Annotated in this window: 195 protein-coding genes, 6 tRNA genes, 1 pseudogene and 3 riboswitches (2 of these 205 only partly in view); of the genes and pseudogenes, 138 read left to right on the top strand and 64 right to left on the bottom strand. The window is 62.4% G+C overall.

Going from position 1 to position 230,686, the window contains the following annotated elements; all coding sequences use genetic code 11:
• From KOM00_RS11225 to KOM00_RS11215, 3 genes are all read right to left on the bottom strand, one after another.
• On the bottom strand, positions 1-532 hold the start of the coding sequence (locus KOM00_RS11225) for a dethiobiotin synthase (RefSeq protein ID WP_216498999.1). It extends 557 nt beyond the left edge of the window; only the first 532 of its 1,089 coding nucleotides appear in the window; the start codon lies at positions 530-532; its stop codon lies beyond the left edge, outside the window.
• A gap of 90 nt (positions 533-622) precedes the next feature.
• Positions 623-2,536 (bottom strand): SpoIIE family protein phosphatase, encoded by a 1,914-nt coding sequence (locus KOM00_RS11220; RefSeq protein WP_216498998.1) that lies wholly within the window; start codon positions 2,534-2,536, stop codon positions 623-625.
• Positions 2,537-2,663: 127 nt separating this feature from the next.
• Complete coding sequence (locus KOM00_RS11215) at positions 2,664-3,242, bottom strand: HD domain-containing protein (protein ID WP_216498997.1); 579 nt, start codon at positions 3,240-3,242, stop codon at positions 2,664-2,666.
• Positions 3,243-3,446: 204 nt separating this feature from the next.
• Here KOM00_RS11215 and KOM00_RS11210 point away from each other — a divergent pair, with 204 nt between their 5' ends.
• Positions 3,447-4,850: a sigma-54-dependent transcriptional regulator gene (locus tag KOM00_RS11210; protein ID WP_216498996.1), complete on the top strand. Its 1,404-nt coding sequence runs from the start codon at positions 3,447-3,449 to the stop codon at positions 4,848-4,850.
• Here the strand turns inward: KOM00_RS11210 and gptM are convergent.
• A complete protein-coding gene (gene gptM, locus KOM00_RS11205; RefSeq protein ID WP_216498995.1) occupies positions 4,844-6,178 on the bottom strand; it encodes a geopeptide radical SAM maturase in 1,335 nt (444 codons plus the stop codon). The two genes, KOM00_RS11210 and gptM, sit on opposite strands and share 7 nt — an antisense overlap.
• Positions 6,179-6,603: 425 nt before the next feature.
• Here gptM and KOM00_RS11200 point away from each other — a divergent pair, with 425 nt between their 5' ends.
• The 3 genes from KOM00_RS11200 to KOM00_RS11190 are packed head-to-tail and all read left to right on the top strand — an operon-like array spanning position 6,604 to position 10,827.
• On the top strand, positions 6,604-8,349 hold the full coding sequence (locus KOM00_RS11200; RefSeq protein WP_236026890.1) for a TonB-dependent receptor plug domain-containing protein: 1,746 nt from the start codon (positions 6,604-6,606) through the stop codon (positions 8,347-8,349).
• On the top strand, positions 8,337-9,185 hold the full coding sequence (locus KOM00_RS11195; protein ID WP_216498994.1) for an ABC transporter substrate-binding protein: 849 nt from the start codon (positions 8,337-8,339) through the stop codon (positions 9,183-9,185). The genes KOM00_RS11200 and KOM00_RS11195 overlap by 13 nt, the downstream gene beginning before the upstream one ends.
• Before the next feature lies 1 nt (position 9,186).
• Positions 9,187-10,827 (top strand): sensor histidine kinase, encoded by a 1,641-nt coding sequence (locus KOM00_RS11190; RefSeq protein ID WP_216498993.1) that lies wholly within the window; start codon positions 9,187-9,189, stop codon positions 10,825-10,827.
• Here KOM00_RS11190 and KOM00_RS11185 read toward each other — a convergent pair.
• The 7 genes from KOM00_RS11185 to KOM00_RS11155 form a co-directional block, all read right to left on the bottom strand.
• Positions 10,759-11,058 (bottom strand): hypothetical protein, encoded by a 300-nt coding sequence (locus tag KOM00_RS11185; RefSeq protein WP_216498992.1) that lies wholly within the window; start codon positions 11,056-11,058, stop codon positions 10,759-10,761. The genes KOM00_RS11190 and KOM00_RS11185 overlap by 69 nt on opposite strands.
• A gap of 252 nt (positions 11,059-11,310) precedes the next feature.
• On the bottom strand, positions 11,311-11,682 hold the full coding sequence (locus KOM00_RS11180) for a response regulator (RefSeq protein WP_216498991.1): 372 nt from the start codon (positions 11,680-11,682) through the stop codon (positions 11,311-11,313).
• A gap of 19 nt (positions 11,683-11,701) precedes the next feature.
• Complete coding sequence (cheB, locus tag KOM00_RS11175) at positions 11,702-12,775, bottom strand: chemotaxis-specific protein-glutamate methyltransferase CheB (RefSeq protein ID WP_216498990.1); 1,074 nt, start codon at positions 12,773-12,775, stop codon at positions 11,702-11,704.
• Between the two features lie 55 nt (positions 12,776-12,830).
• Positions 12,831-14,873: a hybrid sensor histidine kinase/response regulator gene (locus KOM00_RS11170; RefSeq protein ID WP_216498989.1), complete on the bottom strand. Its 2,043-nt coding sequence runs from the start codon at positions 14,871-14,873 to the stop codon at positions 12,831-12,833.
• A complete protein-coding gene (locus KOM00_RS11165) occupies positions 14,874-16,610 on the bottom strand; it encodes a methyl-accepting chemotaxis protein (RefSeq protein WP_216498988.1) in 1,737 nt (578 codons plus the stop codon).
• A 72-nt stretch (positions 16,611-16,682) separates the two neighbouring features.
• Positions 16,683-17,222 carry a chemotaxis protein CheW gene (locus KOM00_RS11160; protein ID WP_216498987.1) on the bottom strand — a complete coding sequence of 180 codons (540 nt, stop codon included), beginning with the start codon at positions 17,220-17,222 and terminating at the stop codon, positions 16,683-16,685.
• Positions 17,223-17,251: 29 nt separating this feature from the next.
• Positions 17,252-19,129 (bottom strand): CheR family methyltransferase, encoded by a 1,878-nt coding sequence (locus tag KOM00_RS11155; RefSeq protein ID WP_216498986.1) that lies wholly within the window; start codon positions 19,127-19,129, stop codon positions 17,252-17,254.
• A 326-nt stretch (positions 19,130-19,455) separates the two neighbouring features.
• Between KOM00_RS11155 and wecB the strand changes: the two genes are divergently transcribed.
• From wecB to KOM00_RS11130, 5 genes are all read left to right on the top strand, one after another.
• Positions 19,456-20,562 carry a non-hydrolyzing UDP-N-acetylglucosamine 2-epimerase gene (gene wecB, locus KOM00_RS11150; RefSeq protein WP_216498985.1) on the top strand — a complete coding sequence of 369 codons (1,107 nt, stop codon included), beginning with the start codon at positions 19,456-19,458 and terminating at the stop codon, positions 20,560-20,562.
• Positions 20,563-20,625: 63 nt separating this feature from the next.
• On the top strand, positions 20,626-20,802 hold the full coding sequence (locus KOM00_RS11145; protein WP_216498984.1) for an FmdB family zinc ribbon protein: 177 nt from the start codon (positions 20,626-20,628) through the stop codon (positions 20,800-20,802).
• A 221-nt stretch (positions 20,803-21,023) separates the two neighbouring features.
• Complete coding sequence (locus KOM00_RS11140; protein WP_216498983.1) at positions 21,024-21,257, top strand: RND transporter; 234 nt, start codon at positions 21,024-21,026, stop codon at positions 21,255-21,257.
• Positions 21,258-21,318: 61 nt separating this feature from the next.
• Positions 21,319-22,992 (top strand): FAD-dependent oxidoreductase, encoded by a 1,674-nt coding sequence (locus KOM00_RS11135; protein WP_216498982.1) that lies wholly within the window; start codon positions 21,319-21,321, stop codon positions 22,990-22,992.
• 288 nt (positions 22,993-23,280) lie between these two features.
• Positions 23,281-23,868: a M23 family metallopeptidase gene (locus KOM00_RS11130; RefSeq protein ID WP_407931686.1), complete on the top strand. Its 588-nt coding sequence runs from the start codon at positions 23,281-23,283 to the stop codon at positions 23,866-23,868.
• Positions 23,869-24,004: 136 nt separating this feature from the next.
• Here the strand turns inward: KOM00_RS11130 and KOM00_RS11125 are convergent, their stop codons facing one another.
• The gene (locus KOM00_RS11125) at positions 24,005-24,526 is read right to left on the bottom strand and encodes a nitroreductase family protein (protein WP_216498981.1); all 522 of its coding nucleotides are present in this window, start codon (positions 24,524-24,526) and stop codon (positions 24,005-24,007) included.
• A gap of 209 nt (positions 24,527-24,735) precedes the next feature.
• Between KOM00_RS11125 and KOM00_RS11120 the strand changes: the two genes are divergently transcribed.
• The 12 genes from KOM00_RS11120 (at position 24,736) to KOM00_RS11065 (ending at position 42,509) form a co-directional block, all read left to right on the top strand.
• On the top strand, positions 24,736-25,338 hold the full coding sequence (locus KOM00_RS11120) for a TetR/AcrR family transcriptional regulator (protein ID WP_216498980.1): 603 nt from the start codon (positions 24,736-24,738) through the stop codon (positions 25,336-25,338).
• Between the two features lie 186 nt (positions 25,339-25,524).
• On the top strand, positions 25,525-26,790 hold the full coding sequence (locus KOM00_RS11115) for an efflux RND transporter periplasmic adaptor subunit (protein WP_216498979.1): 1,266 nt from the start codon (positions 25,525-25,527) through the stop codon (positions 26,788-26,790).
• Between the two features lie 89 nt (positions 26,791-26,879).
• Positions 26,880-30,041, top strand: coding sequence for an efflux RND transporter permease subunit (locus KOM00_RS11110; protein WP_216498978.1), 3,162 nt, complete (start codon positions 26,880-26,882; stop codon positions 30,039-30,041).
• 1 nt (position 30,042) lies between these two features.
• Positions 30,043-31,458, top strand: a complete 1,416-nt coding sequence (adeC, locus tag KOM00_RS11105) for an AdeC/AdeK/OprM family multidrug efflux complex outer membrane factor (protein WP_216498977.1) — start codon at positions 30,043-30,045, stop codon at positions 31,456-31,458.
• Between the two features lie 339 nt (positions 31,459-31,797).
• Positions 31,798-33,375 carry an efflux transporter outer membrane subunit gene (locus tag KOM00_RS11100; protein ID WP_216498976.1) on the top strand — a complete coding sequence of 526 codons (1,578 nt, stop codon included), beginning with the start codon at positions 31,798-31,800 and terminating at the stop codon, positions 33,373-33,375.
• A complete protein-coding gene (locus KOM00_RS11095; RefSeq protein ID WP_216498975.1) occupies positions 33,372-34,439 on the top strand; it encodes an HlyD family secretion protein in 1,068 nt (355 codons plus the stop codon). The genes KOM00_RS11100 and KOM00_RS11095 overlap by 4 nt, the downstream gene beginning before the upstream one ends.
• Entirely contained in the window at positions 34,436-37,225 is a 2,790-nt protein-coding gene (gene rbbA / locus KOM00_RS11090; protein WP_328758372.1) for a ribosome-associated ATPase/putative transporter RbbA, read from the top strand. Before KOM00_RS11095 ends, rbbA begins: the two co-directional genes overlap by 4 nt.
• A 2-nt stretch (positions 37,226-37,227) precedes the next feature.
• Positions 37,228-38,349: an ABC transporter permease gene (locus KOM00_RS11085; protein WP_216499089.1), complete on the top strand. Its 1,122-nt coding sequence runs from the start codon at positions 37,228-37,230 to the stop codon at positions 38,347-38,349.
• A gap of 70 nt (positions 38,350-38,419) precedes the next feature.
• Complete coding sequence (locus KOM00_RS11080; protein WP_216498974.1) at positions 38,420-39,406, top strand: TAXI family TRAP transporter solute-binding subunit; 987 nt, start codon at positions 38,420-38,422, stop codon at positions 39,404-39,406.
• 23 nt (positions 39,407-39,429) lie between these two features.
• Positions 39,430-40,719 carry an alpha/beta hydrolase gene (locus KOM00_RS11075; RefSeq protein WP_216498973.1) on the top strand — a complete coding sequence of 430 codons (1,290 nt, stop codon included), beginning with the start codon at positions 39,430-39,432 and terminating at the stop codon, positions 40,717-40,719.
• Between the two features lie 2 nt (positions 40,720-40,721).
• Positions 40,722-41,540, top strand: coding sequence for an MlaA family lipoprotein (locus tag KOM00_RS11070; RefSeq protein WP_302467704.1), 819 nt, complete (start codon positions 40,722-40,724; stop codon positions 41,538-41,540).
• A 66-nt stretch (positions 41,541-41,606) separates the two neighbouring features.
• Positions 41,607-42,509 (top strand): hypothetical protein, encoded by a 903-nt coding sequence (locus KOM00_RS11065; protein WP_328758368.1) that lies wholly within the window; start codon positions 41,607-41,609, stop codon positions 42,507-42,509.
• A gap of 59 nt (positions 42,510-42,568) precedes the next feature.
• Here the strand turns inward: KOM00_RS11065 and KOM00_RS11060 are convergent, their stop codons facing one another.
• Positions 42,569-43,669, bottom strand: a complete 1,101-nt coding sequence (locus tag KOM00_RS11060; protein ID WP_216498971.1) for an NADH:flavin oxidoreductase — start codon at positions 43,667-43,669, stop codon at positions 42,569-42,571.
• A 238-nt stretch (positions 43,670-43,907) separates the two neighbouring features.
• Between KOM00_RS11060 and KOM00_RS11055 the strand changes: the two genes are divergently transcribed.
• Positions 43,908-44,213, top strand: coding sequence for a hypothetical protein (locus KOM00_RS11055; RefSeq protein WP_216498970.1), 306 nt, complete (start codon positions 43,908-43,910; stop codon positions 44,211-44,213).
• A gap of 119 nt (positions 44,214-44,332) precedes the next feature.
• Here KOM00_RS11055 and KOM00_RS11050 read toward each other — a convergent pair whose 3' ends face one another.
• From KOM00_RS11050 to KOM00_RS11040, 3 genes are all read right to left on the bottom strand, one after another.
• Positions 44,333-46,102, bottom strand: coding sequence for a cytochrome C (locus KOM00_RS11050; RefSeq protein WP_236026889.1), 1,770 nt, complete (start codon positions 46,100-46,102; stop codon positions 44,333-44,335).
• Between the two features lie 179 nt (positions 46,103-46,281).
• Positions 46,282-47,673 carry a rhodanese-like domain-containing protein gene (locus KOM00_RS11045; RefSeq protein WP_216498968.1) on the bottom strand — a complete coding sequence of 464 codons (1,392 nt, stop codon included), beginning with the start codon at positions 47,671-47,673 and terminating at the stop codon, positions 46,282-46,284.
• 190 nt (positions 47,674-47,863) lie between these two features.
• Positions 47,864-48,550 (bottom strand): EF-hand domain-containing protein, encoded by a 687-nt coding sequence (locus KOM00_RS11040; protein ID WP_216498967.1) that lies wholly within the window; start codon positions 48,548-48,550, stop codon positions 47,864-47,866.
• Between the two features lie 202 nt (positions 48,551-48,752).
• Here KOM00_RS11040 and KOM00_RS11035 point away from each other — a divergent pair, with 202 nt between their 5' ends.
• Genes KOM00_RS11035 through KOM00_RS11020 form a run of 4 tightly spaced genes read left to right on the top strand, consistent with a single transcriptional unit; the run spans position 48,753 to position 53,382 of the window.
• Entirely contained in the window at positions 48,753-50,183 is a 1,431-nt protein-coding gene (locus KOM00_RS11035) for an efflux transporter outer membrane subunit (protein WP_216498966.1), read from the top strand.
• Positions 50,184-51,479 carry an efflux RND transporter periplasmic adaptor subunit gene (locus tag KOM00_RS11030; RefSeq protein ID WP_216498965.1) on the top strand — a complete coding sequence of 432 codons (1,296 nt, stop codon included), beginning with the start codon at positions 50,184-50,186 and terminating at the stop codon, positions 51,477-51,479.
• Positions 51,476-52,180 (top strand): ABC transporter ATP-binding protein, encoded by a 705-nt coding sequence (locus KOM00_RS11025; protein ID WP_216498964.1) that lies wholly within the window; start codon positions 51,476-51,478, stop codon positions 52,178-52,180. Before KOM00_RS11030 ends, KOM00_RS11025 begins: the two co-directional genes overlap by 4 nt.
• Positions 52,180-53,382: an ABC transporter permease gene (locus KOM00_RS11020; RefSeq protein WP_216498963.1), complete on the top strand. Its 1,203-nt coding sequence runs from the start codon at positions 52,180-52,182 to the stop codon at positions 53,380-53,382. Before KOM00_RS11025 ends, KOM00_RS11020 begins: the two co-directional genes overlap by 1 nt.
• Positions 53,383-53,487: 105 nt before the next feature.
• Here the strand turns inward: KOM00_RS11020 and KOM00_RS11015 are convergent, their stop codons facing one another.
• Positions 53,488-56,472: a tetratricopeptide repeat protein gene (locus KOM00_RS11015; RefSeq protein WP_216498962.1), complete on the bottom strand. Its 2,985-nt coding sequence runs from the start codon at positions 56,470-56,472 to the stop codon at positions 53,488-53,490.
• Between the two features lie 228 nt (positions 56,473-56,700).
• Between KOM00_RS11015 and KOM00_RS11010 the strand changes: the two genes are divergently transcribed.
• The 6 genes from KOM00_RS11010 (at position 56,701) to KOM00_RS10985 (ending at position 63,444) form a co-directional block, all read left to right on the top strand.
• A complete protein-coding gene (locus KOM00_RS11010) occupies positions 56,701-58,038 on the top strand; it encodes an MATE family efflux transporter (protein WP_328758364.1) in 1,338 nt (445 codons plus the stop codon).
• Between the two features lie 352 nt (positions 58,039-58,390).
• Positions 58,391-59,083, top strand: a complete 693-nt coding sequence (locus tag KOM00_RS11005) for a phosphoadenylyl-sulfate reductase (protein ID WP_216498961.1) — start codon at positions 58,391-58,393, stop codon at positions 59,081-59,083.
• A 70-nt stretch (positions 59,084-59,153) separates the two neighbouring features.
• The gene (cysD, locus tag KOM00_RS11000) at positions 59,154-60,059 is read left to right on the top strand and encodes a sulfate adenylyltransferase subunit CysD (RefSeq protein WP_216498960.1); all 906 of its coding nucleotides are present in this window, start codon (positions 59,154-59,156) and stop codon (positions 60,057-60,059) included.
• Complete coding sequence (gene cysN / locus KOM00_RS10995; protein ID WP_216498959.1) at positions 60,059-61,711, top strand: sulfate adenylyltransferase subunit CysN; 1,653 nt, start codon at positions 60,059-60,061, stop codon at positions 61,709-61,711. Before cysD ends, cysN begins: the two co-directional genes overlap by 1 nt.
• 132 nt (positions 61,712-61,843) lie before the next feature.
• Positions 61,844-62,983 carry a cysteine desulfurase family protein gene (locus KOM00_RS10990; RefSeq protein ID WP_216498958.1) on the top strand — a complete coding sequence of 380 codons (1,140 nt, stop codon included), beginning with the start codon at positions 61,844-61,846 and terminating at the stop codon, positions 62,981-62,983.
• On the top strand, positions 62,980-63,444 hold the full coding sequence (locus KOM00_RS10985; RefSeq protein WP_216498957.1) for a GNAT family N-acetyltransferase: 465 nt from the start codon (positions 62,980-62,982) through the stop codon (positions 63,442-63,444). The genes KOM00_RS10990 and KOM00_RS10985 overlap by 4 nt, the downstream gene beginning before the upstream one ends.
• A 6-nt stretch (positions 63,445-63,450) precedes the next feature.
• Here the strand turns inward: KOM00_RS10985 and KOM00_RS10980 are convergent, their stop codons facing one another.
• Together KOM00_RS10980 and KOM00_RS10975 are read right to left on the bottom strand one after the other, a co-directional pair.
• Complete coding sequence (locus KOM00_RS10980) at positions 63,451-63,942, bottom strand: DinB family protein (protein ID WP_216498956.1); 492 nt, start codon at positions 63,940-63,942, stop codon at positions 63,451-63,453.
• A 495-nt stretch (positions 63,943-64,437) separates the two neighbouring features.
• Positions 64,438-65,370, bottom strand: a complete 933-nt coding sequence (locus KOM00_RS10975; protein WP_216498955.1) for a YeiH family protein — start codon at positions 65,368-65,370, stop codon at positions 64,438-64,440.
• Between the two features lie 112 nt (positions 65,371-65,482).
• On the opposite strand from KOM00_RS10975, the gene KOM00_RS10970 reads away from it, so the two are divergent.
• A complete protein-coding gene (locus KOM00_RS10970) occupies positions 65,483-66,373 on the top strand; it encodes a LysR family transcriptional regulator (RefSeq protein ID WP_216498954.1) in 891 nt (296 codons plus the stop codon).
• 34 nt (positions 66,374-66,407) lie between these two features.
• On the opposite strand, the gene KOM00_RS10965 is transcribed toward KOM00_RS10970, so the two are convergent.
• From KOM00_RS10965 to gap, 11 genes are all read right to left on the bottom strand, one after another.
• On the bottom strand, positions 66,408-67,925 hold the full coding sequence (locus KOM00_RS10965; RefSeq protein WP_216498953.1) for a sensor histidine kinase: 1,518 nt from the start codon (positions 67,923-67,925) through the stop codon (positions 66,408-66,410).
• Between the two features lies 1 nt (position 67,926).
• The gene (locus KOM00_RS20905; RefSeq protein WP_216498952.1) at positions 67,927-70,314 is read right to left on the bottom strand and encodes a PAS domain-containing sensor histidine kinase; all 2,388 of its coding nucleotides are present in this window, start codon (positions 70,312-70,314) and stop codon (positions 67,927-67,929) included.
• Positions 70,315-70,615: 301 nt separating this feature from the next.
• A tRNA-Ala gene (locus tag KOM00_RS10955) sits at positions 70,616-70,691 on the bottom strand.
• 64 nt (positions 70,692-70,755) lie between these two features.
• Positions 70,756-70,842, bottom strand: a tRNA-Leu gene (locus KOM00_RS10950).
• 163 nt (positions 70,843-71,005) lie between these two features.
• Complete coding sequence (locus KOM00_RS10945) at positions 71,006-71,494, bottom strand: ferritin-like domain-containing protein (RefSeq protein WP_216498951.1); 489 nt, start codon at positions 71,492-71,494, stop codon at positions 71,006-71,008.
• A 296-nt stretch (positions 71,495-71,790) separates the two neighbouring features.
• Positions 71,791-71,877 (bottom strand) — tRNA-Leu (locus KOM00_RS10940).
• A gap of 173 nt (positions 71,878-72,050) precedes the next feature.
• A tRNA-Leu gene (locus KOM00_RS10935) sits at positions 72,051-72,137 on the bottom strand.
• Positions 72,138-72,197: 60 nt separating this feature from the next.
• Positions 72,198-72,602: a preprotein translocase subunit SecG gene (secG, locus tag KOM00_RS10930; RefSeq protein ID WP_216498950.1), complete on the bottom strand. Its 405-nt coding sequence runs from the start codon at positions 72,600-72,602 to the stop codon at positions 72,198-72,200.
• A gap of 78 nt (positions 72,603-72,680) precedes the next feature.
• Complete coding sequence (gene tpiA / locus KOM00_RS10925) at positions 72,681-73,436, bottom strand: triose-phosphate isomerase (protein ID WP_216498949.1); 756 nt, start codon at positions 73,434-73,436, stop codon at positions 72,681-72,683.
• Between the two features lie 200 nt (positions 73,437-73,636).
• On the bottom strand, positions 73,637-74,836 hold the full coding sequence (locus tag KOM00_RS10920) for a phosphoglycerate kinase (RefSeq protein ID WP_216498948.1): 1,200 nt from the start codon (positions 74,834-74,836) through the stop codon (positions 73,637-73,639).
• A gap of 74 nt (positions 74,837-74,910) precedes the next feature.
• A complete protein-coding gene (gene gap, locus KOM00_RS10915; RefSeq protein ID WP_216498947.1) occupies positions 74,911-75,906 on the bottom strand; it encodes a type I glyceraldehyde-3-phosphate dehydrogenase in 996 nt (331 codons plus the stop codon).
• A gap of 279 nt (positions 75,907-76,185) precedes the next feature.
• On the opposite strand from gap, the gene KOM00_RS10910 reads away from it, so the two are divergent.
• The 11 genes from KOM00_RS10910 to KOM00_RS10860 all read left to right on the top strand — a co-directional run bounded on the left by KOM00_RS10910 (position 76,186) and on the right by KOM00_RS10860 (position 89,942).
• Entirely contained in the window at positions 76,186-78,252 is a 2,067-nt protein-coding gene (locus KOM00_RS10910) for an ATP-binding protein (RefSeq protein ID WP_216498946.1), read from the top strand.
• A gap of 115 nt (positions 78,253-78,367) precedes the next feature.
• A complete protein-coding gene (locus tag KOM00_RS10905; RefSeq protein ID WP_216498945.1) occupies positions 78,368-79,138 on the top strand; it encodes an MBL fold metallo-hydrolase in 771 nt (256 codons plus the stop codon).
• Positions 79,139-79,225: 87 nt separating this feature from the next.
• Positions 79,226-80,521, top strand: a complete 1,296-nt coding sequence (gene purB / locus KOM00_RS10900; protein ID WP_216498944.1) for an adenylosuccinate lyase — start codon at positions 79,226-79,228, stop codon at positions 80,519-80,521.
• Entirely contained in the window at positions 80,514-81,602 is a 1,089-nt protein-coding gene (locus KOM00_RS10895; protein ID WP_216498943.1) for a mechanosensitive ion channel family protein, read from the top strand. The genes purB and KOM00_RS10895 overlap by 8 nt, the downstream gene beginning before the upstream one ends.
• Entirely contained in the window at positions 81,586-84,576 is a 2,991-nt protein-coding gene (locus tag KOM00_RS10890) for a phosphoribosylformylglycinamidine synthase subunit PurS (RefSeq protein WP_216498942.1), read from the top strand. Before KOM00_RS10895 ends, KOM00_RS10890 begins: the two co-directional genes overlap by 17 nt.
• 258 nt (positions 84,577-84,834) lie before the next feature.
• Complete coding sequence (locus tag KOM00_RS10885) at positions 84,835-85,659, top strand: phosphoribosylformylglycinamidine synthase subunit PurQ (protein ID WP_216498941.1); 825 nt, start codon at positions 84,835-84,837, stop codon at positions 85,657-85,659.
• 114 nt (positions 85,660-85,773) lie between these two features.
• Positions 85,774-87,195 carry an amidophosphoribosyltransferase gene (purF, locus tag KOM00_RS10880; protein ID WP_216499086.1) on the top strand — a complete coding sequence of 474 codons (1,422 nt, stop codon included), beginning with the start codon at positions 85,774-85,776 and terminating at the stop codon, positions 87,193-87,195.
• Positions 87,192-87,740: an orotate phosphoribosyltransferase gene (pyrE, locus tag KOM00_RS10875; protein ID WP_216498940.1), complete on the top strand. Its 549-nt coding sequence runs from the start codon at positions 87,192-87,194 to the stop codon at positions 87,738-87,740. The genes purF and pyrE overlap by 4 nt, the downstream gene beginning before the upstream one ends.
• Positions 87,741-87,905: 165 nt before the next feature.
• The gene (locus tag KOM00_RS10870; RefSeq protein WP_216498939.1) at positions 87,906-88,574 is read left to right on the top strand and encodes a YkgJ family cysteine cluster protein; all 669 of its coding nucleotides are present in this window, start codon (positions 87,906-87,908) and stop codon (positions 88,572-88,574) included.
• A 263-nt stretch (positions 88,575-88,837) separates the two neighbouring features.
• Positions 88,838-89,389 (top strand): YaeQ family protein, encoded by a 552-nt coding sequence (locus tag KOM00_RS10865; protein ID WP_216498938.1) that lies wholly within the window; start codon positions 88,838-88,840, stop codon positions 89,387-89,389.
• A gap of 28 nt (positions 89,390-89,417) precedes the next feature.
• Positions 89,418-89,942, top strand: coding sequence for an intradiol ring-cleavage dioxygenase (locus KOM00_RS10860; protein ID WP_216498937.1), 525 nt, complete (start codon positions 89,418-89,420; stop codon positions 89,940-89,942).
• Positions 89,943-89,944: 2 nt separating this feature from the next.
• On the opposite strand, the gene KOM00_RS10855 is transcribed toward KOM00_RS10860, so the two are convergent.
• On the bottom strand, positions 89,945-90,688 hold the full coding sequence (locus tag KOM00_RS10855) for a DUF72 domain-containing protein (RefSeq protein WP_216498936.1): 744 nt from the start codon (positions 90,686-90,688) through the stop codon (positions 89,945-89,947).
• 180 nt (positions 90,689-90,868) lie between these two features.
• On the bottom strand, positions 90,869-91,891 hold the full coding sequence (locus tag KOM00_RS10850; RefSeq protein WP_216498935.1) for a cytochrome c3 family protein: 1,023 nt from the start codon (positions 91,889-91,891) through the stop codon (positions 90,869-90,871).
• A gap of 143 nt (positions 91,892-92,034) precedes the next feature.
• On the opposite strand from KOM00_RS10850, the gene KOM00_RS10845 reads away from it, so the two are divergent.
• The 11 genes from KOM00_RS10845 to KOM00_RS10795 all read left to right on the top strand — a co-directional run bounded on the left by KOM00_RS10845 (position 92,035) and on the right by KOM00_RS10795 (position 103,063).
• A complete protein-coding gene (locus KOM00_RS10845) occupies positions 92,035-92,553 on the top strand; it encodes a DUF4124 domain-containing protein (RefSeq protein ID WP_216498934.1) in 519 nt (172 codons plus the stop codon).
• Positions 92,554-92,641: 88 nt separating this feature from the next.
• Positions 92,642-93,472, top strand: a complete 831-nt coding sequence (gene nadC, locus KOM00_RS10840) for a carboxylating nicotinate-nucleotide diphosphorylase (protein ID WP_216498933.1) — start codon at positions 92,642-92,644, stop codon at positions 93,470-93,472.
• Positions 93,469-94,452, top strand: a complete 984-nt coding sequence (locus tag KOM00_RS10835; RefSeq protein ID WP_216498932.1) for a biotin--[acetyl-CoA-carboxylase] ligase — start codon at positions 93,469-93,471, stop codon at positions 94,450-94,452. The genes nadC and KOM00_RS10835 overlap by 4 nt, the downstream gene beginning before the upstream one ends.
• A gap of 162 nt (positions 94,453-94,614) precedes the next feature.
• The gene (locus KOM00_RS10830) at positions 94,615-95,382 is read left to right on the top strand and encodes a type III pantothenate kinase (protein WP_216498931.1); all 768 of its coding nucleotides are present in this window, start codon (positions 94,615-94,617) and stop codon (positions 95,380-95,382) included.
• A 208-nt stretch (positions 95,383-95,590) separates the two neighbouring features.
• Entirely contained in the window at positions 95,591-97,690 is a 2,100-nt protein-coding gene (gene fusA, locus KOM00_RS10825; RefSeq protein ID WP_216498930.1) for an elongation factor G, read from the top strand.
• Positions 97,691-97,827: 137 nt separating this feature from the next.
• Positions 97,828-99,000 (top strand): SPOR domain-containing protein, encoded by a 1,173-nt coding sequence (locus tag KOM00_RS10820; RefSeq protein WP_216498929.1) that lies wholly within the window; start codon positions 97,828-97,830, stop codon positions 98,998-99,000.
• A 5-nt stretch (positions 99,001-99,005) separates the two neighbouring features.
• Positions 99,006-99,908: a hypothetical protein gene (locus KOM00_RS10815; RefSeq protein WP_216498928.1), complete on the top strand. Its 903-nt coding sequence runs from the start codon at positions 99,006-99,008 to the stop codon at positions 99,906-99,908.
• A gap of 17 nt (positions 99,909-99,925) precedes the next feature.
• Positions 99,926-100,792, top strand: a complete 867-nt coding sequence (locus KOM00_RS10810) for a GTP-binding protein (protein WP_216498927.1) — start codon at positions 99,926-99,928, stop codon at positions 100,790-100,792.
• 3 nt (positions 100,793-100,795) lie between these two features.
• A complete protein-coding gene (locus tag KOM00_RS10805) occupies positions 100,796-101,479 on the top strand; it encodes an MgtC/SapB family protein (protein WP_216498926.1) in 684 nt (227 codons plus the stop codon).
• A 57-nt stretch (positions 101,480-101,536) separates the two neighbouring features.
• Complete coding sequence (gene rbr / locus KOM00_RS10800) at positions 101,537-102,073, top strand: rubrerythrin (RefSeq protein WP_216498925.1); 537 nt, start codon at positions 101,537-101,539, stop codon at positions 102,071-102,073.
• 168 nt (positions 102,074-102,241) lie between these two features.
• Complete coding sequence (locus KOM00_RS10795; protein WP_216498924.1) at positions 102,242-103,063, top strand: cytidylate kinase family protein; 822 nt, start codon at positions 102,242-102,244, stop codon at positions 103,061-103,063.
• A 119-nt stretch (positions 103,064-103,182) separates the two neighbouring features.
• Here KOM00_RS10795 and KOM00_RS10790 read toward each other — a convergent pair whose 3' ends face one another.
• Positions 103,183-104,040 carry a PHP domain-containing protein gene (locus KOM00_RS10790; protein WP_216498923.1) on the bottom strand — a complete coding sequence of 286 codons (858 nt, stop codon included), beginning with the start codon at positions 104,038-104,040 and terminating at the stop codon, positions 103,183-103,185.
• A 142-nt stretch (positions 104,041-104,182) separates the two neighbouring features.
• On the opposite strand from KOM00_RS10790, the gene KOM00_RS10785 reads away from it, so the two are divergent.
• The 6 genes from KOM00_RS10785 (at position 104,183) to KOM00_RS10760 (ending at position 109,283) form a co-directional block, all read left to right on the top strand.
• On the top strand, positions 104,183-104,407 hold the full coding sequence (locus tag KOM00_RS10785; protein ID WP_216498922.1) for a hypothetical protein: 225 nt from the start codon (positions 104,183-104,185) through the stop codon (positions 104,405-104,407).
• A gap of 1 nt (position 104,408) precedes the next feature.
• Positions 104,409-105,065, top strand: a complete 657-nt coding sequence (locus KOM00_RS10780) for an endonuclease III domain-containing protein (RefSeq protein WP_216498921.1) — start codon at positions 104,409-104,411, stop codon at positions 105,063-105,065.
• A 108-nt stretch (positions 105,066-105,173) separates the two neighbouring features.
• Complete coding sequence (locus KOM00_RS10775; protein ID WP_216498920.1) at positions 105,174-106,031, top strand: NAD(P)-dependent oxidoreductase; 858 nt, start codon at positions 105,174-105,176, stop codon at positions 106,029-106,031.
• A gap of 415 nt (positions 106,032-106,446) precedes the next feature.
• Positions 106,447-108,252: an ATP-dependent zinc metalloprotease FtsH gene (gene ftsH, locus KOM00_RS10770; RefSeq protein WP_216498919.1), complete on the top strand. Its 1,806-nt coding sequence runs from the start codon at positions 106,447-106,449 to the stop codon at positions 108,250-108,252.
• A gap of 172 nt (positions 108,253-108,424) precedes the next feature.
• Complete coding sequence (locus KOM00_RS10765) at positions 108,425-108,904, top strand: YehS family protein (RefSeq protein ID WP_216498918.1); 480 nt, start codon at positions 108,425-108,427, stop codon at positions 108,902-108,904.
• A 19-nt stretch (positions 108,905-108,923) separates the two neighbouring features.
• A complete protein-coding gene (locus tag KOM00_RS10760) occupies positions 108,924-109,283 on the top strand; it encodes a hypothetical protein (protein ID WP_216498917.1) in 360 nt (119 codons plus the stop codon).
• Here KOM00_RS10760 and KOM00_RS10755 read toward each other — a convergent pair.
• Complete coding sequence (locus KOM00_RS10755; protein WP_216498916.1) at positions 109,280-109,948, bottom strand: hypothetical protein; 669 nt, start codon at positions 109,946-109,948, stop codon at positions 109,280-109,282. The two genes, KOM00_RS10760 and KOM00_RS10755, sit on opposite strands and share 4 nt — an antisense overlap.
• Positions 109,949-110,160: 212 nt before the next feature.
• Here KOM00_RS10755 and KOM00_RS10750 point away from each other — a divergent pair, with 212 nt between their 5' ends.
• The 25 genes from KOM00_RS10750 to gltX all read left to right on the top strand — a co-directional run bounded on the left by KOM00_RS10750 (position 110,161) and on the right by gltX (position 138,319).
• Positions 110,161-110,937 carry a dienelactone hydrolase family protein gene (locus KOM00_RS10750; RefSeq protein WP_216498915.1) on the top strand — a complete coding sequence of 259 codons (777 nt, stop codon included), beginning with the start codon at positions 110,161-110,163 and terminating at the stop codon, positions 110,935-110,937.
• 260 nt (positions 110,938-111,197) lie between these two features.
• Complete coding sequence (locus KOM00_RS10745) at positions 111,198-112,463, top strand: metallophosphoesterase family protein (RefSeq protein ID WP_216498914.1); 1,266 nt, start codon at positions 111,198-111,200, stop codon at positions 112,461-112,463.
• A complete protein-coding gene (locus KOM00_RS10740) occupies positions 112,454-115,414 on the top strand; it encodes an AAA family ATPase (protein ID WP_216498913.1) in 2,961 nt (986 codons plus the stop codon). The genes KOM00_RS10745 and KOM00_RS10740 overlap by 10 nt, the downstream gene beginning before the upstream one ends.
• Positions 115,415-115,534: 120 nt before the next feature.
• Complete coding sequence (locus tag KOM00_RS10735; protein ID WP_216498912.1) at positions 115,535-116,431, top strand: DMT family transporter; 897 nt, start codon at positions 115,535-115,537, stop codon at positions 116,429-116,431.
• A gap of 237 nt (positions 116,432-116,668) precedes the next feature.
• Positions 116,669-117,352, top strand: coding sequence for a site-2 protease family protein (locus tag KOM00_RS10730; protein ID WP_216498911.1), 684 nt, complete (start codon positions 116,669-116,671; stop codon positions 117,350-117,352).
• Between the two features lie 31 nt (positions 117,353-117,383).
• Complete coding sequence (gene trpS / locus KOM00_RS10725; protein WP_216498910.1) at positions 117,384-118,367, top strand: tryptophan--tRNA ligase; 984 nt, start codon at positions 117,384-117,386, stop codon at positions 118,365-118,367.
• A 138-nt stretch (positions 118,368-118,505) separates the two neighbouring features.
• Positions 118,506-119,471 (top strand): segregation and condensation protein A, encoded by a 966-nt coding sequence (locus KOM00_RS10720; protein ID WP_236026887.1) that lies wholly within the window; start codon positions 118,506-118,508, stop codon positions 119,469-119,471.
• A 53-nt stretch (positions 119,472-119,524) separates the two neighbouring features.
• Positions 119,525-120,175, top strand: coding sequence for an SMC-Scp complex subunit ScpB (scpB, locus tag KOM00_RS10715; protein ID WP_236026886.1), 651 nt, complete (start codon positions 119,525-119,527; stop codon positions 120,173-120,175).
• Between the two features lie 65 nt (positions 120,176-120,240).
• Positions 120,241-121,041, top strand: coding sequence for an AmmeMemoRadiSam system protein B (amrB, locus tag KOM00_RS10710; protein ID WP_216498909.1), 801 nt, complete (start codon positions 120,241-120,243; stop codon positions 121,039-121,041).
• Positions 121,041-123,662, top strand: coding sequence for a CBS domain-containing protein (locus tag KOM00_RS10705; protein WP_216498908.1), 2,622 nt, complete (start codon positions 121,041-121,043; stop codon positions 123,660-123,662). The genes amrB and KOM00_RS10705 overlap by 1 nt, the downstream gene beginning before the upstream one ends.
• Before the next feature lie 355 nt (positions 123,663-124,017).
• The gene (locus KOM00_RS10700) at positions 124,018-124,320 is read left to right on the top strand and encodes a hypothetical protein (RefSeq protein ID WP_236026885.1); all 303 of its coding nucleotides are present in this window, start codon (positions 124,018-124,020) and stop codon (positions 124,318-124,320) included.
• A gap of 170 nt (positions 124,321-124,490) precedes the next feature.
• Positions 124,491-125,474, top strand: a complete 984-nt coding sequence (locus tag KOM00_RS10695) for a DHH family phosphoesterase (RefSeq protein ID WP_216499085.1) — start codon at positions 124,491-124,493, stop codon at positions 125,472-125,474.
• Between the two features lie 53 nt (positions 125,475-125,527).
• Positions 125,528-126,664 (top strand): aminotransferase class V-fold PLP-dependent enzyme, encoded by a 1,137-nt coding sequence (locus KOM00_RS10690; RefSeq protein ID WP_216498906.1) that lies wholly within the window; start codon positions 125,528-125,530, stop codon positions 126,662-126,664.
• A gap of 172 nt (positions 126,665-126,836) precedes the next feature.
• Positions 126,837-128,156: a PhoH family protein gene (locus KOM00_RS10685; protein ID WP_216498905.1), complete on the top strand. Its 1,320-nt coding sequence runs from the start codon at positions 126,837-126,839 to the stop codon at positions 128,154-128,156.
• A 66-nt stretch (positions 128,157-128,222) separates the two neighbouring features.
• A complete protein-coding gene (tsaD, locus tag KOM00_RS10680; protein ID WP_216498904.1) occupies positions 128,223-129,251 on the top strand; it encodes a tRNA (adenosine(37)-N6)-threonylcarbamoyltransferase complex transferase subunit TsaD in 1,029 nt (342 codons plus the stop codon).
• Complete coding sequence (gene rsmA, locus KOM00_RS10675) at positions 129,251-130,081, top strand: 16S rRNA (adenine(1518)-N(6)/adenine(1519)-N(6))-dimethyltransferase RsmA (protein ID WP_236026883.1); 831 nt, start codon at positions 129,251-129,253, stop codon at positions 130,079-130,081. The genes tsaD and rsmA overlap by 1 nt, the downstream gene beginning before the upstream one ends.
• Positions 130,082-130,140: 59 nt before the next feature.
• The gene (locus KOM00_RS10670) at positions 130,141-131,493 is read left to right on the top strand and encodes a UDP-glucose dehydrogenase family protein (protein WP_216498902.1); all 1,353 of its coding nucleotides are present in this window, start codon (positions 130,141-130,143) and stop codon (positions 131,491-131,493) included.
• A 140-nt stretch (positions 131,494-131,633) separates the two neighbouring features.
• Positions 131,634-132,569 carry a UDP-glucuronic acid decarboxylase family protein gene (locus tag KOM00_RS10665; RefSeq protein ID WP_216498901.1) on the top strand — a complete coding sequence of 312 codons (936 nt, stop codon included), beginning with the start codon at positions 131,634-131,636 and terminating at the stop codon, positions 132,567-132,569.
• 6 nt (positions 132,570-132,575) lie between these two features.
• Positions 132,576-132,986, top strand: coding sequence for an FtsB family cell division protein (locus KOM00_RS10660; RefSeq protein WP_216498900.1), 411 nt, complete (start codon positions 132,576-132,578; stop codon positions 132,984-132,986).
• 32 nt (positions 132,987-133,018) lie between these two features.
• A complete protein-coding gene (locus KOM00_RS10655) occupies positions 133,019-133,189 on the top strand; it encodes a hypothetical protein (RefSeq protein ID WP_216498899.1) in 171 nt (56 codons plus the stop codon).
• Positions 133,186-134,850 carry an arginine--tRNA ligase gene (gene argS, locus KOM00_RS10650; protein WP_216498898.1) on the top strand — a complete coding sequence of 555 codons (1,665 nt, stop codon included), beginning with the start codon at positions 133,186-133,188 and terminating at the stop codon, positions 134,848-134,850. The genes KOM00_RS10655 and argS overlap by 4 nt, the downstream gene beginning before the upstream one ends.
• Positions 134,851-134,859: 9 nt before the next feature.
• On the top strand, positions 134,860-135,651 hold the full coding sequence (locus KOM00_RS10645) for an SPOR domain-containing protein (protein WP_216498897.1): 792 nt from the start codon (positions 134,860-134,862) through the stop codon (positions 135,649-135,651).
• 68 nt (positions 135,652-135,719) lie between these two features.
• On the top strand, positions 135,720-136,562 hold the full coding sequence (locus tag KOM00_RS10640; protein WP_216498896.1) for a response regulator: 843 nt from the start codon (positions 135,720-135,722) through the stop codon (positions 136,560-136,562).
• A gap of 79 nt (positions 136,563-136,641) precedes the next feature.
• Positions 136,642-136,830, top strand: coding sequence for a DNA gyrase inhibitor YacG (locus KOM00_RS10635; protein ID WP_216498895.1), 189 nt, complete (start codon positions 136,642-136,644; stop codon positions 136,828-136,830).
• 82 nt (positions 136,831-136,912) lie between these two features.
• Positions 136,913-138,319, top strand: coding sequence for a glutamate--tRNA ligase (gene gltX / locus KOM00_RS10630; RefSeq protein ID WP_216498894.1), 1,407 nt, complete (start codon positions 136,913-136,915; stop codon positions 138,317-138,319).
• A gap of 143 nt (positions 138,320-138,462) precedes the next feature.
• On the opposite strand, the gene KOM00_RS10625 is transcribed toward gltX, so the two are convergent.
• Positions 138,463-138,633, bottom strand: coding sequence for a DUF362 domain-containing protein (locus KOM00_RS10625; protein ID WP_183346266.1), 171 nt, complete (start codon positions 138,631-138,633; stop codon positions 138,463-138,465).
• A gap of 230 nt (positions 138,634-138,863) precedes the next feature.
• On the opposite strand from KOM00_RS10625, the gene KOM00_RS10620 reads away from it, so the two are divergent.
• The gene (locus KOM00_RS10620) at positions 138,864-140,129 is read left to right on the top strand and encodes an acetate kinase (protein WP_216498893.1); all 1,266 of its coding nucleotides are present in this window, start codon (positions 138,864-138,866) and stop codon (positions 140,127-140,129) included.
• 100 nt (positions 140,130-140,229) lie between these two features.
• Here KOM00_RS10620 and pta read toward each other — a convergent pair whose 3' ends face one another.
• From pta to KOM00_RS10600, 4 genes are all read right to left on the bottom strand, one after another.
• Positions 140,230-141,231: a phosphate acetyltransferase gene (pta, locus tag KOM00_RS10615; RefSeq protein WP_216498892.1), complete on the bottom strand. Its 1,002-nt coding sequence runs from the start codon at positions 141,229-141,231 to the stop codon at positions 140,230-140,232.
• Between the two features lie 89 nt (positions 141,232-141,320).
• Positions 141,321-141,818 (bottom strand): molybdopterin adenylyltransferase, encoded by a 498-nt coding sequence (gene mog, locus KOM00_RS10610; protein ID WP_216498891.1) that lies wholly within the window; start codon positions 141,816-141,818, stop codon positions 141,321-141,323.
• Positions 141,819-141,833: 15 nt separating this feature from the next.
• The gene (gene moaC / locus KOM00_RS10605; RefSeq protein ID WP_216498890.1) at positions 141,834-142,310 is read right to left on the bottom strand and encodes a cyclic pyranopterin monophosphate synthase MoaC; all 477 of its coding nucleotides are present in this window, start codon (positions 142,308-142,310) and stop codon (positions 141,834-141,836) included.
• A gap of 1 nt (position 142,311) precedes the next feature.
• Entirely contained in the window at positions 142,312-143,523 is a 1,212-nt protein-coding gene (locus KOM00_RS10600) for a molybdopterin molybdotransferase MoeA (protein ID WP_216498889.1), read from the bottom strand.
• Positions 143,524-143,599: 76 nt separating this feature from the next.
• A riboswitch (molybdenum cofactor riboswitch) is annotated at positions 143,600-143,718 on the bottom strand.
• 322 nt (positions 143,719-144,040) lie between these two features.
• On the opposite strand from KOM00_RS10600, the gene moaA reads away from it, so the two are divergent.
• The gene (gene moaA / locus KOM00_RS10595; protein WP_216498888.1) at positions 144,041-145,021 is read left to right on the top strand and encodes a GTP 3',8-cyclase MoaA; all 981 of its coding nucleotides are present in this window, start codon (positions 144,041-144,043) and stop codon (positions 145,019-145,021) included.
• 16 nt (positions 145,022-145,037) lie between these two features.
• On the top strand, positions 145,038-145,466 hold the full coding sequence (locus KOM00_RS10590) for an MOSC domain-containing protein (protein WP_216498887.1): 429 nt from the start codon (positions 145,038-145,040) through the stop codon (positions 145,464-145,466).
• A 265-nt stretch (positions 145,467-145,731) separates the two neighbouring features.
• Here KOM00_RS10590 and KOM00_RS10585 read toward each other — a convergent pair whose 3' ends face one another.
• Both KOM00_RS10585 and KOM00_RS10580 read right to left on the bottom strand, forming a co-directional pair.
• Positions 145,732-147,720 (bottom strand): sensor histidine kinase, encoded by a 1,989-nt coding sequence (locus KOM00_RS10585; RefSeq protein ID WP_216498886.1) that lies wholly within the window; start codon positions 147,718-147,720, stop codon positions 145,732-145,734.
• Positions 147,717-149,084 carry a sigma-54-dependent transcriptional regulator gene (locus tag KOM00_RS10580; protein ID WP_216498885.1) on the bottom strand — a complete coding sequence of 456 codons (1,368 nt, stop codon included), beginning with the start codon at positions 149,082-149,084 and terminating at the stop codon, positions 147,717-147,719. The genes KOM00_RS10585 and KOM00_RS10580 overlap by 4 nt, the downstream gene beginning before the upstream one ends.
• A 268-nt stretch (positions 149,085-149,352) precedes the next feature.
• Here KOM00_RS10580 and fdnG point away from each other — a divergent pair, with 268 nt between their 5' ends.
• From fdnG to KOM00_RS10550, 6 genes are all read left to right on the top strand, one after another.
• The gene (gene fdnG / locus KOM00_RS10575; protein WP_216498884.1) at positions 149,353-152,382 is read left to right on the top strand and encodes a formate dehydrogenase-N subunit alpha; all 3,030 of its coding nucleotides are present in this window, start codon (positions 149,353-149,355) and stop codon (positions 152,380-152,382) included.
• On the top strand, positions 152,379-153,218 hold the full coding sequence (locus KOM00_RS10570) for a 4Fe-4S dicluster domain-containing protein (RefSeq protein WP_216498883.1): 840 nt from the start codon (positions 152,379-152,381) through the stop codon (positions 153,216-153,218). Before fdnG ends, KOM00_RS10570 begins: the two co-directional genes overlap by 4 nt.
• Entirely contained in the window at positions 153,219-154,421 is a 1,203-nt protein-coding gene (gene nrfD / locus KOM00_RS10565; protein ID WP_216498882.1) for an NrfD/PsrC family molybdoenzyme membrane anchor subunit, read from the top strand.
• A gap of 152 nt (positions 154,422-154,573) precedes the next feature.
• Complete coding sequence (gene fdhD / locus KOM00_RS10560) at positions 154,574-155,974, top strand: formate dehydrogenase accessory sulfurtransferase FdhD (protein WP_216498881.1); 1,401 nt, start codon at positions 154,574-154,576, stop codon at positions 155,972-155,974.
• Between the two features lie 73 nt (positions 155,975-156,047).
• Entirely contained in the window at positions 156,048-156,221 is a 174-nt protein-coding gene (gene tatA / locus KOM00_RS10555; RefSeq protein ID WP_216498880.1) for a twin-arginine translocase TatA/TatE family subunit, read from the top strand.
• A 178-nt stretch (positions 156,222-156,399) separates the two neighbouring features.
• Positions 156,400-156,861 carry a bacteriohemerythrin gene (locus KOM00_RS10550; RefSeq protein ID WP_216498879.1) on the top strand — a complete coding sequence of 154 codons (462 nt, stop codon included), beginning with the start codon at positions 156,400-156,402 and terminating at the stop codon, positions 156,859-156,861.
• Between the two features lie 249 nt (positions 156,862-157,110).
• Here the strand turns inward: KOM00_RS10550 and KOM00_RS10545 are convergent, their stop codons facing one another.
• Entirely contained in the window at positions 157,111-157,866 is a 756-nt protein-coding gene (locus KOM00_RS10545) for an SDR family oxidoreductase (RefSeq protein WP_216498878.1), read from the bottom strand.
• A 282-nt stretch (positions 157,867-158,148) separates the two neighbouring features.
• Here KOM00_RS10545 and KOM00_RS10540 point away from each other — a divergent pair, with 282 nt between their 5' ends.
• Genes KOM00_RS10540 through pdhA form a run of 4 tightly spaced genes read left to right on the top strand, consistent with a single transcriptional unit; the run spans position 158,149 to position 162,311 of the window.
• Positions 158,149-159,006: a DUF302 domain-containing protein gene (locus KOM00_RS10540; RefSeq protein ID WP_216498877.1), complete on the top strand. Its 858-nt coding sequence runs from the start codon at positions 158,149-158,151 to the stop codon at positions 159,004-159,006.
• Between the two features lie 3 nt (positions 159,007-159,009).
• Positions 159,010-159,369 carry a DUF488 domain-containing protein gene (locus KOM00_RS10535; protein ID WP_216498876.1) on the top strand — a complete coding sequence of 120 codons (360 nt, stop codon included), beginning with the start codon at positions 159,010-159,012 and terminating at the stop codon, positions 159,367-159,369.
• Between the two features lie 34 nt (positions 159,370-159,403).
• Positions 159,404-161,341 (top strand): aconitate hydratase, encoded by a 1,938-nt coding sequence (locus KOM00_RS10530; protein ID WP_216498875.1) that lies wholly within the window; start codon positions 159,404-159,406, stop codon positions 161,339-161,341.
• Positions 161,334-162,311: a pyruvate dehydrogenase (acetyl-transferring) E1 component subunit alpha gene (pdhA, locus tag KOM00_RS10525; RefSeq protein WP_216498874.1), complete on the top strand. Its 978-nt coding sequence runs from the start codon at positions 161,334-161,336 to the stop codon at positions 162,309-162,311. Before KOM00_RS10530 ends, pdhA begins: the two co-directional genes overlap by 8 nt.
• A gap of 152 nt (positions 162,312-162,463) precedes the next feature.
• Here pdhA and KOM00_RS10520 read toward each other — a convergent pair whose 3' ends face one another.
• The 3 genes from KOM00_RS10520 to KOM00_RS10510 all read right to left on the bottom strand — a co-directional run bounded on the left by KOM00_RS10520 (position 162,464) and on the right by KOM00_RS10510 (position 165,930).
• Positions 162,464-163,243, bottom strand: a complete 780-nt coding sequence (locus KOM00_RS10520) for a rhodanese-like domain-containing protein (protein WP_216498873.1) — start codon at positions 163,241-163,243, stop codon at positions 162,464-162,466.
• Positions 163,244-163,257: 14 nt separating this feature from the next.
• Positions 163,258-165,333 carry a methyl-accepting chemotaxis protein gene (locus KOM00_RS10515; RefSeq protein ID WP_216498872.1) on the bottom strand — a complete coding sequence of 692 codons (2,076 nt, stop codon included), beginning with the start codon at positions 165,331-165,333 and terminating at the stop codon, positions 163,258-163,260.
• Positions 165,334-165,468: 135 nt separating this feature from the next.
• Positions 165,469-165,930, bottom strand: a complete 462-nt coding sequence (locus KOM00_RS10510) for a rhodanese-like domain-containing protein (protein WP_216498871.1) — start codon at positions 165,928-165,930, stop codon at positions 165,469-165,471.
• Between the two features lie 256 nt (positions 165,931-166,186).
• Positions 166,187-166,264, bottom strand: a riboswitch (cyclic di-GMP riboswitch).
• A gap of 360 nt (positions 166,265-166,624) precedes the next feature.
• Here KOM00_RS10510 and KOM00_RS10505 point away from each other — a divergent pair.
• From KOM00_RS10505 to KOM00_RS10495, 3 genes are all read left to right on the top strand, one after another.
• On the top strand, positions 166,625-167,611 hold the full coding sequence (locus KOM00_RS10505; protein WP_216498870.1) for an alpha-ketoacid dehydrogenase subunit beta: 987 nt from the start codon (positions 166,625-166,627) through the stop codon (positions 167,609-167,611).
• Between the two features lie 9 nt (positions 167,612-167,620).
• Complete coding sequence (locus tag KOM00_RS10500; RefSeq protein ID WP_216498869.1) at positions 167,621-169,141, top strand: dihydrolipoamide acetyltransferase family protein; 1,521 nt, start codon at positions 167,621-167,623, stop codon at positions 169,139-169,141.
• A gap of 303 nt (positions 169,142-169,444) precedes the next feature.
• Entirely contained in the window at positions 169,445-169,840 is a 396-nt protein-coding gene (locus KOM00_RS10495) for a response regulator (protein WP_216498868.1), read from the top strand.
• A gap of 69 nt (positions 169,841-169,909) precedes the next feature.
• On the opposite strand, the gene KOM00_RS10490 is transcribed toward KOM00_RS10495, so the two are convergent.
• Complete coding sequence (locus KOM00_RS10490; RefSeq protein ID WP_236026882.1) at positions 169,910-171,523, bottom strand: methyl-accepting chemotaxis protein; 1,614 nt, start codon at positions 171,521-171,523, stop codon at positions 169,910-169,912.
• Between the two features lie 369 nt (positions 171,524-171,892).
• Here KOM00_RS10490 and KOM00_RS10485 point away from each other — a divergent pair, with 369 nt between their 5' ends.
• From KOM00_RS10485 to KOM00_RS10475, 3 genes are all read left to right on the top strand, one after another.
• Positions 171,893-172,123: a hotdog family protein gene (locus tag KOM00_RS10485; protein WP_216498867.1), complete on the top strand. Its 231-nt coding sequence runs from the start codon at positions 171,893-171,895 to the stop codon at positions 172,121-172,123.
• Complete coding sequence (locus KOM00_RS21020) at positions 172,060-172,314, top strand: PaaI family thioesterase (RefSeq protein WP_216499083.1); 255 nt, start codon at positions 172,060-172,062, stop codon at positions 172,312-172,314. The genes KOM00_RS10485 and KOM00_RS21020 overlap by 64 nt, the downstream gene beginning before the upstream one ends.
• 181 nt (positions 172,315-172,495) lie before the next feature.
• Entirely contained in the window at positions 172,496-172,924 is a 429-nt protein-coding gene (locus KOM00_RS10475; protein ID WP_236026881.1) for a hypothetical protein, read from the top strand.
• Positions 172,925-172,956: 32 nt separating this feature from the next.
• Here the strand turns inward: KOM00_RS10475 and KOM00_RS10470 are convergent, their stop codons facing one another.
• Positions 172,957-174,009: a rhomboid family intramembrane serine protease gene (locus KOM00_RS10470; protein ID WP_236026880.1), complete on the bottom strand. Its 1,053-nt coding sequence runs from the start codon at positions 174,007-174,009 to the stop codon at positions 172,957-172,959.
• A 319-nt stretch (positions 174,010-174,328) separates the two neighbouring features.
• Here KOM00_RS10470 and KOM00_RS10465 point away from each other — a divergent pair, with 319 nt between their 5' ends.
• Entirely contained in the window at positions 174,329-174,721 is a 393-nt protein-coding gene (locus KOM00_RS10465) for a pyridoxamine 5'-phosphate oxidase family protein (protein ID WP_216498866.1), read from the top strand.
• Between the two features lie 38 nt (positions 174,722-174,759).
• On the opposite strand, the gene KOM00_RS10460 is transcribed toward KOM00_RS10465, so the two are convergent.
• Both KOM00_RS10460 and KOM00_RS10455 read right to left on the bottom strand, forming a co-directional pair.
• Positions 174,760-174,939 (bottom strand): putative signal transducing protein, encoded by a 180-nt coding sequence (locus KOM00_RS10460; protein WP_216498865.1) that lies wholly within the window; start codon positions 174,937-174,939, stop codon positions 174,760-174,762.
• Positions 174,940-174,968: 29 nt separating this feature from the next.
• Positions 174,969-175,478: a DoxX family protein gene (locus KOM00_RS10455; protein ID WP_268898997.1), complete on the bottom strand. Its 510-nt coding sequence runs from the start codon at positions 175,476-175,478 to the stop codon at positions 174,969-174,971.
• A 471-nt stretch (positions 175,479-175,949) separates the two neighbouring features.
• Between KOM00_RS10455 and KOM00_RS10450 the strand changes: the two genes are divergently transcribed.
• Together KOM00_RS10450 and KOM00_RS10445 are read left to right on the top strand one after the other, a co-directional pair.
• On the top strand, positions 175,950-176,306 hold the full coding sequence (locus tag KOM00_RS10450; RefSeq protein ID WP_216498863.1) for a response regulator: 357 nt from the start codon (positions 175,950-175,952) through the stop codon (positions 176,304-176,306).
• Between the two features lie 503 nt (positions 176,307-176,809).
• The gene (locus tag KOM00_RS10445; protein ID WP_216498862.1) at positions 176,810-177,676 is read left to right on the top strand and encodes a hypothetical protein; all 867 of its coding nucleotides are present in this window, start codon (positions 176,810-176,812) and stop codon (positions 177,674-177,676) included.
• 140 nt (positions 177,677-177,816) lie between these two features.
• Here KOM00_RS10445 and KOM00_RS10440 read toward each other — a convergent pair whose 3' ends face one another.
• From KOM00_RS10440 to KOM00_RS10430, 3 genes are all read right to left on the bottom strand, one after another.
• Entirely contained in the window at positions 177,817-178,227 is a 411-nt protein-coding gene (locus tag KOM00_RS10440; RefSeq protein WP_216498861.1) for a bacteriohemerythrin, read from the bottom strand.
• A 67-nt stretch (positions 178,228-178,294) separates the two neighbouring features.
• Positions 178,295-180,301, bottom strand: coding sequence for a cache domain-containing protein (locus tag KOM00_RS10435; RefSeq protein ID WP_216498860.1), 2,007 nt, complete (start codon positions 180,299-180,301; stop codon positions 178,295-178,297).
• Positions 180,301-181,677: a sigma-54-dependent transcriptional regulator gene (locus KOM00_RS10430; RefSeq protein ID WP_216498859.1), complete on the bottom strand. Its 1,377-nt coding sequence runs from the start codon at positions 181,675-181,677 to the stop codon at positions 180,301-180,303. The genes KOM00_RS10435 and KOM00_RS10430 overlap by 1 nt, the downstream gene beginning before the upstream one ends.
• A 319-nt stretch (positions 181,678-181,996) precedes the next feature.
• Between KOM00_RS10430 and KOM00_RS10425 the strand changes: the two genes are divergently transcribed.
• The 9 genes and pseudogenes from KOM00_RS10425 (at position 181,997) to KOM00_RS10385 (ending at position 191,830) form a co-directional block, all read left to right on the top strand.
• Positions 181,997-182,251, top strand: coding sequence for a hypothetical protein (locus tag KOM00_RS10425; RefSeq protein WP_216498858.1), 255 nt, complete (start codon positions 181,997-181,999; stop codon positions 182,249-182,251).
• A gap of 6 nt (positions 182,252-182,257) precedes the next feature.
• Complete coding sequence (locus KOM00_RS10420) at positions 182,258-182,407, top strand: hypothetical protein (RefSeq protein WP_216498857.1); 150 nt, start codon at positions 182,258-182,260, stop codon at positions 182,405-182,407.
• A gap of 72 nt (positions 182,408-182,479) precedes the next feature.
• Positions 182,480-182,950, top strand: a complete 471-nt coding sequence (locus KOM00_RS10415) for a DUF3124 domain-containing protein (protein WP_216498856.1) — start codon at positions 182,480-182,482, stop codon at positions 182,948-182,950.
• A gap of 25 nt (positions 182,951-182,975) precedes the next feature.
• Positions 182,976-185,663: a cation-translocating P-type ATPase gene (locus KOM00_RS10410; protein ID WP_216498855.1), complete on the top strand. Its 2,688-nt coding sequence runs from the start codon at positions 182,976-182,978 to the stop codon at positions 185,661-185,663.
• An 11-nt stretch (positions 185,664-185,674) separates the two neighbouring features.
• Positions 185,675-187,654, top strand: a complete 1,980-nt coding sequence (locus tag KOM00_RS10405; protein ID WP_216498854.1) for a monovalent cation:proton antiporter family protein — start codon at positions 185,675-185,677, stop codon at positions 187,652-187,654.
• Between the two features lie 166 nt (positions 187,655-187,820).
• The gene (locus tag KOM00_RS10400; protein ID WP_216498853.1) at positions 187,821-190,322 is read left to right on the top strand and encodes a glycogen/starch/alpha-glucan phosphorylase; all 2,502 of its coding nucleotides are present in this window, start codon (positions 187,821-187,823) and stop codon (positions 190,320-190,322) included.
• Positions 190,323-190,504: 182 nt separating this feature from the next.
• Entirely contained in the window at positions 190,505-191,002 is a 498-nt protein-coding gene (locus tag KOM00_RS10395) for a chemotaxis protein CheW (protein WP_216498852.1), read from the top strand.
• A gap of 158 nt (positions 191,003-191,160) precedes the next feature.
• A pseudogene (locus KOM00_RS10390) lies at positions 191,161-191,367 on the top strand (2-hydroxymuconate tautomerase family protein); the annotation flags it as partial.
• Between the two features lie 280 nt (positions 191,368-191,647).
• On the top strand, positions 191,648-191,830 hold the full coding sequence (locus KOM00_RS10385; RefSeq protein WP_216498851.1) for a hypothetical protein: 183 nt from the start codon (positions 191,648-191,650) through the stop codon (positions 191,828-191,830).
• 172 nt (positions 191,831-192,002) lie between these two features.
• Here the strand turns inward: KOM00_RS10385 and KOM00_RS10380 are convergent, their stop codons facing one another.
• The 6 genes from KOM00_RS10380 to KOM00_RS10355 all read right to left on the bottom strand — a co-directional run bounded on the left by KOM00_RS10380 (position 192,003) and on the right by KOM00_RS10355 (position 196,240).
• The gene (locus KOM00_RS10380; RefSeq protein ID WP_216498850.1) at positions 192,003-193,568 is read right to left on the bottom strand and encodes a Ppx/GppA phosphatase family protein; all 1,566 of its coding nucleotides are present in this window, start codon (positions 193,566-193,568) and stop codon (positions 192,003-192,005) included.
• 85 nt (positions 193,569-193,653) lie between these two features.
• Positions 193,654-194,178 carry a helix-hairpin-helix domain-containing protein gene (locus tag KOM00_RS10375; RefSeq protein WP_216498849.1) on the bottom strand — a complete coding sequence of 175 codons (525 nt, stop codon included), beginning with the start codon at positions 194,176-194,178 and terminating at the stop codon, positions 193,654-193,656.
• A gap of 44 nt (positions 194,179-194,222) precedes the next feature.
• Positions 194,223-194,744: a SixA phosphatase family protein gene (locus KOM00_RS10370; protein ID WP_216498848.1), complete on the bottom strand. Its 522-nt coding sequence runs from the start codon at positions 194,742-194,744 to the stop codon at positions 194,223-194,225.
• 262 nt (positions 194,745-195,006) lie between these two features.
• Positions 195,007-195,606 carry a hypothetical protein gene (locus KOM00_RS10365; protein WP_216498847.1) on the bottom strand — a complete coding sequence of 200 codons (600 nt, stop codon included), beginning with the start codon at positions 195,604-195,606 and terminating at the stop codon, positions 195,007-195,009.
• Between the two features lie 84 nt (positions 195,607-195,690).
• Positions 195,691-195,987, bottom strand: coding sequence for a hypothetical protein (locus KOM00_RS10360; RefSeq protein WP_216498846.1), 297 nt, complete (start codon positions 195,985-195,987; stop codon positions 195,691-195,693).
• A 4-nt stretch (positions 195,988-195,991) separates the two neighbouring features.
• Entirely contained in the window at positions 195,992-196,240 is a 249-nt protein-coding gene (locus KOM00_RS10355; RefSeq protein WP_216498845.1) for a hypothetical protein, read from the bottom strand.
• Between the two features lie 319 nt (positions 196,241-196,559).
• On the opposite strand from KOM00_RS10355, the gene KOM00_RS10350 reads away from it, so the two are divergent.
• A complete protein-coding gene (locus tag KOM00_RS10350) occupies positions 196,560-197,852 on the top strand; it encodes an amidohydrolase (RefSeq protein ID WP_216498844.1) in 1,293 nt (430 codons plus the stop codon).
• A 124-nt stretch (positions 197,853-197,976) separates the two neighbouring features.
• Here the strand turns inward: KOM00_RS10350 and KOM00_RS10345 are convergent, their stop codons facing one another.
• Together KOM00_RS10345 and KOM00_RS10340 are read right to left on the bottom strand one after the other, a co-directional pair.
• Positions 197,977-199,638: a DUF3300 domain-containing protein gene (locus KOM00_RS10345; protein ID WP_216498843.1), complete on the bottom strand. Its 1,662-nt coding sequence runs from the start codon at positions 199,636-199,638 to the stop codon at positions 197,977-197,979.
• A gap of 104 nt (positions 199,639-199,742) precedes the next feature.
• Positions 199,743-202,136, bottom strand: coding sequence for a PAS domain-containing hybrid sensor histidine kinase/response regulator (locus tag KOM00_RS10340; RefSeq protein ID WP_216498842.1), 2,394 nt, complete (start codon positions 202,134-202,136; stop codon positions 199,743-199,745).
• Positions 202,137-202,565: 429 nt separating this feature from the next.
• Between KOM00_RS10340 and KOM00_RS10335 the strand changes: the two genes are divergently transcribed.
• Genes KOM00_RS10335 through KOM00_RS10325 form a run of 3 tightly spaced genes read left to right on the top strand, consistent with a single transcriptional unit; the run spans position 202,566 to position 205,214 of the window.
• Entirely contained in the window at positions 202,566-203,618 is a 1,053-nt protein-coding gene (locus KOM00_RS10335) for an energy-coupling factor ABC transporter permease (protein WP_216498841.1), read from the top strand.
• A 37-nt stretch (positions 203,619-203,655) separates the two neighbouring features.
• On the top strand, positions 203,656-204,468 hold the full coding sequence (cbiQ, locus tag KOM00_RS10330; protein ID WP_216498840.1) for a cobalt ECF transporter T component CbiQ: 813 nt from the start codon (positions 203,656-203,658) through the stop codon (positions 204,466-204,468).
• Positions 204,465-205,214, top strand: coding sequence for an energy-coupling factor ABC transporter ATP-binding protein (locus tag KOM00_RS10325; RefSeq protein ID WP_216498839.1), 750 nt, complete (start codon positions 204,465-204,467; stop codon positions 205,212-205,214). Before cbiQ ends, KOM00_RS10325 begins: the two co-directional genes overlap by 4 nt.
• Positions 205,215-205,296: 82 nt before the next feature.
• Here the strand turns inward: KOM00_RS10325 and KOM00_RS10320 are convergent, their stop codons facing one another.
• Positions 205,297-205,497, bottom strand: coding sequence for a cold-shock protein (locus KOM00_RS10320; RefSeq protein ID WP_129126184.1), 201 nt, complete (start codon positions 205,495-205,497; stop codon positions 205,297-205,299).
• Positions 205,498-205,740: 243 nt separating this feature from the next.
• Between KOM00_RS10320 and KOM00_RS10315 the strand changes: the two genes are divergently transcribed.
• Positions 205,741-206,202 (top strand): YaiI/YqxD family protein, encoded by a 462-nt coding sequence (locus KOM00_RS10315; RefSeq protein ID WP_216498838.1) that lies wholly within the window; start codon positions 205,741-205,743, stop codon positions 206,200-206,202.
• 246 nt (positions 206,203-206,448) lie between these two features.
• Positions 206,449-207,798 (top strand): J domain-containing protein, encoded by a 1,350-nt coding sequence (locus KOM00_RS10310; protein WP_216498837.1) that lies wholly within the window; start codon positions 206,449-206,451, stop codon positions 207,796-207,798.
• 1,171 nt (positions 207,799-208,969) lie between these two features.
• On the opposite strand, the gene KOM00_RS10305 is transcribed toward KOM00_RS10310, so the two are convergent.
• On the bottom strand, positions 208,970-210,106 hold the full coding sequence (locus tag KOM00_RS10305; RefSeq protein WP_216498836.1) for a trans-sulfuration enzyme family protein: 1,137 nt from the start codon (positions 210,104-210,106) through the stop codon (positions 208,970-208,972).
• The gene (locus tag KOM00_RS10300; protein ID WP_216498835.1) at positions 210,103-211,248 is read right to left on the bottom strand and encodes a trans-sulfuration enzyme family protein; all 1,146 of its coding nucleotides are present in this window, start codon (positions 211,246-211,248) and stop codon (positions 210,103-210,105) included. Before KOM00_RS10300 ends, KOM00_RS10305 begins: the two co-directional genes overlap by 4 nt.
• Positions 211,249-211,318: 70 nt before the next feature.
• Positions 211,319-211,425: riboswitch (SAM riboswitch) on the bottom strand.
• Positions 211,426-211,873: 448 nt separating this feature from the next.
• Between KOM00_RS10300 and KOM00_RS10295 the strand changes: the two genes are divergently transcribed.
• The 10 genes from KOM00_RS10295 (at position 211,874) to KOM00_RS10250 (ending at position 224,394) form a co-directional block, all read left to right on the top strand.
• Entirely contained in the window at positions 211,874-212,392 is a 519-nt protein-coding gene (locus tag KOM00_RS10295; protein WP_216498834.1) for a MucR family transcriptional regulator, read from the top strand.
• 372 nt (positions 212,393-212,764) lie between these two features.
• Positions 212,765-215,245 (top strand): AMP-binding protein, encoded by a 2,481-nt coding sequence (locus tag KOM00_RS10290; protein WP_216498833.1) that lies wholly within the window; start codon positions 212,765-212,767, stop codon positions 215,243-215,245.
• Between the two features lie 25 nt (positions 215,246-215,270).
• Positions 215,271-216,515 carry a spinster family MFS transporter gene (locus KOM00_RS10285; RefSeq protein WP_216498832.1) on the top strand — a complete coding sequence of 415 codons (1,245 nt, stop codon included), beginning with the start codon at positions 215,271-215,273 and terminating at the stop codon, positions 216,513-216,515.
• Between the two features lie 32 nt (positions 216,516-216,547).
• Positions 216,548-217,249 carry an outer membrane lipoprotein LolB gene (locus KOM00_RS10280; protein WP_216498831.1) on the top strand — a complete coding sequence of 234 codons (702 nt, stop codon included), beginning with the start codon at positions 216,548-216,550 and terminating at the stop codon, positions 217,247-217,249.
• Between the two features lie 237 nt (positions 217,250-217,486).
• The gene (locus KOM00_RS10275; protein ID WP_216498830.1) at positions 217,487-217,771 is read left to right on the top strand and encodes a hypothetical protein; all 285 of its coding nucleotides are present in this window, start codon (positions 217,487-217,489) and stop codon (positions 217,769-217,771) included.
• A 132-nt stretch (positions 217,772-217,903) separates the two neighbouring features.
• Positions 217,904-218,968, top strand: a complete 1,065-nt coding sequence (locus tag KOM00_RS10270) for an AI-2E family transporter (RefSeq protein ID WP_216498829.1) — start codon at positions 217,904-217,906, stop codon at positions 218,966-218,968.
• A 55-nt stretch (positions 218,969-219,023) separates the two neighbouring features.
• Positions 219,024-219,941 (top strand): hypothetical protein, encoded by a 918-nt coding sequence (locus tag KOM00_RS10265; protein WP_216498828.1) that lies wholly within the window; start codon positions 219,024-219,026, stop codon positions 219,939-219,941.
• A 37-nt stretch (positions 219,942-219,978) separates the two neighbouring features.
• Positions 219,979-220,683, top strand: coding sequence for an ABC transporter ATP-binding protein (locus KOM00_RS10260; protein WP_216498827.1), 705 nt, complete (start codon positions 219,979-219,981; stop codon positions 220,681-220,683).
• A complete protein-coding gene (locus KOM00_RS10255) occupies positions 220,680-223,214 on the top strand; it encodes an ABC transporter permease (RefSeq protein WP_216498826.1) in 2,535 nt (844 codons plus the stop codon). The genes KOM00_RS10260 and KOM00_RS10255 overlap by 4 nt, the downstream gene beginning before the upstream one ends.
• 1 nt (position 223,215) lies before the next feature.
• Positions 223,216-224,394 carry a lipocalin-like domain-containing protein gene (locus KOM00_RS10250; RefSeq protein WP_216498825.1) on the top strand — a complete coding sequence of 393 codons (1,179 nt, stop codon included), beginning with the start codon at positions 223,216-223,218 and terminating at the stop codon, positions 224,392-224,394.
• A 92-nt stretch (positions 224,395-224,486) separates the two neighbouring features.
• On the opposite strand, the gene KOM00_RS10245 is transcribed toward KOM00_RS10250, so the two are convergent.
• Positions 224,487-224,562 (bottom strand) — tRNA-Ala (locus tag KOM00_RS10245).
• A gap of 394 nt (positions 224,563-224,956) precedes the next feature.
• On the opposite strand from KOM00_RS10245, the gene KOM00_RS10240 reads away from it, so the two are divergent.
• The 5 genes from KOM00_RS10240 to KOM00_RS10220 all read left to right on the top strand — a co-directional run.
• Complete coding sequence (locus KOM00_RS10240) at positions 224,957-227,848, top strand: EAL domain-containing protein (protein ID WP_216498824.1); 2,892 nt, start codon at positions 224,957-224,959, stop codon at positions 227,846-227,848.
• Positions 227,849-227,951: 103 nt separating this feature from the next.
• Positions 227,952-228,038, top strand: a tRNA-Leu gene (locus KOM00_RS10235).
• Between the two features lie 447 nt (positions 228,039-228,485).
• Complete coding sequence (locus KOM00_RS10230) at positions 228,486-229,403, top strand: hypothetical protein (RefSeq protein WP_216498823.1); 918 nt, start codon at positions 228,486-228,488, stop codon at positions 229,401-229,403.
• 221 nt (positions 229,404-229,624) lie between these two features.
• Entirely contained in the window at positions 229,625-230,194 is a 570-nt protein-coding gene (locus KOM00_RS10225; RefSeq protein ID WP_216498822.1) for a hypothetical protein, read from the top strand.
• A 189-nt stretch (positions 230,195-230,383) separates the two neighbouring features.
• Positions 230,384-230,686 carry the start of an OFA family MFS transporter gene (locus tag KOM00_RS10220; RefSeq protein WP_236026879.1) on the top strand. 954 nt of this gene lie beyond the right edge of the window, so only the first 303 of its 1,257 coding nucleotides appear in the window; its start codon is at positions 230,384-230,386; the stop codon falls past the right edge of the window.

The following is a 230,686-nucleotide window of genomic DNA, read 5'->3' as shown; positions in this document are numbered from 1 at the left end:
TGTTCACGATGATCCCCCTCACGTCCGCCCCTTCCCGCTCGTATAGGGCGAGGTTCAGGTGCACGGCGTCGATCACCTTGCCGATACCGCTCTCGCTCACGATCATGACCGGCGCGCCGATCAGTTTTGCCACCTTGGCGTTGGAAAGCCCGATGACGGCACCCACGCCGCCATGTCCCGCCCCCTCTATGATGAGAAAGTCGTATTTCTGCTCCAACTCCCGCACCGCCTCGAGGATGCAGTCCGCCAGCGAGAGATCGTCCAGTTTGCCCGCCAGATAGTCCTTGGTGAAGTCCCGGTACAGCGCCACCGGCGACATCAGCGCGATGTCCTCCTCCAGTCCGAAGGCCTTGGCCATGAGCAAGGCGTCCATGTCCACCATGAAATCGTCGTAGAGAAGGACTTTCGGGCCGAAGGGTTTCACGAAACCGACCCTTTGGTACTTCTTCTTGGCCTGGTGCATGAGCGAAATGCTGATGGTCGTCTTGCCACAGTTTTGTCCGGTCGCCGCAACGAAGATCTTTTTCGCCATTTGCACACCCCTGTTTCTATTGAATGGCGTATGTTTACACCATCACGGAGTGTGCCGTCAAGAAAAGTAATATGGGGAGGGTGCCGTCGGTCAGGGGAGGAATTTCAGCAGGAGCATCGAGATGTCGTCGTCGAAGGTGGTGTGGCCGGTGAAGGCGCGCAGGGCATCGAGCACGGCGTCGATGATGGCGGCCGAAGGCTTGCGGTGCTCGCGGGCCAGCACCCCCTTCAGCCGCTGCACCCCGAACAGCTCCCCTGAATGGCTCTGCGTCTCGGTGATGCCATCGGTGTACATTAGCAGCAGGTCTCCCTTTTCCACCTGTATGACCGGCTCGTCGAAGGCGACCCTGCGCTGCACCCCCAGGATGAGCCCTTCCGCGTCGAGTGCGAAAAAGCGTTCCTCGGCGGGGCGGTAGAGCAGGGGAGGGGGATGCCCGGCGTTGCTGTAGCGCAGCCTGCCGGAAGTTCTGTGGTAGCTCAGGTACGACATGGTGATGAAGAGTTCGGCGCGGGAGAGGTCGTCGTGCAGGATCTCGTTCAGGGCCGCGACCACCTGGGCCGGGCCGTCCAGGGCCGGCATCTGGGCCCTGAGCACACTGCGGGTCTCCACCATGATGAGGGCAGCACCGACGCTGTGCCCCGAGACGTCCGCGATCACCAGGTCGAGCCTCTCGCCGTGAAGCAGGATGTCGTAGTAGTCGCCGCCGATGTGGCTGGCCGGGACGCAACGGCCGGCGCAATCAATTCCGGTCAAAAGAGGCGGGGCGGCAGGAAGCAGCGAGAGCTGGATCTGCCTGGCGATTTCCATCTCCTTGTGCATGCTGGTGTTCTGCAGCAGCGCCTGTTCCGCCAGCTTTCGCTCGGTGATGTCCTGCTTGATGCAGATGAAGTGCTTGATCTGGCCGTCCTGGTCGAGGACCGGCGTGATGGTCTGTTCTTCCGGGTAGAGCTCGCCGCTCTTGCGCCGGTTCACCAACTCGCCGTGCCAGATCTTCCCGCCCATGATGGTCGACCAAAGCTCCCGGTACAGTTCGGGGTCCTGCCGGTCCGATTTCAGAAAGCTCAAATCGTGCCCCACGGATTCTTCCAGGGTATACCCGGTCATCCGGGTGAACGCCTCGTTGACCGACAGCACGACGCCGTCGCTGTCGGTGATCACGATGGCGTTGGCCGCCGCCTCCAGGGCGGCGCTTTGCACCCGCAGCGACTCTTCGGCCTGTTTGCGCTCGGAGATGTCAGAGATCAGGCCGTCGTAGGCGATCAGTTCCCCCTGTTCGCTGTAGCGCGGCACGATGGTGTTGATGACCCAGTGCAAGGAGCCGTCCTTGTGCCGGATCCTGTGCTCGACCGAAGGGATCTCCTTGCCGGCCCGCAGCTCGTCGGTGAGGCTCGTCACGGCGGCGCGGTCTTCCTCGTGGATCATCTGGTACCAGAGAAAGGGGTTTTTCTGATACTCCTCGTCGCTGTAGCCGGTTACCGAGAGGCAGCCCGGGCCGTGCGAGGTCTTGACCACGTTCCCCTCGCTGAGGGTCACGGTGTAGATGTAATCGGTAACGGCCGCCACCAGCCTCTTGTAGCGCCGCTCGCTTCTGACCAGCGCCGCTTCCGCCTCGCGCTTCTTGCGCCGCACCTGCGCTTCCTGCATCTCGCGCTCGATGGCCGGGATCAGGCGCGAGGTGTTCCCCTTGATCAGGTAGTCGTTGGCGCCTTCCTTCATGGCGCCCACCGCGGTGTCCTCGCCGATCTTTCCGGAAACGATGATGAAGGGGATGTCCAGGCCGGAGTCGCGCAGGACCTGCAGTGCCTCCAGTCCGGTGAAACCTGGGAGGACGTAGTCGGAGACCACCAGGTCCCAGTCCTCCTCTGCCAGCGCCTTGCGCATGGCATCGGCGCTCTCGACCCGTCTGGAGACGGGCGCGTAGTTGCCGCGGCGCAACTCGAAGATGAGGAGCAGGGCGTCGTCCTCGGAGTCCTCAACGATCAGAACGCGGAGCGGTTTACCCATGAAAACACCTTCCGTGGCAAGCACATGATCGGCCGGGGGGGAAGCTGGTGCCGTCTGCCGAAAAATGCCCTGTGAGGCTGGGCGCTTACAGTATAGCACACTTCGTTGGCCGGAAAGGGGCGGGAGGCTAATTAGATGGGGCGGGGGCTTCTGCGCCGCTGTCGAGGCTGAACTCTTTGAGCCAGCTTTCGAAGATGCGTACCTTCTCCTGTCCGAAACGCAGCAGGTCGGACCTGACCTGGTCGGTGCTCTTCTCAAGGTCAAGTTCTCCCCCTTTCTTCGAATAGAAGAGATCGGCGAGGGCCACGATGCGCTCGCAGTCGGTGACGGGGGACATCTCCCGGAGCGGCAGGCGCAGCCTCTGCTCCGCGATGTCGCGGGCGGTGAGCCCGACCCCGATGTGCCGCTCGCAGACCAGGGCGTGATGCGGCAGCCCCTCGGCCTCCAGCATCTTCCGTCCGATCAGGCCGTGGCAGATGTAGGGGGAGTTGCCGAAGCAGTTGAGCTTGGGGGCGTAGGTACGGGCAACGCCTATGTCGTGCAGCAGGGCGGCTTCCTCTATGAAGAGCAGTTCCGCGTCGCTTCTGCCGGCGCGTGCGGCAATGGAGAGCGCCTTGTCGGCCACCTTGCGGCTGTGGCGATAGACGATCTCGAGCCCCTGCTGGTTGTCTTGGAAGTATTTCTCGAGGAGAGCTCTAGGGTTCAAAACGTGCCTCCGTGTGGGTGTTGGTCCGGCTCAAGGGTATAGATTATGCCGATTCGTCTCCCGATTGCAACCCCGTTGCTTCAGTCCGACGGAACACCTTCTGCATCCCGCCTCAACTGCCGCGTCAAGAAACAGTTGAATATCGGCACGTGACCGGATATGATGTGAAACCTTTAAGTAGATACTTCTATCCTTGGTGGTGAGATGACAGTCAAAACGACCACACAACAACACACACTGCTCGTGGACGACGAGCCGGGCATCCTCACCGAGGTGTCGCTGCTGCTCGCCTCGAGCGACATCCCGGGGGTGGCGACCATCTCGGACAGCCGGAAGGTGATCCCCTACATCCGGGAGCACAGGGTGAACGCGGTGATCCTGGACTGGGTGATGCCGAACGTTACCGGGGCCGAGATACTGCAGAGCCTCACCGTGGAGCATCCGGAGGTCCCGGTGATCGTGATGACCGCCATGGGGGACGTCGAGACGGCGGTGACCTGTATGCGCCAAGGCGCCTTCGACTTCCTCACCAAGCCGGTGGACCCAAACCGCCTGGTGGCCAGCGTAAAGAAGGCGCTCCAGGTGAGCGAACTCGGGCAGCAAAACCGGATGCTCAAGGACTACCTGCTGGCGGACACCCTGGGCAACCCCGATGCCTTCGCCGGCATCATCACCACCTCCAAGAAGATGCGCGGCATCTTCCAGTACATCGAGGCGATCGCCGGCTCGAGGCTGCCGGTCCTGATCACGGGGGAGACCGGGGTGGGGAAGGAATTGCTGGCGCGCGCGGTGCACGACGTGTCGGGCGTCCCCGGGCCGTTCATCTCGCTCAACGCGGCGGGGCTGGACGACTTCATGTTCTCGGACACCCTCTTCGGACACAAAAAAGGCGCCTTTACCGGCGCCGACAGCAAGCGCGAAGGTCTCATAAGCGCAGCCGCCGGAGGAACCCTTTTCCTGGACGAGATCGGGGACCTTAACCTCGCCTCCCAGATCAAGCTGCTGCGGCTTCTGCAGGAGCGCGAGTACTACCGGCTGGGCTCGGACCTGCTGCTGAAAAGCGACGCCCGCATCGTGGCAGCCTCCAACATGGATTTCGCCGCCTTGCGGGGCGCCGGAACCTTCAGAAACGACCTCTACTACCGCCTCTGCGCCCATGAGTTCCGGGTACCCCCTTTGAGGGAGCGACTCGAGGATGTGGAGGCGCTGGTGGATTACTTCGTGCACCAGATCGCGGCTCAGCAGGGGAAGCAGGCTCCCAAGGTGCCGCACAACGTGATCGCGGCGCTGCAGCAGTGCAGGTTTCCCGGCAACGTGCGCGAGCTCTACAACATGGTGCACCACGCCGTCACCTGCAACGAGGGAGCGCCCCTGTCGGTCGCGGATTTCCCGGGGGTGGCCGCGGTACCGGCGCGGGCAGCCCACCCCGTCGATTGCGGCAATCCCCTCTTCGCGCTGTTCGGGAAGTTCCCGACCGTGCTGCAGGTGGAGGAATACCTGATCGCCGAGGCCATGAAGCTCACCAACGGCAACCAGACCCAGGCAGCGGATCTCCTGGGTCTGACCCGGCCGACCCTGAACAAAAGGTTGAAGCAGGAGCGTCAGTAGGGAGGTGCTGCCTGGGCGGGTGCGCTTTGCGCGGAGCCCTTTTTCCTGGGGGCAAGGTAGGTGAGGTTCTGCAGCACGGTCTGTTCCAGGGTCGCGTCATAGAATTTGCGCCGGCAGTCCACCTCTGTCAGCGACTTACCCTGGAGCTTGCTGACGAAACGGCAACCGCCGAAACAAAGCGGCAGATAGCTGCACTCGAGGCAGGCATCCACCTGCCAGTTCCCGATCCCGTGTGATGCCCTGTAGTCCTGTAAACCTTCCCTCAAACCGCCGATGCTCATCTCTTCCGAGCCCATGAACGCCGGGCACTTGTAGAACTTTCCGGTGCAATCGATCACCAGGTTGTCGTCGAGTTCCACGACGCAGGCGGACGGCTTGAGCGTGGGGGCGCGGTACCCCCTGGCCAGGGTCGCTTCGCGCAGGAAAGGTGCCGCCTCCATGAGCCACGGTTCCTCGGACAAGGCGCAGCCGGTGTTGAAGTCCGAGCACCCCCCCGTGGAGACGACGGGCGTGAACATCACCACGCTGAGCTTGTCCGGCGTGACGCCGTAAAGGGGAAGCTGGTCGAGCAACCGCGGGAACTCCCGGTAGTTTTCCGGCCGGAAATTCGCCCCCAGTTGGATGGAGATGAGGTCGCAGACCTGCGCCAGGTTCGCAGCTATGATCTCGAAACTCCCGGCGCCGGAGGCGTAGGGGCGTTGGACGTCATGAATCTCCCGGGGGCCGTCAAGGGTGAACTTCGCCCCCTGCAGTCCCAGGGGGAGCAACTGCAGCACCGTGTCCCGGTCGAGGAGCGTGCCGTTGGTCACCAGGGTGAAGGCGTACTTCACGCCGTGATGCAGGGCCGCAGCCTGCAGCGGCTGCGAAATGCGACGGATCAGGTCCTGCGACAGCAGCGGCTCCCCGCCGTAGAAGGAGACCGTGACGTCCCACCCCTGCGAGATCCTCTCCCTTACCAGCGTCTCCACCAGAAGATCGGCGGTTTCTTCCGACATGTAGTGCCCGCAGCGGAACTCGCCTTCGAAGCAGTAGCCGCAGTCCAGGTTGCAGTCGAGGTTCAGCACCACCGAGGCCATGAAATGCCGCGGCCCCGCGTTGGCGCGGTCGATGAGGCCACGCATCTGTTCCCTTTCCACGTCGGGGTCCTCTACCAGCATGCCGAGCCGTGTCAGCGCCTCGCATCCCTCGACGGGGAAGACTCCCTCTTGCAGGGACGCCAGAGTTTGAGCCGGGATCGCCGCGACTGAACCGCGCAGGGTGGAATAGAGGAGGACGTACCCGGGTCGGTCGGGGGAGGGGAAGATCTTCATGTAGTGGGAAAGTTTCATGAGAGATTGTACCTATCGTCTGACCGTCGTGTTGCCGGCCACAAATGTTGTGTGGATGGTACGCAAGGAGCCTCGCCTTGCTCACAGAGGAAGGCGAGGCTCCTCCCATTTCATATGAGGCCGACAAACAGGTACAAGTAGATGCAGCAGCCCAAGCCATTTGTTTCTACCATGTTGTTGCCTTCGTCGAGAATCTCCACTTCCAGGTTTTCTTTTGCCATTGCGTTTTCCCCCCTTTTTGTGTTGTGAAAAATTTGGACTTTTTTAACCTGCCGTGCTACATTAGCACCAACTTATATGATCTGCAATAATAAATTTGTTTTTTTTTATGAGGAGGGTGTGTGAGGAGACGGTCCTCAGTTTTGTCAGTGTTTGCCATGGTCAAGCCGTTGCTGCTGACTGTGACGCTCTGCCTGATGACAGCAATGCCTGCAAGAAGTGACGACGACCTGAGTTCCCTTGAGCTGTTCAACGGCGCAGGCGGCGACCCAGTCTCCGCGAGCAGGTCGCCGCGTCCGGCTTCACAGACAGCGGAAAACATCACCGTGGTCACGGCCGGCGAAATCGCGGCCTTGAACGCCCATACCCTGCCCGACATCCTCTACGCCGTAACCGGCATCCAATTCGAGGTAAACGGCACACCCGGCACGCTCACCAACATTGAGATACAGGGCTCCGACTTCGACCACGTACTGGTACTGATCGACAACGTGCCGCTCAACAGCCTTTCCGATAATTTCCCGGACCTAGGCTCCATACCTGCTCAGATCATCGACCGTATCGAGATTGTCAAGGGCGCCGCCTCCAGTGCCTGGGGGAGCGCCCTGGGCGGTGTCATCAACGTGATAACCAAGATGCCGCAGCAGGACCGAGTCGTCGACGGCACCGTGTCCGGCTCCTACGGGACGAGGGAGACCGTCGACGGACGCGGGGAGGTGACCGGTACCGTCGACCGGCTTGGCTACTACCTCTTTGGAGGGAGGCTGCGCTCAGACGGGTTGCGTCCCAACAACCAGGCAGATCTGAGGAACCTGTACGGCAAGCTGCACTACGAACTCCCGGTGCGTGGGACGCTCACCCTGACCACCCTCTACACCACCAGAGACTCGGGGGTCCTCGCCGTCCCCAACGTCGACGTCAACGACAAAAAGCATGAGATCCTATCGTCGCTTGCCTTGCAGTTGCCGCTGGATAACAGGCTTTCCCTCGACGCCTCCCTGAGGAGCCGCCAGAGCACCATGGAGATGTTCATGGTCAGCTCACCCGGTGGATCCGTCATGCAGAGCACTCGGGAAGACGACGACAGCACCGGGGGAAGCCTCAAACTTTCCTGGCTTGGAGAGTGGCAGCTGGTAGTGGCGGGCGTGGATTACGACCATGTCAGGGTGCGCCTGCGAGGTGGACGCATCCCCGGCGAAGAGGCTAAAAACGCCGACCGGCTGGGTGTCTACCTCAACGACACCTTCACCGTCGGCAACTTCGCCATAACCCCAAGTGCTCGCTTTGACTGGACCGGATTCGGCGGAAACCGCTTCAGCCCAAGCTTTGGCATCACCTATGCCCTGAGTGAGAACAGCCTCCTGCGCGGCTACACCGCCAGAGGGTACAGTCTCACCTCCTTGAACCGCGCCGAATCCACCGAAAAGGTGTGGACCTCCCAAGTGGGCTTCGAGTCGGGGGATGTCCCCTACCTTTGGCTCAAGGCCACCCTCTTCAGAAACGACACCTGGGACGTCAACAGCAACGAATTCGGCGCCATCGTAAAGAAGAGACAACTAAAGCATGGGGGCGAATTCGAGCTCCGTACGGTCCCCGTCTTCAATACCTCGCTTTCCAGCGGCTACACCTACATACGCGCCACAGATGGGGCCGATGGGGCCGTGCTCAATTCCGTCCCCAAACACACCCTAAAGCTCGGGCTGCGCTACCGCGACCCGTCGCGGTTTCAGGCACAGTTGATCGGGCATTACATCGACTGGAATGCCATTGACGGCAGGAACAGGGGGATTCTCTGGGACCTGCACCTGAGCAAAACGTTCGAGTATTCCGAATTCGGGTCGGTTGAGCTGTTCGGCTCGCTCAGGAACATCTTCGACGGTCAGCAGTACCTTTCCGATCTTTACAAGAACACGGGGCGCTGGGCTGAAGTGGGGGTGAGATGTCACTTCTAAGAGTCTTGCTTCTGGTGTTCTTTACTCTGACACCGACGCTCGCCCTGGCCTACGACGTCCTCTTGCTCCAGTCCATGCACGACAAGGGATACGACGAGGCGGTACGCGGTTTCAAGCGCGACTGCCGGGGATCGGTGCGCCGCATCGTCCTCTCCGATTACGCCGAACTCGACTTGACCCGCATCACTCGGGAGGAACACCCGAAGCTGATCGTGGCGGTCGGTGACCGAGCCCTGGAACTGGCGCAAAAGCAGCACGCAACCCCAGTGCTCTACATGCTGGCGCTCAATGCCAGGCCGCGCGGGGGCGCGGGCGGCGTCAGCATGCTCCTGGACCCGGGGCGCTACCTGTCTGTCTTCGAGGAAATGGGCGCGGAACGGGTGGGGGTGCTCTACGACCCGGCACGAAGCGGGGGGTACGTGAAACGTGCGGTCGCAGCGGCCGCGCGCGGCGGGGTCAGGCTGGTGCTGCGCGAGGTGCATGCCCCCAAGGAGACGCCGGCCATGCTTGCTTCCTTGAAGGGTAAGGTCGACGCGCTCTGGATGCTTCCCGATACGACGGCGGTCTCCCCGGTCTCCACCGAAGCCTACTTCCTCTTCTCCCAGGCCGAGCGTGTGCCCGTAGTCACTTTCGCCGACGTCTACCTCTCCATGGGAGGGGCCGTCGCCCTCACCATCGACCGTTACGATATCGGCAGGCAACTTGCCGAACTGGCGCAGCACGTGCTGGATGGACACACGCCGGAAGAGGGGGGGGAGGCCCCCCGCCGTGCCGTCACCAGGAGCAACGAGGGGGTCGTGCGCCAGTTGAAGCTGAACGGCTTGGCGGGGCACTGACATGAGAAAAAGGAAATTGCGTCTCCCTCCCTATGCCAAGAGTTTCCGGTTCCGGCTTTACCTGATCTTCACCGGCACTATCGCGCTTTTGACCGCCGCTTTCGTCACCTTCTACGTCATTACCGAGTTGAACGCCTACCGCTCCAACATGGAGCGGGAAGGGAAGCTTCTGGCGACCATCCTGGCCCAGAACGCGCGCCTGCCCCTCTTCGCTGAAAACAAGGAGGCGCTCAATATTCTGGCCGAGGGGACCGCACGCTACCCCTCGGTACTTTCGGTCTCCATCGTGGACCGGGAGGGACGGCTGCATGCCCAGCAGGTAAAATCCCAGACCGTCCCGGACGACGCCATCGACATGCGGGTTCCCATCAGCTCTCCCAGCGGGGTGCTCTCCCCCGAGTCGGCGCTGCTCGGCCAGCCCCAGGGGAACGAGCAGCGGGTCATCGGAGAGGTGAGGCTGAAGCTGGACACCTCCGGCGCGCGCGAGCGGCTGGTCACCCTGGTGGCAGCCTCTCTGGCAATCGGCACCCTGTTCTGGATCTTCGTGTCCCTGCTTTGCTACCAGATCCTCAAGCGGGTCACCAACTCCTTCAACCTGCTCCTTGGGGGGATCGAGAAGATCGGCAACGGCACGCTCTCCGCCCGCGTCGACTTGGACGGTGACGACGAACTGGGCCGGGCCGCCAACGCCATCAACGCCATGGCCGCATCGCTGGAGCTGCGCGAGCTGGAAAACCAGGCGCTGCAGGACGAACTGCTCCGGGCGATGAGGCTGGAGGTGCAGGAGGAGAAGAAGCGGGTTATGGCCCGGCTGATCCAGACCAACAAGATGACCTCGCTTGGTCTGCTCCTTTCCTCAATGGCCCACGAGATCAACAACCCCAACGCCTCGATCCGTTTCTCGGGGCACATGATCGGGAAGATGCTCGCCGACGCGCTGCCGCTTCTGGACGGGGTCTGGCAGGAGGAGGGGGAATTCTACCTCGGGGGGGTGCCCTACCAGAAGGCGCGCCAGGTGCTCACGGAAAACGCCGGCAAGATCGTGGAGAACTCGGAACGAATCGCCCAGGTGGTGCAGGGGCTGCGTGATTACGGGGTGGGGGGAGGGGGGCAGCTGCGCCAGAGGTTGGAGATCAACAGCGCGGTCTCGGCTGCCCTTTCGGTGCTTGCCTGCCAGACAAAACGAGACGTGCAACTGCACACCTCGCTGGGAACGGGGATCCCAGCGGTTGCCGGCAGCCAGCAGCAGATCGAGCAGGTGCTCATCAACCTGATACTCAACGCCATGCAGTCATTTGCCGGCGGGCGCGGCGAGGTCCAACTCAGCACCCGCCACGATGCCGCCAGGAGCGAGGTGGTGGTCGAGGTGCGCGACAACGGCGTCGGCATCGCGCCGGAGACCATGGAGCGACTCTTCGAGCCCTTTTATTCCACCAAGCTGGAACTCGGCGGCAGCGGTCTCGGCCTGTACATCTCGCAGTTCATCGTGACCGAGCACGGCGGTCGGCTGCAGCTCGCCTCGACGGTCGGGAGAGGGACGGTGGCGACGGTGGTGCTGCCGGTCGCCGCAACCTCAGTGGTGGGCGTGCTCCCCGCCCAGCTCGGTCAACATCCCGCCGATCCGCTCCATCAGGTCCGTTAAGGCGTCCCCCTGGGACCCCTCGCCGCAGATCCTGCGCATCTGGTTCAACAGCCCTTCAAAGACGTCCTCGCCGCAGGCCCCCTTGACCATGTCGTTGGTGAGCCGGTCGTTTAATAGCAGCCGCTTCATCTGGATCAGCTGTATTTCGACGCGCAGCTTCTTGATGGTGGGCAGGTCGCTTTGCTTGAGCAGTTGGAGGCACTGGTTGATGATGCTGTACTGGTGGTCCATGGTTTTCTCCCATCGCATTGACATTGAAACACCTGACGATATTCCAATATCCGTGCCAAGAAGTCAGGAACAAAACCCAGTGTAATCGGAGGCTTGCGGCGTACCAGTTTTGAAGGTGCGGGGGCTCCGGGTGTGCATTTTTTTACAGCGGTTCTCCGCTGCCGGCGAAAACGTCGGCGGCACGGGAGGTTGGCCGGGCGATGTAAAAAAAAGAACTGTTCGTTTTTTTACATCTCCCCCCGGCCGGCTACCTCATCGGGCCAGCACCTTGTCGACGGCCTCCGTTATCTGGCCCGGCGTGAACGGCTTCAGGATGTACCCGTCGGCGTTGGCCTCGACCACGAGCTGGCGCATCTCGGCTTCCCCCTTGGAGGAAAGGAGCAGGATCGGGATGTCCCGGCTTACCTCGTTCTCCTTCAAAAGCTTGGCCTTCTTGTTGCCGTCCAGCATGGGCATCATGATGTCCATGATGATCAGGTCGGGCTTGTCCTTGGAAAAAATGAAGCGGTTGGCCTCTATGCCGTTGGTGGCGGTCACCACCTGGTAGCCCGCTTGGTCAAGGGCGTCCTTGGCCATGGCAAGTACCAGTTCGCTGTCGTCGATGATGAGGATCTTTTTCTTCAAGGCACGTCTCCTTTCTGGGTCAGTTATGCGGCGCGGCGGCGCCGGTCGTTGCCGATTCGGGGCGCTGCGCCACGAACAGTTTTTCCAAAGCAGCGGGGATCAGGTCCAGGGGGACCACCTGGTCCGCCGCGTCGAGGGTGATGGCGGCCTTGGGCATGCCGAAAACCGCGCACGATGGTTCGTCCTGGACGATGGTGGTGCCACCGGCCGCCCTGATGCGGAGCATCCCCTGGGCGCCGTCGCGCCCCATCCCGGTCAGGAGCACGGCCACCACCTGGTCGCAGCGCTGCCGGGCCAGCGAATCGAAGAAGACGTCGATGGAGGGGCGGCAGCAGTTGACCGGCGGGGCGTCGTTGAGGCGGATCACCCCTTCGACCACGGTCAGGTGGGTGCCGTCGGGGGCTACCAGGGCTTCCCCGGAGCGGAAGGGGACCCCGTCACGGGCAAGCCTCACCGGCAGGGCGCATTCACGGTCCAGCCAGGCGGCGAACCCCGCGGCGAACCCCTGGGCTATGTGCTGCACCACGAACACGGCGCCGGGAAAATCCGCAGGCAGGGCCTTCAAAAGCCGCATCACCGCCTTCGGGCCGCCGGTCGAGGCGCCGATGGCGAGGATATTGTGTCCGGCGCCGCCGAGGAGCGCGGGGAGGGGGTCGCCGGGGCGCGGCTTGCGCCGGGGGTGCCTGATCACCCTGATCCTGGAGAGGAAAAGGACCTTCTCGCGCAGGGTGGCCGAGAACCCCTCCAACGTAGCGTTGCCGTCGAGCCTCGGTTTCTCCATGACGTCCAGCGCCCCCCGCTTGATGGCGACGAAGGCCCGGTCCACCTCGCTCGCCTCGACGGCGGCGGAGAGTACCAGCACCGGGGTGGGGCAAAGGGCCATGATCTCCTCGATGGCGTCCAGGCCGTCCAGTACCGGCATCAGGAGGTCCATGATCACCAGGTCGGGCTTGAGCGCCTGGGCCAGTTCCACCGCCTGCCTGCCGTCGCACGCCTCGCCGACCACGCGGATCTCGTCACTTTCCTGCAGCATGTCCTTGAGCAACTGGCGTGCGAGGAGGGAGTCGTCGGCCAGCAGAACCCTCGTAATCATAAAAACGTCCCTTCCTTGGCACCGGCGCGCTGGTCTGCGCGCGAGAAGCGTTTGCTCAGCCGATCAGCATCTGCACCGTTTCCAGCAGCATCCCCTGGTCGAAGGCCCCCTTGACGATGTAAGCCTGGGCGCCGGCCTGCAGCGCCTGGCGCTTGTCCTCGTCGCGAGACAGCGAGGAAACGATGATGACCGGGGTTTCCCGGTATCGCTCGGAGGCGCGCAGCGCCCGGGTCAGCTCGAAACCGTTGATGCCGGGCATCTCCACGTCCGAGATCACGAGGTCGAACTGCTCCTCGGCGCTCTTCTCCAGGGCGTCCTCCCCGGAAACCGCCGTCACCACCGCGTACCCCTGGCTCACCAGGATGCTCTGCTCCATGGTGCGGGTGGTGATGGAGTCGTCCACCACCAGCACCTTGAGGCGGCGCTGGGCCGCCTGCGCCTCCTCGGCGGAGACCGGAGCGCGCTGCACGCCGCGGCCCGACTCGAACAGGTCGGGTACGTTCAGGATCAGCGCGGGGTTGCCGTCCCCCAGGATGGTGGCGCCGAACAGGAACCTGACGTTTCGAAACTGCCGCCCCAGTCCCTTGACCACCACCTCGCTGTAGCCCAGGTGCGCCTCGACGATGCAGGCGATGCGCTGGTCGCAATGCTTTAGCACCACCGCCGAAAGCGGCAGGTCCCCCGCCTCGCGGCGCTCGGTGAGCCCCAGCATCCCGGACAGGCTGTACAGCGGCGTGGTCGCGCCGCGCACCTTGATCACCTCGCCGCTCCCCATCGTGTCGATTTCGCTGGCGCGCACCTTGACGATCTCCTGCAGGTACGTGGTGGGGATGGCGAAGGTCTCGCCGCCGCAGGCGACGATGAGCGCGTCCAGGACGGAAAGGGTGAGCGGGAGCTGCAGGGTGACCTGGGTGAAGCTCCCGGTCTGGCTGGCGAGGGTCACGCTCCCCTTGACCCGCTCGATGTTCTTCTTCACCACGTCCATGCCCACCCCGCGCCCGGAGACGTCGGTGACGATCTCAGCGGTGGAGAAGCCGGGGCGGAAGGTAAGGTAGAGGGCCTCCTCGTCGGAAAGCCCGTCCGCTTCGCGCTGATCGAGGACCCCGCGTGACACCGCGGCTGCCTTGATGCCGGCCGGGTCCATCCCCCGGCCGTCGTCGCGCACCTCGACGAGGACCGAGTTCCCCTGGTGGCGGGCGGAGAGCAGGATCGTACCCCGGTGCGGCTTCCCGGCGGCGGCGCGTGCCTCGGGGGCTTCGATCCCGTGGGAGAGGGCGTTGGTCAACAGGTGGATCAGGATCGGTTTCAGCCCCTCCAGGAGCACCCGGTCCATCTCGATGGCCTGCCCGACGATCTGGAACTGCACCTCGCGCCCCAGCTGCTGGGCCAGGTCACGGACCAGGCGCTCCAGCCCGTCGGAGATGGTGCGCAAAGGGAGCATGCGCAGCCCCATCGCCTTGCCGTGGAGCTCCTGTATCAGGTAGTCGAGGTAGAGGACGTCCTCCTCCAGTTCCCCCCTGAACGCGGTGAGCGGCGCGGCATGCTCGGCGGGGAGCGCGTAGGCCACTTCCTTGAGGCGGTCCAGTTTCGCCTCCAGGCGCTTCTTGTTGATGATGAGCTCCCCGACCAGGTTGACCAGCTGGTCAAGGGTCTTCACGTCCGCCCGCACCGTTTCCTGGGGTGTGTCGGGTTGTGCCTCCCTGGGCTCCGGGGTGAGGTGCTGTCCCAGTTCGCCCCGGTCGTACTCCGCGACGAAGCGCTCCACGTCCAGCTCCGGCGCCTCCCCGCGCAGCAGGGCCGAGGTGATCAGCGCCACCGCGTCGGCCCCGCGCAGCAGCAGGTCGATGGCCTGCGCGTCCACCTTGCGCTCGCCGCACTCCATCCCCTTTAGCTGCTCCTCCATGGTGTGGGTGATGGCGCTTATGTCGGCAAGCCCCACCATGCGCGCCGATCCCTTCAGGGTGTGCGCGTTGCGCAAGAGCTCGTGCAGAAGGTCGGTCCGGGCCGGGTTCTTCTCCAACACCAACAGGCCGCTTTGCAGCGAGGCCAGATGCTCTTCCGCCTCCCGGCAGAAGATCTCCAGGTAACGGTTTGCCATTTAGGCCTCTTCCTCGGTGATCTCCTTCAGGCGTTCAGCAAGTTCGAGGATCTCGGCGATGGCCTTCTCGGTCTCGTGCGCCGAGAGCGCCACCTGCTGCGCCACGTCGCGCACCTCGGACATGGTCTCGGCCATCTGCTCGCAGGCGGAGGTCTGCTGCTGGGTGGAGAGGGTGATCTCCTTTGCGGTGCGGGCGGTCTCGTGGGCGGTGGACATGATCGAGGCGAAGGAGAACTGCACCTTGTCCACCAGCTGGGAGGCGGCGTCGACCGCCTTGGTTCCCTCCTCGGTGACCATGATGGTGTTGTTGGTGGCGCGCTGGATCTCGCCGATCAGCCCCTTGATCTGGCGGGTCGCGTCCACGGTACGGTCGGCCAGGCGCTTCACCTCCTGGGCCACGATGGCGAAGCGTTTGCCCGCCTCGCCGGCCCCCGCCGCCTCGATGGCTGCGTTCAAGGCGAGGAGGTTGGTCTGGTCGCTGATCTCGTCGATGATCTCCACGATACCGCCGATCTTCTGGCTGTTCTCCCCAAGCTCCAGCATGCTCTTGGCGATGCTCGTCACCTGGCTTCTCACCTGTCCCATCCCCTCGATGGCGTTGGTGACGTCTTCGCGGCCGTTGTTGCAGTTCCTGGTGGTGTCCTCGGCGACCGCCTCGACGCTTTTGGAGTTGCCGGTGATCATCTTGGCGGTGATGGCGATCTCCTCGCTGGTGGTGGTCACCTCCTGGACCGCGCTCGCCTGCTGCGTCGATCCTGAGGCCTGCTGCGCGCTGATGGCCATCATCTCGTTGGCGGCGCTGGAGAGCTGGATCACCGCCTCCTTCACCGAGGCGATCAGGCGACCCGAGCGCCCGATCTCGTCCTTCAGGTCCCTCACGATCACCGTGGTCATCACGTTGAAGGCCTCGGCCAGTTCGCCGATTTCGTCGTTGCTCTCCACCGGGATGGTCTCGTCGAGATCCCCACCGGTGATCTTGTGCGCCTTCTCGGTCAGTTTGCGCAGCGGCTGGACCGCGCGGCTCACCACGAGCAGGATGGTTGCGCTGGCCACGATGAGCATGATCGCCATGCTCCCAACGATCTGGTTCCTAAGCTCGGCCCCCTTCTGCTCGGTCTTCACCATGGAGAAGCCGATCCGGAAGGAGCCCCAGTGTTTCCCTTTCACGTAGACCGGCGCGGAGAGGTCCCACATGGTTTCGCCGGTGTCGCGCTGGTAGACCTGCTTCAGTATCGGCTCCACGTTCTTCGCCGCCGCGACCCCCACCGGGTCGTTGAACATCCGCTTGGTGCGGTTGTTGAGCCTGTCCTTGTCGCGGTCGCCGGTGAGCGGGGCGGAATACTTGGCGTTGTGGGTCGGGATGTAGCCGTTTCTGTCGGTCAGGACCGCGAACACGATCTGGTCGTCCTTCAGGAACTCGTCCTCGAGCGCCTGCACCGCCTGGTCTGTGAACCGGTCGAACTGGGTGTGGAACTTCTGGGGCTCCGTGTTCGGAATCGGGACGTAGTGCTCGTCGAAGAGCTGCTCCTGGGTCAGGGTGCCGTTGGCCACCGCCTCCTCGAGGATCCGTTCCATCGACCTGGCCCCGGTCTGCGCCAGAATGCGCCCCTTGGAAAGAAGTTCCTCCTCCATGTTGGCCCGGCGCGAGCGGACGAAATAGACCGAGAAGGCGGTCATGATGACCACCATGACCATGATGAGGACGCTGACGATCTTTACCGATAGCTTGTTGGACATGTCGAAACCCCAGTATCTAAGTTTATGTTCGGAACTTCCTTATCCTCGTCGCGAAGCCGGCCTTGCGCCGGCTCAGGCCTCGCCCGCCACCAGTTCGGGATCGGCGAGCAGCGCCTCCATGTCGAGCAGGACCACGCTCCCATCCTCGAGGTTGAAGTGCCCCCTGACGAACTGCGCCCTCGTCCCCGGCAGGCCGGTCGCGGCCGGCTCGAAACTTTCAAAGCAGAGACCCTGCACCCCGTGCGCCGCCTCGGCCAGAATCCCCGTGGCGAAGTTGTCGCCGCGCACCACGAGGATCCGGCCCGTCGCCCCGATTTCGGGCTGAGGGAGCCCCAGCATGGGGCGGATGTCGATGGCCGCGGTGATCTCGCCGCGCAGGTTGAAGATCCCCCTGATCAGGCTCTGCACCGCCGGCACCCGCACCAGCTTCGGGACCCGGATCACCTCGCAGGCGTAGTGGGTCTCGAAGGCGTAGCGCTTACCCCCCAGGGTGAACACCAGGCATTCCAGCGTCTCTTTCGCCTCGCTCTCCTCCTCGGCGAGCGCCTGCCAGTACTCTTCCCGCATCTGGCTCAGAATGGTGCGGATGTCGTAGCCGTTGTCGTTTCCCATCTAAGTACCTCTCGTGGCGGCAGCGGTAGCTAGGCCACCCGCGCCAGCGTGTTCTGCAGCTGCAGCATGCAGACGGCCCTGGTGAGTCCCCCGGAGAAGGGGACGGTATCCTCCTCGTCGCAGCGCGACAGGATCTTGATGCTGTTCCTGATTTCCCGCGCACCCTCCGCGAGCCGGCCCTGGCGCAGGTGCAACCGCCCCATGTGGTAGCGCGGCATGATGAAATCGTGGTTCAGAAGGAGCGCCTTGCGGTACTCACGGGCCGCCTCGTCCAACCGGTCCGCAGCGTCCAGGAGCACCCCCTTGAGGAAGTAGGCCTCCGGGAGGAGGTCGTTCAGCGCGAGCACCCGGTCGCTGGTCTCAAGCGCCTGCTCCAGCGCCCCTTTCCCCGCCAGGATGAATCCCTTCAGCACCAGGGCGTCCGGGAGGTCAGGACGGCGCGCCAGCACCAGCTCCAAAAGCTCCAGGGCCGGCTCGAACTCCTCCCGGTCGAAAAGCTCGCGTGCCCCCTGCAAAAGTTGGGCGTCGTCCAGCGGTGTGCAGGGAGCGGCAGGCAGGGGCTCGGTTGGCGGCACCGGGGGGTGCCACGGCGTCTGTTTGCTGAGCCACGCCGCAGCCAGCCGGAGCTGCTCCTCGGTGAGCGCGTCAGTGTCCTCAACCACTGGGAGTACGGGGGGGAGGGGGGGGACGGCGATCGGCTGCGCGGCCAAGCCGCTCTTCACGTAGTAGAAGCTGCGCTCCTTGCGCCGCAGCTCCAGGTCCAGGCCGCGCTGCAGCAGGGTCTCCGAGTGCCCGAGAAATAGCAGGCCCGAAGGTTTCAAAGCCCTGCTGAACCGCTGCAGCATCCCCGTGGCGGTCTCCGGTGTGAAGTAGATCAGGACGTTGCGGCAGAAGATGGCGTCCAGCTCCTGCAGCTCGTCGCAGACCGGCTCCCGGCAGGGGATCGAGAGGTTCAGGTGCGAGAACTGCACCAGCTGCTTCACCTCGTCCCTTATCAGGTAACTTTCGCCGACCCGCCTGAAATAGCGCCGGGACTGCTCGGGGGTGGTGATCCTCATGGACCAGGGGGAGTAAACCCCTTCGCGCGCCCGTTTCAGGGAGCGGTTGTTGATGTCGGTGGCGATGATCCGGATGTCGCGCTGCCGCCAGTCGGGGAGCGCCTCCATCAGGGTCATGGCGATGGAATACGGCTCTTCGCCGGTGGAGCACCCTGCCGACCAGATCCGGATGGGAGCGGCGCAGGGAGGGGGGTCGGCGAAGCGCTCCTTGAGCACCTCGAAGTGGGCGGGATAGCGGTAGAAGTAGGTCTCGCCGACGGTGAGAAACTGCAGCAGCTTCTGGAGCTCGTGCCGGTCCTCGCCGTGTTCCTTTAGGTACTGCAGGTACTCCTTGAAATCGGTCAGGCGCAGTGCCGACATCCTTTTGAGTAGCCCCCGGGTCAGGGCGGGCCGGTTGCGCTGGTCGAAATGCAGACCGCTGTGGGAGAGGATGTGTCGGGAAAAGGCTGATGCCAGCCGCGGTTCGAGCTCCTGGTCCTGACAGGGGACCGACTTCCTCAGCGCCACGGCGGCAACGTCGTCCAGAAGGCGCTTGACGTCCAGGGGTTTTCCTATGAAGTCGAAAACCTGCAGCAGTTCCGCCTCGAGCCTCAGGCACTCGGAGATGACGATGACGGGTACTGAGCGTGGGCCTGACGGCGTCTGTACCCGGTGCTCGATGGCGAGGGGGACGATCTTCGACGCCTCCAGGGCGAGGATGATCAGGTCCGGCTTCTGCCGCCTGATGGCGGGAAAGGCTTCCTTTTCCTGCGCGACGCAGCGGGTGGCGTGCCCGGCTTCCTGCAGCAGTTCACCCAGATAGGTGGTGAAGGACTCGTTGTCGCTGATGATGAGGATTTGCAGTGGCAAGTGGCTGTTCCCTTCCTGCGTATCTTGGTAACAGGCTCAAAGCGTGAGAAGTGGCGGTAAAGCCTGTGTACATCAAAATAAAACGGTCTGGTAAAAGGTAATAAGCCGGAATCACATTAATACTATTGGTTAACCCTCGACAGGTCAACTAAAATTAATTTCATACGTAAAATCATGTTTTGATGATTTATCCGGTTGAATTTATGAGGATGATTGCAAACGACGAGGCCAATGTTAAAAACTTACAATGTTTTATTGTTGCCAAAAAAAACTAGTTACAGCGGCCCCATCCGCCCCGTCCGAGGCTGCTGATCGACGAGGAAGCCATGAACGTCCTGCTGGTTGCCGGTGCCCGACCCAATTTCATGAAGATTGCTCCCATCTACCGCGCCTCGCTCGCCTGCCGCTCCGTGCGCTGCAGCATCGTTCATACCGGTCAACACTATGACCGGGAGATGTCGGGGACTTTTTTCGAGGAGCTTGAGATACCGCAGCCGCGCTACTCGCTGAACGCGGGCTCAGGCAGCCATGCCGCCCAGACCGCCACGGTCATGGTGGCCTTCGAGGAGGTTTGCCTTAAGGAGCGTCCCGACCTGGTACTGGTGGTGGGAGACGTCAACTCGACCCTGGCCTGTTCCATCGTGGCCAAGAAGTGCGGCATCGAGGTTGCCCACGTGGAGGCTGGGTTGCGCAGTTTCGACCTCGCCATGCCAGAGGAGATCAACCGCATGGTGACCGATGCGATCTCGGACCATTTCTTCGTGACGGAGGAGAGCGCCACCGGCAACCTGCTCAAGGAGGGTAAGCCGGCCGCACGGATCCATGAGGTGGGGCACGTGATGGTGGACAATCTTTTTCACCAGGTGGAGCGCCTCTCGCGCCAGGACGTCGCACGCCTCGACGGGTTCCACCTGAAGGAGAAGGCGCACCCCTACCTCTTCCTTACCCTGCATCGCCCCTCCAACGTCGACTGCCGCGAGACCTTCGGCGGGATAGCACAAGCCCTGAACCAGCTCGCCCAGAGCCGGACGATATTCTTCCCGGTGCACCCGCGCACCGCGAAGATGATGCAGGAACACGGTGTTCACCTTGCGGAGAGGGTAGTCCTGCTGCCGCCGCTTGGCTACCGGGAGGCCCTGTTCCTGTGGAAGGACGCCGAGGCTGTCCTGACCGACAGTGGTGGGCTGCAGGAAGAGACCACCGCCCTGGGGATTCCATGCGTCACCATAAGGGAGAACACCGAGCGTCCCATCACCGTCGAAATCGGCAGCAACGTGCTGGCGGGGACCTCGCCGCAGGGGATCCTCGCGGGGTTCCAGGAAAGCCTGGCCAAGAAGGAAAGGGCACGGGTTCCGCCGCTTTGGGACGGCCGGGCCTCCGAGCGGATCTGGAAGGTGCTGACCGAGGGGGAGGGAGGCGCGAACATCTCTTGACATGGCACCATCGCGGCTATAATATATGCAAAAGTTTGCATATAAAATACGAGGAGAGCTGCGATGCCGATTTTCGAGTACGTTTGCAACGACTGCGGTACCCGTTTCGAGAAGCTGCAAAAGGGAGGCGCGGCCGATGAGTGCGGCTGCCCGACCTGCGGTTCCGCGAAGGTGAAGAAGGCGATGTCGACTTTTGCGGCGGGGAGCGCTTCGGAAACGAAGTGCCACAGCGGCGGCTGAAGGTTCTGACGGGCGCCCAGTTGGGCGCAGCACGAACAGAAAAGAGGGGGTCCTAGAGACCTCCTCTTTTTTTGTTTTCGGCCGCATGCGCCCCGCACCCTGCGGTGGCGATGCTGTAAACGATGGAATTATGTTGACATGCAAAAAAGCGAATGTATATTGTGCGGTTGCGGCCGCGGTTGCACCGGGTCGCTCAGGTAGCTGCACTTTCGGAGGACCACTTGGAAAAGCTTAAGCTCCCCGGATACGGGACCCTGATCCCGATCGCCTTGCTGCTCGGTTTCGCCCCTTTCGTACCCGAGCCACACCTGTTCGGCAAGGTGAGGATGCTCCTCTCCGGTACCCTGGTGCGGCCGCTCGATGTATTCGACCTGTTCTGGCATGCCTGGCCTTTTGCGCTGCTGGCGTGCCGGGTGGTGGCGGATCTTCGGGGGCGGAGAAAAGCCCCTCAATGAGCGCGTATGACGCGGCCGTGGCGGGTGTGCGAGGCGTTAAGACCTTTCGAAGGAGATGCTGATGAACAAAAGGATAGTGGTGATAGGCGCCAACGCCGCCGGGGCCAAGGCGGCCGCCAAGGCCAGAAGGACGGACCCGAAGGCGGAAATCGTCGTGCTCGATCGCGGCAGCTTCATATCGTACGGCGCCTGCGGCATCCCGTACTACGTGTCCGACACGGTCAAGGACCTGAAGGAACTGATGAGCACCCCGGTCGGGGTGGTGCGCGACCGCAACTTCTTCAGCAAGGTGAAAGGGGTCGCGGTCCGGACCAACACCGAGGTGACCGGCATCGACCGGCTACAGAAGATGATCCGTCTGCGCGAGGCGGGGGGGGAGGAGAGCGCGCTTCCCTACGACAAGCTGGTCCTGGCCACCGGCAGTTCCCCGTTCGTCCCCGACCTGGAGAACGTCTCTTTGCCGAACGTATTCACCGTGAAGTCGATCGAGGACGCCGAGCTTTTGAAGCAGAGGGCGGTTGCCGGTGCCTCCGCCTGCATCATCGGCGCCGGACTCATCGGCCTTGAGACCGCCGAAGCGCTGCAGGGCAAGGGGGTGCAGGTGACCCTGGTGGAGATGCGCGACCAGCTCCTGCCCGGCGTGCTCGACGCCGAGGTCGCGGCAGTGGTGGAGAAGCATGTGAAGCTTCAAGGGGTGACGGTGCTGACCGGCTGCGCCGTCACCGGCTTTGCCGGCGAGGGGAAGGTGCAGACGGTGGTTGCCGGCGGCAGGGAGATCGCCGCCGACCTGGTGGTGCTCGCCCCCGGGGTGACACCCAACGTGGCCCTGGCCCGGGAGGCGGGGCTCGCCATCGGGGTGACCGGCGCCATCGCGGTGGACGAACACCTGCGCACCAGCGACCCCGATATCTACGCCTGCGGCGACTGCTGCGAAACCACTCACCTGGTCACCGGCAAAAAGGTGTTCATACCGTTGGGGAGCACCGCCAACAAGCAGGGGCGCGTCGCCGGGATCAACGCCGCCGGCGGCGAAGCGACCTTTGCCGGCGTGATCGGCACCAGCATCCTCAAGGTGTTCAACGTCAACGCGGGCAAGACCGGCCTTACCGAGAGCGAGGCGCTGCGGCACGGGTTCGACGTGGAGACCGTGATCTCTCCGGCGCCGGACCGCGCCCACTTTTTCCCGGGGGCGAAACCGATCCTGCTGAAGCTGGTCGCCGAGCGCGGCACCGGCCGCATCCTGGGACTCCAGGCGGCAGGGGAGGGCGCCGTTGACAAACGGCTCGACGCCGCCGCAACCGCCATCACCTTCAAGGCCAGCGCGGAGCAGCTCTCCCAACTGGACCTCGCCTACGCTCCCCCTTACGGCGCCGCCATGGACAACCTCATCGTCGCCGCCGACATCATGAAGAACAAGCTTTCCGGTCACGCCCGCGGTATCTCGGCGCGCGAGGTGAAAAGGAAGCTGGAAGACGGCGACGACTTCATCCTGCTGGACGTCCGTTCTCCCGCGGAGCACGGCGAAATCGGCATCGCCGGGGCGAAGCTGATCCCGCTGGGAGCGCTGCGCGAGCGGCTGGAAGAACTCCCTAAAGAGAAGGAGATCGTCGCCTTCTGCAAGGTGAGCCTCAGGGGGTACGAGGCGCAGAAGATACTGGACGCGGCCGGGTTTGCCGACGTCAAGTTCATGGACGGCGGCATCATGGCCTGGCCCTACCGCTTCCGGGACCAGTAACGGCAAGGTCAGCCAACGCGAAAATGGGGGGCCGCCCTGCAGCGGCCCCTTTTCTTTTTGAAGATGCAATCCAAGGTCCACTCTCCCTCTCCCCGTACCAATACGGCGATTGCCGAATATCCTGCAGTCCCAGGGAATATTCTCCACTACCTGCGTCCCCGTCCGAAGCCACGGCGACAGAGACGGTCGTGGAATCAGCCGGTTGTCACACGGTGCGGGAACTGGCACGCAACTTGATGATGGCTTCCTGTCTTTGGGCTTCGCATCTACTTTTGGTCAGGAACACCAGTGCCGGCACGCTACTTCATTTTCATCTTCGCGATCCTTCTGTGCAGCGCAGCGCGCCCTGCGTTCGCCGGCGGCACCCTCCCTGTCGACGGCGTGGTGACCTCGGGTGTCGGCTGGCGTCTCGACCCGTTCGGGAGCGGCAAGCTTGCATTTCACCGCGGGATCGACATAGCCGTGCCGGTCGGTACGCCGGTTCGGGCGACGCGCGGCGGGAGGGTGGCCTTCGCGGGGGAGCGCCGCGGCTACGGTGCCACGGTGATCCTCGCGCACGATAACGGCGACCGCACCCTCTACGGCCATAACGCATCCGTGAACGTCCGTTCCGGGGAGTGGGTCGAGGCGGGCACCGTGCTGGCCCTCTCCGGCAACAGCGGCAGGTCCACCGGACCACACGGCCACTACGAGCAGATTCCGAGCGGGCGCCCGGTTACCGGCGAAAGCGAGGAGGTGCCCGAGGTCGCTGCTGTCGATCCGCAACGCCGCTCCCAGGAGCTGAAGGGTGAGGTGCGCCGGGTGCTTGAGCAGAGGCTTGACGAATCCCTCAAATCCCTTCTGCAAAACATCAAATCTGACATAAACGGCGGCTAAACAGGTGTTATTGGGCGCATCCCTTGAACCTCCTCGGGGATGTGCCCTTTTTTTACCCTGGCCATCGTACGGAAAAAGGCCCGCCCCTTGTAGGGGCGGGCCTTTCCTTTGGCGTGCTTTCGCTGCTGTTGCCGTCTCAGGACCAGCGGTTCATCCTGACCTTTTCCCGCTGCAGCTTGTCGGCGGGGAGGGGCCTTGGGCGCTCGGCGGGGTGCCCGATGCCGAGGATGCATTCCACCTTCACCTCCTCGGGTAGTCCCAGTAGCTCCTGGAGGTACTCCTCCGCGCTCTTTAGGGCGTCGTGCTTGCGGTTGCGGATCTGGGCCCAGCAGCTCCCCAACCCCAGGGAAAGGGCGGTGCACTGGACCAGGATGGCGGCGATGGAGCAGTCCTCGACCCAGACGTCGGACTTGGTGCTGTCGGCGCAGACCACGATGGCCAAGGGGGCGCGCGCCACGAACTCGGAGCCGTGCTGTTTGGCCCGCGAGAGCTGCTGAAGCAGTTGCGGGTCATCCACCACGATGAACTCCCAGGGGTTGAGGCTGCGAGAAGCGGGTGCTCTTAGGGCTGCCTCCACCAGTGTCTCCATGGCCTCGGTGGACACCTTCTCGTCGGTGAACTTCCTTATGCTGCGGCGTTTGCGTAACAGTTCGATCATGGTTCTCCATCTCCTAAAGGCATAGCGCCGGCGTTGATCCAAGGGGGCAAATCTACTCCAAAACTAGCCGCGAGTCAAACGCCGCTCTTGCATGCAAAGCTTGCGGATCCTTTGTCACATTTAATCGTTTTTTTCGGCATACCTTATTGACACGGATGCGGGTGGAGGAATATAAGGAATGAAGATTCATTCCGCATAGAGGGAAGACGATGGAAAAACCAGAGAAGTGTGAAAAACCGGACAAGTGTGCCGAGAAGCGCGAGGCCATCATCCAGGCGGCGCTGGAGCTCGTGGCCGAGCAGGGGTTCCACGGCGCCCCCATGGCCATGATCGCGGAGAAGGCCGGCGTCGGCGCCGGTACCATCTACCGCTATTTCGAGAACAAGGACGACCTGATTCGCTGGATCTACAAGAACGTGGAGGAGCGCTTCGTGGAGGTCATGATGCAGGGGTATCCCGAGAAAGGACCGGTGCGCGAGCGCCTGGTGCACATCGGGACGGCGCTGGTGCGCCACCTGATCAGCGAGCCGCTGCAGCTGCGCTTCGTCGAGCAGTTCCACAACTCCCCCTACGGCGTGGACCACCGGCGCGAAAAGATCTTCGGGCAGGGGCGAAAGGACGTCATCAGCGAACTCTTCGACGAGGCCGTGGCCCAGCAGATCTTCAAGCCGCTGGAATTGGCCATCCTCTTCTCGCTCTTCTTCGGTCCGCTGGTGGACATCTGCCGCGATCACATCCTGGGTTTCGTCAAGCTGGATGACGCGCTGATCGAGCAGGTGGTGGGTGCCTGCTGGGACGCGCTGCGTCGCTAAGGTGGATTGAACGTTCATTAATACGAGGTGTTTGTACCGATGCTGATGAAACTTTGTCTGATTCTGTGCGCCCTTACCTGGGGCGGCATCGTAGTCCTGGTTTCCTTTAAACGCAAATAACCGGCGGCCCGCACGCGGCCCGCCTAAACCTTTTCACGGCAGTAACCAACCAAACGAGGTGTTTTCATGCAGATCAAGTACAGGGCACAGTTGTTATCCGTCGTTGTTCTTCTGAGCGGCTCCCTGCTTCTTTCCGGGTGCGGCAAGAAACAGCAGCAGGCCGGCGGCCCGCCGATGGGTCCGCCCGAGGTGGGTGTCATCGAGGTCAAGCCGCAGCGCGTGGCTCTGACCACCGAGCTTCCCGGCCGCACCTCCCCCTATCTGATCGCCGAGGTCCGCCCCCAGGTGAGCGGCATCATCCTGAAGCGTGTTTTCACCGAGGGTAGCGACGTCAAGGCAGGGCAGGTGCTCTACCAGATCGATCCCGCGACCTACCAGGCCGCCTACGCCAGCGCCAAGGCAGCCGAGGCGCGCGCCGAAGCCAACGTGCTCCCGGCCAAGCTCAAGGAGGAGCGCTTCCGCGAGCTGGTGAAGATCAACGCGGTGAGCAAGCAGGACTACGACTCCGCCTACGCCGCCCTGAAGCAGGCCGAGGCCGACGTCGCTTCCGCGAAGGCCGCCGTTGAGACGGCCCGGATCAACCTGGCCTACACCAAGGTGACCGCCCCCATTTCCGGTCGCATCGGGCGTTCCAGCGTAACCGACGGCGCCCTGGTGACGGCGAACCAGCCTACCGCCCTGGCGACCATCCAGCAGCTTTCCACCATGTACGTCGACGTGACCCAGTCGAGCTCGGACATGCTGAAGCTTAACCGCAGCCTCGCCACCGGGCTCTTGAAGCGCGACCAGGCCGGCCAGGCCCGCGTGAAGCTCCTGCTCGAGGACGGCACCGCTTACCCGGCGGCCGGCTCGCTGAAGTTCTCCGACGTGACCGTGGACCAGAGCACCGGCTCCATCACCGTGCGCGCGACGTTCCCCAACCCTAAACAGACCCTGCTTCCCGGCATGTTCGTGCGTGCCGTCCTGGAAGAGGGTATCAACGAGTCGGCGATCCTGATCCCGCAGCGCGGCGTTACCCGCAACGCGGCAGGGCAGGCCGTTGTCATGCTGGTCGGTGCCGAGAACAAGGTGGAGCCGAGGCCGATCCAGGTCGCCCGTACCGTTGGTGACGCGTGGCTTGTGAGCTCCGGGTTGCAGGGGGGCGAGAAGGTGATCCTGGAGGGGCTGCAGAAGGCGCGTCCCGGCACCCAGGTGAAGGTGGTGCCGTTCCTGTCCCCCGAAGGGCAGGGCGCCCCCGGCGGCGCACCCGGCGCGGCAGGTCAGGGTGCGGCAGGAGCCGCAGGTGCAAAACCCGCAGCACCGGCGGCCCCGGCGCAGCCCCAGAAGAAGTAGTCGGCGAACCAACACAGGCGCAAACAGCAGACGTCCACGTATAGACGCAGAACGTAGAACGTCGCCTCTAGATTTAAGGAGCTTATTCCATGTCCAGGTTTTTCATAAACAGACCCATCTTCGCCTGGGTCATCGCCATCGGGGTCATGCTGGCAGGCCTTCTGGCCATGAAGTCGCTGCCGGTCTCCCAGTACCCGCCCATCGCGCCGCCGCAGATCTCGGTCAACGCCATGTACCCGGGCGCCTCCGCCCAGACGGTGCAGGACACGGTCACCCAGGTGATCGAGCAGAAGATGAACGGCATCGACAACCTGCTCTACATGTCCTCCACGAGCGACTCCGCCGGGGCGGTTTCCATCAACCTGACCTTCAGGGCCGGGACCGACCCGAACATCGCCCAGGTGCAGGTGCAGAACAAGCTGCAGCTCGCCACGCCGCTTTTGCCGCAGGTGGTGCAGAAGCAGGGCATCCAGGTGGTGAAGTCGACCCGTAACTTCCTGATGATCGTCGGCATCGTCTCCGAGGACGGCAGCCTAAACCGCTACCAGTTGACCGACTACATGGTGTCCAACGTACAGGACATCGTGAGCCGCATCGAGGGCGTGGGCGAGGTGACCGTGTTCGGTTCCCAGAACGCGATGCGCATCTGGCTGAACCCCGACAAGCTGAACAACTACAAGCTGACCCCCAACGACGTCTCCAACGCGCTGCAGGCCCAGAACGCGCAGGTCTCCGCCGGCCAGTTCGGCGGCATGCCCGCGATGCAGGGGCAGCAGCTGAACGCGACCATCACCGCCCGCACCCTGCTGCAGAACCAGGAGCAGTTCGAGGAGATCGTGCTGCGCACCAACTCCGACGGCTCCACGGTGAAGCTCAGGGATGTGGCCAAGATCGACGTCGGCACCGAGAACTACGACACCCTGGCCCGCTACAAGGGTAAGCCGGTCGCCGCCATGGCGCTGCGCCTTGCCGCCGGCGCCAACGCGCTCGACACCGCGGACCGGGTCAAGACCAAGATGGTCGAGCTGGAGAAGTTCTTCCCGGCCGGCGCCAAGGTCGTCTACCCGTACGACACCACCCCGTTCGTCAAGATCTCCATGGAGGAGGTGGTGAAGACCTTGATGGAGGCGGTCTGCCTCGTCTTCATCATCATGTTCCTGTTCCTGCAGAACATCCGCGCGACGCTGATCCCGACCATCGCGGTGCCGGTCGTTCTCCTTGGCACCCTGGGCGTCCTCTTCGCAGCCGGTTTCTCCATCAACACCCTGACCATGTTCGCCCTGGTCATCGTCATCGGCCTCCTGGTCGACGACGCCATCGTCGTCGTCGAGAACGTGGAAAGGATCATGACCGAGGAGGGGCTCTCTCCTCACGACGCCACGGTGAAGTCGATGGGGCAGATCACCTCGGCCCTCTGGGGGATCGCGACGGTGCTCTCCGCCGTCTTCATCCCGATGGCCTTCTTCGGCGGTTCCACCGGCGTCATCTACCGCCAGTTCTCCATCACCATCGTCTCCGCCATGATCCTGTCGGTGCTGACCGCCCAGATCCTCACCCCGGCGCTCTGCGCGACGCTTCTTAAGCCGGTCGTCAAGGGGCACGAGCCCTGCGAGTCCGGGTGGTACTGCGGCTTCTTCCGCTGGTTCAACCGGATGTTCGATAAGGCGCGCCACAGGTACGAGTCGATCGTCGGCAACTCCTTCGGCAAGCCGCTGCGCTACCTGATCTTCTACGGCTGCCTGGTCGGCGCCATGGCCTTCTTCTTCCTCAGGCTCCCCACCGCGTTCCTGCCGGACGAGGACCAGGGCTTCATCGTCTGCCAGATCCAGCTTCCTGCGGGCGCCACCCAGGAGCGCACCATCAAGATGCTCGAGAAGGTCGAAAAGCACTTCCTTGAAAACGAGAAGAAGAGCGTCGACTCCCTGATCACGGTGGCCGGTTTCAGCTTCGCCGGTCGCGGCCAGAACATGGGTCTCGCCTTCGTTAAGCTCAAGGACTGGAAACTGCGTCCCACCCCGGACCTGAAGGCACCGGCCGTCGCCGGCCGTGCCATGGGCGCCTTCTCCAAGTTCCGCGACGGCATGGCCTTCGCCTTTTCGCCCCCCGCGGTGGTCGAACTTGGCCAGGCCAACGGCTTCGACTTCCAGCTGCAGGACCGCGGCGGCCTCGGGCACCAGGCGCTCATGGATGCCAGGAACCAGCTCCTGGGCATGGCCAGCCAGAACAAGAAGCTCATGGCGGTGCGCCCCAACGGCCAGGACGACACCCCGCAGTTCAAGCTGAACATCGACGACGTGCGCGCGGGTGCCTTGGGCGTGTCGCTGGCGGACATCAACAACACCCTGGCCACGGCCTGGGGCTCCTCCTACGTCAACGACTTCCTGCAAAACGGCAGGGTCAAGAAGGTGTACCTGCAGGCCGACGCGACCTATCGCATGGTCCCCGAGGACATCAACAAGTGGTACGTGAGAAACGACAAGGGGGAGATGGTACCCTTCTCCGCCTTCGCCACCGCCAAGTGGGAGCACGCCTCGCCGCGCCTTGAGCGCTACAACGGCATCCCGAGCTCCGAGATCATGGGCAACGCCGCCAAGGGGATCTCGACCGGCGAGGCGATGGCCGAGATGGAGGCCATGGCCGCCAAGCTCCCTCCGGGGATCAGCTACGAGTGGACCGGCCTTTCCTTCGAGGAGAAGAACGCGGGCAAGCAGGCGCCTGCCCTCTACGCCATCTCGCTCCTGGTGGTCTTTCTCGCCGTCGCGGCCCTCTACGAAAGCTGGAGCATCCCGTTCGTCAACCTGCTCATGCTCCCGCTGGGCCTTGTCGGCGCGGTCACCGCGGTGACCCTGCGGGTGCTCCCGAACGACATCTACCTGCAGATCGGTCTCCTGACCACCATTGGTCTGTCGACCAAGAACGCGATCCTGATCATCCAGTTCATCAAGGACCAGATGCACCAGGGGCACGAACTTGTCGAGGCGACGCTCACCGCCGTCAAGATCAGGCTCCGCCCGGTCATCATGACCTCGCTCGCCTTCTTCTTCGGCACGCTGCCGCTGGCTCTCACCAAGGGGGCGGGTGCCGGCGCCCAGAACGCCATCGGCACCGCGGTGACCGGCGGTCTGTTATCGGCGACCTTCATCGACCTTATCTTCATCCCGTTCTTCTTCGTCATGGTGACGAAGATGTTCTCAAAGAAGCACGGAACGGCCAAAAAGGCCGCTGCCGCCCCCGTTTCGGAGGTGCACTAGCATGACACGCGCGATAGCCAAACCCCTTGCCCTGGCCGCCTTCCTGTTCCTTTCAGGCTGCGCCTCCATGGCACCCAAATACACCCAGCCGGCGGCTCCGGTCCCGGCCAACTGGCCCAACGGCCCTTCCTACAAGGCGGAGCCGGCTGCGCAGAAGCCCTTGGCGGAGATCCCCTGGCAGGAGTTCTTCGTCGAGCCCCAGTTGCAGAAGCTGATCACGCTCGCCCTGGACAACAACCGTGACCTCAAGGTGGCGGTGCTGAACATGGACCGCTACCGCGCCCTGTACCAGATAAAGCGCGCCGACCTCTTCCCAACGGTCACCGGCGACGGCTCGTTTTCCGTCAAGAAGACGGCCGACGACCTGGCCCAGAACGGCAACGGTGGCGTGGGGCACTCCTACAACGTCTCGGTCGGTATCAGTTCCTATGAGCTCGACCTTTTCGGCAGGATCAGGAGCCTGAAGGACCAGGCGCTTGAGCAGTATCTCTCCACCGAACAGGCGCGTCGCAGCGTGCAGATCACCCTGGTATCCCAGGTGGCCAACGCCTACCTGACGCTCGGTTCCGATCTCGAGCGCCTGCAGCTCGCCAAGGACACCCTGGCGAACCAGCAGGAGTCCTACCGGCTCAGCAAGAGCCGGTTCGAGGCGGGCGTCGCCTCCGCGCTGGACCTGCAGCAGTCCCAGACCAGCGTGGACTCCGCCCGAGTGGACATTGCCCGCTACACCACTTTGGTGGCGCAGGACCTTAACGCCCTCGCCCTGGTGGTCGGTTCCGACGTCCCGCAGGACCTCCTCCCCAAGTCGCTGACCGAGGCTCTCACCGCGGTCAAGGACGTGGCGCCGGGGCTCCCCTCGGACGTGCTCCTCTCCCGTCCGGACATCCTGCAGGCCGAGTACAGCCTCAAAGGCGCCAACGCCAACATCGGTGCGGCGCGCGCAGCCTTTTTCCCGCGCATCGCCCTGACCACCAGCGTGGGCTTTGGCAGCGACCAGCTCACCGGCTTGTTCAAGGGGGGGAACCTGGCCTGGAGTTTCGCGCCGAGCGTCTCGGTCCCGATCTTCGAAGGGGGGCGCAACCAGGCGAACCTCGAGGTGGCCAAGGTGGACCGCGACATAGCCGTAGCCCAGTACGAGAAGGCGATCCAGAACGCGTTCCGCGAGGTAGCCGACGCGCTCGCCCAGCGCGGCACCATCGACGAGCAGGTGGCGGCACAGCAATCCCTGACCGGCGCCACTGCCGAGACCTTCCGTCTCTCCCAGGCCCGCTACCAGACCGGCATCGACAGCTACCTGAACGTCCTTGACGCCCAGCGCTCGCTGTACGCGGCCCAGCAGAACCTGATCACCACCCGCCTCGCGCGCCTGAACAACATGGTGACCCTCTACAAGGTGTTGGGAGGCGGCAGCAAGTAAGGCAGAAAATATCCCCGGGCCGGTGCCGGCCCGGGGACGAAGTACAGCGCAGGGGGGCGAACCGCGTCGAATTCCCTGTGGCCGGAAGGAGCCCCGTTGTCCAGAGCACGCATCACCCTCTACTGCGTAATCGCCGTTGCCGCTTTACTCACAGCTTACTACCTTCTGGCACCGGAGCCTCATCCTGACTGGCCGATAAATCTGGTCCACTTTCTTTTCAAACACTAGATTGGGTTTATAGTTTTACCTGAGAGCTTCCCGTAGCGTAGATAGTGTATTTTCTTCGGGGTGCCCTCGCTGTAGCTTGTGAAGAATTCCTTGTGACAGAGGAGCGTATTCATGGCACAGAAGCCGGAAGACGGCGACCCGCTGGAACCCGAACCTTCCTGCCGGCCGGGGCAAACCTCCGCCCGGCCGGGCCCTCTGACTCCGAAAGCGCCGTCACGCACTCGTCCGCTTTTTCCCACGCCTCTTTTATTCTGCCTGGCCGTTCTTCTGTGCGGCTGCTCGCTGAAACCCTCCTACCAGCGCCCCGCGCTCCCTGTCCCGCAGCACTACCCGGAAGCGGGGCACGACAACGGGGCTGCCGCATCCCTTCCCGGCTGGACCGCCTTCTTTGCTGATCCCGAATTAAAGCGCCTGATCTCTCGTGCCCTGGAACAGAACCGGGACCTTGCCGTTGCCCGGCGTAAGATCGAGGAGGCCCGCGCCTTCTACGGCATCCGCCGCGCCGACCAGCTCCCCGGCATCTCTGCCGGCGCCAGGGCGGAGCGCTCCCGCACCCCGGCAGATCTCTCCGTCACCGGACAGGCCATGACAGGCAACCTCTTCGAGACCGGCCTCTTCCTTGCCAGCTGGGAGCTCGATTTCTGGGGGAGGGTAGGGAGCCTTAAAGAGGCCGCTCTCGAGTCGTACCTCTCGAGCATCGAGGCCCGGCGCGCGGTCCAGGTGAGCCTGGTGGCTCAGGTTGCCCAGAGCTACCTTGTGGAGCGCGAGCTTTTCGAACGGGTTTCCCTGGCAAAGGCCACCATACAAAGCCGTGAAGAATCCTTCCGCATCGCCAGGCGCCGCTTCGAGGTCGGCTCCGCTTCGAAACTGGACGCGGTGCAGGCGGAGACCCTGCTGAACCAGGCCAGGGCCGAACTCCCGGCGCTGATGCGGCTGCGCGCCCTTAACCTGAATGCGCTGGCCCTCCTCGCGGGGGAGGCGGTGAACCTCGCGCCGCTCCCCTTGAGCGCGGTGGAACAGGATTTTATCGCGGCCATCGCCCCCGGGCTCCCCTCCGATCTTCTCCTCAACCGTCCGGACGTGATGGCCGCCGAACACGACCTAAAGGCCGCCAACGCGGCCATAGGCGCAGCGCGGGCAGCCTTCTTCCCGGCTATCGCACTCACCGGCAGCTTCGGTACGGCTAGCAGCGAGCTATCCGGGCTATTCGCTGCCGGAAGCGGCGCCTGGAGTTTTGCCCCGGCCATTTCCCTCCCTATCTTCCAGGGGGGGCGCAACGCGGCGAACCTGGAGCTCGCCAGGGCCAGGGAGCGCGAGGCCGTAGCCGGGTACGAGCGCGTGGTGCAGCGGGCCTTCCGCGATGTGGCAGACGCGCTGGCGCAGCGGCACTGGCTGGCCGAGCAGGTGGAGGCGCAGCGTGCCACGCTGACCGCGCAGACCGAGCGCACCCGGCTGGCCAGGCTCCGCTACGACACGGGGGCCGCCACCTATCTCGAGGTGCTCGACGCGGAACGGGACCGCTTTGTTGCCCAGCAGGCCCTGGTGCAGACGCGGCGCGCCCTGCTTTCTGCCGGGGTTGAGCTTTACGCAGCGCTGGGGGGAGAAGGGGACGCGGAGGAAGGCACGCCTGAAAAAGGTGCATCCCGTCCCCGTGCGGGGGGAATTCCGAAGGGGGAGGCCAAGCCATGAGAGGCCTTGGTAACAGGAGGATCCAGGTCGCGGCAGTGGTGGTGCTGATGCTGCTCGCCCTGATCCTGTGGCAGCAGTTCGGGCGTCGCAACGCCGATGAGGGGATCGTTAGCGGTAACGGCCGTATCGAAGCGGTCGAGATCGACGTCGGGCCCAAGAGCCCCGGCCGCGTGCAGGAGATCATGGTCAGGGAAGGGGAGTTCGTCAGAAGCGGCCAGATTGTGGCGCTCATGGACACCGAGGTGCTCAAGGCGCAGCACCGGGAGGCCCAGGCACAGCTGGTCAAGGCACAAAACGCCGTGCTCACCTCGAAGAGCGAGATGACCCAGCGCGCCAGCGAGAAGGCCGCGGCCCAGGCGGTCGTGGCGCAGCGCGAGGCGGAGCTCGCGCTGGCCGGCAAAAGGGTGGCCCGTTCCAGAACGCTGGCCGCCGAGGGGGCCACCTCACAGCAGGAAGCCGATGACGATCTGGCCCGCCTGGCCAGCGCAAAGGCGTCGACGGCGGCGGCGCGCGCCCAGGAGGCGGCGGCGGAGGCGGCCGTGGCCACGGCGCGGCAGAAGGTGCTGGGCGAGGTTTCCAACGTGGCGGCGGTGGGCGCCACGGTGCAGCGCATCGAGGCGGATTTGAGGGACGCAGCGCTCAAGTCGCCGCGCGACGGCCGGGTGCAGTACCGCGTGGCTCAGCCAGGAGAAGTGGTTGCCGCAGGAGGACGGGTGGTAAGCATGGTCGACTTGAGCGACGTCTACATGACCTTCTTCCTGCCAACCGCGGCGGCGGGAAGGGTGGCACTTGGCACCGAGGTGCGGCTCGTACTCGATGCGGCACCTCAGTACGTCATACCGGCACGCGTCTCCTTCATCTCCGACGTGGCCCAGTTCACCCCGAAGACAGTCGAGACTGCGAGCGAGCGCGAAAAGCTCATGTTCAGGGTGAGGGCCCAGCTCCCGGTGGAGCTCCTTAAAAAGCACATCACCCAGGTGAAGACCGGCCTTCCCGGCATGGCCTACGTGCGGCTCGATGAGAAGCGCCCCTGGCCGGCGCACCTCAAGAAGGTAGTCCGGTGACCCCGCAGGCTCCAGGGCAGGATGGGGGCGGGGAAGGCGGCAGCGCCGCCCTTTTGGAGAGGGTAACGCTCCGCTACGGCAGGACCGTTGCGCTCGATGACGTCACCCTCGCCCTGCCGGCAGGATGCACGGTGGGGACCATCGGTCCGGACGGGGTGGGGAAGTCCACCCTGTTTTCCCTGGTGGCCGGTTCCCGCAGGCTGCAGGCGGGGAGGGTGGAAGTCCTCGGCGGCAGCATGGCCGACCCCGCCCACAGAAGGCGGGTCTGCCCGCGCATCGCGTACATGCCCCAGGGGCTGGGGCGCAACCTCTACCCGACCCTGTCGGTCTTCGAGAACGTGGATTTCTTCGCCCGTCTCTTTGGCCACGGCCGCGCCGAGCGCGATCGGCGCATCGGCGAACTCCTTGCCGCCACGGGACTCGCCCCCTTTGCTGGCAGACCTGCTGGCAAGCTCTCCGGTGGGATGAAACAAAAACTCGGGCTTTGCTGCGCGCTGATCCACGATCCCGACCTGCTCATCCTGGACGAACCGACCACCGGCGTCGACCCGCTGTCGCGACGCCAGTTCTGGGAACTGATTGGGCGTATCCGCAGCCGGCAAAGCGGCATGAGCATCCTGGTCGCGACCGCCTACATGGAGGAGGCGGCGCGCTTCGACTGGCTGGTGGCGCTGAACGCCGGGAAGGTGCTGGCGACCGGAACGCCTGCTGAGCTCCTCGAGCAGACCGCCAGCCGTACCCTGGAGGAGGCCTTCATCGCGCTCCTCCCCCCAGCGCAGCGTGCGGGGTACCGGCCGGTGCTCATCCCCGCGAGGGAAGGGGAGCTCGCTGCCGAAACGGCTATCGAGGCCTCCGGCCTCACCATGCGCTTTGGCGACTTCACCGCGGTGGACCGGGTCAGCTTCCGGATCGGGAAGGGGGAGATCTTCGGATTCCTCGGCTCCAACGGCTGCGGCAAGACCACCACCATGAAGATGCTTACCGGGCTTCTCCCCGCCAGCGAAGGGGAGGCGAGCCTTTTCGGGCGGCCGGTCGATCCCGGCGACCTCGACACCCGGCGCCGGGTCGGCTACATGACCCAGTCCTTCTCCCTTTACTCCGAACTCACGGTGCGCCAGAACCTCGTGCTCCACGCGCGCCTTTTCCGTCTTCCCGAGTCTGTGATACCCTCACGCGTTGCCGAGATGGCGCGGCGCTTCGGGCTCGAGGAGGTGATGGATTTCCTTCCCGATGCGCTCCCACTCGGCGTGCGCCAGCGGCTTTCCCTTGCCGTCGCCATGATCCATGGCCCAGAGTTGCTGATCCTCGACGAGCCGACTTCCGGGGTGGACCCGGTGGCGCGGGACGGCTTCTGGCAGATCATGGTGGACCTGGCCCGCCGCGACCAGGTCACCATCTTTATCTCCACCCATTTCATGAACGAAGCGGAGCGCTGCGACCGGATCTCCCTCATGCATGCCGGGCGGGTGCTGGTGAGCGACGCCCCCGCGCGGCTGGTGCGGGACAGGGGAGCCGCAGACCTGGAGGAGGCCTTCATCGGCTACCTGGAAGAGGCCTGCGAGGAGCCCGCCGCGATGGGCTGCGCCTTTGCCGTAGAAGAACCGCAGGAGGCCGTTGCAGCCGCCAATTGCGGCTATCCCGGAACTCCGGCAGGGCGAGTCTTCAGCCTGCGCCGCCTGTTCAGTTACGCCCACCGCGAGGCGCTGGAACTGCGCCGCGACCCGGTCCGGCTCTGTCTTGCCCTTCTGGGCTGCGTCATCCTGATGTTCGTGATGGGGTACGGCATCACCATGGACGTAGAGGACCTGACCTATGCCGTTTTGGACCGGGACCAGAGCACCCTGAGCCGCGACTACGCCTTGAACCTTGCCGGCTCGCGCTACTTCAAGGAGCGTCCCCCCCTTAGCGATTATGCGGAGCTGGACCGCCGCATGCGCTCGAACGACATATCCCTTGCCATCGAGATACCGCCGGGGTTCGCACGAGACCTCGAACACGGCAGGCCTGTTTCCGTCGGGGCGTGGATCGACGGCACCATGCCCTCCCGCGCCGAGACCGTGCGCGGCTACGTGCAGGGGATGCATGCCCACTGGCTCGCCAACCTGGCGCGGCAGCGCCTGAGTTCTCCGCCGGCGCTCGCCCAGGCGAGCATCCAGACCCGCTACCGCTACAACCCCGACGTGAAGAGCCTCCCAGCCATGGTCCCCGCCGTGATCCCGCTTCTTTTGATGATGATCCCGGCCATCGTCACCGCGCTCTCGGTGGTGCGCGAGAAGGAGCTCGGCTCCATCGTGAACCTCTACGTGACGCCCGTGACCAAGCTGGAGTTCCTGCTCGGCAAGCAGCTCCCCTACCTGGTCCTCTCCATGGCGAGCTTCCTGCTCCTCACCCTCCAGGCGGTCTTCATCTTCCGGGTCCCCCTTAAGGGGAGCCTCGCCGCGCTCTGCCTTGGCGGTTTCTTGTACGTGGGTGCCGCGACCGGGCTTGGCCTGGTCATCTCCACCTTCATGAAGAGCCAGATCGCCGCCCTTTTCGGCACGGCGCTTTTGACCATCCTCCCCGCCGTCGAGTTCTGCGGCATGCTGGAGCCGGTCCGCTCTCTTGAAGGGGTGGGGGCCCTCATCGGCCGCGTCTACCCGACCACCTATTTTCTCCTGATAGCCCGCGGGACCTTCGGGAAGGGGCTAGGGTTCGAGGAGCTGAAGCTGTTCTTTCTTCCACTTGCCCTGGCCGCACCGATCCTTCTTTTCCTGGGGACGGTCATGCTCAAGAAGCAGGAATCGTGACCATGCGCGTTGCCAACATCGTCCACCTCGGTGTCAAGGAACTCTTCAGCCTGCTGCGCGACCCGGTCATGCTGGTCCTGATCTGCTACGCCTTCTCGCTCGCCATTTACGCCGCGGCGACCGCCATGCCCGAGACCCTGCACAAGGCCCCCATCGCCATCGTGGATGAGGACCGCTCCCAGCTTTCCATCCGGATCGGCGATGCCTTCTATCCGCCCCAGTTCTCCCCTCCGTCCTTCATCACCCGGGAAGAGATGGACGCCAGGATGGATGCGGGTCTCGACACCTTTGCCCTCTCCATCCCCCCCGATTTCCAGCGCGACCTTCTCGCCGGACGCAGCGCCGAAATCCAGCTGAACATCGACGCCACCAGGATGAGCCAGGCCTTCACCGGCAACGCCCACATCCAGACCATCGTCTCCAACGAGATCGCCGGTTTTTTGCAGCGCTACCGCCCCGATTCGGGGCAGCAGGTCGACCTGGCTCTCAGGGCGCGTTTCAACCCGGAGTTGAATAAACCCTGGTTCGGCGCCGTCATGAAGATCATTGACAACATCACCCTGCTTTCCATCATCCTGACCGGTGCCGCCCTGATCCGTGAACGGGAGCACGGTACCGTCGAGCATCTCCTGGTCATGCCCATCACTCCCTTTGAGATCATGATGGCCAAGGTCTGGTCCATGGCCCTCGTGGTGCTCTGCGCCACCACCGCCTCGCTCTACCTTGTGGTCGAAGGGGCGCTGCGGGTCCCGGTAGAGGGGTCGGTGCCGCTATTTTTGGCGGGTACCGCCCTGCACCTCTTCGCAACCACCTCCCTCGGCATCTTCCTGGGCACGGTGGCGCGCAGCATGCCGCAGTTCGGCCTTCTTACCATGCTGGTCCTACTTCCCCTGCAGATCCTTTCCGGTGGCACCACGCCGCGCGAGAGCATGCCGGGGCCGGTGCGCGGCGTCATGCTCGCGGCCCCCAACACCCACTTCGTCATGCTCGCACAGGCGATCCTGTACCGCGGCGCCGGGTTTGACGTGGTGTGGCCCCAGTTCGCCGCGCTCTTCCTGATCGGGAGCGTCCTCTTCGCCATCTCGCTTTCACGCTTCCGAAAGACCATCGCAACCATGACGTGAAACGTGTGCACGTAGGAAATTTTGGTATAACTAAGGCTTGTTGCTTAAATCCGGTTATCTGGAGGAGCATATGCACTTTTCCCGACAGGTCGCACGCCTGGTGTTGCTGGCCGCTGCTGCAGCACTACTTTTCCCGGTCCCCCGTGCCCTGTGCGGCACCGTCAAACCCCTCTCCATCTCTTCGGGAACCACCACCAGTTCCTACTACGCCGCTGCCAGTGCCGTGGCCAAGATCTTCAACAAGAAGAGCGCGGTGTACGGCATGAGACTCGCCACCGTCGCTTCGGCCGGGTCGGTGGCCAACATCGACGCCGTCGCCGAGGGAAGGGCGGCTTTCGGCATCGCCGAAACCGAACTTCTGAAGAGGGCGATGCAGGGTGTGCGTCCATGGGAGGGGAAGGCGAGAGGGGGACTGCGGGCCGTCCTCGGGCTCTATCCCGCAACGGTCACCATCGTTGCGGCGGTGGACAGCGGCATAAAGCGCGTCTCGGACCTGAAGGGGAAAAGGCTCAACATCGGCGCCCCCGGCTCCATCGACAACACGTACGCCAGCGCATTGTTGCAGATGTCCGGCCTCAATCCCGGGGAGGTGATCAACACCGAGCACTCTACGGCGATCGCTCCGGAACTGCTGCAAAAAGGGGACATCGACGCCTACCTCTGCATCGTCGGGCATCCGAACCTGACGGTTCTGGAGGCGAGTGCTGGACAACGCAAGGTGCTCCTGGTTCCGCTGGACGAAGGGCTGATCAGGCAGGTGACGGCCAACAACCCGCTCCTCGCCCCGGTTCTCATCCCCACCCGGTTCTACCCCAACGTGCAGACCGCTGGCGCGGTGCAAAGTCTCGGCGTTCGTACCGTCTTGTTCACCACTGCCGACCAGTCTGACGAGTCCGTGTACCATGTCGTACGCGAGATACTCGGGAACCTCGACCTGTTCCGGCGCCAGCATCCGATCTTTCAGGATCTGACACCGGAGCAGGCCGCTCGTGTCACCGCCATTCCTCTGCATCCGGGGGCGGCACGCTACTTCAAAGAGTCCGGCCTGATACCTTAGCGGCCGGCAGTAGGGAGGTCTTCATGAAACGCTTACTGGCGCTGACTCTGCTGCTTCTTTCCTTCCTTGCCGCCCGGCCTGCCGCCGCGGCGCCACCGCAATCCTACTTCTACCCCTTCGTGAACCCCTACGAGGCGACGGTCATGGAGCTCCCGAAGGAATTCGAGGTCCGGCTACCCGACGAGGTCCCGGTCCACGAGTTCGTGGTCCGACCCTTCCCGAAGCGGGAGATACCCGAGGTCTTCTGGTACGAAAACGGGCTGGTCTGCTCGCTGGTGGCCCAGGATCACAAGGCCCCGCTGGTTTTCCTGATCGCGGGTTCCGGTTCCCGTTTCGACGTCCCGCGCATGTTGAAGCTGCAGAAGGTGCTGTACCAGGCGGGATTCCACGTCATCTCGCTCACCTCGCCGACCCACATGGACTTCGTGGTGAACGCGGCCAGCGGGCTCCCCGGCATCGCCACCGACGACGCCAAGGACCTGTACCGGGTGATGGATCTCGCCTACCAGAAGGTCCGCAAACGTGTCGACGTCTCCCATTTCATGCTCGCCGGGTACAGCCTTGGGGGCTTTGACGCCGCCTTCGTCGCGAAACTCGACGACCAGGAACATCGCTTCAACTTCAGGCGCGTGCTCCTGATCAACCCGCCGGTCTGCCTGTACGACTCGGTATCGGCCCTGGACCGGCTGCTGGTGGAGAACGTCCCGGGAGGGATGGACAACTTCGACAACTGGTTTCGCGGCGTCTTCAGCCAAACCATGCACCTTGCCGAGGCCTGGGAGCCGGGGGGGCTTAGCGGCGAATCGATGTACCGCACCTACAAGCGGATGCAGCCCAGCGAGAGCAATCTGGCTGCCCTCATCGGCCTCACCGCGCGCATGAACGCCGCTGACATGATCTTCACGGCTGACGTGATGAACGGCGGCGGCTACATCGTCCCCAAAAACGTCCGTCTCACCTCGACCACCTCGCTCACCCGCTACGCCATCGTTGCCTACAAGACGAGCTTCGTCGACTATTTCGAACAGTGGCTTTTCCCGCACTACCAGAAGATGGAGCCGGGTTTGACCCGGGAGGCCTTGCTGCGGCGGGAAACCCTGCGCTCGCTCGAGGGGTACCTGAAGGGGTCCAGGAAGTTCGGTCTCATCCACAACGAGGACGACATCATCCTGGTGTCCGGGGACATCGAGTACCTGGAACGGGTCTTCGACGACCGGGCATGGATCTTCCCAAGCGGCGGACACATGGGCAACATGTTCAACCCCGACGTGGTCTCCGCCATCACCGGCTTTCTCAAAGGGAAGGAGGAGTGATCATGAAAAAAATCGCCGATCACATGCCTTGCTCGCTGTCGCGCGGAAAAGGGACCGGGGGGGGAGGGCGGTTCCTGGTGCCGCTGCTGCTCTTGGTGCTGCTTTCCGCCTGCAGCTCGATGCCCAAGGTCACCGGTCCGGTCGAGCCGCCGCTCAGGCGCTACGAGGACCTGGTCAAGCCTGGGCAGCCCAACATGCTGGACGTGAATGACTCGGTGGAGGGGTTCAACCGCGGCAGCTACCGGTTCAACTACTACTTCGACGAGTACCTGTACCGCCCCGTGGTGCGCGGCTACGAGTTCATCATGCCCAACTACCTCGAGGACCGGGTTTCCGACGCCCTCGACAACCTGGGTGAAATTACCAACTTGACTAATAATCTTATGCAGTTCAATCTGAAGGGCGCCGGCGTCACGGTGAGCCGCTTCGTGATCAACTCGACCATCGGCATCGGAGGCCTTTGGGATCAGGCGAAGAAGATGGGGCTCAAGCGCCAGACCGAGGATTTCGGGCTCACGCTCGGGCACTACGGCACCGGGAGCGGGACCTACCTGATGCTCCCTGTGCTCGGCGCCTCCAACGTCCGGGATACCGCCGGGCTGGTCGCCGATGCGGCCACCGTTGACTACATCGGCCCGTTGGCCTGGCTAAACGACAACACCGCCACCTACGCCTATGCCGGTGTCTATGCCGTGGACCGCAGGCATCGCACCCCCTTCAGGTACCGCCAGACCGGCTCCCCCTTCGAATACGAGCTGATCCGGACCCTGTACACCATGAAGCGCGACTACGACATCGAGCAGACCAAAGAGAAGAAGTAAGTCCGGAGGTAGCAGTTGCTGAGGTTCCTACATTCCATCTTCAGGCGGGGCACGCGAGGAGGTGCCGTGCCGGAATCCCTGGTCAACAAAGCCATAGAGCGCGCCGTCGACGGCACCGATCCCTGGATCCGTGCCGTTTTCGGCTACAAGAAGAAGCTCCGCCCGGCCGTGCTGCATGCCATCGACCACGTGGTGTCGCTTGTGGACGGCACCGGCCCGATCCTGGCACTCGACCCGCAGCGCTACGACGAGGAGACCAACCTGCGCACGTATTTCATCTCCGCTTCGGAGATGGGACTGTTCCTGGAGCGTGACCCGGGGCTCGCGCAACTGCGCGGCAAACCGGGGGACGGGCAACGCGTGGCGACGGGGCTGTTGCTCATGGAGAAGCAGGAGCGGCTCACCCTGGGCGCCGCGATGTCAGGCGACGTGGTGCTGCGCGACGTACCGCAGGTGACGGTCAGTTTCGAAGGACACAGGCTCATCGACCTAAACGACAAGGAAGAGGAGACCCGCTACCTGTTGAAGCGCCGCGCCTACGATCACCTGCTGCGCATAGCGCTTGGGAGGATCACCGAGATCAAGACGCGGCGGGGCAACCTTGAGAAGCACCGCACGCTTTTGGGCTCCAAGCTATCCCTGTTGCGCCGCGGCGGCTTCGGCTTCGGTCCCGGCTCGGGAGCGGAACCGGACGTGGCGACCCTGGAGCAACGGTTGGCACAGATCGAGGAGCAGCTTTTGGAGATAGGGAAGGACGACAAGATGCTGGAGGTCTACCTGGGTGTGGTTGCCGACGTACTGGGGCGAGCCGAGGAGCATCTGTGGGTGGGGAAGGAGACGCTGGTCGTGGACCGGATGGGGATCAAGCGCAAGGAGGCCGGCCCCGAAGCCCGCGAGATCAACCTCGACGTACTGTGCGACGCCGAGGGGAGGAGACTGGTGGTCTCCCTGGTGAACATTCCGACTTAGCCGGCACGAATATCCGAACGACTGCGCCCCCTGCGGCTTCGCCGCAGGGGGCGCTTTGCCTAGGCCCGATCCTGTTCCGGTTCGAGGACCACGCAGCGCACCCCCAACCCCTCCAGCGCCGGACCGAAACAGCCGTTGCATGAGAGGCAGACCGACTTGGCGCGGTCTCCCTCGCGCCATCTCCGCACCAGGTCCGGTTCACCGATCAGGGGGCGACTGAGGGCGATGAACTGGGCCTCTTCCCGCTGCACCAATTCTTCCGCCACCTCGAAGGAACGGATCCCCCCCACGAGGATCAGCGGTATCCCCACCTGTTTCTGGTAGTCCTGCGCGGCCGCCCGGTAGTAGACCTCGTGCTCCCTGCTGGTCAGTTCCCCTGGGCGAGGCGGAATCAGCTCCTCCGACAGCGGGGTGCCGCCGGAAAACTCGATGGCATCGACCGAGGCCTTTTCCAGAAGTTGGGCGACCTGGAGGGCTTCCTCCGCCGTCATGCCGTCCTCCAGGAAATCGTCGGAATTCATCTTCACGAGGATCGGGTATGCCTCTCCCACCTTGCGCCGCACCGCGTGGACCACGTCCAGGAGCAGCCTGGCCCGGTTCTGCAGGCTGCCTCCGTAGCTGTCCTCGCGCCGGTTGAAAGCGGGGGAGAGAAACTCGCTCAGCAAAAAGCCGTGTGCGGCGTGGAGCTGCACCGCGTCGAAGCCCGCCGCTTTCCCCCTGGCGGCCGCGTCCGCGAAGGCGGCAATGAGCCCTTCGATCTCGCCGGTGGTGAGGGCCTGGTTGAGCGGGCCGTCCGCCGAGGGGACCCTCGGGCGCTCGCCGGTCAGTTCCTGCGACGAAAATCGGCCGGCGTGCACAAGCTGCAGCGCGATCCTGGCACCCGCTGCGTGTACCGCCTCGGTCATGCTGGCTAGGCCCGGGAGAAACCGGTCGTCCCAGGCCGCCATCTGCCAGGGGGTGGATTGTCCCCCCTTGGTGACAAAGGCGTAGCCGGTGATGATCAGCCCGATGTCGTTGCTCGCCAGCTCCACCATCATATCCGTCAGCCTGGGCGTGACGGAGCCATCCTCAGCCGCGAGCCCCTCCCAGGTCGCCGATCGCACGAATCGGTTTTTCAGACTTAGCTTCCCAAGGCAAGCCTCTTCGAAAAGTTGTGCCATCCCTTACTCCTTCAGCCCCTGCAGATGGAAAGGGGCGTGCCGCTATAACCAAGGCGGATCCCGGTGAACTCTTGCCGAATAAGCCACTGGTGTTGTTGAATATTCTCTAGTTTTGGACTTCCTCTTGAAAGGAGATTCGATATTTCAACTAGTTACGATTTGGCACGCCCGATGCTATTAGTTGAACAGGTGCGTAATGAAGCGCAACAAAATCTCTCGATAAAAGGAGGATGTAACAATGAAACGTAAACTCTTGGTACTCATGGCGGTATCCCTTTTCGCGGCGGTAACCCCGGTACTGGCTGACGAGGCCCCGAACCACGGCAGCATGCACAAAACCGGCGACGCCCAGTGCGAGAAAGAGTGCGCGATGCTCCTGAAGGATTGCAACAACCAGGTCGACAGCATCCAGGACAAGATCAGGAAGCTGCAGGTCGCCATCAACGAGCAGGGCGCCACCACCTACACGGTCGAGGAACTGAAGATCCTCAAGAAGAAACTTCAGGAGGCCAACGATACGCTGCGCGTGCTGAACAGGCACTAGCGGGGGAGGGGCCTTTCAGGTCCCTGCCTCTTTGGCCGCGGTAAAGAAAGGGCGCGCTGCCACCGGCAGCGGGCCCTTCTTTGTGTGTGGAGTGCGCCCGCTCCGCCAAAAAGGCGGCCCTAACGTTTTTGCAGCATCGACTTGGCAAGCTCGAGGTTGTGATAGGCTATCCCCCGCAGGCGCGCTCCTTCCGCGTCCTTGCGCCCGGCGAGCTCCGCCAGGAAGAGGTCGAGCTCCTTGCGCGCCGCGTCCGTCTTCTTCTTGTCGTAGGGAAGCGAGAAGTTGATCCCTTTCACGTCCCATGCGCTTGCGGGGAGGAGGGTAAAGGGAGCAAAATCCTCCAGCTTCCGGTTCCCGGCCGGTTCCGGTTTTTCCCACACCTGCTCGGTGAACCTCAACCCGTCCTTGTCCGCAAGCACCTTGTAACTCCCCTTGAAGGGTTTTTTCACGTCGGACTTCTCGAAGTAGTTCCATTCCGATCTGCCCACCTGCGTCGGCGAGTCGTGGCAGGTAGCGCAGCCGCGGGGCTTGCCCAGGGCGTGGCTCATCTTGTCCATCTGTACCCAGAGGATCGCCTTGTTGCGGGAGGGAAGATCGCTGCGGGTGCCGACGCCGATGTAGGCGTCGTTGACGTCGCGCGCCCCACGCACCGCCTCGAAGAATGCGGGCTCCCCGATGGAGGGGTTCCCCGGTACGCGCCGTTTCGAGATCTCCCGGAACATAAGCCCGGTAGGGGCGAGTTCCGCGGTCTGGTTCATTACCGCCATGGGGTAGGGCTTCACCCCGATCCAGCGTCCGTCCGCGTTTTTGATGACGGTGGGGAGATCGCGGGTGCCGTAGTACTCCTTGTGTTTTCCGTACGGCGTCTCCACTCCGAAGGTGACTCCGGGCCCCCAGAAGGTGTACTGGTAGGCGCCGACCACGGTAACGTGGCAGGTTGCGCAGTCCACCTTGGCGTGCGCCGAACTCTGCACCGCCTTTACGATCTCGGCATGGCAGTTGGCACAGGCGGCACGCGCCTGGGGCGAGCCCAGGTGGCCGAACTGGTGGTGTTGGGGCTTATGGCAGTCGATGCAGGTGATCCCCGCCTTGAAGTGCGCCTCCTGGGGGAGGTTGGGAGGAAAGGAGTAATCGCCGCGGAAGTACCCGGCGCCGCGCCTGCGGTCCATGGGGCCGGCGTGGCAAATGGTGCCGCGGCGGCCGCCGTAGCAACTGGTGGTGTCGGGAATGCCGAAACTGTGGCTGCCGGTTCCCGCGTGCGGTTTGTAGTGACAGTCGTTGCATCCCGGATGGCACATGTTGCAGGCGCGGTTTGATGCGTCGTTCTGCGCTTCGGAGTAGGGGACGGCGGTTTGACTCCTTAGGTTGTCGTAGTTCTGCCCGAACCACATGCCGCAGTTCTGGGGACCGGGGAGCTGCTCCGACCATTTGCGGAACGATCTCTGGTGTTTCAGCAGCCCCATCTCCGAGCTCGCGTAATCCTGCACCTCCTGTGCATGGCACCTGCCGCAGGTCTTGCGGGCGATGTCGGGGGAAAATGCGAAGGTTTTGTGATCACGGTCCTGCCAGTGGATGCCGGCCACCGCCTTGATCCCGAGCCCGGCAAGTTTTGCCGGGTCCCCTTCCGGCGTCAGGGCCTCCATGTCGGAGGAGCGCGGTACCAGGGCCTTTACCGCCCCTGCCGCCTGCCGGGACAGCGCCTCCCCCTTGACTCTCGGGCCCACCCCGACCAGGAAGGGGCGCAGCATGCCCCGGTGGGCGTTTTCCTTGTCCTTTTCGTTTGCGGCGCCGAGGTGACAGTCGACGCAGGTCACCCCAGGCATGTTGACCTCGCGGTCCACCTGCGCAGGGTCGAGGTACATGGCCTCCGCGCCAAGCGACTTCAACATGTTCCTGTCACTGTGACAAACGATGCACTGAGAGTCTGCACCGAGGCCCCAAGCCGTACCCGAGACAACCAGAGAGAGCACAACGATCGCAATGGCTTTCATCCACTCCTCCCTTCATCAGCTGTTCGACAGGCTGCACGAATTCATCCCACAGATTCAAGGGCACCCTGCCGCGGCAGTTACTTGATGGTGAAACCTCCGTCCTGGTTGGGTGTTATGGTAGCGTCAAGGTACCGGACCTGGTACCCCTTCTCCTTGAGGATGGTGTAGGCCATCTCTGCCCGTGTGCCGGTGTTGCAGTGCAGCACGAGCTTCTTGTCCCTGGAGATCTCTGCCAGGCGGTCGGCGATCTCGTCGGCGGGTATGTTGACCGCGCCTTTGATCATCCCCGTTTTGGCTACTTCGTCGGCGCCGCGTACATCCAGCAGTTGTACCCCCGCCGGGATCCCACGGGCGAAGGCCTGGAACTCGGCCACCGATATGGTGCCGGGCTTTGGCTTGGGAACGTAGACGACCTGTGCGGCCGGTTTCCCCGCAGCGACCTGGTAGCCTGCACCTTTCCAGGCGGCGTATCCGCCGGTGAGGACGCGCGGTCCCGGATAACCCGCCTTGATCAACTTGGCCGCGACGCGCTCGGCGCTGCCGTCACCATTGGCATCATAAATGACCACCGGAGGCTTCAGCTCCCGTTTCGGGAAGGTCGCCAGGGCCTGATCCATCTCGCGTTCCGGCACGTTGGTCGCGCCCGGAATAAACCCTTGTCCCGCCTCTGACTCGGGGCGCACGTCGATGAGCACGAAGGAGAGCCCTTTGTCGAGCCACCCCTCCTTGAGGGACTTAGCGCTCAACACGGTGAAGTTGCGGCTGTTCCATTCGGGGATGCCGTCGTGGAAGATCTTTACGTTGGTGTAGCCGAGTTTCTCCGCCTCACGGGCGGAGGAGGGGCTGAGCGCTCAGGTGACGCCGGCACAGAAGTAGACCAGCAGTTCCCCCTTGTCCTTGGGGAGTTTGTCGAGATTCTTCTGGAAGGCGGGGAAGGGGATGTTGATGGCTGTCGGGATGGACCCGTCCTGGAACTTGGGCGCCGGCCGCGCGTCCACCAGGGTGTACTTTTCCTTGCCGGAGACGAGCTTTTCTACCTGCTCGACCTTGAGCTGTTTTTCGGCAGGCACCTGCATGGGAGGCTTGATGGAGATCTCGCTGATGCTTTTCAGGCCCTTGCCCGTTTCCGTGTAAACGACCCGGACCTCGTGCCCTTTCTTGATGGCCCGCAGCGATTTCTCGAGGTTGCCGGGCACGGCGCCGTTGAGGACCCTGAGGGTATCCTTGTCGAAGCTGACCACCTCGGCGCCGTCGTCAAACCTGAGCTGGATTGTCTGCGACTTCATCGCCACGGTGTCGAAAAATGCGCGCAGTTGACCCTCGGCCGGTTTGTGACAGACCGAGCAGGATTTCACGTCTTTCGCCTTGAACTTGGCCGGTGCGGCCTCTTCTGCCATTACGCCGTGCGCTGTGAACAACGCGACGACTGACAGAGCGGACAGCGAACAGCTGATTCTTCGAAGCGACATCACTTTTCCTCCTTTGAGAGTGGCGTGTTATCGAGGTGGTTACCTGATATCAACATAGCGGTAAAACTTTACTGAGTTATAGCAGTTTCTCGCTCCGACGCCACCACAATGAGTGAAAAGATCTGACAAAGAAAAGAGGAATTACCCGCACGGGATAATTCCTCTACTCAGTTTCGACCTCGGTGCAGCGCTATGTGGTCACGCTCAACACCAAGCTCGTCTGCGTACTGCCGGCATCGACGTACTTCGAGAGCGAATCGATCAGTTTCTGCAGTTCGCTCACCTGGTCCTCGAGCGAGGAGCCGGAGCGGTCCTGCATGCCGCCCGGGGGAGGACCCGGCGGCTGGGAACCGTCGGCCCGTGCGGCGCTGTTGCCGGTAGCGGTGCTGGTGCTTGCGCTGGTACTTGCACTGGTACTTGCGCTGGTACTTGCACTGGTTGCGGTGCCTGTGACCGTGCTGGTGCCGGACCCGTCGCTGCCGGAAGAGAGCTTCTCCACCAGCGCCTTCAAGCTTTCGAGGACGGCGCCCAAATCGTCCTGGCTGGTGCTCTGCGCGCTCGCAGAACCGTATGCCTCCATCCCCTGCTGTGGCGGCACCGGCGGAGGTCCGTCAGGCATCCCATGCGTCTGGCCGAACCCGCCGTTTTGCATCAAGGTGTTCAGCTCGTCCATGCTGAGCGAGCCGTCGCCATCGCTGTCGTAGCTTTTGAAGGCATCGTCGCTGGTATCGAGCGTGGTGCCGCTCTTCTCCTTCAACTTCTCCGCCATGGTCTGCAATTCGGTTTGTGATACTCCCCCGGAGCCGTCGCTGTCGACCTTCTTGTAAAAATCCTGGGGGTTGTGCCGCATGCCCGCACCGCTGATTCCGTTCACCATACTGCCTCCTTGTTTCCCGAAGCGTTACCTGCTGGCTTGAGTCTACCTGCTCCCGGCGTTGCTTCAGTTAAGACGTGTGGGGGCGATGTAAAGTTTTGTAAAAATCAAGAATCCATATCATTTCAATTCTTTACAACGAGTACCTGCCGTTGTCGCTATACTGGCCCCAGCTTGATCAACAAGGCGATACTTCGAGGAAAAGATGAAGATTCCAACGCTGGCCCGTGCGCTTTTCATCTGCGCGGGTCTGGGGCTTGCCGGCTGTGCCACGGTCGGCCCCGACTATGTGATGCCGCAGCTCAAGGCGCCGGCTGCCTGGCGGCAACTGGACGACAAAGGCGCGACCCAGAGCACCTCCGCGGAGAACTACGACCTCGGCTCGTGGTGGCTCACGCTGAGGGACCCGCTACTGTCCGAACTGATCGAAAAGGCGGTCACGGCCAGCCCGGACCTGCGCAGCGCCGAGGCGAAACTGCGGGAATCGCGCGCCCGTAACGCGGTGGCCGGTTCCGATCGTTTCCCTACCGTGACCGGCTCCGGCAGCGCCGCGCGCAACAGATCCAGCGCGAAATCCGGCAGCGGCGCGACGACCAGCCTGTTCAGCGCCGGATTCGACGCCAGTTGGGAACTTGACATCTTCGGCGGCACGCGCCGCGGCATGGAGGCGGCCGGGGCGGATCTGGAGGCGAGCCTGGCGACCTTGCAGGGGGCGCAGGTCACTCTGGCTGCGGAGGTTGCCCAGAACTACCTGGAGCTGCGCACCCTGCAGAAAAGGATCGCCATAGCCCGTGACAACCTGGCCAGCCAGTCGGAGACGTTGCAGTTGACCGAGTGGCGCGCACAGGCCGGACTGGTGGCCACCCAGGACGTGGAGCAGGCACGCAGCAACCGGGAGCAGACGAGGGCCGCGATTCCTACCTTGGAGGCGAGCCTCACCGAGGCGGAGCACAGGTTGGATGTCCTCTTGGGCGAGGCCCCAGGAACGCTGCACGGGCGGCTGTCGGCGGTAAAGGATCTGCCGCTCCTGCCGGATCAGGTGGCGGTCGGCATCCCGGCGGAAACGCTGCGCCAGCGCCCCGATCTGCGGGCGGCGGAGCGCAAGCTTGCGGCGGAGACGGCGCGGGTCGGCGTCGCGGAAGCCGCCCGCTATCCCTCGTTCACGCTCTCGGGCTCCATCGGGTTGGAAGCCCTGACCCTTGGGGGAGTGGCCGGCGGATCCGCGGCCAAATCCTCGCTCCTCGGTAGCGTCACCGCCCCGGTTTTCGATGCGGGCACGCTGCGCAGCCGGGTCGAAATCCAGGACGCGGTGCGGGAACAGGCGCAGATTGCCTATCAGCAGTCGCTTCTGACGGCCCTGCAGGAGGTGGAAAACGCCCTGGTGACGCTCTCTCGCCGGCAGCAGCGTGGCGAGGCGCTGCAAAGTGCTGCGCTGTCGGCGCGTAACGCCGCTGAACTGGCGCGGCAGCGCTACGGCGCCGGCCTGATTGATTTCCGGTCCGTGGTGGATACCGAGCGCAACGTACTTGGTGTAGAGGACAGCCTGGCCGAGACGCGGGGAGAAACAGCGCAGGCGCTGGTCGCGCTGTACAAGGCATTGGGCGGCGGCTGGCGCCGCGAAGGAGAATCGAATTAGATGAAGGAAAACGAAGCACAACGAGTCGAGGCCGCGTCCCTGGAGAAACTTCTGAAGGCCGATCCCGCAGGTCTGCTTGGCAAGAGCAGGGTCTGGATCGTCGCTGCCGCGGTCGTGGCGGTGCTGGCGGCCGCCGCCTTTTCGCTCCGCCCCGCCGAGAAGGATCCTGCGCCCAGTTTCGCAACGGAGGCGGTCGAGTCGGGCACGCTGGTGGTCAAGGTCTCGGCCACAGGCAACCTGCAGCCGACCAACCAGGTCGACGTGGGGAGCGAGCTTTCAGGGATGGTGGACAAGGTGCTGGTCGACGACAACGACCGGGTCCGGAAAGGGGAGGTGCTGGCCCTGTTGGACCTCTCCAAGCTGAAGGACGCCGTGGTCAAGTCGCGGGCGAGCCTGGTGGCGGCCCAGGCGCAGGTGCTGCAGATGCAGGCGACCTCCGCCGAGGCGCGCGCGGCCCTGGCCCGGTACCGCCAGGTGGCGCAGCTCTCCGGCGGCAAGGTTCCCTCCAAGGCGGAGCTGGATACCGCCGAGGCCAACGTCAAGCGCGCGGAAGCGAACGAGGCCAACGCCCGCGCCGCGGTCACCCAGGCGCAGGCCAACCTGCAGTCGGACAAGACCAACCTGGCCAAGGCGACCATCCGCTCCCCGATCAACGGGGTGGTGTTGAAGCGGAACGTCCAGCCCGGGCAGACCGTCGCCGCCTCCTTCACCGCCCCGGTCCTCTTCACCCTGGCGGAGGATCTCTCGAAGATGGAACTCCAGGTGGACGTGGACGAGGCCGACGTCGGCCAGGTCAAGGTAGGGCAGAAAGCCTTATTCACCGTGGACGCCTACCCCGGCCGGAAGTTCGACGCGGTCATCACCCGGGTGAGTTACGGCTCCCAGACCAAGAACAACGTGGTTTCCTACCTGACGGTACTGCAGGTGAAAAACGACGACCTCAGCCTGCGCCCGGGGATGACCGGCAGCGCCGAGATCACCACCGTGACCCGGGACAAGGCCCTCTTGGTCCCCAACGCCGCCCTCCGTTTCACCCCTTCCTCCGGCGAGGCGGCAGCCAAGAAGCCGGGCGGGGTGATGGGCGCCCTGATGCCGCGCCCACCCGCGGCGCAGCCAAAGCAGATTACAGCCGGCAGCAAGGACGGGCAGCGCCAGGTCTGGGTGCTGCAGGGGGACAAGCCGGTTGCCGTCGAGGTGAAGACGGGCGCCAGCAACGGCAAGGTGACCGAGATCGTGGCGGGCGCCCTCAAGCCGGGAATGCAAGTCATCACCGAAACCCAGGAGGCTAAGCAATGAGTGGATCGCCGTTGATCCGCCTGTCAGGAGTGACCAAGAGCTACGGCCGGGGGCATGCCGAGTTCCAGGCGCTGAAGGGGATCGATCTCGACATCTTTTCCGGCGACTTCGTCGCGGTCATGGGCCCAAGCGGCTCCGGCAAGTCCACCACCATGAATATCCTGGGCTGCCTCGACACCCCGACCAGCGGCAGCTACCAGTTCCAGGGGGTGCACGTGGAACAGCTGGAGCGCAACCAGCGGGCCCTTTTGCGCCGCCACTACCTGGGCTTCGTGTTCCAGGGGTTCAACCTCCTGGCCCGCACCACGGCGCTGGAAAACGTCGAGCTGCCACTCATCTATCGCGGCGAACCGGCGGCGGCAAGGCACCAGGCGGCCCGCGCGGCGCTGGAGCAGGTCGGGCTCAAGGGGTGGGAGTCGCACACACCCGCGGAGCTCTCGGGCGGCCAGCAGCAGCGGGTCGCGATCGCACGCGCCATCGTGACCCGCCCGGAGGTGCTTCTTGCCGACGAGCCGACCGGCAACCTCGACACCCGCACCAGCCATGAAATCATGGAACTGATCACCTCCCTCAACGCGAAGCTGGGCATAACCGTCCTCATGGTCACCCACGAACAGGACGTCGCCTCCTACGCACGGCGGGTGGTGCATTTCGTGGACGGGGTGGTGGAGAGCGACCTGCGCAACGGGGAGGGATACTGATGCTCTGGAACACGCTGCTCCTCTCCCTGCGCGCGATCCGCCGCAACCTGATGCGCTCCTTCCTCACAGTGCTCGGCATCGTGATCGGAGTCGCCGCCGTCGTCATCATGGTGACCTTGGGCAACGGCGCCACCAGGTCGGTTTCCGATCAGATCTCCAGCATGGGGAGCAACCTCCTGATGGTGATGCCCGGCCAGCGCTTCGGTCCCGGCTCGGACGCCGCACCCAGCTTCAAGAGCGCCGACATCGACGCCATCAAGAGCCAGATCTCCAGCGCCGAGTGGGTGGCCCCGGTCGCCGGCAAGTCCGTCACCACGGTCTACCAGTCCCGCAACTGGCCCACCATGGTGAGCGGTACCAGCAACGACTACTTCCATGCCGGCAACTGGGAGATCGCCTCCGGCCGCATGTTCGCCGAGGGGGAGGAGAGGGGAGGGAAGGCGGTCTGCGTAATGGGCGAGACCGTGCGCAAGAAGCTCTTCGGCGGCCAGAACCCGGTGGGGTGCGAGATCCGGGTCAAGGACTTCTCCTGCGAGGTGGTGGGAGTACTGAAACCGAAGGGGCAGTCAGGCATGGGGTCGGATCAGGACGACAGCATCGTCATGCCGCTCAAGACAGTGCAGCGCCGCCTGACCGGCAACCAGGACGTGAGCCGCTTCAGCATCTCGGTGCGCAAAGGCGCCTCCGTCGATGCCGCCACCAGGCAGCTCACCCTGCTTTTGCGCGAGCGGCGCAAGATAAGCGACAGCGAAGAAGACGACTTCCGGGTCATGGACACCCGGCAGATCGCCCAGACGCTGACCAGCACCACCAAGATCCTCACCATGCTCTTGAGTGCTGTGGCGGCGGTGAGCCTGCTGGTTGGCGGTATCGGCATCATGAACATCATGCTGGTCTCGGTGACCGAGCGTACCCGGGAGATCGGGATCCGGCTTGCCATCGGCGCGCTGGAGCGGGAGGTGCTGCTGCAGTTCCTGATCGAGGCGGTGGTGCTGGCCGGGATGGGAGGCCTGGCCGGCATCGCCCTGGCCACCGGCGCCTCCGTGGCATTGGCGCACGCCATGAACATCCCGTACCTGTTCGATCTGAAGATCAACCTTTTATCCTTCTTGTTTTCTGCGGCCATAGGGGTTGTGTTCGGCTTTTTCCCGGCCCGCCGGGCAGCCGGCCTCAACCCCATCGACGCCTTGCGCCACGAGTGAGGCCGGCACAGTTTCGTCCACCTTGTCCAATGAGCATGGAATACCCGCAAAGCGAAGTTCAGGGGGGGCACGTGGTGCACACTGGACGTGCTTGCCACCGGACCATCAGCAATGGGTGTCATGTCCAGGGGTGTCCTCTCTGGGAGGGGTCGATTGCACGATGCTGAAGAATTCGGGATCCTCCAGTTTCTCGACAAATTCGATGGCAGCACTTTCGTCGCCACCCGCTGCGAGAAAGACTTGCCATTCCAGAAGAGTGTCCAGTTCGTCGGTGATGTCCTTCACCTTCACAGCAAGGTTTGCGGCGTCGAATTCGGTGTAATACCATCTGCTCGGAGTTTCGGTGGACAGCACACGCTTACCACAAAACTTTTGGCTGAACTTATTGGTTTTCATGTTGTAGAACAAATTCCTCCCATTCACATTGAGCAACGCGACGTCCTTCTCGGGACAGATCCCGGCTAATACCGTAATACTCATATGCGCGACGCTTTCGGCATCCAGATACTGCTTCACCGCTCGCAGCTTGGGATTCAGGACGTTTACGATGCCGTCCCCAAGAGCATAGATCTGGCTTCTCCCAGCGTCGATACCGAGGCAATTGAGACCCTGGGTTGCGCCGACTCTGCTGCAGCCTCTCGGCGGTTCCAGGTTGCTCTCCAAAACATGGGTGTAGCAATCGGTGGTTGCCACGAACCTGTCGGGCTGGTATGACAGCCGGAATGCGTCAAGGCTCTCACACGGTGCTTCATAGGTTCTCACCACACTGCTGACAAGGTCGATGGATTGCTTCACTACTCTAAAATTGTTGCCTTCCCGGATGACGGCGTAGTAGGAATTGTCCTTACTGCCGGACATGAATATGCCCTCAAAAGACGCGCCTTCCTGGTAGTTGAAATGCTGATTGAGGTCGAAAACAGCCGTGAATCGACTTGCCATTTCTGAAAGTTTGGCGCGCCACATCGTGTTGTTGGTTCGAGAGTTAGCCAAGAGGAAGACGTCCTTATCCGGCAAGCAATCCATCACGTCCAGATCCTTGAAATTGGGCGACCGGTACCTGGTGGCGCTCATGCACCACATGTTGAGGACGATGATGGTCTCTTCATCCTCGCGCAACAGCACGTGTCGGTCAGAGGAGCACATTTTGTCCAGGCGCGATGGGGCGGATTCCCAGGAGAGATCAACGACCAGATCCGGCGAAACGGTCATCGGGATCGCTTCGGCGGAAATGGCAAACATCTGCGCAACCTCATCGTCGTATTTATCTAGGAGCTGCGCCATCCAGGGGCTGGTCAATGTCTCCCTGAGCTGCGCCGCTTTTGTGGAATTTCCCAAAAGCAGGGCGTCACGGTAATCCAGTGGGCCCCACTCGCACTCCGTCTCCGGCTCGAGGCGGTAAATTGCGCGTTTCGCTTCCTCCTTATAGGCGGCCCTCTCCGCGGCAGGCAATAACGCCAACGGCTTTTGTAGTTGGGCGTAGAGCTTTCTGGCTGTGGCCAATGCGTCCCTTTTTTCCTCCCACTGATCCAGTTCATCCAGCAAGGAAAACAATTGCTCGGCCTCTCGCCTCGCCTTCGCCGACTCCAGTTCGAGGAGCGTGTCGTATAGCTCCTTGAACAGAGGGGAGCAGTGAAAATACTGCTGCAGGTCCTGCACCGTCTCCCAGCAACCTTCCACCTGTCCCTGTTGCACCTGCCGCCTGAGCCTGACGAACCTAAGCCACTGCTTCATGGCATCTCCGTCCGCAAGTTTCCGAAGACCCTTGTTATGGCAGAGGACAGAAAAATAAGGAGATATGGCGCATGCCCGATGGTAGTCCGCCTCCTCCCCTTGGCGCGACAGCCAGAGCAGATTGTGATAGCTTTCCTCCCACCGTTCCTGCGCCGCGAGTGCCCGGAGCGTGTCGAGGCGGTCTTCAACCGCTTCTTTCTTCTGGCGATTCCTTTCCCGTGCCATAAGGTCCCTGATCTGCTCGCCTCTCTCCTTGTCCCGCTCCAGAAGCTGCGCCAGCAAATCGAGCTTCTCGGTGGCCGTCTCGCTGGACCCGAATCGCTCCCAGAGCCTCTCGACTTCCGCTCCACTCCTCCTCGCCTCAACCTCTCCGGCTAATTCGCGCGCCTTCTTGAAGTTCGGGTAAAGGGAAAGGGCTCGCTGAAGCAGGGACTGCGCTTGGCTGAGATCGTTGCAGGCAAAGGCCGCCTCCGCCTTTTGCAGATAAGGCTCGGCTTCCTCGAGCATGGCCGCCTCTATCTCCTTTCTCAAGCTGGTATGGGTGGTCACGAATCCCTCTTTTTCATCCGCCACCTTCAGAAGATAATAGGCCAGTGACAAGTTTCCATCCTTGAATGAAATGTCTGCGTAGGCGTACAGGGAGTTTTTCTCGAGATCCCCCGGCTCCGCCGACTCGAAGAGAGCCCTCGCCTCAGCAATCAAGCCGTTACCGTAATAGGTCATGGCGAGCAGTTCCCGGACGACCTTGTCCTTAAGCAGATGCCTAGGCTGCGCCAGCAAGACCTCAATAGCCCTTTGATACGCTCCCATCTGTTCCGTCAACATCCTGGCGGCTTTTATCAGGGTCGGCAACTCCCCGGGGGCAGCGATTCGAATGTTGGCCAGGAGTTCCTCCGCTTGAGGGTATTCGTACTGCTCAAGCAGAAGTTCGGCGTTTCTCAGGGCTTCCTTAGGCGAACCGCTGGCTGTCCGTTTCCTGGATTTCGCCCTCTTCGCCTCGACGTTTGTCGGGGAGGGTGCCGGTGCAGAGTGGATGCTGCCTACCGTGTCGAGCGCCTTCATTGAAAGGGCATTGAGATCTGCATGGCAGGCGTCGATGGAGGGTAGGGCATTGTGCTTGATGAGGATTATGTCCGCGTTGCAGGGATGAGGCGCCAGGTGGAAGGTTTCTCCGTAGGTCTCCAGAAGCAGGTTTTGCAGCTGGTTTTTGATGCGGTAGCCATACTCCCTATCACTCTCGGGAAGCTGAAGGCATGTGGGATTCACCCGTTTGATCAGTGATATCAGTTCCGGAGAGGACGGAATCCGCGCCGACCTAAGAACGCTCTCCGCCGCTTTGACATGCAGTTGCCAACTCATAACGCCCTCCTTGTTTAAGTTAAAAATATTTTAATTGTAGTGGGTCTTCCTCCCGGTGCAAGAAAGTTCCTTTCCAATACTTTCCGGCAACGTCATCTCGTATTCCCTCCTTGTTTTCTCCGGCTGTTGGCGTTATCTTTGCGGATCTGACCGGTCACCGCCGGTGAATTTGTGAATGAGCCTCCACGCGGCTGCGATGCCGACTCTGTCAAAAGGTAGTCCTGTCCAGTGACCAACCACGTTCCGCGCCTGCTGAAGCTGGCGGCCCCCATGATACTCTCGACCTCTGCCATCACCCTGATGCAGATCGTGGACGCCATCGTCCTGTCACGTCATTCCAGCGCCGCCGTGGCGGCCATCGGACCCGCCGGCCTGGCGATCATCCTGTTCCAGGGCTTTCTCTTCGGTACCGCTGGGTATGCCGGCACTTTCGTCGCCCACAACCACGGCCGAGGCGACGCCGCCGGCGTGCGCAAATCGGCATGGCTCGGCATCAACACCTCGCTCGCCTCCGGCGTCCTCGCCCTGGTCATGGCCTGGCCGATAGGCCAGCTTTTCCGACTGGCGGGGCACACGCCCGACGTCGCTGCCGACGAGATCAGCTACTTCACCATCTGCATGGCCGGCTCGCTCTTTCCCGTGCTCGGTTCTGCGCTGGCCGGCTGGCTCTCCGGTATCGGGCGCCCTGTCATCGTCACCGCGGTGACCTTCTTCTCGTTTGCAGTCAACGCGCTGCTCGCCTGGGGACTGGTGCTGGGTACCTGGGGCTTTCCGCGCCTTGGGATCACCGGCGCCGCGCTGGCCACCGTTTCCGCTCAAGGGGTTGCCGCGCTCCTCTACGTCGCCATCTTCGTTGCCGGCGGGGGATGCACGGACCGTGGCGACAGGCGCCTGCACGGCGGCGAACTGTCCCGTTTCCTGAAACTGGCCATGCCCATGGGGCTGCGCATCAGCGGGGAGCTTCTTGCCTGGACCCTCTTTCTCGTGGTGCTGGGGCGGCTGGGGACCGTGGAACTGGCGGCGTCCAGCATCGCCTTCCGGATCAACGGCATGGCCTTTTTCCCCGCGCTCGGCCTCGGGCAGGCGGCAGGCATCCTGGTGGGGCACGCCCGCGGGGCAGGGGAGGACGACGAGGTTCCGGCCATCGCGTCCCAGTCGCTGCTGGTGTGCGAGGTCTGGATGCTGGTGATGGCCGTGCTGTTCGCCACCTGCTCGGCGCCGCTCATGGCGATCTTTGCCGGTCACGGCCCAGAGAGCGCCCGGATCGTCGAGACCGGCTCTCTCATAATGAAGTTCGTCGCCTTCTACTGCCTCTTCGATGCTGCCAACGTCATGACCGGCTGCGTGCTCTCCTCCGCCGGCGATACCAACTGGGTCGCCCGCACCTTCGTCTATTGCTCTGCAGGTTTCCTGCTCCTTTTGTGGCTGATCGACAGCTTCATGCCCGGCTTGGTCGCCGAGTGGACCCTCGGCACCTGCTTCGTCCTGTTCACCGCCGTTGTCTGGTCGCTCCGCTTTCGTTCCGGCGCCTGGAGAACGATCCGGGTGCTTCACGACTCGCACTGAGACTGCCCCGGATAGTCACCACCATTCCCCACCATTTCTACTGTAGTATTCTCTTCTGCTACTACTCCCTTCGCTATCTCTCCTTGTACTTATCGTTCCAGTAAAGTGCCATGCCTGGCAGCTTCCAGTCGGGATTTGTCACAGAGAATCGGCATGTTGCAGCTCGCTGTGTTTCCCCTTTGCCATTGGCTGTAATAAGGTAATACAAAAACCTACCACCCAACTGTGCAATAGCGATAAATTTTCTTGACTGCTTTGGTTGAATAAGCTACAACGTCACACAGGTTTGGATCGGCGGTTTTACGCCGATTGCCGACGTGGAACCGAAATCGCATCTGGAAAGGAAGCCCCAATGAACGCTGTGCCTGAAGTCCCCGCCAACGCAACCGCCCAGGACATCCTTCGCCTCGGTATTGAAGCCGTCCAAGGTCCGGTGAAACTCGCCTGCTCCTTCTCGCTTGAGGATGTCGCCATCATCGAACTGGCCAAGGAGGCCGGTCTGGAGATCGGCGTCTTCGCCCTCGATACCGGCAGGCTCAACGAGGAAACCTACGAGGTTGCCGACGCCCTGACCGAACGCTACCGCATCAAGATCGACTGGTATTTCCCGAAGCACGAGGCGGTGGAGAAGCTGGAGCGTGAGAAGGGACTTTTCTCCTTCCGGGAGTCCCTGGAAAATCGTCACGAGTGCTGCCATATCCGCAAGGTGGAACCGCTGGGGCGCGCGCTGCAAGGGCTCGCCGGCTGGATCACCGGCATGCGCCGCGAACACAACGTCACCCGCACCGATCTGAAGGCGATCGAGCTGGACCAGTTGAACGGCGGCATCCTGAAGCTCAACCCGCTGCTCGACTGGAACGAGGCCCAGCTCCTTCAGTTCGTCCAGGAACGCCGTCTGCCGCAGAACCGCCTCTTGCAGCAGGGGTATCGCTCCATCGGCTGCGCTCCTTGTACCAGGGCGGTCCAGCCGGGTGAGGATGCCCGCGCCGGACGGTGGTGGTGGGAGAACCCTGAGCACAAAGAGTGCGGTCTGCACCGCAGGTAACCGGGGTAGAGGGGAACGCGCCCGGCGCTGTCAAAGCTCCGGCACACGAAGATCGATACGGGATATTGCCATGAAGAAAAATCTGACCCATCTGCAGCAATTAGAAGCCGAAAGCATCCACATCATCCGCGAGGTGGTGGCCGAATTCGACAACCCGGTGATGCTCTATTCCATCGGCAAGGACTCCGCGGTGATGCTGCACCTGGCCCGCAAGGCCTTCTACCCGGCCCCGCCGCCGTTTCCGCTTTTGCACGTGGACACCACCTGGAAGTTCCGCGACATGATCGAGTTCCGCGGCCGGATGGCCAAGGAGTCGGGCATGGAGCTCCTGGTGCACGTGAACGAGGATGGTGTGAAGAAGGGGGTCTCTCCCTTCACCCACGGCTCCGCGCTCTACACCGACGTCATGAAGACCGAGGGGCTCAAGCAGGCACTGGACAAATACAAGTTCGACGCTGCCTTCGGCGGTGCGCGCCGCGACGAGGAGAAGTCCCGGGCCAAGGAACGCATCTTCTCCTTCCGGAGCGCGCACCACCGCTGGGATCCCAAGAACCAGCGCCCCGAGCTTTGGAGCCTGTACAACACCCGCATCAAGCCGGGCGAGAGCATCCGGGTCTTTCCGCTCTCCAACTGGACCGAGCTGGACATCTGGCAGTACATCCACCTGGAAGAGATCCCCATAGTGCCGCTCTACTACGCGGCGGTGCGCCCGGTGGTCGAGCGCGACGGCATGCTGATCATGGTCGACGACGACCGGCTGGAGCTTAAGCCTGGCGAGAAGGTCGAGTACAAGCCGGTCCGCTTCCGCACCCTTGGCTGCTATCCGCTGACCGGTGCGGTCGAGTCCGAGGCCGACACGCTCCCCGAGATCATCCAGGAAATGCTGCTCACCCGCACCTCCGAGCGCCAGGGGCGCCTGATCGACCACGACCAGGCCGGTTCGATGGAGAAGAAGAAACAGGAAGGGTACTTCTAATGGCACATCAATCAGAACTGATCGAGAAAGATATCCTTGCCTACCTGAAGAGCCAGGAGGAGAAGTCGCTGCTTCGTTTCATCACCTGCGGCAGCGTGGATGACGGCAAGAGCACCCTGATCGGGCGGCTTTTGTGGGACTCCAAGATGGTCTTCGAGGACCAGTTGGCGGCGCTCGAAGCGGACAGCAAGAAGGTCGGGACGCAAGGGGGCGCCATCGACTACGCGCTCCTTCTGGACGGTCTGCAGGCGGAAAGGGAGCAGGGGATCACCATCGATGTCGCCTATCGCTTCTTCTCCACCGACCGGCGCAAGTTCATCGTGGCGGACACCCCGGGGCACGAGCAGTACACCCGCAACATGGTGACCGGCGCCTCCACCGCCAAGGTCGCCGTGATCCTGGTCGACGCGCGCAAGGGGCTGTTGACCCAGACCCGCCGTCACAGCTTCCTGGTCTCCCTGGTGGGGATCAAGCACATCGTCCTTGCCATCAACAAGATGGATCTGATCGGCTACGACGAGGAGAAGTTCCGCGCCATCGAGGCTGACTACCGCGAGTTCGCCGCGCCGCTCGGCTTTACCAGCATCACCGCGCTCCCCATTTCCGCGTTGAACGGCGACAACATCATCGAGAAAAGCGGCGAGACCCCCTGGTACCAGGGGCCGCCCCTTTTGCACTTCCTGGAGACGGTTCAGGTCGAGGACGACCGGGACGAGCAGCCTTTTCGCCTCCCGGTGCAGTGGGTTAACCGCCCCAACCTCGACTTCCGAGGTTTCTGCGGCACCGTCGCCTCCGGCACCATCCGTCCCGGCGACGAGATCAGGGTTGCCTCCTCGGGGCAGACCAGCAAGGTTGCCAGGATCGTCACCTTCAACGGCGACCTCGACGAGGCTGTGGCGGGACAGGCGGTGACGCTCACCCTCGAGGACGAGATCGACATCAGCCGCGGTGACATGCTGACCCGTCCCGAGGCGCCGCCGCTCTACACCAGGCATCCCGAGGCGCACCTGGTCTGGATGCACGACGAGCCGCTGCAGCCCGGGCAGCTCTACCTGGTGAAGACCGCGACGGGGGTGACGCCGGGCCGGGTGACCGCAGTGCAGTACGCGGTGGACGTGAACACCCTGGAGCAGAAGCAGGTCGCCACGCTGGGGCTGAACGAGATAGGCCTCGCGCGGATAGAACTGGACCGCCCGGTTTCCTTCGATCCGTACGGCGCCAACCGCGACACCGGCAGTTTCATCCTCATCGACCGGTTCACCAACGCGACGGTGGCGGCAGGCATGGTGCTGAACGCTCCCGACGAATCGCAGCGGGCGCATCTCTCCGCAGGCGAGAGTAACCCCTGGGCTCCCCGGCGCATCACCCTCGACGCAGTGGCCGCCACCAACCTGAACCTGGTCGACCTCACCGAGGAGAAGGGGCTTTTCATCCTCGATCTCGCGCAGAGCATCCGCGACTACCTGGACAAGGGGAATCGCATCCTGATCCGGCTGCGGGATCTCTCCCAACTGGAGCCGGTGGCGCAGCTGGCCTACGAGAATGAGCTTGCTTTCGAGTTCGACCGAAGCGGCGACGGCGTGAGCATCCTCCTCTTCAAGCGCGGCACAACCCCGCTGAAGGGGTACGGCGACGACGGCACCGGCATCTAGCGATGCAAACGAAGAGGCCAAGGAGCGAAACATTGCCCCTTGGCCTCTTTTGCGTTATCTTCTGCCAGTCCGACGTCCGACCGGCCTGCCGGGGCACTGCCGGCGGCATCAGCCAGAATACCCGAGGCAACCATGAATCCTGTCTATCTCGACTACAACGCGACCACCCCGGTAGACCCGGCGGTGGTCGACGAGCTCCTTCCTTTTCTCACCACGCACTTCGGCAACCCTTCCAGCAACCACCCTTACGGCAAGGCAGGCAAGGAGGCGGTGGAGCTGGCGCGGGGGAGGGTGGCGGCGGCGGTTGGCTGCACCCCCGGTGAGGTGATCTTCACCAGCGGCGGGACCGAGTCCGACAACCAGGCCCTGATCGGGACCGCCTTCGCCAACCGGGAGCGCGGCAACCACATCATCACCTCGGCGGTGGAGCACCCCGCGGTGCTCAAGCCGCTTAGCTGGCTGGAGGAACAGGGCTTCGCCGTGAGCTGCCTGCCGGTGGACGGCGCGGGGATGGTCGATCCCGACGAGGTCCGCAAGGCCATCACCGGCCGGACCATACTGGTGAGCATCATGCACGCGAACAACGAGGTGGGCTCGATCCAGCCCCTGGCCGAGATCAGCGCCATCACCAGGGCGCGCGGGATCCTTTTGCACAGCGATGCGGCACAGTCGGTGGGGAAGATCCCGACCCTGGTGGACCAACTGGGAGTCGACCTACTCACCGTCGCCGGGCACAAGCTCTACGCGCCCAAAGGGATCGGTGCTTTGTATATCCGCAAAGGGGTGCGCGTGGCTCCCTACCTGCACGGGGCGGGGCATGAAGGGGGATTGCGGGCCGGGACCGAGAACGTCCCGTACATGGCGGCCCTTGGCAAGGCGATGGAACTGGCAGCTGAGCGTATCGCCGCCGGCGAGCCGGGCCAGGTGGAAGCTTTGCGGGATCGCCTGCACGCGCAGCTCCAGGAACTGGCAGGCGGGGTGGTCCTGAACGGGCCGGAAAAGGAGCGCCTCCCCAACACGTTGAACGTAAGCTTCGAGGGCGTTGTGGGGGCGGACCTCCTGGCGCGCCTGCCCGAGATCGCCGCCTCCACCGGTGCCGCCTGCCACGACGGCAAAGGGGAGCTCTCCGGCGTGCTGAAGGCGATGGGACTTTCCCGCGCGCAGGGGTTCGGCGCGGTGCGGCTGAGCCTTGGTCGTCTTACCACCGCCCAGGATGTGGACCGTGCTGCCGCTCTCATCGCAGCCAAGGTGAAGGAGATTCGCATCTCGTGATCATCACCCGCGCAGACCGCTCCGATGCCGCCGAAATCCTTGTGCTGCAAAAGGTCGCCTACCTGAGCGAGGCGGCCATCTACAATGACTACGCCATCCCGCCGCTCACCCAGACCCTGGAAGAGCTGGCCGACAGCTTTTCGCGCAACACCGTCTTGAAGGCGGTCGAGGACGGGAAGATCGTGGGGTCGGTAAACGGCAGGATGAGCAAGGGGCGCTGCCTGATAGGACGGTTGATGGTGCACCCGGAAAGGCAGGGGAGGGGGATCGGAGCGGCCCTGATGCAGGCCGTCGAGGCCGCCTTTCCCGAAGCCTCCTGTTACCGGCTCTTCACCGGCGAGAGGAGCGATAGCAACATCCGCCTGTACCAAAAACTGGGCTACCGGATCTTCGACAGGAAGGAGATCCCCGGCAGCTTCGCCATCGTCTTCATGGAAAAGCCGGCGGAGCATCTCCCCTAGCACCCGCTATTCGAGCCGGGTGAGGTAGGCGTCCCTGGCAAGCCACAGTTCTTCCATCCGGTACATGTGCCAGTGGTCGTGCATGAGGATGTGCCTAACCAGGATGTACAGCGAGTAAGCCTCGTATTCCGGATGGGTCCCGGTCCTGCACCACGTTTCCTGGTCCAGTCCTTTCAGAAGCTCCAACTGCTGCAAGCGGCAGGTTCTGAACCGCTCCAAAGCTTCCGCCATTTCCAACCGTGCCGGGGTGTCCGGTTCCTCTTCTCCTTTGCCGGGCAGGTACGGGATGAACTCGGGATGCTCCTCTTTCAGAAAACGCTCGATCCTCTGCAGCAGCATGGGCTGCACCTCGGCCAGGTGACTGACATGCTCGGCTACGGTCCAGAAACCTTTGCCCCTTCTCAGGTCCAGTTTCTGCCGCGGAATGCTGTCGACGAACTCTGACAGGATAGTCGGGGCTCTTTTGAGGGAATCGAGGAGATCGGGGATGTCACGCATAGCTTCCTCCCTGCGTACCGTGGGCGGACATCGATGCCGCCCTACGGGCTTCATGTCCCTGAATTGATGACATGGAAACTAGAAAGGTACTAGATACTGTCGGTGTGAGCAACTGCGTTATGTATTGATGCCATCAGGACCTTCGGCAAGGCCTATGCCCACCGCGTCTGCATCGGTTGCCACGAGCCCGAGGGGGCAAGATGGAAGGCCCCATCACTTGCGAAGGGAGCCATCAGACCTCTTGAGCCGGGCAGTAAATCAAAAAGGATCGAATTGATCTTTTTATGTTGACTTGTACCGTCGCGACAGTGTATGAGTAGATAACTTCTATTTCGGGAAAGGAGATCAGGCTATGTGGACCTCTAAGTTTGCTATTCGCCCTGTATCGCACTGCAAAGAAGGTTGCAGAATTTAGCCCGTCTCCCACGAGGCGGGCGTCCCTTACCCAAAGAGCCCCGGCAGCAATGCCGGGGCTCTTTGTATTTTGTGTCCTGCTTAGGCGATCCCGATCGCCATCAATGCGGCCAGGGTGACGCCGCTCACGGCGAGCCAGAGCGTCACGCCTTGGAGCATGGGGCGCAAACCGACCCTCCTGAAGACCTCCCTGCTCAGCCCCAGCCCCACGAAGAACAGTGAAATCCTGAGGCTGTGTTTCGCAAGCGCGGCGACATGGTCCCACAGAGCTCCATACGCCGGGAGTGCGGTCCTAATGGTTGCGGCAAGAAGGAAACCGATGATGAAAAGCGGTATGCTGATCCTCTCCCGCGCTCCTCTCTGCAGCGCGAACCCAAGCACCACCGGCGTAATCCACATGGCGCGGGTGAGCTTGACGGTGGTGCCGATTTTAAGGGCCTCAGCCCCGTAGGCGGAGGCCGCACCAACGACACTGCTGGTGTCATGGATAGCAAGGCCGGCCCAGGTTCCAAAAGTATCCTGCCTGAGGCCGAGCAGGTGTCCGACGAGTGGGAAGAGTAGCAAAGCGACCGCATTGAGGGTGAAGACGGTGCCTAATGCGACTGCGGTCTCGTCGTCCCTGGCCTTGAGCACCGGAGCCATCGCGGCTATCGCGCTGCCGCCGCAAATGGCAGTCCCCGCTGAAATGAGCATGGAGGTGTTGCTGTCGGTCCCGAACACTTTCCCCAGCAGGTACCCGGTGATGAGCGTTCCGGCGATACCGAAGACCGTGTAAAGCAGGCTTTGTTTCCCCGTCTGCATGACCGCCCCGATCTCCAGACCGAAGCCAAGCCCCACCACGGAGAGCTGCAGGGTGATCCTGCTCAACCGTGACGTGAGCTGAAGCCATGGGTTCCCCAACATGAGGGCGAAGGCGATACCAAGTGCCAGCGCGAACCCTGTGCCGCCCCAGGGTGCCGCGACTGCCACGAGACAAACTACCAATGCCATCTTCACCACCGCTGCCCTCTTCATTCTCCCCTCCCGCATGTGGAAATATGAGTGGATAATATCCCTCTTGCTATATAAATAAAAATTAGTAATATATGCCTCTAGCATCAATTAGACTTATGTTTTGGGGGCGGTCGTGACTATTACGCTCAGGCAGTTGGAGATCTTCGAGAAGGTGGCCGTGTGTGGGCAGGTGACGCAAGCGAGCATTCAGCTGTTGCTAACCCAGTCGGCGGTAAGCATGGCGCTCGCCGAACTGGAGAGGTTGGCGGGTGCGCCGCTGTTCGAGCGCTCCGGGAGGCGGTTGTTCTTGAACGATCGCGGCCGGCAGTTGCTCCCCGAGGCCCGCGAGGTGCTGTCCAGGGTGCGCAGGATGGAGCAGTTCCTCGAAGATTCGATCGGGACGCCGGTGGGGTCGTTGATTGTAGGTGCGAGTACGACCATCGGCAACTACCTGCTCCCTGCCATGGTTGGTGAGTTTTCGCGTCTTTACCCCGGCGCGAAGCCGCTTTTGCGGGTGGGCAATGCTCTTCAGATCGAGCAGGGGGTCGAGTCGGGCGAACTTGACCTTGGCCTCATCGAGGGGCTACAGCACCTCCCGTCTCTCATGGCCATTCCGTGGAGGCGGGACGAACTCGTCCTGATCGTGGGAAAGGGGCACCCCTGGGCATCGCTGGGGCGCGCGACCCCGGACATGCTCAGGGACGCGGCCTGGATCATGAGGGAAAAGGGATCCGGAACCCGGGAGATCTTCGAGACTGCCATGGAGAGGGGGGGGGTAAACTACGCCGTCGCTCTTGAACTGGGGCACACGGAGGCGGTCAAGAAGGCCGTGGAGGCTGGGTTGGGCGTAGGATGCCTCTCCCGAATGGCAGTGCAACGAGAGCTTGATCAGGGGTGGCTATTCGAGGTGGCCAATCCGGTAGATCTGCAGCGCACTTTGTTGATCGTGACGAGGAAAAACGACTACCGAAGCACCCTGATGCAAGCTTTCCTAGCCCTTCTGGAAGGCAATCAGGAGCTTTAGACACACAAGGAATTGCTCCCTTTGCCGTAACCCTTCAGGGGAGCGAGAAATAGAAGGTGGCGCCCTTGTCCTGTTCGCCTTCCGCCCAAACCTGGCCTCCGTGTCGCTTGATGATCCTATCCACCGTCGCCAGGCCTATGCCGAAGCCCCCTGCACGCTGTGCCCCGGGCAGACGCCTGAAGGGGACGAAAATCTCCTTCGTTTGCGCCATATCGAAGCCGATACCGTTGTCCCTGACATAGAAAACGGCCTCGCCTTCACGCATGCTGCTGCCGAATTCGATCAGCGTCTCCTTGCGCTCAGCAGTGTACTTCCAGGCGTTACCGAGCAGGTTTGCCAGGACCGCCCTGAGCAGCTGGTTGTCCCCCCGGGCCGAGAGTCCCGGCGCTATGGTGAACCTCGCCTGGCGCTGCGGCTCCGACCGCGCCAGTTCGGCCGCAATCTCCTCAGCCTCGCGGCTGAGATCGACGGTTTCCCGCTTCGGTTTCACGTGCGCCATTTCCGCGAACTCGAGCAGGGCGTTGACCAGCTTGTTCATCTTCACCGTCCCCTCGTAGGCCTTTTGCAGGAAGTCCCTGCAATCGTCACTGAGCGTCTCGCCACAGGTCATGCTGACGGCCTGGCAGTAGCCGCTGATCAGGTTCAAGGGCTGGCGCAGGTCGTGGGCCACCGTGTAGTTGAACGCGGTGAGGTCGCGGTTGGCACTCTCCAGTTCCTCAGCCCTCGCCGACAGGGCGCGATTAAGGTCGGCGATTTTCTCCTCCAGGAGCTTGCGTTCCGTTATGTCGTCGACGATGGCAACCATGAAGGTGTCCTTGCCGGACCGGTCCTGCACCATCGAGACGGTCAGCGAGGCCCAGACGATGACACCGTCGTGCACGTAGCGCTTTTCCAGGGAGTAGCTGCGCTGCTTTCCGGTCAGCAGGAGCTCGTGGTGCGCCCGGCATACCGGCAGGTCCTCGGGGTGGGTGAAGTCGTAGATGGTTTCCGGTGCCTTGCCGCTGCTGCACCCCGCGATGTCGCAGTACTTGTCGTTGATGCGCAGGAAGGTGCCATCCAGTGCCACGTGCCCGATGCCTACTGCAGCTTGGTCGAACGTGGCCAGGAGGCGCTGCTCGCTTTGCCGCAGTAGTTCGTTCTGCTCGCTGAACCGGTGCTTCAACTCCCTCACCTTGATGATCCTGGTGAGAGCCGTGTGCAGTTTCGAGAAGTTGACCGGCTTGAAGACGTAGTTGCTGAAGCCGAGTTCGATGGCGCGCACCAGAAAGCTGGTGTCGCTGTAGGCGCTTACCGCTATCAGGTCGACATCCGGGTCCATGTCCCTGATGTGGCCGGCCATGGTGAGGCCGTCCATGATGGGCATCCTGATGTCCGTCACCACGACCTGAGGCCGGTGCTCCTTGAACAGGGTGAGCCCTTCGGCTCCATTTACCGCAATGAAGATCTTGAGGTGAGGGTGCTCCTCGGTCAACAGGTTCCCGATCAGCTCCCTGGCCTCTGCCTCGTCTTCCACATACAGGATGCTCGTTACCCGCTCTCTGGCCGTTGGCATGTCAAACCTCGATTCTGAATTCCGCGCCGTCACCGGTGTTTTCCACCGTCAGTTTACCGCCCATGCTCTTCTCTATGATGGCCTTGGACATGAACAGGCCGATCCCGGTCCCCTTGCCTGGTTCCTTGGTGGTGAAATAGGGATCGAAGATCTTGTCCAGGACGTCTGCGGCAATGCCTCCTGCGTTGTCCGAGATGGTCACCACGCTTTTGTCGCCTTGCCTGCTGATCCTGATCGAGACCTTTGCTTGGGGGACGGATTTCTCGCGCAGCGCATCACGCGCATTGACCAGGATGTTGATCACCACCTGCGCGTATTCGCTGCGGTAGCCCTCCGCGAACACGGGGTGGTCCGGGCTGTGCACTTCCAGCTCGATGCCATGCAGGGTTTCCCTCACCATCGACACAGCCTTGTTTATCACCTCGCCGACGTCGAAGGAGAGCTTGGTCTTGTCCGGGTTCAGATACGCGGAGAAGTCTTCGATGGTCTTAGACATGTGTTCGATGAGCTCCGTGCCGCGGCTGACACTTTTGCGCACCACCTCAACGGACAGGGAGCCCCGTTCGTAGCTCCTGGCGAGGTTCTGCAGTATGAGCCCGAGCACGTTTAGGGGCTGGCGCCACTGGTGCGAGATGTTGACCAGCATCTCACCCATGGCAGCCAGACGGTTTTGCTGCATCAGCATCTGCTCCCTGACCCTCAGTTCCTCGACCGCCCGGATCCGCTCCTCGGTCTCGCTTCTAAGGTGTTGCAGGGCGCGTTTTAGTTCCTCGGTTCGTTCCTGCACCCGCAATTCCAGGCTGTTTCTCGCCTTGCGCACCTCCTCCTCGGCCCTCTTGCGTTCCGTCATGTCCAGGGCGAAGCCGACCCCTTCCTCCGGTGCTTCCGGCAGGGTCGCCGCGCCTATCAGGACCGGGACTCTGGTGCCGTCGCTGCGGAAAAACTCCTTTTCATACGGCGTGTCCAGGCCCGTGGCCCGTAGTTCGTCCAGGGCATACTGGTCCAGCGCGTCGAATTCGGGCGGGGTAAGGTCGCTCCACTTGATCGTTCCTGCTGCCAACTCGGCACGGCTCCTCCCCAGCATCTTCAGGAAGGCGTCGTTGGCGTCCAGGATGTCCCCGTGCATGTTCCAGTAGATCAGACCGATCATGCCGGAGTCGAAGATCCGGCGCAGGCGGGCTTCCGCTTTCTTCGGCCCGGTGATGTCGAGGGTGGTCCCGATCACGCGCGTGGGCGCTCCGGCTGGATCGAAAAAAACCCGTCCCCTGGCCATGAGCCAGCGTTCCTTGCCGTCCTGAATGCCCACGGCCCGATATTCCGCCTGGTAGAAACCGTCGCTGCCGGGCTGCAGTGCCCTCTTGAGCGCTTCCTGGGCCTCCTCGCGGTCTTCCGGGTGGAGTGCCGCCAGGAACAGTTCGTAACTTTCCGTGGCCTCAGGCGCCAGCCCGAAGTTTTTCTTGGCCTGAGCCGACCAGGTGAGCTTCCCGGTCTGCGGCTCGAATTCAAAGGTGCCAAGGCCAGTGACGTTGATAGCCATCTGCAGGGTGGCCTCGTTGTAGCGGAGCTTTTCCTCGCTGCGCGCCAGTTCCTCCGACCGTTTGGCGAGTTCCCGGCTCTTTTCCTGCTCCATGCGCGCCAGTCGCACGTAATCGGCAAGGAGACCGAACAGCATGACCAGGGCCCCGATGACGACGATATTGCGGCCAAGATAGAAGGGGAGGTTGAACCAGTTCGCCCCAAGCGCGTTCATGGCGACCGACGAGGTGGCTGCCAACTGCGAGAACGCGGTGTAGGCGAAGAGGCGGTCCCCGGTGTCGAGATAGGTGGCGGCAGACACCACGGCGCTGGTAAAAAGCATCGCCGATAGGAACAGCAGCAGGGCGACCTCCGCCTCCGTGAATCTGCCGGCTATCACCATGACGGGGAGGGCGTGATCGAGCTTCACTACGGCAATACCGGCCAAGACGACGGATCCGACGGCTGTCACTGCCAGCATCCAGGCGGAACGTCCGTCACGGGGGACCGAAGTGTGCGGGGCGGCTATGATGCAGGCGGCCAAGGTGGCCATCTGCAGGTTCACCAGCCAGGGGGAAACGCTCGGCAGGGTATCGATGATGCCCCGATCTCCCGGCAGTGTCGGGAATACCAACAGGCGGAGGATGGAAAAGATGGAATGGGCCAGGTACGCGATCCCGATCCAGAAGGGGCCGGGATACCTGAGGACCTGGTGCCGCCCCAAGGCGAGGAAGGCAACACAGATGGAGCAAAGGGCGACGAAGGCATGCACCGTCGGCAGATACCACTGCACCACTTCGTACCTGGTCGCCGGAGCAAAGAAATAGACCACGACGTTGAGCAGGCCGAGGAGGGCGGCAACAATGACTATCACAGCGTAGAGGGGCCTGTCCGGCCTGTTGAATATACCGCTCCGAGAGGTCACCATGATCCGCCTTTTGGTCAATGGAGCCGCGAGTGTTAGGCTCGCACAAGGCTTGCCGGATTGCGTTGGAAGATTAAAACTCGGTAATTATATCTGGGCTGAAGAGGGAGGCAATGCGCTGAAATTCCACGGGGTCAATAGCTGCTTGCCAGGATGGCGGAAGGTGGGACGGCAGTGGGTGTGGCAGGGGCTGGGGATTTGGGTAAAAAAAAGCGGGGTCCGGCAATTTACCGGACCCCGCCTGGGTTGATGGTGGAGCTGATCAGGATCGAACTGACGACCTCTTGAATGCCATTCAAGCGCTCTCCCAACTGAGCTACAGCCCCATTGCTTCTCGCGGATCGAAGGAAGAAAAAAGAGGTTAGGCTAAAGCCCAACCTCTTGATCTTTTGGTGCCGAAGACTGGAATCGAACCAGCACACCCTTGCGAGTACTAGAACCTGAATCTAGCGCGTCTACCAATTCCGCCACTCCGGCTTGCGAGAGACCTACTTATAGCAAAGGAGGCGCTTCGGTGCAAGAAAAAAATGACTTGAATGATTAACTTTTTTGGCCGTAACCCTAAATATCGAAAAAAACGCGTGATGTAAAAAGGGGGGCTTTACGCCCCCCTCAAGATTCAGCTGTCGGTGCCTGAGGACTACTCCCTGACGTAGGTATCCATGTCGGATTCGTCGACCATAGCCATCAGCCTGGCGTACTCCGCCTCGATGGTGAGGAAGTGGTTGTGGGTCTCGTTGGCGTTCCAGAGGAAGATCTCCTTGATGCCGGGGTCGGTGATTCTCCCCGCCGTTTCCCTCAGGGCCTTCTCCAGGTGGGTTTCCTTTTCCATCGCGTACTCGAGGGCTTTCTGTTCGGTGAAATCGGAGTCGATGGCCTTCTGGATCGAGGTCACCCAAAGCGCCTCGTTCTGCGGCGGAGCGGTGATGAACTCTTCAAAGGAGCCGAGGTCGTTGCCGCGATAGGCCTTGAAGAACTGTGCAGCGTGTTCCTTCTCTTCCCGCGCCAACTGCTCGAACAACCTCTTGGCTTCCGTATCCTTCATATGCTGTGCGCCGATTTGATAGAAGTTCATCGCATTCTTTTCAGTTTGAATCGCCTGTTTCAGTGCATCTTGCATGTCTTTCATTCACACCTCCTGTTCCCTTGAATATCATTAAATCGTCGGTGTAAACATTATATGGGGTGTTCTTTGGTTGTCAACCGGACCACTTTGAGGGGGCAATGTCAGTGGGGGAGGGGAGGTGGCGAATAAAGAAGATGGAGGGCGTGTAATGCGTGAAGCATTGTCATCAAAAGGGAAAGCGGTCGCCACCAGTAGTGGTTGTAATTGGAGGGGGGGAGGTTTATGACAGGTGCCGACTGGAGAGGGAAGCATAAACAAAAAAAGCGCCCCCGCTGAAAAGCTGGAGCGCTGTGTTTGTGTGGTGCCGAAGACGAGACTCGAACTCGTACAGGCTATCGCCCGCCACCCCCTCAAGATGGTGTGTCTACCAATTCCACCACTTCGGCAAGAAGAACCCAGTTTTTATCATCTGCTGAAGCTGAAGTCAAGCGCTAAGAGCTTAGTGGCGGCACTTTTTACGATACATGCCGGGACTGGAGCAGGGAAGGGAGCTAAGCTCACGAACCGGGACGAAAAAAAGCGTCCTGTCTCGTGGAGAAGGACGCTTTCGATGTTTGGATGGTGCCGAAGACGAGACTCGAACTCGTACAGGCTATCGCCCGCCACCCCCTCAAGATGGTGTGTCTACCAATTCCACCACTTCGGCAAGAAGAACCAAGTTTTTAACATCTCTCGAAGGAGATGTCAACAGCAAATTTCTAATTAACTACTTTGCCGGAGCTGCGGGTGCCGCAGGAGCAGCGGGTGCAGTCGGGGCGGCAGGAGCCGCGGGAGCTGCCGCGTTGCCGGGCGCTGCGGGTTTGATCGGCTGCTGCAGCGGCATGCCGCCCATGGGAGCCGGCTTGGTCTTGGGTGCCTTGGACATGATGGAAGAACCGCCGCCCTTGCCGGACACGAAGGCCAGGGAGAGGGAGGTCAGCATGAAGATGACCGCAGCGTACGTGGTCAGTTTGCTCATGAAGGTGTTGCCGCCGCCCGCACCGAACACGGACTGGCTGCCGCTGGCGCCGAAGGATGCGCCCATCTCGGCCCCTTTGCCGGACTGCAGCAGAACGACAATGATGAGGGCGAAACAGACGATGACGTGCAGGGTTACCAGTAAAATAGTCATTAAAAAACTAACCTCCGAGATTGTTCAAGAGACTGCCAAAGAGACTTTTTAGCATATTTGCAAAAAATAACCAAGAGATTATTCGCCGTAACGGACGATTGAGGCGAAAGAGGCGCCCTTGAGACTTGCGCCCCCCACCAGAGCGCCGTCTATGTCAGGAGAGGCCATGAGGCCTTTGACATTGTCCGGCTTCACCGACCCGCCGTACAGTATCCTGACCTTGTCGGCGGCGGCCTGGCTGAACATTCTGGCGACCACCCCGCGCACGAAGGCATGCGCCTCCTGGGCCTGCTCGTCGGTGGCGACCTTGCCGGTACCGATGGCCCAGACCGGTTCGTAGGCGATTATCACGGGGGCGAACTGGGTTTCGGTCAACCCCTCCAGGCCACCCCGCACCTGGCGCTCCAGCACCTTGAAGGTGTCGCCCGCTTCGCGTGCATCGAGGGTTTCGCCGATGCAGAAGATGGGAACGAGGGCCCCCTTGAGCGCCGCCTTGATCTTCTTGTTCACGGTCTGGTCGGTTTCGCCGAAGTACTGCCTGCGCTCGGAGTGCCCGATGATGACGTGGCTTGCGCCGGCGTCGAGCAGCATACGCGGCGACACTTCCCCGGTGAAGGCGCCTTCCTCTTCCCAGAAAACGTCCTGGGCGGCAAGGCTGATGCTGGTGCCGGCGAGCGCGGCCGGGAGGGTGGGGAGCACGGTGAACACGGGCGCCACCACGATCTCGACGTTGTCCACCCCGGCGACCAGCGGTGCCAACTCCTCTATCAGGGCCAGCGCCTCGTCCTTTGTCTTATATAGTTTCCAGTTTCCTGCTATGACCGGTTTGCGCATCTAAGTCCCCTCCAGAAAATCAGGTTAAGGTTTAGGTTGAGGTTAAGGAAGGAAGGCGAGAGGCAGGAAGCGGCGCACAGTTCTCAACCTCAACCTTGACCTCAACCTGTCACAAAAATCAGGTTAAGGTTGAGGTCGAGGTCAAGGAAAGGGGGGAAGCTGCGCCCTTTTCTCAACCTCAACCTTGACCTCAACCTGTCTTACTTGTGCCCCTTGTCTTCCAGTACCTTGATGCCGGGGAGCTTCTTCCCTTCGAGGAGTTCGAGGAAGGCGCCGCCGCCGGTGGAGATGTAGCTGATCTTCGCGTACTCACCGGCGCGGTGCACCGCGACGTCGGTGTCTCCGCCGCCGACGATGGTGAGCGCGTAGGAGTTGGCCACGGCGGAGACCATGGCGAAGGTGCCGCGGGAGAAGGCATCCATCTCGAAGACGCCCATCGGGCCGTTCCAGACGATGGTCTTCGCGTTCTGCAGCGCCTCGGTGAAGAGAGCCACGGTGGCGGGGCCGATGTCGAGCGCCATCCACCCTTCCGGGATCTCCTGGATCGGGCAGACCTTGGTCTCGGCGGCCGGGTTGAACTGGTCGGCAACGACGCAGTCGACCGGGAGATAGAACTTGACCCCCTTGGCGCGCGCCTTCTCGTAGGTCTTCATGGCGGTCTCGATCAGGTTGTCCTCGACCAGGGACTTGCCGACGTTGTAGCCCATCCCCTTCAGGAAGGTGAAGGCCATGCCGCCGCCGATGATGATCTTGTCCACCTTGTCGCACAGGTTCTCGAGTACCTCGATCTTGCCCGAGACCTTGGCGCCACCGAGGATGGAGACCAGCGGACGGATCGGGTTCTTCATAGCCTTCTCGAAGTAGTTCATCTCGTTCTTCATCAGGAACCCGGCCGCCACCACGGGGAAGAAGTCGGTAATAGCCTCGACGGAAGCGTGGGCGCGGTGCGACACGGCGAAGGCGTCGTTCACGTACACCTCGCAGCCGTTGGCCAGGGCCTTGGCGAAGTCAACGTCGTTTTTCTCCTCTCCGGCATAGAAGCGGACGTTCTCCAGCATGACCACGTCGCCCGGCTGCATGGCGTCGATCATGGCGCGCACCTCGTCACCGATGCAGTCGGAGGCCAGCTTCACCTCCTTGCCCAAAAGCCTCGAGAGGCGTTTGGCCGCGGGGGCCATCGAGTACTTCTCCTTGCGCTCCCCCTTGGGGCGCCCAAGGTGCGAGGCGAGGACGATCTTGGCCTTCTGGTCGAGAGCGTAGTTGAGGGTCGGCAGCACGGCGCGGATCCTGGTGTCCTCGGTGATGTTCTGGTTGTCGTCCAAAGGCACGTTGAAGTCGACACGCATGAACAGCTTCTTTCCGGCAAGGCTTTCGATTTCATCGATGTAACGAATTGACATGACTCCTCCTAGACACATTAAAAATAAACGGGGGGAGAACTCTCCCCCCGCAATTTACCTTCTGTTGGCTCAGGCTACAACAGTATTTTCATGAGGCCCACGACCCTGCTGGAGAAGCCCATCTCGTTGTCGTACCAGGAGATGACCTTCACCATGTTGCCGTCGATCACCTTGGTGCAGGCCGCGTCGACGATCGAGGAGAGGGTGTTGCCGTTGAAATCGCACGAGACCAGCGGCTCTTCGCAGAAACCGAGGATCCCCTTGAGCGGCCCCTCGGCGGCGGCCTTCAGCGCCGCGTTCACCTGCTGCGCGTCGGTCGGCTTGGCGAGGGTGGCGACCAGGTCGACCACGGAGACGTTCGGGGTCGGCACGCGGATGGCCATGCCGTCCAGTTTCCCCTTGAGGGCCGGCAGCACCAGGGACACCGCCTTGGCGGCGCCGGTGGTGGTCGGGATCATGGAGAGGGCGGCGGCCCTGGCGCGGCGCAGGTCCTTGTGCGGCAGGTCCAGGATGTTCTGGTCGTTGGTGTAGGAATGGACGGTGGTGACCAGCCCCTTCTCGATGCCGAAGCTGTCCTGCAGGACCTTGGCGACCGGCGCCAGGCAGTTTGTGGTGCAGGAAGCGTTGGATACTATGTGGTGCTTGTTCTTGTCGTACTCTTTGTCGTTGACGCCCAGGACCACGGTGAGGTCCGGGTCGGTGGCGGGTGCGGAGATGATGACCTTCTTGGCACCGGCGGTAAGGTGCTGGGCGGCCTTCTCGCGTGCCGTGAACAGGCCGGTCGACTCGAGCACGATGTCGATCTTGAGGTCTTTCCAGGGGAGTTCCGCCGGGTTTCTCACCGCCAGAACCTTGATGGCCTTGCCGTTGACGATAAGCTGGTCACCGTCTACCGAAACTTCGCCGGGGAACTTGCCATGAACAGAGTCATACTTTAACAGGTGCGCCAGCGTTTTAGCATCAGTGAGGTCATTGATTGCAACAAATTCGAAATCTTGCGACTGTGCAGCAGCTCTGAGTACACAACGTCCAATACGGCCGAATCCATTAACAGCTACTCTTAAAGCCATGTCCCCCTCCTGTTAATTAAGTATTCCTTCACAATTGAAGGATACTAACAGCCGAACCGGGACCCGTCAAGATTTTATTCAAGCTTTTTCCGATCCCGTCGATAGCGACAATGGGCCTGAGCAGCGACACTTTCCGCGCTGATTCGCGTGCTTGAGCTGGAAAATTTATCGGTGAATAAATCCACATAATAATTGACTTTTTGTCGGTATATCAATTATGCTGGCGTGGCCCATGATGCGCATTTCTTTCGTCCACGCCGTTGCTGGAATAGACTATAGATGAAAATGACACTGGAAAAACGCATCTTACTGTTCTCCTTCCTGATCCTCTTCCTCACCATCTTCATTGGTTCCGGTATGGACATAATGGCGTTGCGCAAGGACCAGGTGAACGCACTCAGCCTGCGTTCCAAGGGACTTGCCGTCGCCCTCAAATCCAACATCGAGAAGGTCATCAACCTCGGTCTGGAATTGAAGGACATGACCGGTGTGTCCGAGAAGTGCCGGGAGATCATCGAAGGAAACCCGGACATCGCCTACTGCATGGTGACCGAGCTGAACGGCAAGGTGCTCTTCGCCAGCGATCCCCGCTTCATGGCCATGCCCATCCAGGAGTCCCAGAAGGAGGAGACGCGGCTCGGAGAAGAGCCGGTCTACAAGCGCCGCATCTCCATGACCGTGGACGGCTCCACCAACTCCTACTACGACAACGCCGTCATGGTCATGAGCCCCTACGGCAAGCCGCTGGCCCAGGCGCACGTCGGTTTCAGCGAGCAGGTCGTCTTCGACAAGATGAAGGGGATGGTGCTGAAGACCCTGTTCCTGCTGGCAATCTCCCTGGTCACCTCGTTCACCCTGATCATGCTCTTCATGAAGAGATACGTGATGCAGCCCATCTCCGTGCTGCTCAAGGGTGTGAAGCAGATCTCCGAAGGGGCCTTCGACACCCATATCGGCGAGGTTCAGGTCTACGAGTTCAACGAGCTTGCCCGTAACGTCAACATCATGTCCCAGTTCCTGAAGAACAGGGACGCCGAGATCAAGAAGAACTACCAGGACATGGAGCGGACCTTTGACGAGCTGCAGGCTTCCTATCGCAAGCTGGAAAAGCTCTCCACAGACCTGGAACGCTCCGAGGAGCTCTACAAGTCATTGATGGAGGACGCAAGTGACGCCATCGTGGTGATCGGGGCCGACGAGTCCATCCGCATGGTCAACAAGATGGCCGAGGAGTTCTTCGGCTACGAGGCGAAGGAACTGGTCGGGCTGCCGCTCACCAAGATGCTCCTGCTCCTGAACATCAGCAACATCCCCAAGGTGCACCGGATCTTCCGCGAGGCTGCCGAAGGGGCACACATAGCCGAGGAGATGCAGCTATCCCGGAAGGAGGGGGGCGCCATGGTCGCCATGCTGCACGCCTCCAGCATCAAGAGCGGTTCCGAGACGCTGGTGCAGGCGATCTTCCGCGACGTGACCCGCGAGCGCGAGATCATCCTGAACCTGGAGAAGAGCTCGGCCGACCTGGCCCGCCTGAACCGGATGAAAGATTCCTTCCTGGGGCTCGCCTCCCACGAACTGAAGACCCCGCTCACGGTGATCATGGGGTACTCCGAGCTGATCACCACCGACCTGGCCGACAAGGTCGACAAGACCGTCCTGGAGATGGTGGTCAACATAGCCAACGCGGCGGCGCGCCTGGACAACATCATCAAGGACATGGTCGACGTCTCCATGATCGACGAGAAGCGGCTGCAGCTGAAGGTCGAGGACATCCAGCTGAACCGCCTGATCGAGGCGTCGGTGAACGAGCTGCGCTTCTTCTTCTCCATGAGAAAGCAGGAGGTGGTGCTGAACCTCGACGAGTCGCTCCCGAGCATCCGCGGCGACGCGTTGCGCCTCATGCAGCTCCTCTCCAATATCCTCGGCAACGCGATCAAGTTCACCCCGGACGGCGGCCGCATCACGGTCTCCAGTTCGGCCAAGTACCTGCTGCGCGGACCCTCGGGACGCGGCGAAGGGCGCGAACACCACCTGTTCCTGGAGATCACCGTGACCGACACCGGCATCGGCATCGACCGCGAGGATCAGGTGCGCGTGTTCGACAAGTTCTACGAGGTGGGGAACATCCAGGAGCATTCCAGCGGCAAGGTCGCCTTCAAGGCCAAGGGGGCGGGGCTCGGGCTCTCCATCGCCAAGGGGATCGTCGACATGCACGGCGGCGAGATCTGGGTGGAGTCCACCGGCTACAACCCCGAGCGCTTCCCCGGCTCCACCTTCCACATCCTGCTCCCCGTAGCCCCCGGGTTGAACGAGGGGAGCACCGACTACAGCAGGCTTTTGCGTTAACCAAATCTCAGCAACTTCATCTTGAATCTGCCACCCAATTCCTGTATAAAAATAAGGTTTTTCTGCCGATCATGAGCCCCTTTTCGGGCTGAATCGCGCAACTTTGGAGGGATGCATGAGGCTCAGCCTCTTGGCAAGTGGCAGCAAGGGGAATTCCCTGTTTCTGGAGACCGATTCCTGCCGTTTGCTGATCGATGCCGGCCTCTCCGGTCGGGAGACCGCCATCCGGCTTGCCTCCATCGGCGTCGATGCCGCCACGCTGGACGGCATCCTGGTCACCCATGAGCACACCGACCATATCCGCAGCGTCGGCACGCTGGCCCGGCGTCTGAAAATCCCGGTGCTTGGCTCGAGCCGGATGCTGCAGGCGGCGCACCACGTGATCGGCAAGGCCGAGCTGGTCGAGTTCGAGGCGGGCGTCCCCTTCGTCTTCAAGGGAGTTTCCATCGATCCCTTCCCGGTCACCCACGACGCCTGCGATCCCGTCGGCTTCCGGATCGAGAGCGGGGAGGGGTGCATCGGCTTCGCCACCGACCTCGGCATCGCCACCCGGCTCACCCAGGAGAAGCTCAAGGGGTGCCGCGCGCTGGTGCTCGAATTCAACCACGACGAGCAGATGCTGCAGGACGGACCGTACCCCTGGCATCTCAAGCAGCGCATCCGCTCCCGCCACGGGCACCTCTCCAACGCGGAGGGGGCGAACCTTTTGGAGGAACTCCTGCATGGCGACCTGCAGGGGGTCTTTCTCTCCCATCTCTCCGAGGTGAACAACGACCCGGCGCTGGCCCTTTCCGCGGCGCGCGGACTTTTGGACCGCCAGAACCTGTGCGGCCCCGATCTCTTCCTGGGGTGCCAGCACCAGGTAAGCGGCGTATTCTCAGCGTGACTTTCGCACCCCCCTTCGCCCGGCGGAGGGGGATGCTCCTGTTTTTGCCATAAAAAATAAAGACAATTCAGCAAGGGGGAAGAATTCGTGATCGAACGTTACAGCCGTCCTGAAATGACCCGCATCTGGGAGCCCGAAAACCGCTATGCCAAGTGGCTCGAGATAGAGATCTACGCCTGCGAGGCCCACGCCGAGATGGGGCGTATCCCGAAAGAGGCGGTCTCCCGCATCAGGGCCAAGGCGAGCTTCGATGTGGCGCGCATCGACGAGATCGAGCGCACCGTAAAGCACGACGTCATTGCATTCCTCACCTCCGTTGCCGACTACATCGGCGACGACTCCCGCTTTGTTCACCTGGGCCTTACTTCCTCCGACATCCTCGACACCTCCTTCGCCATGCTCCTTAAGGAAGCGGGCGAACTGATCATCTCCGACATCAAGCGCCTCATGGCCGTGATCAAGACGCGCGCCTACGAGCACAAGATGACCCCGCAGATGGGCCGTTCGCACGGCATCCACGCCGAGCCGGTTACCTTCGGCCTCAAGATGGCGCTCTGGTACGATGAGATGGCCAGGAACCTGAAGCGCATGGAGTCCGCGTTGGAGACAATCTCCTACGGCAAAATCTCCGGTGCCGTCGGTACCTTCGCCAACATCGACCCGCAGGTCGAGGAGTACGTCTGCAAGAAGGCGGGCCTGAAGCCGGCTCCCTGCTCCACGCAGGTGCTGCAGCGCGACCGCCACGCCGAATACTTCACCACCCTCGCCATCATCGCCTCCTCGATCGAGAAGTTCGCGGTCGAGATCAGGCACCTGCAGAGAACTGAGGTGCTCGAGGCCGAGGAATTCTTCAGCAAGGGGCAGAAGGGCTCTTCCGCCATGCCGCACAAGAGGAACCCGGTCCTGTCCGAGAACCTGACCGGCCTGGCCCGCCTGATCCGTGGCTACGCCCTTTCCGCGATCGAGAACGTGCCGCTTTGGCACGAGCGTGACATCTCCCACTCCTCCGTTGAGCGCATCATCGGCCCGGACGCGACCGTCACCCTGGACTTCATGCTGAACCGCGCCATCGGCCTGATCGAGAACCTGGTGGTCTACCCGGAAAACATGATGCGCAACCTGAACCAGATGCGCGGCCTGATCTTCTCCCAGCGCGTGCTGTTAAAGCTCGCCGAGGCGGGCGCCTCCCGCGAGAAGGCGTACGCCCTGGTGCAGAGAAACGCCATGAAGGTGTGGGAAGAGGGGAAGGACTTCCAGACCGAGCTTCTGAACGACGAGGAAGTCACCTCGTTCCTCCCCGCCGAGGAGATCAAGGAAGCGTTCGACCTTGGTTACCACATGAAGCATGTCGACACCATTTTCACGAGGGTCTTTGGTGGATAGCCTCCTGTACTACCTGAAACCGGACGAGATGGACCCGTTCTATCTCTTCTGGGCCAAGCAGGCGCTCATTTCCGTCGGCATCATCGCCGTCTTCTACCTCCTCTCCAGGCTCCTGCAGGTGCTGATCGCCAAGATCGGCACCCGCCTGTGCGCCGCCACCGAGACGGATCTCGACGACAGGATCCTCGAGCGGGTCTCCGGGCCCGCCATGCTCCTGGTCAACTGCGCGGGCCTGTACCTGGCCATCAGGCGCCTGCCGCTGCACGACAAGGTCGGCATCGCGGCCGCCGGGCTTCTGTTCGTGGTGAACATCACCATCCTCACCGTGATCGCCTACCGCGTGCTCGACGAGCTGTTGAGGGCGTACGGGGCGCGGGTGGCCGGGGCAGAGGTGAGCCGGCAGATCATGCCGCTGGTGGAGAAGCTCTGCACCATCTTCCTGGTGGTGACCGCGCTCATCATCACCCTCAAGCACTTCAACTACGACATCCTGTCGCTGGTCACCGCCCTGGGCGTCGGCTCCCTGGCCATCGGCCTCGCAGCCAAGGACACCCTGGCCAACATGGTCTCCGGTTTCACCTTGATGATCGACCGCCCCTTCAGGATCGGGGACCGCATTCAGCTCGGGACCCAGGTGGGGGACGTGATCGACATCGGTCTCAGGAGCACCAAGATCAAGGGGGCGGACAACACCTTCCTGATCATCCCGAACTCCGAGCTGTGCAACTCCACCCTTGTCAACATGGCCTTCCCGGACGTGAGGGTGAAGGGGCGGGTCAACGTCGGCATCGGCTACGGCTGCGATGTCGAGCGCGCCAAGGCACTGATGGTGCAGACCGCTCTCTCGGCCCCGGCCGTGCTCCAGGAGCCCGGGCCCGAGGCCTTCTTCATGAACTTCGGCGACAGCTCGCTGAACCTCTCGCTTTTCTTCTGGGTCGCCGACTACACCCACACCGTGGCGGCCACCGACCAGATCAACAGCGCCCTCCTGCAGTGCTTCCAGGACAACGGCATCAACATCCCGTACCCGACGCGTACGGTTATCCATGAAAAGGACACCAACAATGCCCCACAGGATTGAGATCACCCTTAAGGACGAGGTTCGCGACCCGCGCGGCGAGCGGATCAAGCGCGAGATCGAACACTTCCTCCACCTCGAAGTGGCCGAGGTGCGCACCATCGACGTCTACACGGTCGACGCGCCGCTCTCCGCGGAGGAACTGGCCCAGGTTGCCGCCGGTCCCTTCAGCGACCCGGTCATCCAGAACTACTCGATCGACAAGCCCGCCGCCGCTGGGTTCGACTACCTGGTCGAGGTCGGCTTCCGCCCCGGCGTCACCGACAACGTCGGCCGCACCGCCGGCGAGGCGATCGGCTACCTCCTGGGGCGCCCGCTGGCCGCAGGGGAGGGGGTGTACACCTCCGTGCAGTACCTGATCACCGGGAAGCTCTCCCAGGCCGACGCAGAGAAGATCGCCACCGGTCTTTTGTGCAACACGCTGATCCAGCGTTACCAGATCCTGGACGCGGCCACCTTCAAGGCCCAGGGGGGCGTCGCTCCCTTCGTGCCCAAGGTGCAGGTCGAGGCGAAGGCCGAGGTCAACACCATCAACCTCGAAATCTCCGACGAGGAGCTGATGAGGATCAGCCGCGACGGCGTGCTGGCTCTCACCCTGGACGAGATGAAGATCATCCAGGCGCACTACCGCGATCCGAAGGTGGTTGAGACGCGCAAGAGCCTCGGGCTTGGCGCTGCCCCGACCGACGTCGAGCTGGAGGCGCTGGCCCAGACCTGGTCCGAGCACTGCAAGCACAAGATCTTCTCCGCCGACGTGACCTACGACGACGGCCAGGGGAACACCGAGAAGATCAACTCCCTTTTCAAGAGCTACATCCAGAAGACCACCGCCGACGTCCGCGCCGCCCAGGGCGACAAGGACTACTGCCTCTCCGTGTTCAAGGACAACGCCGGCGTCATCAAGTTCAACGACGACTGGTCCCTGGTCTTCAAGGTGGAAACCCACAACTCGCCGTCCGCTCTCGATCCCTACGGCGGGGCGCTCACCGGCATCGTCGGCGTCAACCGCGACCCGTTCGGCACCGGCAAGGGGGCGAAGCTCATCTTCAACACCGACGTCTTCTGCTTCGCCGATCCTTTCTACGAGAAGGAGCTCCCCAAGCGTCTCCTTCACCCGCGCCGCATCTACGAAGGTGTGGTCGAGGGGGTGGAGCATGGCGGCAACAAGAGCGGCATCCCGACCGTGAACGGCTCCCTCGTGTTCGACGAGCGCTTCGCCGGCAAACCGCTGGTCTTCTGCGGCACCGCGGGGCTCATGCCCGCCACCATCAAGGGTGAGCCCTCCCACCAGAAGAAGATCATCCCAGGCGACCTGATCGTGATGACCGGCGGCCGCATCGGCAAGGACGGCATCCACGGCGCCACCTTCTCCTCGGAGGAGCTGAACGAGAACTCGCCCGTCTCCGCGGTGCAGATCGGCGACCCGATCACCCAGAAGCGGATGTTCGACTTCCTGATCCGCGCCCGCGACAAGGCGCTGTACCGTTTCATCACCGACAACGGTGCGGGGGGGCTTTCCTCCTCGATCGGCGAGATGTCCGAGGAGTGCGGCGGCTGCCAGCTCGACCTCTCCAAGGCGCCGCTCAAGTACCCGGGCCTCGCTCCTTGGGAGATCCTGATCTCCGAGGCGCAGGAGAGGATGAGCCTCGCCGTTCCGCCCGAGAAGATCGACGAGTTCATGGAGATGGCCAAGCGCTACGGCGTCGAGGCGACCGTGCTCGGTACCTTCACCGATTCCGGCATCTTCCACATGCTCTACGGCGACAAGACCGTTGCCTACCTGCCGCTTTCCTTCATGCACGCGGGGCTGCCGCCGATGCAGATCCCGGCACGCTGGGAAAAGCCGGTGCACGAGGAGCCGAAGCTCGCCCCCTCCGCCGACTACACCGGCGACGTCAAGGCGCTCCTCTCCTCGCTGAACATCTGCTCCAAGGAGAGCGTGGTGCGCCGCTACGACCACGAGGTCCAGGGGGGCTCCGTGGTGAAACCGTTCACCGGCGTGGACAACGACGGCCCGTCCGACGCCGCGGTGGTGCGCCCCATCCTTGACTCCTTCGAGGGGGTGGTGGTCGGCCACGGCATCTGCCCGCGCTACAGCGACATCGACGCGTACGACATGGCGGCCAACGCCATCGACGAGGGGCTCAGGAACTACGTCGCGGTCGGGGGCTCGCTCGACCTCGTCGCCGGCCTGGACAACTTCTGCTGGTGCGACCCGGTCCTCTCCGAGAGGACTCCGGACGGCCCCTACAAGATGGCCCAGCTGGTGCGCGCCAACAAGGCCCTCTACGACTACTGCACCGTCTTCTCCATGCCGCTCATCTCCGGCAAGGACTCCATGAAGAACGACTTCTACGACGGCACCACCAAGATCTCCATCCCGCCGACCCTGCTCTTCTCTGTCATCGGCAAGATGGAGGACGCGCGCCTCGCCGTCACCATGGACGTAAAGCGCGCCGGCGACCAGGTGTACCTCCTGGGCGCCACCGCCAACGAGCTGGGCGCCTCCGAGTACCTGGCGCAGAAAGGGTTCGTCGGCAACAACGTGCCCAAGGTCGACGCGCAGGCTGCCCTTGCCGGCTACCGCGCCTACGGCGCCGCGCTCAAGGCGGGCCTCGTCGCCTCCTGCCACGACCTCTCCGACGGCGGCCTTGCGGTAGCCGCTGCCGAGAGCGCCTTTGCCGGCGGTTTCGGCATGGAACTCGACCTGGCCCAGGTGCCGTTCAAGGGGGACGCCGCAGAGAAGAGTGACATCGCGCTCCTCTTCTCCGAGTCCGCCTCCCGTCTGCTGGTGACGGTGCGTGCCGAGAAGGCCGCGGAGTTCGAGAAGGCGATGGCCGGTACCCCCTGTGCCAGGATCGGCGCGGTGACCGCCGAGCCGGTTCTGAAGGTGAAGGGGCTTTCCGGGAGCGTGGTGGTAAACGCGCAGAACGCCGAGCTGAAGGCCGCCTGGCAGGAGCCGCTCAAGGACCTGTAGGCGATCCTGCGCCCGCTTCTACCCCATTCCCTCGCCCTCCGGGAGAGGGTGGCCGAAGGCCGGGTGAGGGGGGTGCCACGAAGTGAGGACAACGCAGTTGCCAACGCCCTCACCCCGGCCCTCTCCCGACGGGAGAGGGAGGACGTGGATCTCTGGACAGCTTGCATCGCGAATCTTTTATATGCAGAAAAAAAGCGGGTTGTGCAATAATGAGAACCGCTGTGCCCGCTACTAACCATCCGATAGAGGACTTTATTGATGACCAAGGCTAAAGCGCTTGTCATAACAGGCAACGGCACCAACTGCGAAACCGAGGCGGCTCACGCCTGCAAGCTGGGCGGATTCGACGAGGCGCGCATTGCCCATATCGCGGAACTGCTGACCGGTGAGGTGAGCCTGGACGATTACCACTTCCTGAACCTGACCGGCGGCTTCCTGGACGGCGACGACCTCGGGAGCGCCAAGGCCCAGGCCAACCGCCTGCGCTACGCTGCCGTGGAAGGCAAAGAAGAGCGCCTGGTGGACCAGATCACCCGCTTCATCGCCGACGGCAAGCTGATCCTCGGGGTCTGCAACGGTTTCCAGCTCCTGGTGAAGATGGGGATGCTTCCGGCCCTCTCGGGCAACTACCTGAAGCAGACCGTGACCCTGACCTACAACGCGAGCGGCCGTTTCCAGGACCGCTGGTGCTACCTGAAGGTCGACCCCGCTTCCCCGTCGCTGTACACCCGCGGCATCGAGGGGGGCGTTTATCTCCCGGTGCGTCACGGCGAAGGAAAGTTTCTGGTGGACGATGCCAAGACCCTGGAGGCCATAGAGGCGAAGCATCTCTCCTGCCTCAAGTACTCCGACAAGAACTACGCGGCCCCGACCATGGAATTCCCCGAGAACCCCAACGGTTCGGTGAACGCCATCGCCGGCGTCTGCGACGAGACCGGAAGGATCATGGGGCTCATGCCGCACCCGGAAGCGTTCGTGCATCGCACCCAGCACCCGCGCTGGACCCGCGAGGAACTGCCGGAAGAGGGCGAAGGGCTGATCTTCTTCAAGAACGCGGCCAAATACGTGAAAGAGAACTTCTAAGGGCTTCCCGCCCCCGAAGGGAGGGTCCTCCCCCCTTACGGGGGATGAAGTGGTGCCGGAATACAACAGAGATCGACAGGCAAGCAGTTTCTATAAGGAGCAGTCGTGGAAGAAATGATGATGCGCAGGCCCGAAGAAGAGTGCGGCATTTTCGGTGTATTCAACCACCCGGAGGCGTCGAACCTCACTTACCTCGGTCTCTACGCTTTGCAGCACAGGGGACAGGAAAGTTGCGGCATCGTCTCCTCGGACGGTAGCAATCTGCACGCACATAAAAGCATGGGGCTCGTCGCCGACGTCTTCGGCAACCCGGAAATCTTCAAGACCCTGCCCGGCCGGTCCGCCATCGGCCACGTGCGCTACTCGACCACCGGGTCCTCGGTGATCAAGAACGTTCAGCCCATCAACGTGGACTACTCCCGCGGCTCCATCGCGGTGGCTCACAACGGCAACATCGTCAACGCCCAGATCATCAAGGACGAGCTGGAAGCCTACGGATCCATCTTCCAGACCACCATGGACACGGAAATCATCGTCCACCTGCTCGCCACCTCCAAGGCGAACTCCCTCCTGGACCGCCTCACCGACGCACTGAACCGGATCCAGGGCGCCTACTGCCTGCTCTTTTTGACCGAGAGCCGGATGGTGGCTGCGCGCGACCCGAACGGCTTCCGCCCGCTGTGCCTTGGGCGCCAGGGGAGCGCCTACGTGGTCGCCTCCGAGAGCTGCGCCCTCGATCTGATCGACGCCGAATTCATCCGCGAGATCGAGCCGGGCGAGGTGATCGTCATCGACAAGAACGGCCTGACCTCCTTCTTCCCGCTCAAGAAGGCCGATCCGACCCCCTGCATCTTCGAGTTCGTCTACTTCGCGCGTCCCGACTCCCATATCTTCGGGCAGAACGTGTACCAGGTGCGCAAGGAGCAGGGGCGCCAACTGGCCCGCGAGCACAAGGTCGACGCCGACATCGTCATCCCGATCCCCGATTCCGGCGTCCCGGCTGCGCTCGGCTACGCTGAGGAGTCCGGCATCCCGTTCGAGCTGGGGCTGATCCGCAACCACTATGTCGGTCGTACCTTCATCGAACCGCAGCAGGCGATCCGCCACTTCGGCGTCAAGATCAAGTTGAACCCGGTGCGCGAGGTGCTCAAGGGGAAGCGCGTCGTGGTCATCGATGACTCCATCGTGCGCGGTACCACCTCGAGAAAGATCGTCAAGATGATCAGGAACGCCGGCGCCGCCGAGGTGCATGTCCGCATCTCCTCGCCCCCGACCAGCTATCCCTGCTACTACGGGATCGATACACCCAACCGCAAGGAGCTGATCTCCTCGTCCCACTCCCTCGACGAGATCCGCCGCTACATAACCGCCGATTCGCTCGGTTATCTTTCCGAAGAAGGTCTCATGTCTTCCGTCGGCGCCAAAAACGCCGGCTTCTGCACCGCCTGCTTTACCGGTGGCTATCCGGTTAAATTCCCGCGTCTGCTCGAAGAGCCGCAAATGGGACTATTCGAAAAGGAGAACGTCAAGAAATGAGCGAAAAGGAAAGGCTGAAGAAGATCATCATCGAGCTGTCCTACGAGAAGAGGAACGTGACCTTGGCTTCCGGTCGTCAGAGCGACTTTTACTTTGACGGGAAGCAGACCACGCTGCACCCCGAGGGCGGCTACCTGACCGGTAAGCTCTTCTTTGACGCGATCAAGGACGTAGAAGGGGTTGAAGGGGTAGGGGGGCTCACGCTGGGCGCCGACCCGATCGCCACCGCGACCTCCGTGGTCAGCTTCCTGGAGGGGAAACCGGTCCCGGGCTTCATCATCCGCAAGGAGCCCAAGGGGCACGGCACCGGCGCCTGGCTCGAGGGGCGCAAGAACCTGAAGCCCGGCGCCAAGGTCGTCATCGTCGAGGACGTCGTGACCAGCGGCGGTTCTTCGCTGAAGGCGATCAAACGCGCTGAAGAGGAAGGGCTGGTGGTGCTCGGTGTGGTCACCCTCGTTGACCGCGAGGAAGGCGGGCGCGAGAACATCGAGGCAGAAGGGTACTGGCTGAAGTCCATCTTCACCAAGGCCGAGATCCTCGCCTAACTGCAGGATTCAGATCGTTTGCATCGAAGGCGGCAATAATTCCATTGCCGCCTTTGTTTTTCCGGCTGCACATGGGCTACTCCCTCCCCCCGGTGGTGGGCGGTAATACCTGCCCCCTCCCTGACCCTCACCCTGCGGGGGAAGGGATATGGACTGACTGATCTTATGCAAGAACTCCTCAATCGCAATCGAGAGCTGCTGGCGCAGGTGGATGACTGGTTCGCCCGCTGCATGGCGTCCTACCCTGAGCACATTGCCTGCCGGAGCGGCTGCTCATCGTGCTGCCGTGGCACCTTCGACATCACGTTGCTGGACGCGTATTACCTAAAGCGTGGGTTCGACCTGCTCCCTGATGAGGTAAAGGAACGGGTGCTGGCGAAGTGCCGGGATCGGCTTGCGCTGACGCGGGAGCAGTGGCCTGAGCTGGACCACCCCTTCGTGCTGAACTACCGGCCCGAGGAGGACTGGGAACTCCTCATGCCGGACGAGGACGAGACGCCCTGCGTGCTCCTGGGGGATGACGGCCGCTGCCTGGTCTACGAGAATCGCCCCATGACCTGCCGGCTGCACGGCATCCCGCTGGTCGACGTAGAGGGGGAGGTCATGCACGAGGAGTGGTGCACCATGAACTTCACCGACGTGGACCCGCTCACCCTTCCCGGGCTGACTGCTCCTTTCGACTCCATACTCCGGGAGGAGGTGGCGCTCTTTCGGGATTTCACCGAGAGGTTCCTGGGGCGCAGAATGAGCGAGCTGGACACCTTGATCCCTACGGCGCTTATGATCGACTTCGATGGGTTCGACTGGAAGCGCTGGGCACGGAAAGGGGTCTGAAGCGTCTTTTCCTGCTGTAGGGGCAAATAACCATTTGCCCGGCGCTGGTGCCCGACCGACGCCGATGCCATGAGAGACAGTGGCCGCGACTGAGGTGGGCTGAAGCGCCTTTTCCTGCTGTAGGGGCAAATAACCATTTGCCCTGCGCTGGTGCCCGACCGACGCCGATGCCATGAGAGACAATGGCCGCGACTGAGGGGGCGAATGATTATTCGCCCCTACAGTGGACGAGGGTACCTACCTATTTTGAAAAGGAATGACTAATGGCTCTGCCTTCCACGATTTACCGCGCGTCGGTGCAACTGTCGGATCTGGACCGCCAGATCTACGCCGACATCCAGACCACCATCGCCCAGCATCCCTCCGAAACCGCGGAGCGGCTGCTGACAAGGCTTTTGGCCTATGCACTGTGCTACGAGGAGGATCTCGCGTTCAGCAAGGGGGTCGGCTCCGGCGACGAGCCGGATCTCTGGAGCAAAGGGCCGGACGGGAGGGTGCGACTTTGGGTCGAGGTGGGGCAACCCGATCCCGACCGGCTCGCCAAGTCGTGCCGCCATGTAGAGCGTGCGGTCTTGCTTGCCTTCGGTTCAAACGTCGGTCGTTGGATCGCGCAGCACCAACAAAAGCTGGCCGGCATCAAAAACCTTTCCCTGTTCACTATCGATTTCAAGTTCCTAAGTCTGCTTTCTGCTAAACTGGAACGGGTAATCAACTGGTCAGTCACTGTCACAGAGGGGAACATCTACCTCACGGCCGGCGAACAGACCATGGAGACCACTGTGGAACGTGTTTGCGGTCCTCCCTTGGCAGGATAAAAGTGGGGAGGAGAGGAGGGAACACACCATGTCGATGCCTCGTCAAATCGTTTCCCTGTCCCTGCTGCTCCTGCTCCACGCCCCTTCGTCCTCTGCCCTCGCCGGCTCCTGCACACCCACCCCCTGGGACGAGATCGGCCCCTTCTACCGCCCCAACGCGCCGGTTCGCGACACCATCGGCAAGGGCTACCGCCTGAGCGGAACTGTCCGCTCCTCCGCTGATTGTTCCCCCATCCCCAAGGCTCGCATAGAGTTCTGGCAGGCCGGTCCCGACGGCCGCTACGACGACGCCTATCGCGCCACCGTCTACTCCGACAGCAAGGGGCGCTACCGCCTGCAAACCTTCCCGGCCGTTCCCTACGCCAACCGCCCGCCGCACATCCACATCCTGGTGGACGTGAGGGAGTTCGAGGGACTGGTGACGCAGCATTACCCGAAACGGGGGGCGAAAGGGGCGCAGGTGGACCTGGTGCTGGTTCCGGAAGGGAAGGATGGAGGGAAGTCGGGAGGCCGGGGCGATGAGCTGATCCGGCCCGGGAGGGGAGTCCGCTAGAGCTACTCTTTGTCGAGCGGCGCCTGGAGCATGGTCGCCAGGTCTCTGGCGTTTTGCGGTGCCGCGCCACCCGCGTCGTTGTTGAAATAGATGTACACGTCCAAGCCGCGGCTCAGGTACTTCCTTATCCGCACCACGTCCTTTACCAATTGCTCATTGGTGTAGAACCCGTTGTAGCTCCCCTCCATGCCATGCCGCCTGATATAGACGAAGTCCGCCGTGACCGGCGGCGCGTCGATAAAGCTCGGATGATCCGCCATGCAGAGCGACACGTTGCGGTCGCGGCAGAGGCTCACCACCGCGTCGGTTAGCCAGCTTTCGTTTCTGAGCTCAAGCGCGTGCCTGCCGTGATACGGCGCGACCAAGTCCAGGAAGCGTTCCAGCCTGCCCATGTCTACCTTGAACTGCGGCGGGAGCTGCCAGAGCACCACCTGCAGCTTCTCGTGCAATTCGCGGGTCGGGGCGAAGAACTTGGCGAGGGCGCCTTCTATGTCATGCAGTCTCTTGATGTGCGTGATGTAGCGGCTCCCTTTCACGGCAAAGGAAAAACTCTGCCCGCTCTCCTCGTACCAATGCCTGAACATGGCCACCGTCGGGATCCGGTAGAAGGTTACGTTGAGCTCCACGGTATTGAAGACGGAGTGGTAATGTTCGAACCAGCGTCTGGTCGGGAGTTCCACAGGATAGAAGTTGCCGCGCCAGTGGTTGTAGCTGAAGCCGCTGCAGCCCAGGTAGAGCTTTGCCATGATGATCCCCCTCGTATACAAGTTGCGGACCATGCGACGTGACAGGCAGACGTGATTAGCTTTTTCAAACCTGGCAAGTATACCTGATGTCCCGAAGTGGGCCAGCATTCCGGCGGAGAGGGGGCAAAAAAAAGGCGGGACCCGTTGGGTCCCGCCTTGGTGTTCATCTTTTGCTGCTCGTTACATCTTATGGCACTTGTCGCAGTCGCCGTTGGAGGTGAAGGCGTCCTTGCCGTTGTGGCAGGCGCCGCAGGACATCCCCTTCTCCATGTCGCCCATGGTGTGGTGCTTGGCACCGGCCTGCATCGGGAAGATCTTGTTGTGGCAGTCAGCGCACTTGTAGGCTTCCAGGTGGAAGTCGTGGCTGAACTTCACTTCGCCCCCCTCGTTCTTGAAGATGACCTGGCCGGGCTTGTAACCTTTGTGGCACTTGTTGCAGTCACCGGCTACGGTGAAGGCTTCCTTGCCGTTGTGGCAGCCGCCGCAGGACTTGCCTTTCTGCATGTCCGCCATGGTGAAGTGCTTGGCGCCGGCCTTGAAGGCGAAGAGTTTGGTGTGGCAGTCTTTGCAGGTGAAGGCTTCGAGGTGGAAGTCGTGGCTGAACTTGGCGTCGGTCACCCCTTTGGCTTTCCAGGTGATCTCGCGGGGCTTCATGCCGGCGTGGCATTTGCCGCAGTTGCCGGCGACGGTGAAGGCCTTCTTGCCGTTGTGGCAGGCGCCGCAGGTCTTGCCCTTTTCCATCTGGGCCATGGTCACGCGCCCTTCTTTGCCGGTGATCACGGTGCCGTTGTGGCAGGACTTGCAGCCGTCGCTTACTTTGGCCAAGTGGACGGAGTGGCTGAACGTGGTCTGGCCCAGACCCTTGATCTTGAACTCTACGTTGCGCGGCTTGCCCTTGTGACATTTGACGCAGCTCTTTTCATCGGCTACGCTAAAAGCCTTGATGCCGGTGTGACAGGCACCGCAGGACTTGGTCTTTTCCATTTCGGCCATGGTGAAGTGCCGTCTCGCCTTCAGATCGAAGATAGCGTTGTGACAGATCCTGCAATTGTTGTTATATTTCAGCAGGTGTACATCGTGACTGAAGACAACGGCGTCCCCGTTCTTAAGAGGAAACTTGACGTCTTTGGTCTCCTTGGCAAAAAGCGCAACCGGTGACGCGCAGACGATAAGAACCATAAGCAAGGCGAGGCGAAACTGCATGGTACACTCCTTCTGGCTGTTTATTTGCTACCCATTAGAGGCAATAGCCGGGATAATATACACATCGCAAAGGTCATCGTCAATTCAAAACTATTGATTGTTTTTTATGTTTGGCCCTTTTAGGCCTTGTAATAGGAGGGAAGATGAAAACGATTTTGCTCTCCCTTTTTCTTGTTTCTCTTCTTGCGCCTCCCCCGGCGAGAGGCGCCTTCTACCAGTGGACCGACGCCGAGGGCGTGGTTCACTTCACCGACAACCGCACCAACATCCCCAAGCAGTACCGCGATAAGGCGCACCGGGTGGATGTCTCCGATTCCGCACCGGCCGTCGTGTCGCCGGGTACCGAGTCGGTCTCCCGGCCGGCGCCCCCCCCGATGACCGCGCCGGGGGGACACGACGAAAGCTGGTGGCGCGAGCGCTTCAGGGCGCTGCGGATCGAATTGAAGACCCTCCAGGACGAGCGCGCCGGCAAGGAGCAGCAACTGGTCGAACTGCGCCGCAAGCACACCATCTTCCATCGCTCCCGGGACCGGGAGGCTGTTAACACCATGGAGGCACAGGTTTCCGCCGTCGACGCCAAGATCAGCGACATGCTGAACCGGATCGCTGCGCTCGAGCTTGCCGCCGCCCAGGCCGGGGTGCCCGTAGAGTGGCGTCAGTAGCTTTCTGGCGGAATTTATTAGCGGTTGCGGGCCTAGTTAAGCTGTGCTATAAAAAACTGCCGCTTAACTCAGGGAGAATCCGTATTATATGAACCAAATCGATAACATAATAGACAACGCCCTTGCCGAGGACATCCACACCGGCGACATCACCACGCTCTCCGTGCTCGAAAAGCCGCGCCGCATGCGCGCGAGACTCGTCGCCAAGGAGGATATGGTTCTTTCGGGGATCGATGTGGCCCGCCGCGTCTTTGCCAGGCTCGACTCCGACATCGTTTTCACCGCGCACTTCCAGGACGGGGCCCGGCTGAACCAAGGTGACATCATCGCCGTGATGGAGGGGGACGCCGCGACGCTTTTGCAGGGGGAGCGGGTTTCTCTGAACCTGTTGCAGAGGATGAGCGGCATCGCCACCCAGACCGCCGCCTACGTGAAGGAACTGGAAGGAACCGGTGCCCGCGTGGTCGATACCAGGAAGACCACCCCCGGTCTGCGCGTCCTTGAGAAGTACTCGGTGCGGGTAGGGGGAGGGACCAACCATCGTACCGGCCTCTACGACGGGGTGCTGATCAAGGAAAACCATATCGCAGCCGCCGGCGGCATCGCCGAGGCGGTGGCCGCCGCTCGCGCCTACATCCCGCACACCCTGAAGATCGAGGTGGAGACCGAGAACCTGGACGAGGTGAAGCAGGCGCTTCAGGCCGGTGCCGACATCATCATGCTGGACAACATGTCGCTGGAGCAGATGACCGAGGCCGTGCAGATCATAAACAAGAGGGCGCTGGTCGAAGCGTCCGGGGGGGTGAACCTGAAAACGATCAGGTCCATAGCCCAGACCGGTGTGGACATCATATCGGTCGGAGCGCTCACCCACTCGGTACGTGCGACCGACATCTCAATGCTGATGGAGGGCGTTTGAAAGACTCCGGGGTAGACGGCAGGATCATCGGGCTGTTCCGCTCCGGCGACGGGGTGGTTTCCGGCGCTGCGCTGAGCCGCCTCCTGGGGGTGTCGCGAACCGCAGTCTGGAAGCACGTCAAGGGGCTCCGCGCCAGCGGGTACCTGATCGAAGCCGTCCCCTCCAAGGGTTACCGGTTGCTCTCTTCACCCAAAGTTCTCACCCAGTTGGATCTCTCTGCAGGACTCGCCACCACGAGGATCGGTTCCAGCATCATCTGTCTCAAGGAAACGGAGTCCACCAACCAGGTCGCCTTCAAGCTGGCCGAAGAGGGGGCTGCGGAAGGGACCGTGGTCATCGCCGACGCCCAGACCGCCGGCAAGGGGCGGCTGGGGCGCATCTGGCTTTCGCCCCCCGGTGTCAACCTGTACTGCTCCGTGGTGCTGCGTCCCGCCATCGCCCCGATGGCCGCCTGTCAGCTCACCTTTCTCTCCGTGGTCGCCGTTGCCCGCGCCATCGAAAGCTGCACGAGTCTCAAACCGCAGATCAAGTGGCCCAACGACATCCTGATCAACGGTAAAAAGGTTGCTGGCCTTTTGAACGAGATGAATGCGGAGACCGAGAAGGTCAACTTCGTGGTGCTCGGTATCGGGGTGAACCTCAACCTGGACATGTCCTCCATATCCGAGTCGCTTTTGCGCCACCCGGCCACCTCGCTTTTGGAGGAGGGGGGCGCCGAGGTGGACCGGCTCGCCTTCACAAGGGCGCTTCTCCTCGAGTTGGACCGGCTTTACGACGTGTTCCTGGCCGAGGGGGAGGCGCCGGTGCGTGCCGAATGGCTCGAGCGCTCCGCCATCAAGGGGCGCAACGTCAAGGTGAGCCAGGGGGAGCGCGAGTTCGTGGGGATGGTGCAGGGGGTGGATTCCTTCGGTGCGCTCCTGGTGCAGTTGTCCGACGGCAAGGTGGAGACCGTGCTCTCCGGCGACGTCGCACTGGTTTAAACCAGAAAGGCAAACTGCATTAACGCAAAGACGCAAAGGCGCGGGGTCGCCAAGGAGAGGCAAGATAACTGCTTCTTTGCGTTTAAAAAAAGATTTTCCTTGCGGCTTGGCGCCTCTGCGACTTTGCGTTAAAGCCTTGCTTTGGTTTTTAGGAGGTTTCTTTTGCTTTTGGTGATCGACGTAGGGAACAGCAACATCGTTCTCGGGATATACGATGAGGAGCGACTGGTCCAGGACTGGCGGGTTTCCACCGACAAGTCCAAGACCATCGACGAGTACGGCATACTCTTCCACGACCTGTTCCGCCTGTCGGGGATCGTCTTTTCCGACGTGAAGGACATCATCGTTTCCTCGGTGGTGCCGACCCTGACCGGCGTCCTGGAAAAGCTGGCCCGCCAATACTTCAAGATCACCCCCTACGTGGTCGGCCCCGGCATCAAGACCGGCATGCCGATCCATTACGACAACCCAAAAGAGGTGGGGGCGGACCGGATCGTGAACGCCATCGCCGGCTTCGAGAAGTACCGCTCGCCGCTCATCATCGTCGACTTCGGCACCGCCACCACCTTCGACTACGTCAACAAGAAGGGCGAGTACTGCGGCGGGGCCATAGCCCCCGGGCTTGCCATCTCCATGGAGGCCCTGTTCCAGAAGGCGAGCAAGCTGCCGCGGGTCGACATCGCCCGCCCCCCCAGCATCATCGCCAAGAACACGGTGAACTCCATGCAGGCCGGCATCTTCTTCGGCTACGTTGGGCTCGTGGACGGCATCGTGCAGCGCATGAAGGCTGAGGGGAAGGAAAACGTCAAGGTCATCGCAACCGGGGGGCTCGCCTCCCTGATCGCGCCGGAATCGAGCACCATCGAGGCGGTGGACGAATTCCTCACCCTGGAAGGGCTGCGCATCATCTACAAGAGGAACAAGCCCTAGGCTTTCAGTGACGGCGGCGGGAAGCCGCTTCAAAAACCGGGACAGTCAGTTCACGCGCGTAACAAGCGGGTGAGGGAGGTACGCGAAAATCCTGTGAGAGTCCAGCCAGGTAGTTGGTAGCTAGTTGTTTGTTTCGTCTGCTTTGCTCAAGTCGGTTTCTCGTTGAAGCGTAGGTCATTGATGATCTTCATTCTAAAGGGAGGGCACTATGGGAAGGTATGAAACGGCAAAACTGCGTAACCTCGGTATTGTAGCTCACGGAGGTGCCGGCAAGACCTCGCTGGCCGAGGCGATCCTGTTCGACACGGGCATGATCGACCGGCTGGGGAGGGTGGACGACGGCAGCTCCACCATGGATTTCGAGCCCGAAGAGATCAAGCGCCGCATCTCGATCACCTCCTCCCTGGACCACTGCGAGTGGAAAGGGCACTCCATCCACATAGTCGACACCCCGGGATACGGAAACTTCATTGCCGACACCCGTGCCTGCATGAGGACGCTCGACTGCGCCGTGGTGATCCTCTCCGCCATCTCGGGCGTCAAGGTTCAGACCGAGGAGGTCTGGCAGTGGGCCAACGAGTTCGAGGTCCCGCGCATCGCCTTCGTGAACAAGATGGACCGCGAGCGTGCCAGCTTCCTGCGCGCCATCGACGACATGGAAAAGGCGCTGGGGGCGAGGGGGGTCGCGGTGCAGATGCCTCTGGGCGCCGAAGAGAACTTCGAGGGGGTCGTCGACCTGGTGCGGATGAAGGCCTACCGCTACCAGAAGGACCTCTCCGGGAAGTTCACCGAGGGTGAGGTCCCGGCCGAGTGCCTCGATGAGGCCAGACGCCTGCGGGAAATGATGGTCGAGACGGTGGCCGAGGCGTACGACGCCCTCACCGAGAAGTTCCTCGATTCCGGCGAACTTTCGGAAGAGGAGATCCTGGACGGGCTCAGGGTCGGCACCATGCGCAGTACCTTCACCCCGGTCTTCTGCGGCTCGGCTGCCATGAACATCGGTGTGGCCCAGCTGCTGGACGCGATCTGCGACTTCCTGCCGTCCCCCCTGGACCGCACGGCGGCGGTGGGGACGGACCCCAAGACCGAACAGGTCATCGAGCGCGCACCTGCGGAGAACGAGCCGTTCTCGGCGCTGGTCTTCAAGACCACCTCCGATCCCTACACCGGCAAGATCACCATCTTCCGCGTGTACTCGGGCGTGCTCAACTCCGACTCGCTGGTCTATAACTCGACCAAGGGTGTCCAGGAGCGCATCGGCCAGATCTTCGAGCTGGAAGGGAAGAAGCAGCACCCGATCAAGCAGGCCGTGGCAGGGGACATCGTGGCCGTGGCGAAACTGAAGGAGACGGTTACCGGCGACACCCTCTGCGACGAGGCGAAACCGATCGTGTACGAACCGGCCCAGCCGCTCCAGCCGGTGATCTCCTACGCCATCGAGCCCAAGACCAAGAACGACGAGGACAAGATCCACAGCGCCCTGCAGCGCATGATCGAAGAGGACCCGACCATCGAGAGTCACCGCGACCCGCAGACCCGCGAGTTCATCATCTCCGGGATGGGGCAGGTGCACCTCGAGGTGGTGGTCGAGAAGTTGAAGCGCAAGTTCGGCGTCGACGTCATCCTGAAGACGCCGAAGGTTCCCTACCTCGAGACCATCCGCGGCTCCGCGAAGGTACAGGGCAAATACAAGAAGCAGTCCGGCGGGCGCGGCCAGTACGGCGACTGCTGGATCGAACTCTCCCCGCTGCCGCGCGGCGAGGGGTACAAGTTCGAGGACAAGATCGTCGGCGGCGTGATCCCGCGCCAGTACATCCCGGCGGTCGACAAGGGGATCCAGGAGGCGGCCAAGGAGGGTTTCCTGGCCGGCAACCCGGTGGTGGATTTCAAGGTAGCTCTCTTCGACGGCTCCTTCCACACCGTCGATTCCTCGGAGATGGCCTTCAAGGTGGCCGGCTCCATGGCCTTCAAAAAGGCGATGGAGCAGTGCAAGCCGGTCCTTCTGGAACCGATCGTCAACATGAAGATCACCGTCCCGGACGAGAACATGGGGGATGTGATCGGCGATCTCAACTCCAGGCGCGGTAAGGTGGTCGGGGTCGAGCCCAAGGCGAACTCGCAGATCATCAGGAGCGTGGTGCCGATGTCGGAGGTGCTTACCTACTCCAACGACCTGCGCTCCGTGACCAGCGACCGCGGCATGTTCAGCTCGGAATTCTCCCACTACGAGGAGGTTCCAAGCCACCTGGCCCAGAAGATCATCGCCGAGGCGCAGGATCAGAAGAACAACAACCACAAGAGCGCATAGCTGAGATTTCAGCTTGGCTGCTGCCCGGTCTCCCAACGTAGCCTTGGCGAAGGTGGGCGATGTCCACCGCAGCCTCGGCGAAGGTGGGAGGCCGGGCAGGCTTAATTTCGAATGTCATGACAGGGAGGATGAGCCAGATGGCGAAGCAATTTACACCCGATGAAGATGAAACCGTAGACCATAAGAAGAGTTCGCAACAGCGGCTTCTTCTGCTTCTGCTGCTGCTCATCGCCCTTTTCGCCTACCTTTACTTCTTCACCGGGCTGATCAAGCCCCGCGAGGAGGCATCCGCGCCTCCGCCGCCGGCTCCTGCCCCGGCCGTAGTCAAAAAACCGCTGCCGCCGCGCCCTCAGGAGACAGGCTCCTCCGCACAAGCTCCGGCCTCCGCCAAGGCTATGGCCGGCAAGCCTTCTGCCGAGGCTACGGCCGGCAAGCCTTCTGCTGAGGCTACGGCTGGCAAGCCTGCTGGCGCGGCTGCGACTGGCAAGCCGGGTGAGGCAAAACCTGCCGCGGGGAAACCTGCCGGGAATAAGCCGGGCGAGGCAAAACCCGCTCCTGCCGCTAAGCCGGGTGCGCCTGCCGCACCTGCTGCCAAACCGGCGCCCGCCGCACAGCCGGGCAAGCCCGCAGCTGCGGCACCTGCCGCAGCGGCAGCCAAACCCGCCCCCGGGAAGGAGGCCAAACCGGCCGCCAAGGATACCAAGCCCGCGACAGCCGGCAAAGAGGCCAAACCTGCCGCTGCCAAGGAAGCGAAGCCTGCTGCCGCCAAGCAAGCCAAGCCGGCCGACAAAGTCGCCAAAGAGACGAAAACCGCAAAGCCTGCAACCAAGGCCGCTGCCAAGGCCAAGGCGGGTGCCTTTGCCCTTGAACTCGACAGTGACATTGCCGAAAGCGAAGTCTCATCGGTGACCGCAAAGCTGAAGAAGGCCGGGATCGCCCCGGTGGTCACCACCAAGGCCCACAAAGGCGAGCCGATGCACCGCCTGTTCCTGGCCGATTTCGCCAGCCGTGACGAGGCCTCCGAAGAGCTGACTCGCCTCAAAGGTGTCGCCCCCAACGCTTTCATGCTCAAGGAAGGCGGCCGCTACGCTGTCTACGCCGGTTCCTTCATGCGGGAAGGGAAGGCCGCTGTGGAACAGGACCGTCTCTACGACAAGGGGGTCCGTCTGGTGCTCAAGAAGGCGAACATCCCGGTGACGGTGGTGAAGGTTCGTGGCGGGAGCTTCGCCGATCCTAGTAGCGCCGAGAAGGCGGCGGCGAACCTCAAGAAGACGGGCCTTTCAGCGAAGGTCGTCAAGGCAGGGAAATAGCAAAAGTGTCGTCGAAGGTCACCTTCAGGATTTCAGCGGCGGCGGCCCCGTACGTCGGGGCCGACAAGCCCAGGGAGAACCGGCTGCTGGCCGCTTCCGGCCGGGTGTCGCTCCCGCCGGGCGACCTAGTGCTGCTTTTGTACTACCTCTGTCATGATCCCGACCAGGAGGTGAAGCAGCAGGCGATGGGATCGCTGCGTTCACTGGAACGGCCGCTGCTCGAACAGGTCCTGGCCGATCGCGAGCTCCACCCGCAGATCCTGGATGCCCTGGTTCAGCTGCACGGCATGAAGGGCGATATCGCACCGCTTCTTGCCGCGCACCCGAGCCTGAGCGAGAAAGCATCGGCCTTTCTCGCCGCGCAGGGGGTCGCGCCCCCCGGAACTCACCAGGCTGCGCCGCAACACGCGGCGCCCCACGCGGAGCGCGATCTGGACGAGACGGACGAGAAGCCCACCCCAGATGACGAGGAGCCTATCGACGAGGAGGAGTACCAGTCCAAGTACCAGATGGCCCAGTCGATGGGGGTGAGCGACAAGATCAAGATGGCCATGACCGGCGACAAGGAGTGGCGCGCCATCCTGATCAAGGACAACAACAAGCTTGTATCGGGTGCGGCGATCAAGAATCCTCGCATGACGGAGGCGGAGGTGCTTGGCATCGCCAAGTCCCAGATACAAAACGACGAGATCATACGGGTCATCTGCGCCAACAAGGAGTGGATCAAGAACGGGCAGATCAGGAAGGCGCTGGTGGAAAACCACAAGACGCCGCTACCAAATGCGCTGCGCTTTCTCGGGACCCTGGGCGAGAAGGACCTCGCCAACCTGGCCAAAAGCAGGAACATCAACACGATATTAGCGACGCAGGCCCGTAAGATTTTGTTGAGCAGGAAGGAAAAAGCGTAATTCAGGGGGATCTACGTATGGCTCTGGTGAACCAGGCAAAACGTGAAATAAACGCGAAGATAGTCTTTTTCGGGCCGGGACAGGCCGGGAAGGGCACCAGCCTCAGGCACGTCTTCAACAAGCTGAAACCGGAATTCCGTGGCGCATTGAAGGTCATGAGCGTGCAGGGCGCGCGCATGCTGTTCTTCGATTTCACCCCGCCCGGCGACGGCAACGTCGACGGTTTCCGGGTCCGTTTTCACCTCTACACCGTCTCGGGGCCGCTGGTCGATCCGGCTGCCTGGAAGATGGTGCTGAAGGGAGCCGACGGCGTGGTCTTCGTGGCGGACTCCGCCTCGCAGCGGGTGGCTGACAACAAGACCGCGCTGGACCAGCTCGTCGACTACCTGAACGGGTACGGTCAGAGCCTGGCCACCATCCCGGCGATCCTGCAGTACAACAAGAGCGACCTTCCCGACGTGTCACCCCTGACTCAGCTGGAGCAGCAGCTGAACCCCTCGGGCCTTGCCAGCTTCCAGACCTGCAGCCAGACCGGCGAAGGCGTTCTGCAGGGGCTCATGGCGCTGGTGAAGAGCGTCCTGACCGGATTGCGCACCAGGGGTGCCGACGCCATAGCCAGCGGAGAAGGACTGCAGCACATGGTGGAGAGCCCCGCACCGGTGGCCGCTCCGACGCCGCCCGTTAAGGAGGCGCCTCCCGCTGCGCCCGCTTCGGTGCAGCCGACGGTTGCTCCGGCGGCACCAGCGGAAGAAGACCTTTCGCTCGAGATAGCCGGTGACCCGGTGGCCGCTGGCGATTTGATCCGCGTGCCGCTGACCATCCGCAGCGGTGCCCGGGAGAAGACGGTGGTGCTTACCCTGTCGCTCGGGCTTTCCGAGGAGTAGCCCTTGGGTCCCGACTTCGACATCTATCTGCTGTGCCGCCTGTTGCTCGCCTCCTTCCTGGGAGGGCTGATCGGCCTGGAGCGCGAGATCCACGGGCGTCCGGCGGGATTTCGCACCCACCTGCTGGTCTCTCTCGGCTCGTGCCTTTTCACCATCACCTCGCTGGAGATCTACCGTATCTTCGGTAATTTCAGCGGCAACGGCCCGGCAGGCGTCGACCCCGGGCGGGTGGCCGCCCAGGTCGTTACCGGCATCGGTTTTCTCGGCGCCGGCGCCATCATCCGGGAACGCGCCTCGATTCGCGGCCTCACCACGGCGGCCTGCCTCTGGGTCGCTGCGGCCCTCGGCGTCGCCTGCGGCATCGGCCTGTTCTGGCTTGCCGTTTCGGTAACCCTGGTGGCCCTGGTGAACCTCCTGTTGCTGAAGGAGGTGGAGAAGCGGCTGTCACGCGACACCTATGTGCTGGTGAAGGTCTGGGGGGAGGACCGCGGTGATTTCATCTCGCGGGTCTACCAGACCCTGGAAGGCAGCGGCATCGAACGGGTTGACGCCAAGCTGCAAAGGGATATGGAACACGGCGTCATGTTCCTGGAATTCCAGGTAAAACAACCCAAGAAGGCGTCGACGGCAGATCTCCTTATGCGCCTGAGCGCCATCGACGGGGTGAAGAGGGTCGGCATCGACTGACCTCGTTGCCGTATTTGGTAAACCACAGGAAAACGAATGTGAAAAGGAGAACAGAGCATGGCGGAACTGAAAGGAAGCAAGACTGAAAAGAACCTGCAGGAAGCGTTCGCCGGCGAGTCGATGGCCCGTAACAAGTACACCTACTACGCGGCAGTGGCCAAGAAGGAAGGGTACGAGCAGATCGCGGCACTGTTCCTGGAAACGGCTGAGAACGAGAAGGAGCACGCCAAGCTGCATTTCAAGGCGCTCTCCGGCCTCGGCGACACCATCACCAACCTGAAGGCCGCTGCGGCAGGCGAGTACGCGGAGTGGGTGGATATGTACCCCCGCATGGCCAAGGAGGCGCGTGAAGAGGGCTTCACCGCCATCGCCGCCGTGTTCGACGGCATCGCCGCCATCGAGAAGGCGCACCAGGAGCGCTACAAGGCGCTGTTGGCTTCGATAGAAGAGGGGACCGTCTTCACCGAAGAGGCTCCGACCAGCTGGAAGTGCCGTAATTGCGGCCACATCCACGAGGGAACCGCCGCGCCGGATATCTGCCCGGTATGCCACCATCCCAAGGCGCACTTCGAGCGTCTCGCTGAAAACTACTGACCTGCCCGGGGTGGGGGAGAGCCGTTCTCCCTCGCCCCTGTTCCGCTCCATCCCCGTCAGGCCTGCCTCTACGCTGCGTGCAGTTCATCCAAGACAGCAAAAACCCTTGTATACGGCAGACTTTACGTGCTATGATGCGGCGGTTTCTCATTAGCAAAGGAGGCTTGCATGGCAATCATCACAATATCCAGGGAGATGGGTACCGGCGCCTATGCCATTGCCAAGGAACTGGCAAAGAAGCTCAAGTACACCCTCGTTGACCGGGTGAAGATCGAGGAACTGGCCCCAGCGTACGGCCTGACCCCCGAGATCCTGGAAAGGGTGGACGAGAAGCCGCCGTCCTACCGGACCGCCGAGGACCGCCTCCAAGCCGCACATCTTGCCACCATGGAGCTCATCCTGCTGGACTGCGCCAAGAAGGGCAACGTGATCCTCTACGGAAGGGGAGCGCAGGATCTCATCAAGGTTTTGACGAACGTGCTCAGGGTCCGCTTCATAGCGCCCTTTGAAGACAGGGTGGAAAAGTTTGCCGAGAGGGAGTGGATCGATCCGGACCTGGCCCGCGAACTGATCAGGAGGAGCGATCACCAGTTGGGAGGCTTTATCCACTTTTACTTCAACCGCGATTGGAACGACCCGCTCGCGTATGATCTCATTTTCAATACGGAAGTTTCCAGCTCCCACGCCATGATCGAGGCCATCATCGCGGCCTCCAAGGATCCCCGCCTCAAGGAAGGGGAGGAAGAGTCCATGGCGCTGCTCGAAGACCTGATCGTGGCCAAGAGGGTCGAGGCCGAGTTGCTCAAGTCGTCGCTGGCCCGCGCTCTCAAGTTCTGCATCAGCTGTGAAGACGGCGTAGTCACCCTGGCCGGGCACGTGCAGAGCGAGGAGGAGATTGAGGAGGCCATCGAACTGGCCAAATCGGTTGAGGGAGTTACCGACGTTGAGAGCGAGCTGGATGTGCTTAGCTACAAGCCGGTGAAGGACTAGCGGCAGGGACTAGGGACCGGCGCAACGAAAAAGAAGGGGCTGGGCGCTTGAGGTCAGGGACGGGAAAACGATTGGTTTTCCCAGCCCCCAGCTTCCAGCCCCCAGCCCCTTCGCTTTTTTTAGCTTCTCTCTTTTTGCACCCGCTTCAACGCCTCGACGCAGCTGTAGGGAACGGCCATGGTCCCCTTGCCGGTGCCCATGCTGATCCCTTCCTCTATGCCGTGGTAATCGGAACCACCGGTCCAGATGAGCCCTTTTTTCTCGGCGCTGGAGAGCAGGAAGGCGCTTTCCTGTTCGTTGCAGACGTTGTTGAATGCTTCTACGCCCGCGAGCCCCATGGCGCACAGCTGGTCGATGATTCGATTCAGCGAGTCGCGGTCGTTGGTGATGGTGGTGGGATGGGCGAGTACCGCCACCCCGCCGAGTCTCTGGACCGTCGCCAGGGCTTCTTCCATCGGGAAGTAGCGTTTGGGCACGTCGCAGGGAAGCAGGTAGCGCACGAAGGCGTCCTGCATGTCGCGGGCGTACCCCCTGCCCATCAGCACCTGGGCTATGTGCGGGCGACCCAGTGCCCCACCCGCCAGGGCGGCCGCCTCGGCGCTGGAGATGGGCGCTCTTCCTTCAGCGGCCAGCTTCTCGTTGATTCGCCCCACGATGGCCTCGCCGCGGGTCTCCCTCCTGTCCCGGAATTCCTTTAGAATCGACTGCAGCTGCGGGTCGCGGTGATCAAGCAGGTATCCGAGCAGGTGCACGTCGCGGAAGGAGCTGTACGCCACCGAGAATTCCAGTGCGGGCAGCACCTCCACACCGGCGGTTGCGCCTGCCGCGAGCGCCTCGTCGATGCCGTCCACCGTGTCGTGATCGGCCAGCGCGATCGCCTTGAGACCCAACCCTTTGGCCATCGCTACCAGCTCGGTCGGAGTGCGCACCCCATCCGAAAATGTGGAGTGCATATGCAGATCTACCAGTTCTTTCATGTATCTCCCTCTGATTTGATCAGGCCATTATAGGGGTTTCTCACGTTTGTGCAACCGTTAAGGACGCACTTAGCAGTTGCCTTGACCGGTACCATCTTGTATAAGGAAGCATTACTTTTTTTCAAGATGAACAGGGGTGTGTGTGGCAAAGAGCAAGGGTATGGCAGGTGCGGTGTTCGCGCTGTCGACATTCATCATAGGGGGGATTCTCACCTTCACGGGACTCGGACTCATAGCGTTTATGAAGAACCAGGACCTGCTCGGCTGGGGGGAGGGGCGCAGCATCGGCATCCTGCTGGTGTGCGTGGGGCTCCTTGCGTCGATCATGGGGGTGCTGGTAATGCGTGTGGTCACCAACAGGCTGTGACATGAGGGACGACCAGATTCACCAGGCCATAGCGGTCTTGACCGAGGCGGTCAAGGCCTGGGTGAGCCCGGCGGTGACCATAGTCGCCACGCAGGGGCGTGATCCTTACAAGGTGCTGATCTCCTGCATCTTGTCGCTGCGCACCCGTGATCAGACTACCGCTGAGGGTTCGGCCCGTCTCTTCGCCCTGGCGGATTCTCCAGAAAAGATGGTCCGGCTCGACGTGCCGAAGATCGAGGCCGCCATCTACCCCGTCGGTTTCTACCGCGTCAAGGCCGAGCAGATTCTCGAAATCTCGCGTTCCCTGTGCGAGCGCTACGACGGAGCGGTCCCGGACGACCTGGAGACGCTGTTGAAGTTCAAGGGGGTGGGGAGGAAGACCGCCAACCTGGTACTCACCCTCGGATTTGGCAAGCAAGGCATCTGTGTCGACATTCATGTGCATCGGATCTGCAACCGCTGGGGCTATGTGAAGACCAGCACGCCCGAACAGACCGAATTTGCCCTGAGAGAGAAGCTTCCGGTCGAGTACTGGATCATAATCAACGATCTTCTGGTAACTTTCGGGCAGAACCAGTGCACGCCGCTTTCGCCACGCTGCTCAACCTGCCCGTTATACCAGTTCTGCGACAGGGTTGGTATTGGCAAATCAAGATAAAACAGTGTTGCAGAAAGTTGCTCTTTGAGTATAATGGGGCCTTGAGATTTTTAAGATCAGCAATAATGCTATCCGCTGATGCCGAGCATCAGCCACTCTGGGGGGATTATGCTTAAGAAGATAGGTTTTGTCGGGCTGGGCACCGTCGGTGTTCACATGGCAGCCAACCTTGCCAAGTCGGACTACCAATTAACGGTGTTTGATCAGGATGCAAGCGCGATGGCTGAGCTTGCCAAACTCGGCGTCAAAGTCGGCGATTCTCCGATGGCGACTGCCAAGGGGCAGGACCTGGTCATCGTCATCGTGCCGGAGAGCAAGTATCTTGTCTTCGGTGAGAATGGCGTCCTCGAAGGGATCGACCCTGGCACCATCCTGGTCGACATGGGCACCCACTGCCTGGAGACCATCGAGCGTATGGCCGAGGAAGCGAAGAAGCGTCGCGTCATGTTCCTGGAGGCGCCGGTCTGGGGGAGCAAGGAGCACGCGGCCAATGGTCTACTCACCATCCTGGCCGGGGGCGACGAGGCTCTGCTCGGGCGCTGCCGCGAGCCGTTCTCCTATTTCGGCCTCAACATCATCCATATCGGCAAGATCGGCGATGCCACCCGCATGAAGCTGATCGTGAACCTGCTGCAGGCCGAGATGATGCAGTCTCTGTCCGAGGGGCTCGTCTTCGGCGAAAAGATGGGCTTCAAACCTGACAAGATACTCGAGGTGCTTGATTCCGGCGGGGTTGCCTCGCCGCTGTTCCACTCCAAGGGGCGCTCCATCGCGCGTGGCGACTTCAGCCGGAACCTCGCACTGAAGTACGTGGAGTCGCAGATGCGGCGCGTGCTGGAGATGGCCGAGACGCTGGGACTCGACCTCCCTGCCGCGAAAACCGTCTCTGCCATTTACGATCAGGCCGTGAAGGACGGCAGGGGCGAGGAGGATTTCTCCGCCATCGTGAAACTGCTGCGCAAATAACCGACCATCAACAAGGCCGTTCTAAAGGGGCACCCCAAAAGGGTGCCCCTTTTTTTGTCTCGCAGCCGTCGCAAAGGAGGGGCGGTTCGTAGAGGATGCCTGCATGGCAGAAGCGCTGTAGGGGCGAATAATCATTCGCCCCGCCTTTGCCCTTCTTCTTGTTCTCGGTGTCTCCGTCAGCACATCTTCAAGTGCCGGCGGCAATGAAAAAAAATTGAGTGTACAAAGCTATTTCCATTGAAGTAAAAATAGACATTCCATTTATAGAAACTTTAATATCAATTTTAACGCTTGTTAACCTCGTTGAAATGTCTGATGCACCTATTGACAAGCGCCACTATTACAATAGTTCAAAAATTACAAAGTATTGTATCAACCGTAACCTCGCTGCTACTTCAGCAGTAATAGGAGAATTATGGGGAACACGAGAAACAAGAAGCTAATGTTGTTGGGACTGTCTTTGAGCTTTCTGGCAGTGGCTGGGTACGGGTTCTATTCCTGGCAGCAATCACATGCGGACCGCAGCAGACAGATCAGCTACACTTCCTTCATCCAGAAGGTGACAGCCGGCAGCATATCCAGAGTCAGGATCGTCGGCGACGAGATCAGCGCTGAAGCCAAAAACGGCGACAAGTACAGCCTCTTTCTCCCGGCCGGAGCCTACCTGGGCGATCTGCTCATTGCCAAAAAGGTCGACTTCTCTTCCACACCTCCTTCCGGCGGCCCCAACTGGTTCGAGATCGGTTTCCTCGTCGCCATAGGAATCTTCCTGTTTACCTTCCTCAGGCGTTTTACCGGGATCGGTCGGAGCCGGGCCCGGATGGTCGACGGCTCGGAATCGACCACCCGCTTCAGCGATGTCGCCGGTACCGAGGAGGCCAAGGCGGAACTGCTGGACACCGTCGAGTTTCTCAAGGATCCTGAGAAGTTCTCAACCCTCGGAGGCAAGATGCCCACCGGCGTGCTCCTCGTTGGCCCTCCGGGCACAGGCAAAACGCTCATTGCCAGGGCAGTCGCGGGCGAAGCCGACGTTCCCTTCTTCTCCATTTCCGGCTCCGAATTCGTTGAAATGTACGTCGGCGTCGGCGCCTCCCGGGTCCGGGACCTCTTTGCACAGGCCAAGAAGGCGGCGCCCTGCATCGTCTTCATCGACGAGATCGACGCGGTCGGGCGCAAGCGCGACGCTGCCGCTGGAGGCGGTGCGAGCGACGAGCGCGACCAGACCCTGAACCAGTTGCTCGTCGAAATGGACGGCTTCGAGGTCAACTCCGGGATCGTGGTCCTGGCCGCCACCAACCGCCCCGAGATCCTCGATGCCGCGCTGCTCCGCTCCGGGCGCTTCGACCGCCAGGTCACCGTTGGCTCCCCCGACATCAGGGGGCGTGAGGCGATCCTCAAGGTGCACGCGAAGAACGTCCCGCTGCACGATGAGGTCGACCTGATGGTCATAGCCCGGGGTACCCCCGGCTTCTCCGGCGCAGACCTGGCCAACGTGGTGAACGAGGCTGCCATCCTCGCCGCCCGCTCCAACAAGGGCGCCGTGGAGATGATTGATTTCGACCTGGCCAAGGACAAGGTGCTGATGGGGGCGGAGAAGAAATCGATGGTGCTCTCGGAAAAGCTCAAGCTTTCCACGGCGTACCACGAGTCCGGTCACGTTCTGGTCGCGAAACTCGTCCCTGGGTGCGACCCGGTGCACAAGGTGACTATCATCCCGCGGGGGAGGGCGATGGGAGTAACGGTCCAGATCCCGGAAGACGACATCTACTGCTACACCAAGGAGATGTTGGTTGCCCACCTCAAGGTGCTCATGGGGGGACGCGCGGCCGAGGAACTTATCTACAACACCACCACCACCGGGGCCGGGAACGACCTGGCACGTGCCACCGACACCGCGCGCAAAATGGTAAGCGAGTGGGGCATGTCCCGCGCCTTCGGCCCCGTCGCGTTTGGCCACAACGAAAGTACGGACTCAGGCGGTAAGTCACAAAAAGGTTTCAGCGACGTAACCGCCCTCGAGATCGATAACGAGATCCGCTCCATCGTCACCGGCTGTTACTCCGACGTGGTGGCCTTGCTGAAGGAAAACATGGATGCCCTGGAACGGCTGACGCGGGAGCTCGTTGTCAAGGAAACCCTCGACTCTGCCGAGATCGACGCCATTCTTGGATTGGCTGTGCCCGTTGAGGAAACAGCCATGCAGGCTGCCGTCGCCGCATAGTCAAATTCCTCGGTAATCGTCGACATGAAAAGGCCCCTCTGCCACGTGGCAGAGGGGCCTTTCGATTCGCCGGGGCCCGACTATTCACCTAATAACTTAACTTGCAGACCGCATCCGTAAAATGCTATGTAGTAACCGGGCTGCGGCCCGTATGAACCGATAGGAGTACCCGATGACCAACAACGATGTTTTCCGCAGGCTGCGCTACGCCCTCAACCTCAACACCCAGGCAGTTGTCGAGGCCTTTCGGCTTGCGGACATGAAGATGGGGCAGGCGGACATCACCAGTTTGGTCAAAAAGGACGACGAGGAAGGCTTCCGCGAGTGCAGCGACGAGGTGCTGCAGGCTTTCCTGGATGGCCTGATCGCACTGAAGCGGGGCAAGCGGGAAGGGGGGGATGACAAGGCCACGCCGCCACCCGCACAGTTGGCTAACAACGACGTCCTCAAGAAGATCCGTATCGCCCTGTCTCTCAAGGAGGAGGAGATGCTGGCGATCTTCAAACTGGCCAAGTTCCCGGTTTCCAAGTCCGAGTTGAGCGCGGTGTTCCGTGCCAAGGGGCAGGACAATTACAAGCCTTGCGGAGACCAGATGCTGCGGAATTTTCTCAAGGGGCTGACCATGAAATACCGGGAAGGTGCCCAGAACTAAAGGCTGAAAGGAGGTTCGCTTGGACCGTCACGACGTCGAAGGGGCCGCTGCCGCGACCGAAGCTGCCGAAATAGACCCGGCCGAGATCGCCCGTGGTTTGGCGGTGGTGCGGAAGCGCCGGTGGTGCCTCTGGATTGTTCTCATCGTTTACCTCCCCACCATGTACGTTACCCAAAAGATTACCCATTCCTTCAACGGCTCCATGCCGGTTTTTTTCGTCTGGTTCGCCGTTCTGCTCGGCGCCATGTTCTATTCCGCTACCGCTCGTTGCCCGCGCTGCCGCAATTACTTTCACATGCACGGCATGGCTCTGCTTTACCTGCGCAAGTGTCTGCACTGCCAGCTTCCCCTCAACGCCGATAATCCGGAGAAGTGCTAGGGATTAAGGCCTTCCTTGCCCTGCGCAGTTTCGTTGTAGGCCCTCTTTGCCCTCTCCACCACTGACAGCTCCGCTTCCAGAGCATACAAAAGGCTGTCTCCGTTCACCTCGCTGCGGCGCATGAAGATCTCCATGTCCCTAACCCCTTTCTCGGTCATCTCCCGGGACAGGTATCCCTCGATCGCCAGGATGTCGAACTGGAATGATCGGTAGGCCCGTTGCACCTGTTGCGCCTGTTCGTCTATCGGTTCGAAGGCATCCCCCAACTCCATGCGCGGCATCCGGGCACTGCGGGAAAGCCGGGGGTAGCGACACTGTCCCGCCGATTGTTCCGCCTCGACGATGTATGCGTTCCCCATGTAGTGCATTCCGTTGGCATGCTGCACCAGCCTCATGCCCGCGTCGGTCATCGTGTTCACTTCCTCCCTGAAGGCGCGGTAGGCCCGTGGCAGGTCGGCTTGGTTCGCGAACCTCACGTCATCCAGCGCTTTGCGCGTGTCCCACGTTTTTTGCCGTGCGTACTGCAGGTCGTCCTGGACCGTCTGCAGTGGCGCGCTTTTCCCTTCCCGCCCCCCTGTCCACAACGACGTGCAACCCGCCGAGAAAGTCACTATGAGGGCTACTGCCAGCCAAGCGATAAAAGGACGTGAGTCTGATTGTCTCATGACAGCCTCCTGTTATGCTTTCGCGACTGGTTAATGATACTGATTGGAGTACTGCTGTCAACGCTAGCCGCAGCGGCAGCGCATCGCCGGCTGCGGCAAACGATCGTTTTTGATACAATGACGTAATCCGCTTTTAGCTAATGAGACGGGAGCTGTTTCATATCGAGCTGCGTTTGCCCCTTTCATTGGGAATCAGCAGCGTGGAGGAGATCATGAAAAGGTATCTTTTGGCATTGATGATGACGCTGGTGGCTCAAGGTGCCAGCGCCGGCGTGGTAGGGCAAAACGTCGAGTATCGCCAGGGGGACACGGTCCTGGAGGGGTACCTGGCTTATGACGACGCGATCAAAGGGACTCGTCCCGGTGTGCTCGTGATTCACGAGTGGACCGGCGTGACTGCATACGAGAAGATGCGGGCAGAGCAACTTGCCAGGCTGGGCTACGTCGCCTTCGCCGCGGACATCTACGGCAAAGGGGTGCGCCCGGTAGGACCGGAGCAGGCAGCCAAGGAGGCGGCGAAGTACCGGGGCAGCGACCGGAGCCTGATTCGTGCACGCGGTGCGGCAGGGCTGGCAAAGCTCGCCAGTTTCCCGCAGGTTGACCCCAAGCGGCTGGCGGTGATGGGGTATTGCTTCGGTGGAACGGCGGCGCTGGAACTGGCTAGAAGCGGTGCCGACCTCCTGGGGACGGTCAGCTTCCACGGTGGCCTCAGCACACCGAACCCTGCTGACGCCAGGAACATACGCGGCAAGGTGCTGGCCCTGCACGGGGCCGACGACCCGTACGTGAAACCGGATGAGGTGGCTGCCTTCCAGAAGGAAATGCGCGACGCGAAGGTCGACTGGCAGATGAACTACTATGGCGGCGCGGTGCACAGCTTCACCAATCCCAAGTCCGGCAACGACAACAGCAAGGGCGCGGCCTACAACGAGAAAGCCGATCGACGTTCTTTCGAGGCGATGAAGCTCTTCTTCAGCGAGATCTTCTAGCTTCCTTTTACCCTCGCCCCACACCTCACCCCCCTCCCTGCCCCCATCCGGGGAGGGGGGCGTCGGTGCCCTTACCTGCAACACGAACCGATCACTCGCTCCCACCTTATTGCGTGTACGACCTTCCCGAGCGCCTCGAGCTATTGGCGCAGGGACCGGGGTCGGTACTTCGAACTGCGTCAGAAGCTGCCAGGTTAGAGAGCTTGACTTGCCCCCGCGGGCGGCGTTATACCTGTGCAATTCCTTTTCCCGGAGCCTCCATGCCCGTTCGCTTCATTCACACCTCCGACATCCATCTCGGCAAGACCTACCGTGGCTCCGGCTGCGATGCCCAGCGCTACCAGGACTTCTTCGCCACCTTCGCCGCCATCGTGGCCGACGCCGTGCGCGAACAGGTGGACTTCGTGCTGATCGGCGGCGACCTGTTCCATACCGGCCAGATCCTCCCCAAGACCTTCGCCAAGACCATAGAGATCCTGCAACCGCTCAAGGATGCCGGCATCCCCTGCCTTGCCGTTGAGGGCAACCACGATTGGATCCACCGCCGCGACAGCGTTTCCTGGATGGAAGCGCTGTCGCAACTTGGGTACATCTCCCTGCTGCGTCCCTCAAGGAGTGCAGACGGCGGCTACCTCTTCGAGCCCTTCGATCCCGAGCAGGGGAGCGGCGGCCATGTCGAGGTCAAGGGGGTCAACATCTACGGCCTTGGCTACATCGGCTCGCAAGCGGGGAACCACGTGCCGCGCATCTGCGATGCGATCGGCACGAAGCGGAACATCCTGCTCTTCCACGTCGGGGTCTGGACCTACTCGCCGGTCGAAATCGGCAACATCAAGCCCGAGGAGGCTCAGCCCCTGGCGGCATGTTTCGATTACGTCGCCCTCGGCCACGGGCACAAGCCCTATATCGTCAACGATGCCGAAGGGCGCCCGTACGCCTTCAATCCCGGCTCACCGGACTGCGTCAATTTCGGCGAGGAGCGTTACGACAAGGGATATTACCTGGTTGCCCTGGAGCCGGACGGCACGGCCCGGCACGAATTCCGCCGCACCACCCCGCGTCCGATGCTGGTCGTCACCGCGAACCTGGACGGCGCCGGCAACGCCACCGACGCCCTGGAGCGGTTCAGAAACCAGATGGCGGAGAAGCTTGCCGGCTGCCGGGATGAGCGTGCGCCGCTCGTCGAGGTGCGTCTGGCCGGCAAGGTCGGCTTCCACCCCTTCGAGTTGAGCCGCGACCGCCTGCGCGCGTCGCTGTGCGAGGTCTGCGAGCCGCTGCACCTCGAGATCAAGAACCACCTCTCCCTGGTTTCCGGAGGGGGAGGGGAGGAGAAGGTCAAGAAGAGCCTCGCGGAGATCGAGCGGGACGTGCTGGGCGAACTGATCGGCGCCAACAGCCACTACCAGGGGCGCGTGGAGGAACTGACGCGGCTCAGCCTGGCGCTACGGGACCTGGTGCTCAAGGGAGACGCGGAAGGGGAAGAACTGCTGAGCCTGCTTTCCTCGGGAGGTGACCAGTGCGCATAGTCTCGGTCCATCTCAGGAACATCAAGTCGCACCGCGACAAGGAACTCGTCTTCTCACCAGGGATCAACGTCCTCTCCGGCGCGAACGGCTCCGGCAAGAGCACCATCTTCGAGGCCATCGGCTATGCCCTGTTCGGCGTCGACGCCAAGGACTTCGTCTCCAATGCGGAGCGCTTTCTCACCATCGGCGCCAAGCGCGGCGAAATCGGCGTGGTGTTCGAGCCGGCGCCGGGAGAGCTGTACCGGGTGACCCGCACCGTGGGAACCGCAGGGAAGTGGCTGCTGGCCAAGGAGATCGGCGGCGAGTTCGAGGTCGAGGAGCACGCCAACATGGAGGAGACCGAGGCCCGCATCGCGCAATTGCTCGGACTCTCAGCCGGGCGGCCGTTGTCGGAGCAGTTCAAGCTGGTGATCGGCCCCTTCCAGAACGACTTCCTGGGTCCTTTCGTGATCAAGCAGCCCGCGAAGCGCCAGGACGCCTTCGACGAGATCCTGGGAATCGACGCATGGCGCAAGACTCAGGACAAAACAAAGGTTTTGACCAGTACCATTAAGGCAAAGCTCGATGTGCTGCAGGCCGAGGTCGACACCAAGTCGGAGCAGGTTGCCGTCCTGCCGGCCAAGGAAGAGGAGCTCGCCGCTTTGCGGACGCAGGGCGAGACCAAGAAGGCCGAACTGGCGACGAAGACCATAGAACTTGAGCGTGCGAGCACCCTGCTCAACGCCCTGGAGTCGAAAAAGGAAGCGATCCAGTCGGTCCAGCAGGAAGTGCAGGGGCTGGAAGAGCGTGCCGAATCCGGGAAGAACTACGTCTCCAACCAGCAACTCCTGGTCGAACAATCCCGGCAGGCGGCGGAGCAGGTCGCTGCGGCGGCTGCGGGTAAGAAAGCGTACGACGCCGCCGAGGGCCGACTAAAGGAGCTGCGCGAGCAGGAACAACAAAAGCACCAACTGGAAAGAAAGCTTGCCGAACTGGAGAAGGAGCAGGGAAGCGTACAGGCGATGCTGGACGCGGAGAGCCGCGAACTCGAGCTCGCCAAATCGTCGATGGTCGAGGAGTGGAAACGCCTGCACGGCGACCAGGCATCGCTGGCGGCGGCACTGGCGGAGCTGAAAAAATCGGAGGCCGAGGCGGCACAGGGGCTGGAAGCGGCTGAACAGAGCCGGGTTTTCTTCCGCAAACTCCCCATGCACAGCATGGAGACCACGCTGCCATACCTTCACGTCGCCCTCAGCCGGATCGAGGAGATCGACAGGCAGATCCGGGAACGGGAGCAACTCCTGGCCGGAAGTGGGCCCTTGAAGGCAGAAGCGGGGCAGCTCGCCGCGCGCCAGGCCCGGCTGGAGCAGATACAGGCGCAACGTTCCGAGCTGGCAGGACGCAAGCATTCGCTGGTCGAGGGGCGTGAGAAGATCGGTGCAGGCGCCTGCCCCTTCTTCCTGGAGCCGTGTCAGAACCTCAATGGTGCCGATCCGGCCGGTATCTTTGACGCCCGCATCGCCGTTCTCGATAAAGAAATCGCGGGACTGGACTGCGAGGCGGCCGAACTGGCGGCACAAGTGAACAGCGCGCAGCAGGCCGTTCGCGAACTGGCAGGGATGGAACAGGTCAGCGTGGAGCTGGCCAAGGCGGGACGGGAGCGGGCCAAGCAGGAAGAGGAATTCAGCCGCAACTACGCCCAGATCGCCGCATCGGCACTTCGTGCACCGCTCGAAGAGTGGCTGGCAACTGCAGGTCTTGTAACCGTTTCGGTCGAGCTGCCCAGCGCCGAGCTCGACCTGGCTGCGGCTCCGCAGCAGCGCCGGGACGCGCTGTCCCAGGTGACCGATGCTTGGCAGCGCGTGATCGACGCGCTGGAGACGGCACTGGAGGACCGTGTGAAGCTGGCAAGCGAGCCGGTTCAGGAGTGTGCCCGCAAGCTTGCCGAACTCTCCGCACGGGCGGAGGCGCTGGAACAAAAACAGCGCGAACTTGACGGCGCACAGAAGAAGGCGACTCTGCGCGAGCATTCCGTGACGCTGCACAAAGGACGGCTCGCCGCGCTGTCGACCGAGATTGGAGCCCGCAAAAACGAGCTTGCAGCGTTCGCCGACGTGGAGCGCGGCATCGAGGACGCGGGGCAGGAGCTGGTTTCTTTCCAGCCGGCACGCGACAGCTACATAGCCAACCAGAAGTCGGCTGAGGAGTTGGACAAGCGTCAGGAAACCCTGGAGAAATTCCTGGCCCGCCTGCAGGAGATCGCCTCGGCCCTGGCTGCCAAGCAGGCCGAACTGGGTAAACTTGTGGCCGATTACCGTCCCGAGCAGCACGAGGCTGCGAAAAACAACCGCGAACAGCTCGTGATGACGGCTACCCGGCTCACGTCCGAGATCGGCGCGATCGGCGAAAGCGTGTCCCGGCTGGAGGGGGAAACGGCCGCTCTGCGAGCCGTTGCCGCCGAGATCGAGCAGAAGCTCGCCGCCATCGAAAAACTGAAGGAGCAGGCCGACCTGGTGAAGTTCCTGCGCAACCAGGTGTTCAAGAACGTCTCCGCCCAGCTTTCCGAGCGCTTCAGGGAAGAGATCAGCTTCCGCGCCGACCGCATCTACCGCAGCATCTGCGAGTCTGACGAGGAACTGCTCTGGGGAGACAACTACCAGATCGTGTTGAAGGACATGGCCGACGGCGCCATCAGGGAGCGCACCGACGACCAGCTCTCTGGCGGGCAGATGATGAGCGCCGTGGTTGCGCTGCGCCTGGCCCTGTTGCAGACCATCGGCGCGCGCATCGCCTTTTTCGACGAGCCCACCTCCAACCTCGACGCGGAGCGGCGCGAGAACCTTGCCAAGGCCTTCCGTGCCATCGACGTCGGCCAGGAGGAGGTCACCGAACACTGGTACGACCAGCTTTTCCTGGTGAGCCACGACGTGAGCTTCACCGAGATCACCGACCAGACCATACAGCTGGATTGAAATGTACCCCCCAGCGGACGGATCTGCTCGACTACTCCGCCCGCGCTGCCTGACATCTTCCCCCCTCCCGACCTCCCCCCTCCGGGGAGAGGAGGAACTTATCAACAAGGACTTCCGTTCATGACCAACAAGCACCTGGGAGCCTGGTTCATCGCCGCGTCGGCGGCGGGTTTCGCCACGCTCGGCATCCTCATAAAAAGCGCCTTCGCCGGCGGCGCCAACATCAGCACGGTACTGGCGGGGCGCTTCCTCCTGGCCGGGATCTTTCTCTTCGTCATCCTCCGCGTTCGCGGCATCAACTGCCGCCTGGACCGCAGGACCGCCGTCCAGCTCATCCTGATGGGTGCCATCGGCTACGGCGGCATGTCCGGGCTGTACGCCAACGCCATCCACTACCTCCCTGCATCGCTCACCGGGATGCTTCTTTACACCTATCCCGCCCTGGTGACCATCCTGGCTCTCATCGTCGGGGACGAACGCTTCAACGCGCCGAAGGGGATTGCGCTCGTGGTCTGCTCGGTTGGGCTGGTGTTGCTGCTGGGGGCGTCGTTCGAAGGGGCGCGACTTGCCGGGGTGCTCTCCGTCCTGGGGGCGGCAGTGATCTACAGCTGCTACATCATCATTGGCAACCGCATCCTCAAGAACATCGATCCCATGGTGACTTCGCTCTGGGTCTGCACCGCAGCCGGGTTGGCCTTCTTTCTTTACGGCCTCGTCAAGGGAGAACTGGTGTTCGACCTCACCCCAACGGGCTGGCTTTCCATCGTCGGGATCGCCGTCTTCCCGACCCTTTTCGGCGTCATGGGGTTCTTCGCCGGTCTGCGCCTGATCGGCGCCACCAACGCCTCCATCATCAGCATGTTGGAGCCGCTCATCACCGTGCTCCTGTCCGTCATCCTGCTTGGCGAGCGGGTCACCCCACTGCAGGGGTTCGGCGGTGCCGTGCTGCTCTTTGGCGGCCTCATCCTCCAACTGTGGGGGCACGAGGTGCGGCACGAGATGGTCACCGAAGTTTAAGAGTCCCTGGGCCTTCGTCCACTCTCCCTCTTCCCCGGGAGCGGGGTGGGGTGAGGGGGCTGCGTCAGGCAAGACATCCGGCTGGTGCCGCCCTCACCCGGCCTCCGGCCACCCCCTCCCGGGGGGAGAGGGGACACAGGGAAGCACTATCCCTCCCAATCGCCCGCTATCGTTGACTTTCCGACACCGATCTGCTAGAGACATAGGGGTTGTAGCTAACCCGGCTTAAAGGACGTCATGGAACAGTTCTTCATAAAGTTGTCCATCATGCTGGTCCCTGCGTTGATGGCAATTACCTGTCACGAGGTGTCCCACGGCTACGTCGCCGACAAGTTCGGCGACAACACGGCGAGGTCCCTGGGACGTCTGACCCTCAACCCGATCAAACATCTCGACATCCTCGGGACGTTGATGGTCTTCGTAGTCGGGATCGGCTGGGCCAAGCCGGTCCCGGTCAACTTCGGCAACCTCCGTCATCCCAAGAGGGACATGATCTGGGTCGCCGCCGCCGGCCCCATCACCAATTTCTGCCTGGCGACCTTCTCGGCCTTCGCCATGCGCGCCGTGATAGCCGGCACCCAGGGTGCCGCCGAGGGGACCATGGTGGCCGCGTTTGCGGACCCTATCACCCTGATGCTGGCGTTCTCGGTCTACATCAACCTGCTGCTCGGCGTGTTCAACCTGATCCCCGTTCCTCCTTTGGACGGGGGGCGGGTCGCCGTCGGGCTGCTGCCGTATGGACCTTCCATGGCGCTCGCCAAGGTGGAGCCGTTCGGCATGATCATCATCGTGGCCTTGGTGTTTTTCACCAATGCCTTCAGTTACGTCATTGCGCCCGCCCTCAACTTCGGAGTGCACCTCTTGGCCGGTCCTTACGCGAACCTGGTCTTCGGTGTCACCAAGCTCATGATGAAAGGGTAGGGGAGCAGAATCCAAAAAGGAGTTCGATTCTATGAGCAACAACCGTATCGTTAGCGGCATGAGACCTACCGGAAAGCTGCACCTGGGGCACTACCACGGGGTTCTGTCCAACTGGATGGAATTGCAGCGCAACTTCGAGTGCTTCTTCTTCGCCGCCGACTGGCACTCCTTGACCACCGAGTACGCCAGCACGGACGGTATCCAGGACAGCATCAACGAGATGGTGCTCGACTGGCTCGCTTTCGGAATCGACCCCGAGCAGAGCGTGATCTTCAAGCAGAGCCGGGTGCCGCAGCACGCTGAGCTGAACCTGATCCTCTCCATGATCACCCCGGTCTCCTGGCTGGAGCGCAACCCGACCTACAAGGAGATGCAGGAGAACCTCACCACCAAGGACCTCTCCACCTTCGGCTTCCTCGGTTACCCGGTGCTCATGGCCTCGGACATCATCGTGTACAAGGCGGCCCGCGTGCCGGTGGGGCAGGACCAGATCCCGCACCTCGAGATCACCCGCGAGATCGCGCGCCGCTTCAACTACCTCTACGGTGAGGTATTCCCGGAGCCGGCCGCGCTCCTGACCGAGACCCCCAAGGTGCTCGGCATCGACGGCCGCAAGATGAGCAAGAGCTACGGCAACGCTATATTCCTCTCCGACACCGCCGAGGAGACCAGGAAAAAGGTCATGTCCATGGTCACCGACACGCTGCGCCCCTTCAAGCGCGATCCGGGCGAGCCTGACCGCTGTGTAGCCTTCACCCTGCATTCCCTCTACGTCGACGCCGAAAAGCGTGCCGAGATCGTCGAGGGGTGCCGCGGAGCCCAGCTTGGCTGCGTAGACTGCAAGAAGATCCTGGCCCAGGCCATGGTGGACACCCTGGCGCCGTTCCGCGAGAAGCGCGTGGAACTGACCGAGAAGCCGGGCCTGGTGGAAGAGGTGCTCGCCGAAGGTAGCCGCAAGGCCGAAGTGGTCGCCAAGCAGACCATGGACGAAGCCAGAGCCGCACTTAAAGTCTAGAACCTTCACTCACCCGGCCTTCGGCCAGCCTCTCCCGTAGGGCGAGGGCTGTCCATCCCTTCTCCCTTTGGGGGGAGGTGCCCCGATTGGGCGGATGAGGGCGTTGACACCACGAGACGTAATTCGGTAGGAGTTTTTTTGTCACTCGAAGAGATGCAAAGCAACCTTTTCTCCGAGGCCCTGGAGCAGTCTTACCGGGTGCAGATCGAGGAGTTCGAGGGACCGTTGGACCTCCTGCTCCACCTCATCAAGAAGAACGAGGTGGACATCTACAACATCCCCATCGCTGCCATCACCAGGCAGTACCTCGACTATATGGAGATCATGAAGGAGCTGAACCTGGATATCGCCGGGGAGTTCCTCGTGATGGCGGCGACGCTGCTGCAGATCAAGTCGCGCATGCTCCTTCCGGTGACGCAGGAGGAGGACGGCGAGGCCGAGGTCGAGGACCCGCGTGCGGAGCTGGTGCGGCGCCTCCTGGAATACCAGCGCTACCGCGACGTCTCGCAGATGCTCAACTGCCGCAACCTCCTGGGGCGCGAGGTCTTCGCCCGCAAGTTCGATTCCCCAGAGCTGGGTGAGCTGGAACCGGTGGACGAGCCGGCCGACGTCGAGCTCTTCGAGCTGATCGAGGCCTTCCAGAAGGTGCTGGCCCGTGTCTCGGTCGACACCTTCCACGACGTGGTGGCCGACGGCATCTCCATCGCCGACCGCATCGGCGAGGTGCTCTCGGTCCTGCATGCCGAGAAGACGGTCTGCTTCGACGCGCTCTTCAACACCGGGATGACGCGGGACCTCCTGGTGGTCACCTTTCTCTCCATCCTGGAACTCTGCAAGCTGAAGCTGATCAAGGTGGTGCAGATGGAAAATCAGGGCTCCATCTGGCTCCACCTTGCTGCCAAGGAGGAAGGAGAGGGTGAGGCGGCGGATGAAGCAGGCGGAAACGCCGAGGCTGAGACTGAGACTGATGCTGAGGCTGAGGCTGAGGCTGAGGCTGAGGCTGAGGCTGAGGCTGAGGCTGAGGCTGAGGCTGAGGCTGAGGCTGAGGCTGAGGCTGAGGCTGAGGCTGAGGCTGAGGCTGGGCCGCAGAAGGACGACCTGTAGGGGCGAATGATCATTCGCCCGCTTTTGGTTTTTTAGGTTTACGGAGGAATCTGTTGTCGGGAAAGTCGCTAAAAGGAATCGTTGAAAGCATCCTGTTCGTTCACGACCAGCCGCTCACGCTGGACCGGCTGGCGGGCATCCTGGAAGAGTTCGAGCGAACCGACCTGCGCGCCGCGCTGGACGAGCTGATCGAGGAGTACGAGACCGCCGAGCGCGGCATCGTGCTGATCCAGGTTGCCGGCGGCTACCAGTTGAGAAGCCGCCCGGAGCACGGCGACTACATTCGCAGGCTCAACAAGACCAAGGGGGTCAAGTTCAGCCAGTCCGCCCTGGAAACCCTCGCCATCGTCGCCTATCGCCAGCCCATCACCCGTGCTGAGGTCGAGTACCTGCGCGGCGTCGATTCCGGCGGTGTGATGAAGAGCCTCCTGGAAAAGAAGCTGCTGCGCATCATGGGAAAGAAGGACGTCCCCGGCAAGCCGCTCATTTACGGCACCAGCCGCGAGTTCCTGGAACTGTTCGGCCTGAAGGACCTGAACCAGCTTCCCACCCTCAAGGAGATCCATGAACTGGTGCCGCCCGATCCCTTCGCTGACCAACCTGCGCTCCCGCTTGGATCCGCTGTCGCTGCCGAATCCTTGGCTGCCGCCGAACCGGTTGAATCCGTTGTTTCGGTTGACTCGCTGGACTTCGTTGAAGGGTAGTCGCTGCTGAGTTAGAATATTGCCTGGTGCGCTGTTCATTAGCATTTCCGCAAAAGGAGGCTGGTATGGTACGGCAACCTGCAGTAGCTGGTAAGTTCTACACCGGCGACCCCGACCGGCTCCGCCAGGAGCTCGCAGAGATGATGCCGCAGGGGCAGACGCAAAAAGCGATCGGGATCATCGCCCCGCACGCGGGGTATGTCTATTCCGGCAAGGCAGCAGGCAAGGTGTACGCCGCGGTCCAGGTACCCGACACCGTGCTGATTCTGGGGCCGAACCACACCGGGGCCGGTGTGGCCGCCGCACTCGCCCCCGAGAACGAATGGCTCACGCCGCTGGGCCCTGTGCCGGTGAACCGGCGCCTGTCGAAACTTATCCTCGAAAACGCCCCGCTGGTCCGGGAGGACCCGCTGGCCCACCGCTTCGAGCACTCCCTGGAAGTCCAGGTTCCTTTCCTCCAGTACCGAAACCCCGGCGTCTCCATCGCAGCCCTCTGCCTTGCGCTTCCCGACTTCCCCTCCATCGCCCTGGTGGGCGAGGGGATCGCCCGTGCCATCGCGGCCTACGGCGAGGACGTCCTCATCGTGGCGAGTTCCGACATGACCCACTACGAATCCGCTGCCGCTGCCAAGGTGAAGGACGACCAGGCGCTGGCCCGGCTGGCCGAACTGGATGCCGAGGGGCTCTTGAAGGTCTGCCGCGAGAAGAACATCACCATGTGCGGCGTCATTCCGGCCACCGCGCTCCTGGTCGCGGCGAAGATCATGGGTGCCAGCTCCTGCCGCCTGGTGCACTACACCACCAGCGGCGAGGTCAGCGGCGACCTGCGCAGCGTGGTCGCCTACGCCGCCCTCATGGTTTCCTGATGGAGATAATCACCACCCACGTCAACGCCGATTTCGACTGCATCGGTTCCATGGTCGCTGCCAAAAAGCTCCATCCCGATGCAGTCCTGGTGTTTTCCGGGGCACAGGAAAAGGGGGTGCGCGACTTCTTCCAGAAGGCGCCCCATCCTGAATTTGAGTCTTTGCGCATCAAGGACGTAGATTTCTCCGCCGTAACCCGCCTGATAGTCGTCGACTGCCAGCACTCCTCGCGTCTCGCCAAATTCGGGGAGCTCGCCCAGAAAGAGGGAGTCGAGCTGCTGATCTACGACCACCACCCGATCAGCTCCGGCGACCTCAAGGCCGCCGGCGGCATCATCCGCCCCTGCGGCTCCACCACCACGATTCTCGCCACGCTCCTCATGCTGCGCGGCATCGAGGTGAGTCCCGCCGAAGCCACCCTGATGATGCTCGGCATCCACGAAGACACCGGCAACCTCACCTTCCCCTCGACCACCTCCGAGGACTACGCGGTTGCCGCCTGGCTCCTGGAGCGGGGCGCCCAGCTGAACGAGGTCGCCGACTCCATCGGCAGGGAGCTGACCGTGGAGCAGGTCTCGCTTCTGAACGACCTCCTCACCTCCCTGAAGACCAGCTCGCTCAAAGGGGTGGACGTCTCGGTGGCGCACGCCTCTGTGGACCGCTACATAGGCGACATCGCCTCGCTGGCGCACATGATCCGCGACATGGAGAACCTGCAGGTCCTGTTCCTGGTGGTGGGGATGCAGGACCGCGTCTTCGTTGTCGCCCGCAGCCGCATCCCTGAGGTGAGGGTGGGGGAGATACTGCGCGAGCTGGGGGGGGGAGGGCACGCCACGGCGGCGTCGGCCACGGTGCGGGGGCTCACCCTGATCCAGGTGCTGGAACAGTTGGAGGCGGTGCTGCGCAAGCGGGTCGATCCCATACGCGTCGCGCGCAGCATCATGTCTTTTCCGGTAAAGACCCTTCCCCCCGACTGCACTATCGAGGAGGCGCGCGAGCGGCTGGTTCGTTACAACGTGAGCGCCATGCCGGTCCTCTCCGGTGACCAGGTGCTGGGCATCATTTCCCGGAAGACGGTGGAGAAGGCGCTCTACCATAACCTCAACACGGTGCCGATTTCCGACTACATGCACTCCGAGTTCTACTCGGCCACGCCGGAGACACCGATCAGCGAGATCCAGAGCTACATGGTGGGGGGGGACTCGCGGCTGGTGCCGGTTCTCGATCAGGGGCAACTGGTGGGGGTGATCACCCGCACCGACCTGTTGCGTTACAGCCTGGGAAGCGAGGCGATCTACGACCTGTCGCGCGACGCCATCCAGGTGAAGAACCGCGAGGTCGAGGGGATGATGAGGCGCTACCTCCCCAAGAGCTCGGTGGAGATCCTGCACAACCTTGGGCGGGTCGGCGACCGGCTCGATCTCCCGGTCTACGCGGTGGGGGGCTTCGTGCGCGACCTGTTGCTCGGACAGCAGAATTCCGATGTCGACGTGACCGTCGACGGCGACGGTATCCTCTTCGCCGAGGCCTTCGCCGCCGAATTCGGCTGCCGAGTCAAGAGCCACGAGAAATTCGGCACCGCGGTGATCGTCTTCCCCAACGGGTTCAAGATAGACGTTGCCAGCACCAGGCTGGAGTACTACGTCTCGCCCGGGGCACTTCCTACCGTTGAGCGCTCCTCGCTTAAGATGGACCTGTACCGCCGCGATTTCACCGTGAACACCCTGGCCATCGCCCTCAACAGCATGTCCTTCGGCAAGCTGATCGACTACTTCGGCGCCTACCGCGACCTGCAGGCCAAGGTGATCCGGGTGCTGCACAACCTCTCCTTCGTGGAGGACCCGACCCGGGTGTTCCGCGCCATCCGCTTCGAGCAGCGGCTCAACTTCAAGATCGCCAGGCACACCGAGGACCTGATCAAGAATGCGGTGAAGATGGACTTCCTGGTGAAGCTGGGGGGGAGGAGGCTCCTCTCCGAGCTGGTGCATATCCTGAGGGAAAAGGAACCGCTGCAGGGGATCAGTCGCATGGCGTCCTTGGGACTTTTGCGCTTCGTCCACCCGTCTATCGAATTGACGCCGGAGCTGCAGGCGGCACTCGAGGAGGTGCGCTACGTCGTCTCCTGGTTCGACCTCTTGTACCTGGAACGCCCCTACGAGCGTTGGGCTGTGTATTTCCTCGCCTTGTGCGAGGTGCTCTCGTATGAGGAGTTCTGGGCGACCTGCAGCAGGCTCGCCGTCGGTGAGCACCAGAGGGCGCACTTGGCCGAGGCGCGGCGCCAGGGCGCGGAACTGATCGGCGCGATGGAGCGCAAGCTGGCCCGGCAGGAGCGGCTGGAGAACAGCGAGATCTACTTCACCCTGTGCGGACTTCCCGTGGAGATCCTGCTTTACCACATGGCCAGAAGCGGCAACCCCGAAACCAAGCGCTGCATCTCCCTTTACTTCACGAAGTTGCACGGCATGCACACCCTGATTGGCGGCGAGGACCTGAAGAAAATCGGCATAAAGCCAGGGCCTCTCTACCGGGAGCTTTTGGATGCGGTGCTGAGCGCGAGGATGAACGGCAGGGTCTCCAGCAAGGAGGATGAATTACGGCTGGTGGCCGAGCTGCGATCCTAGCTGTGTTTTTTTTGCCACAGTCCCGTCTTTTAGCGGTGGTGACGTAAAATGCCGGGAAGTAACGTTTTTTGTCATAAGCGCCTGTGAAGTGAGGCGTTTGCAGCACATTAATGAACGCTGCCCCAACCCCCCCGTTACCCCTCTTTATCCGATGTCCGTTGTATCATCTATTAAATCCGGCAGGTTAGCTATTGTGTGGCGGTTGGTTCCGGTTTTGGCCCCTGATTTGCAACGGTCTCGGCGGTTTGCTGCATAAACCGGTAAAGGGGACCGTATGAAGAATCTGAAGCGCGCCGTGGTCGTCGTAATAACCCTCCTTTCTATGGCAACTCCCTGTCTCGCAGAAGAAAACGCTATGAAAACTGTCTTCGAAGATGCCTTCTACGGCGGTCTCGCCGGTGGCCTGGTCGGGGCGGCCATGCTCGCCTTCACGGACAAACCCGGGGACCACCTGCAGAATGTAGGCATCGGCGCGGGTATCGGTGTCATCGTCGGTGCCGTCTACGGCGCGGTCACCACCTCCAAGTCCCTTGCGGAATACGAAAACGGCAAGGTGAAGTTCGCCATCCCCACCATCCACCCCGAATTCAGGGAAGCAAACGCCAAGGGGCAGAGCAATATCGTCGCCATGGCGGAGTTGCTGCGCGGCAAGTTCTAACAGATCTATCCCCTCGATATAACAAGACCCAACGGGAGGCCGATGCCTCCCTTTTTTTTTGCACCTGCACCCGGGGTGGTATAAACTTCACGAGTTTGCAACAAAACACCGGGGGGTGCCCATTGACGGACATCGAAACACGGCCTGACTTGCGTTGCTACACCGACGCCATGCTCACTTGGGTGAGCGGGCGTGGACGCATCCTCATCGTGGTGCACGACAATCCCGACCCCGACTCGCTCGCCTCTGCGATGGCCCTCAGGCAGCTGTTCGCGGTCCGGCTGAACCGCGAGGCGGTGATCGCCTTCTCAGGGATGATCGGCAGGAGCGAGAACCTCGCCATGGCCAAGCTGCTGCAGATCCCGCTCACACCGTTCCCGCTGATCGATCTCAAGGCCTTCCCGGTGATCTGCCTGCTCGACACCCAGCCAGGCACCGGCAACAATTCGCTTCCTCCCGAAGTGCGCGCCGACATCGTCATCGATCACCATCCCATGCGCGAGGGGAGCGCCTCCTGCCGCTGGGTCGATATCCGTCCCAACTACGGCACCACCGCGACGATCCTCTACGAGTACCTGAAGGTGCAGGGGGTCTCGCTCGGGACCAAGCTCGCCACCGCGCTTTTCTATGCCATCAAGTCCGAGACCCAGGACCTGGGACGCGAGGCCACCCGCCCCGATCGGGACGCTTACCTGGTCCTCTTCCCCCTGGCCAACAAGACGCTGTTGAACAGCATCACCCGCCCGAACCTCCCCAGGGAATATTTCATCGCTCTGCATAGCGCCCTGGAGCACGCCAACCTCTACGGCAAGGTGCTGGTAGCCTCGCTGGACGGGGTGCAGTTCCCCGAGGTGGTCTCGGAGCTGGCCGATCTCCTGGTACGGCTCGAGGGAACCGAGACGGTCCTTTGCCTGGGGCACTACAGCAACGAGCTGGTCCTCTCCATCCGGACCACCAGCGAGGAGATCAACGCCGGTGAGCTGATCCGCAAGCTGGTGGTGGGGATCGGAACCGCCGGGGGGCATGGCATGATGGCGGGGGGGAAGGTCGACAACGTCTCCCTGGAGCGGGTCCCAGAACTCGAGGCGGTGCTCACGCAGAGGTTCCTGGCCGAGCTCGAGGTGACCGAGCCACCATTAGCGTTAGTCCCGTAAACAATTCATGAAAGCGGTTGCCAAAGCCCCCTTAAAATGCTAGTAAATACGGTATGTCCGTATTCCTAGATAACGCAGCGACTTCATTCCCAAAACCGGACGCCGTCTATCAGGCGATGGATGCTGCCATGCGGGAAGTCGGTGTTGCGCCGGGCCGGGGAGGGTACCGGCAGTCGCTTGCCGCGGCCCGCATAGTCTTTGAAGCACGCTCCGCACTAGCCCGCTTTTTCGGGGTCTCGGACTCCTCCCGCCTCGTGTTCACCCACAGCGCAACGGAATCGATCAACATCGCGGTGTTCGGACTGCTAAAGCCCGGCGACCACGTGGTTTCCACCAGCGTCGAGCACAACGCGTTGTCGCGCCCGCTGCACCTGGCCGCAAAGCGCGGCGTCGAGGTCACTTTCGTCGCGTCCGACCCCTGCGGCGTGGTATCGGAACAGGAGATCGCCCGCGCCATGCTCCCCAACACGAGGCTGGTGGCGCTCGCGCACTGCTCCAACGTGACCGGCGCGGTCCAGCCCATCGCCGAAATCGCCCACATCGCACGCCGCGGGGGAGCGCTCTTTTTGGTTGACGCCGCGCAGAGCGCCGGATTCTTCCCGATCGACGCGGAGGCAATGGGCATAGACCTGCTGGCCGCGCCCGGCCACAAGGGACTCTACGGCCCTCCCGGCACCGGCATCCTGGCCGTCGCCCAGGGCATCACGCTGGAGCCTCTGCAGGTGGGCGGAACCGGCGGCAGCGCCAGCGCCCCCGAGCCCCCGGAGCAGATGCCCGAACGGCTGGAGAGCGGCACCATCAACACCCCGGCCATCGCCGGGCTGAAGGCGGGGCTCGAATTCGTCGAGGCGACCGGCCTCGACGTGATCCGCGCCAAGGAGACGGCCCTGGTCGGCCAGCTCCTGGAAGGGCTTTCCGGCATCGCCGGGGTGCGACTGTACGGCCCCCTGCAGGGGGAGCGCGGCGCCGCCGTTTCCTTCAACGTAGAGGGGCACGATCCGGCCGCCCTCGGTTACCTGCTCGACGCCGAATACGACATCAGCGTCCGGGTGGGCCTGCATTGCGCACCGGACGTGCACCGCAGCATCGGCAGCTTCCCCGAGGGGACCGTCAGGGTCAGCCCCGGCTTTTTCAATACCGAATCGGATATCGACTTTTTTCTTAAGGCGCTGCGTGAGATAATATCATGAGACTCGCGCCGCTCTCATGAGGGGCCGGCAGCTCAGGCGGACCCGGTTGGTCCAAACCATTACGTGTCAGACGGCTTAGGCCGTGGAAGGGGATATTACGAAAAGTTCAGCTTTGTTGGTCAAGGATGAGGTATTTGCTTTTTCTGAAGGCAGCAACGTACAGGGAGTGGATATGAAGAAAATCTATGTTCTTGATACAAATGTGCTTCTGTACGACCCGCAGGCTCTCACCAAGTTCGAAGACAACTCCATCATCATACCCATCACCGTTATCGAGGAAATCGACCGTTTCAAGAAGGACATGAACGAGACCGGCCGCAACGCCCGCCAGGTCTCCCGTCTCATGGACGCCTTCCGCAAGGAGGGCTCCCTCTCGCAGGGGCTCGCGCTGGAAAGCGGCGGGACGCTGAAGATCGAGATCTACGAAGAGAAGGTGATGAAGCGGCTCCCCCCGGAGTTGCGCGAGGAGCGGGGCGACAACCGTATCCTGGCGGTGGCTGTGGATCTCATGGAATCCCAGAAGCAGATGCCGGTCATCCTGGTCACCAAGGACACCAACCTGCGCATCAAGGCCGACGCCCTGGGACTCGCGGCGCAGGATTACGAATCCGACAAGGTCGCCATCGACGAGCTCTACACCGGCTACGCCACGCTGGAGGTCGGGGCAGATGTGATCGATCGCTTCTACGGGCAGGGGTGGATGGACATTGACAACGGCTACCTCCCCAACCAGTACCTGCTCCTCACCGAGGCGGGGAACCCCTCGCACAGTGCGCTGGGGCGCTTCGACCACGTCTCCCGCAGGATGGTGCCGCTTGGGAAGCTCGACAAGGAAGGGGTCTGGAGCCTGTTCCCCAGGAACCTGGAGCAGTCCCTGGCGCTTGACGCGCTTCTGGACGACAACATCAAGATCGTGACCCTGGTCGGCAAGGCCGGCACCGGCAAGACGCTCCTCGCCATCGCGGCCGGGCTGCAGAAGACGGCCGAGGAGAACGTCTACAACCGCCTGCTGGTATCGCGCCCGGTGTTCCCGATGGGGCGCGACCTCGGTTTCCTCCCCGGGGACATCGAGGAGAAGCTCTCCCCCTGGATGCAGCCGATCTTTGACAACGTCGAGCTCCTCTTGAGCGGTCATGAAGGCGAGAAGCGCCACAGCAAGGGGTACAAGGAGCTGATGGCGATGGGGATCCTGGAGATCGAGCCGCTCACCTACATAAGGGGGCGCTCCATACCGAACCAGTACATGATCGTCGACGAGGCGCAGAACCTGACCCCGCACGAGATCAAGACCATCGTGACCCGCGCCGGCGAGGGGACCAAGATCATCCTGACCGGCGACCCGTACCAGATCGACAACCCCTACGTGGACGCCGAAAGCAACGGCCTCACCTACGTGGTGGAGCGCCTGAAAGAGCAGGCCATCTCCGGCCACGTAACCATGACCAAGGGTGAACGCAGCGAGCTGGCCGAGCTGGCGGCGAACCTGCTGTAACCAACCCGAAAACTTCAGAATGGGAGAAAAAAGGGGGCACGCTGCTGGTGCCCTCTCTATTTTTTTATGCTTCTTCTTGCGTTGGAATCTTCATGTGACGAAACCGCGGCCGCGGTGGTGAAAGACGGCAGGAACGTGCTCTCCAGCATCGTGGCCTCCCAGATCAGCATCCATGCCGAGTACGGCGGGGTGGTTCCCGAGATTGCCTCGCGGCAGCACCTGGAGGCGGTGTCCCTCGTGGTGGAGCAGGCGCTCCGGGAGGCGGGGGTGGGGATCGCGGACATCGAGGGGGTCGCCGTGACCCAGGGGCCCGGGCTCGCCGGCGCGCTCCTGGTCGGCATCTCCGCCGCCAAGGGACTCTCTTTGGGGAGAGGCTTGCCTCTGGTCGGGGTGAACCACATCGAGGGTCACCTCCTGGCCGTCTTCCTGGAGAGGCCGGTCGAGTTCCCCTTCATCGCGCTCGCCGTGTCGGGTGGGCACTCGCACCTGTACCGGGTCGACGGCATCGGCCGCTACCAGACGCTCGGCCAGACCGTGGACGACGCCGCCGGCGAGGCCTTCGACAAGGTGGCCAAGCTGATCGGGCTTCCCTACCCGGGCGGGGTGGCCATCGACCGCCTGGCGGCCGGCGGCGACCCGCAGGCCATCAAGTTCCCGCGCCCGCTTTTGCACGACGGCACCTTCAACTTCAGCTTTTCCGGGCTCAAGACCGCGGTGCTCACCCACGTGGGCAAGCACCCGGAGGCGAAGGAGCAGGGGATCAACGACTTGGCCGCCTCCTTCCAGGCCGCGGTCTGCGAGGTGCTCACCAAGAAGACCGCAGCGGCCGTCGCCGCGACCGGGATCAAGCGGCTGGTTGTGGCCGGCGGGGTTGCCTGCAACAGCGGCCTGCGCCGCTCCATGGCCGAATTCGCCCAGGCGAGCGGGGTGGAACTCTCCATCCCCTCTCCGAACCTGTGCGCCGACAACGCGGCCATGATCGCCGTCCCCGGCGATTTCTACCTCGGCGCCGGGTATCAAAGCGGCTTCGATCTCGACGCCCTGCCGGTTTGGCCGCTGGACAAGCTTTCGGCGCGTTTCCCCGGAGGGATGTGATGGAGAAGAAGATCAAGGCGAAAAAGGAGTTCGGCCAGAACTTCCTGGTGGACGACAACGTGCTCTCCCGCATCGTTTCCTGCGTGGCTCCCGGCAGCGACGACTGCATCCTGGAGGTGGGGCCGGGCCGGGGGGCGCTGTCCCGTCTCCTGGTCGCCAGCGGCGCGCGCTTCGTGGCGGTCGAGTGGGACCGCGAACTGATCCCGTTGCTGCACGCCGAGTTCGCCGGCAACGACCGCGTCGAGATCGGCCACGGCGACATTCTCAGGGTGGACCTGCCCCAGATCCTGACCACGCGGGCACCCGGCAGGAAGTGGAAGGTCGCCGCGAACCTCCCCTACAACATCTCGTCGCAGGTGCTCTTCAAGTTCATGGAGCACTGCGATCTCTTCGAATCCCTGGTGCTCATGCTGCAAAAGGAGGTGGGGGACCGCCTGACCGCCCCCGCCGCATGCAAGGAGTACGGCGCCCTCACGGTCCTTTTGCGGCTGCACTTCGACATCCGCCGCGAGTTCATCGTGAAGCCCGGCTCCTTCCGTCCCGTCCCCAAGGTCGATTCGGCCGTGCTCAGCTTCATCCCGCTGGCCGCACCGCGGGTCGAGGTGGGCGACGAGGAGCTCTTCCGCCGCCTGGTCAAGGGGGCTTTCAACCAGCGCAGGAAGACCCTTTTGAACTCGCTTCGCTCCACCGGCTTCGACGACGGTGACGGCTCGCTGAGCGCCGCGCTTTCCCGCTGCGGCATCGACGGTCTCAGGCGCGGGGAAACGCTGTCGCTGGAAGAGTTCGCCGCCCTTTCCAGGGACTTGTGCTCCGGGAAAACTCTGGCATAACCACCCATGGATGTGCTATATAAGAACGCTAATTTTTAATCCCTAGAGGAGTACGCCTCATGAAAGTATGCGTGATCGGTTCCGGATACGTCGGCCTCGTCGCCGGCACCTGCTTCGCTGAAAGCGGCAACGACGTCATCTGTGTCGACGTCGACCAGGAAAAGATCGAAGGTCTCAAGCGTGGCGTGATCCCCATTTACGAGCCCGGCCTCAAGGAGATGGTGCTCAGAAACGGCGAAGAGGGACGCCTTAAGTTCACCACCGACCTGGACGCCGCCGTCAAGGAGTCCCTGGTCTGTTTCATCGCCGTGGGGACACCGCCGGGTGCGGACGGCTCCGCCGACCTGCAGTACGTCCTCTCCGTGGCCCGCAACATCGGCCGTGCCATGGAAAGCTTCAAGATCATCGTGGACAAGTCCACCGTCCCCGTGGGGACTGCCGACAAGGTGCGCGCCGCCGTAAAGGAAGAACTGGCCAACCGCGGGGTGCACATCGAGTTCGACGTCGTCTCCAACCCCGAGTTCCTCAAAGAGGGGGCGGCCATCGACGATTTCATGAAACCGGATCGCGTGGTGATCGGTACCGACAACGTGCGCACCGCCGAAATAATGAAAGAGCTGTACTCGGCATTCATGCGTAAGTCCAACCGCATGCTGGTCATGGACATCAGAAGCGCCGAGATGACCAAGTACGCCGCCAACGCCATGCTGGCGACCCGCATCACCTTCATGAACCAGATCGCGAACCTCTGCGAGCTGATGGGCGCCGACGTTATGGCAGTGCGCGAGGGGATCGGTTCCGACTCCCGCATAGGCTACGACTTCCTCTTCCCCGGCGTCGGCTACGGCGGCTCCTGCTTCCCCAAGGACGTGAAGGCGCTGGCCAGGACCGCGGACGAGTGCAGCTACGACTTCATCCTGCTTAAGGCGGTGGAAGAGGCCAACGAACGCCAGAAGCGGATTCTCTCCGACAAGATCGAGCGCCACCTGGGGCAGGGGGGCGACAAGCCTCTTGCAGGCAGGAGCATCGCGGTCTGGGGGCTTTCCTTCAAACCGCGCACCGACGACATGAGGGAGGCTCCCTCGTTGACCATCATCAACCGTCTCCTGGAGCTGGGCGCCACCGTGCGGGCCCACGACCCCGAGGCGCTCAACGAGGCGAAGAAGCATTTCGGCGACCGGGTCGGCTACCACATGAACCAGTACGAGCCGCTCAAGGGGGCGGACGCCCTGGTGATCATCACCGAGTGGAACGAGTACCGCAACCCCGACTTCGAGCGGATCAAGACGCTCCTGGTCAACCCGCTCATCTTCGACGGCCGCAACCTGTACCAGCCTGAGCGGATGCGCGAGATCGGCTACGAGTACTTCCCCATCGGCAGAAACGGTGCTGCGTGCTGCGAGATGGAATAACACTAACTGCTGTTCTGCGTTGCATGTTCTAAGTTCTACGTTACACGGCTGTTGCGCATGGTGCACCGCTTGTGTGGCAACAACAGCAGTTAGCATGGAACGTAAAACATAGAACGTAGAACGGTTTTCCTGAGGTTTTCATGCGCATACTGGTCACCGGGGGCGCCGGTTTCATCGGCTCACATCTTTGCGAAAGGCTCTTGAGGGAGGGGCACGATGTCATCTGCCTCGACAACTTCTTTACCGGCAACAAACGCAATATCGCCCACTTGCTGGACTACCACAGCTTCGAGCTGATTCGCCACGACGTCACCCAGCCGATCCTCCTGGAGGTCGACCGGATCTACAACCTGGCCTGCCCCGCTTCGCCGATCCACTACCAGTACAACCCGGTCAAGACCACCAAGACCAGTGTCATGGGCGCCATCAACATGCTGGGGATCGCCAAGAGGGTGAGGGCCAGGATCCTGCAGGCCTCCACCTCAGAGGTGTACGGGGACCCGCAGGTGCACCCGCAGACGGAGGCCTACTGGGGCAACGTCAACACCCTGGGGCTGAGAAGCTGCTACGACGAGGGGAAACGCGTCGCGGAAACGCTGATGATGGACTACCACCGCCAGAACCACGTGGACGTCAGGATCATCAGGATCTTCAACACCTACGGCCCAAAGATGGCCGAGAACGACGGCCGCGTCGTTTCCAACTTCATCCTGCAGGCACTCAAGGGGGAGGACATCACCGTCTACGGCGAGGGTGAACAGACCCGGTCCTTCTGCTTCGTCTCCGACCTCGTGGAGGGGATGGTGCGCATGATGGAGACCCCCGGGTTCATCGGGCCGGTCAACCTGGGCAATCCCGCGGAAACCACCATCCTGGAATTCGCCAAGAAGATCATAGCCCTCACCGGGTCCACCTCGCGCATCGTCTATCGCCCCCTGCCGGCGGACGACCCGAAACAGAGGCAGCCTGACATTTCGCTGGCCAAGCAGATGCTTGGCTGGGAACCCAAAGTGAGCGTGGACGACGGGCTCAAGCAGACCATCGACTATTTCCGGTCCGTCCTCACCCCGGCATAGGAACGCATGCAGAAACGATTTTTTCTAGTACCGGCAGCAGTGGTCATCTTCATCCTCGGGTTCACCGTCTTTGGCGACCGGGGACTGCTGCGCATCAACCACCTGCACCGCGACCTGGACGAGACGCAGAAGCGTCTGAACGAGCTGAAAGAGGAAAATGACAAGCTGAAGCGGGAGATCGCCGCCCTGCAGTCGGACCGGCGCTACCTGGAGAGCATCGCCAGGCGCGACTTCGGCCTGGTGCGCAGCAACGAGGTGATCTACCAGTTCTCGCCGGGCGCCGCGAAACCTGCAGCGGCCGGCGCTCCGCCCCAGGGCGGGGCCCAGGGCGCCCCGGCAACTGCACCCGGGACGCAGGGTGCCGCCGCTGGAAAGCCGGCTCAGCCTGCGCAGCCGGCTGGGCGCTCCGGCAGGTAACGTTGCCCCATGCGGGCATTTGAGGGGAAAGTATGACTCAGACTGGAAAACAGCACTGCGTGGTCTGCGCCTGGCGCGAACACTGCTCCAAGAAATTCTGCGTGCCTGACGGCGGCGCCCGCTGCCCGGACTTCACACGCGACGTGACCATAAAACCCGTGCCCGACGCGGAAAAGGATAAGGAAAGGGAGGAGAAGATATGAAGGAGCAGCTGCGCGCATGCATCCTGAAGGGAATCGAGGGGTGTTTCGCCGACGGCACGCTCACCTCTGGTGTGGTCCCGGCCATCAACGTGGAGAAGCCGGCGCACGCCGAGCACGGAGATTTCGCTACCAACGTCGCCATGCAGATGGCCAAGCAGGAGCGCAAGGCGCCCCGCGCCGTGGCGGAGGCCCTGGTCAAGAAGCTGGCCGAGGCGTCCGACCTGATCCGCTCAGTCGAGATCGCCGGGCCGGGGTTCATCAACTTCTTCGTCGAGGACAGCGCCTGGAGGAAGGTTCTCACCGAGATCGACCGTGCCGGTGACGAGTACGGCAAGAGCAAGGTCGGCGCCCGCAAGAAGGTGCAGGTCGAGTTCGTCAGCGCGAACCCGACCGGTCCGCTGCACATAGGGCACGGCCGCGGCGCGGCGACAGGCGATGCGGTCGCCTCGCTCCTCTCCGCCGCAGGATTCGACGTGCAGCGCGAGTACTACATCAACGACGCCGGCAACCAAATGAACACCCTGGGGCTCTCGGGGTTGTTGCGCTACAAGGAACTCCTGGGGGAGAAGATCGATTTCCCCGAGAACTGCTACCAGGGCGACTACATCAAGGACATTGCGCGGGACGCCATCGCCAAGCACGGCGACCGCTTCCTGAAGGCGCCCCAGGAGGAGGGGGTCGCCTTCTTCGCGAAGATGGGCGGTGACCTGATCCTCAAGGGGATCGACGAGGACCTGCAGGACTTCGGCATCCGCTTCGACAACTGGTTCTCCGAGCAGTCCCTGTTCGACGAGGGGAAGGTGACCTCGGCCATCGCGGAAATGCAGGAGAAGGGGCACATCTACGAGCAGGAAGGGGCGCTCTGGTTCAAGACCACCGCCTTCGGCGACGACAAGGACCGCGTCGTGGTCAGGAGCAACGGCGTAACCACCTATTTCGCCTCCGACATCGCCTACCACCGCGACAAGTACGCGCGCGGCTTCGACTGGGTCATCGACGTGTGGGGCGCCGACCACCACGGCTACGTCCCCAGGCTTAAGAGCGTCGTGCAGGGGCTCGGGCGCAAGGCGGACGACCTCGGCATCATCCTGGTGCAGCTGGTGTCGCTGTTGCGCGACGGCCAGCCGGTCGCCATGTCCACGAGAAGCGGCGAGTTCGTGACGCTGAAGGAGGTCGTGGACGAGGTCGGCCGCGACGCCGCCCGCTTCTTCTTCCTGATGCGCCGCTCCGACAGCCAACTCGACTTCGATCTCGAGCTCGCCAAGCGCCAGAGCAACGACAACCCGGTCTACTACGTGCAGTACGCTCACGCCAGGATCAGGAGCATCTTCGACACGGCCAGGGAGCGCGGCGTGGAGCCAAACTTCACCGGCGTGCGCCTGGAGCTTTTGGAGGGCGCCGACGACATGAGCCTGATCAAGAAGCTCTCCCTCTACCCGGAAATCCTGGAGGGGGCGGCGGTGAACTTCGAGCCGCACCGGATCACCTACTACCTTCAGGACCTGGCCGGCGAGTTCCACAGCTTCTACAACAAGAGCAGGGTGATCACCCCGGAGGAGCCCGAGCTCACCCAGGCCCGTCTGTTCCTGCTGCACTGCGTCGCCGTCACCCTGAAGAACGCGCTGACCGTGCTCGGGATCTCGGCTCCGGAGAGGATGTAGGAGGGGCACATGCGGCTTGACTACAGCGAAAAGATGAAGGCGGTCAGGGAAAGCGCCGAGCGCGCCAAGCCCGTGCAGAAGAACCGCCCGCGCCGAGAGCCGATCGGCACCTTCGCGGTGGTCGGCCTGTTGCTGCTTGTCCTTGGATACGGTGCGGGGGTGCTGACCGGATGGTTCCTGTTCAAAGGAAAGGTCGATGCCAAGGCCCTCGCAGCGGCGCAGGCCGCGGCCCAGCAAAAGACACAGGCAGCACCCGCGGTGCAGCCGGCGACGCCCGCTCAACCGGCGCAGCCGGGGCAGCCCGCACCTGACGTCCCGCTGACCTTCTACAAGACCCTCCCCTCGGGCGGGAAGGGTGCCATGGGGAGCGGCATCAACACGAAGCTTCCCGAGGTACAGTCCAAGGCTGCAGCCGCGGCGCCGGCCGCGACCGCAGCGCCTGCCCCCGGGACGGCACCGGCAAAGCCTGCCGCCGCTCCGGCCGCCAAGGCGCCGGAGGCGAAACCCGCCGAGAAGGCCGCCGACAGGGCTGAGCCCGCCGCAGACAAACCGGCGGCTGCCGACAAGCAGGGTGCCGAGGCGCGCTACCTGGTGCAGGTCGCTTCCTACAAGGACAAGAAGGAGGCCGATGCCGTACGCGCGAAGCTCGTCGCCAAGGGGGTAGCCGCTTACCTTGTGGAATCGAAGCTTCAGGACAAGGGAGTCTGGTACCGGATCAGGGTAGGACGGCACCTCTCCAAGCAGGAGGCACTGCAGTTGGCCGGGAAGGTCGGGAGCGGGGCGACGGTGGTAGCGGAGTAGCTTTTTCGCTCCCCGCATGGTTTTTTTCTCTCCCCGAGCTACAGTTAACCCCGGGATGGGGAGGTCCTATGGAAAAGCGAAAAAAGCTGGGCCAGATATTCATCGAGAACGGGCTTCTTACCGAGAAAACGGTGGAGCGCATGTTGGCGGTCTCCAAGAAGCTCGGCACACGCTTCGGGACCGTGCTGGAGGACCTGGAGCTGGTCACCGGCGAGGAACTGGCCCAGGCGCTGGCCACGCAGTACGGCTGCCGTGTCGCCAGCAACTTTGCCGGCTACAGCTTCTCGCCGCAACTGCTGAGGACCATCTCGGTGGACGTGGCCATGCAGAACAACATCTTTCCGCTCAAGCTGGACGAGAAGAGGCTGGCACTGGCCATGGCCGATCCCACCGAGACCCGGGTCGTGCGCAACATCTCGGCCAACCTCGGACTGACCATCACCCCCTTCATCGCCACCAGGAAGGAGATCTACGCTGCCATCTGCAAGAACTATCTGCAGAAGGAGGTGGCCAGCGCGGCCGCCCACACGGTGCTGGTGGTCGAGGACGACAAGCTGATCGCGACCATGTTCGGCGACTTCCTGGGACGGGAAGGGTTCCGCGTCATCCACGCCGCGGACGGGCTGGAGGCCTACAAGGCGGTCCTGACCGAGAAGCCGCACGTGGTGATCACCGACTTGATGATGCCCAAGTTGGACGGTTTCGGACTTTTCGACGCGCTGCATAGCGTGCCCGACCTGAATGCCATACCGGTGATACTCATCACCAGTTCCCTGCAGCCCGAGGACGAGGTGAAGGCCTTCGAGAAGGGGTTCTTCGATTTCATCGAGAAGCCGGTGCGGGAGGAGACCCTGATCATGCGGGTGAAGAGGGCGCTGCAGTTCAGGGAGCGCAAGTACCAGTTAAGTTGAGCGGTTGGCCTAAATCCGACCAGGACCACGCACCCTCCAGCCCCGTCCGGCGCTGGAGGTATTTATTTGAGGAAACCCCATGTGCGCCATACAGACCGTCAAGTGCCCGCATTGCCGCAAGGAAGCCACGCTGGCCGGGAACCCGTATCGACCCTTCTGCTCGGAGAGGTGCAAGATGATCGACCTCGGCACCTGGGCCAGCGAAGGGTACCGTATCCCCGGTGAGAAGGCGTCTCAGCACCAGGATGACGACGAGGACGAGGGGTAGGCGCCCCGCGCCCGACCATACCGAACGCAACACACCACTTTATTGCAGTCATGCAATGATCAAAGCAGCAAAGGAGCCTTTCATGTCAGAAGTACGTCTCCGTTTCGCACCGAGCCCGACCGGCTTTCTCCATGTAGGAGGGGCGCGTACGGCCCTTTTCAACTGGCTTTTGGCCAGGAAGCAGCACGGCACTTTCGTCCTGAGGATTGAGGATACCGACGTGACGCGATCCACCCAGCAGTCGGTCGATGCCATCTTCGAGGGGATGAAGTGGCTGGGGCTGGACTGGGATGAGGGCCCCTTCTTCCAATCCGACTACTTCCCGGTCTACAAGGAATACATCGACAAGCTGGTCGCAGAGGGGAAGGCGTACAAGTGCTACTGCAGCGTCGAGGAGCTCGAGGCGAAGCGCGAGAAGGCGCTCGCTGAAGGGGGAAAACCGAAGTACGACGGCACTTGCCGCAACCTCCCCCCCCAGGAGGACGACGGCCGCCCCTACGTGATCCGTTTCAAGACCCCCAAGGAAGGGGCCACCACCTGGAACGACCTGATCAAGGGGAAGGTCTCCTTCGAGAACGCTGAACTGGACGACCTGATCATCCAGCGCACCGACGGCACCCCGACCTATAACTTCGTTGTGGTCATCGACGACGTCACCATGAAGATCACCACCGTCATCCGCGGCGACGACCACGTCAACAACACGCCGCGTCAGATCCTGATCTACCAGGCGCTGGGTGCGCCGGTGCCGGTCTTCGCCCACGTGCCGATGATCCTCGGCGCCGACAAGGCCCGTCTCTCCAAGCGCCACGGCGCCACCTCGGTCATGGCCTACCGCGACATGGGCTTTCTCCCCGAGGCGATGGTGAACTACCTTGTTCGCCTTGGGTGGAGCCACGGCGACGAAGAGATCTTCTCGCTGCAGGACCTGATCGAGAAATTCTCCATCGAGAACGTGGGGCGCTCCGCCGGGGTCTTCAACCCGGACAAGCTCATGTGGCTGAACGCCCACTACATCAAGACGGGGGATCCGGTGCGCCTGGCCGACCTCCTGGTGCCGTTCCTGAAGGAGCGGGGCGTTGATCCCGCCCAGGGGGGACCGGACCTGGTGTCCGTGATCAAGACCCTGCAGGAGCGCGCCAAGACCATGCTGGAGCTTGCCGACGGGGCGCTGTTCTATTACAGCGACGAGCTTTCCTACGACGAGCAGGGTGTGGCTAAGGCCTTCAATGCCGACACACCCGCGCTTCTCACCGCGCTGGTGGAAAAACTGGCGGCCCTGCCTGCCCTCGACCAGGCTCACATCGAGCAGGCCTTCAAGGAGCTGATGGCAGAGAAGGGGATCAAGCTAGGCCAGGTCGGTCCCGCCGTGCGGCTCGCCCTCTCCGGCACGACCGCCTCCCCGGGCATCTACGAGATGATCGAGGTGCTCGGCCTCGCCGAGACCAAAAAGCGCATCGAGCGCGCCATAGCCGTCCTCGCGAAGTAGTCTGCGGCGAGGTGCGGATCAAAAAAAGGAGGGCGCCCCGGGGCGCCCTCCTTTTTGGTTCTTCGCTGCAAAAAATGAGGCCTGCAGCGGACGAACCGGCTGCAGGCCATGGCATTACATGTTTCTTTTGGTGCGGTTGCTGATTAGGCCGGGGAGATTGCGGACACCGGGCAGGTGTCTACGCAAGCGCCGCAGTCGATGCAGGTATCTGCAGCGATGGTCCTCTTGCTGCCAGCCTCGCTGATAGCGTTGACCGGGCAGGAATCGTCGCAGGCGCCGCAGTTGATGCATTCGTCGCTGATGGTATGTGCCAAAGTATTCACCTCCTTCACTTGGAGTTAAAAGTTGAGGTGGAAACTAGCACAGCGCTCGCAAAAAGTCCACCATAAAGCTGTAGACAATAAACTCCTAATCGGGAGAAAAATCTTGAACTGAGGCCCACTCTCCTGTATATATAAAAAAAGGTTTTATTTGTGTACTTTTTGTCCGGTGTGGATCTTCCTCGTATCACTGGGCAAACTACAATCACGGGGGATGCTAATCGATGGATATTCTGGCACTTAACTGCGGGAGTTCTTCTGTAAAATACCAGTTGTTTGATTGGGATAAAAAAGTGGTTGTGGCAAAGGGGATGGTGGAGCGCGTGGTCATCGGCGACTCCTTCATCCTGCACGAGGTATCCGGGCGTGAGACCTATCGTGAAGACTCCGACTGTCCGGACCACAAGACCGCAGTTGACCTGATCCTGAGGACCCTGACCTCCCCGACCCACGGCGTGCTTCAGGACATCAAACAGATCTCCGCGGTCGGCCACCGCGTCGTGCACGGCGGCGAGAAGTTCACCAAGTCCGTGCTGATCGACGACGAGGTGCTGGCCGCAGTCACCGAGGTGCAGCACCTGGCACCGCTGCACAACCCGCCCAACATCGCCGGTATTGAAGGCGCCATGGCCGTGCTCCCCGGTGTGCCGCAGGTTGCTATTTTCGATACGGCGTTTCACCAGACCATGCCCGAGCACGCCTACCTCTATCCGCTCCCGTACGAGTGGTACGAGAAGTATGGCGTTCGCCGCTACGGCTTCCACGGCACCTCGCACCTCTACGTTTCCAAGCGCATCGCCGCCATCCTGGGCAAGCCCGCCAACCAGTGCAACGTCATCACCATGCACATAGGCAACGGCGTCTCCCACTGCGCCATCAAAAACGGTGTGTCGGTCGACACCAGCATGGGGCTCACGCCGCTGGAAGGCGCGATGATGGGCACGCGCTGCGGCGACATCGATCCCGCCATACCCGCCTTCATGATGCAGAAGGAGAACCTTTCCGCCAAGGAGATCGACTCCATCCTGAACAAGAAGAGCGGCGTCATCGGCATTACCGGCCGCTTCACCGACCGCCGCGACGTGATCGAGAACGCCAACGGTGGAGACCGTCTCTGTGCGCTGGCGTTGGACATCGAGGCGTACCGTCTCAAGAAGTACATCGGGACCTACATGGCCGTCGTGGGGAGGCTCGATGCGGTCGTCTTCACCGCCGGGGTGGGGGAGATGGGGGCGCCGATCAGGGAGCGCGCCATCTCCGGGCTCGAGCACCTGGGTATCGTCCTCGACAAGGAGCGCAACGCCTCGGCAATGACCAGAAAGCGCGAGACGCTGATCACCACGGACGATTCGCCGGTCAAGGTGTACGTCATCCCGACCGACGAGGAGCTGGTGTTCACCGAGGACGTTGCCGCCATCCTGGACGGTAGCTACACCGACCACATGAACTTCGAGTACAGCTTCTCCAGGCCCGACTTCGTCAGGAAGTAGGGGTAGGCGAGCGTAAGACAGCAAAAAGGCCGGCGGGGTAACCCCGCCGGCCTTTTGTTTTGTTCGCTGTCTCAGCAGCCGGTCGGACCGGTCGTCGCGGTTAGCCTTGCGCCTGCACCGCGGTGATGGCGGTTACGTCCACGATGTCCTGCACCGAGCAGCCGCGGGAGAGGTCGTTGACCGGCTTGGCGAGCCCCTGGATCACCGGGCCGATGGCCTTGGCGCCGGCCAGACGCTCCACCAGCTTGTAGGCGATGTTGCCGGCATCGAGGGTCGGGAAAACGAGCACGTTGGCCTTGCCGGCCACGCCGCTGCCGGGGGCCTTCTTGGCGCCCACCGCAGGGATCAGGGCGGCGTCGGCCTGCAGTTCGCCGTCGATGGAAAGTTCCGGATCCATCCCCTTGGCGATCTCCAGCGCCTTGAGCACCTTGTCCGCATCCTGGTGGCTCGCGCTTCCCTTGGTGGAGAAGGAGAGCATGGCGACGCGCGCGGGGACATCGAGGAAGGATTTGCAGTTCCTCGCGGTGGCGATGGCGATCTCTGCCAGGGCCTGCGCGTCCGGGTTGGGGTTGACGGCGCAGTCGGCGAAGAGGATGACCCCGTTCTCCCCGAAGTTCGGGGTCTGGGTGGCCATCAGGAAGAAGGAGGAAACGGTCTTGATGCCGGGAGCGGGACCGACGGTCTGGAAGGCGGCACGGAGCACGTCGCCGGTAGTGCCGGTAGCGCCGGCCACCTCGCCGTCGGCGTCACCCTCGCGTACCATCATCCCCGCGAAGTAAAGGTTATCCGGTGCGGTCAGCATCTCCTGCGCCTGCTGTGGCGTGAGCCCCTTGGACTTCCTCAGTTCCACGAGCTTCCCGACGTACGCGTCGAGCTTGGGCGAGGTTGCGGGGTCCACCAGTTCCACGCCGGCCAGGTTGATCCCCTTGGCGGCGGCCGCCGCCAGGATCGCGTCAGGCTTGCCCAAAAGCACGATTTTGGCCAAACCTTGTTCCACGATCTGTTGCGCGGCGAAGAGCATCCTCTCGTCGTAGCTCTCCGGCAAGACCACCGTCTTGAGTTTCGATTTCGCCTTCTCGTGAATCTGCTTAACCAACGGCATGAGCATTCCTCCGTAATTGAATTATAAAACCGTGTTAGTTATATAACCCAGCAGGCGGGATCGGTCAATAAAAAAGCCGTCTTGGGCGGTCAGCGGGGGAGCGGCGTGCCGCACTCCTCGGGGTCTCCCTGCAGCTTGGCGACCGCGTGCGGCACCGCGGCCCACACGAAGCCGATGTTCTCGGTGGCCCCCTTGGGGCTCCCGGGGAGGTTGATGATAAGGGCGTTTTTTCTGATGCCGGCCACGGCCCTTGAGATGATGGCGTGCGGGGTCTTCTTGAGGCTCTCCATGCGCATCACCTCGCCGAAGCCGGGAAGGAGGCGCTCCACCACGCGCTCGGTCGCTTCCGGGGTGACGTCGCGCGGCGAGACGCCGGTGCCGCCGGTGGTGAGGATGAGATCGTAGGCGCCGCTGTCGGCCCACTCGATGAGCTTTTCTGAGATGAGGGCCCCCTCGTCGGGGATGACGTCGGTGCAGGCGACGGTGACGCCGCGTTCCTCGAGCCAGGCTTTTAGCGCCGGCCCGCTGCCGTCGGCACGTTCTCCGGTGGAACAGCGGTCGCTGAGGGTGAGAATGGCTGCTCGCATGGTGGTGTTTCTCCTTTAGTCCTCGCGCTTGAAGACGCCGCTCTTGCCGCCTTCCTTGTAGTGCAGCTTCACGTCGGAGATGACGATGCCCTTGTCGGTCCCCTTGCACATGTCGTACACGGTCAGCGCGGCTACCGTGGCGGCGGTCATGGCTTCCATCTCGACGCCGGTGCGCTCGAAGGCGCGGACGGTGGCCATGACGCCTATGGTTCCCCGGGCCTCGTCCACCTCGAACTCTATGGCGACGTGGTGGATGGCAAGAGGGTGGGAGAGGGGAATCAGGTCGGGTGTCTTCTTGGCTCCGGCGATACCGGCAAGCCGCGCCACGCCGAGTACGTCCCCCTTTGCCATCCGGCCGGACACGATGGACTGCACGGTTTCGGGTTTCAGGGTCAGCAGGGCGCCTGCTATGGCGGTGCGCATGGTCGGGGTCTTCTGGCTTACGTCGACCATGATGGCGTTGCCGCTGGCGTCGAAGTGGTTGAACGACATGTTAAACCTCCATTTCCAATGTGGGGTCGAGCAGGTGCAGATCTACTTCCGCGCCGACGGCGAACTCGGTCGCCTCCGCCGGGAGAATGGCCAGGGCGTTGCAACGCAGCATGGTCTTCAGTATCCCGGTGTTCTGATCGCCCGAGGTGCTGGCGACGAAGCGTCCCCCCTCGATGGCGACGTGAACGCGCAGGAAGTTTACCTTGCCCGCCTTCTTGCGCGCCCCTTCCTTCAGGATGCCGCTCACGGTGCGACGGAACACCTTTTCGTGCCCCATCATGCGCAGGATGGCGGGGCGGGCGAACTCCTCGAAGGTGATCATGGTGGAGACCGGGTTGCCGGGGAGGGAAAAGACCGGGACGTTCCCCTTCATGCCGAAGGCGGTGGGGCCGCCGGGCTTGATGCCGGGCTTCCAGAACTGCTCCACAACACCCAGCTCCGCCAGCACCTCGCGCACCAGGTCCCGGTCGCCGGCGGAGACACCCGCCGAGGTGACCAGGACGTCGGCCTTCAGTCCCTCGGAGAGGAGCGCACGGTGGCTCTCCCTGTCGTCGCGGGCGATGCCGAGGATGACCGGCTCGGCGCCGCAGAGCTTGATGGCGGTGGCGAGCGCAAGGGTGTTGCTGTTGACGATCTGGCTCTCCTTGGGTTCGGTGCCGACCTCGACCAGCTCGTCACCGGTGGAGAGGATGGCCACGCGCACCTTGCGGTAAACAGGCACCAGCACAGTGGAAAAAGAGGCCATCAGGCTCACCTGGGGCGCTCCGATCACGGTCCCCCGTGGTATGATCGCCTCGCCGCCGCGCACGTCCTCGCCCTGGAAACGGATGTGGTCGTGCTTTTTCACCTGTTGCAGCAGCTTCACGGTCTCCGCCGTGTTCTCGGTCTCTTCTATCGGGACGACCGCATCGGCCCCAGGCGGGATGGGGGCGCCGGTCATGATCCGCGCGGCGCACCCCGGCGTCACCACGTCATCGGAACTGACGCCGGCGGGGATGTAGTCGGTGACCTTGAGCACGGTCCCCGGCGCGCAGTCAGCGCTCCTGACGGCGAAGCCGTCCATGGCGGAGTTGTCCCAGCGCGGCATGTCCTTGGGCGCCACGTAGTCCTCGGCCAGCACTCGGCCGGCGGCTTCCAGCAGCAGCACCCTTTCCACGCCGGCAGGCGCCACCTTGTCGATGACCATGCGTCTGGCTTGCTCGTAGTTCGTCATCTCTTCCTCTTTGTTCCTTGGTAATGGCAATAACGAAAAAGGGCCCGACTCCGTGAAGGAAGAGGGGCCCGTGCGCGATGCGGCGGTGCTTCTCCTTTCCAAGAGGGAGGCGGTGCCGTTTCCGGCAGCACCCATCGGCTGCGGCACCCTGGGGAGTTTCCCTTTAGACGGCCGCGGCTCGGAGACGTTCTGCATATTTTCCCAAAGGGATAGCATATTTGCCGCAAAATAAACAATTATTTTAGCTTAAGATTGGGCGGCCCACTCAGATCGACGGCGCGACAACACCACGTCTTTGCGTTGTTTTTACTCCCCGATCGGCTCGGTTTGGCTACCGTATACTTTCCCTGGTTCTCCGCGGGCGCTCGCCAATCTCCCTCATTAAAGTGGTTGATTTCCGTTTGCCAAACAAGGTATGGTTTTTAGCGTGTATCCGAAAGCAGTGTCGGCCTGCTGGAAAACCGGTCAGGCCCATCTTGCAGTTTGACGCGACAAATACCTGAAGTCAGGACATATTATGTCATTGATAGATACCTACGGCAGGCGCATTAATTACCTGCGCCTCTCGGTCACCGACCGTTGCAACCTGCGCTGCAGCTACTGCATGCCGGAAGAGGGCGTGGAGAAGCTGGGCCACTGCGAGATGCTATCCTACGAGGACCTGCTCCGGATCTCCGCCGAGGCGGTCGCCGCCGGGATCGAGAAGATCCGCGTGACCGGCGGGGAACCGCTGGTGCGCAAGGGGATCGTCGATTTCCTGGCGCGCCTTGCCGCGTTGCCGGGGCTCAAGGAACTGGTGCTGACCACCAACGGTCTGCTCCTGAAGGAGATGGCCCAAGGCCTGAAGGACGCCGGGGTGCAGAGGCTCAACATCAGCCTGGATTCACTCAAGCCGGAGATCTTCGCCACCGTCACCCGGGGAGGCGAACTGCAGCGTGTTTTGGACGGCATCGAAGAGGCGGAGCGGGTCGGCTTTCCACCGCACAAGATCAACGTGGTGGTGATGCGGGGCGTGAACGACGACGAGATTCTCGACTTCGCGGCGCTCACCCTGAAACGCCCCTACGCCGTGCGCTTCATCGAGTACATGCCCACTTCCGGTGACGCCGACTGGCGCGACCTGACCGTCCCCGGCGCTGAAATCCGGGAACGCATCGCCCGCGAGTACGAGATCGAGGAAAGCAGCAACACCGAGCGCTCCGGCCCGTCCAAGAACTTCCGCATCAAGGGGGCACCCGGGTCGCTCGGGATCATCACCGCCATGACCGGGCACTTCTGCGATGGCTGCAACCGTCTGCGCGTCACAGCGTCAGGTGTCGCCAAAGGGTGCCTGTTCTCGGGGGAGGGGGTTGACCTGAAACCGGTACTAGCGACCGGTGACGCAGAACTGCTGCGCCAGGAGATCAGGCGCATCGTGGCCGCCAAACCCGGACGGCACGAAGTGACCGACGAGGGCTCTGAAACCAAACCTTTCGCCATGTCCCGCGTGGGGGGCTGAAAAACAAGGAGAACGCATGACCGGAAAGATCATCGCCGTCAACATCAGCAAGAACAAAGGGGAAAGAAAGACCCCGGTACCCGAAGTCACCCTGCGCGAGGAGCACGGGATCGTCGGCGACGGCCATGCCGGCGACTGGCACCGCCAGGTGAGCCTGTTGGCCCAGGAGAGCATCGCCAAGATGCAGGCGCTCGGGCTGGACGTGAAGGAGGGGGATTTCGCCGAGAACATCACCACCGAAGGGGTCGACCTGGTGAGCCTTCCCATCGGTGCCAAGATCGAACTGGGGGAGACCCTCCTCGAGGTGACCCAGATCGGCAAGGAGTGCCATACCCGTTGCGCCATCTACTACCAGGCCGGCGACTGCGTCATGCCCAAAGAGGGGATCTTCGCCCGGGTGCTGAAGGGCGGGGTGGTCAGGCCGGGAGACCAGGTCGTGGTGTAAGGGCACGACTGGCTGCTGCTCGAAACGGGCCCCGCAACCTGTCGAGGACGCGGCGCCGACTGCCGCGAGCGGCGTGTCTCTTCCGGTGCCCCACTCGAGGCCGGCGGACCTTAGGCTCCTTAGGCCCCTTAGGCCCCTTAGGCCCCTTAGGTCCCTTAGGTCCCTTAGGTCCCTTAGGTCCCATGGACTCTGCAACTGATGCAAGACCGAAACGGCCGCGAAGCGCAAGTGCTCGCGGCCGTTTCTTGTGGGGAGCGTGGGGCGCTTAGCGCTCGCAGGGGAGAAGCACGGTGAAGCTGCTCCCCTGTCCGGGAACGCTTTCCACGTCGATGCAGCCGCCGTGTTCCCTGATGATGCCGTAACTGACCGACAACCCGAGCCCGGTGCCGTTGGCCTTGGTGGTGTAGAAGGGGTTGAACACCTGCCTCAGGTTCTCCAGCTCTATGCCGACCCCGGTGTCCGAAATCTTCACCTCGTAGTTGTCGCCGCTTCCCACCGGAGCGCTCTTGATGCAGAGCACCCCACCCCGGGGCATCGCCTGCACGGCGTTCAGGATCAGGTTGGTGAACACCTGCCGTAACTGGTCTTGGTCCCCTTCGATCACGGCCCTTTGCTCCGCGTAGAACTCGAGCACTTCTATCTTCTCCAGTGAAACCTGGTGTCTCATCTGCCCAACGATCTCGTGCAGCAGCTCGTTCAGGTGAACCTCGCCGCGCTCCATCTGCTCGCGCCTGGCGAACTTCAAAAGGTTGGAGACGATGCGCTCCACCCGTTTCACCTGCTGGAAGATGGTGTCGACTTCCTCCCGGTTCGGCGCGTCCTCCGGGACCGAGAGCTGCAATAGCTCCGTGTTGCCGCGGATGATCGCCATGGGGTTGTTGATCTCGTGGGCGACGCCCGCAGCCAGCTCGCCGATCGCCGCCAGCTTCTCCACCCGCAAAAGCTCCTCGCGCGTCTGCACGAGGAGGCGGTTCTTCTCCTCCAGTTCCGCCGTTCTCTGCTGCACCTTTTCTTCCAGGTTGCGATTCAGCTCGATGATGCTGTTTTCGCGCTCGCCGAGCGACCGGCTCATGTCGTTGAAGCGGTCGGCCAGGTCGCCGATCTCGTCGCGCGAGTCGATGTTGCTCTGCACGTCACGTTCGCCTGCCGCGACGCGTCTGGTCAAAAGCTCCAGCTCCTTGATCGGCTGTGCCAGCTTGCGCCCGAGAAACCCGGCCATGGAGACGCCGGTCAGCCCGCTCAAGAGGAGCACGAAGCTCAAGAGCACGGCCATGTCGGTCTTCACCGCCGAGTAGTGGCTCTCCAGCATCCCCACGTAGAGCGCACCGATGGGCACCCCCTGCAGCGACAGGATCGGCTCGTAGGCGGTCAGATACCAGTCGTTCACCACGAAGGCCCTTCCCACCCACTTGGCACCTTTCAAAAGGACGCGGTCGTACACCGGCGCGGAGAGCTTGGTCCCGATGGCTCGGCTGCCGTCGGTGTTGGGGACGTTGGTGGCGATCCGGACGTCCCCCTGGAAGATGGTGGAGTTCCCCACGTCGCGGCCGTTCAGCTTGGCCCCTTCGTAGACGACGTTCTTTATCTTGTCCACCAGCTTCTTGTTGTTGTTCAACAGGACACCGCCGTAGAGGGCGCCCACCACGTTGCCGGCCTGGTCGCGCACGGGGGCGGCAACGAAGAGGAACATGGCCCCGTTCAACGGGGCAGGGGGGGTGGGGTCGGACCGGGTTCCGGCCACGGTGATCCGCGCCTGGCGCACCAGTTCCTCACCCTCCAGGGTCAGCTCGCTGGTGGGGATGATGGTGGTGCCGCTCACCAGTTCACCCTTGAGGGCCCGCGCCACGAACTGGTTGCGCAGTTTCTCGTCGCCGAACTGCTGCGGGTTGTTGGCGCGGAAGATCACCTTGCCGGAGGCGTCCACGGCCGCCAGGATGTCCAGGTGCTCGCTTTTGCGCACCGGCGTCAGTGTGGCGGCCAGGGCACGCTGGTCGGCGGCCGCGACCGTCTCCGAGGTCCTGCCGAAGGAGGCGGAGAGTTTGACCGCGTCGTAGAGGCGCGTCAACTCGTTCAGGTAGGCCTCGCGCGCCACGGAGAGGTCGTAGCGCACCTTCTCCTGGGCCTGCGCGGCCACCTTGGCGCTCAGGATGAAGACGCCGGCCATCCAGCAGATCAGGATGGCGATCGCCAGCGGGATCAGTGTGGCGACGGTGAGCTTGGTCTTGATGGGGAAACGGAGCCTTGGGATGTTCATGCGGGAATGGTGATCCCGTACTCGGCGATCTTGCGGTCCAGCGTCTTCCTGGAAATGCCGAGGATTTCGGCGGAGCGGCTCTTGTGGTAGCCGGTGCCGAGCAGGGTGCGCTCGATGTGCACCTTCTCCATGTTCTCGAGGGAAACCAGCTGCGGCTCGGCGGGCGCCGCCGCGACTTTTTGCTGCCTGCGCCAGATGGGGAGCTCCTTGGGAGTCACCAGCGGGGTACGGGCCAGGATTACCGCGCGCTCCATCACGTTCTCCAGCTCACGGATGTTGCCGGGCCAGTCGTAGCCGCACAAAAGCTGCAGCGCCTCTGGGGTCACCCCGGTGACCTCCTTCTTCATCTTGAGGCTGTACTTCTTGAGGAAGTGTTGGGCCAGGGGCTCGATGTCGTCCTTTCTCTCGCGCAGGGGGGGGAGCGGGATGTTGATCACGTTCAGGCGGTAGTAGAGGTCCTCGCGGAACCTCCCGGCGCGCACCTCCTCCTCGAGGTCCTTGTTGGTGGCGGCGACGAAGCGGATGTCGGCGCTCTTGCTGCGGGTGGCGCCCACCGGGATGAAGTCGCGCTCCTGGATCACGCGCAAGAGCTTCGCCTGGATGGGGAGGCTCATGTCGCCGATCTCGTCCATGAAAAGGGTGCCGCCGTCGGCTTCCTCCAGAAGCCCCTTTTGGTGGGTGATGGCGCCGGTGAAGGCGCCGCGCACGTGCCCGAAGAGCTGGCTCTCCAAAAGGGTCTCGGTGAGGGCCGCGCAGTTGATGGAAAGGAAGCGGCGCTCGCGCCTGGGGCTGTTGTAGTGGATGGCGCCGGCGATGAGCTCCTTCCCCGTGCCGGATTCGCCCAGCACCAGGATGTTCGCCTCGCTGGCGGCGACCTGGAGGGTGAGGTCGTAGGTCTCCTGGAAGACGGCGCTTCTGAAGATGATGGCGTCCTGCAGGATGGGCTTGCCCAGCTCGTTCTTGAGCGCCCGGTTCTCCTGCAGCAGCTGCTCCTTCTCCAGGGCGTTTTTCAGGACGCTCAGGATCTTTTCCTTGGGGAAGGGCTTGGTCACGTAGTCGTAGGCCCCCAGTTTGATGGCCTCGACCGCGGCGTCGATGGTCCCGAAGGCGGTCATGATGATGACGGGAAGCGAGGGCCTGAGCTGTTTCACCTCCTGCAGCACGCTGATGCCGTCCAGGTCGGGCATCCTGACGTCCTGAAGGATCAGGTCGGCGTCCCCCGGGTCCCCCTCGCGCAGGCGGCGCAAAAGCTGCGACCCGGCGTTGAAGGTCTCCACCAGGTACCCCTGGGTCTGCAACAGCTTCTTCAGGTAGATGAGGATTCCTTCCTCGTCGTCGCAGATGAGAATTCTTTCTTGTGTCATTTTGGGGCGCTCCTCGCGTCTTTCCCGCGCCGTTACTCGGGTCCTACCTTGGACAAAATGTCACACATTTTGACAAAACAGCGCAATCATTAATTAATATTCATCTCTGCAAAATTCCCGAGCGGCGCAGACAACATTATCATTTCGGACGTTTACGGTACACAACTATTTTTCTGGTAAACGTTTACGCGCTGGCATGGCAATTGCCGTATACGCGGTGCTAATCCGGCGTCGACGACGTTTATCATGGAAAAAGGAGAGATTCAACATGGCAGTTTCACGACGGGAGTTTCTGCAGGGGGGGGCGGCGGCTGCGGCACTGATCCTCTCCGGCAAAAAAGCAGAAGCGGGCGGCGCAGACGGCTCGCAGATGCGCACCAAGGGGCTGAAAAGCTCGACCACCATCTGTCCTTTCTGCGCGGTAGGTTGCGGGCTTGTGGTGCATACCAAGAACGGCAAGATCGTGAACATCGAGGGGGACACCCAGCACCCGATCAACCAGGGTGCGCTCTGCTCGAAGGGTAGCGCGCTGTTCCAGGTGGCCAACAACGAGCGCCGCCTGCAGAAGGTGATGTACCGCGCACCCGGCAGCGACAAGTTCGAGGAGAAGTCGTGGGACTGGGCCCTGGAGCGCATCGCGCAGAAGATGAAGGAGACGCGCGACAAGTCCTTCAAGGCCAAGGAGATCAACAAGAAGGACAACAAGGAGTACGTGGTCAACCGCACCGAAGGGATGGCATTCCTTGGCGGCGCCGGTCTCGACAACGAGGAGTGCTACCTCTGGAGCAAGTTCGCCCGCTCCATGGGGGTCGCGAACCTCGAACACCAAGCCCGAATATGACACTCCGCTACAGTCGCCGGTCTGGCGGCTTCGTTTGGACGTGGGGCAATGACCAACCACTGGATTGACCTGAAGAACTCCGATGCCATCCTGGCCATCGGTTGCAACCCGGCCGAGAACCACCCGATTTCCATGAAATGGATCGAGCAGGCGATGGACAACGGCGGCAAGCTCCTCGCCGTCGATCCCCGCTTCACGAGGACCGGCTCCAAAGCCGACCACTACGCGCAGATCCGTCCCGGCACCGACATCGCCTTCCTGGGCGGGATGATCAACTTCGCGCTGCAAAACAACATGATTCACGAGGAGTACGTCCGCGAGTACACTAACGCGGCCTTCATCGTGAACGAGAAGTACGACTTCAACGAGGGGATCTTCTGCTCCTTCGACGACCAGGAGAAGACCTACGACCCGAAGGCCTGGGCCTACGCTGTGGACGGCGCCGGTAACCCCAAGCGCGACCACAGCCTGAAGGACCCGCGCTGCGTGTTCCAGCTCCTGAAGAAGCACTACTCCCGCTACACCGTGGACATGGTCTGCAGCATCACCGGCACCAAGAAGGAAGACTACATCGCCGTCGCCAAGGCCTTCTGCGCCACCGGCCGTCCGGACAAGGCGGGGACCATCCTCTACGCCATGGGGATCACCCAGTCCACCCATGGCACCCAGAACGTGCGCGCGACCGCCATGCTGCAGATGCTGCTCGGTAACATCGGCATCGCCGGCGGCGGCGTCAACGCGCTGCGCGGCGAGTCCAACGTCCAGGGTTCCTCCGATTACGGTCTGCTCTTCCACCTGCTGCCGGGCTACCTGAAGTCCCCGGAATTTGACAACGTCGACCTCAAAGCCTACCTCGAGAAGTGGACCCCGAAGACCAAGGACGCTAAGAGCGCCAACTGGTGGGGCAACACCCCGAAGTACACCGTGAGCCTTTTGAAAGCCTGGTACGGCGACAACGCCACCAAGGAAAACGGTTTCTGCTACGACTACCTCCCCAAGAGGAGCGGCAACTACTCCTTCATGAAGCTGATGGAGAAGATGGGCAAGGGCGAGCTGCAGGGCCTCGTCTGCATGGGCCAGAACCCCGCCGTGGGCGGTCCGGATTCGCTCAAGACCCGCGAAGCGCTGGGGAAACTCGACTGGCTCGTCACCGTGGACCTCTGGGAGACCGAGACCTCCATCTTCTGGAAGCGCCCCGGCGTGAACCCGAAGGACATCAAGACCGAGGTCTTCATGCTTCCGGCCGCCTCCTCCGTCGAGAAGGAAGGCTCCATCTCCAACTCCGGCCGCTGGGCCCAGTGGCGCTACAAGGCAGTCGAGCCGGTCGCTGACGCGAAGAGCGACCTCTGGATCATCAACCAGTTCGCCAAGCGGATGAAGAAGGCATACGAGAAAGGGGGCACCTTCCCGGAACCGATCACCAAGCTCTCCTGGAACTACGGCCCGGGCGAGGAGCCGGAAGTGCACCTGGTTGCCAAGGAGATCAACGGCTACTTCACCAAGGACATGACCATCGTCGACAAGGACAAGACCCTGGAGTTCAAGGCAGGCGACCAGGTCCCGATGTTCAAGTACCTCCAGGACGACGGCTCCACCGTATCCGGTTGCTGGATCTACTGCGGCTCCTACACCAAGGAAGGGAACCAGATGGCGCGTCGCGACCTGGCCGACCCGACCGGCCTCGGCATGTTCCCGAAATGGTCCTGGTGCTGGCCGGTGAACCGCCGCATCATCTACAACCGCGGTTCCGTCAACCCCGACGGCGTGCCGTTCAACCCCAAGCGCGTCGTCATCACCTGGGACGCCCTGGAGAAGAAATGGAAGGGTGACGTGCCCGACGGCCCCTGGCCGCCGATGAACGACGCCAAGGAAGGGAAGTACCCCTTCATCATGCTCCCCGAAGGTCACGGTCGTCTCTACGCCCTGGACATGAAGGACGGCCCGTTCCCCGAGCACTACGAGCCGGTGGAAAGCCCGGCCAAGAACCTCATGTCCAAGACCCAGACCAACCCTGCGGTGAAGATCCCGGCCAACATGACCAGCGACACGGCCAAGTACCCGTTCGTCGGCACCACCTACAGGATGACCGAGCACTGGCAGGCCGGCGCCATGACCCGTTCGCTTCCCTGGCTCGTGGAACTGGTCCCGACCATGTTCGTGGAGATCTCCCAGACGCTCGCCCGCGCCAAGGGGATCAGCAACGGCGACATGGTCAAGGTGACCACGGAGCGCGGCTCCATCGAGGCGAAGGCCCTGGTGACTTCCAGGCTGAAGCCGTTTAGCGTGCAGGGGAAAGAGGTAGAGCAGGTAGGTCTTCCCTGGCACTTCGGTTATGCAGGTCTGGCTACCGGCGACTCCGGCAACGTCCTTACGCCGTCGGTCGGTTGCGCGAACACAAGCATCCCCGAATTCAAGGCATTCCTCTGCAACATCGAGAAAGGGGGTAAACGCGCATGAGCAGCGAGAATCAAGATTTCAACAAAAGCAAAGCATTCTTGATCGACATGACCAAGTGCACCGGCTGCCGTGGCTGCCAGGTCGCCTGCAAGCAGTGGAACCAGTTGGGCGCCGAGAAGACCGAGTTCTTCACCGGCGAAGGCTACCAGAACCCGCCGCTCATGTCGGAATACACCTTCACCCGCATCAAGTTCCGGGACTACGAGAAGAACGGGCAGAACGAGTTCGCCTTCTACAAAGAGATGTGCATGCACTGCAACGAGCCGGCCTGCGCGTCGGTCTGCCCGGTCGGCGCCTTCAAGAAGACCAAGGAAGGCCCGGTCACCTATGACGCGGAGCGCTGCATCGGCTGCCGCTTCTGCATGGTCGCCTGCCCGTTCGGGGTGCCCAAGTACGAGTGGAGCAAGGCGCTGCCGCTGGTGAGAAAGTGCACCGGCTGCTACTCCAGGGTGAAGGAAGGTCTGAAGCCGGCCTGCGCCACCACCTGCGTCTCTGCCATCACCTACGGCAACCGCGAGGAGATGATCAAGGAAGCCAACAAGAGGATCGCGGCACGTCCGGAGAAGTACCTGAAGAAGCTCTACGGTTCGGAAGAGGCGGGGGGCACCTCGGTCATCTACCTGACCGCGCTCCCCTTCGACGAGCTCGGCTTCAAGCCGGTCACCAAGCGTCCTCTCCCGTCCTACACCTGGCAGGCGCTGCGCCTGGTCCCGGGGATCTTCCTCACCGTCGGCAGCTCGCTGTCGCTGCTTTCCTGGTTCAACCACAGGAAGGAGAGGATCGCCAAGGAAGAGGAGCAGAGAAAATCCGGCGCAACGCCGAAGGAGGAGAGCTAGATGACCGCTGCAAAGATAATCGTTAACGAGATCAAGGGATACCACCGCTTCGTTAAGTTCCTGATCGTCCTCGTGTCTCTGGGCGCGCTCGCCTCCCTGGCCCGCTTCGTGTTCGGCCTCGGCGTCACCACCAACCTGAACGACACCTTCCCCTGGGGTCTCTGGATCTCCTTCGACGTCGTCACCGCCGTTCCGCTGGCGGCCGGCGCCTTCACCCTCGGGGCGATCGTGCACTGCTTCCACATCAAGAAGCTCGAACCGCTGGTGCGTCCGGCCATCGTGACCGGATTCCTCGGCTACTCCCTGGTCTGCGTCGGCCTGCTGCTCGACCTCGGTCAGCCGCAGCGCTGCTGGCACACCATGGTGTACTGGAACCCGCACTCCCCAATGTTCGAGGTTTCCATGTGCATCGCCGCCTACACCACGGTGCTCTTCCTCGAGTTCCTGTCGCCGGTGTGCGAGAAGTTCGGCTACCACGTACCGCTGCGCCTTCTGCGTACCATCGAGATGCCGCTCGTCGTCGCTGCGGCCTCCATCTCGACCCTGCACCAGTCGTCGCTCGGGACCTTCTTCCTGATCGCGGTCGACAAGCTGCACAGCCTCTGGTACAACCCGCTGCTGCCGCTTTTGTTCTGGCTCTCCGCCATGTGCGCCGGCATCTCCATCATCATCGTGGAGGCCACCATGAGCCACAAGTACATGGGGCAGCCGGACGAGAGCGAACTGCTCGAGACCCTGGCCAAGATACTTCCCTGGGTCATCACCGTGTACCTGACCGTGAAGGTGTTCTCCCTCGTGGCGCTCACCCAGGGGCCGCTCTTCAACCGTCCGGGCCTCCTGGTGCTCTTCGCCGTCGAGGTCGTCTGCGGCGTCCTGCTCCCGCTGGTCATGCTCATGAACGGCAACGTGCGTGAGAACAACCGTCTGCGGGCCACCGCCGCCTGGCTGGTGATCGCAGGCGTCATCCTGAACCGCTTCAACGTCTCCATGTTCGGCATGGAAGCTCCGGGAACCTTCTACTACCCCTCCTTCCTGGAGAGCGTGGTGACCATCGGCATCATCGCGGCGCACATCCTGTTCTTCGTGCTGATTGCGAAGTACTTCCCGATCTTCGAGCACCATCCCGAGACCGTTGACTACACGATCCCGGACCACTTCCACAAAACCGAGAAAGGCCATGCTCACGGTGCCGCCAAGGCCTAGTGGAAGTTGCAGCAGTCGTTTGAATCTTATGCAGTAACAGCTTAGAAGTACGAGGAAACCCTCCCGAAGTCCCCTCTCCCGCAAAAGGCGGGGGAGGGGCAGGGCGGGGGACGACAAAAGCTCAAGCCAGATCAGATTCAAGGAGTCCGCAGGTGGCAACCATTTACAGTTTCAAGAAGGGCGTCATGGAGCAGGTGGAAAGCGGGGTGGTCAACGAGTACCCCCTGCAGCTGGTGGTGAACGGGCGCGAGATGGCGACCCTGATCGCTTCACCGCACGACCTGCGTTTCCTGGTGGCCGGTTTCCTGCGCCTGCAGGGCTTTGTATCCAAGGTGGACGACTTCCTGGCGCTTGCCATCTGCCAGGACTTCGGCGCCGCCAGCGTCACCATCCGCGGCGAGCTACCCGAGCGCCTGAAGCCGGTGCTCACCTCCGGCTGCGGCACCGGGATCAGCTTCAACATGCCCAAGCCGGTCCAGAAGTCCGGTCCCACAAGGGTGCACGCGCCCGAAACCATCTTCGCCTTGATGAACCAGCTGGCGCAAAAGTGCGAAGGGTACCAGAACCACGGCGGGATGCACTCCGCGGGCGTGGGGAGCGACACGCTGCTCCTGCATGCCGAGGACATCGGCCGCCACAATACCATTGACAGAATCGCCGGCGAGGCGCTCCTGAAGGGGATCTCGCTGGCTGGAACCATACTGGTCACCTCGGGGCGCGTCTCCACCGAACTGGTCGCCAAGGCGTCGCTTTTGGGGATCGACCTGATCGCCTCGCGTACCTCGCCCACCGACATGGCGGTGAAGATGGCCGAGGAGGCCGGCATCACCCTGGTCGGCTACGTGCGCGCCGACAGCTTCAAGGTGTACACCAATCCCGAGGCCATCGGCGCGACCGGTCCTGAGAAGATCGCCGGGGTCACCGGCGTGATCCTTGCGGGGGGCGCCTCCAGCCGCATGGGGAGCAACAAGGCACTCTTGCCGCACAAGGGGGGGCGCTTCATCGAGAGCATCTACCGGGAGCTTTCCGAGATATTCCCCGAGGTGATCCTGGTGACCAACACCCCGGAACAGTACCAGTTCCTCCCGTGCCGCAAGGTGCCCGACCTCTACCCGGGCATGGGAGCGCTGGCGGGGATCCACGCGGGGCTCGCCCAGGCCAGCAACCCCAGCGTATTCACCGTCGCCTGCGACATGCCGCACCTCGATCCCGCCCTGATCAGGCACATCGCCGGGCGTCGCGGCGACTGCGACCTGGTGCTCCCGAAAAGCGAGCACGGCTACGAACCGCTGCACGCGCTGTACAACAAGAGCGCACTGGCCGCCATGGAGCAGTGCCTCACGCAGGGAAAGCGGCGCATCGTCTCCATCCTGCCGCAGTTGAAGGTCAACGAAATCCCCGCCAGCGAGGTGGCCGGTTTCGATCCGGAGTTCGACTCCTTCAGCAACATCAACACCCCGCAGGAGTACTACGAGTTGAGAAACGGCGACAAGGCGAGGCCGGCCACCGAGAGCCTCCCTGCCGCAGAGCAAACACACCAAGCGCAGGCCTAGCCCAGGGGGCGGTCTGAACCAAGAGGCGTCAACGCAACAGCTCCCCGGCGCGGGAGTTCAAAGGAGAAGGTAAATGTTTGGATTCGGTATGCCGGAAATGATCATCGTGCTCGTGATAGCCCTCGTTGTTGTCGGCCCCGCCAAGCTCCCCCAGCTGGGACAGGCCCTGGGGAGCAGCATCAAGAACTTCAAGAAGGCCTCCGCAGGCGAGGACGTGGTCCAGCTGAACGAGGAGAAAAGGGCCTAGCTTCGGCAGGTTCCATCAATACTTTCCAGGCCCTGGGCGACCCCGGGGCTTTTTTTTTAACGAAAGTCCTCAAGCGAGGAGGGGTATCTGCCGATCTAACAGGTAACCGGTTGAGAAATCGGTTCTGCGGTTTCGGTGGGTGCTTGCAGCTGCCGTGGCGTGACAAGGAGACGGGAAAATGTTGACCCAGTGGCACGAGGACATGGCAACGGGGAGCGAGGCGGTGGACAAGCAGCACAGGGAGCTGCTGCGCCGCGTCGACGACCTGCTCAAGGGGGCCAAAAGCAGGAAGGGCGCCGAAGAGGTCGGCAGGTTGATGTGGTTTCTCAAGAAGTACGTGCGCTGGCACTTTCGTGACGAGGAGAAGCTGATGCTGGAGGCTGGGTACCCCGGCTACCAGTCCCACAAGGTGCAGCACGAGATCTTTTTCAGGGAGGTGCTGCGCCTGGAGTCGCTGCACGTCGAGCAGGGGGACAACACCCTTATGATCGTGGCGGTCATCACTGCCATGTGCGAGTGGCTCCGCTCCCACTTCAACAAGCTGGACAAGGAATTCATCGACTTTCTGAAGGACACCGGCCAGAACGGAAACGGCAATGGCGGCAGCTGCGGGAGCCCCGAGGGGAACGGCGAACAGTAGCGCTGGCGAGATGCTCTTCCCCTGGATAGCGGCGAGAGGCCGGCAAAGGAGAACAAAGGAAAAGGGGAGCCCGACGCATCGGACTCCCCTTTCTCGTTTGTGCAAGCGCATGACGTAGCGCTTGATCCCCTCTCCCCCGGGAGAGGGTGGCCAAAGGCCGGGTGAGGGCGCCCTTTAGCTGCACTCTCTCTACGTGGCAACTCCCTCAACCCTCCCTCCCCCGGAGTGAGAGAGGAAATTAAAGCGCCTCTATGACCGGTGTACCGCGAGGGGGCCCCAGGCCTGGTGCACCGACATCACCTCGACGCTGTTGATGTTGACCCGCGCGGGGACCGTGGCGACCCAAGCCACGATGTCGGCGATGTCCTCCGGGCGCAGCGGCTCGGTCCCGTTGTAGACCCGCTGGGCCATCTCGTCGTCTCCCTTGAAGCGGACCTGGGAAAACTCCGTTTCCGCCATCCCCGGCTCGATGTTGGTGACCCGCACCGCGGTTCCCAAGAGGTCGGCGCGGAGGTTCCGGGAAAACTGCTGCACGAAGGCCTTGGTGGCGCCGTAGACGTTGCCGCCGGGGTAGGGCCAGCTTCCGGCCACCGAGCCGATGTTGACAACGTGGCCGCGATTGCGGGCAACCATGCCGGGGAGGATGGCGCGGGTGCAGTACATCACCCCTTTGATGTTGGTGTCCACCATGGTCTCCCAGTCCTGAAGCACCGCCCGGTGCGCCGGCTCCAAACCCAGGGCGAGCCCGGCGTTGTTGACCAGCAGGTCCACCTCGGCGAACTCCTGCGGCAGGGCGGCGCAGGCGGCGGCCACGGCTTCGCCGTCTCGCACGTCCAACACCATCGCGTGTACCTTTGTCTTGTCGGCAAGCTCCTGCTTGAGCGCCTGCAGTTTCTCTTCGCGGCGGGCCGTCAGCACCAGGTTCCACCCAAGCTCTGCCAAAGCCCGCGCGCAGGCGGCGCCAAATCCCGACGATGCTCCGGTAATGAGTGCACACTTTTTCATTCACGTTCCTCCTGAGGCTAGTCGCGCTGTTCAGCGCGTTATCTTAGTTGAGATCGCCTCCCAACACAAGCCGTAGCTTCCTCGCTTCCCCGCCTCCCTTTTGTATGCCCTGTCGCCGGCAGCCGCAGCGGCAGCCCTTTGCCTTTCCGCCACTTTCCCATGAAAAACGCGCGCGCGGTCGTTGCTGCACCTCTACAATCGGGTAAAGTATTCCAGTTGCTTCGCTGGAGGAATACAATATCTAATGAACCTAGGAGGCAGAGCGAGCGGGAGGTGCACGCCATGCGCAAGATCTCTCATAGCTGCGAAGTACACGCCGCGCTTGATACGGTGTGGAATCTGCTCATCGAAAAAATGGAACAGCCGCATTCCTACCTGCCGGGGGTGACGCAGTCGCGTACCCTGCAGCACTACGGCAACGGTCTGCTGCGCGAGATAAGGGGGGACGGGATCCTGATCAAGGAGAAGGTTGTCCTCGACAAGACTCACGGCGAGGTGCGCTACTTTCTCCTGGAACACCCGCTCTTTACCGGCCGGGTGGTGAACCGGGTGGTTCCCTCTTCGGTGCAAAGCCCGGTGGCGCCGCAGGTGCTGACCATAGAGGTCGACTGGGCGCCCAAGGACGACCAGGCCGAGCGGATGATCCGCAGCGACCTGCCAGAGCAGATCCAAAGAGAGGTGATCAATTTGAAAGAAAAAGCGGAAGCACTTGACGCGCTGGAGGCGAAGCCACTGTCCACACCGTATGCCTTTGGCATCACCATGGCGCTCCCCTTTGCCGACGCCCTGCCCGTGGTGCACCAGGCGCTGCAGAGGGAAGGTTTCGGGGTCCTGTTCGAGATCGACGTGAAGCAGAAGTTCAAGGAGAAGCTCGACAAGGAGTTCCGCAACTACCATATCCTTGGGGCCTGCAACCCGGGTCTGGCCTACCAGGCCTTCGGGGCCGAGATCAACATCGGGACGCTGCTTCCCTGCAACGTGGCGGTTTACTCGGTCAGCGAATCCCGCACAGTGGTGATGGTGATGGACCCGGTGGCCGGACTTTCCCTGGTGGGGAACAATCAGTTGAACGAGCTCTCCTACTCGGTGCAGCAGAGCCTGCAGCGGGTCATGGCCGGGCTGCACCCGGTTCCTGCCTAAGCCATGGTCAGGCTGAAGAGGATATACGACGAACCGGCAGCGCAGGACGGGGTGCGTGTCCTGGTGGACCGGCTCTGGCCGCGCGGGTTCTCCAAGGAGAAGGCGCACCTGGACCGCTGGGAGAAGGAACTTGCTCCGTCGGACGAACTGCGCCGCTGGTTCGGACATGATCCCGAGAAATGGCAGGAGTTCCGGGAGCGCTACCGCCTGGAGTTGGAGGGGGCGGGAGAGGGGGCACGGCTCAAAGAACTGGCCCGGCTTTGCGCCCGAGGCACGGTGACCCTGCTCTACGCGGCAAAGGATGAAGAACACAACAACGCGGTCGTACTGAAGGAACTCCTGGAGGACTCCAGCATCGGCTGATTCCGCGGAAGGTCCGCGGTTTTGGGAGGCTAAGATGGGAGACAATCTGGCTAGAAAGATATTGAAGGGACACCTGGTGGAAGGGGAGCTGGTGCCGGGGCGGGAGATCGCCATCCGGATCGACCAGACCCTTTTGCAGGACGCGACCGGCACCATGGCCATGCTGGAATTCATGGCTACCGGGATACCCAGGGTAAAGGTAGGGCTGGCGACGCAGTACGTCGACCACAACCTTTTGCAGACCGACAACAAGAACGCGGACGACCACGTCTTCCTTGCCACTGCGGCGCAGCGGTTCGGGGTGTACCTGTCCAAGCCCGGCAACGGGGTCTCGCACCAGGTGCACCTGGAGCGCTTCGGCGTCCCCGGCACCACGCTTTTGGGCGCCGACTCGCACACCCCCACCGCGGCGGGGATGGGGCAGCTCGCCATCGGCGCGGGGGGGCTCGACGTAGCGCTCGCCATGGCGGGGTACCCCTTTTACCTCACCTGCCCGAAGATCTGGGGGGTGAAATTGACCGGGCGGCTGCAGCCTTGGGTCTCGGGGAAGGACGTAATCCTTGAGATGCTCAGGCGCCACACGGTGAAGGGGGGGGTGGGCAAGATCATCGAGTACTACGGTCCCGGCGTCGCCACCCTCTCGGCGACCGACCGCGCCACCATCGGCAATATGGGCGCGGAGCTCGGTGCGACCACAACGGTCTTTCCAAGCGACGAGAACACCCGCGCCTTTCTGGAAGCGCAGGGGCGCGGCGAGATCTGGCGCGAACTCACCGCCGACCCGGACGCCGGCTACGACGAGTACGACGAGATCGACCTGTCCCAGGTGGTGCCGCTGATCGCCCGCCCGTCGTCGCCGGACAACGTGGTACCGGTCTCCGAGATCGAGGGGCTCAAGGTGGACCAGGTCATCGTCGGGAGCTCGGTGAACTCCTCGTTCCGCGACCTGATGACCGTCTGCCGCATCCTCGAGAGGCGCCGCATCGCCCCGGGGCTTGCCTTCCACATCAACCCCGGCAGTCGCCAGGTGCTCGAAAACGTGGTGGCACACGGCGGATTCATGATGCTGCTCCTCGCCGGCGGGCAGGTGCACCAGCCCGGCTGCCTCGGCTGCATCGGGATGGGGCAGGCCCCCGGCACCAACCAGGTCTCGCTCAGAACCTTCCCGCGCAACTTCCCGGGACGCAGCGGCACCAAGGAGGACCGGGTCTACCTCTGCTCCCCCGAGACCGCGGCCGCGGCCGGCGTGTTCGGCGTCGTGACCGACCCGCGCAAGCTCTCCGAGCTCCTTCCCTGGCCCGAGGTCAAGAACCCGGACCGTTACCTGGTGGACGACTCCGGTATCCAGGTCCCCCCGGAGGATGGCCGCTCGGTCGAGATCGTGACCGGTCCCAACATAGTCCCGTTCCCCGAGTTCCCGGCGCTTCCGGACCAGCTCGACGTGGAGGTGATCATCAAGGTGGGGGACAATGTCTCCACCGACACCATCATGCCGGCGGGGAACAAGGTGCTTCCCTTCCGCAGCAACATCCCGGCCATCAGCAAGTTCGTCTTCGAGCAGGCGGACCCCGAGTTCGCGCTGCGGGCGGCGGAAAAGGGGGACGGCGCGGTGGTGGGAGGTGACAACTACGGCCAGGGCTCCTCGCGCGAGCACGCGGCACTGGCGCCGCGCTACCTCGGCATCAGGGTGAAGATCGCCAAGAGCTTCGCCAGGATCCACCGTTCCAACCTGATCAACTTCGGCATCCTGCCGCTGGTCTTCAAGGACCCCGCCGACTACGACCGGATCAAGCAGGGTGACCGCATCACCATCCCCGGGGTGCGGGAGCTGACCTTGAACGGTGTCACCGAGATCCCCATCCGGGTCAACGGTGCCGAGATCGTGACCCTCTTGCACGCCTCCGAGCGCGAGCGTCGCGAGCTGGTGGCGGGGGGGCTGCTCAATTCGGTAAAGGAGGAGAACCATGGCTGAAACCCTGAGGGAGCTGCTCTCCGAGGAAGAGCTGCTCGGCTTTTTCGAGCAGATGGTGCTCTGCCGCGAGTTCGAGGAGAGCTGCGCCGAGCAGTATTCGAAGGGGCACATCACCGGCTTTTTGCACCTGTACACGGGACAGGAGGCGGTCGCGGTCGGCTGCACCGCGGGGCTGCAGGAAAAGGACTACATCCTCTCCGCCTACCGCGACCACGCCCAGGCCATCGTCAGGGGGGCCGACCCGAAGAAGGTGATGGCGGAACTGTTCGGCAAGGCGACCGGGCTTTGCAAGGGGAAGGGGGGCTCCATGCACCTCTTCGCGCCAGAGCTCAATTTCATGGGGGGGTACGCGATAGTCGGCGGTCAGTTCCCCATCGCCACCGGGCTTGCCTGGGGTAGCCAGTTGCTCGAGGAAGACCGCGTCACCGCCTGCCTCTTCGGCGACGGCTCCATGAACCAGGGGACCTTCCACGAGTCGCTGAACTGGGCACGCCTTTGGGACCTGCCGGTCCTCTTCATCTGCGAGAACAACTTCTACGGCATCGGGACCGAGGTGCACCGGGCCTCCGCCCAGGCGGCCCTGCACCGGCGCACCTGCGGCTACGACATCCCAAGCGAGAAGGTGGACGGCATGGACGTCATCGCCATGTACCAGGCCACCAAACGGGCCGCCGAATGGGTGAGGGAGCGCCAGCGTCCCTACTTCATCGAGGCGGTCACCTACCGCTTCCGCGGGCATTCCATGTCCGACCCCGCCAAGTACCGCAGTCCCTCCGAGACCGACGTCTGGAAAACACGTGACCCCATTCCCAACCTGTCGCGCAGGCTCCTGGAAGAGGGGATCGCGACCAAGGAGCAACTCGAGGAGATCACCAAGCGCTGCCTGGCCCGGGTGGAGGAAAGCGTCCGCTTCGCGGAGGAATCCCCCTGGCCCGAGGACGCCGCCGTATGGGAGGATATCTATGTCTGAAGCGTCGGGTTGAACGATCCCGTCGTGGTAGGGGTACCCGTCCGGCAGTTGTTCACTTGACCCGCAAGCAAAATAGCAAAAGCCTCATCAGGAATCCTGATGAGGCTTTTGTTGCGCTAATTATCTTTGAACTACCCTTCTGGTCGGTGCACCTAGTTCTGGGCGCTCAGCACCCCGTTTTCCAGGAAGTAGAAATTCTTGATGCCGTATTTCTCCAGGTAGTACTGTATCCATTCCACCTGCTTGCCGACAGCGTCGGTTATCAGCAGGGTCTTGCCCTTGAATTCGCTGCCGGAAAGAAGTTGCACCAGCCTGTCGGAAGGGATGTTGCGCAGGTGCGGCAGTTTGGGGATCTCCTTGCGCTGAAAGGGCTCCCGGATGTCGATGCAGATGACATCACCCGCCTGTGCCTTCTTGGAGAACTCGGCGTACTTGATCTTGTGGCTTTTCAGCCTCTCGGTGGGGATCAGCCGCGACTTGACCGCGGGAGTTTCCCCCATGAGCGTGGTTTTCTCGGGGGTAGCGGTTACCCAGTCGTGAATGCCTGCGTCGTAGACCGCGATGTTACGCAGGCCGGCGCTGGCGGCTTGTTCCGCGGCTTCATACGACTTCTCGCAGGCGTGCCCGTTGCAGTAAAAGACCATCGCCCCGGCCTCGTTTCTGCTCCTGAGTTCCTTGATGTCCCTGTCGAAGGTTTTCTGGGCAACCGGGATATTGACCGCCTTGGCGATGTGAATGACGTCGAATTCCAGCTTGGAGCGGACGTCTACAATGACGGCGCGCCCATACTCCTTTTTAAGCTCCTCGGTGCTGATGTACTTCAACTTGGGGTACTTGGCCCGCAGGGGATACCCCTCAGCGGCGAGCGATGCTCCCGCCGCCAGCATCAAACAGATCAAACCCATCAGCATGACCAGAACGTTCTTCTTCATTTGCATCTCCTTTTTTATGCCGTTTCCAGCGGCACGAGGGGCAGGGGGGCGTTGAGTTCGCTTTGCCATTTCCCTCCCGAATCGCCGGCTCCGACACTGGTTGTAGTTACCGTGAAACCTGACATCTCCAGCCGCAGAGCATCCATGTCTTCGAGCAGGGCGCTGACAACGGGGATGAGCCTTTTCACCTCTTCGACCGTCGAGCTTCCCATACGTTTCACGTCTTCGAGCGCCTCGAGCACCCGCTGGTTGAGTTCCTGCTGGTTCGAGGAGGCGCGGGCGATATCGTAATTCTTCTGGTTGGCCAGCTCTATGTTTGCCGATATGAACCTGGTGCTCTTCACCTGCTCTTCGGTCCCCCGCTTGGTCGCCACCATGGCGTCCTTGATCGGATTGAGCGCCTGCAGCAGGAAAGCGGTCCCTTTTTCCTGTTCGCTGGTGGCGCGGTTGACCTGGTCTATCTTCTGGCGCACCTGCTCAGTCGAATTGACCACGTGCTTCAGACCTTCGGTCTGCTCGATGGAGGCCCGCTCGATCCCTTTGGCGAGGTCGGTCGCCTGACGCGACGTCTCCAGGATCTCCATCAACACGTTGGCCGTTTTCCCGACCACCGTTTCCCCATCCCTGACCACATCGACGCTGTCATGCGTCTCCTTGACGACCTGCTCGATCTCATGCTGTATCACCTTGACGATGGTGTCGATCTCCTGGGTCGAGAGCGCCGCCTTGTCGGAGAGGAGTCTCATTTCTTCCGCTACCACCGCGAAGCTCTTGCCGTTTTCCCCCGCCTGGGCAGCGATTATCTGGGCGTTCAGGCTGAGCAGGCGGGATTGCGCGGTGACTTCCTCCATGACGCCGAGGATCTTGCCGATGTCCCGCGATCTGCCGCCGAGGTTCTCGATGGCCGACATGAGCGAACCGATGAAGATGCCAATCCGCTTCATCCCGTCCGTCACCTCATCAATGGCGACCATCCCCTTTTCGGAGATGATGGCCGTGGTCGCGGTGCTGATCCTGGCAGATTCGTTTATCAGCGACTCCGCGTGCTTGACGGAACGATAAACCTCTTCCGCCGACGATGAGGTCGCCGAGACGAATGAGGCGGCATCGTCGGCTAGGTGCGTGATGCCCTTGGCCGACTGGGCCAGTTCTGTCAGGGCGGAGTAGGAGTCCTGGAGATTCTTGTTGAGATCATCGGTGGTTCCGGCGATCTCCTCGGAGTTGCCCTGCATTTGCAGCAGAGAGGAGAGATTCTCGTTGGAAAGAGAAAGCAGATCGTCCGTGTTGGTGACTATCAGCAACTGGGATTCGGCGACGTCTCTCACTGCGCAGGAGACCTCGCCCGTGGAGGCATTCTGGCTGTCGATGACATGCCGGACCCTGTCGAAGGTGTCGTTCAGTTGCCGGACAGCCTTGGTCACCTTATCCGAGTTGGTATTGATCCTGGCCACGGTCCCGCGCAGCCGCTGTACCAAAAAACGTACCCCGCTCGCTATGGTGCCGATCTCATCGTCGCGAAGTACCGGCACCTCGACGGTGAGGTCCCCGCCGGTTATGCCCGAGATGGCCTTGTTCAGGCGCTCCACCGGCAGCTTGACGTACAGACGGAACAACCAGATCAGGACAGACGCCATGACGAGGAGCATGCCGAGTTGGTACAGCGGAATGAGTATCCGGCTTCTCCTAATGCTGTCGTCGATGGTCTTGGCGGTGTACACCATTTTGAACGTGCCAACGGTCTCACCGTCCGCCAGGATGGGCTCGCTCAGGGTAAAGTGTTCACGCTCCCCCCGATCCACCATCCCTTCCTTTATGGTGTTTCCGTTCTTGTCGATGACCTTTATCGAGCTGATGTCCCCGTCTTTTAAGGATTCGGTAATAAACGAGGTGACGAGGGGGGTATTGTAGTTGACCAGCGGTTCGGCCAGGATGCTAGCATTTTGCTTCGCCCCCCGTTTCATCCTGGCATGAAGGGCCCCCATGAAGTCGTTGCGCGCGGAGGAGATAAAGAGGTACGCGCCCACTCCCTGTCCTACAGTCAGCACCAGCAGCAGGATGGCGACGACCTTCACACTGATTGATTTGTGCATGTTTAGTTTCACTGCTACCACTCCGTTGGTACGAGCAACATCCGTGAGACCTGCAAAAAAAGCCCCCTTGGGAAAGGGGGCTGAACGTTCGTTGCTATGGTCGCTCTGCCGCTCTAATTTGCTGCAAAGCCAGGCTTATTGGCACTTCTGCACCGGGTAACCTGCACCGTACACGACCTGCGAGGATTTCGGGGACCACAGCTTTGCTTTGGTCGCGGCGCGCCACCCCATCATGCCAAAACGCAGGGTCCAGACGTCGTAACCGAGCATGCCGAGCACGGCTGTGCTGATGCTGGCGGTATGGCCGGTGTTGCAGATAAGAAGGATCGGTTTGTCGGCCGGCAACTTGGCGAGGTTCTCGGCTGTCGCCAACTCGTTCATCGGGATGTTGACGGCGCCCGGGACGGTGTCCGCGCAATACTCGTTGGTAGGCCGGACGTCGACTAGGAAGAAGTCGTTCAGTTCGTCCGCCTGGTTCGGATCATCGATGCCGTCCATAAGCGTCTCGGCGTAGATGGTCCGGGACCCGCCCGGCGCCGTGTTAAGGAAGGCATTGGCATACTTGGCCAGCATGGCGAACTGACCCGGAGGGATCACCTGCGCTTCCTTTTTCGCGGCCGCTTGGCTGACCCATTCTCCAAGACCCTCATCTTCACCAAAGGCAGGGGCAATGCAGGTTAAAAGACCGCAGATCAACATCAGGGAAACGAGACGACAACTTGATTTCATAAGCTCTCCTTCAGTGTATTTTTGCCGTAGTCGAAATGACAACGGGTACTGCAGGCACAAAAAAAACGCCCCATTTCTTAAAGGTGGGGCGTTTTTTGGACGCAAGCATCCAAGCAAACACCACTTCGACAAGCCCCTCGTTCCAGAAACTGGATAGGTGGCTTTGTGCAGCCAGGTTTCCCTGACGTTACCCTTTCGGTGGTATAAACTATGTGTAATTATGTATACCGGTATAACTATCTTGAATCATTGGCAAAAGCAAGATTTTAATTCTTATGGGCTAATAAGGAACCCTGCACTGTAAACCTCATCACGCGGCGACCGCCAGAACCAGCGCCAGGTTGATTTTTGATGTCCACCGGTTCATGACCGCTTCGTTCCAGCGCCCTATCGTACTTGCAGAGCCGTTGCAAGACTTGTACGTTGGCCGTTGTAGACATGATTCCTGGGGCTGCAACTGCCTGAATTTGACCTCTTCATCGTTGTGTTCCCTTAATGCTTTGATAGTATTGGAACCTTGTATTGCGGAAAGTAACGTCACCTGCGCTAACGGAGAGCATGTATGGCTGAGATGACCTATCGGGACGCCATCAATCTGGCGCTCAAAGAGGAAATGAGGCGCGACAAGACCGTCGTGGTCTACGGCGAGGACGTGGCGCTTTACGAGGGGGCCTTCAAGGTGACCCGGGGGCTTTTGTCCGAGTTCGGGGAACTCAGGGTGCGTGACTGTCCCATTTCCGAGAACACCATCGTGGGGGTAGCCGTCGGCGCAGCCATGGCGGGGATCCGCCCGGTGGCGGAGTTGATGACGGTGAACTTCGCCCTACTCGCCATGGACCAGATCGTAAACCACATGGCCAAGGTGCGCTACATGTTCGGCGGCCAGACCAAGGTCCCCATGGTGGTGCGCATGCCCGGAGGCGGGGGGAGCCAGTTGGGCGCCCAGCACTCGCAGAGCCTGGAGAGCTACTTCATGCACTGCCCTGGGATGCTGGTCGCCTATCCGGCGACGCCCGCCGACGCCAAGGGGCTCCTGAAGACGTCGATCCGCGAGGACAACCCGGTCATCTTCCTGGAGCACGAACTCCTCTACAACAGCAAGGGGGAGGTCCCCGAGGATCCGGAATACCTGGTCCCCTTCGGCAAGGCCTCCGTCATGAGGGAGGGGGAACAGGTCACCCTGGTCGGGTACGGCAGGATGGCGATCCTCGCGCTGCAGGCAGCACAGCAGCTGGAAAAGGATGGGATTTCATGCGAGGTGATCGACCTGCGCACCCTAGTTCCTCTGGACATGGAGATGGTGCTCGCTTCGGTGCGCAAGACCGGGCGTGTCGCCGTGATCGAGGAGTGCTGGAAAAGCGCGGGGCTTGGGGGTGACATCGCCTCCCGCATCTACGAGGGGTGCTTCGACACGCTGCTGGCGCCGGTGCACCGCATTTCCGGGCTCGATGTGCCGATGCCCTATTCACGAAAGATCGAAAAGCTCTGCATCCCGCAACTGGAGGGGATCGTGCAGGGAGTACATGACCTTCTTAACGAACCGTACTGAGGAGCCACCATGAACGAGATCGTCATGCCTAAACTCTCCGATACCATGACCGAGGGGAGGCTGGTCCAGTGGAAGAAGCGGGTAGGGGACGAGGTGCGCCGCGGAGAGGTGATCGCCGAGGTGGAAACCGACAAGGCGAACATGGAACTTGAGGCCTTTGCACCGGGGGTGCTGCTCGAGATCAGGGTGCAGTCCGGCGAAATGGTGCAGGTAGGGACGGTGATTGCCATAGTCGGCAAGGCCGGAGAAAAGGTGGGGGGAGCCCCCGCCGAGCCCGAGGCGCCACTTAAGGAGGCGCCGCCTGAAGCGGGAGCTCCGGAAGCGGGCGTCGCAGAGGCCGGCGCCGAGCCGCAGAGCCAGGCGGAAAGAGAGGCGCCGGAAACGGTGCAGGGGGAGGGGGGCAAAGCCCCACGGGAGGCAACGTCAGGCGGCGAACAGGGTGGCGCCGAGCCCACCGCTGAACCGGCCGAGGCCAAGGATCTTTCCCTCGGGGAAGGTGAGCGCCAGGCTCCTGCCGCTCCACCGCTCCCGGGAGAGGATAAGACCCAGCCGGCAGGCGAGCCCCCGGGCACTCCCCGGCATTATATAGATACCAGGGCGCCCGCTCCCGGCGGGGCTGCTCAGGAAGCGGTCTCGCCTGGGAGAGAACGGGCCGCTCCGGTCGTGCGCCGCCGCGCCAGGGAATTGGGGATCGATCTGGCCGAGGTACGTGGATCCGGCCCCGAGGGGCGTATCCTGCTCCAGGACCTGGAGGGGGAGGGGGGGAAGCCTGCGGCAACTGGCGTGTCCGCACAGCCGGCCCAGCCCAAAGCTCAGGCTGCGCCCGCGGAAGCGCCGTCACCGGGGCCCAAGCTGGTGCAGGAGGTGAAGGCGATGTCCAAGCTCAGGGCGGCGGTGGCCAAGACTGTCGCCGAGTCCTGGGCCCATATCCCTCATTTCACCGTGACCATGGACATCGCCATGGACGAGGCGGAATCGATCCGGCGCCAGTTGAAACAGGGGGGGATGCATGTCACGGTGAACGACATCATCGTGAAGGGGGTCGCCCTCGCCTTGGTGAAGTTCCCCCAGATGAATGCGAGCTTCGGCCAGGATGGGCTGCAATTCCACGGAGAAGTGAACGTCAGCGTGGCGGTGGGGGTGCCCGAGGGGGTGCTCATGCCGGTGATCCACGGCTGCGATTCGCTTTCCCTGCCGGCGATCGCCCAGGAGGCTGACCGGCTGGTGCAACGGGCAAGGTCGGGCGCCCTGACCGGGCAGGAGATGAGTGGAGGGACCTTCTCCGTTTCCAACCTCGGCATGTTCCAGGTGAGCAGCTTCACCGCCGTGATTCCGCCTTCTCAGGCGGGCGTGCTCGCGGTCGGGGCGGTGGTCGACGTTCCGGTGCTGCGTTCGGGGGTGCTGGCAAACGCCAAGGTGATGAAGGTCACCCTCTCGGCGGATCATCGCGTGGTCGATGGTGCCTACGCCGCCCAGTTCCTGGTCGAACTGAGGGACGTGCTGGAAAATCCGGTGCGTCTGCTCATGTAACCGAAAAAGGGGCAGGCCTTCTTCGGCCTGCCCCCGTCCTTCCCGCTGCCTCACATCACACTCGCTGGCTTATCCTCCTCCGCCGCATCATCCAGGCTGTCCCCCGTTTATCCTCTCCAGAGTCGTCCCGTCCTGCCCTTCATGCACCCCGACCAGGATCTTCCACAGCCGCGACCGTTTTTTTCATTATCGTCCTAAAGAATGGTTCCAATGAGCCGATAGGAAAAAGTGCTGGAGGGCGCCATGCTCCCGAGGGGATGTGCCTGACAGCATGAAAAACACACCAAGATCTGGGGGAGAGCTATGAAGTGCTTGATAGTAGATGACGAGGCTTTTTGCCGTGACTTTGTCGCCACCTTGCTCAGCGCGACCGCGGACTGTCACCAGGCCAGTAGCGGCATGGAGGCTCTCGAGAAATATAACGCGGCCCTGGCTAGCGACGAACCGTTCGACCTGGTGATCATGGACATCATGATGCCCGGGATGAGCGGCCACGATGCGGCCAAGGCGATCAGGCATATAGAGAAGGAGCAGAAACCGGCCAAACGGGTGAACATCGTCATGCTGACTGCGCTGAACTCTTCCAACGACGCTATGGAGTCGTTCTGCAATGCACAGTCGGCGGCCTACCTCGTGAAGCCGGTCTCCAAGGAAGGGCTCTTCAACGTGCTATCCAAGCTAGGGCTGATGAAGCGCTAGCTGTTCTATGGGAACAGACGGAGCTGCAGTCCTTTAAGCCCCGGCAGACTGCGGCCCCGCCCTTCCCACCTATGCTACCTTGAACTGGGTGACCAGCGTCCCCAGGTCGTCCGAGAGGTTTGCCAACTCAGCGGCGGCCAGGGATGAATCATGGGACCCCTGGACCGTGAGCTGCACCACCTCGGAGATCCTGGTGATGTTGCCGGTGATCTCGCTGATCGTTGCGGTCTGTTCTTCGGCCGCCGTGGCGATCTGGTTCACCTGCATGCTGACCGCGTTGATCTGGTCCAGGATTTCCTGCAGGGCGGCCCCCGACTTGGCGGCCTCCTCGGTTCCCTGCTGCACCTCGCGCACGCCTTCCTCCATCGCCAGCACCGCCCCTTTCGTTTCCCCCTGGATCGCCTTGATCATCTCCCCGATCTCGCGTGTCGCCTTGGTGGTCCGTTCCGCCAAGGCCCGCACCTCGTCGGCAACCACCGCGAAGCCGCGCCCCTGTTCCCCGGCTCGGGCCGCTTCTATGGCCGCGTTGAGCGCCAGGAGGTTGGTCTGGTCGGCGATGTCTTCGATGGTGCCCACGATGGCCCCGATCTGGTCCGAACGCTCGCCAAGGCTTTCCACGGTCCTGGAGGTCGCGTTGACACGATCGGCGATCCGGTTCATTATCTCCACCGTCTGAGCTACCACCTGGGCCCCGGACTCGGCGGCGCTGCTCGCCTGCTTGGAGTTTCTCGCCGCCTCATGGCAGTTAAGCGCGATCTCGTTTGAGGTGGCGGACATCTGTTCGCTTGCCGTAGCGACGGTCTGGGCCTGGCAGACGACCTGCTCCGCGCCGCCGGCCATTTGTTCGGAGGTGCACTGAAGACGGCTCGAAGACGTCGCGATGCTCGCCGAGATGCTGCTGGTCTGCGCCACGATTTCGCGCAGGTGGCTCAGCATGGCGGCGATGGCAGCTAGAAGCTGTCCCGTTTCCGTGGAGCCGTCGCCGTCTATCTTCACCGTCAGGTCCCTGCGCGCGATCTTGTCGGCGGTCTCGAGCGCCACGCGAAACGGGCCTGCAATGCTTCGGTCCAGCCAGAACAGGGCGGCGACGGCGATGCCGAGGGCAGCCAGCAGCAGGAGTGCCAGCGCGAACTGGGCCTTTTTAGTCGACGCGAAGGCGGCGGACGGCACCGGGGCATTAATGACGAGGTTCAACTGCGAGAGCGCCTCCTGGATCTCCTCGCGTTTCAGCTTCATCTCCCTGAGCGTTTTCAGCGCCTGGTCCTTTGCCCCCTGGGTGAGAAACCCTACCGCCTGGCTGCGGGTCGATGCACAGGCCGAAACCTTCGCCGATAACGCCCGAAGCAACGCTTTCTCCTGGTCGGTGCCCATTTGCCCCTTGAGCTTGTCGACCTGGTCTGCCATGTTCCTGTCCACGCCGGCTCCTGTCTCCAACGCCGAGCGTGTCCTCTCCCAAGCACCTGCCGACAGCGCCTCGCTCAGCTTCAGTGTCGCGGTGGCATTGGTCGAAACCAGCTCTGAAATTGTCTTCGCCTGCGCCAGCTTCGCGTTGAGCTGGGTCCGGGCCGACTCCGTGGTGGCGGAGAGGGCGAAAAGGGCCGTCACAGCAATGATTGCAGTTGCAATCGTGCTGATGCCAAGGCCGATGAGGAGCTTCGCTCTGATGTTCAGGTCGGTGCGCATCGCCTGCCTCCTTGATCATTGTCGTGACCGTCAGCTTCTAATTAATCATCAGGTGAATTTAGTTTTTTAAACCATGTACTTTACCGAAACTTCACCAGTATAAGGTTGACATGTTACCTGTCAAGTCCTGCAAGGATGCATCATTTTGATGCCTACGTATTAATAGATAATTTGAAATTACGGGTGTATTTGGCCAATTATAGAAGCATAATATCGAAAATAACAGAAAGACATTGCCCGACATAAGGGTCATAGATTTCGATGTCGGGTCCTGACGCGACAGTCTTAGCCTTTGCAGTACCCACGACTCTATGCTAGGTTGCAGTACCGGTTCTACCCCAATAACCAGTAGAATATGGAGCTGTGCTTATGGATCAGAAATTAAAAGATGCGATATTTCGTCAGGTTGAACAGGAACCCTTCGCTAAGGCGTTGAAGATGGAGCTGGTACAGCTAGAGGACGGATTTTCTGCCGTGGAAATGGCCTACGACGCTGATGTGATGAACAACATGTTCGGGCGGGCGCATGGCGGGGTATCTTTTCCCTTATCGACGAGGCCTTCGAGACCGTTTGCCAGACCGTCGGCAGCGTCACGGTAGCTCTGAACGTGGGGGTGAACTACGTGGCGAGCCCGGAGGCCGGGGCACGGCTCAGGGCAGAGGCCCGGGAAGTGAACAGCACCAAGAGAACAGCCAGCTATGACATAAAAGTCCACGATCAGGACGGGGTCTTGATAGCACTGTGCCAGGCTCTTGCATATCGCACAGGCAAGCCGCTTCCTTTTCTCTGAGTGAGTAAGTCGATAGAGAGAATACTCCTCGCTGAGCCAGCGGATAGTGACAGGAGAGCCCGGGCGGAGCTATAATGGCCATAATCTGACTTGCTTCGGAGTTGTCGCAAGGCATAGTCGAATGGACAGATGCAAGAGGCAAGAGCCAGAGCTGGAAACCTGTTTTGGTTGAGGAGGAGTTATGAGAGGAACTTTTCTGAACCGCTATCTCTTGGTTTCTTTGCTGCTCATCGGGATTTTGGGACGGGATGCAGCCGCAGAGGTGAGTCTCAGCATCAATATAGGGCCGCCGGTCGTGGTCGGCGCCCCCCCGGCGATGGTGATGGTGCCGGGGACGAGCGTATACTTCGCACCTGGTCTCGATGTCGATATCTTCTTCTACGGTGGCTACTGGTGGTCGCCGCGCGGTAACCGCTGGTACCGCTCCACCGACTACGACGGGCCTTGGCGCACGGTGGCGCGCAGTTCAGTTCCGCGCACCGTTTACCGTGTGCCGAGGGAGTACCGCGAGATCTACGCCAAGGAACGCCACATTCCCTACGGGCAATGGAAAAAGGAAGGGCATGGCGGCAACCACCGCGGCCGCGGTCATGGCCGTGGCAACGACTGACCGTCAGCCTGATCAGCCGTCCCCTCGAATAATCACCCGGACTGGGCGATAGCGAGCCACCATGCGTAACCTACTACCGAGGCGCTGGCCAGTGCGAGCAAGGCGTTGGCCAGGCGCCCCGGCCTCCCTACGTATCCCACCAGCAGTTCAGCCGCAAATCCGAACAGACACCCGAACAGGAAACCGAAGAGGTGTGCGCCCAGGTCGGTCCTTTCCCCTTCCGTGCCTAGCAGCACCAGCAGCGAAAGCGCCGCGGCGATAGGTAGCGGCCAGCGCCTGCGCAGGTGGTGCCGGTAGCGCATCATGGTGAGCGCGCCCAGGATGCCCACCGTGCCGAACACCGCCGTGGAGGCCCCCACCGAGGTGTGACTGGGGAGTTGGATGTACGCGTTAGCCAGGTTGCCGCAGACACCGGAGGCGAGGAGTAGCGTCCAGGCGAGCCCCGAGCCGAGGTCCCGACAGAGGTAGACGATGAACACCCCCCCAATGGCAAGGTTGCTGATCAGGTGCAGCGCGTCCGCGTGCAGGGTCAGGGCCGTCACCAGGCGCCACCATTCCCCCTTGAGGATGAGTCCGGCGTGGGCATTGCCGATCGCGAGCCAGTCGACCGGGTAGTGCCCAAGTATCTTCAGGTCCAGGTTGGTCAGGTTGTGGAAGGTGGCCAGCAGGACCAGGATGGAAAGGGTGGGGAGGGTGTTTTCCTTCATGGGATGCACAGGCGGCAGGAACGGCGGCCAGTTGCGGTTCTCCTCAACGTAGAGGTGCAGCTCCCGGCAGGCGGCGTCGTAGTTCTCGGGGGCGACCCACAGCTGCCACCCTCGCGGTCCCGGTTCCAGTCGGCATTCTATGTAACGGGACTCAAGCACCAGCGCCCAGAGGCGGGCCTGGCGCATGGACAGCTTGCGTCCCCGCTCCTCCACCCGCCAGACCGGGACGATACGCCAGTCGTCACGCGGCTCTACGCTATGGTTCTGGTCTTGGTCTTGATTCCCGGTCATGCCGGACAGTATGTCAGATCCTTCTTCCGACGTCATTACTAAAGGGGCCGCGGTGCCGCTGCAGGCCTCCTCTTCTGGCGGCTCCATCTGCTCTCCACCTGCAGTCGGCCCGCCCAAACCGCGGCTCCGACCCCTTCCTTGACTATTTTTCACGCGGTGCTACAAGAACCTAATGCTGACGCACGGTTAAATCAAGGGGGGCAGACGAAAAGATTGATCCCAAGGAGAAACGAGGATGCGATCCAGGGGCAGGCTGACCAAATCGGCGGTGCCACAAGAGGTCCGGCCTCTTGGCGAACGATCCGGCATTCCCAACAGCAGGAACCGCCATCCCTCACGCCGGGTGCCGATAAGGATGCGCTGGCATCGCCGACTGATCCGCATCGGCAAGAGGAGGTACGTCAACATGATAAGTGAAAAGATAAGGGAACTGTCTGAGCGGGTAGGGCATGCCTTCGTGGCTACCTGTGATACCGGTGGTCATCCGCATCTTGCGGCAGGGAGGGGCATCACACTGTTCGACCCGAACCGGTTGGTGTTCGAGTCCTGGTTTTGCCCCACCACCATGAAGAACCTGCAGGACAACCCTCACGTTTCGGTCGTGATTGCCGACGATACGGGAAACGGTTATCAGTTCGTGGGGAAGGTGGAGAAGGCGACCGACACTGCGGTGTTGAACGGATATGCCCCTGAGCTCGAGCCTGCCGGGTTGCCGCAGGTGCAGTGGAGGCTCGAGATCAGGGTGGAAGGCGTGATGGCTTTTACTGCCGATGCTCATTCGGACCGCCCGCTCGGGTAGGATGCGGACCTATTGCACTTTCACGTGCCATTACAGCTTTACTGGGTCTTGAGGAGCAGTTCCTCTGCCCTGGGCAGGTCTTCCTCCGCTACCTCGATCTCACCGGTTACATTTTCCTCTGCGAGGTCGGTGACGAAGTACTCGACCCCACCTTGTTTCAGCACCGCCTCGACGCGGGCCAATTCGGCTTCGCTTCTGGCATCGTAGAACTTCACCATGTTTTATCCTCCTTGTTCGCTGGCGCGCCTTACAGGTGCGAGGGGGGCTGAATGGTCATTTCGGCCTCTCTCGCCGCACGTTCGCGGCTGATCCTGCTGCGCGGGCTTTCCAAGGCGCGGTCGATGGACCAGCGGCCTGCGCCCCAGATCGTGATGGTGACCGCCACCGTGATTGCCAGAAGCTGGAACTCCACCCCCGGCGACAGCTGTTTCCCGCTCCAGGTGGTCAAAAAACCGTTGCTGTAGTTCAGCACACCGAATGAGGCCAGCATCACCCCGATAACGGCAACGGATGCGATTCGTACGTAGGCCCCCAGCACTAGTGCGATACCTCCGAAGAACTGGGTCATGATGACCAGGACGCCGACTATCTTCTGCAGTCCAAGCTGTGTGGTCAACACAGCCATCGCCTGCTCAAACCCCAGTCCCCAAAACCATCCTAGCAGATTTTGGGCTCCGTGGAGCAACATCACGAGTCCCAGTCCGATTCTCAGTACAGTCCCGGTCCAGCTGTCGTTGGTCAGCAATAACCTTTCCATCGTCCGTCCTCCTTTTGTCGTTTGGTTGCCCGACTCGGCGTAGTTCATCTTGCCCACACTTGCTCTCTCTGGAATTTTTGCTTAGCAAATTCTAATCATATCCTTTGCAAAAGCAAGAGTCCTTCTGAGAGCCGTTCCGGTGGGGCATTTTGCCTGGGTGGCTACGTCATTTCGCGCTACCCCGCGCCAGATTCGGTGTAAAGACCAAGCTGCCTGCCGTCCTCTTCGCCATCTTACGCTCGCGCGCCGTTGCATTTTGAGGACGTTGGATTAATTCACCGCAGATGGTGTTAGCAAATGGACAAGGATTTCGTCGGGTTGACTGCAGGGCGCGGCATCAGGTTTTTTAATAAAGGCGTTGATCCCCGGCGAATGTGCGAAGTTTGCACAATTTGGGCACGTTTTCGGCAGATAAACTGTTAATGCCTGCTGGACATGGTCAGTACTCGATTCAATGCATTGGGGTGTGAAATGAAGAGAAGGGTCCTGATTGTTGATGATGTCGAAGATATCAGGCTGATGCTGCGTTTCATGGTGGAGAGGGAAGGGCACATCATCGTGGCGGAGGCTGCCAACGGTATCGAGGCTGTCGAGAAATACCGCGAACATCGCCCCGACATCACCATCATGGACATCGACATGCCGCTGATGACCGGGGTCGAAGCGGCGCGCGAGATCCGCGACATGGGCGGCAGCACGCGAATCGTCTTCTGCAGCGGGGGATACTCCAAGTTCGAGACTCCCCCCAAGGAGCTGCGTAGCGAAGGAAGCACCTTTTTGCGGAAGCCGTTTTTGCCCGCACAGCTGTACCAGGCCCTGGCTGCCTAAACTCTAGCTTTTATTGTGATGTTGTTGATGTTATGTGATTTTTGTTGATGTTGTGCCATGCTGCAGATGCTTTTGTGATGCAATGTTCTGTATAGGTTTGAATGGTTGTTATGCGATGAAATGCGATGCATTGATGTGATTTGGTGAATGCAATGTTCTTTTAAATGTTACACTTTTTGCCGTATTTGATGGAGATCCTGGAGTTTTTGATGTTGTGGCCGTAGAGGCCGCGTATGCTGTCTGTCTATCAGTTAGAGTTTGATGTCGATGGGAGCCGTACCGGCTCCCATTTTTTTTCGTTCTGACGACAGCTGTGTCGGGGGCATCCTGCACCAATCGGGTTCGATAGCGAGTTCCTTATTCTTCCTGCTTCCGGCCCGCCACCAAAATGGTGTATGCGATTTGCCCCTGCTTGTGCTAGGGTAGTGTTTTGCCAAGCGGCGGCCACAGCTTCTGCTTCTGGCCACGAGAAATACATTGAATGTAGGGATGGGTATTTCATCATGACCACTGAACATCTGCAAAAAGTTACCGACCAGCTTGCCAAGCTCCACGGCCACGCCTACTTCAGGGTGGAAGAAGGGGCACTCAAGGAGTGTCTCACCGGGCTCATCCTCGACGCTGTCGAAGGCGACCTCGCCGAACAACTGGCCGGCGGCTCTTTCGACCTCGAAGTGAGCGTCGGCGTCCAGGAAGGGGAAAACGAGCCCGCCGTCGACTTCCGCGTCGATCGCCCCGGCGTAGTCTACCGCTCCGACGCAACCATCTCGCGTCTCAGCGTCCCGGCGCTGGAGGATCTGGGTCGCTACCTGGAACACCTGGCGCTGTCCCAGACGGCCCCGGCGGCCGAGGAAAAGGGGACCGGCAGCAACGTCGTGCGCAAAAAGCAGGATCACGATCACCACGAGCAGGAGGCTGCCGCGGCCCGGCTCAAGGTCACCCCGCAGTGGCTGAAGAGCGTGGTCCCCTGCACCGATTACAGCTACGACGAGATCGACGGCAAGAAATACATCAGGGAGTACTACTGGTCCCGCGAGCTGATCGAACGGCTTTTCAAGATCAAGTCCAGCAAGACCACGCCCGAGGACCTGCAGTATGTCGCCCAGGAATGCTGTGACGGCGATGCCGACTGGGCGCGCGACCTGATCGCCCGGCTCAAGTCGCCCAACCGCCCCGAGCAACAGCAAAAGGATCAGTCACAAAAGAACCAGCCGCAGAAGGAAAAGGAAAAGGGGGCCGTTCAGCAGCAGGCAAAGCCCGCGGCAGGCGATCGTCCCCGCAGCCGTTCGCGGCACAGGAAGTCCTTCAGGCACGGCAAGGACGGCGCGCGCAAACCCGAGGGGACGGCCGAGGCGAAGAAGCCCTCCTGAGGCGCCGCATCTCAGGCGCTCCCCGCCCGCCGATTGCGCTCATAAATGAAAAGGTCTCCCTCGCTGCACGAGGGGGACCTTTTTTTTTGCGGTAGCTTCGGGCCCGGGACTGCGGCCCCTTATTTGGCGCCGTAGGGGCGTTAGGACGCTTTTTGCTCGCGCAGGTAGCGCGCGAAGGCTGTGTCCACCCTCTTTATATGCTGAATCAGCCAGTCGGCGAGGGTCCGGTTGGTCTGGATCACCAGCGGGAGGGTCGCCCCCTCGTCGCGGAAGGAGCGGGTCAGCTTGTCCACGTTGGCCATGAAGCTTACGTGTTGCGATTTATGCGCGGGGTAGTCCGGGTAGTCGCTGCGCTTTTGCAGTTCCTCTTCGGCGGTGAAATGCTCTTTCACGTAGTCCTCCAGAAAGAGCAACAGCTTGAGGACTTCCTCGTTGCCTTTACCCTCGTTGCAGGCGGTCAGCAGGCGGTCGAACCTCCTGAAGATCTCCTTGTGCTGCTCGTCGATTTCGGTCACGCCGATGGCCAGGTCGCTGGTCCACTCGATGTTCATGTCTCGCTCCTTTTTCGTTTGGGTGCTGTCGTGATGGCGGGCGCTCGGCCCTTTTGCTGCGGGAGCGTCACTGCTCGCTTTCCCCAGGGGCGAGAGGGTCCACCCCCGGCAGTTCTATTTCGAAGCAGGTTCCCATCCCCGGGGTGCTCGACACCCTGATGTCCCCGCCGTGGTCCTTGACGATGCCGTAGGATACCGAGAGGCCGAGGCCGGTCCCGGTGTCCTTGGTGGTGAAGAAGGGGGTGAAGATCTTCTCCAGGTGCTCGGGAGAGATCCCCTTGCCGGTGTCGCGGACCTCCACGATGCAGCCGTTGCCGGGGCCTTGCCGGCGGGTGGTGAGCCTTAGGGTCCCGCCGTCGGGAAGCATGGCCTGCACCGCGTTCAGGATGATGTTGCTGAACACCTGCCTCAGCTGGTCGGTGTCCCCGGTGACCGGCCCCAGGTTCAGGTCGTACTCCCATTTCACCGAGACCGCGTCCATGGGGACCTGGTGCCGGATCTGGGCCACGATGTCGTCCAGCACCTCGTGCACCATGAACTGCCGCTGGTTCAGCGACTTCTGGCGTGCGAAGGTCAAAAGGTTCCCCACGATCTTCGCCATGCGCTCGGTCTGCTGGCTGATGATCTCGACCTCTTCCCGGTTGGGGTGCTCGTTGGGGAGGCACATCTCCAGGACTTCGGTGTTGCCGCGGATGATGGCCAGCGGCGTGTTGATCTCGTGCGCGACGCCTGCGGCCACGATCCCCAGGTCCGCGAGCTTCTCGGCGCGCGCCAGGTCCGCCTGGGTCTGGGCCAAGAGCTTGGTCTTGTCCGAGAGCTGCGCGGTGCGCTCCTCGATCTTAAGCTCCAGGGCCCGGTGCAAAAGCCCTATCTCCGCCTCCTGGCGTCCCAGGGCGCGGGTCATCAGGTTGAAGGCCTCGGCCAGGTCGCCCACCTCGTCGGTGGACTGCACCTCGATCTGCAGGTCGCGCTCGCCGCGGGCCACCCGGTGGGCCAACTTCTCGAGCTCCTTGATCGGGCGCGCCAGCAGCGTCCCGATGAAGCCGGAAACGGCGATGCCGATCAGCGAGGTGACGAAGAGCACCAGGTAGAGGATGGAGTTGACGCTCTTTTGCATGTGGGTGTACGGCTTTTCCAGCATCCCCACGTAGAGCGAGCCGATCGCCTTCCCCTGGAGGTCGATGATCGGTTCGTAGGCGGTGAAGTACCAGTCGTTGACCACGAAGGCGCGGCCGATCCATTTTTTCTTGTCGAGGATGACCTGCTTGTAGACCTGCTCCGAAACCCTGGTGCCGATGGCACGGGCGCCATCGGTGGTACGCACGTTGGTCGCGATGCGGGCGTCGCCCAGGAAGATGGTGGCGCTCCCCACGTCGGTCCCCTTGAACTGGACCCCCTCGTAGACGATCTCCTTGATCTTGTCGACCAGGGCGTTGTTGTTGTTGAGGAGTATCCCGCCGTAGAGCGCGCCGATCACGGTGCCCGAGTTGTTCTTGAGCGGGAAGGCGGACACCATCATCATCCCGGAGCGTTCGGTCTTGTCTGCGCGCGGGCGGGCGTGCGGCGTGGAGATGAGAGGGATGGTGGCGCGGTTGGTGAGGGTGATCCCTTCCTTGCCGAGCTCCTCCGGTGTAAGCACCGTGGTCCCGGTGATGGCGATTCCCTTCAACGCCTGCTCAACGAAATAGGAGGACTGCCGGTCGCCTTTAAGCTCGGGGCTGTGGGCGCGGAAGAGGACCTTGCCCGAGGCGTCGACCGCGGTGAGGATGTCGAGGTGCTTGTTCTCCATCCGGCTGCGCAAAAGCGACCTGATGTTGCGCTCGCCGGCCACGATGGAGTTGGAGTTGTAGGGGTTGGTGGCGGTGAGATCCATCAGTTCGCGGATCCGCTCCAGCTCGTTGCGGTACACCTCGCGCGCCGAGTTGAGGTCGGTGCGCACCTTTTCCTGGGCCTGCCCCGCGATCTTGTCGTTGATGATGTAGAGGCCGGCCAGGGAGCAGATGAAGAAGGCGACGAAGAGGGGGGCGACGGAGCCGACGGTGAGCTTGGCCCGGATCGGGAAACGCCTGAGCATCAGCGCACTCCCTCGTCTTCCAGTCCGTATTCCTCGATCTTGCGGTCCAGGGTGCGCCTGGCGATTTCCAGGATCTTGGCGGCGCGGCTTTTGTTGTTGCCGGATGCCTTGAGGACGTGCAGGATGTGCTCGCGCTCCACGGTTTCCAGCGAGACCAGGCGCTTGCCACCTTCCTGCTTGGTTTCCGGGGGCGGCGGGGTGCGCCAGACCGGCAGGGTCTCGGCGGTGATGGTGCTGCCGCGGGTCAGGATGGCGGCGCGCTCGATGGCGTTCTCCAGCTCGCGGATGTTGCCGGGCCAGTTGTACGATTTCAGAAGCTGCATCGCCTCGCGGGTGAAGTCGGTGATCTCCCGCTTCATGCGCGCCGCGTACTTGGCCAGGAAGTGCCGCGCCAGGAGCTCGATGTCCTCTCCCCGGTCCCTCAAGGGGGGGAGGTGGAGCGAGATCACGTTCAGCCGGAAGAAGAGGTCCTCGCGGAAGCGCTTCTGGCGCACCTCCTCCTCGAGGTCCTTGTTGGTCGCCGCCAGGAAGCGGATATCGACACTCTTGGCCTTGGTGTCACCCACCGGGATGAAGTCTCCCTCCTGCAGCACGCGCAAGAGTTTCGCCTGGATGGCCTGGCTCATGTCCCCCACCTCGTCCAGGAACAGGGTGCCGTGGTTCGCCGCCTCCAAAAGCCCCTTCTGCGCGGTGATGGCCCCGGTGAAGGCGCCCTTTACATGGCCGAAGAGCTGGCTTTCCAGCAGGGTGTCGGAGAGGGCGGCGCAGTTGATGGTGAGAAAGCGCTCCTTGGCCCTGGGGCTGTTGTTGTGGATCAGGCTGGCGACCAGCTCCTTGCCGGTGCCCGATTCACCAAGGATCACCACGTTGGACTCGCTTTGGGCCACCAGCATGGCCATGTCGTGCACCCGCCTGAAAGTCTCGGAGGTGAAGATGAGCGGGGTGGACGCGGACGGGATGCCCAGCTCGTCCTTGAGGGCGATGTTTTCCTTGAGCAGTTCCTTGCGCTCCAGGACCTTTTCCAGGATCCCGAAGATCTTCTCCTTGGGGAAGGGTTTAGTGACGTAGTCGTAGGCACCAAGCTTCATCGCCTCGATGGCGGAGTTGATGGAGGCGTAGGCGGTCATCATCACCACCGGGACGTCCAGCTTCATCCGCTTTACGCGTTGAAGTATTTCAAGCCCGTCCAGGTCGGGCATCTTGACGTCGAGCAGCATGAGGTCGCCGTCGTCGAGGCCCCGGTTTTCCAGGCAGCTCATCAGGGATGTGCCGGAACTGAACACTTCCAGCTCCAGCCCCTTGGCCGATAGAATCTTGCTCAGGTACCTGAGGATCTCGACCTCGTCGTCGCAAATGATCACCTTGCCGTTATACATGTCTTGTCACCTGTTGCCTCTGCGGGGTGCCTGCGCGTTTCCTGCAGGTTTCCTCGTAATCCCGTGTGAAACCGGGAAACGGTGTCTGTAAACACCGGTTCAATATCTTTCGCCGGGGGCTTTGTTGTCAAGGGAAAATAGCCCTTTTGCCGAGCCGTGCAGGCTCGCTCAGCGTCGTCTGGTAGAACAGCGGGAGTCACTGGATCAGTGATGACGGCTGCTGTTTAGATACAAGGGCATTGCTGTCTCAATCTAAAAACGGGCCCCAAAGCCATTGATCATACCACTTTATCCTTTCAATAACCATATCCCGGGGTGATTGTGCTATTCTCTGACCGCCAATAATGACCTGCATCTTGAAAAAAAACAGCAACAGGGAGCCGCCATGATTTTTTTTGCTATCCTATTAAAGGCCGTACTTTGGGTGATCGTGTTTCGCTCTGCGGTCAGGTGTGACGCCAGGGCGATGCTGTTGCGCTGCAGTTGCATCGCCGTCGCACTCACGGTCATCGATATATTCAGCGTTGCGGCCAATCTGCGCTTTTCAGCGTTTGTGCTCACGCTGGCTCTTTAACTGCTCATGTCGTTCACCCTCATTCCCTGCGCCTGGAAGCTCAGGAACACCCTGGCAACCCTGCTTCTGGGAGTGGCGGGGACGCTGGGCGCCCTGGCGGGGGTGAACTTCACCATGGATCTGCTGCGCGGCCTGGTGCCGTTTCTAAACCGTTAGCCGACGCCTGCCTACCGCTTCGGCGGCCCTGTCATCTTCCTGGCCGCCGCAGCATGAACCGGAGGGTTTCCCATGCGCCTTGTCACCTGTCTGCTCCTCTCTCTCTTGGCCTTGCCCGCCGCGGGCTGGTCCGCCTCCGACGTCCGCCTCTCCAAGGGGCAGACCGTCTACGTGCCGGTTTACTCGAACGTCTTCAGCGGGCCGCGCAGCCTTCCGTTCCAGCTGGCCACCACCCTCAGCATCAGGAACACGGACATGGATTCCTGGCTTCGCATCACCTCCATCGACTACTACGACACCAGCGGAAAACTGCTTCGCCATTACCAGGACAAGCCGCTATCACTGGCGCCCCTGGCGAGCACCTATGTCCACATCGAGGAGAAGGATGTGGCGGGGGGCTTCGGCGCCAATTTCATAGTGAAGTGGCAGGCCGACCATACCATAAACACCCCCATCATCGAATGCGTCATGATCGGCGCCACCTCCGGGCAGGGAATCTCCTTCGTCAGCCCCGGTCAGGCCATCCGCCCCGGCATCAGGTGAGCAGGCGCGCCCTGGAGACAAAGCCGTGATCCGGGCGACGCAGGACCATGCCCCCTGGCACACCCTCGACACGGCCGAGCTGTACGCCCGGCTGGTATCCTCCCCGGCAGGACTCGATTCACCCCAGGCCGCCGACAGGCTCTCGCGTTACGGTGCCAACGAACTGGAAGCGGTGCGGCCGATCTCCCCCTGGTCCGTCCTGTTCCGGCAGTTCAAAAACGTCCTCATCGTGATCCTGCTGTTGGCTGCTTTGCTCTCCGCTTTCCTGGGGCATGCCCTGGAGGCGGCGGCCATCTCCGTCATCGTGCTGTTCGCTGCCCTGCTCGGCTTCGCGCAGGAATACCGAGCGGAACGCTCCCTGGAGTCCCTGCGCCGGATGGCGGCGCCCGAGGCCAGGATAGTGCGGGACGGTGCGGAGGTCACCGTGGCGGCACGCGAACTGGTGCCGGGGGACCTGCTCCTTTTGCGGGCCGGGGACCGGGTGGCGGCCGACGTCAGGCTGACCCAGGCCTACGGGCTGCAACTCGAAGAGGCGACGCTGACCGGCGAATCGCTTCCGGTCGACAAGAGCGCGGCGCTCCTGGCAGATGCCCAGGCCCCGCTGTCGGAGCGGCGCAACATGGCCTACGCCGGGACCGTGGTGAGCTACGGCCGCGGGGCCGGGGTTGTGGTTGCCACCGGCATGGAAACCGAGTTCGGCGGCATCGCCCGGATGATCTCCGGCATCGAAGGGGGGAGAACCCCGCTGCAGGAGAACCTGGACCGGGTGGGGAGCCTTTTGGCGCGCTGTGCCCTGGTCGGGGTGGCGGTCATCGTGGCGGGCGGGTTGCTGCGCGGCGAGCCGTTCGTGGGGATGCTTCTCTTCGGGATTGCCCTGGGAGTTGCGGCGGTCCCCGAGGCGCTTCCCGCCGTGGTCACCATCTCGCTCGCCCTGGGTGTGCAGCGCATGGTGAAGCGCCACGCACTGATGCGGCGCCTTGCCGCAGTAGAGACCCTGGGGAGCACCACGGTGATCTGTTCCGACAAGACCGGGACGCTCACCAAAGACGAGATGACCGTGCGCAGATGCTACTGCGCCGGCGCCTGGTACGAGGTTTCCGGTGCCGGGTACGCCCCCGAGGGGGAGTTCTCGCGGGAGGGGCGTGTGGTGGCGCCTCCCCCCTTGCTTCTCGAACTGCTGCGTGTCGGCCTGCTGGCCTGCGACGCCAGGGTGATACCTGGGGAGAGCGCGGGGAGCTGGACCGCCCAGGGAGACCCGACCGAGGCCGCCCTGGTGGTCGCCGCGGCCAAGGCGGGGCTGGAGCGGGAAGAACTCGCGGCCCGCTACCCCCGCCTGGACGAGATCCCCTTCAGCTCGGAGCGCAAGTGCATGACCACGCTGCATCGGGAAGAGTCCGGTCTGGTTGCCTGCGCCAAGGGGGCGCCGGAGGTGATCCTGTCCGCCTGCACCGCCCAGCTTGCCGATTCAGGGGAGCCCCCGCTCGATGACGCCGCGCGGTCGCGCATCGCCGAGGCCGCGCGCGGCATGGCCGAGGGAGCCTTGCGCGTACTCGCCGTCGCGCGCAAACAGGGAACCGACCGCGCCGGGGCGGAGAGCGGCATGACTTTTCTCGGCCTGGTCGGGATGATCGATCCCCCCCGTCCCGAGGCCCGCGACGCCATCGGCACCTGCCGGGAGGCGGGGATCCGGCCGGTCATGATCACGGGGGATCATCCGGTCACCGCAGTAGCGGTGGCGCGGGAACTGGGGCTTTTGGAGCATGGGCGGGTCGTCACCGGGGCCGAGCTGGAGGCGATGGATGACGCGACCCTCGAGCGGGAGGTCGAGTCGATCGGGGTCTACGCGCGGGTCTCGCCTGCGCACAAACTCCGGGTGGTCGCGGCCCTGCAGAAGCGAGGCGAGGTGGTGGCCATGACCGGCGACGGGGTCAACGATGCGCCGGCGCTCAAAAAAGCGGATATCGGCGTCGCCATGGGAATCACCGGCACCGCGGTCAGCAAGGAGGCTGCCGCCATGATCCTCACCGACGACAACTTCGCCTCGATCGTGGCCGCGGTGGAAGAGGGGCGTGCCATCTTCGACAACATCAAGAAGTACCTGATGTACCTGTTGTCCTCGAACATCGGCGAGATCGGCCTCATGGCCGGAGCCATGCTCATGGGGCTGCCGCTTCCGCTGAGCGCGGTGCAGATCCTGTACGTGAACCTCGCCACCGACGGCCTCCCCGCCCTGGCGCTCGCGGTAGACCCCGCCGAGCCCGATCTCATGCGCCGCCCCCCAAGGGACGCCTCGCGCGGCATCTTCAACCGCTCCGTGGTGACGCTGATCCTGGCCGGCGGCGCCTGGTCCACGCTGGTGAACCTTGCGCTCTTCGCCTGGGCCCGCGCCTCGGGGTGCTCCGATGCGGAGGCGATGACCATGACCTTCGTGTCGCTGGTACTGATCCAGTTTTTCAAGGCCTACAACTTCCGCTCGGACCGCGACTCCGTATTCAGGCGCCCCTTCGCCAACAGGTGGCTGAACCTGGCGGTATCGTGGGAGATCTGCCTGCTGCTGGCCGTGGTCTACCTGCCGGTACTGCACCGCCCCTTCGGCACCTTCTCCTTGACACCGCTCGACTGGGGAGTCATCATCCTCGCTTCCGGATCGGTCGTCCCCGTCCTGGAGCTGACCAAGTGGCTCTTGCGGCGCCGAGACTCTGCATTTATATAAGGTGAGGTTTCATGGATTTTCACGCTCTACGCGACATCGTGGTGCTCTTCGGTCTGGCCCTGTTCACCGTGGTGGTGCTGCGCAGGTTCAAGTTCCCCTCCATCATCGGCTTTCTGATCACCGGCCTTCTGGCCGGCCCCTACGCCCTGGGGTTCATAAGGGACAGCCACCAGGTCGAGCAGATGGCCGAGTACGGCGTGGTGCTCCTGTTGTTCACCATCGGCATCGAGTTTTCCTTGAAGGAACTGATGCGCATCCGCCACATGGTGCTCCTGGGGGGCGGTCTGCAGCTCGTCCTCACCATCGCAGCGGTCGCCGCCCTGGGTACCGTTGGAGGGTTCCCGCTCTCGCAGGCGGTCTTCTTCGGGTTCCTGGTGGCGCTCTCCTCCACCGCCATCCTGATGAAGCTTATGATGGACGCGGGCGAGATGGACACGCCCCAGGGTAAGGCCGCCCTCGGCATACTCATCTTCCAGGACCTCTGCATCGTCCCCCTGATGCTTTTCACCCCGTTTCTCGCCGGTGGGGGACAGGGGCTCGTCGAGATCGCCATCGTCTCCGCCAAGGCGGGGGCGGTCATCGTCGGCGCCCATTACGGCGCCCGCTTCGTAGTCCCCTGGCTCTTCGAGCAGGTGGTGAAGACCCGGAGCCGCGAGCTCTTCGTCCTCTCCATCATCTTCATCGGCATGGGGACCGCGTGGCTTACGGCGCAGGTCGGGCTCTCGCTCGCCCTGGGCGCCTTCATCGCCGGGCTCGCCATCTCTGAATCCGAGTACAGCCACCAGGCGCTCAGCGACATCATGCCCTTTCGCGAGGCCTTCATGAGCCTCTTTTTCATCTCGGTCGGGATGCTGTTGAAGCCTGCCATCCTGTTCAAGTTCCCGCTCCTTTTGCTCGGCCTGGTGCTTTCCATCATCCTGGTCAAGGCGCTGCTCACCTCCGCGGTCGGCCTCGTTCTCGGCCTCCCCATGCGCATCGCCCTCATCGCCGGGCTCTCGCTGGCCCAGATCGGAGAATTCTCGTTCGTCCTCTCGCGCAGCGGCTTGAAGTACGGGCTGCTCACCCCGGAGACCTACCAGCTTTTCCTGGCCGCCTCGATCGCCACCATGGCGCTCACCCCCCTGTGCATGAAGCTGGCGGGGCCGGTGGCCGACTTCATGACCGCCACGCTGCCGCACTCCTGGACCCGCGGCCGGAGCAGCCTTGCCCAAAACGGCGAGAAGGTCGGCTACCAGGACCACGTCATCATCGTCGGTTACGGTGTGAACGGCAAGAACCTGGCCCGCATCCTGAAGAGCCTGGAGATCCCGCGCGTCATCGTCGAGACAAACCCATTCACGGTGCGCAGCCTGAGAAGGGAAGGGGAGGAGATCATCTTCGGCGACGCGTCGAAGCCCGAGATCCTGGAGCACGCTGGGATACGCGACGCCCGCATCGTGGTGGTGGCCATATCGGATGCAGCAGCCAGTCGCCGCATCGCGGCGCAGGCCAGGAAGATGCACCCCTCGATCCACGTGATCGTGCGCACCCGCTATCTCCTGGAGATGGAGCCCCTGTTCCGGCTGGGTGTGAACGAGGTGATCCCGGAGGAGTTCGAGACCTCCGTGGAGATCCTGTTCCGCGTGCTGAAGCGGTTCCTGATCCCCCAGGACGTGATCGAAGAGTGCATCGCTGACGTCAGGCGCGACGGCTACGAGATGCTGCGCAGCGTGAGCAAGCGCCACAGCCATGCCGTCGGCATCGCCGGTTTTCTCTCCGGCGCCGAGATCGGCAGCTTCCGGGTGCGCAAAAACGCCCCCATAGAGGGGGAGAGCCTCAGGGGAGGGATGTTGCGCTCTCGTTCCGGAGCCACCGTGGTGGCCATCAAGCGGGGGGACGAGATCATCGCCAATCCAGACCCGGTCTGGGAATTCAAGGACGGGGACACCGCGCTCCTTCTGGCTACTCCGGAGCAGATGCGCGCCGCGGCCAAGCTCTTCGAACCGGCTTAAGCCCGCGCCAGCCGGAGGTGTATGTAGGGGCGAGTGATCATTCGCCCTTCACTCCCCGTCGCCCGCTTTCCCTGCTTCAGTAACCTCATCTGTACGCCGAAAGGTGTAGAATGTACCGGTTGCCTCCGGGCACCGGTCACTTTTTCAGCAAAAGGAGTTCTCGCTTATGCACGACAAGGAAAAGAATATCCTTTGCCCTAAAGACATCTGCGAGCTGGAGGCGCTCCCCATGGACGCCGACGGCCTGGTCAAGGATTTCGTACACCACTACTTCCACCACCTGGGGCGGGACAAGTTCTGCCGCAACATCCGCTACCGTTACCAGGCCATCGCCTACACCGTCCGGGAGCGCCTGATCGAGCGCTGGAACAACACCCGTTACGCCTACATCAACGCCGACACGAAGACCGGCTATTACCTTTCGCTCGAATTCCTCATGGGACGCGCCTTGGGCAACGCCGTACTCAACCTCGGTCTCGACGAACCCGCGGCAGAGGCGATGCAGCAACTGGGGCTGCAGCTGGAGGAACTCGCCGAGCAGGAGATCGACGCCGGGCTCGGCAACGGCGGCCTGGGGCGCCTGGCCGCCTGCTTCCTGGACAGCTGTGCCACCTTGCAGCTCCCGGTGATGGGGTACGGCATCCGCTACGAATACGGCATGTTCCGCCAGCGCATCGAGGACGGCCGCCAGGTCGAGGAGCCCGACCATTGGCTGCGCGACGGCAACCCCTGGGAGATGGAGCGTCCCGAATACACCCAGCGGGTTCGCTTCGGCGGGCGCTGCGAGACCAGGCGCAGCGACGACGGCACGGTGAGCTACTGCTGGCTCGACACCCACGAAGTGCTCGCCGTTCCCTACGACCTCCCGATCCCGGGGTACCGAAACGGTACCGTGAACACGCTGAGGCTCTGGAAGGCCGCCGCCACGGACGTCTTCGACCTCGAGGAGTTCAACGCCGGGAGCTACACCGAATCAGTCGCCATGAAGAACGAGGCGGAAAATATCACCATGGTGCTCTACCCAAACGACGCCAGCGAGAACGGCAAGGCGCTCCGGCTCAGGCAGCAGTACTTCCTGGCCTCCGCGAGCCTGCAGGACGTCATTGAACGCTGGATCTCGCGCCAGGGGAAGGTCTTCGACCACTTCGCCGAGCGCAACAGCTTCCAGCTGAACGATACCCACCCAAGCTGCGCCGTCCCCGAGCTGATGCGCCTGCTCATGGACGAGCAGGGACTCTCCTGGGACGAGGCCTGGCGCATAACCACCCGTACCATGGCCTACACCAACCATACCCTGCTCCCCGAAGCCCTGGAGAAATGGTCGGTGCCGCTTTTCAGGCAACTTTTGCCGCGCCTTCTGGAGATCATCCTGGAAATCAACGCCCGCTTCCTGGCCGAGGTGGCTAGCCGCTGGCCCGGCGACGGCGAGCGCCTGCGCAACATGTCCATCATCGAGGAGGGTGAGGTGCAGCAGGTGCGTATGGCCTATCTCGCCATCGTCGGTAGCTTTTCGGTGAACGGTGTGGCCGCCCTGCACTCCGAGCTCCTCGTGCAGGGGCTCTTCCGCGATTTCTACGAGCTTTGGCCGGAGAAGTTCAACAATAAGACCAACGGCGTCACGCCGCGCCGCTGGCTCGCCCGCTGCAACCCCGGGCTCACCAGGCTCCTCGCCTCCAGGATCGGAGACGGCTTCGTGGCCGACCTCTCCCTGATCTCCGAAGCGGTGCGCTACGCCGAGGACCCGGAGTTCCGCAGGGAGTGGCACGCGGTGAAAAGGTCAAACAAGGAGCGTCTAGCGGTCCTGGTGCAGGAGCAGTGCGGTGTCACCTTCAACCCCGACAGCCTCTTCGACGTCCAGGTTAAAAGGATCCACGAGTACAAGCGCCAGCTCCTGAACGTGTTGCACGTGATCCACCTCTACGACCGGATCAAGCGCGGCGACACCGAGGGGTGGACCGACCGCTGCGTGTTGATCGGCGGCAAGGCCGCTCCCGGCTACTACATGGCCAAGCTGATCATCAAGCTGATCAACAACGTGGCCCGCGTGGTGAACGACGACCCGGTGGTGGGGGGGCGGCTCAAGGTGGCCTTCCTCCCCAACTACCGCGTCACCGCCATGGAGGTGATCTGCCCCGGCACCGACCTCTCCGAGCAGATCTCCACCGCAGGCAAGGAGGCATCCGGCACCGGAAACATGAAGTTCATGATGAACGGCGCCATCACCATCGGCACCCTGGACGGCGCCAACATCGAGATCCGCGAGGAAGTCGGCGATGAAAACTTCTTCGTCTTCGGCCTTACCGCCGAGGAGGTGGAACGGGAGCGCCGCAGCTACAACCCCGCCGGCATCGTGGCCGCCGACCCGGAGTTGGAGCGGGTCATGCAGCTTCTGGCCAGCGGGCACTTCAACATGTTCGAGAAGGGGATCTTCGATCCCATCGTAAAAGCGATCATGAGCCCGCAGGACCCATGGATGGTTGCCGCCGATTTCCGCAGCTTCGTCAGGGCGCAGAGAAAGGCCGCCGAGGCCTACCTGGACCGGGAGGCGTGGACCAGGATGAGCATCGTCAACAGCGCGAGAAGCGGCAAGTTCTCCACCGATCGAACCATATCCCAGTACAACGAGGAGATCTGGCACCTCCGTCCGGTGAGCCCCACCCCCCGGTGAACCCTCCTGAAGGGGAGCGCCTTCCCGGATGTCAACTTCTTCTCAAGATTCATGAAGGGGTGCCGATACGTCACACAGGTCCCGGAGGCAGGCTGCCGCAGCGTTCAGGACGGACACCCGTGCGGCAGGGCCTGAATCGCATCAGAGTCCATTGACACATCAAGGAACCCCGGAGGAAATAAATGTCTACCGCCAATTTGCCGATCAAAAAGGGTGAGTCGAGCAGCGAACTGATTCAGCTGGTGAGCTTCAACCTAGGCGCAGAAGAGTACGCCGTCGAGGTGCTGAAGGTGCGCGAGATCATCAGGATGACCCCCATCACCCACATCCCGAACACCCCGCCCAGCGTAGAGGGGATCATAAACCTGCGCGGCAAGGTGATACCGATCATCTCACTCAGGAACCGGTTCGGCATGTGCAGCACCGATGACGACCAGCACACCCGGATCATGGTCATGGACATCGACGGCAAGCTCATGGGCTTCATCGTCGACGGCGTCTCCGAGGTGATCAGGATTTCCAGCGGCGAGATCCAGCCCCCCCCAAGCATCGCCGCCGGTGGCGTGGACCAGGACTTCATCTGCGGTGTCATCAAACACGGCGAGCAGTTGCTGCTCATGCTCCAGCTCGACCGCATGTTCACCAGCGCAGAGCAGGACGCTTTCTCCAGTTTCGGTTGATTGCGCCCAGCGGATACTTCGCCTGGAAGGGGAGGGGACGTAAGTCTTCCTCCCCTTTTTTGATCTCATTTGGGGTGTGCAAAGCCGGCCTCAGATGGTACAGTGGCCGCTTCGCTTAGACAGGAGCGGAAACTTTTTGAAATTTCAGGAGGGGTAACCAGATGCCATTCGTCAACATCAAGATCACCAGGGACGGAGCCACTGCGGAGCAGAAGGCCACGCTGATCAAGGGGGTGACCCAGCTGTTGGTGGACACGCTCGGAAAGAATCCAGCAACAACGGTGGTGGTCATCGAGGAGGTGGACACGGACAACTGGGGCATTGGCGGAGAGTCGATCACCGCGCGCAGGAAAGCGGGGAAATAAAACCTGAAATGTGTAAAACTGTAAAGGAAAGCGACAGAAGTTTCCTTGAAAAGTGTCGATAAGTTTAACAGCGGCCGGTGGCTTTCCCGACAGGACGGTGCACTCCCTTTTAAGGGGCGCGTCGCCCCTTTGTTTCCGGCCTGTTCCGGGGAGTGCGGCCGTCGGACGGAAAAGACGTTGATGGCACTGTCTATGCTAAAGTCTGGGTAAGTCGGCGGCGGTTCCATTTATTGACGTGTTGAAGAACACAGAATTTCCGCCGATAGAGGAGGTGGCCAGTATGGAATACTTAAGCTATGGCCACGAATGCATCATCTACATCGTCCTGCTTTTGGTCGTCTGTCATCTGATTCTTGATGTGCTGCCGGTTTGGTTCAAGCGTGCGCGCCACCTCCTGGCATCGGTGCCGATCAGGATAACCGGCGGGCTCTTGATAATCATCGCTTCCTTTTTCCTCCTGTAGGTCCTCGCTTGCGAGGTTTTGCGGCAGGTGGAAAACAGCGCAGTGGGACACGTGAAGGCCGGGAACCATCCTCCCGGCCTTTCTGTTTGTTGATGTGCCGGCGACAGTTACAGCCGCAACCTGGCGACCGGCCATCCTGCGCCTGAGCCGGGGTCGAAAGGCGGGCGAATGATTATTCGCCCTTACGAGGGGGGGGGGCGGCAGGTTGCCGGGCAAGAACCTCGAAGACGAGTTTCAACCGGCACGCATCCTGGAGCAGGTCGCTCTTGGCCTTCGCTCCGTAGAGTTCGACGGACATGTCTTCCTCACCGCTTAGGGTGAGCCGCAGGACGTCCTTTTCGAGAACGCAGTCGAACTGCTGCACGACTCCGTTGCGGCGCCGGTCCAGGCCGTCGCACAGTCTGAGGATCCCACCCAGCCGGGCGACCAGGAGCTGGTCCGCCGCTGAGAGGCGCACGTACTCGTCATGCTTTTTCTTGGGCATGGACTTGCGGTGATAACGGGCGATGTTGGCCATCAGCTCCCGCTCGCGGGGGGTGAAACCGAACAGGTCGGCGTGACGGATCAAATGGTAGGAATGCTTGTGGTGGCTGGAATAGCTGATGAAGTAGCCGACGTCGTGCATGATTGCCGCGGCTTCCAGGAGCCTCAGTTCCTTGTCGCCCCAGCCGTAGCGCTTCGAAAGCGCCGAGAAGAGCTGCCGGGAGAGCTTGGCGACCTGCTGGGCGTGGGACTCATCGGAATGGCAGGAGCGGGCGAACTCGAGGGTGCTGTCGCGCCAGGAGCGCCTCTTCTTGTCGGGCAGCAGGTTACGGCGGCGCAGGCCGCGCAGGATGAGCCCTTCGCGGATGCCGCGCTCGTTGACCTTCAGGTGGTTCACCTGGAAAAAGTCCATCAGCTCGTCGACCGCGGTGACCCCGGCGACGATGATATCGGAGCGTTCCGGGTTCAAGCCGGGTATGGCGCGGCGCTCCTTGTCGCTCTTTCTCATCAGCATGGCCAAAAGGTGTACCAGCTCGGAGCGAAGCAGCTCGTAGCCGTGCAGGGAGTCGAACTTCTCGCGCCTTGCGGCGGCCACCATGGCGGCGATGGAGGTGACGGTCCCTCCGGAGCCTACCAGGCACTGCATGCCGGTGCGCTCCCCGCTGTAGGCGGCCTTCAGGGTTTTGCGGATATGCTTGCGCAGCTTCTGGTGTTCCGCTTGCTGTACGGGATCGCTTTTCAAAAAATTCTCGGTGAGAAAGACCGCGCCCAGTTCCAGCGACAGCATCTCCTCGGCGTGCGCGCCCAGCGCCGAGATCAGCTCGAGGCTGCCGCCTCCTATGTCGAAGATCAGGTGCCGCACCCCGTCCAGTTCGAAGTTGTGCTGGGCCGAGAGGGCGGCCAGCTCGGCTTCCTCCTCGCCGCTTATCACCTCGATGTCGAGGCCGGTCTGCTCCTTGATGGCCGCCACCAGCTCGCGCCCGTTGGCAGCCTTGCGCACCGCGCTGGTGGCCACGGCCTCGATTGAGGTGACCTTGTAGCCGTCGATGATCTTTTTCTGGCGGGACAGCGCCTCGACGGCGCGCTCCCACGCGGCGGGCGAGATGGCACCGGTCTGGTGCAGCCCTTCCCCCAGGCGCACCAGCACCTTCTCGTCGTCGAGGATCTTGTACTTGCCGCTCTCCGCGGTCTCGACGATGATGCTGCGGATCGAGTTGGTGCCGATGTCGATGGCGGCCAGCCGGTTTTGTTTCAACGGCTACTCCTTGGGCATGACGGGATGCCAGATTGTATCAGGACAGGGCGGACTGTGACAACCCGGGAGGGGTGGAAGGGTGACGCTACGTCAGGGCCTTCAACACTGCCTTTCTCGCCTTCTTGAACCCCTTGCGGACCTTCTTGAGGCTTGCCTCTTCCAGGCCGGTGACCTTCTTTTCCGCCTTGGTGAGTATCTTCGCGATCCGCTTGGAGCGCTTGTTACCGAAATCGTGCATCTGCAACAGGGCGTTCTCGATCCTCTCCAGGTCGGTCCCAAGTTTTCTGCCGCACTTTTCCGACATCTCCCCGACGAACCGGTCGCGGGTGGTCTGCGCCAGATTTTCCACTTTTTCCCGCATCCCTACCACGCGCTGCTGCATAAGCTGCACGGGCTTCTCCCGATCCTCCTGCTCCATCCCGGCCAGTTCCCTGGCCTGTTGCAGTATCGATCCCATGTGGCGCCGGTTCACACCGCGCACCTTGCTCAAACCTTCCTCTCCGGCCTGGGCGATCTTGGCGAAGCTGTCAAACCCGGCGTCGTACAGACGCTTGCCCAGGATTGCGCCGACGCCTTTCAGCCGTCTGAAATCTGCTGTGGACTGGACCATCTCTGACACTCCTTGTTCGTTGTTTGTCCCGACCTGGTTCCGGATCAGCCCCCTTGACGCAGGCGATCCACCGCCTTGCCGCGCGCGGTGATGATCCTGCCCGTTCCGGTCACCAGTTGCAGGAATTGCGGCTCTCCGCTGCCGCTAGCGTTTCTCTTGAACGAGACGGTACCCCCTTTGGGAAGAGAGAGGGATGCTTCTTCCCCGAGCAGCGCCTGCGTGACCAGGCCCAGGTCCGGCTCGTGTCCGACCAGCGCAACCTCGCTCGCCTGCGGGTAGAGCTTCAGCAACTCGTCAAGCATTTCCGGGCGGAAACCGGGTGAGAGCTCGGACGCGACGATCAGCTCCCGCTTGTAACGCAGCTTTTCCGCCAGGATGTCCGCCGTCTGCACCGCGCGCACCAGCGGGCTGGTCAGGATCAGGTCCGGCTCGATGCCGAGCGTGGCGAGGCTCTTGGCGGCTTTGCGGAAACGACGTCTGCCGCGGCGGGTGAGGTAGCGGTGCTCTTCTGGCACCTCAGGCGTTCTCTCTATGGCTTCTGCGTGGCGGACTATGTGGATGATCATGGGGGGCTCCATGGATTAGGCGACGTTAAAGACTTTAGCGAATCTATTTCGATTTGCAACCATCTGTCTCAATCCGCAGCCGACAGGTCAGGGCCAAGGTGAGGTACGTTACCAAGTGAGGGGGGAGCGAGCCGTGTGAGTGAGAGGGGCGGTACCGAAAGAGCTGCAGGTGGGGTTGAGGGAAAACGAGCCCTCCCGGTGAGGGGAGGGGGCATCTGTGGTCCTAGTGGTCAGTTCCGGCGTTGCACGGCGGGACGCGTCGTCAGCGCACCAGAAGCTGCTCCAGGTTTCTTTTCATGGAGTCGGAGATGGCTTCGGAAGGTACCGAGCCCCCTACGCCTCTGAGCCAGAAGCGGTCGACGGCGGTATCGCCCTGGGTGTCGACGGTCATCTTCACCGGAAACAGGCAGCGCATGCTGAAGTAGTCCAGCAGGTCCCCGAGAAAGCCCAGCCGGTCTACCCCCTCAAGCTCGACGAAGAGGCTGCCGTTGTGGCACGCCGTAGGCTCCATGGTGAAGGAGAGGAGCTCGATGCAGGCCGCCTTGCGGTCGGGCTCGGTATTGGCCAGCCGCAGGAAGTCGATCGCCTCGGGACTCCCGGCAAAAGGGGCGCTCTTCAGTTCGAAACTGGAGCGCCAGTTGCTGGCGTTGACCTTCTCCGCACTCCCCCGCACGATGCCGACGCGGTGCTCCGAGAGCCCGGCGGCAAGCCTGCCGCTCCATCCCGGCGCAAGGAAGCCGGCCATCCCCAGGCGGTAGCCGCCGGGGCGCCCGTAGATGGGCTCTATGGTGAAGCCGGTTTCCTGGAACCCGGCGTATGCCGTGTCTGTCGCTGACGATCTCATGGTGGCCAAGCTGTTCATTGCCGTTCTCCTTGGTGTGGCTGACGCTGCAGCGCGTCAGGGAATTCAGGCTGCTGTGCCCGTGGTGTTGCCTGCGGTATCCAGCTACCGGTAGGAGAGCATCTCTTTGCCGCAGCCGGTGAGGAAGTCGAAGACCTCGCCGCGGCTGAACAGGAAACGGGGCATGTCCTGGTTCATCAGGTCTTCAAGGAAATGCAGTGTGGTGGCGTCGTCCCGCTTCAGTTCGTTCATGACCGCTGCGAGCAGCGGCAGGATGTCGTAGAGGTCGTCCCGGTTGAAGGGGGCGCTGTCGCCCGGGCCGGAGAACTTGGCATCGAACCTGGTCTGCGTCGCCTTCGGGTACTTGTATTTCAGATCCGAGGGAATGATGGTGAGTCCCATGGTGTCACTCCTGGTGGCAGCCGCACCGGGAAGCGGTGCAGGTGCTGCGGCAGACGGGGGAATGCTGTGCCGGCTCCCCGTCGCGGTCGTAGCGGTCCAGGGAGGCCTTGGTGATGAACCATCCCTGGTCGGAGAGGGTCCCCTGCAGCGTTTTCTGCTTGAGCAGCATGAGAACGCGGGTTTCGGTGGTGGAGAGTTCGATGGCAGCCTCGGCCGCAGTGACGTGCGCGATACCGTCGATGATCTCTGTCATGGCAGCTCCTCCTTTTGCTGCTTCCCCTTACATGGAGCATGCCAGCCTCTGCTTCGCCAACGGGATGGGACGTTTTTCCGCACCTTTACAGGGACAATCGTCGCCTGACCCGCTCGCGGCCTGCTCATTAATTAGCCAGCCTGCCTGTCCTCGTGCAGTGTATCTGGGCGATCGGGGCCGTTTCCATGCGGGCCGCATTTACCGCGGACTGAAGGATCTGGTCGGGTGACTGCGGAGAGCAGGCGCCATATCGGAGTTGATAAGAAAGGCGAGACATAGTAACCTGCACCGGTATTTCATCACGCCTGTGAGAGATTTTATGCCGACACAATTGCAGCTCGACTCACTGAACGGGCTGGTCGAAGCCGAACTGCCGTCGCTGGTTGAGATCTATGAACATCTGCACGCCCATCCCGAGCTGTCCGGCCAGGAGCGCGAGACCGCCTCGCTGCTTTCGGGAGAGCTGAAGGGGCTTGGTTTCAAGGTTACGGAGGGGATCGGCAGGTACAGCAGGTTTGACTGGCCCGGTTACGGTGTGCTGGCAGTGCTTGAGAATGGGACCGGTCCGACCCTTTTGATGCGGGCGGACATGGACGCGCTGCCGGTCGAGGAGAATACGGGGCTTCCCTATGCCAGCAAGGCGAGGGCGGTCTACCGGGACGGCAGCGAGGTGCCGGTGATGCACGCCTGCGGGCACGACGTGCACGTCGCCTGCCTGCTGGGCGCCGCCCGCGTGCTGGCCCGCGCCAGGGAGTGCTGGTCCGGCACGCTGGTGCTGGTCGGCCAGCCAGGCGAAGAGGGGGGAGACGGCGCCCAGGCGATGATCGACGACGGTGCCTACCGGCTCTGCCCCAGGCCGGATTACGCCCTGGCCCTGCACAGCACCCTGTTTCTTAAGGCCGGGACTGCCGGTTACGCACCGGGCAACTTCCTGGCCAGCTTCACCGAGGTGGAGGTGGTGGTGCGCGGCGTGGGGGCGCACGGCTCAGCGCCGGAGCACGGCAAGGACCCCGTGGTGATGGCGGCGCAGGTTGTTCTCGCCCTGCAGACCATAGTGAGCCGCGAGATCACCCCGCACGAGCCGGCCGTGGTCACCGTCGGCTCCATTCATGGCGGCGCCGCGTGCAACGTGATTCCCGAAGAGGTGGTGCTGCAACTGAGCATCAGGAGCTTCGACGACCGGGTGCGCGACAGGATCCTGGACTCGGTGCGGCGCATCTGTGCCGGGGTGGCTCTCGCCGCAGGGGTGCCGGAGGAGCGCTCTCCCGTGGTTTCCGTGCCGGCCTGCCATCCTGCGACGTACAACGATCCCGTCCTGGCGGAGCGCGTGGCGGTGGCGCTGCGGGCCGCGCTTGGGGCGGATAACGTGGTTCGCTCGGCGGCGAAGATGGTGAGCGAGGATTTCGGCTCCTGGGGGCTTGGTGGCGCGATCCCGGTCTGCATGTTCTGGCTGGGGGCAGCCGATCCGGAGCTCTTCGAAAAGGGGCAGCGCCAAGGGGTGTCGCTTCCGTCGCAGCATTCGCCCTTGTACGCGCCGCTGCCCGAGCCGACGCTGCGGGCAGGGGTGAAGGCTTTGGTAGCCGCTGCCTGCGACCTCCTTCCGGCGGGGTAGGGGGACAATGGATAATGACAAAAGGAAAGGGGCGCATCTCGCGATGCGCCCCTTTTTGTATCGAGTTTGCCGGGCGTGAAGGGGAATGATCGTTCGCCTCTGCAGGGCCGGACAGGAGAAGCGGTCAGCGATCCTCATCCCTTTGCAGGGCGCGTCCGCCGGAGGATTCGCCGCGCCCGCGCCCCTGTCCGGGCTCATACTCGCGCGCCGGACGCGCAGGTTCGGCGGGCTCGGCCTTGGGCGCCGACGTTGCGGCCGGTGTCGGCGCGACCCTCGGTTTCTCGCTCCGGGGCGTCACCGGCCTTGCCGGTGCTGCCGGGGCGGCCGGGGTTACCGGAGCAGCCGCGGGTGCCTTCACCGCCGGCTCCGCTACGGGAGCGTGGGGCGCGGCTCCGCGCGCTGCAGGCGCCGGTGCAGTCGCTGCGGCGGGAGGCTGTACGTCGGGACGGTTCACCGGGCGCGGCTCCCTGCGCCGTCCCTCTCCCCGGCCAGGGCGTGCCGTGGCGGGTTCCCCGGTGACGGCAGGAGCCTGCTGAGCGCCCGGCTGCAGTTGGGGTTGTTGTTTAGGTTGTCCCGGCGGTCGCTGTTTGTCCGGTTTTCCCTGGGGCTGCGGCTTGTTGGTTGGCGCCGGCGGCTGAACCTTGTCTACCCGCGGCTGTAACGGTGCCGGCTGACGCTGCGCGGCCGGCGGGGGCGCACCCGGTTTGGGGGGCGCGGTCGTGGGGGCGGGTACGCCGGGCGCGGGCGCCGGCTCGCGCCGGTTCCACGGTTCTCTGCGTCTCTCACTGCCCGGGCGCGGCTGTTCTATCTTGCCGGGACGCAGTTGTTCGACCTTACCTGGGCGGGGCTGTTGTTCGACCTTGCCTGGACGCGGCTGTTCGACCCTGCCGGGGCGCCGCGGTTCCAGCCGCACCGGCGGCATCTTCCCTTCGTCACGGTGCCGTCTGCTCTCGACCCGCAGTTGGTCGCGGTATCTGCGAGTGTCGCGCTGCACCACTCGCTCGTTGATGGTGATGGTCGCGGCACGCTTGTTGATGTAGACGCCGCGCCGGTCCTGCGCGTAGGGACGCGAGCGGGTAATCCACCCGCCTCCGCGCCAGCCGTGGTAGTAGACCCTGTGTTCACGCCAGTTGAAGTCGCGGTTGAGCCAGGGGCCGATGGAGAAACCGACGCTGAAGGTTATGAAGGGGGAACTTGGGTAGTAGCGTTCAACGTAGACCACGGTCGGGTCGTACACCGGCACGTAGACGTACTGCGGGCGCGCCGGGACGATGCGGATGATGTCGCCCTCGAAGAAGACCTGCTGCTGCTGCGTGCTGAAGAGGTTGCCCTGGTCGTAGGCGAAGCGGCGCAGCCTCTGGATGGCGTCCATCACGTCCTGGGGCTGCTCGATGTAGGCCTGCCCCAGCGATGCGGTCCACTGGTACTCGCGGTCCATCATGTACAGCACCTGCGGGTAATGTGCCACCGCGCGCACGCTGATGTCCCAGGGTTGATAGTCGATGCGCGGGGTGTCGCCGTAGAGCCTGACGAAATTGGCCGCGTCGTGGATCTGGTCGACGAAGGTGGCCGCCGGCAGGATCTGCGCTATCAGCGGGTCGGGGTAGAGCGCGATCGGGCCGAGCAGGTCGTCCAGTTCCTCGGGGTAGAGCAGATCATCGCCCGCGTAGTTGTCTTGGTCAGACATCTGGTAGTAACCTGGCTCCGACTGTGCCTGAACCGGTACGGCAGTGACTGTAATAGGGATCAGTACTGTCATGAACAGAATGGTCAATAACCTTTTCATAGCTGTCTCCTAAGAGCGGATTGCCTTTGGCGCTACCGGTTCAGTCTAGCAGAAGCCGTCTGGCATGGCAAAGCCGGGATCTTGCATCTCGGGGGCGGTAAGGATCAACAGGCGGCCCGCATCTCCATGATCTTGGCATGCAGACCTTCCATGTCGAAGGGTTTTTGAATGTAGTGCATCTCCCGGTCGGCGATGATGCCGCGCTTGGCGATGATCTCGGACGAATAGCCGGTCATGAACAGCACCTTGGTGTCGGGACGCAGGACCGCCATGCCGCGCGCCATCTCCAACCCGTTCATGTCTGGCATGATCACGTCCGAGAGCACGAGGTCGATGTCGGTGTCGGTTTCCTTGCAGATACAGAGGGCGGCGTGCGGGGTCGCCGCCTGGATCACCTGGTAGCCGATCTTCTCCAGCATCTGGGTCGCCATGGCCCGCAGCATGTCGTCGTCCTCGACCACCAGGACCGTCCCGGTACCGCTGAGCGTCCCCGGCAGGTTCTGCGCGGGGGGCTCCGACTCGCCGCTCAGCCGGGGGAGGTAGATCCGGAAGGTCGTGCCGCTGCCGGGCTCGCTTTCCACGTCGACGAAACCGCCGTTCTGGGCCACGATGCCGTACACCGTGGCGAGCCCGAGGCCCGTTCCCCTCCCCACCTCCTTGGTGGTGAAAAACGGCTCGAAGATCCGCTTGATCAGCTCGCGGTCCATCCCGGTCCCGGTGTCCACGACGCTCAGGCAGGCGTACGAGCCGGGCTTTGCATCGAGGCGGTAGTCGCAGAAAGGCTCGTCCACGACCACGTTCTCGGTCTTTATGGTGAGCATCCCGCCGTCGGGCATGGCGTCCCGGGCGTTCACCGCGAGGTTCATCAGGATCTGGTCCACCTGCGAGGGGTCGATCTTCACCGTCCAGAGTGCGGGGTCGGGGGCGAAGCCGAAGCGGACCTCCTCGCCGATCAGGCGGCTCAGCGTCTTCTCGGTCTCCAGGCAGTGCTCGTTCAGGTTCACCGCGCGGGGGGAGATGATCTCCTTGCGGGAGAAGGCGAGGAGTTTGCGCACCATGTCGCGCGAACGCTCCCCCGCCTTGATGATCTCCTGCAGATAGAGCCGCAGCGGTGTCGCTTCCGGGGCTTCGAGCAGGCTCAGCTGCGCATAGCCAAGCATCACGCTCAGCATGTTGTTGAAGTCGTGGGCCACGCCGCCTGCCAGTTGCCCGATGGATTCCATCTTCTGCGAGTGCCTGAGCTGCGCCTCGATCTTTCTGTGTTCGGTGATGTCGATGCCGAAGCAGAGGGTGCCGATCCGCACCCCCTTCTCGACGATGGCGCTGTTGCGCCAGGAGATGGTGCGCATGGCTCCCGCCTTGGTCACGATCTGACCCTCGAAGGCGTTCATACCATCGTCGTTGGCAAGTTGCGGCGCACCGCACATCTTGAAGAAGGCTTCCGCCCCCATCACCGTCTCGAACCAGTTCTTGCCGGTCAGCTCTTCCTGGCTATAGCCGGTCATTTCTTCGCCGGTCCTGTTGATGAGCGTCACCTCGCCCTTGAGGTCCAGCCCGAGAATCATCACGCAGGCGGCCTGGATCAGGTTCTCGGTATACTCCTTCGCGGATTTGAGCGCTTCCACCGCCACCCTGCGTTCCGTGATGTTCTCGACGGAAAGGACGGTGCCGGCGATGCGGCCCTCCTGGTAGACGGGGGTGGCCCCGCAGGCAATGGTGATCGTGCCGCCGTCCTTGCGGACCAGGTCCGCCTCGAACTTAACGATATCCGCCGACCCGCTCGCCACGAGGTGCAGCTGCCCGAGCACCATGTCCCTCGACTCAGGATCGACCAGCCCGGGGAGGTCCCTGCCGTGAAGTTCCTCGGGGGTATAGCCGCTGGTCTCCGTGCAGCGCCCGTTGACCATGCCGATGGTGCCGTCCAGTTTCAGGACGATGACCGCATTCGCGCTGCTCTCCATGACCTTGCGCAGGAAGTTGTAGGAGTCCTGCAACTGGCGGTTGGCTCGGTTGATGGCACGGAAGGGGAGCAGTATGAAGACGATGAGGCCGATGCTGAGCCCCATCACCGTGACGAGGAGGGACTTCTTGAGGATGGGGCGCAGGGAGCGGCTGATCTCGACGCTGCCGATCACCTGTTTGCCATAAAGAACGGGGTGCGAACGTTGGATGACTGGGGCCTCGGGATCGTAACCGCTGGCCGCCAGTTCGCTCCCGACCGAATCGAGGATGCGATGCTTCTCTTTTTGTGCCGGGTCGCCGCGGTGGGAGAGCAGTGCGTCGAGGCGATGCGCCTCGCTGTGCCAGGACGCCGGTTCCAGGTCGCCCAGGCCGGAAATGATGCGGGCGTTTATTTCGGCCTCGGTCTCGAGGCTGCCGACGGCGTATTGGTAGCTGATGGCGAAGTAGCCGACGGGAAAGAAGAGTGCGACGAAGAAGGCGAGCAGTACTGTGCAGTTGGCGGTGAAGTGGACGGTTTGCTTCTCAGAACCAGTCATGGGCAAGCGCTCCTTGCGCAGCAACCGAATCAGGACCTCGTGCTCCGGCGAACTGACCGCAGCCAACGGTCCCGAGCACCGGCGAAGCAGATTAGCATCATTTTAGGAGAAAGAGAAGGACATTGTACCTATTTCACCTAAAAACGTTCATCAAATCTCTGAACCTGGCCCCTGTTGCTTTGAATATCCCTGGAGTCCATGGAATCATTCTTCCGAGGCTGCCTGCCACTGGTTATGACAACAGGTAAAGTCGGTTCTGTGTTGCAAGGGTAAAGGCCTTCGGCGGTGCGATGTTGTATACGCGAATGCGGCCGTAACGGCGGCCATATGCGTTGACAGCACCCGGAGCTTCTTGTATATATTGCCGTGTTACTGAAATGAAAATCGTGCTACCGCTGCTGCGGCTGCCACGGTACGCGGAGGAATATCATGCATATGGCGGATGCTCTGCTCTCGCCCACGGTAGGCGCGACGATGTGGGCCGTGTCCGCGGGGGGCGTCGCCCTCGGCTCGGCGCGGTTGCGCCGGGAGCATGACGACCGCCTGGCGCCGCTCATGGGCGTGCTGGGGGGCTTTCTCTTCGCCGCGCAGATGATCAACTTCTCCATCCCGGGTACCGGGTCGAGCGGCCACCTGACCGGCGGCCTGCTCCTCGCCATCCTGCTGGGTCCCAGCGCCGCCTTCCTCACCGTCGCCTCCGTGCTCATGGTTCAGGCCTTTTTCTTTGCCGATGGCGGCCTCCTCGCACTGGGGTGCAACATCTTCAATCTCGGCATGATCCCGGCACTGCTCGTCTATCCGCTTTGTTATCGCCGGCTGATCGGTCCGGAGCCGGGGCGCCGGCGCGAGGTGGTGGTGACCATGCTCGCGGCGCTCCTCGCCATGCAGTTGGGTGCGCTCTGCGTCGTCCTGGAGACGACAGCTTCGGGTGTCTCCGCGCTCCCGCTCGACAAATTCCTGCTTCTGATGCAGCCCATTCACCTGGCTATCGGCCTGGTTGAGGGGGCGGTCACGCTGGCCGTGGTCTCCTTCCTGCGCAAGGCCCGCCCCGAACTGCTCGCCAGGGGGAGCGCCCCAAGCGCCGCCTCCGGTCGCCTGGTGCTCGCCGGTTTTTTGGTCTGCGCCCTTTTCGTCGCCGGCGGCCTGTCCCGCTTCGCTTCGGTAAAGCCAGACGGGCTTGAGTGGTCGGTAGCCAGGGTTTCCGGGGAGGCCTCCCTCCCGGAGCACCGCTCCGGTTTGCCCGTCCTTCTGGGGGCGCTGCAGAGGAGGACGGCCTGGTTTCCCGACTACCGCTCCGTTTCTGCCGCCGCGCCCGTCCTTACACCCGCTCCGGCATCGGCCGGTCCGCAGCCCTTGCCTGTCTCCGGCAAGGGGAGCGGGGCTGCCGGCGTCGCGGGCACCGCTCTCACCGTCCTTCTGGTCGCCGGTGCGGCGCTGCTGCTGCGCAGGGGCAACCGGGGAGCGTTACCCCCCCGGGCGTAGCGGGAAGGCGGCTGCGGCCGGCGAGGATGGGAGCCTGATGGCATCGGTACACGGGGCATTGCTCGATTTGAAGCGGCTGGACCGGCTCGCGGGAGGGGATACCCCCCTGCACCGGCTGGACCCCCGCGCCAAGGTGCTGGCTACCCTCGTTTTCATCGTCTGCGTCGTTTCCTTCGGCCGCTACGAACTCTCCGCCCTGATCCCCTTCTTCATCTTCCCCGTCTCCCTGGTCGCTGCGGGCCGGCTTCCCGCCGGTTACCTGGCGGCAAAGGTGGCCCTGGTCGCCCCCTTCGCCATCGCCGTCGGCATCTGCAACCCCTTTTTCGACCGCGGCATCCTGGTTCACCTGGGAGCACTGGACATCACCGGCGGCTGGGTCTCCTTCGCCTCCATCGTGCTGCGCACCGCGCTTACCGTCGGTGCCGCGCTCACCCTGACCGCGCTCACCGGTTTCGCCTCCATCTGCCGCGCCCTGGTGCGGCTTGGGATGCCCAAGGCGTTCGCCATGCAGCTCCTTTTCCTCTACCGCTACCTGTTCGTGCTGGCGGAGGAGGGGGGGCGGGCCTCGCGGGCGCGCGAGCTGCGTTCCTTCGGCCGCAAGGGAAGCGGGCTCGCGAGCTACGCCTCGCTCCTGGGGCACCTGCTGCTGCGCACCTGGCAGCGGGCCGAGCGGATGCACATGGCGATGCTGGCGCGTGGTTTCACGGGCGACTTTCCCTCGGCGCAGGGGGGGCGCTTCGGCGCGCGGGAGGTCGTCTTCGTGCTCTTTTGGAGCGCGCTCTTCATCACCTTAAGGTTGTACAACGGCGCCGAGCTGCTCGGGACGCTGGTAACGGTGTACCTGTCATGAGCCACCACATCCTGGAAATCGATCACCTGCGCCACGTCTATCCCGACGGCACCGAGGCGCTGCGCGACGTAAGCTTCAGCGTCAGCCACGGCGAGTCCGTGGCCGTGATCGGGGCCAACGGCGCGGGGAAATCCACGCTCCTCGCGCACCTTAACGGGCACCTGCTTCCCCATTCGGGCGAGGTGCGCATCGGTCACGTCCCGGTCGACCGCTCGACCCTGCTCGAGGCGCGGCGCACCGTCGGGATGGTGTTCCACGACCCGGACGACCAGCTCTTCATGCCCACCGTCTACGAGGACGTCGCCTTCGGCCCGATGAACCTCGGCCTGGCGGGGGGGGAGTTGAAGAACTGCGTGGCCGAGGCGCTGCGCCGGGTCGATGCGGAGCACCTGGCGGCGAAGGCGCCTTATCATCTCTCCGCCGGGGAGAAGAGGCGCGTGGCCATCGCCACGGTCCTCTCCATGTCGCCGGACATCCTGGTCATGGACGAGCCCACCAACGGCCTGGACCCGTACGCCCGCCGGCAGCTGATCGGGCTCCTGAAGGATTTCCACCATAGCAAGATCATCACCAGCCACGACCTGGACATGGTGCTGGAGGTCTGCCAGCGGACCGTGGTGCTTTCGGCGGGGGTGGTGCGGGCCGACGGGCCCACGCTGGAGATCTTTCGGGACGAGGCGCTGCTTCGGGAGTGCCGGCTGGAAAAACCGCTGTCCATGCAGGGGTGTCCGGTCTGCGGCGCTTGAGGGTGCTGAAAAAGGGAAGGGCACAAAAAAAGCCCCGGATTGCTCCGGGGCTTTTGTAAAGTTCTACGCTATGTGAGTGGGATTAAACCCTGCTGACGTTTGCTGCCTGGAGACCTTTCGGGCCCTTGACGATTTCGAAGGTCACGCTGTCGCCCTCGGTGAGGGATTTGAAGCCGTCGCTGTTGATGGCGGAGAAGTGAACGAAGACATCCTCGCCGTTCTCCTGCTCAAGAAAGCCAAACCCCTTGCTGTCGTTAAACCATTTTACAGTGCCGTTTACCATTTACTTACTTCTCCCATAGTACTTCTTTTTGGTTTTAATCCACGGGTATTCGAGGACGCGTAACCATACCACCTTGCAACAGTAGTGTCAATATATTTTAAATTAGATTTAAAGGTTTTTACTTAGTATACAGAATCCGGCGCGTTGACACAGGGGGCGCGCTGTAGTAGCGTGCCTTACCGTGACAGCGATAAGGATGCGGCAGATCCGTCTGCAGTGCCACAGAACCGAGGAAATGAGTCTATGAAGATCTGGATAGATGCCGATGCCTGCCCCAAGGTCATCAAGGAGATTGTCTTTCGCGCATCGCAGCGCTTAAAGGTGCCGGTTTGCCTGGTCGCCAACAGCGACCTGTCCCGGGCGCACACGGCGCTCATCAGTTCGGTGCGCGTGGCAGCCGGCTTCGACGTCGCCGACGACTACATCGCCGAGCACGCCGAGGCGAGCGACCTGGTGATCACCGCCGACATCCCGCTGGCCGCCCGTGTCGTTGAGCGCGGAGGAGTTGCGCTCGACCCGCGCGGTGAACTCTACACCGAGGAGAACGTGGGGGAGCGCCTTTCCATGCGCAACCTGATGCAGGAGTTGCGCAACGACGGCTTGCTGCTTGGAGGCCCTGCGCAGTTCGGTCTTGCCGATCGGCAGCGTTTCGCCTCGGCTCTGGACCGGCTGCTGACCCGCATGATGCGCGGCGATCGTCCCTGAATATCGACTCTTGCTGTCATAGCCTTAGCCCTTTTCTCCCTCTGCTATATCTATTGCCTTTCGGTCGCTTTTGCGACCTGATCCTCTCTTGTATCTCTGCCGTTGCCTTATGGCACTGTCTTCCTTCATGCCTGAACCAGATTTCCTGCCAGTGTGATAAAATCTTTTGTAACTCTGCCTCAGGTCGTGCTAATGTCGCGGCAAAAATGACAGTTTGTAAATAATTCTTGAGACAGTGCGACGCCTATGACTGCCCACTATCAACAGAGGTCCTCCGAGGAAGTAGAACTCGAACAAAAGCGCGCCGAGCTTGCTTCCCTGCGTGCCCGCCACGCCGAGGCTGCCACCGTCTTGCACCGGTTGCGCGAGGAGATCGCGGGTTTCGAACGGAACTACCAGCAGACGCTGGGGCGGCGCATGGCCGAGCTGGAAAGGCTTGAGGCCGAGATCGCGAGGGCTACCGGCGCTTACGTTCCGGAAGATGCGGAAGGTGGCGAGGATGAGGGCTCCGGCCCAAGCCGCGACGACGATTTCCGCGATGGCCAGACCTACCAAAGCGGCACCTCCTTCCGGGGAGAAGGTCAGGCGCGCGGGCGGGTCTGGAAGTCTGATCCCCGGGACATAAAGGCGTTGTACCGGGAGGTCGCCAAGGCCATCCACCCCGATCTGGCCGGGGAGGGTGCCGGCTCGCTGCGGCACGAGCTGATGCTGAAGGCCAACAAGGCCTACGCCGAGGACGATCATCGTGCCCTGCGCGAGATCTTAAGGAGCTGGCGGCGGCATTTCCCCGAACAGGCAGAGCAAAGCGACCTGAGGGCGGAGTTGTCACGGCTTAAAAAGCAGATAGCCGTCGAGGTCGAGGCGATCCGGGAGATCCACGAGCAGATCGAGCAACTCCGGGGCAGCTACGTGCACCGTTTCAAGCTGCGCGTCGATGAAAGCGCCGCCGCCGGCAGCGATCTCTTCGCGGACCTGGTGGCTGCCGCGGAGATAAACATCGCGCGTGCCCAGCGACGCCTGGCTGCCCTGCTGGGTGAAAAGGGCCGCGGGCGCATGCAGGGGGCGGCGAGGCAAAGCCGCGTGGTCTCCTTCCCGGACGACCAACCCTGCGGCAGCCTGTACCTGCGCGAGCTTCACTCCGTTAGTTTCAACGCCTGGAAGAAGGCGGGGCCTGCCATCGGTGCGGTCCAGGTAGGCCTGGACCAGGCCCTGCGGCTGGACGTGAAAGAGGGGGCGAGCCGGAAGCTCAAGCTGTTGAACGGGTTGCGTCCGGAGGACCTGCAGTCGCTCTTTCTGTACGACGTCTGCGACGCCGACCTGGACAGCATCGTCCACCTCTCGGGCCTGGAGGAGCTCTACCTCTACGGCCCGGAACTGACCGACGCGGCCCTGCTCAGCATCTCGACCCTTGCGAACCTGAAGAGGATCTACCTGTACCAGACCCGTATCTCCGACCGCGGCCTTGTCTACCTGCAGGGGATGCAGGGGCTGCAGGGACTGACCAGCAGTGGCAACAGCATCACCGACGAGGGCCTGGCCGTGTTCCAGCAGGCGATACCGGGGGTGAAGACGGTGAGCTTCAAATGGAGGCGGTGAAGTAGGGGGGGACGCCGTCCCGATACTGGAATGAAGAAGGCCCGGGAAGGAGTCCCCGGGCCTTCTTGCGTTTTGAGCAGTAAGGGGCAGGAAGGGGGGGCGAATGATTATTCGCCCCTACACGCGTGAGATTGCAGGTTCTGTAGGGGCAAATAAATATTTGCCCGGCCGCCGGTGCCCGGCCATTGCCGAATGGCGTGAGAGGTGAAGGTGCGATTGAGGGGGGCGAATGATTATTCGCCCCTACATGCGTGAGATTGCAGGTTCTGTAGGGGCAAATAAATATTTGCCCAGCCGCCGGTGCCAGGTCATTGCCGAATGGCGTGCGAGGTGGCGGTGCGACTGGGGGGGCGAATGATTATTCGCCCCTACACGCGTGAGATTGCAGGTTCTGTAGGGGCAAATAAATATTTGCCCAGCCGCCGGTGCCCGGCCGTTGCCGAATGGCGTGAGAGGTGAAGGTGCGATTGAGGGGGGCGAATGATTATTCGCCCCTACATGCGTGAGATTGCAAGTTCTGTAGGGGCAAATACATATTTGCCCGGCCGCCGGTGCCCGGCCATTGGCGAATGGCGTGAGAGGTGGAGGTGCGACTGGGGGGGCGAATGATTATTCGCCCCTACATGCGTGAGATTGCAGGATCTGTAGGGGCAAATACATATTTGCCCAGCCGCCGGTGCCAGGTCATTGCCGAATGGCGTGCGAGGTGGCGGTGCGACTGGGGGGGGGGCGAATGATTATTCGCCCCTACATGCGTGAGATTGCAGGTTCTGTAGGGGCAAATAAATATTTGCCCAGCCGCCGGTGCCCGGCCATTGGCGAATGGCGTGCGAGGTGACGGTGCGACTGGGGGGGGGCGAATGATTATTCGCCCCTACATGCGTGAGATTGCAGGTTCTGTAGGGGCAAATAAATATTTGCCCGGCCGCCGGTGCCCGGCCATTGGCGAATGGCGTGAGAGGTGAAGGTGCGATTGGGGGGGGCGAATGATTATTCGCCCCTACACGCGGGAGATTGCAGGTTCTGTAGGGGCAAATACATATTTGCCAGGCCGCCGGTGCCCGGTCATTGCCGAATGGCGTGAGAGGTGAAGGTGCGACTGCGGGGGGCGAATGATTATTCGCCCCCCAGAGGTGCAGTCAACGGGTGGGCAGGCTGTGCACATACGCCCCTAAACGTTGAGAAACCGCGCCATGTCGGCGATGAGGTCGTCCGGGTCCTCGAGCCCCACCGAGAGACGGACCAGGGTATCCTTGATGCCGCGCGTCTCGCGCTCGGCCGGGGGCATCGCCGCATGGGACATCTTGGCGGGGTAGGAGAGGATGCTCTCGACGCCCCCCAGGCTGACCGCGAAGGCGGCAAGCTTCACCCCTTCCAAGAGCCGCTTGGTGACGTCGTAGTTCTCGAGCTCGAAGGAGAGCACGCCCCCCGGGCCGCTTGCCTGGCGGTTGTGGATCTCGTGGCCGGGGTGGTCGGGAAGTCCGGGGTAGTAGACCCGCCGCACCTGTTTCTGCCCGCAGAGCCAGGCCACTATTTTCCGGGCACTTGCCTGGTGTTCCTCCATGCGGACCTTGAGGGTTTTCAGGCCGCGCAGCACCAGCCAGCAATCCTGCGGCCCGAGCACGGCGCCGAAGGCGTTCTGGATGAAGCGCAGCCTCTGCCCCAGTTCCTGATCCCTGGCGACGGCGAAGCCGCAGATCACGTCGGAGTGTCCGTTTAAAAACTTGGTGCCGCTGTGGACCACGATGTCGCACCCAAGTTCCAGCGGCCGCTGCAGGTACGGGGTCATGAAGGTGTTGTCCACGATGGTGAGGATGCCGTTCTCCTTGGCGAGGGCGACCGCGGCGGGGAGATCGGTGATCTTGATGAGCGGGTTGGACGGGGTCTCCAGGTAGAGCGCCTTTGTCTCGGGCCGGATCGCCGCGGCGATGGCGGCAACGTCGGTGGCGTCGACGAAGGTCGCCTCCAGCCCCCACCCCTTGAACAGGGTGGTGAGGAGCCGGAAGGTGCCGCCGTAAACGTCCTCGCACACCACCAGGTGATCGCCCGGCTTGAACAGGAGCAGGGTCGAGGCGGTGGCCGCGATCCCCGAAGCGAAGGCGAGGCCGACGGCTCCTTTTTCCAGCCCGGCCATCGCCTCCTCGAGCGCCTCGCGGGTCGGGTTGCCGGAACGGGCGTAGTCGTAGCGGCCGAAGCTGTCTACGGAGCGCTGCGCGAAGGTCGAGGACAGGTAGATGGGGTGGCTGACGGAGCCGTGCTCGGGATCGATCGGGTCGACGCCGTGGATCAGTTCGGTGGCGAATTTCATGCGTGCTCTCCTTCGAATGCCTGCGCCAGGTCGGCGATCAGGTCGTCCTTGTCTTCGATTCCAACCGACAGACGCAGCAGCAGGTGGTTGATGCCGAGTCGTTGCAGTTTCTCGGGCTCTATGTCCGCGTGGGTCTGCACCTGGGGGAAGGTGATCAGGCTCTCGACCCCGCCGAGACTCTCGGCGAAGGAGATGAGCTCCGTCTTCATCAGGAGCCGGTTCACCAGAGCCGGTTCGGTCACCTCGAAGGCGATCATGGCGCCGAAGCCCCCGCACTGGCTCTTCATCAGCTCGTGTCCCGGGTGGTCGGGAAGCCCGGGGTAGTAGACCTTGCCAACCTGGGGGTGTCGCTCCAGCCACCGGGCCAGCGCCAGGGCGTTCTCCTGCTGACGCTCCATGCGTATGGTGAGCGTCTTGATGCCGCGGATGGTAAGCCACGAATCCTGGGGACCCAGCACGGCGCCGGCACCGTTTTGGTGGAAGTACACCTTTTCCGCGAGAGCCGCGTCCTTCACCGCAACCACGCCGCAGACCACGTCGTTGTGCCCGGCAAGGTACTTGCTCCCCGAGTAGACGGTGATGTCGGCCCCGAGGTCCAGGCAGCGCAGCAAGTACGGCGTGAGGAAGGTGTTGTCGACGATGCAGAGCATGTCGTTTTCCTTGCAAAGGCCGGCCAGCTGCCGCACGTCGGCCACCTTCAGGAGCGGGTTGGTGAGGGATTCCACGAACAGGGCGCGGGTGTTGGGGCGGACCGCCTGGCGCACCAGCTCCACGTCGCTTGTGTCGACGTAGCTGAAGCTCAGGCCGAACTGCTGGAACAGCTTCTCGAACAGCCGGTAGCTGCCGCCGTAGAGGTCTTCGGTGACGATCAGGTGGTCTCCCTGTTTAAACAGGAACATGAGACTCGTGATGGCGGCCATCCCGGAGGCGTAGGCGAAGCCGCGGCTGGCGCCTTCGAGCCTGGCGATCCCTTCCTCGAGGGCCTGCCGGGTCGGGTTGCCGGAGCGGCTGTAGTCGTACCCGGTGCTCCGGCCGAGGCCGGGGTGGCGGAAGGTGGCGGTCTGGTAGATGGGGACGGTGACCGCGCCGGTCCGGCTCTCCCGTTCCAGGCCTATCTGTGCTGCAGTGGTTGCGATGTTCATCGTAGCCTCCAAATGGAAAAGTCCCCTTCCGGGGTCGGAAGGGGACTCATCTAATGGCTTGGTCCGCACTTCCTTATCTTTCGGAACGTTTCCGTTCCGCAGGATTTGGCACCTTCCCCCCGTGGGGAGGTTGCCGCGACGTCACAGGGCCAGTCCCTCGATCGCTCTAGATAAGTAATGCTATTCGGTTGTAAAGGGTGCCGCTTTAACCAGCGTCTTTAGTAATACTGAGACGGTGCGCTTTTGTCAACCGGAAAACTCGACTTCTTGACTAAAATAAAAGTTATTTCCGGCAAATCCTTTCCCTACCGCGCTGGTCGTGTTGCCCCGCGCCGTCGCGCACTGCACTACGAGCTGAAAGGGGGCGCCGATGGTATATTGGGGCTTCGTTCTGTATCTGGTTGGCGGCAACTCGCTCATTCTCTTTCATACGGCAGGTGATCGAACATTCTGTCCGTTCCACTTTTTGCGATACTGAGAACCTGCAGGCGCGTTCCCTTTCATTGATCCTCCTGTCTTGCTATGCCGGCTGACACAAAGAAAAAGTTTATTTTGTTGATTTGACAATGCATGGAAACCTGCCACTATATTGCCAAGCAGATAATGATCAATGGAGGGATAATCAATGGCAACTTTGGTAGAGATCGCGGCTCAGATCGTAGCGTCACATGCGTCTAGCACTCCGATGACTTCTGATCAGCTTATATTCGAAATCAGCAAAGTGCACAGCGCCCTCAAAAACCTTGAAGCAGGCGAACCTGTCGAGGGTGTAGAGGAACCCAAGGCTTCCTTGACAGTAAAAGAAGCTTTCAAGAAAGGCGAGGTCGTCTGCATGCTGTGCGGCAAAGGAGGCTTCAAGACGCTGGCGCGTCACCTGAACACCGCGCACGGCATGAAGCCGGGCGAGTACAAGAAGCAGTTCGGCATCCCGGGCAAGCAGCCGCTGGCGGCCAAGAACTATTCCGAGGCTCGCAGGAAAATGGCTCTCGACCGCGGGCTGGCCGATAATCTCGCCAAGGCGCGCGGGGTGCGTATGGCCAACATAGAGGCGAAGAAGGCCGTCCCCGCCAAGGGCGCAAAGCCCGCCAAGGTGACCAAGGGCGCCAAGGCCCCCAAGGAAAGCGCCAAGGCAAAGGTGGCCTGATCATCCCATACGCACTGCAAAAAGCCGCTCCTTACGGGGCGGCTTTTTTTTATGGCGCAAGGAATTTCAGTCAAGGTAGCAACTAACCGTCAGCACAGCGGCACCGCCTTCTTCTCTTTAGGATTGGTTTTGCGCCCGTCATCGGTTAAACTCGCCTCCCCGTCGCAGTTGCTCGCGACGTTGCGATTGATTGCACTTTGCCGTTGCATGGTTGCCAAAGCGATGCGCACGTGTGACAATGCTTGCTTGGGAAGATGATGCGGACGTAAGTAGTGTCAGTAGGTGGTGCCGCCCGGTCTTTCTTTTCATTCCAAGTTTTGACGTTACCGTCATTAAGCTGCAACTGACATGCGCCGCCTACGGGAGTCAGCTATGCGGACACTGGTAGATCTTTTTCATAGCTTTGCACCGCGGGGGGATGATACCGCCCTGGTGAACCGTACCGGGGTGCGCCGCTTCGCGGTCTCGTACGGCGAGCTCTCCGAGCTCTCCATGAAGATGGCGGGCCTGCTGGCGCGGCGCGGCGTGGCTGCAGGGGATCGCGTGCTTTTGTGGGGTCCGAACTCCTCCTGGTGGGGTGTCGCCTACTGGGGCATCATCATGCGGGGTGCCATCGCCGTTCCGGTCGACTTCATGTCCGACCGCGGTCGCGCGGAGTCGATCCTGAAGCTGACCCAGGCCAAGGTGGTGCTGCAAAGCCGCTTCAAGCCGGAGCGGCTCGACGTCCCGGATTCCCTGCTGCTCGAGGACTTGAAGTACCTGCTGGAGGACGTCCCCCCTTACGCCGAGGTCGTGCATCCCGCGCCCGACGACATCGCGCAGCTCATCTACACCTCGGGCACCACCGGGAACCCCAAGGGGGTGATACTGACCCACAAGAACCTGGTGGCCAACATGGTCCAGATCAACCAGCAGGTTCCCATCATCACCCCGGAGTTTTCCTTCCTCTCGCTGCTGCCGCTGTCGCACATGTTCGAGCAGATGGGGGGCTTCTTCACCCCGCTGTACCGCGGCGCCACCGTCATCTATCCGCGCACCCTGAAGCCTTCCGCCATCATGGAGGCGCTCGGCGAGGAAGACGTCTACGTCATCATGTCGGTGCCGCGCCTGATGCAGCTTCTGAAGACGACCATCGAGCGCGAGCTCGCAGAGAAGCATCTCTCGGGCGTATTCGCCTCGCTCGCGAAGCTTGGGGAGGGGCTCTCCAAGCCCGCCAGGAAGAAACTCTTCTTCCCCGTGCAGAAAAAGTTCGGCGCCAACTTCACCGTCTTCGTCTCGGGGGGGGCGCCGCTCGACCCGGACGTGTTTCGCTTCTGGGATGCCATGGGCTTCACCGTGCTCGAGGGGTACGGCCTTTCCGAGTGCTCGCCGGTCCTCTGCGTGAACACCGTGGAGAAGCAGGTGGCGGGCTCGGTCGGGCCGCCGCTCCCCGGGGTAGAGCTGAGGCTCGACGGCAAGGAGGTGGTGGTCAGGGGAGACAACGTCTTTCCGGGGTACTACCAGAACGAGGAGGCGACCCGGGGCGCCTTCACGGAGGACGGCTGGTTCAAGACCGGCGACCTGGGCGAGATCATGCCGGACGGCTGGCTCACCATCAAGGGGCGGGAGAAGGAACTGATCGTCACCGGCAGCGGGGTGAACGTCTACCCCGACGAGCTGGAGGCCGTCTTGAACAAGGTCGCCGGGGTGAAGGAGTCCTGCGTCATCGGCCTGGACCGCGGTGCCGGAGAGGAGGTGCACGCGGTCCTGCTGCTCGACGACAGCGGCGCGAAGCCCGACGAGATCCTGGCCCGGGCCAACGCCCAGTTGGACACCCTGCACCAGATCACCGGTTACACCATCTGGCCAGAGCCGGAGTTCCCGAAGACCACCACGCTGAAGATCAGGAAGTTCCAGGTCAAGGAGCAGGTGAAACAGGGTGCCGCCGCTGGTGGCGCCGGCGCGAGCCAGGATCACCTGGTGAACCTCCTGTCCAAGGTGACCGGCACCGACGCGGGCGAGATCAGGGAGGACTCCCTGCTGGTTGCGGACCTGGGACTCACCTCCATCGCCCGCCTGGAGCTGGTCAATTACCTTGAGCAGGAGTTCAGGCTCGATATCGAGGACTCGCAGATCGGGCCGCAGACCAGGGTTTCCGAGGTGCGCCGCATCATCGCCCGGCGCGAGAAGGGGCACCGGCGCGGCCATTACCGCTTCTGGACCAACACGGCGCCGGTACGCGCGCTGCGCATGCTGGGGGACGCGCTCTTGAACTACCCCCTGTTCCGCCTCTTCGTGCGGCTCGAGGTGCGCGGGCGCGAGAACGTAGAGCACCTGCAGGGGCCGGTGGTCTTCGTCGCCAACCACCTCGGGTACTTCGACCAGCCTTCCCTGATGTTCGCGCTCCCCAGGGAGGTCCGCTACCGCACCGCGACCGCCGCCTGGGAGGAATTCTTCTTCGGCGACTACCACGGGCTGGAACGTCTCTGGCGGCTTGCAACCTACCAATACGGGACCCTGTTTCTGAACCTGTTCCCGCTGCCGCAGACCAGCGGCTTCTCCGCAGCCGTGAAATACATGGGGAAACTCACCGACCGGGGTCAGAACACCCTGATCTTCCCCGAGGGGGGGCACTCGCACGACGGCAGCATGCAGGACTTTCAGCTCGGCCTTGGCATCATTGCCAAGGAGCTTGAGATTCCCATCGTGCCGGTGAAGATCGTCGGGACCGACAAGATCCTCCCGCCCCAAAAGACCGGCATTCCCAAGCGCGGCACGGTGACGGTCAGCTTCGGGAAGCCTCTGCGGTTCCGGTTCGAGGAGCCCGCAGAGATCGTGGCCAGGGCGCAGGCCGCGGTGGCTGAAATTCAATGATCGTTGCGATGAAGGAGTGTGTCGGATGAAGGAACCGATTTCCCTGGCTTACCGCCGCTACGCCCTGGGGCTGCTTTTGGCGGTTAACCTGCTCAACTACATCGACCGGCAGGTGCTGTTCGCCGTCTTCCCGCTGATCAAGGCGGACCTCTCCATAACCGACACGGAGCTCGGCCTTCTCGGGAGCGCCTTCATGGTGAGCTACATGGTGATCGCCCCAGTGTTCGGCTGGCTCGGCGACCACTGGGACCGGGTCAAGCTCGCCTCCACCGGCGTGGTCATCTGGAGCTTCGCGACCATCCTGGCCGGCTTCGCGCCCGGCTACCGCACCCTGCTCGCCGCCCGCGCCACCGTCGGGGTGGGTGAGGCGAGCTTCGGGACCGTCTCGCCCGGACTGATCGCGGACTTCTTCGAGAAGGAGAAGCGCGGCAGCGTCCTCTCCTGGTTCTACGTCGCCATCCCGGTGGGGAGCGCCCTCGGGTACCTTCTGGGGGGCGTTCTCGGGCAGCGTTTCGGCTGGCACTCCGCCTTCCTCATGGTCGGTCTCCCCGGCCTCATGGTAGCGGTGCCGCTCTGGTTCCTGCGCACGCCCGAGCGCAGGATCACCGAAACGGATCAGGCGGGGGAGGGGGGGCACGGGTTTGCCGCGTACCTGCAGCTCTTTAACAACCGCTCCTTCGTCACCAACACGCTCGCCATGGCCGCCATGACCTTCGCCATCGGCGGGCTGGCGCAGTGGATCCCTACCTTCCTCTTCCGCACCCATGCCCTGAACGTGGAGAAGGCCAACCTCATGTTCGGCGCCGTCACCGTGGTGGCCGGCATCATGGGCACCCTGGTCGGGGGGGTGCTCGGCGACCGCTGGCAGAAGAAGAGCAGCAAGGGGTACCTCCTGGTGTCGGGCTGGGGCTTTTTCATCGGAGCCCCCTTTGCCGCCTGGGCCATCATGGCGCAGGACGTCCCCTCCTGCATGGCGGCGATCTTCATGGCGGAGTTCTTCCTCTTCCTCAACACCGGCCCACTCAACACCGTCATCCTCAACGTGACCGATCCCGCCGTGCGCGCCATGGCCTTCGCGGTCAACATCTTCTTCATCCATGCGCTCGGGGATGCCATCTCCCCGTCCATCCTGGGGTGGTTTTCCGACCAGTGGGGGCTCAGGACGGCTCTCTTGTCCACCCCGCTCGTGATGGTGCTGGCCGGCGTCTTCTGTTTCGTCTGCGGCCGCTTCGTGGCCCATGACATGGCGCAGGCCGAGCCCTCCCCCTGACTCGAATCAACCGACCACAACCAGAGGTTACCGTGACTGAAAACAACCGTCTCCACTTGAGCCGACTGATCCTCATCATCGTCTGCGCCGCCGTCCTTTCCGGCTGCGCCGCCGTGAAACAACCTCTCACCGGACTGGTCCCGGGACGCAGCGTCACCACCCTGCAGTCCTCGGTGAGCCTCTCTGCCTCGTCGGGCGAGCGCAGCAGTGCCGGGCGCGGCTACCTGGTCTACCAGGCCCCCGACATGTACCATCTGCTCATCCTTTCACCGTTCGGGCAGACCATGCTGGAGGCCTTCGGCGAGAGCGACCGCTTCACCTGCGTCATTCCGTCCAGGCAGGTCGCCTTCACCGGGCTTCTCTCCGAACTCCCGGAGCAGAGCGCCCTGAAGAGCCTGCAGCTGTTCCAGTGGGTGATGGCCCCGTCGCCCCTGCCGCTGCCAGGACCGCTCCGGCAGAAGGTGGAGATCGCCGGTACCTCCTACCACTACGACGAGATCGGGATGCTGGAGCGCAAGGTGGCTCCTTCGGGCGACCAGGCGAGCTACCAGGGGTATCGGAGCCTTGACGGCGTCCCCTTTCCCGAGACGATCGAGATCCGTAGCGCCGCCGGGGGCGAGGTGCGCATCGTCTTCGACGAACCGCAGTTGAACGCACCGGTCGAGGCCTCGTCGCTCAAGCCTGATCTGTCGGGGATGGCGGTGTATCCCCTTGCCGAGTTCAAGGTCATGTAGCGCCGCAAGTTGACCGGGCGCAGATCTTTGCCATAATAGGCCCTTGTGTGTTTTTGGCGGCACGTTGGTTCCGAAGGCTGCTGTTGGAGTTGCTGAGCCGTTCAAAACAAAACTTTTAATTATATCTGCGTCTTGCTATCCTTAGTCTCAGCATGACCAAGAGGTGCAGGGCCCAAACGCTCAGCAGCAGAAGTTGATCCAGTTCACACGCCAGCACAACCTTCAGGAGTCGACACCATGAGATACGCACATGCCACGCTACTCGTTATCAGCCTGCTGTCACTCAGCGCCTGCACCATCTTCGAAGCAAAACAGCAGCCCCAGGCACAGCCGGCCTCGGTGAAAGAACTCTCGGTCCCGGTGGGGAAGAACTGGAAGGTTGTTGAAGAGCCGCCCACCCTGGGCAACGAGCGGCGGGAGCGGTTGCCGTTCCAGACCGAGCAGTCGGTGCAGCCCGAGGGGACCCAGCGCCCGAGCGCGGCCCCCGAGGAGAAGGAGCGCAAGATCGAGACCACCCGCTAAGCGACGCCACCCTTACCGTCAGGCGGGCGCCCCGGCGCCCGCCCGGATCAGAGACCGGACCCGGTCCAGCCATGGCACTCCCGAAGCACCCCGGTAATCCATAAAGCCTACACCATCCTCGAGGGGAGACCGATGGACAGAAGACTCTATCTGAGCATACTTGCGGCCCTGGTCACGGCCGCTGCCGTCGTCCTGATGGTTATCCTGGCCGCCCCCATCCTGAAGCCGCTCGCCTGGGGGCTCATCATCGGCGTTGCCACCATGCCTCATTACAACCGCGTGCTGCGCCGCTACCCGGGTCATCCGAACCGCTCCGCCGGCCTGATGGTGTTCGCCGTAGCCGTCTGCTTCGTCCTTCCCGTCGCCGCACTCGTTGCCACCGCTGCGGTCAACGCCCCCGACTGGTACCGGCAGGTGCTGCAGCTGGTCCAGACGGTGGCCAAGACCGGCACTTCCAGCTTCGGTCATTTCCCCGCGGTACAGAAGATCATGTCGCTGGTGGATCGGTTCGACATCGACCTGGCCGGCATCGGCGGCAAGATCGCCTCCACCAGTTCCACCGTCATACTCGGCGTCGCCACCGACCTGGCGCGCAACATGTTCAGCTTCCTCGGCACCCTGGCCATCGCCCTTTTCATCCTCTACTTCATCTACCGCGACGGCGAGCGGGTGGTTTGCGCCTTCATCGGCAGGCTTGCCCCGGATCCGCGCAAGGCGCAACACTACGCCTCGCAGATCCGGTCCATAACCACCGCGGTGACCGTAGGGACCGTCCTTACCTGCGCCACCCAGGGGGTCTTGGCCGGGCTCGGCTACTGGGTTGCCGGGGTGCCGGCGCCCATCTTCTGCGGCGCGCTCACCGCCATCGCCGCGCTGATCCCGGTGGTGGGCACCGGGGTGGTCTGGGTGCCGCTGGTCGCCGTCCTCGCCCTCAACGGCTCCTATCTTGCCGCGGGGCTCCTCGCCGCCTGGTGCATCATCTTCGTGGGCATAGCCGACAACGCCATTCGCCCCCTCGCCATCGGCGCATCCAGCGACATCTCTACCCTGGCCGTGGTCCTGGGCGCCATCTGCGGCGTGATCAGCATGGGGCTGCTCGGGTTGATCGTGGGGCCCGTCATCTTCGCCGTCTTGTTCACCTTGTGGGACGATGCCGTGGCCGACACCGAGGCGACGGACGAGGGGGAGATCCCCTGATGCCGACGCGTTCGCGCGGCTCAGCAAGCCGGCCCGCCGGAGGAGGTTCTATCGCATGGTAGGTCCCAAACGGATTTCTCGAGTCAGGCTTTTCGCCTGCGTGCTGTTGGTGATCCTTTTCTGCTGCACCTTTGCGCGCGCGGCAGAGACCGAGTCCTCGGGGGAACGGGCGCTCCTGGCCAAGCACTCCCTCCTCAAGGCCAAGCTCGACAAGAACCAGTTCGGTGCCCCGATCTACCTCGAATCGCTCGAGGGGCAGGACTCGGTGCGGGTCGACATGTACGGCATCTTCCATTACCCCTTCGAGGCGGTCCGCGAGGCCCTGCAGTCCCCGACTGCCTGGTGCGACATCACCCCGCTGCACATCAACATCAAGGCCTGCGTCTACAAGACCACCAAGCAGCAGACCCAACTGACCCTCTACAGCGGCCGGAAGTACTTCCAGCCCCCATCCGACGCCTATCCGCTGAAACTCGCCTTCCGGGTCGCGTCCAGCCAGCCCGACTACCTGGAGCTCGCCCTGGTGGGGGAAGAGGGGCCCTTCGGCACCAAGGACCACCGCATCGGCGTTCAGGCCGTGCCGCTGGAGGGGCAGGGAACCTTCCTGCATTTCAGCTACACCTACAGCCACGGCACCATGGCGCGCATGGCCATCAAGACCTACTTCGCCACGCTCGGCAGGGACAAGGTAGGCTTCACCCTGGTCGGGGACGATGGGAAACAGTCCTACATCGACGGCGTGCGCGGTGCGGTGGAGCGCAACACCATGCGCTACTACCTCGCCCTGCAGACCTACCTGGATGCCCTGAAGTACCCGGAGGGACAGCGCTTCGAGCAGCGCCTGAACCGCTGGTACGACTTGACCGCCAAGTACCCGCGCCAGTTGAAGGAGATCGACAAGGCGGCCTACCTCAGCAACAAGAAGATGGAGCGGGCCCAGCAGGAGGCCCTGCAGGCGAAACAGGGGAACTGATCCGGGTATCGCCGCCACTCAAGGCAAAGGACAGGTAATGGCAGAACCGATTGTCGAACTGAAGGGGATCGGCAAGAGCTTTCGCGAAGGGGACCGGGAGCGGGTCGTGTTCCGCGATGCCTCCCTCTCCATAGCCACCGGCTCCTGGGTCTTCCTGCTCGGGCGCAGCGGTTCCGGAAAATCCACACTGTTGAACCTGGTCAGCGGCATCGACCTTCCCGACGTGGGGGAGGTGAGGGTGGACGGCGCCGCTTTGAACCGCCTCTCCGAACGCGAGCGCACCCTGTTCCGCCGCAACCACATCGGTTTCGTTTTCCAGTTCTACAACCTGATCCCCACCCTCACCGTGGAGGAGAACGTCCTGCTTCCCCTTGAGCTGGCCGGGCTTCTCACCCCCGTGCAGCGCCGGCGCGCGGGCGAGCTCCTCGACGCCGTGGGGCTCGCCGACCGGTCCCGCGCCTTTCCCGACCGCCTCTCCGGCGGCGAGCAGCAGCGCGTTGCCGTGGCCCGCGCCCTGGTTCATGCCCCCAAGCTGGTACTGGCCGACGAACCGACCGGGAATCTGGACGCGGAAACCGGACGCCAGGTACTCGATCTGTTCCAGCGCCTGCTCCGCCCGGCCGGCACCACGCTGGTGCTGGTGACGCACAGCAGCGAGGTCGCCACCCTCGCCGACCGGGTACTGAGCATCAAGGACGGTGTCCTTGTGGACGGGGCCGGTCTGCCGGGAGCGAGGCCATGATCCTGTGGCGCGCCGGGATGCGCAACGTGCTGCGCCACCCCTGGCTCACCGTGCTAGCCGTCCTCGGCGTCGCCCTCGGGGTCGCCGTGGTCACCGCGGTGGATCAGGCCAACGAGGCTGCGCAGCGGGCCTTCCGCCTCGCCGCAGAAACCGTTGCCGGGCGCGCGACGCACCAGGTGGTCGGCGGACCAACCGGCCTTCCGGAGGAGCTCTACCGCACGATCCGCGTCCGGCTTGGCTTGCGCGGCTCCGCCCCCGTGGTCACCGGGCACCTGCAGCTATCAGGCCGCACCTTCCAGCTGATCGGCATCGATCCCTTTTCCGAGCCTCCCATCAGGAGCTTTTCCTCCCGCTTCACCGATCGCAGCGTGCTAACCGACCTCATGACGCGCCCCGGCGCGGTCCTGATGCTTGCCAGTAGCGCCGCCGAGCGCGGCCTTAAACGCGGCGCCACCTTCCCCGCGGACAGTGCAGGCGTCAGGTGGCAGCTGATGCTGGCCGGGATCCTCGAGCCCTCCGACGAGGTGAGCCGGGTCGCGCTCGCCTCGGTCCTTGTCTGCGACATCGCCACGGCGCAGGAACTCCTTGGCCTGGTCGGGCGATTGTCGCGCATCGACCTGGTGCTGCCGGGAGGAGAAGAGGGGGCGGGGGTGCTCGATGAGGTACGGTCCGTCCTTCCCCCCGGCGCCGACATTGCCCCCGCCGGCGCCAGGGCCGGCGCCCTGGACAAGATGACCCGCGCCTTCCGGCTGAACCTGAAGGCGTTGAGCCTCCTCGCCCTCGTGGTCGGGATGTTCCTGATCTACAACACCATGACCTTTTCCGTGGTGCGCAGAAGGCGGCTGATCGGGATGCTGCGTGCCCTCGGGGTGAGCCGCCGCGAGGTCTTCACCATGATCTGCGCCGAGGCGCTCCTGATCGGTATCGCCGGCACCATCGCCGGGCTTGCGGCGGGTGTCCTGCTCGGCTCGGAACTGACCCGGCTGGTCACCAGGACCATCAACGACCTCTATTTCGTGATGGAGGTGCGCCGGTTGCCGCTGCTTCCGGCGGCCCTCTGGAAGGGGGCGCTTCTCGGGGTCGCCGCCACCCTGGCCGCCACCTTGCCGGCCGCCCTGGAGGCGACCGGCGCCCCCCCGCGCGCCATGCTGTCGCGCTCGCAGGTGGAGTCCCGCCGCAGGAGGCTGGTGCCCCTCGCCGCTTGCTGCGGAGTCATCCTGATGCTGGCCGGTTGCGCCCTCTTCCTGACCGAGCGCGGCGGCATCGTGGGCGGTTTCGCCGGGCTATTCGCCGTCATCGTCGGCTACACGCTGCTGGTTCCCGCCGGGGTGATGTTCATGTCTGCGCTGCTGCGTCCCCTGCTCGAGCTGCTGCTCGGCTCCCTGGGGAGGATGGCGGCCCGCGGTGTGGTGGTGTCGCTCTCCCGAACCGGGGTGGCGACGGCGGCGCTGGTGGTCGCCGTGTCCGCCGGGATCGGTGTCGGCATCATGGTGGGGGGCTTCCGGCTCACGGTGCAGAACTGGCTCGGCAACTGGCTGCAGGCCGATGTCTACCTCACCTCGGCCGACCGGGGCGGCGGCCGCTACCGTCCCCCGCTCAACCCGGCCCTGGTGCGGCGCCTCTTAGGGCTCCAGGGGGAGGCCCAGGTGACGCTGTCGCGCCGCGTCCGGATCGAGGGGGCGTCCGGCGCTACCGAGGTTTTCTCGGTGCAGGTCCCCGAGCGGAGCTTCCTGCGCTACCCGTTCAAGGATGGGGATCCCGCCCTCGCCTGGAAACGCTTCAGCCGCGGCGAGGCCGTGCTCGTTTCCGAGCCGTACAGCTACCGGCACCACCTGCACCCCGGCGACAGCGTCGTCCTGCGCACCAGCCGCGGCGAGAGGCGGTTTCCTGTGGCCGGCATCATCTATGACTACGGCTCCGACACCGGCATCGTCATCATGAGCCGTACCGGCTACGTTGCGAACTTCGGCGACGAAAGCGTCGACGGCATGTCGTTCACGGCGGGGCCCGGGCTCAGCCTGGCGCGGCTCCTGGAACTGGTGCGCGATAGGGCAGGGGAGGAGCAGGTGACGGTGGTTTCCAACGCGCAGTTGCGCCAGGCGACGGTCGAGGTCTTCGACCGTACCTTTGCCATCACCGGGGTGCTGCGCATGCTGACCATGCTGGTCGCCTTCGTGGGGATCCTCTCCGCGCTTATGGCCATGCAGGTGGAGCGGGCCCGCGAGCTCGCCGTGCTGCGCGCAGTGGGGCTCACTCCGGGGCAGGTTTGGGGTGTGGTCTGCGGGGAGACGGTGCTGATCGGGCTCATCGCCGGGCTCTTGTCGCTCCCCTTGGGCATCGTCGAGGCCCTGGTGCTGATCTACGTGGTGAACCTCCGCTCCTTCGGCTGGACCATGCAGCTGGCGATCACCCCGGCGCAGCTCGTCCAGGCGGTCGTTCTTTCCGTCACCGCCGCCTTCCTCGCGGGGATCTACCCCTCGCTCAGGATCGCACGCACCTCGCCCGCCCAGGCGCTCAAGGAGGAAGAGTAGCATGCGCCGCCTCCTGTTCATCGCCGCGGCCGTTATCCTCGCCGCGCTGCTGCTCTGGTACCTCTGGTCCGCCTGGCGGCCGGCCGCAACCGCGCGGCCCGAAACCTTCAGCGTCACCCAGACCCTCGGTGGGGGGGGCGCTCCCGGGTATCTCCGCGCCGAAAAGCCGCGCCGCTTTTCCTTTCCTGCCGATCACGGTCCCCACCCCGGCTATCGCAACGAGTGGTGGTATTTCACCGGCAACCTGCAGGCCTCGGACGGGCGTCGTTTCGGCTACCAGCTCACCTTCTTCAAGACGGCGCTCACCCCCGGGGCAGAGGCCAGGCTATCGGCCTGGGGGACCAACCAGGTCTACATGGCGCATTTTGCCGTGACCGACGTCGCTGCAAAGAGGTTCCGCTTTGCTGAACGCTTCAGCCGCGGTGCGCTGGGGCTTGCCGACGCGGGCGGGGATCCTCTTGCCGTGCGCCTGGAGAATTGGGCGATGCTGCAGAACTCCGGCCGTCCCTGGGGTGTCAGGTTGACCGCAGCGGAGCCCGATATGGCCGTGGATTTCAACCTGGTGAGCGTGAAGCCCGAGATCCTGAACGGGGCAGGGGGACTAAGCCGCAAGGGGGGTACCGCCGGGAACGCATCGTACTACTACTCGATCCCCCGCATGGCGACGTCCGGGACCCTGCGCATCGGGAAGGAGCGCTTTGCCGTGAGCGGGCTTTCCTGGCTGGACCGGGAATGGAGCACCAGCGCGCTCGAGCAGGACCAGGTCGGCTGGGACTGGTTCGCCCTGCAACTCGATGACGGCAGGGACGTGATGTTCTACCGGTTACGAAAGCGTGACGGCAGCAGCGATCCCTTTTCAGGCGGGACCCTGGTCGCCCCCGACGGGCACAGCATCGTGCTCAAGCGTGAGGACGTGCAGTTGGAGGTGGTGAGGTGGTGGGAAAGCCCGGCAAGCCGCGTCCGCTATCCCTCGGTGTGGCGCCTGCGGGTTCCAGCGGCTCGGATTGCCCTGGAGATTGAGCCGAGGCTCGCCGACCAGGAACTTTTGACCGGGTTCCGTTACTGGGAGGGGGCGGTTGCGGTGCGCGGCGTGGAGGGGAGTCCCGGCGGTTCCGGCTATCTGGAGATGACGGGGTATTCAAGCGGGTCGGCAGATAACAGCGGGACCGTCGGAAGGTAGTCCTGAAACAGAAAAGCACCCGGCCGGAGTCGAGTGCTTTACTTGGAAACAAAAAAAGGACCTAGGAAACTCCCAGGTCCTTTTGTAATTGATGGTGGAGCTGAACAGGATCGAACTGTCGACCTCTTGAATGCCATTCAAGCGCTCTCCCAACTGAGCTACAGCCCCATCTAAGGAGTCATGTTTATAGCAAACGGTGCTTTGACTGTCAATAAATAATTCTTGCCGGGATGTAAAAAAGTTATTCCCGCACAGCCGCACTGGATGCGGCTTTACGCACTTGGCACTGCACAACCGATCACTCCTGTTCCGGTTTCGCCAAGGCGGCGTGCTTTTAATGATGACTTGGCTGCGGTGTCTGCGATATCTTTCACCCTAGGCGTAGCGAAGTAGGTATTTCGTTTCCTCCTATACAGTCGTAATGTCTCTGACCCGATATGTCATAGACAACCGCAGCCAAACCGCTGGTCAGTGCCCCCTGTGCTGTCCATCGACCGTCCATGGGATCGTTGTCGCATTGAACATCCGCCGAGCACTCTGAACACCCGGGAGAGTCGCTGAGGTGATATCCGACCACCAAAATTCCTTCCCGCACACCGGATCCGTCAAAACAATCCTCACTAGATCTGTAATCACCGTACTGGTCTGGACCCTGCTCCTTTCACTGGCCGTGTGGTGGAACGTCCGCGTCGCCTACCAGCAGGCGTTTGAACTTGCCAGGACGCAGGCCGAGATAGCGCTTGCCAAGGATCTCGCCTTCAGAAAATGGGCCTCCAAACGCGGCGGTATCTATATGGAGCAAGGGCCGCTGGTTTCGCCCAGCCCTTTTTTGAATCACGTACCCGATCGGGACCTGGAAACCACCGGGGGCGTGCAGCTTACGCTGAAAAACCCGGCCATGATCATGAACGAAATCACCCGGGAAGCCCCCCAGTTCTACGGTATAAATACAAGGATCACCTCCAGGCTGTACATCAACCCGGTGGATGCGCCGGACGAGTGGGAGCGGACCGCCCTGTTCATCGTGGAGGGGACCCGCGAGACTTATTACACCGCGACGCTCATCGACGGTAAGCCCCACCTGCGCATGATGCAGCCCATGATCATGGAGCAGTCATGTATCAAGTGCCATGCCTGGACCGGAATCAAGGTTGGGGAGCTGCGGGGGGGGACCGACGTTTCGATACCGCTTGCGCCGTTTTACGCCGCTGCCGGGAAGCAGGCCCGTGGAGTTGCGGCCAGTCACGGTGCGATCTGGCTTTTGGGACTCGTCTCGATCGGTTTCATCACACGACGTACCATGATCGTCGAGGTGGAGCGTTCTCATCAAGAGGCCCAGTTGAAGGAGAAAAACCTCGAACTCCAGGACTCCAAGCAGTACCTTTTGACCATCATCGAGTTCCTGCCCGATGCCACGCTCATCATCGACAACTCCGGCCGGGTGGTGGGGTGGAACCGCGAGCTCACCAGGCTCACCGGGGTGGCGCCCGAGTCGATGATCGGCCGGGGCGGCTTGGAATATGCCATCCCGTTCTATGGTCACCGGCGTCCTCTCTTGATCGACCTCGCCTTGAACCCCGCCGTCGATAGCGAGGGGCGCTACGAAGGTTTCGTTCGCAACGGCGACATCGTGCAGGGCGAGTGCTACGCCCCGCGCCTCGGCGCAGCCCCGGCACACCTTACCTCATCCGCATCCTTGCTGCGCAACTCGAAAGGGGAGGTCATCGGCGCCATCGAGTGCATCAGGGACACTACCGAGCAGATGAAGACGCAGAAGAGGATCAAGCTGCTGGCCAAGATCTTCAACGAAAGCGGCGAGGCGATCGTCATAACCGACAGTGAAAACAGGATAATCGAGACCAACAAGGCTTTTACCCAATTTACCGGGTATTCGCACGAGGAGGCACTCGGCAAGAACCCCAGGGTCCTTAAGTCCGGTATCGAGGACAAGAAGTTTTACGAGAACATGTGGCGTTCCATCCTTGAGACCAACTACTGGCAGGGGGAGATCTGGGACAAGCGCAAGGACGGTACCCTCTATCCCAAATGGCTCACCATCACTGCCATTCGCGATCCAGACAACACCATCACTAACTACTTCGCGACCTTCTCCGATATCACGCTTCGTAAAGAGGCTGAGAAGCGGATTGAGCAGTTGGCCCACACCGACACGCTCACCTCGCTTCCCAACCGGCACACGCTGGTCGAGCGGTTGACCCAGGCCCTCGAGCAGGCCAAACGGGGAGAGCACATGCTTGCCGTCCTCTTCGTGGACCTTGACCGCTTCAAGATGATCAACGACACGTTGGGACATCACGTCGGCGACCTGTTGCTGATGGAGGTGGCGTCCCGGCTGAAGGGCTCGCTGCGGGCGGAGGACGTCGTGGCGCGGTTTGGTGGCGACGAGTTCGTGGTGGTGCAACCAAGGATACGGTCGCAGGTCGAGCCGGCGCATCTGGCCGAGAAGATCCTGAAAACGGTGGCCGCGCCGTACTTCCTGGACAACAACACGGTCTATACGAGCCCGAGTATCGGCATCAGCGTCTTTCCAAGCGACGGGATGACGGTAGCGGAACTCTTCAAGAACGCGGACGCGGCGATGTACCACGCCAAGGCCGCCGGGCGAAACACCTACCAGATGTTTACCAGCGAGATGCACACCGCCGCGCGGCAACGGCTCGCCATCGAGAACAGCCTGCGCAGCGCGGTCGCCAACGACCAGTTCGTGCTCCATTACCAGCCCCAGGTGGAACCGGCCAGCGGCAGGTTGGTCGGGCTCGAGGCCCTGGTGCGCTGGCAGAACCCGGATGACGGCCTGGTCTTCCCGGACCGGTTCATCCCGGTTGCGGAGGAGACAGGACTGATTCTGGAGATAGGGCGGCATGTCTTCGAGAAGGCCTGCCAGCAGGCCGTGCGGTGGCGTGAGGCAGGGCTTCCGCCCGTGAAGATCGCGGTCAACCTGTCAGCCCGGCAGTTGCGGCAGCCAGATCTTCCGGAGATGCTCTCGGAGATCATGAAGAACTGTGGCGCTGACCCCGGGATGATCGAGCTGGAGGTGACCGAAAGCATGACCATGGAGCGTCCCGTCGAGAGCGTCAGGATCCTGGGCGCCCTGAAGGCGATGGGGATCGGGCTCGCCATCGACGATTTCGGGACCGGCTATTCTTCTCTTAGCTATCTCAAGCTCTTCCCGGTGGACAAGCTGAAGATCGACCGCTCCTTTGTGAAGGATATCGAGGTCGATCCGGACGATGCCGCCATCGCCTCGGCTACCATCGCCATGGCGCACACCCTGGGCAAGAAGGTGGTGGCGGAAGGGGTGGAGACCGAGGCGCAGCTCGAGTTCCTGGTGCGGCATGGTTGCGACATCATCCAGGGGTATCTGTTCAGCAAGCCTCTGTCGGCCGAAGATGCCGAGCTGTATCAGGCGAAGCTGGCGGAGCGCACCGTCTGACAAGAATGCGACATGTTAGGCAAAGTTACTTGACCGGCGCACGTTTTGTTGGTATAAGATGTGTCTCTTTGAGGCGCTACTATTAAAAAGCGCTGCAGAAGACGCCGGAGTGGTGAAATTGGTAGACGCACTGGACTCAAAATCCAGCGGGGGTGACCCCGTGTCGGTTCGACCCCGACCTCCGGCACCATATAAAAATAAAAAGGCTTAGCTCTCACGGGCTAAGCCTTTTATTTTTTCTGACGTCAGCAGGTGCTTTCACTTCGAACACAGGACCATGCGTATAACCGGCTCATAGTGAGACTACAGATTTGCTACAGTACAAGAAATATAATTGATCCATATTAACCTGCATGTTAATCTGCGGCCTACGGCCCAATCTTGTTCCGCAGCTACTATCAGTTGAAAAGTGTCGTTGCACTGGGCATAGTTACCGGGCTTCCGAGCTGGAACTGAACAGCGGAACCAGGGGGCGGTAGTTGATTAGTTGGCTGAGAGCGGAAAGTGCCGCAGAAATAGTTAACAGGTCAACTGCGTCCCTTAAACTATGAACTGCGCCGTTGGTCGGTAGTCAGCCTCAGCCCTATTTGACGAAATAAAACTAAAGCAAAGTGAAAAACGAAAAAGAGGTGATAGCGTGGCTAAAATTTGTATTTTACTGATTTGCATTTGCATTTTTTTGTCTGGTTGCTCAAACACGAGAGTAATTGGTCACAAGACTGCCAATATTGCCGGACCGATTCATGAAATAGTCGTGGTCCTTGACAATAAAACCTTCAAGGCAAGGGAAAAGAGTGATCAGGCCTACATCAACACTGTAAACAACACCATGAAAAAGGTATATGCGGTTGTCCATAAACGAATCCCCGAGGTATTCGCGCAAAACGGTATAAAAGCCAAAGCCTATCTCAATGTAGACGAGTCGTCAGGCGAACCGGCGACCCTGCCCCCCATGCAATTGAAAGAGTTCCCCTACCTCCTCACCATAACCCCCAGTAACGCCAGCATCAGAAAACAAGATGGCAACACCAATATTGATATGGCGGCCCATATCTATGACCAATTTCAGGAAAAGATCGTCTGGCGCGGCTCGATTACCTATAGCGAATCATCCTACGCGCTGATTAATGACAAGACGGCGGACGTATTCCTAGACAGGATATTAAACCGGCTTAGAGATGTTGGGTTTGTTTCATTGAAGCCGGATGACACGTTGCGAGTTTCCGCAGCTGACCCGCCTAATGCCCCCAATCTCACTACATCGAGCGAAGCCGGGCCGAAGAGCGAGACCGCTTGCTCCAAGGCGATTATATGGATGAAAGAAAATAACAAGTGGGGACCGAACGCGCCGATAGTCCAGAGTTTCCAGAAACAGTTCGACTCTGGAATCGGGAAAAGCAAAGTGGTGTGGGAGGTAGGAAAGGGCTTGACCAAAGATGGTAAAGATTACCGGATTGAGTGCATCAATGATAATCTGAACATCAAGGAGCTAACTGCTGAGGAGGCAGATAAGCGTCACGTTAAAGATACCAGCGTGAAGTTCTGGTCGAAATAGAGAATAGAAAATGATGAGTGCAGCGACGATTATTATAGGCGTCATCTTTTTTATGGAAGCCTTGAACCATGACTTCACCTGAGGCAAGCACAGCCTTCGCGGTTTGCCCTAAGTGTTCGGCGCCGCGCCAGCCAAATTGTGACACCTGCCCCAGGTGTGGTGTCATTTTCGCTAAGGTACGGCAGCACCCGGATCAAACGCCTGCGAAGCAGGAATTTGACTTGTCGTTGGCTGCGGATGTTGCTGCCAAGCCCGCTGCAACGGGCGTTGTTGCCGGCCGATGTGCATTGCTCGCCCTCCTTGCGTTCTACAGCTTTTGCATCCTGACCCATCCTGTCGCCTCTAATTACGTGGGCGAAACGTTCCTGCACCTCGTCAATCTTCCCTTCCACGAGGCAGGGCACGTCCTCTTTTCACCTTTTGGTCGCTTCCTTCAGGTCGCCGGGGGGACGATCATGCAGCTTCTGGTTCCGGCTGTTGTGGCAATCTCCTTCTACATGCGCGGGGACCGCTACGCTGCTGCGGTCGGCATCTGGTGGTTGGGAGAGAGCATGGCGGATGTGGCTCCCTACGCGGATGACGCACGGGCCGGCCAACTGCCGCTCCTGGGGGGTGTCACGGGGAGTGAGGTGGAAGATTACCACGACTGGGAGGTGATGCTGGGGAAGCTTGGGCTGCTTACCTGGGATCATTCCATCGGCAGCTTTTTCTTTGTCACCGGTGGTGTCGTCATGGCAGCAGCCATCATCTGGGGCATCATGGTATCCTTTCGCCAGCCAAAAGCTGACTGATACCTGCAATAATCGGGGGAGAAATTGAGAAACGTGCCCAGCGCGGGCAACTGACTCCTGCACCGACTGTTATTCATCGAGGAGCTGAAAATAGAGGTAGTTGTAGTTGTCAACCGAGCGTGTTAATCTGCTTAGCCTCGACTTAACCTGAAGTGCCCAAAAGCTTGTCCGATACTTGCAGGAGCCACATTGCCATCTGAAAACAGAACTCGTCGAGTAGTCATCGCCGCAGCCTGCACGCTTCTCATGCTGAACCTGGGAACTGTGTATGCGTGGAGCTTCTTTCAGAAACCGCTGTGCGAAACCTATGGCTGGTCCAACAGCCAAGTCGTCTGGACCTTCAGCCTTGCCATCTGCTTTCTAGGCCTCTCTGCCGCCGCCGGCGGTCTCATCCTCCCCAAAAGCGGACCGCGTCCACTTGCCCTTGCTGGGGCGGTCCTGTTTGGTGCCGGATACCTCCTTGCTGCACTTGCTTTACGGATGCACTCGCTG

The sequence above is a fragment of the Geomonas diazotrophica genome (genome assembly GCF_018919385.1).
In the GTDB taxonomy this organism is placed as follows: domain Bacteria; phylum Desulfobacterota; class Desulfuromonadia; order Geobacterales; family Geobacteraceae; genus Geomonas; species Geomonas diazotrophica.
The sequence above is the reverse complement of the archived record's forward strand: the minus strand, read 5'-3'. Positions and strand labels throughout refer to the sequence as shown.

Excerpts from the sequence above, each read along its gene's own strand:
- KOM00_RS11220 (WP_216498998.1), bottom strand. The coding sequence starts at position 2,536 with ATGGGTAAACCGCTCCGCGTTCTGATCGTTGAGGACTCCGAGGACGAC.
- KOM00_RS11210 (WP_216498996.1), top strand. The coding sequence starts at position 3,447 with ATGACAGTCAAAACGACCACACAACAACACACACTGCTCGTGGACGAC.
- gptM (WP_216498995.1), bottom strand. The coding sequence starts at position 6,178 with ATGAAACTTTCCCACTACATGAAGATCTTCCCCTCCCCCGACCGACCC.
- KOM00_RS11200 (WP_236026890.1), top strand. The coding sequence starts at position 6,604 with ATGCCTGCAAGAAGTGACGACGACCTGAGTTCCCTTGAGCTGTTCAAC.
- KOM00_RS11195 (WP_216498994.1), top strand. The coding sequence starts at position 8,337 with ATGTCACTTCTAAGAGTCTTGCTTCTGGTGTTCTTTACTCTGACACCG.
- KOM00_RS11190 (WP_216498993.1), top strand. The coding sequence starts at position 9,187 with ATGAGAAAAAGGAAATTGCGTCTCCCTCCCTATGCCAAGAGTTTCCGG.
- KOM00_RS11185 (WP_216498992.1), bottom strand. The coding sequence starts at position 11,058 with ATGGACCACCAGTACAGCATCATCAACCAGTGCCTCCAACTGCTCAAG.
- cheB (WP_216498990.1), bottom strand. The coding sequence starts at position 12,775 with ATGATTACGAGGGTTCTGCTGGCCGACGACTCCCTCCTCGCACGCCAG.
- KOM00_RS11170 (WP_216498989.1), bottom strand. The coding sequence starts at position 14,873 with ATGGCAAACCGTTACCTGGAGATCTTCTGCCGGGAGGCGGAAGAGCAT.
- KOM00_RS11165 (WP_216498988.1), bottom strand. The coding sequence starts at position 16,610 with ATGTCCAACAAGCTATCGGTAAAGATCGTCAGCGTCCTCATCATGGTC.
- KOM00_RS11160 (WP_216498987.1), bottom strand. The coding sequence starts at position 17,222 with ATGGGAAACGACAACGGCTACGACATCCGCACCATTCTGAGCCAGATG.
- wecB (WP_216498985.1), top strand. The coding sequence starts at position 19,456 with ATGAACGTCCTGCTGGTTGCCGGTGCCCGACCCAATTTCATGAAGATT.
- KOM00_RS11145 (WP_216498984.1), top strand. The coding sequence starts at position 20,626 with ATGCCGATTTTCGAGTACGTTTGCAACGACTGCGGTACCCGTTTCGAG.
- KOM00_RS11135 (WP_216498982.1), top strand. The coding sequence starts at position 21,319 with ATGAACAAAAGGATAGTGGTGATAGGCGCCAACGCCGCCGGGGCCAAG.
- KOM00_RS11125 (WP_216498981.1), bottom strand. The coding sequence starts at position 24,526 with ATGATCGAACTGTTACGCAAACGCCGCAGCATAAGGAAGTTCACCGAC.
- KOM00_RS11120 (WP_216498980.1), top strand. The coding sequence starts at position 24,736 with ATGGAAAAACCAGAGAAGTGTGAAAAACCGGACAAGTGTGCCGAGAAG.
- KOM00_RS11115 (WP_216498979.1), top strand. The coding sequence starts at position 25,525 with ATGCAGATCAAGTACAGGGCACAGTTGTTATCCGTCGTTGTTCTTCTG.
- KOM00_RS11110 (WP_216498978.1), top strand. The coding sequence starts at position 26,880 with ATGTCCAGGTTTTTCATAAACAGACCCATCTTCGCCTGGGTCATCGCC.
- adeC (WP_216498977.1), top strand. The coding sequence starts at position 30,043 with ATGACACGCGCGATAGCCAAACCCCTTGCCCTGGCCGCCTTCCTGTTC.
- KOM00_RS11100 (WP_216498976.1), top strand. The coding sequence starts at position 31,798 with ATGGCACAGAAGCCGGAAGACGGCGACCCGCTGGAACCCGAACCTTCC.
- KOM00_RS11095 (WP_216498975.1), top strand. The coding sequence starts at position 33,372 with ATGAGAGGCCTTGGTAACAGGAGGATCCAGGTCGCGGCAGTGGTGGTG.
- KOM00_RS11085 (WP_216499089.1), top strand. The coding sequence starts at position 37,228 with ATGCGCGTTGCCAACATCGTCCACCTCGGTGTCAAGGAACTCTTCAGC.
- KOM00_RS11080 (WP_216498974.1), top strand. The coding sequence starts at position 38,420 with ATGCACTTTTCCCGACAGGTCGCACGCCTGGTGTTGCTGGCCGCTGCT.
- KOM00_RS11075 (WP_216498973.1), top strand. The coding sequence starts at position 39,430 with ATGAAACGCTTACTGGCGCTGACTCTGCTGCTTCTTTCCTTCCTTGCC.
- KOM00_RS11070 (WP_302467704.1), top strand. The coding sequence starts at position 40,722 with ATGAAAAAAATCGCCGATCACATGCCTTGCTCGCTGTCGCGCGGAAAA.
- KOM00_RS11060 (WP_216498971.1), bottom strand. The coding sequence starts at position 43,669 with ATGGCACAACTTTTCGAAGAGGCTTGCCTTGGGAAGCTAAGTCTGAAA.
- KOM00_RS11055 (WP_216498970.1), top strand. The coding sequence starts at position 43,908 with ATGAAACGTAAACTCTTGGTACTCATGGCGGTATCCCTTTTCGCGGCG.
- KOM00_RS11050 (WP_236026889.1), bottom strand. The coding sequence starts at position 46,102 with ATGTTGAAGTCGCTTGGCGCGGAGGCCATGTACCTCGACCCTGCGCAG.
- KOM00_RS11040 (WP_216498967.1), bottom strand. The coding sequence starts at position 48,550 with ATGGTGAACGGAATCAGCGGTGCGGGCATGCGGCACAACCCCCAGGAT.
- KOM00_RS11035 (WP_216498966.1), top strand. The coding sequence starts at position 48,753 with ATGAAGATTCCAACGCTGGCCCGTGCGCTTTTCATCTGCGCGGGTCTG.
- KOM00_RS11030 (WP_216498965.1), top strand. The coding sequence starts at position 50,184 with ATGAAGGAAAACGAAGCACAACGAGTCGAGGCCGCGTCCCTGGAGAAA.
- KOM00_RS11025 (WP_216498964.1), top strand. The coding sequence starts at position 51,476 with ATGAGTGGATCGCCGTTGATCCGCCTGTCAGGAGTGACCAAGAGCTAC.
- KOM00_RS11020 (WP_216498963.1), top strand. The coding sequence starts at position 52,180 with ATGCTCTGGAACACGCTGCTCCTCTCCCTGCGCGCGATCCGCCGCAAC.
- KOM00_RS11015 (WP_216498962.1), bottom strand. The coding sequence starts at position 56,472 with ATGAGTTGGCAACTGCATGTCAAAGCGGCGGAGAGCGTTCTTAGGTCG.
- KOM00_RS11005 (WP_216498961.1), top strand. The coding sequence starts at position 58,391 with ATGAACGCTGTGCCTGAAGTCCCCGCCAACGCAACCGCCCAGGACATC.
- cysD (WP_216498960.1), top strand. The coding sequence starts at position 59,154 with ATGAAGAAAAATCTGACCCATCTGCAGCAATTAGAAGCCGAAAGCATC.
- cysN (WP_216498959.1), top strand. The coding sequence starts at position 60,059 with ATGGCACATCAATCAGAACTGATCGAGAAAGATATCCTTGCCTACCTG.
- KOM00_RS10990 (WP_216498958.1), top strand. The coding sequence starts at position 61,844 with ATGAATCCTGTCTATCTCGACTACAACGCGACCACCCCGGTAGACCCG.
- KOM00_RS10980 (WP_216498956.1), bottom strand. The coding sequence starts at position 63,942 with ATGCGTGACATCCCCGATCTCCTCGATTCCCTCAAAAGAGCCCCGACT.
- KOM00_RS10975 (WP_216498955.1), bottom strand. The coding sequence starts at position 65,370 with ATGAAGAGGGCAGCGGTGGTGAAGATGGCATTGGTAGTTTGTCTCGTG.
- KOM00_RS10965 (WP_216498953.1), bottom strand. The coding sequence starts at position 67,925 with ATGCCAACGGCCAGAGAGCGGGTAACGAGCATCCTGTATGTGGAAGAC.
- KOM00_RS10945 (WP_216498951.1), bottom strand. The coding sequence starts at position 71,494 with ATGAAAGACATGCAAGATGCACTGAAACAGGCGATTCAAACTGAAAAG.
- secG (WP_216498950.1), bottom strand. The coding sequence starts at position 72,602 with ATGACTATTTTACTGGTAACCCTGCACGTCATCGTCTGTTTCGCCCTC.
- tpiA (WP_216498949.1), bottom strand. The coding sequence starts at position 73,436 with ATGCGCAAACCGGTCATAGCAGGAAACTGGAAACTATATAAGACAAAG.
- KOM00_RS10920 (WP_216498948.1), bottom strand. The coding sequence starts at position 74,836 with ATGTCAATTCGTTACATCGATGAAATCGAAAGCCTTGCCGGAAAGAAG.
- gap (WP_216498947.1), bottom strand. The coding sequence starts at position 75,906 with ATGGCTTTAAGAGTAGCTGTTAATGGATTCGGCCGTATTGGACGTTGT.
- KOM00_RS10910 (WP_216498946.1), top strand. The coding sequence starts at position 76,186 with ATGAAAATGACACTGGAAAAACGCATCTTACTGTTCTCCTTCCTGATC.
- KOM00_RS10905 (WP_216498945.1), top strand. The coding sequence starts at position 78,368 with ATGAGGCTCAGCCTCTTGGCAAGTGGCAGCAAGGGGAATTCCCTGTTT.
- KOM00_RS10890 (WP_216498942.1), top strand. The coding sequence starts at position 81,586 with ATGCCCCACAGGATTGAGATCACCCTTAAGGACGAGGTTCGCGACCCG.
- KOM00_RS10885 (WP_216498941.1), top strand. The coding sequence starts at position 84,835 with ATGACCAAGGCTAAAGCGCTTGTCATAACAGGCAACGGCACCAACTGC.
- purF (WP_216499086.1), top strand. The coding sequence starts at position 85,774 with ATGATGATGCGCAGGCCCGAAGAAGAGTGCGGCATTTTCGGTGTATTC.
- pyrE (WP_216498940.1), top strand. The coding sequence starts at position 87,192 with ATGAGCGAAAAGGAAAGGCTGAAGAAGATCATCATCGAGCTGTCCTAC.
- KOM00_RS10870 (WP_216498939.1), top strand. The coding sequence starts at position 87,906 with ATGCAAGAACTCCTCAATCGCAATCGAGAGCTGCTGGCGCAGGTGGAT.
- KOM00_RS10865 (WP_216498938.1), top strand. The coding sequence starts at position 88,838 with ATGGCTCTGCCTTCCACGATTTACCGCGCGTCGGTGCAACTGTCGGAT.
- KOM00_RS10860 (WP_216498937.1), top strand. The coding sequence starts at position 89,418 with ATGTCGATGCCTCGTCAAATCGTTTCCCTGTCCCTGCTGCTCCTGCTC.
- KOM00_RS10855 (WP_216498936.1), bottom strand. The coding sequence starts at position 90,688 with ATGGCAAAGCTCTACCTGGGCTGCAGCGGCTTCAGCTACAACCACTGG.
- KOM00_RS10850 (WP_216498935.1), bottom strand. The coding sequence starts at position 91,891 with ATGCAGTTTCGCCTCGCCTTGCTTATGGTTCTTATCGTCTGCGCGTCA.
- KOM00_RS10845 (WP_216498934.1), top strand. The coding sequence starts at position 92,035 with ATGAAAACGATTTTGCTCTCCCTTTTTCTTGTTTCTCTTCTTGCGCCT.
- nadC (WP_216498933.1), top strand. The coding sequence starts at position 92,642 with ATGAACCAAATCGATAACATAATAGACAACGCCCTTGCCGAGGACATC.
- fusA (WP_216498930.1), top strand. The coding sequence starts at position 95,591 with ATGGGAAGGTATGAAACGGCAAAACTGCGTAACCTCGGTATTGTAGCT.
- KOM00_RS10820 (WP_216498929.1), top strand. The coding sequence starts at position 97,828 with ATGGCGAAGCAATTTACACCCGATGAAGATGAAACCGTAGACCATAAG.
- KOM00_RS10810 (WP_216498927.1), top strand. The coding sequence starts at position 99,926 with ATGGCTCTGGTGAACCAGGCAAAACGTGAAATAAACGCGAAGATAGTC.
- rbr (WP_216498925.1), top strand. The coding sequence starts at position 101,537 with ATGGCGGAACTGAAAGGAAGCAAGACTGAAAAGAACCTGCAGGAAGCG.
- KOM00_RS10795 (WP_216498924.1), top strand. The coding sequence starts at position 102,242 with ATGGCAATCATCACAATATCCAGGGAGATGGGTACCGGCGCCTATGCC.
- KOM00_RS10790 (WP_216498923.1), bottom strand. The coding sequence starts at position 104,040 with ATGAAAGAACTGGTAGATCTGCATATGCACTCCACATTTTCGGATGGG.
- KOM00_RS10780 (WP_216498921.1), top strand. The coding sequence starts at position 104,409 with ATGAGGGACGACCAGATTCACCAGGCCATAGCGGTCTTGACCGAGGCG.
- KOM00_RS10775 (WP_216498920.1), top strand. The coding sequence starts at position 105,174 with ATGCTTAAGAAGATAGGTTTTGTCGGGCTGGGCACCGTCGGTGTTCAC.
- ftsH (WP_216498919.1), top strand. The coding sequence starts at position 106,447 with ATGGGGAACACGAGAAACAAGAAGCTAATGTTGTTGGGACTGTCTTTG.
- KOM00_RS10765 (WP_216498918.1), top strand. The coding sequence starts at position 108,425 with ATGACCAACAACGATGTTTTCCGCAGGCTGCGCTACGCCCTCAACCTC.
- KOM00_RS10755 (WP_216498916.1), bottom strand. The coding sequence starts at position 109,948 with ATGAGACAATCAGACTCACGTCCTTTTATCGCTTGGCTGGCAGTAGCC.
- KOM00_RS10750 (WP_216498915.1), top strand. The coding sequence starts at position 110,161 with ATGAAAAGGTATCTTTTGGCATTGATGATGACGCTGGTGGCTCAAGGT.
- KOM00_RS10745 (WP_216498914.1), top strand. The coding sequence starts at position 111,198 with ATGCCCGTTCGCTTCATTCACACCTCCGACATCCATCTCGGCAAGACC.
- KOM00_RS10735 (WP_216498912.1), top strand. The coding sequence starts at position 115,535 with ATGACCAACAAGCACCTGGGAGCCTGGTTCATCGCCGCGTCGGCGGCG.
- KOM00_RS10730 (WP_216498911.1), top strand. The coding sequence starts at position 116,669 with ATGGAACAGTTCTTCATAAAGTTGTCCATCATGCTGGTCCCTGCGTTG.
- trpS (WP_216498910.1), top strand. The coding sequence starts at position 117,384 with ATGAGCAACAACCGTATCGTTAGCGGCATGAGACCTACCGGAAAGCTG.
- amrB (WP_216498909.1), top strand. The coding sequence starts at position 120,241 with ATGGTACGGCAACCTGCAGTAGCTGGTAAGTTCTACACCGGCGACCCC.
- KOM00_RS10705 (WP_216498908.1), top strand. The coding sequence starts at position 121,041 with ATGGAGATAATCACCACCCACGTCAACGCCGATTTCGACTGCATCGGT.
- KOM00_RS10700 (WP_236026885.1), top strand. The coding sequence starts at position 124,018 with ATGAAAACTGTCTTCGAAGATGCCTTCTACGGCGGTCTCGCCGGTGGC.
- KOM00_RS10695 (WP_216499085.1), top strand. The coding sequence starts at position 124,491 with ATGCTCACTTGGGTGAGCGGGCGTGGACGCATCCTCATCGTGGTGCAC.
- KOM00_RS10690 (WP_216498906.1), top strand. The coding sequence starts at position 125,528 with ATGTCCGTATTCCTAGATAACGCAGCGACTTCATTCCCAAAACCGGAC.
- KOM00_RS10685 (WP_216498905.1), top strand. The coding sequence starts at position 126,837 with ATGAAGAAAATCTATGTTCTTGATACAAATGTGCTTCTGTACGACCCG.
- tsaD (WP_216498904.1), top strand. The coding sequence starts at position 128,223 with ATGCTTCTTCTTGCGTTGGAATCTTCATGTGACGAAACCGCGGCCGCG.
- rsmA (WP_236026883.1), top strand. The coding sequence starts at position 129,251 with ATGGAGAAGAAGATCAAGGCGAAAAAGGAGTTCGGCCAGAACTTCCTG.
- KOM00_RS10670 (WP_216498902.1), top strand. The coding sequence starts at position 130,141 with ATGAAAGTATGCGTGATCGGTTCCGGATACGTCGGCCTCGTCGCCGGC.
- KOM00_RS10665 (WP_216498901.1), top strand. The coding sequence starts at position 131,634 with ATGCGCATACTGGTCACCGGGGGCGCCGGTTTCATCGGCTCACATCTT.
- KOM00_RS10660 (WP_216498900.1), top strand. The coding sequence starts at position 132,576 with ATGCAGAAACGATTTTTTCTAGTACCGGCAGCAGTGGTCATCTTCATC.
- KOM00_RS10655 (WP_216498899.1), top strand. The coding sequence starts at position 133,019 with ATGACTCAGACTGGAAAACAGCACTGCGTGGTCTGCGCCTGGCGCGAA.
- argS (WP_216498898.1), top strand. The coding sequence starts at position 133,186 with ATGAAGGAGCAGCTGCGCGCATGCATCCTGAAGGGAATCGAGGGGTGT.
- KOM00_RS10645 (WP_216498897.1), top strand. The coding sequence starts at position 134,860 with ATGCGGCTTGACTACAGCGAAAAGATGAAGGCGGTCAGGGAAAGCGCC.
- KOM00_RS10640 (WP_216498896.1), top strand. The coding sequence starts at position 135,720 with ATGGAAAAGCGAAAAAAGCTGGGCCAGATATTCATCGAGAACGGGCTT.
- KOM00_RS10635 (WP_216498895.1), top strand. The coding sequence starts at position 136,642 with ATGTGCGCCATACAGACCGTCAAGTGCCCGCATTGCCGCAAGGAAGCC.
- gltX (WP_216498894.1), top strand. The coding sequence starts at position 136,913 with ATGTCAGAAGTACGTCTCCGTTTCGCACCGAGCCCGACCGGCTTTCTC.
- KOM00_RS10620 (WP_216498893.1), top strand. The coding sequence starts at position 138,864 with ATGGATATTCTGGCACTTAACTGCGGGAGTTCTTCTGTAAAATACCAG.
- pta (WP_216498892.1), bottom strand. The coding sequence starts at position 141,231 with ATGCCGTTGGTTAAGCAGATTCACGAGAAGGCGAAATCGAAACTCAAG.
- mog (WP_216498891.1), bottom strand. The coding sequence starts at position 141,818 with ATGCGAGCAGCCATTCTCACCCTCAGCGACCGCTGTTCCACCGGAGAA.
- moaC (WP_216498890.1), bottom strand. The coding sequence starts at position 142,310 with ATGTCGTTCAACCACTTCGACGCCAGCGGCAACGCCATCATGGTCGAC.
- KOM00_RS10600 (WP_216498889.1), bottom strand. The coding sequence starts at position 143,523 with ATGACGAACTACGAGCAAGCCAGACGCATGGTCATCGACAAGGTGGCG.
- moaA (WP_216498888.1), top strand. The coding sequence starts at position 144,041 with ATGTCATTGATAGATACCTACGGCAGGCGCATTAATTACCTGCGCCTC.
- KOM00_RS10590 (WP_216498887.1), top strand. The coding sequence starts at position 145,038 with ATGACCGGAAAGATCATCGCCGTCAACATCAGCAAGAACAAAGGGGAA.
- KOM00_RS10585 (WP_216498886.1), bottom strand. The coding sequence starts at position 147,720 with ATGAACATCCCAAGGCTCCGTTTCCCCATCAAGACCAAGCTCACCGTC.
- KOM00_RS10580 (WP_216498885.1), bottom strand. The coding sequence starts at position 149,084 with ATGACACAAGAAAGAATTCTCATCTGCGACGACGAGGAAGGAATCCTC.
- KOM00_RS10570 (WP_216498883.1), top strand. The coding sequence starts at position 152,379 with ATGAGCAGCGAGAATCAAGATTTCAACAAAAGCAAAGCATTCTTGATC.
- nrfD (WP_216498882.1), top strand. The coding sequence starts at position 153,219 with ATGACCGCTGCAAAGATAATCGTTAACGAGATCAAGGGATACCACCGC.
- tatA (WP_216498880.1), top strand. The coding sequence starts at position 156,048 with ATGTTTGGATTCGGTATGCCGGAAATGATCATCGTGCTCGTGATAGCC.
- KOM00_RS10550 (WP_216498879.1), top strand. The coding sequence starts at position 156,400 with ATGTTGACCCAGTGGCACGAGGACATGGCAACGGGGAGCGAGGCGGTG.
- KOM00_RS10545 (WP_216498878.1), bottom strand. The coding sequence starts at position 157,866 with ATGAAAAAGTGTGCACTCATTACCGGAGCATCGTCGGGATTTGGCGCC.
- KOM00_RS10540 (WP_216498877.1), top strand. The coding sequence starts at position 158,149 with ATGCGCAAGATCTCTCATAGCTGCGAAGTACACGCCGCGCTTGATACG.
- KOM00_RS10535 (WP_216498876.1), top strand. The coding sequence starts at position 159,010 with ATGGTCAGGCTGAAGAGGATATACGACGAACCGGCAGCGCAGGACGGG.
- KOM00_RS10530 (WP_216498875.1), top strand. The coding sequence starts at position 159,404 with ATGGGAGACAATCTGGCTAGAAAGATATTGAAGGGACACCTGGTGGAA.
- pdhA (WP_216498874.1), top strand. The coding sequence starts at position 161,334 with ATGGCTGAAACCCTGAGGGAGCTGCTCTCCGAGGAAGAGCTGCTCGGC.
- KOM00_RS10520 (WP_216498873.1), bottom strand. The coding sequence starts at position 163,243 with ATGAAGAAGAACGTTCTGGTCATGCTGATGGGTTTGATCTGTTTGATG.
- KOM00_RS10515 (WP_216498872.1), bottom strand. The coding sequence starts at position 165,333 with ATGCACAAATCAATCAGTGTGAAGGTCGTCGCCATCCTGCTGCTGGTG.
- KOM00_RS10505 (WP_216498870.1), top strand. The coding sequence starts at position 166,625 with ATGGCTGAGATGACCTATCGGGACGCCATCAATCTGGCGCTCAAAGAG.
- KOM00_RS10500 (WP_216498869.1), top strand. The coding sequence starts at position 167,621 with ATGAACGAGATCGTCATGCCTAAACTCTCCGATACCATGACCGAGGGG.
- KOM00_RS10495 (WP_216498868.1), top strand. The coding sequence starts at position 169,445 with ATGAAGTGCTTGATAGTAGATGACGAGGCTTTTTGCCGTGACTTTGTC.
- KOM00_RS10490 (WP_236026882.1), bottom strand. The coding sequence starts at position 171,523 with ATGCGCACCGACCTGAACATCAGAGCGAAGCTCCTCATCGGCCTTGGC.
- KOM00_RS10485 (WP_216498867.1), top strand. The coding sequence starts at position 171,893 with ATGGATCAGAAATTAAAAGATGCGATATTTCGTCAGGTTGAACAGGAA.
- KOM00_RS10475 (WP_236026881.1), top strand. The coding sequence starts at position 172,496 with ATGAGAGGAACTTTTCTGAACCGCTATCTCTTGGTTTCTTTGCTGCTC.
- KOM00_RS10470 (WP_236026880.1), bottom strand. The coding sequence starts at position 174,009 with ATGGAGCCGCCAGAAGAGGAGGCCTGCAGCGGCACCGCGGCCCCTTTA.
- KOM00_RS10465 (WP_216498866.1), top strand. The coding sequence starts at position 174,329 with ATGATAAGTGAAAAGATAAGGGAACTGTCTGAGCGGGTAGGGCATGCC.
- KOM00_RS10460 (WP_216498865.1), bottom strand. The coding sequence starts at position 174,939 with ATGGTGAAGTTCTACGATGCCAGAAGCGAAGCCGAATTGGCCCGCGTC.
- KOM00_RS10455 (WP_268898997.1), bottom strand. The coding sequence starts at position 175,478 with ATGGAAAGGTTATTGCTGACCAACGACAGCTGGACCGGGACTGTACTG.
- KOM00_RS10450 (WP_216498863.1), top strand. The coding sequence starts at position 175,950 with ATGAAGAGAAGGGTCCTGATTGTTGATGATGTCGAAGATATCAGGCTG.
- KOM00_RS10445 (WP_216498862.1), top strand. The coding sequence starts at position 176,810 with ATGACCACTGAACATCTGCAAAAAGTTACCGACCAGCTTGCCAAGCTC.
- KOM00_RS10440 (WP_216498861.1), bottom strand. The coding sequence starts at position 178,227 with ATGAACATCGAGTGGACCAGCGACCTGGCCATCGGCGTGACCGAAATC.
- KOM00_RS10435 (WP_216498860.1), bottom strand. The coding sequence starts at position 180,301 with ATGCTCAGGCGTTTCCCGATCCGGGCCAAGCTCACCGTCGGCTCCGTC.
- KOM00_RS10430 (WP_216498859.1), bottom strand. The coding sequence starts at position 181,677 with ATGTATAACGGCAAGGTGATCATTTGCGACGACGAGGTCGAGATCCTC.
- KOM00_RS10420 (WP_216498857.1), top strand. The coding sequence starts at position 182,258 with ATGTCGTTCACCCTCATTCCCTGCGCCTGGAAGCTCAGGAACACCCTG.
- KOM00_RS10415 (WP_216498856.1), top strand. The coding sequence starts at position 182,480 with ATGCGCCTTGTCACCTGTCTGCTCCTCTCTCTCTTGGCCTTGCCCGCC.
- KOM00_RS10405 (WP_216498854.1), top strand. The coding sequence starts at position 185,675 with ATGGATTTTCACGCTCTACGCGACATCGTGGTGCTCTTCGGTCTGGCC.
- KOM00_RS10400 (WP_216498853.1), top strand. The coding sequence starts at position 187,821 with ATGCACGACAAGGAAAAGAATATCCTTTGCCCTAAAGACATCTGCGAG.
- KOM00_RS10395 (WP_216498852.1), top strand. The coding sequence starts at position 190,505 with ATGTCTACCGCCAATTTGCCGATCAAAAAGGGTGAGTCGAGCAGCGAA.
- KOM00_RS10385 (WP_216498851.1), top strand. The coding sequence starts at position 191,648 with ATGGAATACTTAAGCTATGGCCACGAATGCATCATCTACATCGTCCTG.
- KOM00_RS10375 (WP_216498849.1), bottom strand. The coding sequence starts at position 194,178 with ATGGTCCAGTCCACAGCAGATTTCAGACGGCTGAAAGGCGTCGGCGCA.
- KOM00_RS10370 (WP_216498848.1), bottom strand. The coding sequence starts at position 194,744 with ATGATCATCCACATAGTCCGCCACGCAGAAGCCATAGAGAGAACGCCT.
- KOM00_RS10365 (WP_216498847.1), bottom strand. The coding sequence starts at position 195,606 with ATGAACAGCTTGGCCACCATGAGATCGTCAGCGACAGACACGGCATAC.
- KOM00_RS10360 (WP_216498846.1), bottom strand. The coding sequence starts at position 195,987 with ATGGGACTCACCATCATTCCCTCGGATCTGAAATACAAGTACCCGAAG.
- KOM00_RS10355 (WP_216498845.1), bottom strand. The coding sequence starts at position 196,240 with ATGACAGAGATCATCGACGGTATCGCGCACGTCACTGCGGCCGAGGCT.
- KOM00_RS10350 (WP_216498844.1), top strand. The coding sequence starts at position 196,560 with ATGCCGACACAATTGCAGCTCGACTCACTGAACGGGCTGGTCGAAGCC.
- KOM00_RS10345 (WP_216498843.1), bottom strand. The coding sequence starts at position 199,638 with ATGAAAAGGTTATTGACCATTCTGTTCATGACAGTACTGATCCCTATT.
- KOM00_RS10340 (WP_216498842.1), bottom strand. The coding sequence starts at position 202,136 with ATGACTGGTTCTGAGAAGCAAACCGTCCACTTCACCGCCAACTGCACA.
- KOM00_RS10335 (WP_216498841.1), top strand. The coding sequence starts at position 202,566 with ATGCATATGGCGGATGCTCTGCTCTCGCCCACGGTAGGCGCGACGATG.
- cbiQ (WP_216498840.1), top strand. The coding sequence starts at position 203,656 with ATGGCATCGGTACACGGGGCATTGCTCGATTTGAAGCGGCTGGACCGG.
- KOM00_RS10325 (WP_216498839.1), top strand. The coding sequence starts at position 204,465 with ATGAGCCACCACATCCTGGAAATCGATCACCTGCGCCACGTCTATCCC.
- KOM00_RS10320 (WP_129126184.1), bottom strand. The coding sequence starts at position 205,497 with ATGGTAAACGGCACTGTAAAATGGTTTAACGACAGCAAGGGGTTTGGC.
- KOM00_RS10315 (WP_216498838.1), top strand. The coding sequence starts at position 205,741 with ATGAAGATCTGGATAGATGCCGATGCCTGCCCCAAGGTCATCAAGGAG.
- KOM00_RS10310 (WP_216498837.1), top strand. The coding sequence starts at position 206,449 with ATGACTGCCCACTATCAACAGAGGTCCTCCGAGGAAGTAGAACTCGAA.
- KOM00_RS10305 (WP_216498836.1), bottom strand. The coding sequence starts at position 210,106 with ATGAAATTCGCCACCGAACTGATCCACGGCGTCGACCCGATCGATCCC.
- KOM00_RS10300 (WP_216498835.1), bottom strand. The coding sequence starts at position 211,248 with ATGAACATCGCAACCACTGCAGCACAGATAGGCCTGGAACGGGAGAGC.
- KOM00_RS10295 (WP_216498834.1), top strand. The coding sequence starts at position 211,874 with ATGGCAACTTTGGTAGAGATCGCGGCTCAGATCGTAGCGTCACATGCG.
- KOM00_RS10290 (WP_216498833.1), top strand. The coding sequence starts at position 212,765 with ATGCGGACACTGGTAGATCTTTTTCATAGCTTTGCACCGCGGGGGGAT.
- KOM00_RS10285 (WP_216498832.1), top strand. The coding sequence starts at position 215,271 with ATGAAGGAACCGATTTCCCTGGCTTACCGCCGCTACGCCCTGGGGCTG.
- KOM00_RS10275 (WP_216498830.1), top strand. The coding sequence starts at position 217,487 with ATGAGATACGCACATGCCACGCTACTCGTTATCAGCCTGCTGTCACTC.
- KOM00_RS10270 (WP_216498829.1), top strand. The coding sequence starts at position 217,904 with ATGGACAGAAGACTCTATCTGAGCATACTTGCGGCCCTGGTCACGGCC.
- KOM00_RS10265 (WP_216498828.1), top strand. The coding sequence starts at position 219,024 with ATGGTAGGTCCCAAACGGATTTCTCGAGTCAGGCTTTTCGCCTGCGTG.
- KOM00_RS10260 (WP_216498827.1), top strand. The coding sequence starts at position 219,979 with ATGGCAGAACCGATTGTCGAACTGAAGGGGATCGGCAAGAGCTTTCGC.
- KOM00_RS10255 (WP_216498826.1), top strand. The coding sequence starts at position 220,680 with ATGATCCTGTGGCGCGCCGGGATGCGCAACGTGCTGCGCCACCCCTGG.
- KOM00_RS10250 (WP_216498825.1), top strand. The coding sequence starts at position 223,216 with ATGCGCCGCCTCCTGTTCATCGCCGCGGCCGTTATCCTCGCCGCGCTG.